Origin of the sequence: Flavobacterium sp. ov086, assembly GCF_900187965.1 — a bacterium.
Lineage (GTDB): Bacteria > Bacteroidota > Bacteroidia > Flavobacteriales > Flavobacteriaceae > Flavobacterium.
On record NZ_FZNL01000010.1, the window covers coordinates 1 to 183,469 of the forward strand.

A 183,469-nucleotide genomic window follows, 5' to 3' on the forward strand; every position below is an offset into this window, starting at 1 on the left:
ATACCAGATAATACAAATTTAATACTTCATTCAGACCAAGGCTGGCAATACCAAATGAATCATTACCAACTTTTATTAAAACAAAAAGGAATCAAACAAAGCATGTCAAGAAAAGGAAACTGCCTAGATAATGCAATTATTGAAAACTTCTTTGGAATATTAAAATCTGAAATGTTTTATACCCAAAAATTTAAATCAATAGAACAATTAAAAAAAGAAATTAATAAGTATATAATATATTACAATAACGAAAGAATTAAATCAAATTTAAACAAAATGAGCCCGATAAAATATCGAGCTCATTATTATCAAACTTAATTATAAATTTGTCTAAACTTTTGGGTGCAGTCTAGAACACGGAGTGGCTTTTTTTTTAAATTTAACAACTCAAATACAGTATGTTAAAACTATATTTGCTTATCATTTTTCCTACGAAATCAGAAGACTTCACAGAGCGAGATTACAAATCCAAACTATCTGTCTCTAACAAAGCTTTGCGTTTTGCTTCTTTTCTATCCTGCTTTCTTTTCTTGTTTTCTCGAGTTATAATTAATGCATGCTGCCTGTTTATATTTAAAGCCCATAATAAAGAAATAAACCAACCAATGCCAGTCCAACCGATAAACAAATTACAAATCAACAAAAATTTGCTGTTTTTTTTATTCCACGAAATTATACTTGGAATAAAATAAACAAATAACAACACTATTCCTGCCATTATTTTTTCAATAGTAACTTCATTGTTCTCGAAAGGAAGACTGCTTAATATCATAATTATTCTTTGAAATTTAAAAAACTTTGTAGAATTACTTACGAGAATTTCTCCTCCGTCGAAATTGACAATAAAATGAAAGCAAACTAAAAGAAAAACTTTGAGTTTTTGCGACTTTGTGAGCTAAAAACCTCAGAATCTTAGAACCTCAAAAAAACCTACCTCAACAAATATCCCAATCGAATCGATCCGAAAAAATAACCTGTGCTTGTATTTGTAATTTCATTAGGTTCTACTTCTCTACCTCGGTAAATAAAAGAATAAGATAAGTTCCAATTGTTATGGCGGTATTTTAAACCAAATTCAGCATTAAAGCGCCAATGCGTTATATCGAAAGTCAACGGACTTGTGTTATTGAACATACTTCCCTCGATTGTAGCGTCATAAAACTGGTAATTGACACTTGGGATTGCGTAGAAATAAAACTCTCTAATATTGTATTGCGGCTCTGAACTTATGGAAGCATCGTGCAAATTTGAATCGTAAATTGGCATTAATCTCTTAAAACCAATTCGGGCTAAAAGTCCTGTAGAAACTCCCGTAAAAATAGTTCCCAGATTCCCTTCTGATTGAAAATGTAGATCTACAAAATCATTGTGCTTATTTGGGAATAATTTCTTTGAGTATAAAGCATGCGCCTGAACGCCAAAAGCATTGTGCAATTGATTTTCCCAACCAAATACTTCTTTATAACCTATAAGATGATGGAAACTTTCTTGTGTTTCTCTCCCAAAAGCATTTGGTCCCATAAAACCCAATTGAAAATCAGTCTTTAAAACAGATTCACTTTTGTAAAAAAAACTTCGTCCGGCCTCGGCAAAAAGATAAGCCGTAAAAGGGCGATCATTTTCGCCAACAGCTTCTGCATTGATAAATCTAGGATTGTAAATATATTGTCCTATTCGAAATTCAGTTATTTTTTTGCTGATTTTTTTGTTATTATTCTTCGACAGAAAACGGTAGAAAATTTCTAAACCATTGGTGTAATACATATCATTTTTAGATGAAGTGTACAAATCATTATCTGTAATAAGACCAATTTCTTTGGTCTTGGCTTGTCCAAAAATCAACGTCGATGATAATATCAGGAACGCAAAAAAAACTTTTTTACTTTCCATCATAATTTATTTTTCCAACAGCGCGCATCTCACGAATAATTCTTTCTTTACGTCTGTTAATATAACTTGAAGATCCAGTGGCTTTAAATTTTCTTGGATTTGGTAATATTGCAGCAATTCCAGCGGCTTGCATTGGGGTTAAACTCGAAGCATCACGGCGGTACCAATGCTCGGTCGCAGCATATGCTCCATAAACGCCATCCCCCATTTCGATACTATTGAGATAAACTTCCATGATACGTTCTTTGCCCCAGATAATTTCGATTAAAACGGTAAAATAAGCTTCTAATCCTTTTCGCAAATAACTTTTTCCCTGCCATAAAAAAACGTTTTTGGCGGTTTGCTGCGAGATTGTACTTCCTCCACGAATTCGGCGACCGCGTTCGTTACTTTTATAAGCTTTTTGTAATGCTTTAAAATCGAAACCATTATGCGTCAAGAAAGTTGCGTCTTCACTTCCAATCACTGCTTTTTGTAGATTCATCGAAATCTTCTCTAGTGGCTCCCAGTCGTGATCGAAGTAAACTTCTTTCCCTGCCATTTTATTTTCGATTGCCCGAATAATCATTAAAGGCGTAAACGGTACCGGAACATATTTAAAAAATACCACAGATGCGATCGAAACTCCAAAAAACCACAAACAAGCTTTTATTAAAAACCATTTTACTTTTTCGCCAAAAGAACGATTGGTTTTCTTCGAAGCTGGTTTTGATTTACTTGCGGTTGTAGTTTTCTTTGGTGCCGGTTTTTTGGTTGCTGCCATTATATTAAATCTGCTAATTCTGTTCCTATTAAACTGCCAATTGCTACGCCCATTCCTCCTAAACGTACTCCACAAAACACGCTTTCAGACAATTGTATAACAACAGGACTTTTACTATTTCCAACTCCCATTATTCCACTCCAACGGTGTGCAATCTGGAAATCCTGATTTGGTAAAATTACATTTTTAAGTAAATCCTCCAATTTATTTTGCACAATTTTCGTCTGACCAAATTCGGTTGTGTTTTCGGTTTCAAAATCCAGATTTCGTCCGCCTCCAAGCAAGATTCTATCCCCTATATTTCTGAAATAATAATAACCTCGATCTAAATGAAAAGTACCTTTAATATCTAAATTCGGGATTGGTTCTGTAATTAAAACCTGTGCTCTTGCCGGCTGAACGGCTCCTTTTGTCAAAGTGCTCGCAAAACCATTTGTAGCAAAAAGCATTTTATTCGATTTAAAACTAAAATCATTCAAAACGATTTCGACCTGATTTCCTAAATCAGAATATGCTGTTACCGTTTGTTGATTGAGAATTAAAATATTTTCAGAAACAGCTTGTCGCAATAATTCCTGCATCATATTTCCGGTATCAATCTGCGCTTCAAACGGATTAAAAATTAAATAATCCTGAATATTTCCAAACCCGAATCGGTCAGTTTCTTTGGTAAAAACATCGGATTTGAAAAGTGGCTTTAGAATTTCGTTTATAAAAGGCAATTTCGAAATACATTCTCCAAAACCAAGTTCGTCTTCTCTCAAAAACAATTCATATCCGCCGTGAGGTTTAAAATCAATTGCAGAATCTCCCAATCTTTTTCGAAGTAATTGCAAACCTTTCCAACGTTTCTCAATCAGGCTGACAACATCTTCCTCTGAATGTGTTTTTAGATCGTCCATAATTTCAGAAAGACTTCCAAAACAGGCAAAACCGGCATTTTTGGTACTTGCGCCTTGCGGCAACATTCCTTTTTCTAATACGAGAATTTTTGCAGCCGGAAACCTTTCGCGCAAGCATAATGCAGCGTGCAATCCTACAATTCCACTTCCTACAATCGTATAGTCAACATTTGTAAACCAATTTTTAAGTTCCCAGTAACTCAATTCCATTTGTCAATTTTTTATAAAAATACTGATTTTTTATACCAAAAAATAAATTTCAATTTTAAAATTCCAAATTCCAAAACTTAGTTTTAAACGCATTTTTATTTGCCACGAATTCACGAATTTTCAAGTGAATTCGTGACGGAATTTTATCTCAATGTCACCCTGAGCGAAGTCGAAGGGCTGGTTTCCTAAAAAAGAGCTTTTCTCAAAGCGTAGAGCAATGTCATTAAGTTAAGCTTTTAAAAAATAAAATTATTGCAAATCAAATCCGTTTTTATCCGCGTTTTTACGAAGTAAATCTGTTTTATCCGCGTCAAAATTAGACGCTGATTTTACTGATTCGCTAAAGCGAAAACGCTGATAAAAACGGATTTCTCTAATTACTTTCTTGATTCAACTTAAACTGTTATGTAATTTTACAGATTTCCCTTAACTTAATGACATTGAGCGTCGGGACGCTTCGGGTGACAAAATGTTTTATAAAAGAGGATAACTTTTAACAATAATTGGGATTTGAAATTTAAAGATTGGAATTTAAAAGTTGTATTTTTAGCCCCACGAATATTAGAATTTTATTATGAAAAAAGTATTATTTACAACCTTAATAATGATGAGTTTAAACGCCATTGGACAAAATGTAATGTCGCCAGAATTGTTATGGAAATTAGGAAGAGTGAGCGCACTTGGACTTTCTAAAGATGCAAAAAATGTTGTTTTTAAGGTTTCTACTCCTTCTGTAGAAGAAAACAAATCGCATTCTAAATTTTACACTATACCTGTAAATGGTGGAAATGCAACTGAAATCAAAGACACGAAAGAGATTTTGGCTGACAAAAATGTTTCGCCAGACGGGAAATTTTTAGTGTATAATGATGAAGTAAAAATTGACAAAGTTTTGGGTAAGGATTATTATCCGAAGTTAGACAAATCAGAAGTTCAGATCTATGATGGTTTAGATTACCGCCATTGGGATACTTGGAACGAAGGTAAATTCAACCACGTTTTTTACAAAGAAAACAAAGAAGGTTCAACTGGAATTGACATCTTAAAAGGTGAAAATTTTGATTCTCCTCAAAAGCCTTTTGGTGGCGACGAAGATTATATCTGGTCTCCTGACAGCAAAAGTATCTTGTATGTTTGCAAGAAAAAAGCAGGAACGCAATATGCGATTTCTACAAACACAGATATTTATGAGTACAACTTAGAAACTCAAAAAACTACAAACAGAACCGAAGGTAATTTAGGTTACGATACTGCACCACAATTTTCTCCAACAGGAAACCTGACTTGGCTGCAAATGAAACGTGACGGTTACGAAGCTGATAAAAACGATATTATTGTTGAGTTTAAAGGAATCAAAACGAACTTAACTGCAAACTGGGACGGAACTGTAGATAATTTTATCTGGAGTAAAGATGGCAAAAATGTGTTTTTTGTAGCTCCGGTTGATGGTACAAAACAACTTTTTACGGTAAATTTTCCGGGATTAACGAGAATCGCAATTCAGGTTCGTCAATTGACAAATGGTGATTTTGATGTTAATGATTTAGTAGGTTTTGCTGGTGACGATATTATTGTTACCAGAAATGATATGAATCACGCTGCGGAGATCTTTTCTTTTAATTTGAAGAAAAACACCTGGAAACAAATCTCGAACGTAAACACAGAAACTTACAAAACTCTGGCACTTAGCAAAACTGAAAAACGTTATGTTACGACTACTGACGGCAAAAAAATGTTGGTTTGGGTAATTTTACCTCCAAACTTTGATGCTTCTAAAAAATACCCAACTTTATTATTCTGTCAAGGAGGACCACAATCTGCGCTGACGCAATCGTATTCTTTCCGTTGGAATTTTTCATTAATGGCCGCTAAAGGCTATGTTGTTGTTGCACCAAACCGTCGTGGAATGCCAGGACATGGTGTTGAATGGAACGAGCAAATCAGTAAAGATTGGGGCGGACAGGTTATGGACGATTACTTATCTGCAATTGACGATGTGTCTAAAGAAAGCTATGTTGACAAATCTCGTTTAGGTTGCGTTGGTGCAAGCTACGGAGGATATTCAGTATTTTATTTAGCCGGAATTCATAAAAACCGTTTCAAAACTTTTATCGCTCACGATGGTGTTTTCAACACGGTAAGTATGTTGGGAACTACTGAAGAGGTTTTCTTTAACAACTGGGATTTTGGTGGCGCTTACTGGGAAAAAGATAATGCTGTTGCTCAAAAAGCATACACAACTTTTAATCCGGCAACTTTGGTTCAAAACTGGAATAAACCAATTTTAATTGTTCAGGGTGGGAAAGATTTCCGTGTGCCAATTGGACAAGGACAAGAAGCTTTTCAGGCAGCACAATTAAGAGGAATCAAGAGCCGCTTGGTTTATTTCCCTGACGAAAATCACTGGGTTTTAAAACCGCAAAATGCTCAGGTTTGGCAAGGTGAATTTTTTAAATGGTTAGAAGAAACACTTTAATCCAATAAACTAAGATAAAAATAGCCGTAGATTTTATATAATCTACGGCTATTTTGCTTTTTAGACCTTTGAATTATATAACAGATTAGTGTTCATTTATCTTTTTAAAACAGTTTTTTTTGAATAAATTGCAGTGAATTCCCTTAATACAAAAACTTCCAAATTCTACGATCACATTCTATGGAGAGCAAAAAAAGTTACACAGCGTTAAAAGTCCTCTTCAGTTATGTTGCATTGCTGGCTTTGGTTGTTACTGTGGGATGGTTTTTATATTCTGAAAATGTAGTTTATAATAAATTAGAAGATAAAATTGCATTCGAAAAAACCAAAATTTTAAGAGTCAGTAAATTATTCTCTAATGTTTACAAAACAGAGAGTCTGGCACGAAAAACAATTCAGACAAACTCAGAAAGCGACTTTAAAAGTTATCTTACCGAAACAGATTCCTTAAAATCCAGAATCGATACTTTAAAGCAAATTGTTACTACCCAATATCAAAAAACATTATTAGATAGTGTTACGTATTATTTGTCTGAAAAAACCAAAAATATTCAGCAATTAAAAACTATAAAAAACAAAGCCGACGACGAAGTTTCTGTAAACACGGCGATTGATGAAATTACTAAAATGGAGTTTAAACTCCGAAAGTTAGAACTTCAGGATTTCACTAAAAACCCAAACCAATTAGGTAGTTATCAAAAAAATGTCCTTCAGAAATATGTTGATTATCTCAATCAGAATATTCCGGATGACAGCACCAATACATTAAGCAAACAAGCTTCTGATTCTATTTTGGCAAATTCGAAAAAACTTTTGAGCTCCGTAAAAATGCGTGCTGAAAAGAAAAAAGAATCCTTGAATTTTCAGGAAAACAAATTATTAAAGAATGAAATTGCAATCTCTGAACAGCTTCGAAAAGTGCTTCGAATTATTGAACGAGAAATTATCATTAATTCGATAAAAAACAATTCCTTAAAAGAAAAATCCCTTAAAAAAGTCAACGAAATTGTAACGGCCTCGGCTATTATTGGTTTGGTGCTGACTTTATTTTTCTCTATTTTGATTGTAAGTGATTATTCGAAATCCCAATTATATAAAAAACAGCTTGAAATCGCGAATTTCAAAACTAAGAACCTGCTTAAAAGTAGGGAACAATTGATCTCGACAGTAAGTCATGATTTAAAAACACCGTTGAGTACTATTGTTGGTTATTCAGAACTTTTAGGCAATTCTGATGTGAATACAAAACAATCGTATTTTATTAAAAACATCAAAAATTCCTCCGAATATATTACGCAATTGGTTCAGGATTTACTGGACTTCTCTAAAATTGAAGCGGGAAAAATTTCTATTGAAAAAGTTCCGTTTTTATTACCCGAAATTATTGAAGAAGCCGCAAAAAGTATTCAAACGGTTTACAAACAAAAGAACATTGACCTTATTATCAATGTCGATGAAAAACTGAATTCCAGAATTGTTGGCGATCCTTTTAGATTGAAACAAATTCTAAGCAATATAACTGGTAATGCTTATAAATTTACTGAAGACGGCTACATAAGAATTAGTGCTTATATTAGTGATAACGACCAGTTTTTTACAATTACAGTTGAAGACACTGGAATTGGAATCGAAAAAGACAATCAAAAATTAGTCTTTGAAGAGTTTGCGCAAGCGAATGAAAACATCGAAAAAAAATACGGAGGAACTGGTTTAGGCTTATCAATCTGTCAGAAGATAATTTCTATTCTAGGTGGAAATTTACAACTTGAAAGTACTTTTGGAAAAGGAAGCACTTTTAAAATCCAACTTCCTTTATTATTTGATACAAGTCAAAATTTAATTCCTGAAGTCAAAAAACCGATTTCGCGAAATACCAAAAACCAAACTTTTATTGTTCTTGACGACGATATTAATCTTTTGAATTTAACAAGCGGCGTTTTAAAACAAGAAGGACATCATGTAGTATCATTCAATAGTGCAATTAAAGCTTTAGAAGCTATTAAAACTACTTCTTTTGACTTCGTGATTACTGATATTCAGATGCCGGAAATGGATGGTTTTGCTTTTCTTGAAAAACTAAAAAATTCTGAAAATAGAATTTATAAAAATCAGCCTGTAATTGCATTAACCGGAAGGACAGATTTAGATTTTTCGGTTTATTCTAAAGCCGGTTTTACAACGGTAATCAAAAAACCGTATTCTCCAAAAGTATTACTGGAAACAATTGGACATATTCTTGAAAATGATGAATTGCCAAATACCGAAATTATAGAAAATGACGAAAATGCGTCGCAGGAATTGTATTCTTTAAAAACTCTAAATGAATTTTTAGGCAACGATAATACAGCTTTAAAAGAAGTTTTAAAATCGTTTATTGAAAGTAGTACTGAAAATTTAACTTTTCTAAAAACTGCCATTAAAGAAAAAAACAAGGACGAAATTAAATCGATCGCTCATAGAATTGCTCCTATGTTTAAACAAATTGAGGCAAGAGAAATTGGTGATATTCTAAAAAAACTGGAGAAAAATGATTTCGAAATTCCTGAAATGAAAAGCATTTTTAAAGATTTAAAAATAAAAACTGATCTACTTTTCGAAGCCTTAAAACAAGAAATAGCTTAATCGATATTATATTGCTTTAGCTTATTATAAAGTGTCTTTCTGGTAATTCTCAACAATTTTGCAGCTTCGGATTTATTGTTTTTTGCTTTTGACAAAGCATGAATAATAGCTTCTTTTTCGTTTTCTGATAAAGAAAAATTACCGTTGCTATTTTGTTGCTTTTGAATCTGAAAAAACTCTGCCGGCAAAACATCGCTTTCGATATAATCCCCTTGAGTTAAAAGCGTAGAACGTTTAATGCAATTTTGCAATTCACGCAGATTTCCTGGCCAATTGTAATTTTGGAAAATTGTAACAACTTCCGGAGAGAATCCGATAATATCTTTATTTAATTGCTGATTGGCTTTTTCCAAAAAATAATCGGCAAAAACCATTAAATCTTCGTCGCGATCTTTTAGCGATGGAGACAAAATAGAAAATTCATTAATTCTATGGTATAAATCCTCTCTAAAATCGCCGTTTTTTACTGCTTCACGTAAATCTTCGTTTGTTGCGGTAATGATCCTTATATCGACGTTAATCTCTTTATTACTTCCAACGGGTTTTATTTTTCGCTCCTGAAGCGCTCTCAACAATTGGATTTGATTTTCGTATGAAAGGTTTCCTATTTCATCCAGAAAAATAGTTCCGCCATTTGCCGCTTCAAAATACCCCATCTTATCACTTATCGCACCTGTAAAAGATCCTTTTAAATGTCCGAAGAATTCACTTGCCGCTAATTCTTTCGGAATCGCTCCGCAATCTACCGCAATAAAATTATTGTTTTTTCTGGTGCTTTGCTGATGAATACTTTTGGCAATAATTTCTTTTCCGGTTCCACTTTCTCCAATAATCAAAACCGACATATCTGTTGGACTTACCAAATGAATGTGATCTAATAATTTCTTTGAAGCAACAGAAATTCCTTTTACAAATTCGTTTTCGGTTACAACTTGTTTTTTATTTGATTTCTTTTCTTTTACCGGAATCTCTTCTTCTGCTTCTGAATTTTTCAAAGCATTGGTAATTACCAATAGAACCTCATCTGGATTGAAGGGTTTCGAAATATAATCAGCAGCGCCATTCTTGATTGCTTTTACTGCTGTATTAACATCTGAATAACCTGTCATCAGGATAACAGGAATATGAGGGTGAGAAATTTTAAATTCTGACATAAGTCCAATACCATCAGAATCAGGCAAACGAAGATCTGTCAAAATCAAATCAAACGATTCGTTCTTGATTGCTATTTTTGCTTCTGCAGCAGAGAAAGCAATTGCTACTTCGTATTCTTTTTTTATTAGAAATTTCTCTAATAATTTACAGAACGAAATATCATCTTCTATCAGTAATATCTTTGGCATTTGTTTTTAGGGACTTTTTTGCTAAAATAAGACTAATAAAATTGTCTTTTCATAAAATTATGCAAAAAAAAAGAGATTGCTATAAGCAATCTCTTTTTTACCAAAAACATAAATCTAATTTCACCTAATTATATCTTCAACCAGTTGCCATTGACATCTGAGTACACAGTAGCCTTCTGGTCACCAACCGATATTTCTAATTTGTATTCTTTTTTTTCGTTAACAAACGCTTTGTCCAGTTTTGCACCGGGATAGGCAGTTTGTAATGCGGTTTTTACAGCAGCGGGTACAGCATCTGCACTAACTTCAGTATATTCGGCTTGAATAGAAACAGTCATTTTTGCTTGCTCAGGAGCTGTCGTCGTACTTGCGTAACCTGACAAACTTCCCAGAACGATCGCTGCTGATAAGATTAACTTTTTCATAGTGCTCTTTTTAAATTATTTTTTAATGATGTTTCCCGAAGCATCTGTAAATACAGTATACTTTTTGTCACCGCTTGAAATTTCAAGTTTATACTGATTCTTTTCGTTTTTATACGCTTTTTCAAGTTTAGTATTCGGAAAAGATTTTTCGATAGTCGATTTTACTGCCGCCGGAACAGCATCTGCAGTAATTTCAGTGTATTCGTCCTGAATATTAACAGATTTTACCATTGTAGTTTTTACCGCAGGCGTGGTTGCCTGAACTGATAATCCTCCAAGGATGATTGCAGCAGATAAGATTAGTTTTTTCATAATAAATAGTTTTTATAGTTAGTTTAAATTATTTCTTAAGAATATTACCTGAAGCGTCTGTATAAACAGTAGATTTTTCGCCTCGAACAATGATTTCAATTTTATACTCTTTCTTTTCGTTTACATATGCTTTTTCAAGTTTTACACCTGGATAAGCATTGTCAAGAGCTGTTTTGATTGCTGCCGGAACAGCGTCTACTTCTTTATATTCGTCCTGAACATTTACTGATTGCAACACTGTATTGGCTACGACAGTATTCCCTGCCTGCATTGACAAACTACCTAAAACGATAGCTGCCGATAAGATTAACTTTTTCATAATAATATTTTTTAAGGGCAAGCCCTGATTATTTTTTAATCCAAGATCCATCTGCGTTAGCATAAAGAGAACCAACTTTGTCTCCTACGGTAACCTCTAATTTGTATTCTGACTTAGCATTTTTGTATGCTTTAGTAAGAACTGCATCCGGATATGCTTTTTTAAGCGCGTCTGTTACTGCAGCTGGAACTTCTTCTAATTTAATTTCAGTGTACTCTTCTTGTACTGTAATTGTTTTTACGATTGTATTTGAAATTGGAGAAGTCGATGCAAATGATGTTAAACCTCCCAAAACGATTGCGGCTGATAAAAATAAATTTTTCATGATAGTTGTATTTTAGTATTGTTAATTTAAGTCTGATATTGCTAATTTGAATCTTCACGAGAATCTGTTTAGATTAATTAATTGATTATTTTTTAATCCAAGATCCATCTGCGTTAGCAAAAAGATTTCCTACTTTGTCACCAACTGTAACATCTAATTTATATTCTGATTTTTCGTTTTTATATGCTTTTGTAATAACTGCAGTTGGATATGCTTTTTTCAAAGCTTCAGCAATTGGAGCTGGTAATTCTTCCAATTTAATTTCTGTGTATTCGTCTGATACTACAATAGTTTTTACAATAGTGTTTGTTATTGGAGCTGTTGAAGCAAATGAAGTTAAACCTCCTAAAACAATTGCGGCTGATAAAAATAGATTTTTCATAATAGTATATTTTAATTATTTAATAGTTTGTTTACGCTTTAGGTAATGAAATTATTATGCCGTTACTTAAATATGATGCCCTAAACCTATTAAACCCTTATTATTAAAGGCTTTAATTAAAAATGCTATAATCTGAAATTTCAAAAAAGTGTGTAATACTCTGGAAAAGTGTATAAAAAGTATACACTAAAAGTGTTTACCGGAAAGAAAAGTGTAAACTTGTGGAATTAAAATATGGCGTAAAATAAAAAAGGCTGTCAAAAAATTGACAGCCTTTTTATAATTATTCTATTGGATTCATTTTAAAAGTATCCATAAACGCAGTTGTATAATCTCCTGCAATATATCTTGGATCATCCATTAATTGTCTATGGAAAGGGATTGTAGTTTTCACACCTTCGATTACGAATTCATCCAAAGCTCTTCGCATTTTGCTGATAGCTTCTTCACGAGATTGTGCTGTTGTAATTAACTTAGCAATCATTGAATCGTAATTTGGCGGAATACTATATCCTGAATATACGTGAGTATCTAAACGAACTCCGTGTCCACCTGGCATATGAAGCGTAGTAATTTTTCCCGGTGAAGGGCGAAAATCATTATAAGGATCTTCGGCATTAATACGACATTCGATTGCGTGTAATTGTGGCAAATAGTTTTTTCCTGAAATTGGAATTCCGGCTGCAACCATAATTTGCTCACGAATCAAATCATAATCAATAACTTGTTCTGTGATTGGGTGCTCTACCTGAATACGTGTATTCATTTCCATGAAATAGAAGTTTCTGTGTTTATCCACAAGAAATTCTACTGTTCCAGCTCCTTCGTATTTAATGAATTCAGCAGCTTTTACAGCAGCTTCTCCCATTGCAGCACGCAATTCGTCAGTCATGAAAGGTGAAGGTGTTTCTTCGGTTAATTTTTGGTGACGACGTTGTACGGAGCAATCTCTTTCAGAAAGGTGACATGCTTTTCCGTATGAATCTCCAACAACCTGAATTTCGATATGACGTGGTTCTTCAATAAGTTTCTCCATGTACATTCCGTCATTTCCAAATGCAGCAGCAGCTTCCTGACGTGCACTTTCCCATGCTTTCAATAATTCATCTTCTTTCCACACAGCACGCATTCCTTTTCCACCACCACCAGCGGTAGCTTTAAGCATAACCGGGTAACCAAATTCTTTAGCTAATTTTTGTGTTTGTTCGAAAGATTCTAATAATCCGTCAGAACCTGGTACACATGGAACTCCTGCAGCTTTCATTGTAGCTTTTGCAGAAGCTTTATCTCCCATTTTATCAATCATTTCAGGAGCGGCACCAATAAATTTGATTCCGTGCTCTTGACAAATTTTAGAGAATTTAGCATTCTCAGAAAGAAATCCGTATCCTGGATGTATTGCGTCTGCATTTGTAATTTCTGCAGCAGCAATAATATTTGACATTTTCAAATACGATAAGTTACTTGGAGGGGGACCAATACAAACCGCTTCATCAGCAAACTTAACATGTAGACTTTCTGCATCGGCTGTAGAGTAAACTGCTACAGTCTTAATTCCCATCTCTTTACATGTACGAATCACACGAAGTGCAATTTCTCCTCTATTCGCAATTAATATTTTTTTAAACATCTTATTTTAATTAGATAATTAGACAATTTGATAATTAGATAATTTTAGATGATTAACAAAATTTCTATTGTGAATCCTTCTAAAAACTAAAATCTAAAATCTAAATTTATTTATGATGGATCAACTAAGAATAAAGGTTGGTCAAATTCTACAGGAGACATATCGTCTACAAGAATTTTCACAATTTTACCTGACACTTCTGATTCGATTTCGTTGAATAATTTCATTGCTTCAATTACACAAAGAACATCACCTTTTGCAATAGTACTTCCTACTTCAGTAAAAACTGGCTTGTCTGGAGATGGTTTTCTATAAAAAGTTCCGATAATTGGAGATTTTATAATAATAAATTTAGAATCTTCAGCTGGAGCCGCCGCTTCACTATTTACATTTACAACAACCGGAGCAGTTTGTTGTGGAGCAACTGCTTGTGGCAACGCAGCCTGAGCTGGTAATTGTTGTACATAAGTAGTTTCAGTTACATTTCCTTCTAAAGTTGTTCTGATCGTGATTTTCACATCATCCATTTCCAACTTTACTTCTGCAACTCCCGAATTTGCTACAAATTTGATTAGGTTTTGAATTTCTTTTAAATCCATAATGATTTGTTTTTAGTTTTAATTTATTTCTTATCGTAAGCCCATTTTAAGTAAATAGATCCCCAAGTGAATCCACCACCAAAAGCAGCAAAAATAATATTATCTCCCTTTTTTAATAAGTGTTCAAAGTCATTTAACACTAAAGGCAAAGTTGCTGAAGTAGTATTACCATATCTTTCAATATTCATCAATACTTTTGACTCTTCAAGCTCCATTCTACCTGCAGTAGCATCTATAATACGTTTGTTAGCCTGATGTGGCACTAACCAGTTAACATCATCTTTAGTCAAATTGTTTCTTTTCAAAATCAATTCGCTTGCATCTGCCATATTAGTTACAGCATATTTAAAAACGGTTTTTCCGTCTTGTATGATATTATGTTGTTTGTTTTTTACGGTCTCTTCAGTAGTTGGTAATAGAGAACCTCCGGCAGAAATTTTAAGAAAATCGCGTCCTACACCATCGCTTCGTAAGTATTCATCTTGTAAGCCTAAGCCATCATAATTTGGTTCAAATAAAACAGCTCCTGCTCCATCACCAAAAATAATACAAGTTGCTCTGTCTGTATAATCTACAATTGATGACATTTTATCGGCACCAATTAATAATACTTTTTTGTATCGCCCTGACTGCACATAAGCTGCAGCAGTTGACATTCCGTATAAGAAACTTGAGCATGCCGCTTGTAAATCATATGCAAATGCATTAGTGGCTCCAATTTCTGTTGCAACATAAACTCCTGTAGAGGCTACCGGCATATCTGCAGTAGCTGTTGCCATTATTACCATATCAATCTCTAACGGATCAATATTGGCTTTTGCTATTAAATCCTGCGCTGCTTTTATCGCCAGAAACGATGTTCCTTTGTCAGCATCTTTAAGAATTCTTCTTTCTTTAATTCCGGTACGAGTAGTAATCCATTCGTCATTGGTATCGACCATTGTTTCTAAAACTTTGTTCGAAAGTACAAAGTCAGGAACATAAGCTCCAACAGCGGTAATTGCGGCTGTGATTGTATTCATTATATTCTATTATTTCGTTTCAAATATCACTATTTGAAAAATTTTTAAAAGACTTGAAAATTACAAAAAAAAACGAAATGAATTTGTATGCATTTTCTTAAAAAAAGAAAATAATAACCAACAAAAAAAACTCTCACTATGTGAGAGTTCTAGTATCATTTACAAAAACGTATTAAGCAACCGCTACAGATTTATCGATAACAACTTGCCCTCTGTAATACATTTTACCTTCATGCCAGTAAGCTCTGTGGTATAAATGTGCTTCTCCAGTAATAGGACATGTAGCGATTTGAGCTACAGTAGCTTTATAATGTGTTCTTCTCTTATCTCTTCTTGTTTTCGAGATTTTTCTCTTAGGATGTGCCATTTTACTATATTATTTATCCGTTAATAGTTTCTTTAATTTGTCCCAACGCGGGTCAATATCTTCTTCTTGTTTACTCTCTTCTTTTTCTTCTTTGACTTTTAATTCATTCAGTTTTGTTAAAGCTTCACTTTGTAAAGTACCATCTTTCACTCCTGGATGAACTCGTTTTAGCGGTACCGAAAGTGCAATCATTTCATAAATGTATTGTTCTACATCTATTTCATGCTCTCCATGTGGTAAGATCAACAACTCTTCGTTATCATTATTGAATTCATCTCCAAAGCGAACAATTAATTTCATTTTCCCTTTTATAGGAAGATCAAAATCTTCGCCTGTCAGATCACAAGGTACATTTACGGTCCCTTTGTGTTTGAATTCCAACTCTAACATGTTGCTTTTCTTATCTAGAACTAAACTCACTTTGATATCCGAACTTTGAAATTCGTCGTAATCAAAGTTCTCAAAGAACGTGTTACTTATTTGATACTCAAAATGGTGTTTTCCTAGTTTTAATCCGATGAAAGGAATTAAAAATTCTTTTGTTTTGCTCATTTCAACATCAATTTGACCAATTCATATCTAAAACTCAGATACCTGAATTGGGGTGCAAAGATATAAAATTATTATAAAACTAATAATCTTATTCACCTTTTTTTGTTTATAACTGTTTTTCTTTTATTTTAAGAGGTTTTTGACTAATCTCCTCATACTGATTACGCGAGTTAAAAATATCAATCGCAAGATAAATCGCTTCTTTAAATGAATTAAAATCTGCCATGTCTTTTCCAGCAATATCGTATGCTGTACCATGATCCGGCGAAGTTCTAATCTTATTTAAACCTGCTGTATAATTAACTCCTTTTCCAAAAGACAATGTTTTAAAAGGAATTAATCCCTGATCGTGGTATGTTGCTACAATAGCGTCATATTTCTCATATTGACTGCTTCCAAAAAAGCCATCGGCAGGAAAAGGTCCAAAAACCATAGTTCCGGCATCAAATATTTTCTTTAAAGTTGGCTTCAAGATCAAATCATCTTCTTTTCCTATTACACCACCATCACCTGCATGTGGATTTAATCCTAAAACAGCAATTTTGGGTTTTACAATACTAAAATCCTGAATTAATGATTTTCTAACCGTTTCAATTTTTCTCGTAATTAATTCTTCTGTCAAATGTGAAGAAACTTCACTTAAAGGAACATGATCTGTCAACAAACCAACTCTTAAATTATCCTGAACCATCATCATTAAGGCATTACCTTCTAATTCCTGATCTAAATAATCTGTGTGCCCCGGAAATTTAAATCCTTCTGACTGAATATTGTATTTATTGATTGGAGCTGTAACTAAAACATCAATTGCCCCATCTTTTAAAGCTTTGGTCGCTGCCACGAAAGATTTTACAGCATATTCTCCAATCTTCTCATCGTTTTTACCTAAATTAATATCAACACCTTCTTTCCAAAGATTGAAGACATTTAATTTTCCCGGCAAAACCTGATCTAATTTATCAACTCCATGAAATTGAACTGTCGAAGTAAAACTCTTTTTAACGAAAGAAAGTATTTTGGCATTTGCAAAAATAACTGGTGTACACATTTCCAACATGCGTGAATCCTCGAATGTTTTCAATATAACCTCGCTTCCAATACCGTTTAAATCTCCAATTGAAATTCCAACAATTATATTTTCTGCTTTTTTATTCATGAGCTCAGCTTATTTATTACTAATTTTGATGTGCAAATTTAGTAAAATAAAACAACAATGTTTACAGGAATTATAGAAACCCTCGGAAGGATTCACGAAATACAAAAAGATCAAAGCAATCTTCATATAACTGTTGATTCTTCTATCACTAATGAATTAAAAATTGACCAAAGCGTTTCGCACAACGGAATATGCCTGACTGTCGTAGCCATAAAAGATTCATTTTATACCGTAACTGCTATCGACGAAACCATTTTGAAAACAAATATTGGAGACTGGAAAACCGGTGACGTCGTAAATCTCGAAAGAGGAATGAAACTGGGAGATCGCCTTGACGGCCATATTGTTCAAGGCCATGTGGACCAAACCGGAACCTGTATTAAGATCGAAGAAGCAAACGGAAGCTGGAATTACACTTTTGAATACGACAAAAACCTCAGCAATATTACTATCGAAAAAGGCTCTATAACCGTTAACGGAGTAAGTCTTACAGTTGTAAATTCTAAAACAAATGAATTTAGCGTTTCAATTATTCCTTATACACATGAACATACCAATTTTAAGGATTTCAAAATTGGTACTAAAATAAACTTAGAATTTGATGTAGTAGGAAAATATATATCAAGACTTTATTCTATAAATAAATAAATCTCTAAAACAATTTAAATAAAAAGGCTCCAGTTTTACACTGAAGCCTTTTTTATTTTATTTCTATATATAAATACAGTACCTAACGCTAATCCCGCTATCATCAAAAAAAACAGATCCTGATCAATTGGAGAAGGTGTAGGCGTGGGAGTTCCATCATCATCTACTCCAGCAGTCGACGCACCTTTTGCCGTTGGATGTGGCATATCACTTGGTCCGGCGTAACTAAAATCAACCAATAGCAAAACAGTAGCTAAAAAAATAGTTCTTATTATTTTCATAATTATAACATGCTATAAAACAAGCATAAAGTATTAAGTTAGACTTGGGGTCTTTTGTTGAAATTTCGCACAAAACCATGATTCACAGCGACATTCCTTGACAAATGTATAAGTTTTTTATACAAATGCAATGTTTTAAACAAAAAAAAAGCCTCATAAATTTATGAGGCTTTTTGTGGTCCCACCTGGGCTCGAACCAGGGACCACCTGATTATGAGTCAGGTGCTCTAACCAGCTGAGCTATAGGACCGGTTTGAGGATGCAATATTACTACTATTTTTAATTCACTCCAAATATTTTGAGACATCATTTTTATTTAATTTCAAATAACAACAGCTGTTATTAAGAACTTAATTGATTTTCAACGTCTTATTTAAAATAAAAAAAAGCATATTTCCTTACTGAATTTCCTGACAAAGCTCAACTAAGACGCCATTTGTGTTTTTTGGATGCAAAAAAACAACCAATTTATTATCTGCTCCTTTTTTTGGCACTTCATTAATCAATACAAAACCCTCGTTTTTTAATCTTTCAATTTCAGCATATATATCTTCCACATCAAAAGCGATGTGATGAATTCCTTCTCCTTTTTTCTCTAAAAATTTAGCAATTGGACTTTCCTGATTGGTTGCCATCAAAAGTTCAATTTTATTTGTACCTGTTTGAAAAAAAGAAGTCAAAACACCTTCACTTTCTACTCGCTCTTCTTTATAAGAAGGAACTCCCAGAAGTTTTTCGAACAATACATTCGCATCATCCATATTCTTTACTGCAATTCCTATGTGTTCAATTTTATTTACCATCTCATTAATTATATTAAGACAAAAATACTATTACTAATTATTGATTGATATAAGTATTAAAATAACCACACTCTGCAATTACATCCTGATAATACTTTGTATCTGAATATTCTTTTTTCAACGCTTTGAAACCATTCCATGCCGTGAAATTGATTTTATCATCTTCAACACTCCACCAATTGGTTACGTTGTTATATTTGTTGTTATAAAATTCGTTTCGTTCACATTTTGACAATAAGTAAACACATTTTGCTTTTTGCTCCTTTGTTGTTGCCGCTTCAAATGCTTTTTGATAATACATTTTAGGAAGATCACAATTGGTAATCATTTTCTTCATAGAATCTCTAAACGAATATGGACTGGAACCGTAACCCACAATACTGATTTCGTAAAAAGTTCTGCCGTTTCCAAAATGAGAAATATTATAGAAAGCATTTCCTAATAACAAGCTATTTGTATAAACATCTTCTTTTTGAGCCAATTTATCCTGCATCGTTTTTATTGTATTTAAAAACTCAAGCTGAGAATATTTCTTTTTCTGATAAGCCGCATGTTCGCAATCATGACAATCTTTAATATTTCCGTTAAACGGATTTCCTAAAAACTGATAATCCTGAACAGAATCTGTTTGTTGAATAAAAGCAATTGCTTCAGGAATCTTGTTTTTGAAAGTTGCCTGAACTGCTTGGAAATTATTAATATCTTTCAATTTCAAACTGTAAATTCCGAAAGCGATTTTCTCTATTTCGGTTTTATTTGGCTTAGCCAAAAAAGTTTTCATATCCAGTAAATCCTTTTCATTGTCATAAAACGAATTTCCTCCACTCCAATAATATGGATTTGAATGCGAATCTCCGCCAAACAATTCCACCATAACTGGATTTCCTTTTGCTTTATAGAGCGCTGCCAAATAATTCTTGCTCCACGAAACCGCATTTTGATAACGAAACTCCTGGTCTTTATATGTTTTTGGAAGTTCGTAATACAGCCAATTTAAATCTGCAAGAATTGTTTTCTCGTTTTTATCTGTCAGTTTATCAATTTTGCTCATATTATTTACAAAACGAAGCAATCTTAACTGATATCCTGCCAATTCTGTTTTAGGCAAAGTTTTCTCGGCTTTATTCAAATTAATATCTGCGTTAGCGAAATCTCCTTTTAAAGTTTGAAGATATCCTAATGAAATATCCCATAAATATGGCTTTTCTGTATTTCCGGCAGCAGCAATTTTCGAAACTAAATCAAATGCTTTTTTATCAAATTTAGCTTGATTTTCAGCTTTGTTCTCAGCAACTGTTTGTGCTACCGAAGGCGCGCTGTAATCATCCGGTTTTGTTTTCACCGCAAATGAATTATTTATATTTTGCTCTTGTTTATTTATCAGCCTTGTCAGCAAATAATTCAAATGTTCGCTTTTTGGATCTAATTCGTAGATTTTTTCAATCGCTTGTCTTTCGTCTTTATAATATCCGTGAACAGCCCAAAGTGCCGCTTTTTCTTTATTATTTTTTGCCATTGCTAAAGACTTAGTCCAATCGGCTTCGTTTTTTGGATGAAAACTATATGCTGTGACAATTCTCATTTCCGGACATTTGTCAAAAACCTGCGCATACAAATAATTAGACGTTGCATACTTTTTTTGCTGATAATTAATTCCTGCTACATACGCCAATGCACGATAATATAAGGTGTTTTTAGGAACCGAATTTTCAGTTTTATTAAAAAATAAAATCGCTTTTGGTTTGTTACTACTATAAAAATAAGCTTTCATCGTTAGAAACCAATATCTGTTTTTCAAGAATGAATCTGAGGTTGTATTGTAAACATTTTCAATAGACTGAATAATTTTTAAATCTTTGAAAGTTTTTGCCACAACAGGATCATAACTCCAATACTCATCACCTATTGAAACCGTCTCGATCTTTTGAGCCAAATACAAAAACTCTATAAAACTTTTTACTTTGGCATCTTTCAAACTTATTTTCTTTCCCCATTTTAGAGAAGTCTGATTTTCTTTTTTGTTTTTATAATAAACATGTAGCTGTGTTATTTCGGTTTTGTTTGCCGAAACTTTATCTTTTTCAGCATAAGGATTTGCTGTTTCGTCTCCAATCAAAAAATGACTTACTGTTGCCGCATCAACTTTACCTTTCAGGTAATTCTCCCAATCTGATTTTATATCTTCATTAAATCTGGAATTATGCTCTCTGTCAAAACCAATTCCGTAAAAAATAGCGCCTGACAAAAAAAGAGGCGAATACGATTTATCAGCAAATGTTTCCGGTGTAAAATTCGAATTATACCCAAAATAATCCCAATCATCACCATCGGCGCAAGCATAGATTATTCCGTAAATAGAAAGTAACGTAAAGCTAGAAACAAGAAATAACTTGCTTAAAAATATTCTTTTCATAGTTGTTTAAATTGAATTCGTCTAAATCGTAAAATATAATTTCTTTAGGTTTTTGAGCTAAATTTTCGTCTAAATTGTCTGCCATTTCCACCAAATCTTCGGGTGAAATTGCTTCTAATTTCAGTAAATCATTCTCTTCATAAAAAACACCGTTTTTATAATTAGATTGTTTCACTTTAAAAAAAACAGCGCTTATCTGCTCAAAATTTTGATCTTTTTTTAGTTCACTCAAACTTATTTTAGAGCGTAAACCAATTACTTTTTGATTCCTAATATGAACTGCCCAGGAATATATTGGTAATGCCAAATCAAGATGCAATGGATATTTCTTTAAGCTTTTGAGATAACGTTCTGCAATTTTATGGTCGTAAATAGAATTTAAAGAATCCGCAGCAATTGTTCCCATATTGTAATACATCAAAACTCCGGAATCGACATTTGGGATTTTCGTTTTCTTGAAATACTTTACCTGATGCAATCGAATTGTCGCCGAAAGTTTCTTTTGCGAAAGCTTCTTAAATCGTTCAATAAATTTAAGATAATTGTCTTTGCTTTTTAAAGTCCAGTCACAATCAATTTGAATTTCATTGCATTGAATTTTATTCTTAGCATTTATCTCTTCAATAAAAGAAAATGTCTTTTGAGCCAGATCATCAATATCCAAATCAGGCAACAACATGACTTTATTTTGTATAAAAACAACCGGAACAATCGTAAAATTATTCACGCTTTGCTGAAAACGTATCGGACTTATAGGAATAGGCTGCTGATTCTCGGGATGTAAACCAATGTCAAAATAGCGAACATAAAGTTTCCTGACATCATTATCCTTTAAAACTTCTGTTTCTTTTTGAGATAATTTAAAGATGGTTTTCCAATAATAAAAGGCAATTATTGGTTTTTCACTTTTACCGCAACTTATCAGTAAAAAAACTAATAAAGACCACAAAAACCTTTTTATCAAAACTAAGAGAAATTAAATTTAAGCTCAAAAGTAAGAAATTATATCATCCTGACGATTTCAAATTCAAAAAAACAGTTAAACTCAACAGCTAAATATCCTAATAAATGGATAAAAAGTTTCAATTAAAGCAAATATAATCGTTATTTTGTGCAATCAAATTCAAAACAATTATGTTGAAAAACAACTTTAAATATATCCCATTTTTATTGCTATTTTTAATGATAAGCTGCGCCAAAAGAGGCAGTATCACTGGTGGATTAAAAGATACTTTACCACCTGTTCTAAGAGCCAGCATGCCTAAAAACTATACCACGGACTTTAAAGGCGACCAATTTGTTTTGACATTTGATGAATTTGTAAAACTTAAAAACGTAAACAAACAGCTTATCATTTCACCTCCAATGAAAAATGAGCCGCTGATTTCGCCAACCTCAGTAAGCAAGATCATAACGGTAAAAATCAGGGATACCTTGCAGCCAAATACTACTTACAGTTTTAATTTTGGTCAAAGTATTGCAGACAATAATGAAGGAAATGCGTTAAATCAATTTAAATATATTTTCTCAACAGGTTCTTATATTGATTCTCTTTCGCTTAGCGGAAAAATCAAAGATGCTTACACTAAAGATGTAGACAATTTTGTATCAGTAATGCTTTATGAAGCAAATGATAAATACAAGGATTCTGTAGTATACAAGGAACTTCCAAGATACATTACGAACACTTTGGATAGTACGCGCCTTTTTAAATTAGAAAATTTAAAGGCCGGAAAATATCTATTGGTTGCTATGAAAGATAAAGGCGGTAACAATAAATTTAATCCTAAAGATGACAAAATAGGTTTTATTAAACATTTTATTACAGTACCAAATGATACCGTTTTTGAATTAGAATTATTCAAGGAAACACTTCCGTTAAAAACACTTAAGCCAATACAGGCTTCAGGAAACAGACTTTATCTTCCGTATGAAGGAAAACAAAATTTCAAATTAATAAAACCTAAGATTGTTTTAAGAAACAATACCGAAGTTTTGGAAACTATTGTAACCCAATTTCCTAAAAAAGACTCTTTGCAGGTTTGGTTTAAACCTATAAAAGTTGACTCGCTAAATCTGGAAGTGACTGCGCCAAAATATGATAAAAAGTTTTCTTTTAAAATTAAGGATCAGAAAAAAGATACTTTAAATATTACGGCAGTACAAAACGGAACCATAAATTTTAGAGACCGATTTACATTAGAAACCGCTACTCCATTAGTGAAGTTTGATAAGTCAAAAATCAAACTGATTAATAAGGATTCTGTGGCTGTAGATTTTACTACAGAATATGATGAATTTGATCAAAAACTATATGTAGATTTCAAAAAAGAACCGCTTCAAAAATATCATTTCCAGTTTTTACCAGGTGCTTTAACAGATTTCTACGACAAGACAAATGATACTTTATCGTACAAATTAACAACTAAAGAACTTGAAGATTACGGAAATATCATTTTGAATTTGAAAAACGTAAAACGCTTTCCTATACTTGTTGAGTTGACAAACAAAAAAGGGGATGTAGTTCTTGCCAGTCAATATTCTGAAGGCGAAACCAGACTTGTATTTGATCTTGTTGAACCTAACTCTTTTACAATTCGGGTTGTTTACGACGATAATAAAAACAAAGTATATGATGCCGGAAACTTTTTAAAGAAAGAGTATGCTGAAGAAGTATTCTATTACCAGCAGGAATTTGATGTCCGAGCTAATTGGGATGTTGATCAACCTGTTGATTTAAGTCTTCAATACAATCCTGAAGTCGAGAAAAAACAGGATGCCAAAAAGAAAAAAGAGGAAGAGAAAAAACGAAAAGCTTTTTAAATCTTAATATTGCTTAATAAATAAATATGGAAAATAGTCTGATTGAAAAAGAAAACTGGCTGACAAGAAACTGGAAATGGTTTTTACCTTCAACTCTGTTTTCCATACTTCTAATTGTACTTTTATTTACCTCAACTTCTAAAGAAAATATAATCGATATTACTCAGGCTTACGCTGATAACTTACTTTTTGAAGAAGCAATTAAAAAAGCGAATGAAGATTCGAAAACTATAGAAAACATTGGAAAAATTGAGCCAATCGATAAATTAGCAATTCTGGAAGGAAACATTGTTTACTCAAACAATCATAATACTGTTAACGCATCAGTAAGAATCAACGGAACAAAAAACAATGGTAAACTAGATATTTTCGCCATAAAAAAAGGAGCTGAATGGGAATACCAGAAAATTTCCATTCGCACTAAAAACCCCAATAACGAAATTGTGATCTCAGAAAAACTTTAAAAAATCTATCAAATCGTTATTAAAAGTCAATTCTAAACAAATCTCTATCACTCAGGAAATCGAGTTTTTTTCGAGTTTCCAACATTACATTTTTATCTAATTCAACCACAAAAACATTTTCGGTTTCTTGTGGCTCAAGAATGTAATTTCCTGTAAAATCAACTACTTGCGAATGTCCAATATGTTCATAATTGTTAGCGTCCAAACCTACTCTATTTACTCCAACTACATAACTTAAGTTTTCGATTGCACGGGCTTTTAACAAAGAATCCCAGGCATTTGTTCGCACTTTTGGCCAATTGGCAACATATAAAAGCAGATCGTAATTTTCGACATTTCTCGCAAAAACCGGAAATCTTAAATCGTAACAAATCTGTAGGCAAATCTTCCAGCCCAGATAATCAACAATTACTTTTTGAGTTCCGCCTGTATAAAATTTATCTTCACCCGCGAGTGAAAACAAATGACGCTTGTCATACGGCTGCATTTCCCCTGACGGAAAAACAAATAACATTCGGTTATAATAATTTCCATTTTCTGTAATTATCAAACTTCCTGTTACAGCACAGTTTTTCTGTTTTGCCATAGCTTGCATCCATAGAACCGTTTCTCCTTGCATAGTTTCTGCAACTTCTGAAGCATTCATGGTAAATCCTGTCGAAAACATTTCAGGAAGAACAATCAAGTTTATACCTAAATCGATTTCATTTATGATCGATTCAAAGCTTTTTCTGTTTTTGGAAGCGTCTTCCCAATAAAGATCTGATTGAATAAGTGCGATTTTCATCTTTCAAAAATACGAATTTTCAGCCAAATTTTATTTTACAATTAAAAAGCACATTCTGCAAAAAATTCTCAAAACACCCTTAGAAATGGCATCTATTTTAGATTATAAAAATACTTCAGGAAAAAATATTGCAAAAAATATGCATTTCATGCAAAAAAAATGCATACGTTTAAAATAAATATATATATTTGATCGCCAATAAAAACCAAAAAAAACATGAAAACCAAAGTATTATGAAAACAAAGCTTATTTCATTAGTGTTCATTGGGGGAATGATTTTCTCAGCAAACGCAAAAGAGGCTGCTTTTAAAAAGCATCTTTTTGAACAAAAAAGCAGTCAGATTGAAGTTACTGGCCAGATTATAGGTCAGGACGACGGAATGCCAATTGCCGGAGCAACTATTTATGCAGAAAGCAATAATAAAATAGTAACAATATCAGATGAAAACGGAAGATTTAAAATAAACGTTCCAGAAAATGAAGCTCATGTTATAGTTTCCTACATGGGTTACGAAACCTTATCATTTGCTTTAATTAATACTTCAAATTTAACCATTAGATTAAAACCTGCAGAAAATGCTCTGGAACAAGTTGTAGTTACGGCACTTGGGGTTAAAAAAAGCACTAAATCTATTGCATATGCTGTAACAGAACTTAAAGGAACTGAATTTACAAAGGCGAAAGAAACCAATATCGCCAATGCATTAGTTGGAAAAATTGCGGGTGTAAACGTGAGCAGCACCGCAACAGGCCCAAACGGCTCTACCAGAGTTGTAATTCGTGGTAATGGTTCCTTAAACGGAAATAACCAACCCATGTATGTTGTAAATGATTTACCAATTGACAATACTCAGCTTAACCTACCGGGTATTGGCAATGGCCCGGGATCTACAAGAATCAACGTTGACCGTGGTGACGGAACATCAGTTATAAATCCTGATGATATTAAAACGATTACGGTTTTGAAAGGTGGAACTGCAGCTGCGCTTTATGGTGCAAATGCTGCAAACGGTGTAATCTTGATTCAGACTAAAAGAGGTGCGGCTCAAAAAGGAATTGGAGTTGAATACAATACTTCATTTACTTTTGAAACGCCATCGATCATACCAGATTGGCAGTATGAATATGGTTCCGGAGCAAACGGAAAAAAACCAACTACACAAGCAGAAGCTGTTGCCGCAGGACGCTGGTCTTGGGGAGCAAAAATGGACGGAACAAATGTGATCCAGTTTGACGGAGTTGCAAGACCTTATGTGGGACAAAAAGATAATATCAAGAATTTCTACGAAACAGGAACAACTTTTATAAACTCTATCGCTTTGTCTGGAGGAACTGAAAAAGCTACAGGACGTCTTTCTTTTTCAAATACAGACAATCAAGGTGTTGTACCAAATAATGATTTTAATCGTAAAAGTGTAAACATTGCCAGTAATGTAAACCTAACAGATTGGTTGAAATTTGATGTGGTTGCACAATACAATATAGAAAAATCGAACAATAGAGTTACGGTTTCAGATGCTGAGGCAAACCCAAACTGGGGAACTTACATGATTGCCAATACTGTTGATATTAGAAATCTTGCCCCAGGTTATGATGCAAACGGAATTGAGGAAGCCTGGAACCCAGTTGCGGTGGCTACAAACCCATATTTTGTAGTAAATAAAATTAAAAACAGCGATACTAAAAACCGTTTTATCGGAATGTTGAACGTAAAATTAAACTTTACTCCTAATTTATTCCTTCAAGGTAGAATTGGACAAGATTTTACAGATTATGATTTCTTTGGATACATCCCAAAAACAACTTTAAACAACCCGATTGGGTATGCGCAAGGTTCAAGAGTTAAATTATCTAACCTGAACTCTGAGGCAATTCTTAATTATACTAAGAAAAATATCTACGGAGATTTCTCTTTAAACGCTTTACTTGGTGTAAACTCTCGTACTACTTTAAGAGATGAAACAAGAGTAGAAGGTTCAGGTTTTGTATTGGATGATTTTTATGCTTTGAGCAATTTATCTACGCTAACTTATAGCTATCCTTACGGAAAAACAAAAACAAACTCTGTTTATGGAGCAGTAGATTTAGATTATAAAAATGTTGTGTTCTTGAATTTTACCGGACGTCAGGATTGGTTTTCTACACTTTCAAAAGATAACAATACGGTATTTTATCCATCTGTTGGAACAAGTATAATAGTTTCGGATATTATAAAAATGCCGGAATTCGTTTCCTTTGCTAAACTTAGATCTTCTTGGGCACAGGTTGGTGGTGCAACGCCAGACCCTTATGCATTAAACCAATCTTATTCAATGGTTCAGGGCGGACATAATGGTCAACAATTACAAACTCCAACCGGTACAAGAGTTCCTAACTCAACTTTAAGCCCGTTAACTTCTACAACTTTTGAAGTTGGAACTGATTTAGGATTTTTCAACAACCGTTTAAATCTTGATTTTGCATACTACAACCGTGCAACTACAAATGATATTGTCGAAACTACAATTTCTAATGCTTCCGGAGCTAGTACAGCTTTATTGAATCTTGGTAAGATGAGAAATGAAGGTGTCGAAGTTTTATTAAGTGGAAAAATCATTAATTCAGAAAATTTCTCTTGGGATGCAAGTTTCAACGGATCTTACAACAAAAACACCGTTGAAGCACTTACAGATCAGTTAAACTCAATCACGATGGCAACTTCTGTAAACGGATATGTTACAATTACAAGTGATGTTGGTCGCCCTTACAGTATCATAAAAGGATACAAACCTCGTGTTGATGCTAAAGGAAATACAGTTTACAATGTAAGCGGCGGTTCTGCAACAATTGCGCAAGGTCCACTTGAAGAATTAGGTCAGGGAGTTCATCCTTGGGCAGCGGGAATTAGCAATGAATTCAAATACAAAAATATCTCATTCAGCTTTTTGATTGACGGTAAATTTGGCGGAAGCTTATATTCTGGTACTGATTTGTACGGAACTCGTATGGGGTTAACAAAATTAACTCTTGAAGGTCGTGAATCTGGTTTACCGATTAAAGGTGTTGATACAAACGGAAATCCGGTTGATATGGTTATTGCACCGGAAAACCTTAGAACTTATTATGACGGTTTAAGAAACATTTCATCAACATTTGTTTACGATGCAAGTTTTATAAAATTAAGACAAGTAATTCTTGGATATCAATTACCGCTTGAAAAATTAAGAGGATTATCAAAACTTCAGGGAGCTTCGATTTCATTTGTGGCAAGAAACTTATTCATTCTTTATAAGAAAACGCCAAACGTAGATCCGGAATCTGTATTTAGTGCCGGAAATGCACAAGGTGTAGAACAATTTGGAGTGCCAAAAACCAGAAGTTTCGGTTTAAGTTTAAATGTCAAATTTTAAACTCACTTAAATAATTTTTAAATTAAAAGACATGAAAAAGATAACCATATTATATATCACAGGAATACTTTTAGGAAGTATGACCGCCTGTACAAAAGATTTCGAAGAAATCAATACGAACCCAAATGTTGTTGAAAAACCAAATCCGAATTTTCTTTTCAGCAGAGCACAATTGGATGGTTTAAATAATAACTACTTTTTTACCAATATTTTGGAATGCGGAGGAATGCTGCAACATTATGCCACATACAAAGAAGCTTCGGGCGTGGGGGATAAATATTTGAGTAATGAAGTTTATTATTCTGCATATTTCAACCAGATTTATCCAACGGCGCTTAATGAAACTCAAATCGTAATTGATGCCGTAAAAGACAATGCAAACGACAGTAATAAACTGAATATTGCCAGAATCTGGAAAGCATATTTATACCATAGAATTACAGATTTGTACGGAGATATTCCGTATTCTGAAGCTGCAAAAGCAACTAGCTCACAGATATTTCTTCCAAAATATGATTCTCAGGAATTCATATACAAAGATTTACTGAAAGAATTGGACGAAGCTGCAACGGCATTAGATGCTGCGAAACCAAGTTTTGGCAAAGCCGATTTTATCTACGATGGTGATGTCGCAAAATGGAAAAAATTCTCTTATTCTTTAATGCTTCGTTTGGGATTAAGATTAAGTAAAGTTGATCCTGCTTTATCAAAAACATGGGTAACCAAAGCTATTGCAGGCGGAGTTATCCTTAACGGAATTGATAATGCAATCATGAAATATACGGATGGACCAAATGATTTCAACAGAAACCCGGTTGGTTTTGATGCCAGAAGACAAGATTTTACAGCAGGTTCTTACGGTCAGAAAAATGTTGAAGGCGGAAAACTAGCCAAAACATTCATCGATTTATTACAATCTACAGCCGATCCCAGAATTAGTGTTTATGCTGGAGTTTGGCAAGGAACAACCCAGAACACAAGTGCAGTAGTTCAAAAAGGTTTTCCTAACGGAATTAAAAACGCTCCAACACCAGTTGAACAGGCAACTTATTCAGAACCTAACCAAAGCACTATTTTTAAATTCGATGCGCCGCTTGTGCTTTTAAGCAATGCCGAAACTAATTTATATCTAGCCGAAGCTGCCGTAAGAGGATGGTACACGGGCGAAACTGATAAAGATTTATATGAAAAAGGAGTTAAAGCATCTTTCCTAAACATGGGGATTTACGGTGCAGGTTATACAATTGCAGACGCAACACCATATTTAACACTAAATCCATACAATGCAGCAGGATCAACAGAAGCTAAAATGAACCAAATCCATACTCAGGTTTATGTTGCTTTGTTTGTAGACGAACAAGAAATTTATGCCAACTGGAGAAGAACAGGATATCCTGTTTTAGTACCTGTAAATTTCCCTGGAAACGTTACAAACGGCACAATTCCAAGACGTTTGAAATACTCAACCAGCGAATATTCAGTGAATTCAACTAACTTAGCTGAAGCGATTAAACGTCAGGGCGAAGATACTTTCACAACAAAAATCTGGTGGGATAAATAATAATTAAGAGTTAAAATGTGCCTTTAGGCACAAACTAAAAACCATTAATCATTAATTGGGATAAATAAAATACAAAAGATAAATGAGCATTTTAATTCTTACGGCATGCATTGCGTTTTTAATCCTACAGATAGCCTGGTTTAAAATCAATCCGTTTTTAGCCTTTATCATAACAGCTTTATTAGCAGGTCTATTTTTAGGCCTGCCAATAGACACTTTGTCACAAACTGTTCAAAAAGGTTTGGGCGAAATGTTAGGATCTATCACTTTGATTATTGTTTTCGGAACCTGTATTGGTAAACTTACCGTTTCATCAGGCGCCGCCAATGTCATTGCCAAAACAGTTATGGGATGGACGGGCAAAAAATACGTTCGACTTGGCTTAATGATTACCGGATTTATTGTTGGGATACCACTATTTTATAGCGTAGGATTTGTTTTGTTAGTTCCATTAATCTTTTCAGTAGCCCATCAATTTAAGCTTTCAAAAGTATATCTCGGTATTCCAATGCTGGCATCGCTTTCAGTAGCACACGGTTTTTTGCCTCCACATCCGTCTCCAATGGCTTTAAGCAGTATTTTAAAGGCAGATATTGGACTCGTTTTAGTGTATGGAATTATAATCGCTATTCCAACTATTTTTATTGCAGGATTATTGTTTTCGAATTTATTAAAAAACATCAAAACCGAATCAGATCATGAAATTCTAAATGTCGAAGAAGTTATAAACGAAGGAAAACAACCCAGTTTTGCACTGAGTTTATTCTCTGCCTTATTTCCGGTTTTCGGATTAACGCTGACTTCGACATTACCAATGATTTCTAAGAACGAAACTTTAATAAGCATTTGCAAAACCGTCGGAGAACCAAGTATGATTATGTTGATTTCTCTACTGATTTGCACCTACACTTTAGGAATCAGAATGAACAGAAGCATCACATCCGTAATGGACGATTATGCCACTGCAATAAAAGATGTTGCACTTATTGTTCTCATTGTTGGTGGAGCCGGAGGTTTAAAAGAAGTAATGATCGTAAGCGACGTAAACGAAACTATCGTAGCAACTTTAACACAAATAAACATTCATCCGTATTTATTGGCCTGGATGATGGCGGCAATCATACGCGTTTGTGTGGGTTCTGCTACAGCAGCCGGATTAATGACTGCCAGCGTTTTATTACCTTTACTACAAACCACCGGACTCGACCCTAACTTATTGGTGTTATCCGTAGGAGCCGGAAGCTTAATGTGCTCCCACGTCAACGATCCAAGCTTTTGGATGTTCAAAGAATATTTTAATATCAGCCTAAAAGACACGTTCAAATCATGGACCGTCATGGAATCTCTAGTATCTGTTTTAGGAATCATTTTCGTTTTTATTTTAAACTCTATAATACATTAATATCATGAATTTATTACCACAAGAAAAATTTGAAACTCTTGGTTTGTCTCTTCCGCCGGCGCCTCAGCCGCTTGGTATTTACAAACCCTATTTAGTTGATGGTAAATATTTATACCTTTCAGGTCACGGGCCTGTTAATGACGACAAATCCCTGATCATTGGCCGAATTGGCGATGACATGGATATCGAAGAAGGAAAATTAGCAGCAAGACAAGTCGGCTTAACAATGCTTTCTACAATTGTAACCAATTTTGGAAGCCTGAACAAAGTAAAACGTGTTATAAAAGTTCTTGGAATGGTCAATTGTAACGGCGATTTCCTTAAACATCCTTACGTAATCAACGGTTGTAGTGAATTATTCGCCGAAGTTTGGGGACAAGAAAACGGAATTGGCGTAAGAAGCGCCGTTGGAATGGGATCTTTACCAGACAATATTCCTGTTGAAGTTGAAGCTGTTTTCGAATTATATTAAAGAAAAGTTATGCCACAGATTAAATGATTAACATTGATTTTTTTTTAATTGAACCATTAAGACATTAAGTTTATTAAGAAACTAAACTTAATTTTTCTTATCCTTTAAGTTTCATTAAGTCAAGCTTAATTTTCTTAATATCTTAATGGTAAAATAATTTAATCTGTGGCAAAAAACAAAAAATATGAATACAACACCACAAACAAGAATTGCAACTTTCGGAGAATTATTACTTCGGATGAATGTTGCCGATGGAAACCGATTTACGCAAGCCAATGAAATAAAAATTCATGTTGGCGGCGCCGAAGCAAATGTTTGTGTTTTACTTTCTCAACTCGGCATTCAAACCGATTATATTACAAGATTACCCAAAAATGATTTGGCGCAATTGGCTCTAAACGAACTTCAGAAATACAAAGTCAATACTTCAAAATGTGTTTATGGTGGAGAACGGTTGGGATTGTATTTTGTCGAAGCTGGAAATCAAATCAGACAATCACAAGTTATTTATGATCGAAGCAATTCGTCTTTTGCAACTATCAAAAAAGATCAGATAAATTGGGATTTGGCTTTCGCCGATGTTACCCATTTTCATTGGTCAGGAATAAGCCCGGGAGTTTCTGAAGAAGCAGGTTTGGCTTGCAAAGAGGCAATTCTGACTGCACACCAAAAAGGTTTACCGATTTCTTCTGATTTTAACTTTCGATCAAAATTATGGCAATACGGAAAACATCCTTCTGAAATTATGCCCGATTTGCTTCAATATAGTACAATTACAGTTGCTGATCTTGATGCGATTGAAATTTATTTCGGAATAAAAACTGATAATACAGAATCAGATGAAAATCGCTTTCAGAAAACATTCGAATTATTAAAAGTAAAAATGCCTTTTCTAAAAACATTAGCGATGAGTTTTAGAAAATCAGATGGACCGGCACATTTATATAAAGGATTACTAATTCATAAAGGTAATTTTTATCAAACACAGGAACACAAAATACATGTTGTAACGGATCAAATTGGTTCTGGAGATGCCTTCAACGCAGGATTATTATACGGATTATCCAATAAATTATCCGGACAGGAATGTATCGAATGGGCAACTGCTTGTGGCGTAATCAAACAAAGTATACACGGAGATTTTGCGATAAGCAGTCTCGACGAAATAAGTCATTTTATTAAAAACGGCTCAAGTAATAGAATTAATAGATAAAATAAGAAAATGTACAGCATATTAAAAACGCAAGGTGTACTTCCGTTAGTAACACAAATCAACATTGAAACAGCCCAAATAGTCTTGCAATCAGCGGCTGATGCTGGCATAAAAATTATCGAGTTTGCTGCTCGTGCAGATGATGCTAAAGAAGTTTTTAGTCAAATGATTGCTTTTAAAAAAGCGAATAATCTAAATGTAAAAATAGCCGTTGGATCAATTTTAAGCGTAGATGATGCAGAAACGTTTCATCTTTTGGGTGCAGATTGTATTGTTTGTCCTCACACCGATTTGGAAATTGGAAATTACTGTTTTAAAAACAACATTTACTGGATTCCCGGAGCCGCAACTTTGAACGAAATACTTCAAGCCAATAAATTAGGTGCCGAAATTGTAAAGCTTTTCCCAGCCGATAAAATTGGTGGTCCCGGATATGTAAAAGCAATTAGAGCTCCGTTTCCAAATTTGAAAATTATGCCAACCGGAGGCGTGACTTTAGAAGAAAGCAACTTGAAATCCTGGTTTAAATCGGGAGTGGTTTGCGTGGGAATTGGTTCTAATTTATTTTCGAAAGAAATGCTTTTGAATTTAAGTTATGAAGAATCCCTGCAAGCTTTTCAAAATTTAATTGAAGTGGTAGAAAAAATAAGAAAGTAAGTTATGCAAAACAATTGGTGGAAAATTAATTCCGAAATCCGCATTGATACGCCTTTTTTAGCCGTTTACGAAGATCGTATTCAGGCAAATATCGAGCGTTTGATTGAATCAGTAAATGGTAATACTCAAAAATTGAGACCACACATCAAGACGCATAAAATTGGTGAGATTCTCGATTTATTTAAAACCTACAACATCAATAAGGTAAAATGTGCTACGATTGCCGAAGCTGAATTGGCTGCCATACACGAAATTTCAGATGTACTTCTCGCCTATCAACCTGTTGGAATTAAAAAAGAAAGATGGATTTCATTGATTCAAAAATATCCGAATGTTGCTTTTTCGACAATTGTTGATGATCTTGATTCGGCGAAAGCCTTAGATGAATGTGCGGGAAAAAATAATTTGAAACTTACGGTTTATCTGGATTTGAATACGGGAATGAACAGAACCGGAATTTCGATTCACAAAAATTGGATTGCTTTAATTGATGAAATTGTCAAACTAAAAAACCTTCATTTTGCGGGTATTCATATTTACGACGGCCATTTAAAAGGCGATGTCGAACACAGAACTGCCATCGCTTCGAATTTGTTTTTTAGCATAAATGAAGAAATTGGAAACATTCAGAAAAAACTGGGTTACGATCTAAAAATTGTTGCCGGAGGATCGAATACCTTTCCGTTTTATGCGTCTCAAAAAAATGTAGAATGCAGCCCGGGAACTTTTGTTTTCTGGGATTCTAATTACCAAATTCATTTACCGGAACAAAATTTCGAACCGGCATTGGTTATTGTTGGAACCATTATTTCAAAACCAACTTCTTCTACTTTTTGTATTGACATAGGATACAAAGCCGTAGCTTCTGAAAACCCAATCGATAAAAGATTGGTGATCTTAAATGACGAAAATCTAATTCCGATCGCACATTCAGAAGAACATTTAATTATAGAAAACCAAGGAAAAAACGAGTATGCTATTGGCGACACGATTTATGCCCAACCTTATCACGTTTGTCCAACTTGCGCACTTTACGATTCGGTTCAGGTTGTAAATAATGAACATCAAATTTGCGATCAATGGCAAGTTGTTGCCCGCAGCAGAAAAATTAATATCTAGCAGCAGAAAAAGTAGAATAAAGAAAAAAGAATAGAAAATAGAGCGAAGAAGAAAGAGAATAGACCTCATAATAACACTTGTCTAGAAAACCTCTGAGCCTTTGGACCTTTGTGCCTTAAAAAAAATACTATGTTTATAATAGACGCCCATTTAGACCTGAGCATGAATGCGATGGAATGGAACAGAGATTTAAGAAATGATGTACCCACTTTGCGCCATCTTGAAAAAGGAATGACTGATAAACCGGATCGCGAACGTGCAACGGTATCTTTTCCTGATTTGCGACGCGGCAATATCGGAATTGTTGTTGCCACTCAAATTGCAAGATTTGTAAAACCGGACAGTATTATTCCGGGTTGGAATTCTCCTGAACAAGCCTGGGCGCAAACTCAGGGACAATTGGCGTGGTACAAAGCGATGGAAGAAGCGGGCGAAATAACTTCAATTACGGATAAAAAATCGCTCCAGAAACAAATTGATTTATGGAATGACGGAACACCAAACGACAAAAAACCTATTGGATATATTTTAAGTTTAGAAGGTGCTGATTCTATTATTGATGTTTCGTATTTAGAAAAAGCATACAATTACGGATTACGCGCGATTGGTCCTGCACATTACGGTCCGGGACGTTACGCAAACGGAACAGATGCAACAGGAAAAATGAACCAAAATGGGCTGGATTTATTGAAAGAAATGGAGCGTTTGAATATTATTCTGGACGCAACCCATTTGTGCGATGATGCTTTCTGGCAAGCTTTAGATCATTATCACGGACCAGTTTGGGCAAGTCATAATAATTGCAGAAGTCTGGTTGATCACAATCGTCAATATAGCGATGAAATGATTCAGGCTTTAATTTCAAGAGGAGCAGTTATTGGCGGTGCTTTAGATGCTTGGATGTTAGTCCCAAATTGGGAAAGAGGAGTTTCGACTCCAAAGGGCACAAGTTGCAATCTTGAAACTGTTTTCAAACACATGGATCACATTTGCCAATTGGCTGGAAATGCCAATCATATTGGTATAGGTTCTGATCTTGACGGCGCTTTTGGTACAGAACAAGGTCCGTATGATTTAGACACCATTGCCGATTTGCAAAAATTGGTTTTGATCTTTAAAAACAACGGTTATTCTGATGAAGATTTAGATAAAATCTTTCACCAAAACTGGATCAATTTCTTAATGAAAAATTGGGATTAATAAATATGAAAGTCAGCAAAGAATACGAACTTGCTTTTTGCCACGAATTTCTCGAATTTACTCAAATTTTTATTTTGAAACTGTTTAAAAACTAGCCGCAAATTGCACCGCCTTTTTTGATCTGTACAATCAAAATAATTCGGGATAATTCGAGAAATTCGTGGCAAACTTTTTAAATAAAAACTAAACTGGGAACTGCCTTTTTATATGATTGTAATTTTTCGTCGTAAGGATCAACTTCCGTGACAACGTAATCAACCTCAGATAAGTTGGCAATTTTCATTTTTAGAACCGTATCCAGTTTTTCAGAAATAGTCAAAATAGCTGTTTTCTCAGAGGCCTGAATCATTGCTTTTTTTACCTGAACGGTTTCCCAATCAGAATCTGAGAATCCGCCTTCGATATCCAAAGCATTGGTTCCTAATATTAATAAATCGACTTTAATATTTGCCAATTGATTGTAGACATCACCGCTCACACACATTTGGCTGTAAGACGAAATGCTTCCGCCAATCATGATAATTTTAACATTGGGTTTATCCAGAAGTTCAACAGCAGATAAAACGGTAACAGTAAAAATGGTCAGATTCAAATCATCAGGAATCAATCGGATAAATTCACGAATTGTAGTTCCGCCGCCAATTAACAAAACCATACCATCCTGAAGTAAACCTAAAGTTTTCTGTGCAATAATTTGTTTAGATTCGCCTGCATAAGTTTGATTATTAGTCGAAGAATGGTGATACGCTTTTGTCATCGCACCGCCTTTTACTTTAATCAATAAAGATTCAGATTCAAGTTCATTAATATCACGTCTCACTGTATCTTCTGAAACAAATAATTTAGCCGAAAGCGTTTCAAAACTCACACGAGTATGTAAGTTAATCTCTTTTAAAATAAGATTTTTACGTTCTTCCTTGGTGTAATTAACCACTTCATTATCATTATTCATGCAAATTCATTTTTAGTAAGACAAATGTAAACAATAAATGCAATATTATTGCGAAACAAATTATAACACAATGTAATTTAATAGTTAACCCGGCTATTTTAAAGACTTTTATATCAAAATAAGTTTTGCAAAAAAAATGCAAACTCAATTACAAAACCTAAATTTGTTTAACGAACCAAGAAAGCAACCATGCAAAAAAGTATAATCCTCCTTTTGATCTTCTGTTATTCTTTTGGAAATGCTCAAACTTCCATCACTAATAATTCGATTATTCCACAACCTAATTCATACAAAGCAACCGGAGACAGCATTCGTTTAGACGGACAAATAAAAGTTGTTTTCGAAAAGAATAAATTCAGCGCCAAAGAACAAAAAACAGCCAACATTTTTGAGTCAGCTATAAACTCGAATACAGCAAATAAAAAAAGCAATATTGAAGTTTTATTTATTACTAAAAATCCATCAACTTCATTAAAAAAAGAAGCCTATAAAATAAATATTACGTCAAAAAAGATAACCGTTACCGGAAGTGAAGAAGGATTATTTTATGGAGTTCAGAGTTTAATACAACTTTTGCCGAACAAATTTAAAAATCAGGAAATAAAATTGCCTTGTGTTACTATCGAAGATGAGCCGAGATACAGCTATCGCGGGCTTCACCTCGATGTTTGCCGTCATTTTTTCTCTGTCGATGTTATAAAAGATTTTATCGCACAAATGTCCAGCTATAAGCTAAATAACTTTCATTGGCACTTAACAGACGATCAGGGATGGAGAATTGAGATAAAAAAATACCCAAAACTAACAGAAGTCGGTTCAAAAAGAGCACAGACTTTAGTGGGGAATAAATTCGAAAGATTCCCTTATTTTTTTGACGGAAATCCATACGGCGGATTTTATACTCAGGAAGAAATCAAAGACATCGTAAAATTTGCCGAAGAACATTATGTAAATATTATTCCGGAAATCGAAATGCCGGGTCATGCAACTGCGGCTGTTACAGCTTATCCTAATTTATCCTGTTTTCCGGATCGTCCTTATAAAGTGGTAGAATATTGGGGTGTTTTTGATGATATTTTCTGCGCCGGAAAAGAAGAAACCTATACTTTTCTTGAAGATGTTTTGACAGAAGTTATGGCTTTATTTCCAAGCAAATATATTCATATTGGCGGAGATGAATGTCCAAAAACAAGATGGAAAGAATGTCCGAATTGCCAGAAAAAAATCAAAGAATTAGGCCTGAAAAACGAACATGAATTACAAAGTTATCTGACAACAAAAATTGAGAAATTCCTAAATGCAAACGGAAGACAAATTCTTGGTTGGGACGAAATGCTCGAAGGTGGATTAGCTCCAAACGCAGCGGTAATGTCATGGCGAGGAGAATCCGGTGGAATTGCCGCTACAAAACAGAAACATTTTGTAATCATGAATCCAGAGCAAGTTTTGTATTTAGATTACAATCAGGGATATTCGCCAAATGAACCTTTAACGGTTGGGCGATTAATTACGGTTGACAAAATCTATAATTACAATCCAACCCCGGTTGATAGTTTAACGGTTGAGGAACAGAAATACATTATGGGCGTTCAATCTAATCTTTGGTCAGAATATTTGACAAGTCCAGCGAAATTAAATTATCAGCTTTATCCTAGAATGTTTGCTTTAGCAGAAATTGCCTGGACAGAACCTCAAAATAAAAACTACAATAATTTTGTTTTGAATAGAATGCCACATCATTTAGAAAAACTGGAAGCGCAAAAAAGATTATATAAAGTTCCAACGCCTTTTGGTGCAAACGAAACCGCATTAATTGCATCAAAATATGTTTTAGATTTAAAACCAACCATCAAAAATGGACAGATTTTTTATACAATCGACGGCTATAATCCAGACGAAACAGCAGAACTTTATAAAAGACCTGTAACTATAAATATTCCAAAAGGAGAATTCAGAACGATCAAAACAGTTCAAATAAGTCCAAGTGGAAGAAAAAGTTCAATTAATAAAATAATAGCTCGAAATCCGGTGTTAAAATCGGCTCTAGCCATAAAACCAACCAAGAAAGGTTTAAAATTCGAATATTATACTGGAACATTATTTCAGCAAACACAAGATTTAGAATTAGCAAAACCTGTTAATTCAGGCATTTTTGAAGGCGCCATAACCAGCGAAAAATGGAAAACGAAAACAGAGCGTTATATCGGCTTAAAATTCGACGGATACATCTATATTCCAGAAACGGCAAATTATACAATTTCGACGCTTTCAGACGACGGATCGAAGCTTTTTATTGACAATGAATTAGTAGTTAATAATGACGGTATTCATTGGCTAAACGAAGCGTACGGAGTTACAAAACTTGAAAAAGGTTTTCACAAAATCAACATCAGTTATTTTGACCAAATTGGAGGAACTACTTTAACGTGTTTTATTCAGCAGGAAGGAAAAGAAAAACAAGAAATAAGTGCTTCACAATTGTATTACGAATAAGAGCATAAAAAAAGCATCAGCCGCGGCTGATGCTTTTTTCTATTTTAAACTAAAAGTGTTTTTTATATTATCCTTTCAAACTTGCAGATAAATACTCACGGTTCATACGTGCGATATTTTCAAGTGAAATTCCTTTTGGACATTCAATTTCACAAGCTCCTGTATTTGTACAGTTACCAAAACCTTCTAAATCCATTTGGTGTACCATGTTTAAAACACGATCAACTGCTTCAACTTTACCCTGAGGTAATAATGCATATTGAGATACTTTTGCTCCAACGAACAACATTGCTGATCCGTTTTTACAAGTTGCAACACAAGCTCCACAACCAATACAAGCTGCAGCATCGAATGATTTATCTGCATCATGTTTGTTAATCGGAATTGTATTTGCATCAATTGTATTTCCTGAAGTATTTACCGAGATAAATCCTCCTGCATGTTGAATTCTGTCAAAAGAACTTCTGTCAACAACTAAATCTTTAATTACAGGGAAAGCTTTTGCTCTAAATGGCTCGATAAAAATCGTATCACCATCTTTAAACATACGCATATGCAACTGACAAGTAGTTACTCCTCTGTCTGGTCCGTGTGCTTCTCCGTTGATGAATAATGAACACATTCCGCAGATTCCTTCACGACAATCGTGATCAAATGCTACTGGCTCTTCTCCTTTGTTGATTAATTGTTCGTTAAGAACATCAAGCATTTCAAGGAAAGACATATCTGGTTCGATTCCGTCGATTGGGTAATCAACAATTCCCCCTTTATCTTGGGCGTTTTTCTGACGCCATATTTTTAATGTAAGTTTCATACTGTTTTAGTTTGAAGGTCATAAAGTCGAAAGTCGAAAGCCATTAGACTTTAAGACTTTAGTCTTTTGACTAATTGCTATTTGTAGCTTCTTTGTACTAATTTAATGTTTTCGTAAACCAGAGGTTCTTTGTGTAATACGGCATCACTTGGTTTTCCTTTGTATTCCCAAGCTGCAACATATGCAAAGTTTTCGTCATCACGAAGTGCTTCTCCTTCTTCTGTTTGGTATTCTTCACGGAAGTGACCTCCACAAGACTCATTACGGTGTAATGCATCTTTCGCGAACAATTCTCCTAACTCTAAGAAATCGGCAACACGTGTCGCTTTCTCTAATTCCTGATTAAATTCGTTTGCGCTTCCAGGAACTTTTACATCTTTATAAAACTCTTCACGTAAAGCAGCAATTTCTACGATAGCTTCAGACAAACCTTTAGCATTACGAGCCATACCTACTTTATCCCACATAATTTTTCCTAATTTCTTGTGGAAATAATCTACAGAATGAGTTCCTTTATTATTGATAAATCTATCGATTTGATCTTTTACATCTTTTTCTGCTGCTACGAATTCTGGCAAATCTGTAGAAATTTCTCCCATTTTAATATCCGGAGCTAAATAATCTCCAATAGTATAAGGTAATACGAAATATCCATCAGCTAAACCTTGCATCAAAGCAGAAGCTCCAAGTCTGTTTGCTCCGTGATCAGAGAAGTTAGATTCTCCAATTGAGAAACATCCAGGAATTGTAGTCATTAAGTTATAATCAACCCAGGTTCCACCCATTGTGTAGTGAACCGCAGGGTAAATCATCATTGGTGTTGTATAAGGATCTTCGTCAACGATTTTGTAATACATCTGGAATAAGTTTCCGTATTTACTTTTCACGATTTCAGCTCCTAATTTAGTTACCAAAGCCGCATCGTTAGCATCTAAACCTTTTACGAAAGCTTCTTCAGTTCCGTAACGTTTGATCGCTGCTGCGAAATCCAAGTAAACAGCTTCTCCGGTTTTGTTAACACCAAAACCAGCATCACATCTTTCTTTTGCAGCACGAGACGCAACGTCACGAGGTACTAAGTTACCAAAAGCAGGATATCTTCTTTCTAAGAAATAATCTCTCTCAGCTTCAGATAAATCAGTTGCTTTTTTCTTTCCTTCACGAATTGCTTTTGCATCTTCTTGTTTTGCAGGAACCCAAATACGACCATCATTACGCAAAGATTCAGACATCAAAGTCAATTTTGACTGGTGATCTCCTGAAACCGGAATACATGTTGGGTGAATTTGTGTGTAACAAGGATTTGCGAAAAATGCTCCTTTTTTATGAATTTTCCAAGCTGCTGTTGCGTTACTTCCCATAGCGTTTGTTGACAAGAAAAATACGTTTCCGTATCCTCCAGAACCAACTACTACTGCGTGAGCAGAATGTCTTTCTATTTCTCCGGTAATTAAGTTACGAGCGATAATACCTCTCGCTTTTCCGTTCACGATAACAATGTCAAGCATTTCGTGACGGTTGTACATTTTTATTTTTCCACGACCAATCTGACGGTTCATTGCAGAATATGCTCCTAACAATAATTGTTGTCCAGTTTGTCCTTGTGCGTAAAATGTACGAGAAACCAAAGTTCCTCCAAAAGAACGGTTATCTAATAATCCACCATATTCACGAGCCAATGGCACTCCTTGAGCCACACACTGGTCAATAATATTAGCAGAAACTTCAGCCAATCGGTGAACGTTTGCCTCACGTGCACGGTAGTCACCCCCTTTTACAGTATCATAGAATAATCTGTAAACGGAGTCACCGTCACCTTTATAATTTTTTGCAGCATTGATACCTCCTTGTGCAGCAATAGAGTGCGCACGACGAGGTGAATCCTGAAAACAAAATGCTTTTACGTTATATCCCTGCTCAGCCAAAGTAGCCGCAGCTGAACCTCCAGCCAAACCTGTACCAACAATGATAATATCTAAATTACGTTTGTTTGCAGGGTTTACTAAATTAATATGATCTTTATAATCTGTCCATTTGTCCGATATTGGGCCGTGTGGAATTTTTGAATCTAATGCCATTATAATTTATATTAATTATTGAAATGATGAAATAATGCGATTATGATGAAAAGTGCAGGTACAAGAACCGCAAAACCATAACCGATTTTATTTAAAAATCGAGAATATTTATTGTTCATCCCTACTGATTGAAGAGAAGAACCGAATCCGTGCCAAAGGTGAAATCCTAATAACACAAAAGCCACACAATATAATCCTGTACGAATTGGATCGTGAAACTTATGAACTAACTCTCCATAATACCTTGTAGCATCTGGTGCAGTACCTGCAATATATTTATAGGTAACTTCAGGAAACCAAAAATCATAGAAATGCAATCCTAAGAAAGCCAAAATAACCAATCCAGAAATAATCATATTTCTAGAACTCCATGAAGCATTTGCGGCTCCATTGTATTTTGCATACGCAATTGGTCTTGCAGCAGTATTTTGAGCCGTTAATACGAATCCCATAACGAAATGGAAGATTACTCCGATTGCCAAAACTGGTTGCATTACATATTGAATCAGCGGATTGTATCCCATAAAGTGAGAAGCTTCGTTAAAAACATCTTCACTAATAATAGAAATGAAATTTAAGGAAACATGCAGCGCTAAAAACGTGATTAAGAATATTCCCGAAAGAGCCATAGCCACTTTCTTTAAGATGGAAGCATTCAATAGTGCAGATTGTGCCATAAGTGTTTAAGTAGTTTGTTTTAAAAAATTAGACAAAAATAAAGCAATTAGACATGAACTACAACCATTTCGTTGTTATTTATAATGATTTTAAAGAGCTTTCATCAATTTTATTGCAAATTATTTAAAAACAATAAAATAGAAATTATTCGCGAGCCATTTTAACTAAATCTTGTTTTTTATATAATTACCAAATTGCTACTTTTCTCCCCGTTTTGACTTCTTTTTCTCAAAAATAAAGTCATCATGAATTTTATTGAGCGAAAACAAGTGAATTTTAATAGCATAATTTTACCTTTATCGGCTTCAAAAAAAATCAGAATGAAAACAGGAATCGACGCTATTTCTTTTGACGTAGCCAACATACATTTACCCATAAAAACTTTGGCAATTGCCAGAAATATTGAACCCGAAAAATTAGAGAAAGGTCTTGGATTAATTAAAATGACTTTACCAGACGTTCATCAGGATGCTGTGGTTTTTGGAGCCAATGCTTTAACCAAACTTATTCTTGAAAATGAAATAAACTTAAGTGAAATTAGCCGGATTTATGTTGGAACCGAAAGTGCAATCGACAGCTCGAAACCAATAAGTTCTTTTTTAATTAGTTTAATGGAACAAAAATTCGGAGAAGATTCTTTAGCCGAATGTGATGTAGTCGATTTTACATTTGCTTGTATTGGCGGAGTTGATGCTTTGCAAAACTGTATTGATTTTGTAAAACTAAATCCAACCAAAAAAGCAATTGTTGTTACTACCGATTTTGCTAAATATGATTTAAATTCTACCGGAGAATATACACAAGGCGCCGGAGCACTTGCAATGCTAGTGACTTCGAACCCAAAAATTATTGCTTTTGATGAAAATTGGGCAACAAGTACAAAAGGTGTTTTTGATTTTTTCAAACCTTACAGAACTATCTCAAAAGAGGCGATTACCCAAAACGAAAGTAACGATCCGTGGTTTGATAATTTAGAAGCTGAAATCGAAGTTCACAAAGACCAACCAGTTTTTGACGGACAATATTCGAATCAATGTTACATGGATCGTACGAGAAATGCTTACTTCTCATTCAAGAAACTAAAAAACACGACTGAAACTTTATACAATTCCTGGAACAGTATTATCATGCACCTTCCCTATTCTTTTCAAGGCAGAAGAATGCTATCTGAAATTTATGCTTTAGATAGTGCCGATAAAATCATTTCAGAAAATATTGAACCTGCAGACTATCAGAATAAAATTAAGGAAATTGGAAAATCTGAAGAATACAGAAAGTTTGTAACCGACAAATTGCAACCTGCAGAATTGGCTTCTTCTTTAATTGGAAACCTTTATACAGGATCTATTTTCATGGGATTATTATCGACTTTGGCGCATTATTACGACACAAAGCATGAAGTTGCCGGAACTAAATTTGGTTTCCTGGCCTACGGAAGCGGATCAAAATCGAAAGTTTTTGAAGGAACGATTCAACCGGAATGGCAATCGGCTTTAGCCAAAACCAAACTTTTTGAAAACTTAGAAGAAAGTGTAGAAATTGGTTTTGAAGCTTATGAAAGTCTTCACAAAAAAGAACAAAAACAAAGCATTAGAACTCCTAAAAACGAATGGGTTTTGGATCGAATTGAGAAAGAAATTCCAAATTTAATTGGGGCGAGATATTATAAATGGATTGGATAATTAAATTCCAAATTCCAATAAATAAAAAACCGAAGCTTAACGTTTCGGTTTTTTTTATGCCTTACTTTTAATTTAACCGCAAAGCGCGCAAAGATTTACGCAAGGTTCGCCAAATTTTACACTGCTAATACACATAAAGCTTTGCGAACTCTGCGTTTTTTTTTAGACATTACACAGATAAAATGCTTTGCGTTCTTTGCGGTTAAATAGAAAAATCAATCCTTCTTATGTTGTTCTGTGTAATTCTGGTTTTCTTTAAGAGCTTGATCCTGTACATTCATTCCGTTTGACATTCCGAGCATAAAAGCGGTTATTATTAAAATTAATTTTCTTTTTATCCAATACAGAAGTGGTCGCTTAGATTGCTCTAAGCGTTTTTTATTTTTGTGTTTATACATTTTGAAAATGATAAATGATTAGACATTATTTTATCATTGTATGCGTTGAAGCGCATAAAAGCTTAGAAAAAACTAAACGCTGTACAAACCTTTATAATAATTATTTGAAGTGATTATTTCGTTTACAAAAACAGATTGTCTCATAAATGAATTTATTTTTTGATGAAGAAGTATTCGTGTTTTTAGAAAAACCAGAATTTGAAGACTAAAAACCGTTGCAAATTGAAGAAATTTTAAAGGAACTAAAAATGAGATCTTAATTGCAGAAACAAAACGCTTGAAGGCATATAAACGAGCCTTTTTAAAATCTAATTCTGTCTTTAGAATTACATAAGAAGATTGATAATAATCGGCAGATTTTGATTGAGAATCTAAAGTAGCATCACTCGCAATCACGACAAAAGCGAGAAAGAGCGAGATTAGATATTTTAGGTATTTATTCAATTTTCTTATTGGATTTTTTGAGTATTTCTTCAAACGAAAATACAAATTAAAGCAACAACTTCATTTTTCTGAAAACTTATTTTGAAATTAATACATTTTCTTCTTTTTTAAAAAGCAACAATCCCAATCCCAAAGTAAAAACCACACAACTCAGCAACATATAAACTCCGTCTTTTAATACAAAAAAGGAAAAACCAATTGCAAACGAAGCAATAATAACCATAGAAGCACTTACTGTTTTTGTTTTTATAAAATTTAAAGCGTGCAACGAAAGTCCAATAAAAAGCAATGACGGACCAACAATTACAAAAGGATACAAAATCGCTGGCGTATTAGTAATTTGAAGACTTAATTCTGCTCTGGCAAGATCATCATTGCCAAAACTAGACATAATAAAATCAATCGTACAAAGACCAATATGAGCAATAATCCCTAAAGTTGTAACAACAGAAGCAAGAGAATTTAATTTGTTTTTAGGAAAAACATAATTAAAAGAAAATAGTAAACAAGCTCCAATTAAATTAAACCAATGCGCAAAATCGATTGGTTTTTGAAAGTTGGGCAGAACTTTAGAAAAAAGTAAATAACTGATCAGAAAAAATAATAATCCAAGAAGGCAAAGTTGTTTTGTTGTCATAATTAATGTTTTAAATTGATGAAACAAAACTAATAAGAGAATCTCTCGTAAACTCCAATTTTACAGGCTTTGGTACAAAACCTATTGTTTTAGGTACGAAATTATAATGCTAATAAAGTTTCTTTATAATTCTTAGAAACCGGAAGTTCTATTTGAGTCAGAATAATGGTATTTTGATTTCTCCAGGACTTAAAATGTGCTGAATTTATCAAATGCGATCTATGAATTTGAACTAAAAAAGAAAAATCTTCCTGAACTTTTTTGAGTGAAGACCGAATTATTTTGGAATGAAGTTTTGCGTTTTCAAGATAAAAAATCTCGACATAATTTTGAGCATTAGAAACACAAACCAAATCGGCTTTTTTGATTTTTAGAACATCTAATTTATTCTCTCCTTTAATAATTATAAAATCTTCTTTTTGCGGAATCAGCTTAATTAAATATCTCCTTGCCAAAATAATGACCGGAGTTAAAATCAAAGCAACTTTGATAAAAATCGTATAGAAAAATTCAGAAAGACTATAACCGCCATTTAAAATCGGACTTTTATAATAGGCATAAATTCCAATTAAATAGATAATATAGAAGACGATGAGAAATCCTGTTTCTAAACCGAGATTCCATTTTGATGTTTTTTCGAAAACCTTTTTTTGAAGAATAGCAAGAATACCATAACACAAAAATGCCATTATACTAAAACCAAAACTTATTAAAAACCAGGCTCTAAAATTTATAGTACCATCATCAAAAGGTTTTATGATGAAAGCAAAAACAAACAACCAGACACCAATTAGCAAACCAACTATTAAATGATGTTTTATTTTCGGATTCAATTCTTTCATCTTTTCTTGAAGCAATTAATTAGTATACAATATTAGACTTTAATTCAACTTGCTTCAAGTAAAACTCAGCTGTTTTTTTCACTTATTTTTAAAATCAACAATTACATTAAAATCACAAAAAAGAAAGAAATTACTGTAAACTTATATTAAAAAAAGAAAAAGATTGAAGATTATTAAAAAATTAATTAGAATCGAAAGGTTTCTTTTTTGTAAGTATTTATTTAAAAAAGTAATTTGTATTTTTATCAAAGTCGTATCCGAAAAACTTATAGAGTAGGAAAATCCAAAAAAACTTATTTATGAAAAACTTACAAAAATTGTCAACACAAAAACTATCAAAAGAAGAATTGAAATCAATTAACGCTGGTGGTAATGGTGCACCCTGCTATCCATGGCCACTATGTAACGGTCAAGAAGTCACTTTTTATACACAATCATGTGATTGGTATTTATACAAAACATCAACAGGTAGTATCTGTATGGAATATGGAGCGGTATAACAACAAATCGTCCATTTTTATCAAAATAATATCTGAAAAACTTATAGAATAGAAAAATCAAAAAAACCTTATTTATGAAAAATTTACAAAAATTATCAGCACAAAAATTATCAAAAGAAGAATTGAAATCAATTAATGCCGGAGCTGTAAACTGTGTACCATATCCAATATGTGCCGGTGACGAAGTTTCTTATTACGGAAGAAACATATGCGGTTGGTATTTATTCCGAACAGCAACAAATAGTATCTGTATGGAATACGCACTATAATAACCAACATAATTATCAATTAAAACTGCTATTAACAAAATAGCAGTTTTTTTATGTTCTATCTTTCATGGCTGGAAAGCTCACTTATAAATCGTAAACTTATTATGCGATAATTTAAAACCGAGATTTTCATAAATCAATACATTCTCAACTCTTCGGCGATTTGTCGTGACTTCGATACTTTTCAGGTTATTTTGATCTGCATATTGCATAATCTCATTTATCAATTGTCGTCCAATTCCTTTTCCGCGGTGATTTTGATGAATAAAAAATTCCTGAATTTCGCCAACTAATCCGCAATGATGAAGGAGATTTTGTGTGTGAAAACTAATAAATCCTAAACCTTCATTTTCATTTTCTGCCAACAAGTAAAGATTATTTTTATTCGAAATATTTTCATGGAATATTGTAGCAAATACTTCAAAATCTAATTCTTCATTTTCAAGTTCGCAAATTGCTTTGTACACAAAATCCAGGTCTCGATTTTCGACTTTTCTTATTTCAATTTTTGATTCCATAAACTTTTATTCTTTTTGAAAATACTCTTCTAAACCTAGACGCTCAAATTTAACCTTATATACTTTAACGTAATTATTCCATTCTTGTTTATACTTTTCATTATTATAAACAGAAGAGGCATAATCAACAATTTCTTTACTAAAATGATTTCCAAAAACAGCATCTAAATTGGCTATTCCAGCGTCAACAATTCGTTTTAAAATTGTTAATTTATCTTTTTCATTTTCTTTACAGACTTTATCAAGCCATAATCCTTTGCCAATTTTTACATATTCTTCGAGCAAACGATCTGTTATAAATTCAGAAGGAACATCAGTAATATTCGGTTCATGTTTACCGTTTTTAAAAGTAGTCAAAATCAATTCTTCCGAATAAAATTCATGTGGAATAAGCGAAATCAATGTTCCGCTTTGAGCCGCTTTCAAACAAAGTTCTTTAGTGATAAACTGACTTGGAATTTTTTGAATCGCAAAACCATCTTTCTCAACTAATTTTTCGCAGAGTACGGGCGTAATAAATTCCGGATTGACAAATGGCAGCGCATGAAATGTAATATTTAATACCAACTCACATAATTCTTTGGTTTTATGTTGAAGCGGAACCAATTTTAAATCTCGATAATTTGACTTTACTCTATTTTGCCAATATTGATATGTTTTGGTCGGCGGATTATTTTGTTTTAAAACTAATTCGCCGTTTTCTAATTCACGTTTTAATTCCTCAAAAGTTCCGATTAACGAATTCTCGAGATGTTTCCGTAATTCATTTGAGATAATTTCTTCTTCGCTTTCATCATCATATTCGCAACTATTTTTAGCGTCAAAATCATCCGCTCGATCATTATAATAGAATAAAGCATTTTTTCGCTCTGCAAAAGTCGTGTAATGATCTTCGACTATAAAAACCGGAGCTTCAATAGTACCCGAACATTTAAAATTACCATGATTATAAGATGTCATCACAACTTCCTGAGCTTTGACATTTCCGTTTATTTCAACATATGAACCTCCTAATAGCATACTTTGACAAGTAACATTCCCGTTTATAAAAATATACGGACCATAATCTCCTTCGGCATTTATGATGGTTCCGTTTGCGGAGAGATTTCCATTTATTAAAACACCTTCAATTCGTATTTTTTCGATTTCATTTAATGGAAGACTTAAAAGATTCGAAAGCCATTTTTTCTCTTTATCTTCATAAAGATCCAAATAAAAGTCACCTTCAAAATATACATCTTCAGTTGAAATCAAGAAGAAATCCTGATCTTCCCATTCTTCAAAATAATCAAATCCTTCATGATCCAAAAGAAATGGATATTGCAATTTGACATCTTTGATCGTAATTAATTTAAAACTTGAATTCTGCATTTTATTTTTTTTTATTCTTCTATTATTTCTTTTGACTCTCTCTGCAAAGTATTGCAATTGCGATAAAAACAAAACTTAGATAAATCGCAATTGGAAACCCGAGACCTAAATCATGCTTGGCAATATCATCATAAAAAGGCAAGACTTCCAATGTTATTACTGTCAGAATTGGCAATAAAAATAACACCCAAAATGCAACAAAATTATCCGGAAAAGAAAACAATCGTCTAAGAATAAAAAACAACAAAAACCCGGTTGTCGTTAACGGAACTACAAACCATGCCCAACCCGATTTGATAACTGCCATAATAAGGAGTCCAATTGCCATCGTTATAATAAAACTTAGCAAACTCCCAAAACAGAGATAAAAGAATGTTGCCAAATATTCTCCTGATTTAACTTTTGCAAAGAATTGTACCAGTATAAAAGTCAAAATTACTACGGTACCAAAACTAGTCATCAATCCGCGATCGTTTCCTGTGTCGATTATAGATGTAATAAACATCCAAACCCAAATAAGAGATAGTGAAACCAGCAAAAAAATGGCACTTTGTTTATGGGTTAAATATTTAACTTCTGTATTTAATTTCATCTTTAATGAATATATAATTTACTCTAAAACTATCGGTTTTATGCTTTTTCTATTAATAACTCCATTATTGGCAAATATCGATCTTTGATAGAGGTTTCTATTTGACCCACTTTTACAAATCCGAATTTTGAATAAAAATTCTCAGCGTTTGGTTCAGAATTGAGAACTACTTTCTCAGCTTGAATATCTTGTAAACGAATTAGAAAATCATTCATTAATACTTTGCCGAATCCTTTGCCAATAAAATCAGGCAAGACAAACAAATTATCCAGTTTAATAGTATTTTCACTTTCGTGGAAGAAGGAATAATATCCAATAATCTGATGGTCAACAATTAAATTGTAGACCGAATTAGTTTCGATATATTCTTTTGAAACGGTTAAGAATTGTGACCAATTTTCGATTTGCTCGTTTGAATATCCCCAATATGCTTTTGACTTTTTGGTTATTTCGGTTAAGATTTCGTGATCGCTTGGGCTTGCTTTTAGTATGGTCATTTTAGAAACAATTATTTATCAGAATAAATAAATTTTAGCGAGCCAATCTTCATTTCTTTATTTATTTTTTGTCCTACACGATATTTATTCGTAGGAACGTTTAATTCAATTGTATCATTTTCAACATCTCTTTTAATGTAGATACTATACTTATTCCCTATCTTTTTATTTTCCGGATAATTGAGTTTAATTATTTCACCAGATAAGTTATACTTATGTTGCGTTCCAAATTCTTTATTTACAATCATCGAAAGTCCTTGAAGAGCAACAAAAGTTACCATTCCAATGCTCATTGCAAGAATAATAAAAACTAATATATTTTTCCAAAGTGCAGCTTTTTTGTCAGAGCGAAAAGTTCCACAATAAGCGTAAAATAAAGAAAACAGAAATAACGGAATTAGAAGATATTTCTTTACAAATTCGAAAGTTAGATTCACGGAAATATAATCAACACTATACATCCCGTATAATCCAATAACTAAAAGAACTAAAAATGGAATAATAATTTTTAAATCTCTATTTTCTATAATCATTTTTTAAGTGGCAATTAATATATAGTATTAGCTTTTTTATTTTTTCACTTCTTACTTAATTATTTCTACGATTATTGATTCCATTAAAACAAAGTAAGAAAAATCATATTTTTACAATATCGGAAACAATTTACAAAATGTATCTTACAAACCGAGACTTGTTTTCTACTAAAACCAAAAATGTAAAAGAATTTTAAATATCTTTGAATTATGAGCACAGCACCAAAACCTAGACACATCGGGAGAAACATAAGCCGAATCAGAGAGCTTAGAGATATGAAACAAGAAGCGCTTGCCCAAGCAATTGGCGTAAGTCAGCAAACTATTTCTACCATTGAAGGAAGCGAAAGCATTGACGACGAAAAACTTAAATCAATTGCCGAAGCTTTGGGCGTTACGCCTGAAGTAATAAAAAACTTTTCTGAAGACGCTGTTTTTAATATTATTGGAAATACATATAACGACAATGCTTCCTCTGCAATTAATTTAGGTTGTACTTTCAATCCGTTTGACAAACTTCTTGAAGCTTTTGAAGAGAATAAAAAACTTCATGAAAGATTGGTTGAAGCTGAAAAAGAGAAAGTTGCTTTTTTAGAGAAACTGTTGAGCGAGAAAAAATAATTTCTACGAAAGATATATTTATAAAAAAACCGAAGTTTTATGGCTTCGGTTTTTTTTTATCACTACTTAATTTATTATTCTTTTCCTTCTATTTCCATGTTAAAGTGCCATGGATGTTCGTACCAAACACTTAAATCTTCGAGAGTGGTTTTATTTCTAACTTTAGAATATCCTGAATATCCTGTTTGGAAACAGAATCCAGAACCGTTACTTGTATCTCCAGAACTACCTGCCGTAATTCCTAAAGATTCACCATCTACCAAATACCAATAAAAAACATATTTTTTTCCGGCTTCTAATAAAAGATGCTGGTTTTGCAAATCAAAAGAAATAAAACCACCACTAAAGTTTGCCGAAACACTAGTTTCTGTAGACGCAATAGTTTTTTTATTTTCATCTCTAATAATTAATTTTATTTTCACCTCTCCCCAATACGGAGTGTGCGTCTCATCGTAATGAAAACCTTCTTGAAGATGAATACCAAAACGTGATGGAACTAAATCCTTACTTAGCAACACGGTTTGTCCTGTCCCAATATTTCTGTCAAATGGCAGAATATCTGGGGCATCGGTTCTATTATCTCCTCCAAACCATTTGTGAGCATTAGAATCAGTGCATGATTCATACTTATTTACATCCATATGTTCTAACTTAACCTGATACGTTTTTTCTAATCCAGATTCAGATTTAACTATGAAAGTTACGGGAGAAGAATAATCCTTAATATTTTTTGGATCTGGCGTAATTGAAGCAGATTCTGAAATTTTTAAATCAACATTTAAATTTTTAAAATCAATAAATTCAGGTAATCGTTTGGTGATAATTCCTGTTTGCTCATCAATTTTGACATTTGTTATCAAATATTGATCATTGATTTTAAACTCTAAAACAGTATTTTCTGTACTCAAAATTTCTTCTGAAACACATGAGATCATTAAAAAAGTAACAAATAAGAAAGTTGTAAAGCGAAGTAATTTTGTTTTCATTATTTTAAGCAATATTGTTTTTGGTTTATTTTTATATAAAACTGTTACTCTTGATTTCAAACAAATGATCTAACATCTGTAAATTAAACACAATTTTCAAGATTAAATGCAAATGTTGTTATTTATGAATTAACTTCTTTACGGAAAACCACATCTTGCAAAAAAAATATTTCTTATAAAACCAAGTTTGCGTGAGGGATTGAGGCGGTATCTCCCGATTTAGAAAAACAAGACTTTTTAGCCGTAGTTTTTGTTAATCGGGAATTAGCCGATCCCGAAGCTTCGGGACGACCCAGAGGGACACGCCATTATTAAGATTCTAAGGTTCTGAGTCACAAAGATTTTGTGCCTTAGCGTCTTCGTGGCAAAACCAAAACAAATAAGAAAACTTTAATAATCCTATTTTGTTCTACTTCTTCAAAAATCACTAATTTTGAAATTCGAAGTTCAAAACTCACATTATTATGAAATATCATCAAATAAACAGCGCTCTTTTTGTAAAAAATCGCAGAAAATTCACGGCAGAAATGAAACCTAACAGTGTTGCCGTTTTTAACTCAAATGACATTTATCCAATTAGTGCTGACAGTACTTTGCCGTTTGAACAACACCGAGATATTTTTTATCTAAGCGGAGTTGATCAGGAAGAAAGTATCTTGCTTTTGTTTCCGGATGCGCCTTATGAAAGCCAAAAAGAAATTCTTTTCCTGAAAGAAACCAGCGAACACATCGCAATTTGGGAAGGTGAGAAACTGACTAAAGAACGTGCTTTTCAGGTTTCAGGAATTAGAACTGTTTATTGGCTCCAGGATTTTCATAAAGTCTTGAACGAAATGATGACCTATGCAGACACAATGTACATTAACACTAATGAACATTACCGCGCAGTTGTTGAAACTGAAACTCGTGAAGCTCGTTTTGTAAAATGGTGGAAAGAAAATTATCCTGCACATAATGTCGCAAAAAGCAACCCAATTTTGCAACGCATTCGTTCTATAAAAGAAAGCGAAGAAATCGATTTGCTTCAACACGCTTGTGATATTACAGAAAAAGGTTTCCGTAGATTATTGCCGTTTGTAAAACCAAATGTTACGGAATATGAAATCGAAGCCGAATTGATTCACGAATTTATCCGTAACCGTTCTAAAGGTTTTGCTTACACGCCAATTATTGCTTCGGGAAACAATGCAAATGTTTTGCATTATATCGAAAACAATCAACAATGTAAAGCCGGAGATTTGATTTTATTGGATGTTGCGGCAGAATATGCAAATTATTCGAGCGATATGACGAGAACAATTCCGGTTTCGGGAAAATTCTCTGAAAGACAAAAAGCAGTTTACAATGCAGTTTTGAAAGTGAAAAATGAAGCTACAAAAATGTTGACTCCAGGAACGCTTTGGAAACAATATCATATTGAAGTTGGTAAAGTTATGACTTCGGAATTGCTTGGTTTAGGTTTAATTGACAAAGCCGATGTTCAGAACGAAAATCCGGAATGGCCAGCGTATAAAAAATATTTCATGCACGGAACTTCTCACCATTTGGGATTAAATACGCACGATTACGGATTGCTTCACGAACCTATGAAAGCGAATATGGTTTTTACGGTTGAACCTGGAATTTATATTCCGGCTGAAGGTTTTGGAATTCGTCTCGAAGATAATGTTGTGGTTCAGGAAAAAGGAGAACCTTTTAACCTAATGCGTAATATTCCGATTGAAGTGGACGAAATCGAAAGTTTAATGAACTCATAATTTCAGCATGAAAAAGATTTTTCTATTTGCTTTTCTGATGGTTTTAGGAAACACTTTTGCTCAAACAGAAGGTTTTTCGACCAACAATGATTCGAGTAAAACTTATTATAAAACATTCGGAAAAGGCGAACCGCTTTTGATTATTAACGGCGGTCCGGGAATGAATAGTAATGGTTTTGAAAGTATGGCTAAAACATTGGCCGAAACTCAGGAAACTATTATTTATGATCAACGCGGAACCGGAAAATCGGAATTGAAAGAGTTGAATTCAGAAACCATTTCGATGAAAATAATGGCTGATGATATTGAATCTTTAAGAAAGCACCTGAATATTAAAAAATGGAATATTCTGGGTCATTCTTTTGGAGGAATGCTGGCTTCGTATTATGCCACAATTTATCCAAATAGTATCAATAAGTTAGTTCTTTCATCGTCCGGCGGAATCGATTTGACTTTGCTGAAAACTGAAAATCTTATTGAAAGAAACCTGACTAAAGTCGAGAAAGATTCCATGAATTACTGGAATGATAAAATCGAAAAAGGCGACACTTCTCACGCAGCACGTTTGGCACGCGGAAGAGCAATGGCGCCGGCATATGTTTACGATAAAAAATATGTTCCAATTATTGCAGAAAGACTTACGCAGGGAAATTCTAAAATAAACGGATTACTTTGGGATGATATGCAGAAAATCAATTTTGACTGCAAAGAAAAGCTAAAAACCTTTAAAAATCCTGTTCTGATTATTCAGGGAAAACAAGATGTTATTAGCAATCAAATTGGAGAATTGGCAAATAAAACTTTTCCAAATTCAAAGCTAATTTTGCTCGAAAATTGCAGGCATTATGGATGGCTTGATGCCAAAGACAAGTATTTTGCAGATGTAAATTCCTTTTTAAAATCATAAACCAAACGGCTTTCAGAAATGAGAGCCGTTTTTTTTAGCAACTTAATTTAATTGGTAAAAGACAGAAAAAAAGTTCGTCACGACCCGAGCAATAGCGAACAGGCGTAGCAATTTCACAAATTTTCACGAATTAATACGCTTGTAATTATTCTAATCTACTTTTTAAAGTAAAATTCGTGCAATTGGATTTTTAAAGTTAAGTTGATTCGTGTAAATTTGTGAAATTCGTGGCAAAAAAACTTCGTTGCCACTACAAACTTTTACAATAAAATATCATTTTGAAAACACTTCTATATAAAAACACAAAAATCTCTTATACTGATTCAGGCACAGGAACTGCAATTGTGCTGCTACATGGCTTTCTGGAAAACAAAAAAATGTGGCAGGAATATGTTAAGTTGTTTTCAGAAAAACATCGTGTAATTACCATTGATTTATTAGGTCACGGTGAATCTGATTGTTTGGGATATGTTCATTCAATGGAAGATAATGCAAATGCTGTTCACGAAGTTCTGGAACATCTAAAAATTGAAAAAGCAACTATTCTTGGGCATTCTATGGGCGGATATGTTGGTTTGGCTTTCGCCGAATTATTTCCAAACAACATCCAGAAATTAGTTTTGCTGAACTCGACTTCTAAAGAAGACAGCGCCGAAAAGAAATTAAACCGAACTCGCGCCATTAAAGCCGTTAAACAAAACTATGTGAATTTTGTAAGCTTAGCAATTGGCAATTTGTTCAGCGAAAACAACAGAACCCGACTGGCAAATGAAATCGAAAAAGCAAAAGTTCAGGCTCTAAAAACTCCTCTGCAAGGAATTGTAGCTTCGCTTGAAGGAATGAAAATCAGGAAAGACAGAGAAGCGCTTTTACACAAAAATCTCTTTCCTGTTTTATTAATCTTAGGAAAAAAAGATCCTGTTTTAAACTATGAAGAAAGTCTTTCACAAATAGAAGATACCACTGCCGAACTTGTTTCTTTTGAAGATGGACACATGAGTCATATTGAAAACAAAGAGGAATTGAAAATTATTCTATTAGAGTTTTTTCAATAAATTTAGAAAAATACTAAAATCAAAAAAGGCCATTTCAAAATAATTTTGAAACAGCCTTTTTCTCATTTGTGGGGGCAAAATTAAAGTTTAAAATAATGTCTTTACTTTGGCTAAACAAGATTCGCTTTTGTTGAACTTATAATCAAACAAGCAAAATCTTTACCATCTTCAGACCTATTTATAATTTGTATTTGATTTCTTTATATAATTAAAATATTGTTGCTTATGATTTTTAAGGAACGGCAAAGATATTTTTAAATATCATAATAGCCCAATTTAAAAAGCTAAATATAACTACTTGAATCACTTTTATTTACACCTTAACATTTCTTTCCTATTAAAGAAAATAACACAACAAATCTTAATGAAAAAGAAGGTATATCTAAAAAAAATAACAATCTAATTCGGATAATTAAATTATTTTCTTCGCATTTTATAAAAAAACTGAGTTTATAAGACAGCCTTCAGTTATAAAATCGGTTTTTCTCCTTCTAAAAAAGAATCAGTTAATCTATTTTTTCTTCAAATGGAGTATTTACATCAAAGATTTCCTTTAACAATAATGCAATTTCTTCCAGATAATTATCTAAAATTTCTTTCCCAACTATCATGTTCAATTCTTTTTCTTCTTTAAATCCAAAAGGTAAAAAACCAGATTTTAGATTCTTAAACGAAATAATCCCGACTTCAACAGGAATATCTCGCGCTTCTTTTTCAAACATAAAAGCATACGCCAAAACCTGAATTATTTTATCATTTTTAAGCTCTTGAGTTAATCCGATCCATGATTTCAAGATAACGTTTGTCTTTTCGACTTTTCCGGTCTTATAATCAATAATTCTTATTTTTCCGTTGCGCAACTCAATTCTATCAACATTTCCTTTTATAAGAACCGGAAATGGCAAACTTGGGTGACTTAATTCTCTTTCAAAAGTTTTTTCTAAAGCTATAATTTGAATTGCAGCTCCATTCTTTATTTCTTCCAATTCCATTTTTAAGAAATTGGAAATGTTTCGTTTTGCAACTTCAAATGCCAGAAGATTACGCCCTTTCTTAATTTCTCCTTCTTTGTAAACTAATTTAAACTGTTTCAAAACCTCATCTTCCAATAATTTAAAACAATTTGAAATATCAGTTTCTGAAATAAATTTACCAACAAAAGGATCATATAAAGCTTTTAAAGTCTCGTGAATTATAGTTCCTAAAGTGTTTAAAGCGATGTTTTCTTCAACCTCTTCAACCTCACGAATTCGAAGTATCTTTTGAAAATAAAAATCAATCGGATTTCTAATATAACTGGTTAATGCAGAAGGTGAAAAACCGGCAACAGCAATTTCTTTCAACCGTTCCATCACCGCCTCTGATTTCGGAATTACCATAGGCTGGTATGCCATTGTTGGCAAAACCGGATTGTAAATATCAAAAGTAAGGTTATGCTTTTTTTGCTTTTCAACTTCAAGCTGCGTTATAAAACGACTTCGTTCACCAGCATCCAATCCATCATTTTCAGTATTATAAATCAAATAAATGTTCTTAGCTCTTTGCAATAAATGATAAAAGTGATAGGTATAAATAGCATCTTTTTCTTTGAAAGTTGGCAGATCTAATTCACGTTTCACATCATAAGGAATAAATGAATTTTGAGATTTTCCTGCTGGAAATTTCCCTTCATTCATTGAAGTAACAATAACGGTATCAAAATCGAGGACACGACTCTCCAAAACTCCCATAATCTGCAATCCATGCAAAGGCTCTCCTTCAAACGAAACTTCGGCCACATCAATAATCTGTTTGTAAATCGCATGCAGTGTATCAATGTTATCAATATAATGATGCTGAGAATAATAATTAATTAGCTTATTGATAACTTTGAAAACTGAAAAAACAAAAGCTTTGGCAATTTTCTCTTCTTCATTATCATTGCTGAAATTTTCCTTTATCAAAAGTAAAAGAGTCGAAATATTTTCTAAAACTGCCATCGATCCATTCTCCCACTTTAGGAATAATAAACCAAACAAAGTCGAAGGACTTGAATTGAGTTCAAGAATTCGATTATGTGTAATAAATGTGTAGTTATTCTCTTTGATGATCTTTACCAAATTACTTGCATTTGCATAAGGCTCTATCAAAGGATGTGTCAAAATATCCAAAACATCTTTATAATAAAAAACATAGCTATCGCCTTTACGAGAAAGCGCATTAGTATGCATCTTAAATAATTTTGCAATCAATATTTGCGATGGATTATTTTTTCCTGAATATCCCATTGTTATATTCAACGCTCCAACCGAAGCCGGTAATGAATATAAAATTGGCATCAATAAATTTTCCTCTCCAAGAACAATTGCAACTTTATCTAAAGATGTTGATGGATCATTATTAATTATATTTTCAATAATACTTCCCGCCAGTTTTGCCTGACCAATGGTTTTTGGCGTTCCTATAACCTGAATATTCTTAGATTGCGAAAAATCATCTACAATCCACTCAAACGGATTTGACTTATAGTGCTTCCAGCTTTCTTTAAAACCACGAACAAAAAGCCCCGCATCATGATAAGGATCATTTAGAAAAGTTTGATCTACATCCCAATAAATCTTTGCCAGGTCCAAAGCCAACAAATGCTGCACAATTCTTTCTTCAGCCGCATTTAAAGCATTAAATCCAGCAAAAATAAAAGTCCTGTTTGAAACAGTATTCGAAAAATGATTCAAGTTATTTACAGCTTCTCTATAAATTAAACCTTGATACCCAATTGCTTTATTCAGCAAATGATTATACAGTGAATCATAATACAAAGGCAAAAGTTTCCAGAAGTCTATGTAATTTTCCAAAAGCTTGGTTTTATCTTCGACTTCAATACCCCACTTTTTAATATCTTCTATATCTTTCAAATAAGACAAAACATGTGAAGGCTCTAAAAGATAACGATCAATCTCATTAAAATCCTGCAAAAGAGTTTTGGCCCAATTTGCAAACAATTCAAATGACTGTTGATGCTGTTTTTCTGTAACGGATAAATAAACTTCATAGAACTCAAACAGAAGTTCAATCGAATCTACGGATCTAATTGATGCTACATCCTGCACAAAATCTTCAATGCTGACAATTTCAGGTGCCAGAATTGTTTTTTTAGTTTCATTTTTCAATGCTTCTATCAAAAAAACTTTAGCTCTTTTATTTGGTAAAATAATCGTTGTATCAGCAAGTTTAGCCGAATAATCCTGGATTACGACAGCAGCAATTTTTTCGAGAAAAGTAATATTTATCATTTGATAAAAATAAAAAAAGCCATTCAATTAAGAATGGCTTTTAGTATTTATTTAGAAAGTAAATTAGATTTTACCTTGGTATTTAGAACCAATGTGTCTAATTTCTGTTCTTCTGTTTTGTGCTTTACCAGCAGCAGTTTTGTTGCTTCCAATTGGTTGAGAAGAACCAAATCCTTTAGAAACTAAGTTCTCTGGATTAACTCCTCTTTCAATTAATGCATTCATTACAGCAGCAGCTCTGTCTTCAGAAAGTTTTTGATTCAATTTAGCAGAACCTGTACTATCAGTGTGTCCTTCAATAGAGAATTTCGCGTTTGGATAGTTTTTAAGGATTTCTTTAATTGCATCTAATCTAGCTGGAGTTTCTTTGTCTCCTGTTTTGAAAGTAGCTTTACCTGAATTAAAGTAAACTGCTCTTGCTTGAACTTTAAGATCTTCTAAAGCTTCAGTAGTTACTTCAGGACAACCTCTGTTAGAAGCAGGACCGTAAACTGTAGGACAATCATCATCTTTATCAGCAACACCATCTTTGTCAGCGTCTAAGAAAGGACAACCACCATTTTCTTTAGGACCAGCAACTGTAGGACATTTGTCATCTTTGTCAGCGATACCATCACCGTCAGTATCAGGACAACCTTTTAAAGCAGCTAAACCAGCAACATCTGGACAAGCATCATCTTTATCAGCAATTCCGTCTCCGTCAGTATCAGGACATCCGTTTAATGCAGCTAAACCAAATACATCTGGACAAGCATCACTAGCGTCAACGATTCCGTCTCCGTCAGTATCAGGACATCCGTTGAATTGTTTTAAACCAGCAACATCTGGACAAGCATCATCTTTATCGTAGATTCCGTCTCCGTCAGTATCTTTACCTCCGAATTTGAAAACTAAACCTGCAGTGTGTTGAAAAACAGATCTGTCAAGCGGTTTATCTTCATTAGCAGCTACAGCCCATTTGTATTTTGTTGCAAGTTCAAGACCAATAGCGTCTGTAAACCAGAAAGTAATACCAGCACCTGGGTTAACAGTTCCAAAACTGTTATCTCCAAAGAAAGTATAACCTCCACCAACAGATAACGAAGGATCAATTACTTTAGATTTGATTAATTCCTGGAAGCTATACTTTACAGTAGCATCAATACCATAATACATCAAATCTCCTGGATTAGATACAACATTACCTCTGTTGTCATGCCCTGGAGCAGTTGGAGAAAAAGTAACCAATTTATCAATTTTGTTTACAGATCCTTGTAAACCAACAGAAAAACCATGTCCAACATATCTATTTACACCAATGTAAGATAGAGAAGGTAAGATATTCCAGTTGTCTTTTACAGCGAATGGCTGAGAAAAGTGTTGATCAAAGAAACCGTGTCCTGCACCAGAACTGGTTCTTGTATCAACTGCATTAACTCCAAATGAGATAGCCCATGGATTGTTACTGTCTTGTGCGTGAGAACTTAAACCCATCACCATCATCACAGCAACTAAAAGTTTGTTAAGATGTTTCATACTTAATTTTTTTAATTACAATTTAGTTAATTACAAGCAAAAGTAACACCAAATTTTTTAAATACAAAATGAAATGTTAAAAAAAACCTACAAAAATTCCACCAAAGTGGGAATTATATAACTTTTAACATTTGTCCCACTGATACAAAGGCGTTTATAGCCTTGTCTAAATGTTCTTTTGTATGCGCTGCAGACAACTGAACTCTGATTCTTGCCTTTTCTTTTGGAACAACCGGAAAAAAGAAACCAATAACATAAATTCCTTGTTTCAAAAGTTCGTTCGCCATCGTTTGTGACAATTTTGCATCATATAACATAACCGGAACAATTGCCGAGTCACCATCAATAATATCAAATCCGGCTTTTTTCATCCCTTCCTTAAAGTAGTTGGTATTCCACTCTAATCTATCTCTTAATGTAGTATCTTTTTCTAAAAGTTCAAATACCTTAATAGAAGCTCCAACAATTGCCGGCGCCAATGAATTCGAAAACAAATACGGCCTTGAGCGTTGGCGTAACAATTCGATAATTTCTTTTTTTGCAGTTGTATAACCTCCCATTGCACCGCCCAAAGCCTTACCAAGAGTTCCTGTTATAATATCAACTCTTCCCATGACACCTTTTGCTTCAAGCGTACCTTTACCGGTAGCACCTATAAATCCAGCAGCGTGACATTCGTCAACCATAACCATTGCATCATATTTATCTGCCAAATCACAAATTTTATCTAAAGGCGCCACAAGACCATCCATAGAGAAAACTCCATCTGTAACAATTAATTTAAAACGCACTCCGGCTTCATTAGCTTTAATCAGCTGTTGTTCCAGGTCTTCCATGTTGCTGTTTTCATAACGGTAACGAGCCGCTTTACACAAGCGAACACCATCTATAATAGATGCATGATTTAAACTGTCTGAAATAATAGCATCGTTCTCTCCTAATAAAGGTTCAAAAACCCCACCATTTGCATCAAAAGCCGCTGCATAAAGAATAGTATCTTCTGTACCATAAAAATTGGAAATCTTTTTCTCCAGAGTTTTATGAATATCCTGCGTCCCACAAATAAAACGAACTGATGACATTCCGAAACCATGTGTATCCATAGCATCTTTAGCTGCCTGAATCACTTCCGGATGAGAAGAAAGCCCTAAATAATTATTAGCACAAAAGTTCAAAACCTTTTCTCCTGTAGAAATCGTAATTTCAGCATCTTGTGCAGATGTTATAATACGTTCTTTTTTAAAAATTCCATTTTCTTCAATAGTTTGCAACTCACTTTGCAAATACTCTTTAATTTTACCGTACATTTTTACATATTTAAAACGTTAAAAATTAACTACTTAGCAAAACTTAAGCTACGTTAATCCTTTAACATCTGATTAATTTTTTCACAAATTTACTACATCGATTTCTGTTCCTATATACACTAAAGCCTTTTTTAACACTTTGTAACCCAAATCTTCAATTGCGTCCTGATATTCCTGAAGCTGCTGTGTATATTTCGAATTAGCCGCTCCGGTTTTATAATCTAAAAGATAAGCCTCATTATCCTTTGTTAAAACAATTCGGTCCGGTTTTAAAATCTTGCCTTCCTTTTGAACTATTGTCTGCTCATTTAAAATGGAATAACTCCCATCAAAACAAAGACTCAATTCAGCATGATTTACAATTTCTTTCAACGTTTGTAAAACCTGATCAACCTGATCAACTTTAACCAAACCATTCTCAAGTGCTTTTGTAACCGCCAAATCAACATCTGATTTATCTTTGACAAAAGCCAATATTTCATGCACAACATTTCCATAAGATATCGCTTCCTGCTGATGTGTTCCCCACATTAAAGCCTCTCTCTGGGCAATTTTTATGTTCTTTGGATTCAAAACATCCGAAACAACAGGAATCGGTTTTACTAAATCTACAGTTTTACCCCGCATTGAAAGCCTGGTTTTATTTCCAAAATCATATTCCAATCTTTCAGAATCATAAACTCCCTCACTCATTAAATATTTAATAAAGAAGGAAGCCATATTATTAGGAAACTCTCCATCCTTTCTTTCTTTTAAGGATTGAGAAATCACATACAACTGTTCTTCAGCACGAGTTAACGCAACATACAAAACATTAATATTATCCAATAACTCTTCTTGCTTTTTCAAATTAAAAACTACCGAAGCGCTTTCTCCAAAACCTTCAACGGCACTACTATTATCAATTAAAGCCTTTGGAATATCTAAATTAGCATCTTCAGTATCAAGCCATAATTTATCTTTTGGTTTTCTATTATAATCTTCTTCTGCAAAAGGCATAATAACCACAGGAAACTCCAAACCTTTCGATTTATGAATTGTCATAATTCGAACAGCATTGTTTCCTTCGGGTGACGGAATACTAAATCGCTCACCGTTTTTATCCCAAAAATATAAAAAATCAGCTATTCCTGCCTGATTCCTAATATCTCTTTCTAAAACAATATCCAGAAAAAATTGAATATATGCATTACCTTCTGCCGGAAGCACGAACTTCGAAATGATAATTTCAACCGCTTCGTAGAGTGATTTTTTACGAACATTTTCAAAAGAAAGTGAAACATCAAATGTCAAAAGCCATTTTTCAAAATCAGCTTCAAACCTTTTTGACATTCCCATTGCAATAAAGTCATGGATTGGCATATTTGTTTCTTTGTGAGTTGCCAGAAAATGCAAAAAATTAGCTTTCGATTCTAAATCGGCACTATTATTTAGATACTTCAATAAATAAACAATTAACCGAACTTCTGTCGCATTTTGAATCATCAGGGTTTCCGAAGACAAAAGCGGAATATTCTGCTCTGTCAAATAATTAGCTATCGCAATTCCCTGATCTCTTTTTCGAGTCAAAATCACGATATCTTTATACTCAAAACCTTCACGAACTACTTTTTGAATTGTATTTAAAGTTGCCAGAACATACAAATCTGACTTCTCTATAACTTCTTCTTCATCGACATCACTTTTTTCAATTATTGGAAGAAAAGAAATATTGACATAACCGCCTTTTTTTGAATTTGAATTCTGGAAACTATGATTTTCATATAAATCTTTATAATCTTCATTTGAAAATTCTGCTGAGATCAATTTAAAGAAAGCATTATTAAAATCAATAACCTCACTATAACTTCGATAATTTGTATCTAAATGTCTAACTATTTTTTCATGATTAAAAAAAGAAGATTCCTCCTTTCCTAATTCGATAAACTGCTCAGCCTTACCTCCTCTCCAGCGATAAATAGATTGCTTAGGATCTCCAACTATCATCAAAGTCCCTTTGTTCCCAAAATCATCTTCCCCAGAAAGAGAATTATGTATCAAAGGAATCAGGTTTTGCCATTGCATTTCTGAGGTATCCTGAAACTCATCGATAAAAAAATGACGATATTTTTCACCTAGTCGTTCATAGATAAAAGGTGCCGGCTGATTCTGAATTTCACGATGAATGATCGCATTAAATTCAGATATGGATAAAACATTTTGTTCTGATTGAATTTTAGCCAACTCATTACTCACTGTATTAAGGAGTGAAAGCGGCGTTATATTTTTCAGAAAGGCTTTATAAAAATCTCTTTTTTCAAAATTTTTATAGATTACCTCCAGATTTTGAAGCAATTCCGGAATTATGTTTTCGATTAAAGCCTTGTCTTTTGCCGTTTTATTAATCGCAATATCATCAAATTCATGAAAGGTTTTATTTCGAGGATTAAATTTCCCATCACGAATACTTTCTAAGTGATTTGGAAAAGTTCCCCTGGAGAAAGATTTTAAGTCGATACCATTTTTATCAATTAAAGAAAGTGCTTCTATTGCAAAATTTTCATTTTCAGATTCCAAATCTTTACACAGAATCAGCATTTTCTTTTTTATCTCAACAAACTCTTCAATCGATTTGTCTTGAAAATGCAAAATCTCATTTCGATTATTTTCATTCAAAACCAATCTCCCTGTTTCCAGAATCTCACGCGAAACATCCCAACTTTTATCATCGTCAGTTTTCTCCATTGTGAAATCGATCAGCAATTTTGTCAAAGTTTCATCTTGTCCCGCCTGAGCAATAATTGCATCAACGGCTTCTATCAATAAATTTTCTGTATCCAATGTAACTTCAAAAGTCATTGGCAAATTTAGATCGTGAGCAAAAGCACGAATTACTTTGTGTGTAAATTTATCGATTGTAGAAATATCAAAAGCAGCATAATTATGAATAAGATGCTTGATGATACTTTGAGATTTTGTTTTGATCTTAATTACAGAAAGTCCTGTATCATGAGACAAATCCTCCATTAAATCGACCGCTTTTGCAGAAGATTCTTCTTTTGCAAATTCAGACAGACTCCCAACAATACGGCTTTTCATTTCATGAACCGCTTTATTAGTGAAGGTTATTGCCAGAATATTTCGATACGCATCGTTTCTTGGAGAAGAAAGAATAATTTTTAGATATTCTTTAACCAAAGTATAGGTTTTTCCTGAGCCTGCCGATGCATCATATATAGAGAAAGACGGACTTTGCATAAGTTTGGTTTTTCGTACGGTAAAAATAACACAATAAATATTAAATCCCAATTATGTAAAATTCCAAATCCGAGTATCTGCGTGCAGTAAATGGTAAATCCCAATAATAAAACTCCAAATTCCAATTTCTATGTGCGGTAAATGCTAAATTCTAATATCTGCGTGCAGTAAATGCAAATCCTAAATAATATAAAATTCCAAATTCCAATATTTGAAGCGTTCATTGCTACAGATATTGGAATTTGGAATTTATTTTTTGGAGTTTTTTAATTTATGCTGTTTTTGGGAATGCTCTTTTATTGAACACTAATAAGATTCCAACTCCTGTTGAAATCGCCATATCAGCAACATTAAAAATAGCATTAAAGAATGCAAAATGTTTACCTCCAAAAACTGGCAACCATGTTGGCAGGTTCCCTTCCCAAATAGGAAAATAAAACATATCTACTACTAAACCATGAAACCATGATCCGTATGGAGTTGGCGAAAAAAGTGTCGCCAGGTTATGTGTGCTGTCATCGAAAATTACTCCGTAAAATACTGAATCTATAATATTTCCTGCCGCGCCTGCAAAGATTAATGCAATCGCAACTATTAAATAAGTAGAATGACGCTTTTTTATAGTATCAGATAACCAATATCCAATTCCAAAAACAGCAAAGATTCTAAAAACGGTCAAAATCAATTTTCCATACTCTCCGGGAATCTTTGTTCCCCAAGCCATTCCTTCATTTTCAATAAAATGAATTCTAAACCAGTCAGCAATAACAACTTCTTCACCTAAAACAAAGTTTGTTTTTACATAGATTTTCGAAAGTTGATCAACAATTAAAACTAAGAATATCAGGAAATACGCGTTTCGTAATGTCATTTTATAATTTTTTTTGATGCGGCAAAAGTAACAATTTAATCAAAAAAAACGCTCCCTAAGGAGCGTTAAATATTTTGTAACAATAATATATTATCGTTGCAAGTTTTTAGCTTCGATACTCATTGTAGCATGAGGAACAATTTTAAGCCTTTCTTTGCCAATTAATTTACCTGTTACTTTGCAAATACCATACGTTTTGTTTTCAACACGGAATAGAGCATTTTTCAAATCGCGTATAAACTTCTCTTGTCTGATTGCCAACTGTGAGTTAGCTTCTTTAGACATTGTTTCGCTTCCTTCTTCAAATGCTTTAAAAGTTGGAGAAGTATCATCTGTTCCGTTATTCAAATCGTTCATGTAAGCACTTTTTATTAAATCCAGATCGGCTTGTGCTTTTTGTATTTTAACTTGAATTATTTCTTTGAACTCTGCTAAGTCAGCATCAGAGTATCTTGTAATTTCATCTATCATGGTATATATTTTATTTTGAAATTAATATCATTGTTTTAATATCATCAAATTCAATTTCTGTGCCGTTTTCTAATGCGTCAACAAAAATTAAATCTTCTGTTAATGTCTCAGACTTAATATAGTCTTCATTTTTGAGAATCGCTTCTTCTAAGATACCGCTTCGTTTTATTTGAACTTTAATTTTATCAGTAACTTCAAATCCAGAATCTTTACGGATATTTTGAATTCTGTTTACTAATTCTCTTGCGATACCTTCGTTTTTCAATTCTTCAGAGATTGTAATATCAAGCGCAACTGTAATTCCGTTTGAATTTGCAACCAACCAACCTTCAATATCCTGCGATGTTATTTCGACATCTTCTAATGATAAAGTTACATTATTTCCAGCAATAACAATATCTAACGTCCCTTGCTTGTCTAACTGGTTGATCTGATCTGCAGAAAAAGATTGTATTTCTTTGGAAATCAAGCCCATATCTTTTCCGAAACGCGGTCCTAATGCTTTAAAATTAGGCTTAATTTGTTTCACCAAGATACCAGAATCGTCGTCTAGAAGTATGATTTCTTTAACGTTTACTTCTGCTTTTACAAGCTCAGAAATAGCTTCAATTTCAGCTCTCTGATTTTCGTCAAGTACCGGAATCATTACCTTTTGCAATGGCTGACGCACTTTAATCATTTCCTTTTTACGAAGCGATAAAACCAAAGATGAGATGGTTTGCGCTTTCTGCATTTTGCTTTCTAACGTTTTATTAACAAAGTTTTCGACAAATTTTGGAAACTCAGCCAAGTGAACACTGCTATATTGCTCGGTTTGTGTCGAAATCGTTAAATCGCGATACAATTTATCCATGAAAAAAGGAGCGATCGGAGCGCTTAATTTACTTATTGTCAATAAACAAGTATAAAGCGTTTGATAAGCTGCAATTTTATCATGTGCGTATTCTCCTTTCCAGAAGCGACGACGACATAAACGAACGTACCAGTTACTCAAATTCTCCTGAACAAAGTCAGAAATAGCCCTTGCTGCTTTCGTAGGCTCATAATCCTGATAACATTCATCAACAAATTTTATTAACGTATGTAATTCAGACATGATCCATTGATCAATCTCTGGTCTTTCGTTTAACGGAATTTCCGCTTCAGCGTATTTAAAACCATCAATATTGGCATATAACGAGAAGAATGAATAAGTATTATAAAGCGTTCCGAAGAATTTACGACGAACCTCAGCTATTCCTTCAATATCAAACTTCAAGTTATCCCAAGGATTTGCGTTTGAAATCATGTACCAACGTGTGGCATCAGGACCGTATTCTTTTATTGTTTCAAAAGGATCTGTTGCATTACCTAAACGTTTCGACATTTTTTGTCCGTTTTTATCCAGAACCAAACCATTCGAAACTACATTTTTGTACGCTACTTTATCAAAAACCAAAGTTCCGATTGCGTGCAACGTATAAAACCATCCACGAGTCTGATCGACACCCTCTGCAATGAAATTTGCAGGAAAATCTTTATTCTCGTCGATTTTATCTTTATTCTCAAAAGGATAATGCCATTGGGCGTAAGGCATTGCTCCTGAATCAAACCAAACATCAATTAAATCACTTTCGCGTTTCATTGGTTGGCCTGAAGCCGAAACTAAAGTTATTTGATCGACTACATTTTTATGTAAATCAATTAAATCATAATTAGATTCAGACATATTTCCGATTTCAAATCCTTTAAACGGATTTTCTTTTTGAAAACCTGCTTCGATAGATTTTTCGATCGCATTGTACAATTCTTCAACAGAACCAATAAGAACTTCTTCTTTTTTATCTTCTGTTCTCCAAATTGGCAACGGAATACCCCAATATCTAGAACGAGATAAGTTCCAGTCGTTGGCATTTTTCAACCAATTTCCAAAACGTCCTTCACCAGTAGACTTAGGCTTCCAATTGATAGTTTCGTTCAGATCGAACATTCTATCTTTTACATCGGTTACTTTAATAAACCAAGAGTCTAGGGGATAATATAATAACGGTTCATCAGTTCTCCAGCTATGTGGATAACTATGTACATATTTTTCAACCTTAAAGGCTTTATTTTCTTCTTTTAATCGAATAGCAATTTCAACATCTACAGAACGCTCTGGCGCCTGACCTGCATCATAATACTCATTTTTCACATATTTACCGGCAAGATCTCCTAAATGTGAAGTGAATTTTCCTTGTAAATCTACTAAAGGAACTGCTGTTCCGTTTTCGTCCAGAACCAACATTGGCGGTACTTCCGGCTTAGCTTCTTTTGCAACTTTAGCATCATCAGCACCAAAAGTCGGAGCAGTGTGCACAACTCCGGTTCCATCTTCGGTAGTAACAAAATCTCCGGCAATTACTCTAAATGCATTTTCAGCATTTTGATAAGGCAATACGTACGGTAATAATTGCTCGTAACGAATTTCTACTAAATCAGCACCTTTTGCTTCTGCTAAAATTTTATACGGAAGTTGTTTGTCGCCATTTTTTACTTTGTTAAAATCAGCATCATCTTCGCTTGCGAAAAATCCTTTCCCGAATTGTTTTCCAACTAAATTTTTAGCCAAAACAACATTTATTGGCTCAAAAGTATACTGATTGAAAGTTTTTACTAAAACGTAATCGATTTTAGGTCCAACTGTCAAAGCAGTATTTGATGGCAATGTCCAAGGAGTTGTCGTCCAGGCAAGAATGTGAATATCTCCAAAACCTTGTAAAAAGCTTGGCAATGTTTCCGGCAAAGTTTTGAATTGTGCTACAATCGTAGTATCTGTAACATCACGATATGCTCCAGGCTGATTTACTTCGTGAGAAGACAATCCTGTTCCTGCTTTTGGAGAATATGGCTGAATCGTATATCCTTTGTACAACAAACCTTTATCATAGATTTGTTTCAAAAGCCACCAAACAGACTCCATATATTTTGGCTTATAAGTAACGTATGGATCTTCCATATCTACCCAATATCCCATTTTTTCGGTCAAATCATTCCATACGTCCGTATAACGCATTACGGTTTTTTTACACGCTTCGTTATATTCTTCAATAGAAATTGTTTTACCAATATCTTCTTTTGTAATTCCAAGTTCTTTCTCAGTTCCTAATTCCACAGGTAAACCGTGAGTATCCCAACCAGCTTTTCTTTTTACCTGAAAACCTTTTTGAGTTTTGTAACGACAAAAAATATCTTTAATCGCACGTGCCATCACGTGGTGAATTCCCGGTAATCCGTTTGCTGAAGGCGGACCTTCAAAAAATACGAAAGGCTCTGCACCTTCGCGAGTAGTTACACTCTTTTCAAATATATTTTCTTTCTTCCAAAAATCAAGTACTTCTGACGCTACTGTTGGCAAGTCAAGTCCTTTGTATTCAGTAAATTTTGTGCTCATTTTATCCTTTTCTTAAACGAGGTGCGAAAGTAAGGAATTTTGAGGAAAATAGATAAAAGATGACGTAAAAAAGAGCGATGTCACGAAATTTCAAGTATATTCCGCAAAAAAATAGTGCTCTTTTTTAAAATCTAAGAGAAAACCTCCTTTAAAACCTCTAAAGATTTAGGTTTTTTGAATCCATCTAAATGAAAACTGTAGTAATCAATCAGTATTTTTAACAGAATTTGCCTTTCTATGACATTAAAAACTTTTTGATCGTTCTCGAACTTCAAATCAATTAGCTTTTTAAACAAATTTGTCTCATGTTCTGTAAGCGCACTTAAACCATGAAAAGGCACAAAAATACCTTCGATCATCTCAAAATAAGGCAAATCGGCTTCTGAAATATCGGGATAAAAACCCAAATACTTAGTGGCTTCTAAAAGCAGAATTAAATGAAAATTAGAAATCTCATTATGATGGTCAAGCCAAGTTAAAGCGGTTTCTAAAAAAACAAAAAGTGATTCGTTCTTTTCTTCTTCCTGAATAGAATAATGCAACATCTCAGAAAGAAACATTACCATCGTACTTTTTACCAAATCAGTATGAATACTCTGAAAAGGAACTGCGGTTTTAATTTCCTTGAAGTTTTCTAATGTCCCTTTGTTTTTATGCACTGCCTCTATTTCAAGAATAGACAGCGGCTGAAAATAAGCAATTTTCTGACTTGCTTTTCGGCTCGAAAAAGCGTCACGCACAAAATAGGACTTCAAGCCATTTGAAAGTGTGAAACACTTAACGATCAAACTTTTCTCCTGAAATTTTAATGCCGAAATTACTATTGCTTTGGTTTTGACAAGCACTATTAGATTATTAGATTGTTAGACTTCTTAGATTATTAGACTTTTGATTGTAAACTTTTGACCATATAAATTCATTAGATTATTCACATCAAACAATTATCTAATTACAGTAACTAGATTATCTAATTATCATTACTTTTTTGACTTTGGTTTCACTTCCATCCTGCGCCGAAATAAAAACCATATAAACTCCCGAAGCTACTTTATATCTTCCAAAAGCAGTTGTATCCCATTCTATCGTTCCACCGGTTGAAGTGGTTTCATAAACCAAATTACCTTCAATATCTGTGATTTTAACATTGGCTTTATCAATTAATCCGGCTACTTTCACAGTTCCTGAATAAGTTGGACGAACAGGATTTGGATAAATATATACATTGTTCAAATCTTCATTTGCCTGTGTTGCTATTCCTTTAAAAGCAATCATTCCTTTGTCTGTTGCAATAAAAACTTCACCACTCACACTATTAATTTTAATATCATTTATAGAATTACTCGGTAAAGGAGAATTATTTATAGTAAAATGATATTTTGTCTCCTGTCCATTTGGCGACACCATAAAAACCCCTGAATCAGCTGTACCAATCCATTTATTATTAGATCCATCTACCACAATCGATGTAATAAACTGCTCGTAAAGTAATTCCTGAGGCAGATTGTCTTCCATTATAATAATTGGATTTGCTTTTAACTGACCTTCAGTTTGAAAACTACCAACATTAGACAAAACTCTCAACCCTTTTATAGTCCCTATCCAAAGCTGATTTTTAGTATCAACCGCCACAGATCTAACATCTGTTGTTGGCAAATTTCCTGAATCTGCACCTAAAGTTATTTTTTTGAACGTATTTGTACTTTCGTTAAAAGCAATCACGCCATCTCTATTAGTAGAAATCCATTTTGTATTATTCTTATCAATAGCGATGTTTGAATAACTAACATCTTCTGCTTTCGCTAAAACTGCACTTGTAGCATAACTTTGCCACTGTCCATTGGTTTTTAAGACCTTTAAACCGTTGTTAACCCTACTATTGGTTATCCAAAGATTTCCGGATTTATCAAAAGCATTTCCATTAATCCTGACATCTATATAATCCGGTCCGGCATAAGTAATACTTTCCAGACCACTGTTTTTTTCATTATACAAAAAATTAGGCACATCATCTTCTATCTTTACTAAACCTGAAAAAAAAGAACTTGCATAAACCTGGTTTTCATTTTTAGGATTGATAAGAATCCGTGTTATCGATTTTGCATCATAAACTTCTGAATAAGGAATATTCAACCAACCCGAAGAAGTATTGTATCTGCTAACACCATAAGTATCCAATGGATATGGATCATAAGAAGTATTATAATCACCATAAACCGTCCACAATACATTTGGAGAAACATCTAACGAAAAAATATTATTTCGAATTGGTCCCGTTGGTGTATTTTCTGTAAAGGTCGAAATCCCTGCAAGTGTTGAGGAAAACAACCCTTTTTCTTTTGTTCCGATATAAATTAAATCGCCAACAGCTGTTGCGCAACTAAAATTTAAATTATTGCTTAGAACCTGAGTATTTGTAATTTGACGACTCAAAATCATTTGATTATTATAAACGTAAACCGAATTTGGTATCGTAATAAACAAGTTATGATTCCTGGCTCTCATATCTGTAGAAGGTTGTGGAAGCTGTAAAAAACCAATAAATATATTAGAGTTAAACCGATGAATATATCCCGCTGAATTTATAGCAATTAGTTCTGTATCTAAAGCTTCGACACTTGACCAATCTCCAGAATTCACAAGAAGCCATTGTTGGTAATCAACCAAATTCGGATTTGTACTATCTGCTTTTCTAATTCCACTTGAAGTAGCTGCGTAGATGAATCCATTAAAAAAGGTAGTTTGTTTTACGCTAATTTCTGCGCCATTATCTCCAATAAAATAAGTATCTCCAAATTGCGAAGTCGTTAAATTGAATTGTACTATTCCAAAATCGCACGAAACATAAAGCAAACCATTATGTTCCATAAAATGATTAATTTTTTTAATGCTAGGCGATAATTGTTTATTAATTATATCGACTACTTTCAACATGCTTCCGTCGGTTTCATTGATTACAATCATCAAACCATTTTCATAACCAACAATAGTTTTTTTGAATGTTTCACTATAATAAACCGCCGAAATAGTCTGACCGGAAAGTCCATCAACTGTCGTAGTTGTTTTGAGGAGATTTGTTGCTGAATTTTTAGAGAACAAAGCATTCTCTGACGCAGCAAAAACTGTTGTCGCAGATTCTGAGATATCTTTTATTTCGTTAAACGAAAAATAACCTTGCCAGGACAATTTACTTTGAGCGAAATTAAACTGAAACAGCAATAGAAATAAAATATACAGAAAGCTTCTCTTCATCATTTAATGTATTCGGATAGACAAATATACTACAAACGAAAGTATTTGATTTTTGTTCTTCTTTAAAATAAAAATCATTTTCTTTCCATATAGATTCGCCACGAATTCACGAATTATTCTTTTCTTAAAGAGGAACAAAAATATTCGTGAATTCGTGGCGGAAAACAAAAAAAGCCTTCATCTTTCGTTTCCGATAGATGAAGGCTTCTTAAAATTTGATTTATTATTACACTACACCTTGTGCAAGCATAGCATCGGCAACTTTAACAAATCCGGCAATGTTCGCTCCTTTTACGTAGTTTACATAACCATCTTCACCAGCACCATATTTTTTACATTGATTGTGAATTCCAACCATGATATCTTTTAATCTTAAATCAACTTCTTCACTTGTCCAGTTTAGACGAATTGAGTTTTGCGTCATTTCTAATCCGGATGCAGCAACTCCACCAGCGTTCGCCGCTTTTCCAGGAGCAAATAATACTTTATTATCTAAGAATAATTTAATTGCATCAAGAGTAGATGGCATATTTGCGGCTTCAGTTACACACAAAACACCATTATCTATAAGTTTTTTGGCATCATCACCGTTTAACTCATTTTGAGTTGCACATGGAATCGCAATATCAACTTTTACTTCCCATGGACTTTTTCCTTTATGGAAAACAGCGTTTGGATATTTATGAGTATAAACTTCAGCTCTGTTATCACCAGTTGCTCTCATTTCTACCATATGTTCAATTTTCTCACCAGAGATACCTTCTTCATCATAAATATAACCATCAGGTCCTGAAATAGTAACTAATTTCCCTCCTAGTTCATTTATTTTTAAAGCAACACCCCAAGCAACATTTCCAAATCCTGAAATTGCTACTCTTTTTCCTTTTATTTCATGTCCAATAGTACGTAACATTTGGTCCGTAAAATAAACAACTCCATATCCTGTAGCCTCAGGACGTATTAATGAACCTCCGTACGCAAGTCCTTTACCGGTTAAAACACCAGTAAATTCATTTCTGATTCTTTTATATTGACCAAATAAATATCCAATCTCTCTTGCACCAACACCAATATCTCCTGCAGGAACATCCAAGTCTGGACCAATATGACGGCATAACTCAGTCATAAATGATTGACAAAAACGCATTATTTCTCCATCAGATTTCCCTTCCGGATCAAAATCAGATCCTCCTTTTCCACCACCCATCGGAAGTGTTGTAAGACTATTCTTAAAAACCTGCTCGAAAGCTAAAAATTTTAAAACTGATAAATTTACAGAATGATGAAATCTGATTCCGCCTTTGTACGGTCCAATTGCAGAATTCATCTGAATTCTAAAACCTCTGTTTACAATTATCTCTCCTTTATCGTCCACCCACGGAACTCTAAATATTATAGAACGTTCTGGTTCAGCAATTCTTAGAAGTAAATTTTTACCATCGTATTTTTTTCTTTCTGCAATAAATGGAATTACCGTTTCTGCAAACTCTCTAACGGCTTGAAGAAACTCAGGCTCGTTTGGATTCTTTGACTCTACAAGAGCCATAAACTCATTTATTTTTTGTTCCATTTTGAAATAAATTATTTTATTTTTTTGCTCAATTATGTATTCCGAAAATTTTTAGAGAAAACGTTTTCGTAATAACACACAAAGATACAGTAAATTGTTATTTTTTTACATCTGGACTGTCGATTTGTTTATTTTTCAAACAATAATTAAAATAACATTTACCCTTTTAAGTTTACATCAATTTAACATAGTTAAAGTTAGTAAATTAAGTATTTCATTACTTATTTTCTAATAGCCTAATTTAATATTTTGAATCGACCATGTTTTTTATATATTTGCCTTGATTAGAAAGCCCAAAACTATGCTCAAACCAGTAATTATCACATTATTTGCCATCTTTGGCATACCTACTATTGCATTTGCCCAGTCCGATTTAGCACAAGAAGTAGGAATAGTATTCGGACCTGTAGTTTTTCAGTCTGACTACGGTCAAAGAAATAACTTTGACACAAACATCGGAAATACTGGCTTTGGAATCGGACTTGTCCATTTTTTAAATTTCTCAGCCAATAACAATAGAGAAAGTTTTTTTACAGAACACTTTAAAGTTAGATCCGAATTATCTTTTAACAAAACCAACTTAGAACATTTTGGTTATTGGGTAGAAAGAGAAAAATTCAAAAACCTTGTACAACACCTTAGAGCAATGCACGGCAGCTCAACCGTAGTAAACCTTGGAGCTCAATTGGAGTATTCACCGTTTATGAAAATTCATGATTTCGAAAATACAATAGGTGGCGTTAGCCCATATGTAAGTGTAGGATGTCAGGTGAGTTATTATTCGGCCAAAGTCGATTCCAGATTAGGTACTTTAGGACTTCCTGAAAATACTTTTCCAAAATATTTAACTCCTTCTGATGGCCGTCCATATGGTTTTTCTAGCGAAAGCGGTGTCGTAGCGTCGATAACAGCAGGTGTCGGAATTCACTACAAATTAACAAAAATGAACGATCTGATGTTCGAAGCCCGTTATCAGGGATTCAGTTCTGATTGGATAGATGGTTTAAATCCTAACAAAGATCTTTATAAAGAAAACAAATCAAACGATTCTCAAGTTTGGTTTAATGTAGGGTACATTATGTACTTAGAATATTAAAGAAATTCCAAAATAAAAAAAATCCCAAATTCCAAAATCATTAAGATTGGAGTTTGGGATTTTTTATTTAGTGATTATTTTTTAAGCTAAAGCTTGCTCTAAATCTGCAATTAAATCTTCGGCATCTTCAATACCAACGCTCAATCGAACTAAATCATCGGTAATACCAACTTCTGCTCTTTTATCTGCCGGAATAGAAGCGTGTGTCATCAATGCTGGATGATTTGCCAATGATTCAACTCCGCCAAGCGATTCTGCCAAAGTAAAAACTTTTAATTTCTCTAAAAATGCAATAGAATCTTCTTTCTTCCCAGATTTAAAAGTAAATGAAACCATCCCGCCAAAAGCTTTCATTTGCTTTTTAGCAATTTCATGAAACGGATGATTTTTTAAACCCGGATAATAAACTGTATTTATTTTTGGGTGATTACTCAAGAATTCAACCACTTTTTCTCCGTTTTCACAATGTCTTTGTACTCTTAACGAAAGTGTTTTGATTCCTCTTAAAACCAAGAAACTATCCATTGGTCCAAGAGTTGCTCCCGTTGCAAATTGCTGAAAATGCAATTGATCTCCTAGAGCCTCATCTTTAACAATTAAAGCTCCCGCAATAACATCAGAATGCCCACCAAGATATTTTGTAGCAGAGTGCATTACGATATCCGCTCCAAGATCAAGAGGTTTTTGCAAATATGGCGTTGCAAAAGTATTATCTACAGCAAACAAAATATTATTGGCTTTAGTAATTTTTGCTACTTCTGCAATATCTGCCAACTTCATCAACGGGTTTGTTGGTGTTTCTACCCAAACCAATTTTGTGTTTTCGTTGATTAATGATTTCAATTTTGCGATATCAGTCATATCAACAAAATGAAATTTAATTCCTGAATCTTTATAAATTCTGGAGAACATTCTATAAGTTCCTCCGTATAAATCATCCATTGCAATGATTTCATCTCCAGCCTTAAACGATCTTAAAACACAATCTGTTGCTGCCAAGCCTGATGAAAAAGCCAATCCGCGAGTACCATTTTCAATACTTGCCAAAGCATTTTCTAAAGCTGTACGAGTTGGATTCGACGCTCTGCTATATTCATAATCCGCCAAAGGTTTCCCCGGACTCGTTTGAATAAATGTTGAAGTTTGATACACCGGAGGCATAACCGCCCCTGTACTTGGGTCATGATGTTGACCACCATGTATTACTTTTGTATTGAATTTCATATAGTTATAAATTTTTAATACTTAATTGTGGTACAAATTTACCGTTTAATTTATTTTAATCCTGACACAACTTCTTACCTTTGTATATAATTAACACTTTTTGATATGAAACACTTAACTATTCTAGTCTTTTTGTTTTTAATCTTGACAAGTTGCAACAAAGGGCTTTCATTTGAAAATGAAACATTTGAAAAAGAATCTGCTATCCCTTGCAAAAGCGATTGTCCAAAAATCACCATCGATGTTCCCATCGCAAAAAATACACCGATAGTAAAAGACAGCATCAATAAAAAAGTTTTTGCAGTAATAAAAGAAATTGTCTATTTTGGAGAAGACCCGTCAAAAGCAAATGATTATAAAACATTGGCAGAATCTTTTATTACTTCATATGAAGAAATGCATAAAAAATTTCCAAGTGAAACTTTTGGCTGGGAAGGAAAAATAAAAGGCGATGTCGTATTTAATTCCGATCAGATTCTAAATATAAAAATTGATCATTATACCTTTACCGGTGGCGCTCATGGTTATCAGGGTTTCCGATCTTTACTATTCAATCCTAAAACAGGAAAAACCATTTTTAGCGATCAATTGTTTAAAAATGAAAAAGAATTTAAGGCTTTCGCCGAAAAAGAATTCAGAACAAAATACAATATCCCCACAAAAGCTAACATTAATGCAACAGGTTTAATGTTCGAAAACGACAAATTTCAATTGCCACAGAATATTTTTTATACCGATGAAGGTTTGCTTTTATATTACAACTCTTATGAAGCAGCTTCGTATGCCGATGGCCCAAAAGAACTTTTATTTCCTTATGATAAAGTCAATAAATTTTTGAAATATCAATAACTTTAATCTTAATGTGAAGTTATAATTCGGCTAAAGCCAAAAAACAAAAAAATCATCGAATTAGATGCACAGCTGTGCATCTCCACAGAAAACCTTTGTCTCTTTGTTCCTATGAACCTTTGTACCTTATTTAGCCCCTTCCTGAAAATCATACTTCATCTTTCTTAAAATCCTTAACGCTTCTTTAAACGACAAATAAATATTTCCAAATGGTTTCAGAAGTAATTTTGCATCAATCAGTTTTTGTTTTGCATCGTCAAAACCATTCAGATAACAAATCATAAAAGTTGAGGGAAGATTTTCCAAATCTTTTAATTCACGTTCTGATAAAGGAATTCCTTTTTGTAGTTTTTGCAATAATGCCATATTAGAATTATAAATATGATAGAGCATTTTCCGATTGAATTCCGGAGGTTGAAAAAGCATTTCACGGTCAATTTTATAATATCCGTTGTCGAAAAAATGAATCGTTTGTTTCTCTAAAGGATAATAACTCGTTTTATCATTTAGCCCCAACGGAACATATTCGGTTATTGTAAAACTATCATCATCAAAAACTATCGTAACAACATCTTGGGCCGAATAAAAAAGTTTAATTTGTTCGTTGATTAACTCAATGTCAACACGAGATAAAAAGGTTACATCTCGGGATTTTTTAGGAACTCCCGCCCAGCAAATCACAAACAATTCTTTAAAAACATAATATTTAGGCGACATATCTTTGTGCCTGAAATTCATAAAATCGATAACGCCGTCCAATGTATATTGAATGCTGTTTCTGGAACTATTTTCGATGCCGATTACAGTTTCTGTATTCTGATAGTTTTTTTCGATTTCACCTTCTTCTACAGGAATCGAATTACTGCCACGTCGTACAAAAACACTATTAGCGATTATAGTATGAATTCCTTTTTTGAAATAGGAAATTTTACTTTTGGGTTTAATCGTTACCAATCCAATTACTTTATCTTTTGGAAGATTTGGAAACGGCACATTTTCATATTGAATCTTAGGCGGATTTTCCAGAAAAGCATTGACCAGATTTTGGATTCTACTATCGTCAAAAAAGTCATCACCAACAATTTCGTTATCCTGATCTTCTACCCCAACCACTATATAAGAATTATTGGTTGGGTTTGAATTGGATAATGCGCAAATGTGTTTCAGAAATTTCCCTTTTCCTTCACGCGAATGTAAATTCAACTGCCTTTTTTTGTCATAAAAACTGCTCTCATCATTATGAGCCAGGAGATTTTTTATTAAAAGGCGCTTGTTGATCATCTTTTTAGACTTCTTAGATTTTTAGACTTCTTAGATTGTTGGACTATTTGATTTTCAGATTCTAAATTTAATCTAAAGATCTAACTTTCTAAGAAGTCTAACAATCTAATTTTAGATATTCTTTTTAACAATCGTCGACGACGCTTGCGCTGTACTCATCACAACCAAATCGGCAATATTTACGTGATATGGTCTTGAAATCACAAAATGAATAATATCCGCAATATCTTCTGCCTGTAGCGGATCAAAACCTTTGTACACATTTGAAGCTCTTTCGACATCACCTTTAAAACGTACTTCGCTAAATTCAGTGGCAACCATTCCCGGATGAATCCCTCCAACACGAATTCCAAACGGATTCAAATCAATTCGCATTCCTTGTGTGATTGCATCAACTGCATGTTTTGAACCACAATATACATTTCCGTTTGGATAAACTTCTTTTGCAGCCGTTGATCCAATATTAATAATATGTCCTGATTTTCTTTCGGTCATTTGCGGAATTATAGCTTTAGAAACATATAACAATCCTTTTACATTAATATCAATCATCGCATCCCAGTCATCTAAATTCCCCGTTTGAATTGGATCTAAACCGTGGGCATTTCCGGCGTTATTGATCAAAACATCAATTGTCGAAAACTCTTCGGGCAAATTATTAATACTATCAAAAGCCGCGTTTTTATCACGAACATCAAAAGAGAGAGAATGCACTTCTGTAAAAGCCGAAAGTTCTTTTTCTAATTCAGTTAAACGATCAATACGTCTTCCGCAAAGGACAACTTTATAATTATTTTTAGCCAGTATTTGTGCGGTTGCTTTTCCAATTCCGCTTGTGGCTCCAGTTATTAAGACTGTTTTTTTCATTCTTATTTATTTTTCAAGTTTTTGCCACAGATTAATTAATCTTTCAACTTCTGAAATCTATTAATCTGTGGCAAATAATTTTATTTTTAATTTTTCCACTCTTCTAAATTCAACACCATATTCAAAGCAGTCCAGGTTTCTCCATCAACTTCTCTTATCAGTTTTTTATCCGGATTAATTGTGAAGCCCACTTTCTCATAACATTTTATAGCGCCAATATTAAAATCGAAAACATTCAATTCAACATTTCGTTCTTTTCTGTTTTTAAGAATATATTCAAGTAATAGAATCACCATTTGTTCACCGATTCCTTTTCCTCTTTGATTTTTATCCATAATCAGAATGCGCCCAAGTTTTGCAGAATCATCTTTAAAATAAATTTCGCAGTGACCCAAAGTACTTTCCCCAGAAACATTAACAAGTCTAAAAGCAATTCTATTTTCATCAGAAAGTGTTTTGTCAATTTGTTCTTCGGTTAGCGGAAAAACAAATTCTGGTCCAGCAAATTGCATTAAATCTTTTGCATTTTTGATGGAATCTATCAATTCCGAATAATATTGTTTTTCGAATTTTTCTAAGTGTATCATTTTTCAGAATACATCATTTATGGCACATCGTCTCCCATACTTTCTGTCCAGACCGCAAACCAGTCTTCCTTGTCCATTTCAAGTTCTACAGCTTTCATCAACGATTGAATTCTGGCAACATTTACAGTTCCTGCAATTGGAATTACTCCTGCCGGATGTTTTAAAATCCATGCTAATAAAAGAGTATCAGACCCAAAACCATATTTTTGAACCAATTCAGCAAATAGTTTTTTCAAACGACGTGTTTTCTTGGTGTCTTCTCTAAAAACTGTCCCAAGCGGATTCCAGGACAACGGGCGAATTCCGTGCGTTTGCATATAATCTAAACTTCCATCTGTCATCGCTTCAAAATGAGTAGCTGAAAATTGCACCTGATTATAACTAACTTCCGTTTTCTGACGAATCAATTCGGTTTGCGAACTCGTGAAATTTGAAAGTCCAAAGTCAATGATTTTCCCTTCTGATTTTAATTTTTCAACCGCTTCAGCAATTTCATCCGCTTGCATTAATGGACTTGGTCTGTGCAATAAAAAAACATCAACATAATCTGTTTTCAACTTTTTTAGTGATTCTTCAACAGACCAAATAATATATTCTTTAGAATAATCGTAGTGTTTGATTTTGTTTTCCGGGCGTTTTTCAGCAATCATCTGAATTCCGCATTTGGTAATTAATTGTAATTTTTCGCGCGCAATTTTGCTGGCATGAAATGCTTTTCCAAAATCAGCTTCGGTGGTATAAGCTCCGTAAATGTCGGCGTGATCAAAAGTTGTAATTTTGTTTTCGATACTAATTTGTATCATGTTTTCCATTTCCTTAAGTGTAAGGTTTTTATCCCAAACACCCCAATTCATAGTGCCCGAAATTATAGGCGATAATGCTGTTTTACTCATGGTTTTATTGCGTTATTTTTGGTAATAAATATACTTTTCTAAAGCATAATCATCAAAGTTCTTAAAAATATAAAAATAGATTCCCAATTCGTCCTTAAAATTAGGTCTTTGGTCGAAGTTTTAACCATTCTTTAACATCTTACTTCTCAAAAAATATTCAATTTGCACTCTCAAAAGTAAGGCATAAAAATCAACGTTTTAAAAAGGTTTTAAAAATATTTATATGGAAGAAAATACAACGACTTTAGACATTAGAGCGATAAATGAGAAAATTGAAAGAGAAAGTGCTTTTATAGACCTTCTTACAATGGAGATGAACAAAGTTATTGTGGGCCAGAAACATATGGTCGAACGTTTACTAATTGGACTTTTAGGACAAGGGCATATTTTGCTTGAAGGTGTTCCTGGATTGGCAAAAACTTTAGCAATAAATACTTTGTCACAAGCGGTTCAGGGTTCGTTCAGTCGTATTCAGTTTACTCCTGACTTATTACCTGCCGATGTTGTTGGAACCATGATTTATAACATCAAAGCAAACGAGTTCTCAATTAAAAAAGGACCAATCTTCGCTAATTTCGTCCTTGCCGATGAGATTAACCGTGCTCCGGCAAAGGTTCAGTCAGCACTTTTAGAGGCAATGCAGGAAAAACAAGTAACTATTGGCGACACGACTTTCAAACTTGATCGTCCGTTTCTAGTACTTGCAACTCAGAACCCTGTTGAGCAAGAAGGAACTTACCAACTTCCGGAAGCGCAAGTTGACCGTTTTATGCTTAAAACCGTCATTGATTACCCAAAAATGGATGAAGAACGCTTAGTAATTCGCCAAAACTTAAAAGGATCTTACGAAAAAGTAAACCCTGTAGTTTCTGTAGAACAAATTTTACGCGCACAAGAAGCTGTTCGTGAAGTTTACATGGACGAAAAAATCGAAAAATATATTCTAGATATTGTATTTGCTACTCGTTATCCTGAGAAATACAAACTTGCAGACTTAAAACCTCTTATTAGTTTTGGAGCATCACCACGTGGAAGTATTAATTTAGCTAATGCAGCAAAATGTTACGCTTTCATTAAACGTCGCGGATATGTAATTCCAGAAGATGTTCGTGCAGTTGTACATGATGTTTTACGTCACAGAGTTGGTATTACTTATGAGGCTGAAGCCGAAAACATTACTTCTGTAGACATTATCAACAAAATCGTAAACGAGATTGAAGTACCTTAAAAATTTGTTTAATGTTTCAAGTTTCACGTTGCTGTAAAGCCAACTTGAAACTTGAAACTTTTAAACTTTAAACAAATAAAATGGATACAAAAGAGCTTTTAAAAAAAGTACGGAAAATAGAAATCAAAACGAAAAGATTGAGTAATCATATCTTTTCGGGAGAATACCACTCTTCATTTAAAGGGCGCGGGATGACTTTTAGTGAAGTACGTCAATACCAATATGGCGACGACATTCGTAACATCGATTGGAATGTAACTGCACGCTACAATGAAGCCCACGTAAAAGTTTTTGAAGAAGAAAGAGAGTTGACCATGGTTTTAATGGTTGACATTTCGGGTTCTGAAGGTTTTGGTTCAAAAAGCCAATTTAAAAAAGACATCGTCACCGAAATTGCGGCAACGATGGCTTTTTCGGCTACACAAAATAATGACAAAATTGGTTTAATATTATTCTCTGATAATGTAGAGTTGTATATTCCGCCAAAAAAAGGTCGTTCACACGTTTTGCGTATCATTCGTGAATTAATCGAATTCGAACCAAAAAGCCATAAAACAGATGTTGGAGCTGCCTTAAAATTTTTATCAGGAACTCAGAAAAAGAAAGCAATCGTTTTTGTGATTTCCGATTTTATGTCTGAAAATTACGAGCAGACTTTAAAAATCGCTTCTAAAAAACACGATATTACGGGTGTTCGAGTGTATGATATTCGTGAAGAAAAAATTCCGAATTTAGGAATGGTATCTATGCTTGATGCCGAAACCGGAAAAATTCAGCTGGTTGATACTGGTTCGAAAACAGTACGAATGAATTATGAAAAACATTATCATGAAAGAGTAAATTATTTCAAAGATATTTTCAGCAAATCGGGTGCAGGTGTTGTAAACACAAGAGTTGACGAAAATTACGTAACCAAATTGCTTGGCTATTTCAAATCGAGGTAAATATAATTTTAGAGTGCAGATTTTAGATTTTAGATTAAAAAAAAGATCTATAAATTAATTTCTGCTGAAGAATTACAAATAAAAAATCCGCTTAAATCCGCGTCATCCGCGTGCCATATTAAGCATTCGTTTTAGACTAAAATCTGAAAACAAAATCAAATGAAATTAAAGTTTTACATATTTTTATTTTTACTCTCCTCTTCTATTTTTGCACAGCAAAAACAAGTTGAGACCAGTATTGATACTACAAAAAATAAAATTGGAGCCGAATTTAAGTTAACGCTTAAAACGGTTGTCAGTTCAAAGTCGAAAGTTGTTTTTCCTAAACTAAAAACTATCGGACAACTTGAAGTAATTCAGTCGTATCCAATTGATACAGTGAAGAAAAACGACACTTATGAATTGATCAAAAAATATGGTTTAACGCAATTTGATTCTGGAAAATACACTATTCCTAGCATTAAGATTTTAATTGACAAACAGCCTTATTTATCAGATTCTATTCGTGTTGAAGTTGCCAATGTAAAAGTCGATACTTTACAACAAAAGATGTACGATATCAAAGACATTACTGCTGCTGACAGCGGAATAGGAAACTGGTGGATTTATCTTTTGATTTTTATTGTTATTCTTGCCATTGGAGCTTTTGTATATTGGTTTGTTAAAAAACGCCAATTGAAAAAAATCGAAGAAGAAGTTTATAAAACTCCTATCGAAAAAGCGACAAGTTTGCTAAACAATCTGGAGCAAAAAGAACTGGTTCAAAAAGGCGAAATCAAAGAATACTATAGTGAATTAACAGATATTGCGCGTAACTATATCGAAGAAGCAATTCATATTCCAGCAATGGAAAGCACAACATCTGAATTGATTCAGGCGATCAGAACCGCTTCTACCAAAAAGAAAATGACGCTTACTCCTGAAACTGTTGAGAATCTGGAACGCGTTTTACGTCAGGCGGATTTAGTAAAATTTGCTAAATCTAAACCTCTCGAATTTGAAATTACCGAAGACCGAAATAAAATTCAAAGAGTAATTCTGACACTTGATAATGCGATTCCAACTGAAGTTCCGGCTGAAGAAGAAGACCAATTATTAAACGAAGCTCAGAAACAAAAACAAATTAAGCAACAACTACTTAAAAAACGTAATAAACGTATTGCAATTGCTGTAGGAACTGTAGTTTTCTTAGTATTTGCTACAACGACATTCTTTATTGTTACCAAAGGTTTCAATTACGTAAAAGACAACCTTATTGGTCATCCGTCTAAAGAATTATTAGAAGGAGAATGGGTTAAAAGTGCTTACGGAAATCCTGCCATTCTTATTGAAACTCCAAAAGTTTTAAAACGAATGGATACTCAAAAATTCTTACCAAAAGAAACAATGGCGCTAATCAAAGAGATGCAGCTTTTTGTTTATGGAAGTATGATTGACAATTTTTATGTGGCAGTTTCAACCAGTAAATTCAAAAATCCTGTAGAGCTTGATTTGGCAAAAGCCTTAGAAGGATCTCTAAAAGTAATCGAAGCTCAGGGCGGACAAAATATTATTGTAAAACAAGAAGATTTCCAAACCAATCAAGGTATTCAGGGATTAAAAGGATACGGAACAATGACAGTCTTAAATCCGGTTGACAAAACAAGTTCAAAAGCATATTATGAAATTTTGCTTTTCAAACAAGATCAGGGATTGCAACAAATCGTGATTTTACATCAGGAAGGTGATACTTATGCAAATGATATTACAGAGCGCATTTTAAATTCTGTTGAACTTCAAAAAGCGAGCAACTAATGAATAAGATAACTTTTTTAAACCCGGAATTTTTTTGGTTGTTCCTATTAATTCCTATTGCGATCGCTTGGTTCTTTTGGAAACGAAATCAGCAATCACCTACTTTAAAGATGAGTTCGACGCAAGGTTTCAAAAATAGTGAATCGCTATTGACGAAATTAAAACCTTGTTTATACGTTTTTAGAATTATTGCCTTATGTTCTTTAATTATTGCTTTAGCAAGACCTAGAACAGTTGATATTAGCAGTCAGACTAAAACCACAAAAGGAATCGATATTGTTCTTGCAATTGACGTTTCGGGAAGTATGTTGGCAAAAGATTTAAAGCCAAACCGTATGGAAGCTTTAAAAAGAGTAGCCGCGGATTTTGTTGGAGAAAGACCTAATGACAGAGTTGGATTGGTTTTATATGCCTCAGAAGCTTATACAAAAACTCCGGTTACAAGTGACAAAGCTATTATCTTAGAAGCGATAAAAGGAATTAAATATGATACGGTTTTACAAGACGGAACCGGAATTGGAATGGGATTGGCAACTGCTGTAAACCGTCTTAAAGACAGTAAAGCAAAAAGCCGAGTAGTAATTTTAATGACGGATGGTGTTAATAATGCCGGTTTTATTGAGCCGGAAACTGCATCAGACATTGCGAAACAATACGGAATAAAAGTTTATACCATAGGAATTGGTACTAACGGAATGGCAGAATCTCCATATGCTTATGCTCCAAATGGAGGATTCTTATATAAAATGCAAAAAGTTGAAATCGACGAACAATTAATGAAAAGCATTGCTCGTAAAACCGATGGAACTTATTTTAGAGCAACAAGCAACGACAGATTAGCCGAAATATACAATGCGATTAATAAATTAGAAACTACTGAAATTCAGGAATTGAAGTTCTATGATTACGACGAAAAATACAGGGTTTTTGTTTTATTAGCAGCCTTTTTATTATTGTTGGAAGTAGGTTTAAGAAATACGGTTTACAGAAGCTTTATTTAAAATATATTAGTCGCAGTCACAGTTTTACAGTTTACAGCTGAAAACCGAGACTAAAAACTGCGACTGAGAACTAGAATCAAAAAATGGAATTAGACGAAAAAAAATATTTATATCTTTTGTTATTACTCCCAATTGTGGTGTGTGTTTTCCTTTTCAATATGTATTGGAAAAGAAAAAAACAACGCGAATTTGGTGATCTCGAAATGGTAAAAAGACTGAGCCCTGAGCGTTCTGTTTTTAAACCTGTATTAAAATTATCGGTTGTACTTTTGGCACTTGCCTGTTTAATTATCGGATTGGTAAATCCGAAGATTGGGACAAAAATGGAAACGGTAAAACGCGAAGGAATAGACATTGTTTTTGCGGTTGACGTTTCTAAAAGTATGCTTGCCGAAGATGTTGCACCAAGCCGTTTGGAAAAAAGCAAACAACTGGTTTCACAAATCATCAATAACTTAGGAAGTGACCGAATTGGAATTGTAGCATATGCAGGAAGTGCTTTTCCGGTTTTGCCAATTACATCTGATTATAGTGTTGCCAAAATGTTCCTGCAAAGTATGACTCCGGATATGGTTTCGTCACAAGGAACTTCACTTGATGAAGCAATCAGATTGTCCTCTACTTATTTTGACGAAAAAAGCAAAACAAGTAAACTTTTGATTCTGATTTCTGATGGAGAAGATCATTCTGAAGGTGCTTCGGCTGCGGCAGAAGAAGCCAATAAAATGGGAATGAAAATCATTACGATTGGTGTTGGAACAGAAAAAGGAGGCACAATTCCGTTAAAAGAAAATGGTGTAGTAAAAAGCTATCAGCAAGATCAAAACGGACAAACTGTTATTACAAAACTAAATCAGGAAGCTTTAAAAGCCATTTCAAAATCTACAAAAGGTTATGTGTATGGCGGAAATACGAAGGAAGTTTTAGAATATGTCAAAAATGCCTTAAACAACATTCAGAAAACTGAATTTGAAGCCACTCAAATGGCCGATTTCCAATCGCAATTTCAATGGTTCATTGGCTTTGCTTTCTTGTTATTGTTTGTTGATATTTTCCTTTTAGAAAGAAAAACAAATTGGATAAAAGAGTTGAATTTATTTAACGAAAAGAAATAATAAAGTTCGCCACAAATTACACGAATTTACACGAAAGAAAAAATGTCTTTGTGAAATTCAAAAATAAAAAAACAATCTAATTAGTGATAATTAGTGCCATTCGTGGCAAAACATAAAAACATAAAAAATTAGAATGAAAAATTTACTTCTTTATATTTTACTAACGTTTTCTTTGGCGGTTTCGGCTCAGGAAAAAGATAAAACATTGCCTGATGCCAATGATGAATATAAGCAGAATAAATTTGTTGATGCAGAAGCTAATTATAGAATTTCAGAATCAAAATTTCCAAAACGTGCGGCTGCTCCTTATAATTTAGGAAACACTATCTATAAACAAAATCAGGTTTCAGAAGCTAAGTTTGCTTACGCTAAAGCAATAAAAAATGCCAAAACAAGACCTGAGAAACATAAAGCATTCCACAATTTAGGAAATGTTTTTATGAAAGAGAAAGATTATACGCAGGCAGTTGAAGCTTATAAAGAAGCATTACGAAATGATCCAACAGATGACGAAACACGTTACAACTATGCTTTAGCGAAACAAAAATTAAAAGAAAATCCTCCGAAAAACGATAAGAATAAAGATAAAAACAAGGACAAGGATAAGGATAAAAACAAAGATAAGGACAAGGACAAAGACAAGAATAAAGATAAAGACAAGGATAAGGACAAAAAAGACGACAAGGGCGACAAAGACAAGGATAAAAAAGATGGTAAAAACGATCCGAAGAAAGATGATAAATCAGACAATAACGGGGAGCCAAAACCACAGCCTGGCGGGATCTCTAAAGAACGAGTTCAGAATTTATTAGATGCCGTAAACAACGAAGAAAAGAAAGTTCAGGATAAAGTAAACGCTCAAAAAGTAAAAGGATCTCCTAAAAAAACTGAAAAAGACTGGTAAATAACGTTGAATTGCTTAATCGTTAATTTGTTGATTTAAATCACTTCAAAACCGATTAAACAATATTTCACCGATTAAACGGTTAAACTAAAAAACAATTAAACAGTTAAACAAAAACTGAAAACAATTTAATGAAAAGATATTTAATTCTATTACTATTCACTTTTCAAGGGCTTTTGGCTCAAGTTCAATTTGAGGCAAGAGTAAGCAAAAACACGCTTGGACTGAACGAAAGATTACGCGTTGACTTTATGATGAATGTTGATGGAGACAACTTTGATCAGCCTTCATTTGAAGGTTTTAGAATCGTAGGTGGTCCAAGTCAGCAAATAAGTCAATCCTGGGTAAACGGAAGAAGTTCTTTTCAGAAAATATATTCCTATATTTTACAACCTAACCAAAAAGGAACGGTTTATATCAAGCAAGCCGCTATTGAATACAACGGTCAGATTTACAAAACATCGCCTATAAAAATCGTTGTTACAAATGCCGTTGCACAAGAAAGAGATCCTAACGATCCTAGGTCTCAAGGATCTTCTAACGGAGATGAAATGCTGAATCTTGTAGCCGAAATTTCAAAAACAAGTCCATATGTAAATGAACCTATAACAGTAGTTTACAAACTGTATTTCAACAATATCAATGTTAATGGCTTTAAAGAATTGGCTAAGCCAAAATATAACGACTTCTGGAATCAGAATATCGATATCAAACAATTGACCCTTGAGCAAGGAACTTATCAAGGAGAAAAATGTTATTATGTAATCCTGAAAAAGACCATTCTTTATCCTCAAAAATCAGGCAGGCTTACTATTGAACCACTTTCGTTGGAAATTGGCGTACAAATGCCAACAAATCGCCGCGATATGTTTGGTCAAATGATTTTAACTGATGGAAGCAAGGTTGTTTCTGCGGGTGCAAAAACCATCAATGTAAGACCTCTTCCTGAAGCTACTAAACCGGAAGGTTTTACCGGAGCGGTTGGTAAATTTGATTTTACGGTGACACCTTCTAAAACTACCTTAAAAAGCGGAGAAAGTATTGATTTAATTGTTAGTGCCTCAGGAAATGGAAACATGAAATTGTTTACTTTGCCAAAACCTGTTGTACCTAATGCACTTGAAATGTACGATCCGGTTCATGACGAAAAAGTGACAACTTCACTCTCTGGAATGTCAGGAAAAATCACGGATAAATACACAATTGTTCCACAATACAAAGGGAAGTACGCTATAAAACCTATGGTATTCTCTTATTTTGATTTGAATACAGGAACTTATAAAACCATAACTTCAAAAGAAATTATGGTCGATGTTCTTGACGGACCAATTCAGGCAGAAACAAATGCAACGGCCGCTAAAAACGTGATTTCGAAAACAGAACAATTCAAATACATCAAATCAAAAACAACATTAACAGCAATTGCTAAAAATGATTTTTATGGTTCTAATTTGTATTATGCCTTGTTATTTTTACCGTTTGTAATTTTACCAATTATTATTTTGGCTAAGAAGCGAAAAGAAGCAATTGATGGCGACGTTACCGGAAACCGTATTAGAATGAACAACAAACTGGCGAAGAAATATTTATCTGAAGCCAAGAAACAAATCAAGAACAAAGAGCCATTTTATATCGCTTTGGAAAAAGCAATGCACAATTTCTTAAAAGCAAAATTGCATCTTGAAACTTCAGAAATGAGCAAAGACAATATTCGCAAGTTGTTATTATCAAGAAATTCAAATCCTGAAACAGTTCAAAATTTCATTAATTTGACTGAAAACTGCGAGTTTGCACGCTATGCTCCGGCATCAAGCGCTTCGATTCAGCAGGACTATGATAAAGCTATTTTGATAATTTCTGAACTGGAAAAACAAATAGTTTAAATTTTAACCGCAATTTATTTTACCGCAAAGTGCGCTAAGAAAAGTAATTTAGATTGTGTAGATTTTAAGTTCACAAAGTTTAAAAAATCAAACCCGACAGGTTTTATCCCGAGGCTTCGGGACTGTAGGTTTAAAGAAAATAAAATGAAACATATAGTATATCTTTTTTTATTAATCACACAGGTTTTCTTTGCTCAAAGCAGCTTTGAAAAAGGAAATGCATTGTACCAAAAAGGGCAATATCAGCAAGCTGTAGATGTTTATGAAAGTATTATTAAAGATGACAAACAACAATCTGCTGAGTTGTATTTTAACCTGGCAAATAGTTATTACAAATTAAATAAAGTAGCGCCTTCGATCTATAATTACGAGAAAGCTTTAGTTTTAAAACCTCATGATGCGGAGACTTTGAACAATTTAAAATTTGCCAAAAAACTAACAATCGACGAGATTAAAGAAGTTCCGAAAGTAGGTTTTGCAAAACTGATTCAGAACTTTACCGGTATTTTTAATTATAATACGTGGGCAAAAATCTCTATTGGAATCGCCTTTGTATTTCTATTGACTTTTATTGGGTATTATTTTTCACAGCTTTCGCTTACCAAAAGAATCTATTTCATTGGAATGTTTGTGCTTTTGGTTGCTTTATTGTTAAGTGTTTTTGCCGGAATGTCTGAGAAAAGCCATTTTGATAACGATCGTCCTGCAATTGTATTTTCAGAGTTAAGTGAAGTTCGCAGTGAACCTCAAAAAGCTGGTGCAGCAATTTTCTTATTGCATGAAGGCGCAAAAGTTTACGTTATGGAAACTCTTGGAAGATGGACAAAAATCGAACTAACTGACGGAACTGAAGGTTGGATCGACGGTACAACAATCAAAGAAGTAAAATAGAAATCTTTAAATTTCAGAACATAAAAAATCCCAAATCCCAGTATTAAATTGGAATTTGGGATTTTCTTTTTAGCTTTTGTTCTAATTTACAGCATCCACCAATCTAATAAACTCAGCTTTGTAACCATCTTCGTCGTTTGATAAACCAGATTTTGCTAATTTCTTTATATCAGAACTGGAACTGTTTGCTATAAATTTTGAATCTCTTAATTTTAATCCAAACCAGGCAACAGCGGTTGTAAATTTAAAGTCAGAAGAACTCTGATCTAACGTAACTTTTTTATTGTCGATTGTACTCACCATTTCAATACTTTTATCTCCGTCAGGTTTTTTATATCGAAATTTAATCGTCGCCAATTCATCACTATTTTCAGAATCATTCTTATTTACTTTTGTGTATTTTAAATCTGAAGCCACATAATCACTTTCAACACCAGTTGGAATAATTTCATACAAGGCCGTAACTGTGTGACCGCTTCCTAATTCGCCTGCATCAATTTTATCATTTTTAAAATCCTCAGCATTTAATTTTCTGTTTTCATAACCAATTAATCGGTAAGCCTGAACGTGCTTTGGATTAAACTCGATTTGTATCTTTACATCTTTCGCTATGGCAAACATCGAACCTTTAAATTCCTTTCCTAAAAAACGATTGGCTTCCTGAATATTATCGATATAAGCATAATTTCCATTTCCTTTATCGGCCAGGATTTCCATTTTACTATCCTTGAAATTCCCCATTCCGTATCCTAAAACCGTTAAGAAGACACCTGATTTTCTTTTCTCTTCAATCAGTTTCTCCATATCATCATCAGATGAAGCACCTACATTAAAATCACCATCAGTTGCAATTATAACCCTATTATTTCCTTCTTTTATGAAGTTTTGCTCAGCAAGTTTGTAAGCTAATTCAATTCCTTCTCCTCCAGCTGTACTTCCACCCGCACTTAAATCATCAAAAGCATCCATAATTGTTTCTTTTTCATCTCCCGAAGTTGGCTCTAAAACAACGCCGGCTGAACCCGCATAAACCACAATTGAAACTTTATCCTGTGGACGAAGCTCTTTTACCAAAATTTTCATCGATTCCTTTAATAACGGAAGTTTATTAGCTTCATCCATTGAACCAGAAACATCAATTAAAAAAACAAGATTTGAAGCTGGTAAATTAGTCATTGGAACATTTTTTCCCTGTAAACCAATTTTCAATAATTGACAGTTTTTATTCCACGGAGAATCACTTAATTCTGTATTAATCGAAAACGGATGCTGTCCTTCTGGCTGTGGGTAATTGTATTTAAAGAAATTCATCATTTCTTCGACACGAACAGCGTCTTTAGGAACTTTTTGTCCTTCATTAATAAAACGTCTGATATTGGTATAAGATGCATTATCAACATCAATAGAAAAAGTAGAAAGAGGTGATTTTTGTGGAGACTCGAAAGGATTTTCTTCAAGTCCGGCATAACTTTCAGTGTTAGGATCCGAAATATTTTCTTCTGGAAGTTCATCGGTAGAAACAACCGTCATATCCATTGCTTCAGCAGCAGAATCTGCATCTCCTTTTTTACAGCTGGACAAAACAAGAACAAGGAATGCGATCAAATAAAAAGCTTTATTTTTCATTTAAAATAAGTTTTAGAAATTAGTGAATGATTTACTCTCAAATAACGACCAGCATTCCGGATGTACTAGTGAAGATTATCTGTGATTTTCGGCAATCCAAATTTGATGCCAGAAATTTTGATAAATATTCTATTACTAAAATAATATTTTAACTGTGGGCTATTTTATCCTATAAGTGATATAAGAAAATTTAAGCTATACACCTATTTAAACTAAAATGAACTTATATCACCTATAGGCTTTAAAACTAAAAAGTGTAGATTTTTAAAGGTGTTACGCAATAATCCAATTTTATATCAGATTCAAAGACATCTTCAATTTGATTTTCGGCTTCAAAGAAAGAAAGACCAATTTTGATGGTTTCGGGTTTACATTCTGCTAAGAATTTATCATAAAAACCTTTTCCGTAGCCAACTCTATTCCCAAAAACATCAAAAGCCAGAAGCGGTACAAAAACCACATCGATAGTTTCTGATGGAACAGGTAAACCATTTACAGGTTCTGGAATATTATATTCGTTCTTTTTGATTTTGGTATTATCGGTCAATAAAAAGTGAGACATTCCGCGAGTGTCAAAATCACTTTTCGAAACCACAATTTCTTTATCTTTTCCTGAAAGTAAGTGTAGAATATATTCGGTATTTACTTCTTTTTGTTCTTCGATAGGCAGAAAAACATGATAATAAGTTTTATCCCAAATTGGCAAACTGATTAAATTATTGGCTACAGCCAAACTCTGTTCTTCGATATCATCTTCAGTAAATTCTTTTCGAAGGCTTTTATAGTGTAATCGTAATTCTTTTTTATTCGTCGGCATTATCAGGGCTATTTTTAGACATGTGGTAAATTGCGTCGCCTTCGTACACAATTGGCGAATGATTAGCATTGATCACAAAACCATCATGAGGTGCTTTTACTTTTTGTTCAAATTTACCAAAAGGATCTGTTATAATTGCCAGAATAGTTCCTTTGGTCACAAAACGTCCAATTCTATTATAATCATGTAATAATCCTGAACATTTAGCGCGCAGCCAAACCGAGTTTTTAATATAGATCGAAGGATCTTCGGCTTCTTCAACAATATGTTTTGGGTCAAGCATTTTTAGATAATCCAGTAAACGCTTCACTCCCATTACACCTTCATTCGCAATCGAATCATTAATATCTAATGATTTTCCGCCTTCAAAAAGAAGCATTTTTACATTTGCTTTCTCACAGGTATTTCTAAAAGAACCATTAATATTTTTAGAATAAAGTGTAAACGGCGCATTAAAAACATCCGCCAGAAGCTTCAATTCCGGATTATTTTCTGTCACCCTTATTTGCGGAGCATTAAAACGGCTTGCGCCTCCGGCATGAAAGTCGACAGCATAATCAATAATCGGCAAAACTTGTGCTACGATATGATAAGCAAATCTACTTGCCAAAGAGCCTTTTTTGCTTCCGGGGAAAACACGATTTAAATCTCTCCCGTCAGGAAACTCACGAGATTTATTGACAAAACCATACATATTGATAATCGGAATACAAATAATAGTTCCTCTCGCGGGGCGATTAATTTTTTTGCTGATGATCTGCCTAACGATTTCGACACCGTTAATTTCATCACCATGAATTCCTGCGGAGAATAAAACTACCGGACCTTCAATCTTAGAACGGCGTACAATAACCGGAATATTAAGTTTTGTAGTGGTATGCAAACGAGCAATTTCGACGTTTATCGTTTTGCTTTCTCCAGGCAAAACCGCTTCATCAAAAATAACCAGGGGCGTATTATTTTTCATATAGAATTATAAAATCTAAATATAGAAATTATTCTTTTGATTTCGTAAATTTGAAACTAAATCAATGTTAAGCTTTTTTATAGAAATCGGAATGGTTTTTGAAAAAGCATATCAGTTATCTTCAGAAACAAAACAGAATGCAAAAACCGTCCTTAGATCTCCAAATCCAAACCTTGCCGGACAATCCTGGCGTGTATCAATATTATGATAAAGACGGAAAGATTCTATATGTTGGGAAAGCTAAAAATCTTAAAAAAAGAGTTTCCTCCTATTTCAATAAAATTCACGATACTGCCAAAACGAATGTCTTGGTCAAAAAAATTGTAACTATAAAACACATCGTGGTTCCTACAGAAACCGATGCACTTTTATTAGAAAACAATTTAATCAAAACCCTGCAGCCACGTTATAATGTATTGTTGCGTGACGACAAAAGTTATCCTTGGCTTTGTATTAAAAAAGAGCCATTTTCGAGAATATTTTCGACAAGACGAATGGTCAAAGACGGGTCGGAATATTTTGGGCCTTATACAAGTTTCAAAACTGTACATACCATTCTGGATCTAATCAAAGAATTGTATCCGTTGCGAACCTGTAATTTTGATCTCAGCAAATCAAATATAGAGTCTGGAAAATTTAAAGTTTGTCTGGAATATCATATTGGCAATTGCAAAGGTCCGTGCGAAGGCTTGGAATCTCTCGAAGATTATCAAAGACAAGTTGATGCGATCCGCGAAATTCTGAAAGGAAATTTCAAAGAAAGCATGAAAGATTTTAAACGTTTGATGACGCAATATGCACAGGATTTGCGTTTTGAAGAAGCACAAAAAATAAAAGAAAAAATCGAAGTTCTTGAAAATTATCAATCGCGATCTACAATCATAAATCCGAAGATCACCAATATCGACGTTTTCTCGATTGTATCTGATGAAAGTGCGGCTTATGTCAACTTTTTGCAAATATCACACGGCTCAATTATTCGTTCTCATACTTTAGAAATAAAGAAAAAGCTGGACGAAACAGACGAAGAATTATTAGAATTGGCGATTATCGAACTTCGCGAACGCTTTCAGTTATTATCCAAAGAAATCATTGTTCCGTTTGAAATTGATTTGGGCGAAAACATCAAAACAACCGTTCCGCAGCTTGGCGACAAAAAACAAATACTAGATTTATCGATTCGAAATGCAAAGTTTTACCGAATCGAACAATTGAAACAATTGCAAATTGTAGACCCTGACCGACACACCAATCGTATCATGGCACAAATGCAAAAAGATTTACGTTTGCCTGTTGAACCCCGACATATCGAATGTTTTGATAACTCGAACATTCAGGGAACAAATCCGGTTGCCGCCTGCGTAGTTTTTAAAGACGGAAAAGCGAGTAAAAAAGATTACCGCCATTTTAATGTAAAAACCGTTGAAGGTCCTGACGATTTTGCTTCGATGACCGAGATTGTCTATCGCCGTTACAAAAGATTATTAGACGAAAAAGAACCTTTACCACAACTGATTATTATTGACGGTGGAAAAGGACAGTTATCTGCTGCCTTAAAAAGTATCGATGAACTGGGTTTAAGAGGAAAAATTGCAATTATCGGGATTGCGAAGCGACTCGAAGAACTTTTTTATCCCGGAGATTCAATTCCGCTATATCTCGATAAAAAATCAGAAACTTTAAAAGTCATTCAGCAATTGCGAAATGAAGCGCACCGTTTTGGAATCACGTTTCATCGTGACAAACGAAGCAAAGCGGCCTTGAACTCATCTGTCGAAAGTATTCCGGGTATTGGCGAAAAAACCATGCTAACGTTAATACAACATTTCAAAAGTGTTAAAAGATTGAAACTAGCATCAGAAAAAGAAATTTCGGATGTGATTGGAGTATCAAAAGCCAAAAAAATTGTCGACTTTTACAAAACCAACTAGCCATTAATATGCGCCTAATCCAGCTGTCCATTTCAAACACTCAGTCAAAACAATTTTTTTCTACTTCAAAAAAAGGAGCTTCTAAAGTCGCTCTTTTTTTGCAGGAAAAAATATCGTTTTGTCACTCGCAGTTTTCCATTTCCATCTGGGGCGTGACAGCCGTTTTTTTGACACTTTTAGTATTCAGTTCACAAAAAACATTTTCACAAGATAAAAAGCAAGACAGCATCAAACGCCCAAAAATTGGTTTGGTTTTAAGTGGCGGTGGTGCCAAAGGATTTGCTCATATTGGTGTTCTAAAAGTTCTCGAAGAAGCCGGAATCAAAATCGATTATATTGGAGGAACCAGTATGGGATCTGTAATTGGAGGACTTTATGCTTCTGGCTATAACGCCACGCAAATTGATTCTATTTTCAAAAAAACCAATTTCGACGACTTAATAAACGACTATATTCCGCGTTCGTCTAAAAACTTTTATGGTAAAAAAAATGACGAATTATATGCCATAGTTTTACCGTTTAGCAATTTCAGAGTCGGAATTCCGGAAGCACTTTCTAAAGGAATGTACAATTATAATTTACTGAGCAGCTTAACTCGAAATGTACGTCACGTTCGTGATTTCAATAAACTCCCAACGCCATTTTTATGTATTGGTACGAACATCGAAACTGGTGAAGAGGTCTTGTTAAACAAAGGAAATCTGGTTCAGGCAATGATGGCAAGTGCTGCGTTTCCTTCGTTATTTACTCCAGTAGAAATTGACGGAAATTTATTAGTAGACGGAGGCGTTGTCAACAATTATCCTATAAAAGAAGTGCGTAATCTTGGAGCCGACATTATTATTGGTGTTGATGTTCAGGACGATTTAATGAATCGTAAAAATCTAAAAAACGCTACTAGAATATTGGTTCAGATTACCAATCTACAATCGATTGATAAAATGAAAAACAAAATAAAAGACACTGATATCTATATCAAACCAGATATTAGAGATTATGGCGTAATTTCATTTGACAAAGGCGAAGAAATAATTAGAAAAGGTGAAGAAGCCGCTTTTGCTGTTTATGAAAAAATAAAATCACTGTCCAGTGAAGAAACCTTTTATAAAAAACCAAAGCTAAAAGTCAGTTCAGATACACTAGAAATCAAGAAAATAAACAGTGAAAAACTAGACAATTATACTAAAGAATACATCAATGGTAAATTGCGTTTCAAACCCGAAAGTACTATAACTTATGACGATTTAAAAACCGGAATCAATAATATAAATGCAACTCAAAACTTTAGTACAATTTCTTATTGTCTTCAGCCCGACGGAAATGCAGACGATCTTGATCTTGTACTGAAAGAAAACCCAACACAGACTTTTTTGAAACTTGGATTGCATTATGATGGACTTTATAAAAGTGGAATTTTACTGAATCTGACCCATAAAAAAACATTCCTTAAAAATGACGTTACTTCACTTGATATAATTCTGGGTGATAATTTCAGATACGATTTAAATTATTATGTCGAAAACGGCTTTAATATTAGCTTTGGATTCCGATCCAGATTAAATCAATTTAACAGAAACGTTACGACAAGTATAAGTAACTTAACTGGTGCAAACCCAAACGTAAATCTAATAAATGTTGATTTTCTTGATTTGACCAATCAGGCCTATTTTCAAACCATATTTGTACAGAAATTTTTGATGGGTGGTGGTGCCGAATATAAGTATTTAAAAATAAACTCACCTACTCTTTCTAACACAGAGAACATTATTGACAAAAGTAGTTATCTAAGTTTCTTCGGATATTTAAAATATGATTCTTTTGACAACAAAAACTACCCACATTCAGGATTGTATTTCTCTACAGATTTACAAACTTATCTCGCATCATCAGATTATACGAAGAAGTTCAAACCTTTCTCTATCGCAAAAGCCGAAATTGCTTTTGCCAAAACAGTATTTAGAAAAGCCACCATTAAAATTGGTGCCGATGCAGGTTTTAATATCGGCAGCGATAGTGTACCATTTTTCGATTTTATACTAGGCGGTTATGGCTACAACAAAATCAATAATTTCAATTATTTTTACGGATATGATTTCTTAAGTATTGCCGGAAATAGTTTTATAAAAACGGACATTACTTTAGACTATGAGATTTTCAAAAAAAACCATGTCAATTTTTCAGCCAATTTTGCCAACTTAGGCGATGATATTTTTACCACTGTAGATTGGGTTTCAATGCCTAAATATTCTGGTTATGCTGTAGGTTACGGATTAGAAACCATTATTGGTCCAATTGAAGTGAAGCAATCATGGTCTCCGGAACTTTCAAAAAGCTTTACTTGGTTTAGTATCGGATTCTCTTTTTAATGCCTGCGAAAATTGTTGTCACGAATTTCGCTAATTTACGCGAATAAAATTGGTGAAATTCGTGGCAAAAAAAACGCGTACAACATTAATCATTTTAATCCCTGCAATTTATGGTACATTTTTCAACACATAGCGCTCTATTAACTAATAATGCAATAAAAACTCCCTATTTTTATACTCTATAAAATTTATATCAAAAAAAATTGAAATATTTTAGGTTTATAAATGATATAATTTATAATTTTACTCGATAAAAATTACGACATTTGTTATAATGAAAACAAAATGGACAGGTTTATTAGAGTATCTTCAATTCCTTATCAAGAGAAATCCTGAATAAAACTACCGAATTGAGATAATTAGTCAATAACACAATATTGAGCTAATTATCTGTTCACACAATTCAAATTTTTCGAATTATCTAATTTACAAATTATCTAATAGAAAAGCCATGCCATTATATCATAAACTTGGAGATTTCCCTCAAAAAAGACACACCCAATTCGAAAAACCAAACGGAGGTTTCTACTACGAACAATTGTTTGGAACCGAAGGTTTTCACGGACATTCGTCATTGTCCTATCATGTTCACAGACCAACTCAGGTCAAAGAAATACTAAACTCTTATTCAGTTGAGCCAAAAATTGCAATCGGAAAAAACATAAAATCATTACTTTTTAAAGGTTTTGAATTAAAACCTGAAAATGATTTCCTCGACAGCCGTAAACCAATGTTAGTTAATAAAGACTGCATCATTGGATTGGCAGCGCCAAAAGAATCACTTAGAAATTATTTCTACAAAAATGCCGATGCAGATGAAATGCTTTTCATCCATAAAGGAAAAGGAAAATTAAGAACCATGCTTGGGAATATTCCTTTTGAATATGGCGATTACTTAATTATTCCAAGAGGCATTATTTATCAAATAGAATTTGAGACTGAAGAGAACAGACTATTTTATGTAGAATCTTATTCTCCTTTTTATACTCCTAAACGTTATAAAAACCAATCAGGACAACATTTAGAACATTCGCCATTTTGCGAACGCGATTTTATTTTGCCAAATGAATTGGAAACACACGACGAAAAAGGTGATTTTTTGATTAAAATCAAAAAAGAAGGAATGATTCACGAGGTAGTTTACGCCACACATCCTTTTGACGTTGTGGGTTGGGATGGTTACAATTTCCCATACGGATTCTCGATTCATAATTTCGAACCAATAACGGGACGTGTTCACCAACCGCCTCCGGTACATCAAACTTTCGAAACGGCAACTTTTGTCGTTTGTTCATTCTGCCCTAGACTTTACGATTATCACCCCAAAGCAATTCCGGCACCATACAACCACAGCAATATAGATTCTGACGAAGTACTATATTATGTAGATGGTGATTTTATGAGCCGTAATAATATAGAGCAAGGTCATATCACTTTACACCCAAAAGGAATTCCGCATGGTCCCGCACCAGGCGCAATGGAACGCAGCATTGGTCATAAAGAAACCCAGGAATTAGCCGTAATGGTTGATACTTTCAGACCGCTTATGGTAACTGAAGAAGCTATGGGACTTGATGACGGTCAGTACTATAAGTCTTGGACGGAGTAAGAATTAGATAATGATCTAACCGCAAAGTTCACAAAGACTTTACGCAAAGATCGCCATGATTACTTTGCGAACTTTGCGATTTTTACTTAGCGAACTTAGCGGTTAAAAAACAAAACCTAAAAAACAACACTTCGGTTTTTCCAAATAAACGATTAGCCGATTAAACAAATAAACATCATGTCAAAAGAAGTAAAATCAGTAGAATACGGATTAGAGAAAATATTTGAAGGAGCACAAGATTTCCTTCCTTTATTAGGAACAGATTATGTAGAATTCTACGTAGGAAATGCAAAACAATCGGCGCATTATTACAAAACAGCTTTTGGATATCAGTCATTAGCTTACGCAGGATTAGAAACTGGAGTTAGAGATAAAGCATCTTATGTTTTAAAACAAGACAAAATCAGAATTGTTTTGACAACTCCTTTAACGCAGGATTCTCCAATTCATGCACATCTTCAAAAACATGGCGACGGTGTAAAAGTTGCCGCACTTTGGGTTGAAGATGCAAGAAGTGCTTATGAAGAAACTATGAAACGTGGTGCACGTTCGTTTATGGAACCAACTGTAGAATCAGATGAATTTGGAGAAGTTATTCGCTCCGGAATCTATACTTACGGAGAAACTGTTCATATTTTTGTAGAAAGAAAAAACTATAACGGTGTTTTCTTACCAGGTTACAAAGAATGGAAATCAGACTATAATCCAGAACCAACCGGATTAAAATATATTGACCACATGGTTGGAAATGTAGGCTGGAATGAAATGAATACTTGGGTAAAATTCTACGAAGACGTTATGGGATTTGTAAATTTCCTATCCTTCGACGACAAACAAATCAACACTGAATATTCGGCATTGATGAGTAAAGTAATGTCTAACGGTAACGGAAGAATTAAATTCCCAATCAACGAACCAGCCGAAGGAAAGAAAAAATCACAAATCGAAGAGTATTTAGATTTCTATGGCGGACCTGGAATTCAGCATATTGCCATCGCAACAGATGATATTATTAAAACGGTTTCTGATTTAAAATCAAGAGGTGTAGAATTTTTATCAGCTCCACCTCACACTTATTACCAAGCGATCCCAGAAAGATTAGGTGTTCACATGGACATGATGAAGGAAGATTTAAACGAAATTGAAAAACTTGCCATCATGGTCGATGCTGATGAAGATGGATATTTATTACAGATATTTACGAAACCTGTTCAGGACAGACCAACGCTTTTTTTCGAAATTATTCAACGAATGGGAGCAAAAGGATTCGGTGCAGGGAACTTTAAAGCCCTTTTTGAGTCAATTGAAAGGGAACAAGAATTGAGAGGAACATTGTAAAATCGTAAAATTTTTACATTATACAGAAGAATTCTCTGTAAAATGATGATTTTTATGCAAATGTTATGTTAAACTTGCCTTTTGCTATTTCTTTTTTGAACTTTCTATCTATCTTTGCACTCGCAAATCAAGAAGGGGTGGTTTCCTTCTGAATTGATATAAATTTCATAATTTATAGTTTTTTGGTTAGTTAATAGCATAAAAACTCAGTCATTCCTTGACTGAGTTTTTTTGTTTTGGTACATTTGGAATAGAATTTGCATTTATTTATCTTTATAATGAAATGTAAAAATTGTACTATGAAAAAACTAGTTCTACTTATATTAGTTCTCACGACACTTGCTTTTGACACTCAAAAAGAAGATGCTTTTGGCACTGGAGAATACTTCAAGTTTAGAATTCATTACGGAATTATAAATGCAGGATATGCCACACTCGAAATTAAAGATGCAACTATAAACAATAAAAAAGTGCATCATGCAATAGGAAAAGGTTACACAACCGGAATGTCAAAATTCTTTTTTAAGGTCGAAGATCTGTACGAGAGTTATTTTGACAAAGAAACCGGAACCCCTTATCGATACATTCGAAAAATTGACGAAGGCGGTTATACAAAAAACCAAGAAGGTATTTTTGACCCATCAGAAAATAGGGTTTTAGTAAAAGATTACAAACGTAAGACTGAAAAAACAATTATAACTACAAATAATGTACAAGATATTGTTTCGTCATTTTACTTTTTACGAAATCATCCAAGCATTGACAAACTCAAACCCGGAGAAGCCATCACAATTGACATGTTCTTTGATGACGAAATCACAAAATTTAAGTTAAAATATGTAGGCCGTCAAGATATTACGACTAAATTTGGCACCGTTTCTACGATGGTCTTTAAACCACTTGTGCAAACAGGAAGAGTCTTTAAAGAAAAAGAAAGTTTAACACTCTGGATCACAGACGACGACAACAAAGTCCCAATTAGAATCAAAGCAGATCTTGCCGTAGGATCCCTTAAAGCAGATCTCGACGAATATAAAGGATTAAAAAATCCATTTAAAGCAAAAAAATAATGAATCTTACTGATAATTCAGAATCAATTTTAAAAGAAATTGACCTTAAATTCCAAGCTATAAATCAAAAAACTGATGTTCAATTAGAGGGATTACTTTGGTCAAAACCAATCACCTACTGGGATTACATTCAAACTGATGCACTTTTAAATCTACAGATACAGCGTACTACTCTTCCTGACGAAATGGTTTTTATTATGTATCATCAGGTTAACGAATTGATTTTTAAAATGATTTTGTGGGAAATTGATCAAATTGCCGACACGCAAAATATTCAGGTTGATTTTTTCAGCGAAAGATTATCAAGAATTACTCGCTATTTTGACATGCTTACCAATTCTTTCAGTATTATGGAAAACGGAATGGAAGTAGATCAATATATGAAGTTTAGAAATACTTTGACTCCGGCAAGCGGTTTTCAGAGTGCACAATATAGATTGATAGAATTTGCTTCGACAGATGTTATCAATTTAACAGATCGCAGATATAAAGCAAACTTTGACGAAAATACAGATCTGGAAACCACATTTGAACATTTGTATTGGCAAGCTGCCGGTAAAGATTATCACACAGGAGAAAAATCATACTTACTTCAGGAATTCGAAAACAAATACAAGCAGCAATTTTTGAGACAAATATCTACTTTTAAAAGTAAAAATATCTGGCAAAAATTTACGCAATTACCACAAGAAGATCAAAAAAATGCTTCACTAATTGAAGCAATGCGTCATTATGACAAAACTGTAAACATTACTTGGGTAATGCAACACCTTAATACTGCAAGAAAATACATCTTAGAAAGCGGAAAAGGCAACGGAGAAGCTACCGGTGGCAGCGATTGGCAAAAATATATGCATCCAAAATACCAAAGACGCATCTTTTTTCCTAAATTGTGGACCGAAGAAGAATTGTCCAATTGGGGAAATGAAACAACCACTTAATTTCCTGAAAAAATTTAAAAGTTTGAAAAAAGCATTCGTACTTATAATACTATTATTCTCTGTTATTTCATGTAATAAAACAGAGGAAAAAGTAGAAACTAAGATTAGTAAACCAAAGACTAAAAAAGTAGAATTTGGATTTAATTACGCTGACTTTAATATTGTAAATGACACTATAAAAAAAGGAGATTCTTTTGGTTCTATTATTCAAAGCCAAAATATTGGAGACAAAAAAGTCTTTGATATTGTTGAACAGGTAAAAGATTCTTTTGATGTTAGAACTATACGTTACAACAAACCTTACACAATTCTTCGTTCAAAAAATAAAACAAACAAATTACAGGTTTTTATCTATCAACCTGATGCTTTAACTTATTATGTAATCGATTTAAGAGATAGCATTGCTAAAGCTTACAAAAAAATAAAACCTGTTACATTAAAACGTAAAATTATTGGCGGCGTTTTAAAAAGCTCTTTGTCTGAAACTCTAGGAAATGAAAGTGTAGAAACAGCTCTTGCCAACCGAATCACCAAAGTGTTTTCATGGTCAATTGACTTCTTTAAACTTAAAAAAGGAGATCGTTACGGATTAATTTTTACTGAACGTTTTATCAACGGAAAAACTTATGATGGCGTTGAAGATCTTGAAGCTGCATTTTTTGAATATAAAGGGAAAATCGTTTATGCTTTTCCGTTTGAGAAAGATACTACTTCAGGAAAAATAGAATACTATGACGATGAAGGAAAAACGTTGAAAAACTTTTTCTTAAAAACACCTATTAAGTTCAGCCGAATCACGTCGCGATTTACAGCAAACAGATTTCATCCTGTACAACATACCTGGAAAGCGCATAAAGGAACTGACTATGCCGCTCCAACCGGAACTCCAATTTCAACAACTGCTTCAGGAATTGTAGAAGCAACCGGATATACGGCAGGAAACGGAAACTTTGTAAAAGTAAAACACAACGGAACCTACTCTACTCAATATTTACACATGTCCAGAATTTTGGTTCGCCGCGGACAACGTGTAACCCAAGGACAAACTATTGGATTAGTGGGCAGCACCGGACTTGCAACCGGACCTCATGTTTGTTACCGTTTCTGGAAAAATGGTATTCAGGTTGATGCGCTTCGACTTAACTTACCAACTGGAGAATCTTTGACCGGATCTGACAGAACCCGTTTCTTAAAACAAATGGAACCTTTGAAAAGAGAATTAGACAGTATTGGGAATCTGTAACATCCAAATACCAACAAAATGAGACTAGAAGTTGATAATGATTTTACAAATAAAAGTATTCAAAAATGCTACATGTGTGAGAATATCGCTACCTCACAAGAGCACGTTCCTCCAAAATGTCTATTTCCGGAACAAAAGGATACAAGAGGAATAGATTTTAGAAAAAATCTTATCAAAATACCTTCATGTGACATTCATAATATGTCCAAATCAGATGATGACGAATTCCTAATGTTATCTCTTTCTGGAATAATTACAAATAACATAATTGGTCAATTTCACTTTCTAACTAAATCTAATAGAGCAATTCAAAGAAAAAGCAAAGATTTTATTAGCAAACAAATTTTAAAAAATCTCAAAGTTGTTGATCTTAAAATATCAGAAAAGCAATTTAAACCTGCTGCTATTGGCCACCCAAATATAGAAAGACTTAACAGCTGCTTTGAACATATAGCTTACGGTCTTTATTATCACGAGTATAATACTAGATTTGAAGGTGAGATTAAGATTTTTTATGGATTTTTAGAATACACTGATCAATATTTTCAAACTTTAAAAAAATTCATAAAAAAGAGATTTGATATAGATGATGAATTAAAACTCCCAAAAAAAGGTGATAATAATCTAGTATTTAATTATGAATTTCAAAAACCTGATAATTTTGGATTATTTTCAGTTAAATTAGTTTTTTATGGAACAACCGAAATCTTTATCTCGTTCAAACCCGAAAACGTAAAAGAACCAGTTGATTTAGCAATGATGCTAATGAAGAATGGCATAAAAACAATAATCAATTTAGATAATGAAAGATTTGAATTTAATTAATTTATTAAAATCTCCATTTTAAAAATAGCAGAATATGAAAAACACGCGCATTAAAGATATTCTTGATGAAACTTTTTCAGAGTTAAAACTATTTTACAGAGATACTAATCTTCCGGAAGACTTAATTACACATTACAAAATTGGGCAAATAATTAAAGAAAGAGGCTTTACTGATATGAGTTATATCGGCGGGGGACTTTCTGGAAATTTGAGATATTTAATTGCAAGTTCTGAAGCTCGGGATTTATCTAAATTCAATCCTGATTCAGTCAAAAACGGACATTCGCTTTTGGATGACAATTCCTTTTTCAAAGTATTGGACATTCAGAAAGTTAAAAACAAAACGCAAATTTTTCTTCTAAACATACCCGGAAATTCTCTTCCACTTTTCAAAAACTCTACTTCAAATCTTGAAGAAGAAATCACAGAAAAAGCCAGACGAAAATTTATTGATAAAGTCGATTCGGCTTTAATACCGGAATTACAAACAGAGAACTGGAAAGATAGAACTAAACTTCCACTTGGAATGGACGAAAATGGTCAATTATTTTTTGATGATTCAACTATAAAAATTGAAGAACCAAAAAGAATCGAAATCAATAAAGCCGAGAAAAAAATCGAGATTAACAAAAAGCCGTGGTGGAAAATTTGGTAATTACTAAAACAACATCACTTAGAATATTGCTTTCTAAATTCTGATGGATTGATTCCTTTATGTTTTCTAAAAACTTTATTCAAATGGCTTTCATCTGAAAAATGCAATTCATCTGCAATTTCATTGATACGCATATCACTGTTTAAAAGTCTGGCTTCGATCAATCTTAATTTGTAATTTGAAATATACTCCTGAAGCGTTTCGCCAGTTTGTTTCTTAAAATACTTTCCTAAATAATGAAGTGAAATATTAAAATGTTCACTTATTATATTTGCTTTCAACTGCTTTGGATCATAAATATTTTCCTGAATATAATGCAATATTTCAAGAACCATCTCTCCGGTTGTTTCTTTAATATTCTTCGGAAGTTTTAAAGCAATGTTTCTTGCAACAACAGTAATAATTGCATTAACGATTTGCTCCGTAATTTTTTGGTGGTAAATCTGCTGATTACTTTGTTCGTTAATAATACTCTCAACAAGTGACCCAATTAAAGGTTTGTCAATTTTATTTTTGAGAATACATCCCGGACGATGACTTGCATTTTGAAGAATATATTCCATTCGCAACACCGTTTCACTTTGTCCGTTTTGAGAATTTGTTTTAATATAATATTCATTAAACCGCAGAAAAAAGAATTTCGTCAGTGTTGAAATTTCAAATGAGTGAACATCTTGCGGTGTTACCAGAAACAGATTCCCTTTTCGATACTGAAATTTATTATTGTTTATAATCTGAGTTCCGGTTCCGTCGACAATATAAATCAATTCAAAGAAATTGTTTCTCCGAATTGTTTTCGGAAACTGTTCCAATTCCTTAAAATCAACTTCAAAAGGATGATATAAATTATTATTTGTCATACTGCTAAAATACAATTTTAGTACCAATTAGTACAATTTTAAGCGAAAGCTAATCTCCTAATTTTGTTTCAGATAACAACTAAAAATTATAAAATGAAAATACTCTTAATTGGTGCAAACGGAACAATTGGTAAAATACTCGAACCAGATTTGGCAAAGAATCATGAAATTATTTCGGCCGGAAGAAACAGTGGAGATTTTAGAATCGATTTATCGGATTCAAATTCGATAGAAAAATTATTCAAAGAAATTAAAAACATTGACGCTTGTATCTGTGTTGCCGGAGATTGCTACACGGGAGATTTACTTTCGCTTGACGAAGAAAAAATAAACATTGGCATTAAAAATAAATTGCTTGGACAAATAAATCTGGTTCTAATTGGGCAAAAATACTTAAACGACAACGGATCATTTACACTTACTTCTGGTAAAATGGGAGATAAACCTGTAACGAATAATACAGCAAAAGCAATTGTAAATGGCGGAATTAACAGTTTTGTGCTTTCGGCTTCTCTTGAATTAGAAAGAGGAATTAGAATAAATGCAATTAGTCCCGGAAAAGTTTCAGACATTCCTTTTGACGTTTTAATTAACGCTTATTCAAAAAGTATCAATGAACCAATAAATGGAGAAATTATTAAAGTAAACTATTAAAATTTAAAAAAATGAAAAATTCAATTGCTATTCTATTCTTGCTTCTAGTTGTAAATTCAGCTATTGCTCAAAAGCCAAAACAGTCAATGAAAACAGAATTTTTAGGTTCCTGGGCTCTGGTTTCTGTTGAAAATACAGATTCAAATGGAACTAAAACATTTCCATACGGAACAAATCCAAGAGGCACTTTATTTTTTGACGAAAAGGGCAATTATGCCGTTCAGATTTATAAGAATGAAAGAGCCAAAATAGTTTCGGGAGATAAAAACAAATGTACTCCTGAAGAAAATGCAGCGATTGTGCAGGGAAGTAATTCGCATTTTGGCAAATATGAAATTAATGATATTGACAAAACTATTATTTTCAAAATAGAAACGGCATCATTCCCAAATTGGGAACAGACAGAACAAAAACGCTCCTATACGTACATCAATAATCTATTAGAATATGTTGTTGTGAATACCACACAAGGCGGAAAATCTGTTACGGCAAAAGTTGTCTGGAAAAAACTATAATCACAAAACCAGTTGAAAAACTGGTTTTTGTACTTTTTGAAGGAAAATTTGGCGACATTTAAAACAACATCACTTTGCAACATTAGATTCTCCCCACGAATCCATCAAAAATAAAATTTCTTTAAGAGAACGACCAAGGTCTGTTAACTCGTATTCAACTTTTGGAGGAACCTGATGATGTACAATCCGATTTACCAAATTATCTTTTTCTAATTCCTTCAGTTTTGCAATAAGCATTCGTTCAGAAATGCCAACGAGTCTGTTTTTCAACTCACTATATCTAAGCTTCTCTTCGTTTAAAAGAAACGTTAGAATATTAATTTTCCATCTTCCGCCAATCATTGCCAGAGTAAATGCAATCCCACAGTTTTCTTTCCAATAAATCTCATTTAGACTATTTGTCGAATTTTCCTTTCTAACATCCATACTTACTATTTTGTTTGTACCATACAATTATGTATGTATCTATATTATTGCAAGTTAACAAATATCTTTGTTATAATAAAAATTAGAAAAATGGAAACAATTAAAACAGCAATTCACTGGTTAAGTTATGCATATTACTTATACATATTCGGATATGCTTCACTCTTCAAAGTCTTTCAAAAAAAATCTATGATGCAAAGCATGCTTTCTTTAGGATTTAATAAAATGTGGACAATTGCGATTGGCGCCTTAGAATTATTTGGCGTTATACTAATCGTAATTGGACTCTTTCAGCCATACTATAAAAATGCCGGTATCTTATTCTTATTACCATTTGCAATTGGAGCATTCACTACACACATGGCGCATCAGGAATACAATCATTATTATAACTCTTTAATTGTATGCATTTTAACAGTCGTTATATTAGCAACAGATAAATCTTTTAGAATAATACTATAAAAATTCAGTTTCAATTTGTTTATCAAAATGAAAAAGTCAAATCATCAAAATCTATATAATTGTTAATGAAAATATTCAGTTCTAAATCACAAAAAACGTTTTCGTAACTAATTGTTATATAATTGTGAAGCTTAAAGCTATTAAAAGTTATTTCAGTATTTTTGTGTTTTTATAACCAAATTTTCAATTAAACTAAAAAATGGCTTTAAACACAACAAACCCAACCGGGACTGAAGCGTGGAAAAATCTGCAAAACCACTATAACGCAATTCACGAAACTACGATACAAGAATTGTTTCAACAAGATAATGCTCGTGTTGAAAAATTCAATTTACAATGGAATGACTTTTTAGTAGACTATTCTAAAAACAATGTTAGCCAGGAAACCATCTCTCTTTTATTAGAATTAGCCAATTCAATTGGATTAAAAGATGCGATAGCGCAATATTTTGGTGGAGAAATCATCAACCAAACAGAAAACAGAGCTGTTTTACACACGGCTTTGCGTGCACCGGAATCAGCAGTTATAAAAGTTGATGGTGAAAATGTAATTCCAGAAGTTTACGAAGTAAAAAACAAAATCAAAAAATTCAGCAGTGAAGTTATTTCCGGAGAAAGAAAAGGTTTCACCGGAAAAGCTTTTACTGATGTTGTAAATATAGGAATTGGCGGTTCAGATCTTGGACCAGTTATGGCTGTTGAAGCTTTACAATTCTACAAAAATCAATTAAACTTACATTTTGTTTCTAATGTTGATGGTGATCACGTTAACGAAGTAATCAAAAAATTGAATCCTGAAACGACTCTTTTTCTGATTGTTTCTAAAACTTTTACAACTCAGGAAACTTTATCAAATTCTGAAACTATAAAAGAATGGTTCTTGAAATCAGCTTCTCAAGAAGATATCGCTAAACATTTTGTGGCGGTTTCAACAAATATCCAGAAAGTAACAGAATTCGGAATTAATCCGGACAATGTTTTCCCAATGTGGGACTGGGTTGGAGGAAGATTCTCTTTGTGGAGCGCCGTTGGATTAAGCATTAGTTTAGCAATTGGTTTTGATAATTATAACGAATTATTGAAAGGCGCTAATGAAATGGACGAACATTTCAAATCAGCTGAATTTGACGAAAACATTCCGGTAATCCTGGCCTTATTAAGCGTTTGGTACAACAATTTCTTTGGTGCCGAAAGTGAAGCTTTTATCCCTTACACACAATATCTACAAAAACTAGCTCCGTATTTGCAACAAGCAACTATGGAAAGCAATGGAAAAAGCGTTGGTCGTGACGGAAAACCAGTAAACTACCAAACTGGAACTATTATCTGGGGAGAACCGGGAACAAATTCACAACACGCCTTTTTCCAGTTGATTCACCAAGGAACAAAATTAATCCCAACTGATTTTATTGGATTCGTAAAACCTTTATACGGAAACGAAGATCACCATGATAAATTGATGTCTAACTTTTTTGCTCAAACCGAAGCTTTAATGAATGGAAAAACTGCAGCACAAGTTCAGACAGAATTTGACAAACAAGGCCTTTCTGCAGAAAAAGCATCTTATTTATTGCCGTTTAAAGTTTTTACAGGAAACAAACCAACAAACACTATTTTGATTCAAAAACTGACTCCAAAAAGTTTAGGTTCACTAATCGCTTTATACGAACACAAGATTTTTGTTCAGGGTGTTATTTGGAATATTTTTAGTTTTGATCAATGGGGAGTTGAACTAGGAAAGCAATTAGCCAACTCTATTTTGGACGAAATAAATACAAAAACTGTTAAGAATCACGACAGTTCGACTTCATTTTTACTAAATCACTTTTTAAAACACAAATAAAAACTTTCGCAAGAAAGTTTTCTTAACAAACTGAAACGCCTTAATTCAACGCAAATTAAGGCGTTTTTTTCGTATAAATATACCATTTCAATTATCTAAAACACCTATAATTGCCAGTTTAGACCTACAACACAGGTAGTATTATTACGATTTTAACAAAAAACACATCTTAAAATTCAAAAAAAGATTATTTTTTTTACTTAAAACAGAAGAAACCATTTTAATACGCAACACAATAGACAAAATTAGTTTTTCTTAACATTTTGATAACATTATCTGATTTTAATGTTATAATTTTGCCAAAAACAATAAACTAAATAACAAATGAAGACAATGAAAAATTGGTTACTTACTGGACTGTTGTTCATGATAGTTTCGACCGCATTTTCTCAAGGAAAAATTTCCGGTACTATTACCGACGGTGTGGCTTCACTACCGGGAGCAAACGTTGCGATCAAAGGATCCTCGGCTGCTACTTCTACAGATTTTGATGGTAAATTTACTATCGATGCTACAACTAGCACAGGAGAAATCGTTATTTCTTACTTAGGTTACGAAAATCAAACTATCAAATTTGCTGTATCAAATGGTGCAACTACAAATTTAGGAAAGATAGTTTTAGTATCTAATTCTAACGAATTAAGTGAAATTGTGGTTAAAAGCAGTGTAATAGATATTGCAAAGGACAGAAAAACTCCTGTTGCAGTTTCTACAATTAAAGCTGCTGAAATTCAAGAAAAATTAGGTTCTCAGGAGTTTCCAGAGATCTTAAAAAGTACACCTTCTGTGTATGCTTCAAAAGCAGGTGGTGGATACGGAGATTCAAGAATTGCTATTCGTGGATTTGACCAAAAAAATATTGCTGTTATGGTTAACGGTGTGCCTATTAACGACATGGAAAACAGTGCTGTATTCTGGAGTAACTGGGCTGGTATCTCTGATGTAACTTCTGCAATGCAAGTACAAAGAGGTTTAGGAGCTTCAAAATTGGCTATTTCTTCTGTTGGAGGAACTATCAACATTGTTACAAAATCTTCTGATGTAAAAGAAGGTGGATCAATTTCTTCTAGTTTTGGTAATAACAACTACTTAAAAGCGCAAGCTTCTTACAGTACTGGATTAATGAAAAACGGACTTTCTGCTTCTGTTTTATTCAGTAGAACTGCTGGAGACGGATATGTTGACGGAACTAAATTTGAAGGATACAACTATTTCATGGCTTTTGGATACAAAATCAATGATAAACATAGTTTAGAATTTACATTTACAGGAGCGCCTCAATGGCACGATCAAAGAACTACTTCTCCACTTTTAAGTGATTTCTTAAAATACGGAAGTGACGGTAAAACACCAAATGTCAAATACAACTCTGATTGGGGAATGAGAAATGGTGAGGAATATAATTTAAGAACAAATTATTACCATAAACCTGTAATGTCTCTTAACTGGGATTATAACATCAACGAGACTACGAAATTATCTACAGTAGTTTACGCTTCATGGGGACGTGGAGGAGGAACTTCATCAAATGGTGGTATTAGAGGTGACAATCCATACTCAACTAACAACAAGTTAAGAACAGCTGATGGTCTTGTTAATTTTGATTTAATTCAAAATTGGAACACAGGTCAGGCAACAACTTTAGGAACAAGAGTTCCTGTAAACGGTCAATACGAAAATAGTGCTGATTCAGGACGCAGCAGCGCTGGAGTTATCAATAACACAGCAGGTGTTTCACAAATTGCTTCTGTAAACTCTCACAACTGGTACGGAACTGTTATCAACTTAGATAAAAAACTTACTGATAACTTAACTTTAGATTTTGGAGTTGAAGGAAGAATGTACCAAGGTATTCACTTTCAAAACTTAATTGATTTATTTGGAGCTGATGTTTACAAAAACACTGCTAACAAAAACAATAACCCTGAATATTTCAGCACAACTTATGCTGCAAGACCAAGTGGAAACCCATTTATCAGCACAGATTACCAAGACAGAATTAACTACTGGAATGACAGTAAAGTAAACTACTACGGAGCTTTTACTCAATTAGAGTACTCTATTGGTAACTTAACTGCTTTCCTTCAAGGAGCTGTATCTCAACAACAATACAAAAGAATTGACCACATGAAGTATCTTGCTTCAGATCCTCTTTCTGATACTGCCTTTGAAAACATTACAGGTGGAGACGTTAAAGCTGGAGCAAACTACAACATTAATGACCACCATAATGTATTTGCAAACGCTGGTTATTACTCAAAACAACCGTTTTTCAATGCAGTATACCCAAACAATGCTTCAATAGTAAACCCGAATCTTACAAACGAAAAAATAAAAGCAATCGAACTTGGTTATGGTTTCCGTTCAGGAATCTTCAATGCTAACTTAAATGCTTATTATACTACTTGGGATGACAGATTTACAACTGCACTTGATCAAGCATCAACTAATCCTAGCGGATATTACACTTTCCAAGGTGTTAATGAAATACATAAAGGTATCGAACTAGATGTTACAGCCAGACCAATTGACAAGTTAAAATTAAACGGAATGATCTCTGTTGGTGACTGGACATATAAAGGTACTGCTACAAGTAGTCGTTTTGATGTTAGTAATAATCCAATTAGTGGAGATCAACCTTTATACCTTGATGGTGTAAAAGTTGGAAACAATGCTCAAACTACAATGGCGGTTGGAGCAGCTTACGAAATCTTAGACGGTCTTAATGTTGATGCTAACCTAAACTACTCAGAAAAGTTATACGGAAATATCGATGTATCTAAATTTGCTGCTGCAAACAACAAAGGTGCTATGGAATTACCAGGTTTTGCAACTACAGATGCTGGTGTATCTTACAAATGGAATATTGCTCCAAAATTAGGTGCTTTAAACTTCAGATTAAACGTGAACAACGTTTTTGATAAAATCTTCATCAACGAATCATTCACAAATATTTTTGCAGATGATAATCTTCCTGTTGCAACTGGACAACCAGCTGGCTCAAAAGGAACTTATGCTTCTAATGGACAACTTTACAACGGAGTTGCTACTGCAAACAAAGTTTACTTCGGTTACGGAAGAACTTGGAACTTTAGCTTACGTTACGATTTCTAAGAATTTAGAATCTTAATAAATAATAAAAACGGCATTGACTTTTAGTTTAATGCCGTTTTTTTATACCCTTTTTTGCTATATTTGTTTTAACAAAAAATCTAGTTTATGTACCATTTTCTACAAAAATTCCATTCGGGTTGGGCTTACTTAGCTTTATTACTTTTATTAATTGCAGTCGTAAATGCTATTATCGGATTAACTTCAAAGAAAGAGTTTACAGCCAAAGATCGTAAAATTGCTCTATTTGCTTTAATAGGCACACACACTCAATTATTGATAGGTTTAATACTCTATTTTGTCTCTCCTTTAGGAAAAGCAGCTTTTGGACAAATGTCTAATGCAGAACTTAGACTTACATCATTAGAACACCCTCTTATTAATATTATCGCTATCATTTTGATAACCATCGGATGGTCAAAACATAAAAAATTAATCAATAGCGAAGCTAAATTTAAAACTTTTGCTATTTTTTACGGATTAGGATTATTGCTTATATTAAGTAGAATCCCGTGGAACCTATGGTTCTAAAAAACCAATTAAAGCCCTAAAATTCTAGGGCTTTTTTTATCTCGGCATATTATTTGTACAAACTCCCCAAGTCTGAAAAAAAATAAAAAATGAGAAATAAAAAACATATTTTACTCACAACACTTACTATAACCTTTTTAAGTTGTTTTACTTATGTCATAAGTCAGACAAAACCAGTAATCGAATCTAAACCACCTCAGGATACGGTAAAAACAATAAGACCCAATTTAATTGCAATACCAACTGATTCTGTTTTTACGGATAAAGGTTTAAAATTAAAACCATACAAGAAAAACGCTCATGCCTCCTACTATGCTGATCGTTTTAATGGTAAAAAAACCGCAAACGGAAGTAGATTCAGTAACAGTGCTTATACTGCTGCACATAAAAAACTTCCATTTGGAACAAGAATAAAAGTAACAAATGAAGCTAACGGAAAATTTGTAATCGTAAAAGTTACCGATCGTGGACCGTTTGTTAAAACAAGAGAACTTGACTTATCGAAAAGAGCCTTTATGGAAATCACCAAAAGCAAAGGAAGTGGTGCCATGAAAGTGACAATTGAAACAATAGTAGAATAAAAAAATCCCGTCTTGAAATTTCAGGACGGGATTTTTCTTTTAAACAAACTTTCTAATACTCATTATAATTCCAGTATGGATTCCTTCATGGTAATTGTTAAAGCTCAAAGCTCCCTCAATGTCTTTTAATAAAAAACCCATACTTGTTAGATATTCCGTATAAGTAACGAAGATGTTATTCGCATAATCTCTTTGAACCTGATCTAAAGTCGAAGAAAGTAACGCTCTTATTTCGTCAACTTCGGCTTGTGATACATCGCCTTCCGGTTTGGTTCCTTTTCTATACTTGGCAATAAACTCTTCGGAAACCATCGTTGGTAAACCTGACAATTTGTAGATTAAAACCTGTTGCGAAGAGACACAATGCGCGATATTCCAAATTAAATTATTAGTAAATCCCTCTGGGATCTTGTTCAATTGTTCTAATGAATGATTGTCTAAAACCTTCAAAAGAATTTCTCTAATGGTTTTTTGTACTTCAAAAACTGAATTCATAATTTTATTTTTTTTCTAAAATTAGGCATTTTTAACTTTTAAATGAATTTTCTTTGTAGTCTCTTAAATTAAAAATTATGAACAAAATATATTACTTAGCTTCTTGCGATACTTGTCGAAAAATCATCAAAAGTCTGCCAAAAGATAACAATCTGGTTTTTCACGATATTAAACAAAATCCGATTACGGAAGCGGAACTTGAAGAAATGTATCAACTTGCAGGCAGTTACGAAGCATTATTCAGCAAAAAAGCGCAATTGTACAAATCGATGGATTTAAAAAACAAGTCTTTGACGGAAGATGATTATAAGAAATATATTTTAGAACATTATACTTTTATAAGTCGTCCGGTTTTTATTATTGATGAGAAAATTTACATTGGTAATACGCAACCTGTAACCTTACAGGTTCAGAAAGCTTTAGAAAAATAAAAAGTTAGCCACAAATTTCACGAATTTTCACGAATTATTTGTTGAGCTTAAAAGTTGCCACAGATTAAAAAGATTCTCACAGATTGGTAAAATCTATAAAGGCATTTAATCTGTGGCAAAAGAGAAACAATGAATTCGCACTAGTTAAATTTGTGTAAATTCGTGAAATTCGTGGCAAAAACCTTTAAAACCGTTTGCTCTGAACAGATTAGACATTTTACATCTAAACACAGCAAACTTTTATTTATCTTTGCGCCTTTATACTCAATTATATGATACAATCTATGACAGGGTTTGGCAAAGCTTCTTTGCAATTGCCTACAAAAAAAATTACCGTTGAAGTAAAATCCTTAAATAGTAAAGGTTTGGATTTAAACGTGAGAATGCCGTCGCTTTATCGCGAAATGGAATTAGGTTTAAGGACTCAGATCTCTACGAAACTTGAAAGAGGAAAAATTGATTTTGGGATTTACATTGAAAGTACTTCTGAACAAACTTCGACTAAAGTAAATGTACCTGTTGTAAAAAACTATATCGCTCAGCTTAAAGAAGTTTATCCTGATGCCGATGAAACTGAATTAATGAAAATGGCCGTTCGTATGCCTGATACGTTAAAAACGGAACGCGAGGAAATCGATGAAAACGATTGGGAACAAATTCAGGTTATCATTGAAGAAGCGCTTCAAAATATCTTAACTTTTAGAAAAGACGAAGGTGAATCTCTTGAAAAAGAATTCAACTTAAGAATTGGAAATATTCGTCAGTACATGAATGATGCTTTGGCTCTTGATCCGGAACGCGTTCAGGCGATAAAAGACCGTTTGCAAACTGCAATTTCGGAATTACAGGTTAATGTTGATGAAAATCGTTTTGAACAAGAATTGATTTATTATCTAGAAAAACTGGATATTACCGAAGAAAAAGTTCGTTTGACAAATCACTTAGACTATTTTTTAGAAACCATAAAAGGTACTGAAGCTAATGGTCGTAAATTAGGTTTTATTACTCAGGAAATGGGTCGCGAGATCAATACAATGGGTTCTAAATCAAATCACGCTCAAATGCAGAAATTGGTTGTGATGATGAAAGATGAATTAGAAAAAATTAAGGAACAAGTTTTGAACGTTTTGTAAAAAGCGATGAAAACATTTCTTTTTTCAGTTCTTCTTTTAATAAGTTGGAATATCAAAGCTCAAAATATATCTGAAATAAATAACGTTTTAGAAATACCAGATACATTAGCATTTGAAAAAGAAATTCGCATTTATAAAGATTATTCCACAACAAATGGAATGAAAATTTTAAGAATGTATGATGAAGGAAAAAATAATTGGATTGTTATTATATATTCATATTCTTTAAATCAAGTAACTAAAATTAATGAAATACATTTTCCAAAAAAAAACATTGGAAAATTAAAACCAAAAAACGCATATTTGATTTGGCTCAATTTGCTGATAACGAATATTGAATTTCTTCCAAATATGGAAAGCATTAGATACAAATTTGGCAAATCGTATATAGATGCAGATCGAGGGGAATATGGCATTGCAAAAGAGGTAAAACATGTTTTGGATGGACAAGGTTATCAGGTTTTTATTAAAAACGGGGAAAATAAAAACTATTTTTCCTTTAATAATCCAGAAACGTATCTAAAATATTATCCTTCTGTTGATGAACTAATCGCTTATAATAAAATATTATCAATCTTAGAAAAAGAGTTTAGTTTTTAGAATGATTGATCACATATAAATACATAATGAACAAAGGAAAATTAATTGTCTTTTCGGCACCTTCGGGATCGGGAAAAACAACTATAGTAAGACATTTACTTGGGAAAGAAGATTTAAATTTAGAATTTTCGATCTCAGCGGCTTCACGCGACCCACGCGGAGAAGAAGAACACGGAAAAGATTATTATTTTATTTCGTTAGAACAATTCAAAAAACACATTAAAGCCGAAGAATTCCTGGAATGGGAAGAAGTTTACCGCGATAATTTTTACGGTACTTTAAAATCAGAAATCGAAAGAATCTGGGCTTTAGGAAAAAACGTGATTTTTGACATTGATGTTGCAGGCGGATTGCGTATTAAACACAAATTTCCAGAACAAACTTTAGCCGTTTTTGTAAAACCTCCAAGTGTTGACGAGCTAAAACGCAGACTAAAACAACGTTCTACTGAAACTGACGACAAAATAAACATGCGTATTGCAAAAGCTTCTGTTGAACTGGCAACTGCTCCACAATTTGACACTATCATAAAAAATTATGATTTAGATACTGCTAAAGAAGAAGCCTACCAATTGGTAAAAGATTTCGTAAATAAAGACTAGAAACTTCGTAAATCAATACTTTTTTAGATAATCAGCCGTTAGCTTTGATGTAACCCATATTAATATTTGCATTATGATTAATTTATTTGAAATAAAAAGGAACGAGAACTACATGAGTATTGTTATTCTTGTAATTAGAATATCTATTGCGTCATTAATGATTTCTCATGGATTATCTAAGTTAAACATGCTTTTAGCAGGAGGTGAAATCCAGTTTCCTGACCCGCTTGGAGTAGGAAAAACAGCTTCGTTAACCCTTGCTGTTTTTGCAGAAGTAATTTGCTCCTTCTTTATTTTTATTGGCTTAGCCACAAGATTGGCTACTTTGCCATTAATAATTACAATGCTGGTAGCTGTGTTTGTTATTCATGGTGCTGACCCAATAGATGTAAAAGAGATGGGAATTCTATATTTGCTGTTTTATGTGCTTCTTTTGGTTACCGGAAGTGGTAAGTTCTCTATTGATTACTTGATTTCAAAAAAGAATCGCTACTAAAGTATTTTAATCCTACATCATAATTTGAATATAATAATTGCAATTTAAATTATGAAAAAAGCTCTTTTATGAAGATAGGTCTTTATTTCGGAACATATAATCCAATTCATGTTGGCCATTTAATTATTGCCAATCATATGGCAGAGTTTGCCGATTTAGATCAGATCTGGATGGTCGTTACACCACATAATCCGCTTAAAAAGAAAGCTACTTTATTAGACGATCACCAACGTTTAGAAATGGTTTTTCTGGCAACCGAAGATTATCCAAAAATTAAACCTTCGGATATTGAGTTTAAATTACCTCAGCCTAATTATACGGTAAATACTTTAGTTCATTTGCACGAAAAGTATCCAACTCATGACTTTTCATTAATTATGGGCGAAGACAATCTTAAAACACTTCATAAATGGAAAAACTACGAGGTGATTTTAGATCATTATGATATTTATGTTTATCCGAGAATTTCAGAGGAAGAAGAAAATATCGAATTAAAATCACATCCTAAAGTTCATGTAATTGACGCACCAATTGTTGAAATTTCATCTACTTTTATCCGAAACAGCATAAAAGAGGGCAAAAATATTCAACCGCTTTTACCACCGAAAGTTTGGGAATATATTGATCACAATAATTTTTATAAGAAATAAAAATCATTCCGTAGGAATGTCTGCTGGGTAGAACTAAATTTAAATTATGATTATACGTTCCGTAGGAACGTTTGATTAACGGTACGGATATCCTGTATCAATAAAATCAGGTGTCCTTACAGGACACAGCGCAAAACGACATTACTTTTTTACCGATGAGATATTCCTCCGGAATATAAAATATTGGTGTTCATGAAAATTCCTTTTTCCTCGAAATGAAAAATAGTGCAAAAAAAGCCTGAATTAAAAATTCAGGCTTTTTTTGTTTTTACGCTTCAATGTTTATCTCGTTTTTAACTCTCGCTCTAATATCACTCAAAGATTGATCTACTAAAAGTTTTCCGTCTCTGAAAACTTCTTTCAATTCCCCTTGTTTTTCTTCTTCCCAAGAAACATTATCGCTTAAATAATATACACCATCAACTAAATCAATTTTCATTAATCCTTTAGCCGATTTTTTAGTTCCGTCATCTGTAATCGGATCCTTAAAAATTGCTCTTCCTTCACCGTCAACTTCTCCATATGTTGCTTTCATGGCAAAACCAAAAGTATCTCTGGTATTGTATTGGTATGTAAAAGAACCAATTCCTAAAACAACGTTTGTAGAAGCAAAACCTTTTTCTTTTAATCTTTCTGCAATTTGAATTGCTCTTGCTACCGTGATACTATCACCGTAAATAGCTCCAATTTGAGGAACAAGCTCTTTATATCCTTTTGCATTAACTTCGCCTCCAAAAACATCCCAAAGAAGCTCAATTACACCTTTCTTTTCTTGTTCTGTTTTTCCGTTTGGATTTCCGCAGATAATATCAACCGGATCACCACTATCAGGACGAATTACTACTTTACCTTCTCTTGCAACAATATCTTCTTTTAAGCGAGGTAAATAATCTGTCAAAACCTTCCATAAATCCCAGGTATCAGAAACGATAGAAACAATTCCTTTTGGATACACTTCAGTAATTAATCTTTTGAAAGTTTCACATTCACCTTCTGTAGTTCCCATACACATTACAGAATGCTCTGTTGCAGCAACTGAACCTGCGATTAATTCCATATCTGAATTGGCATTATAATATTCTTCGAAGAAATCAATTGCGGGAATCGTATCTGAACCTGTAAAACTCAATAAATGCCCGGCTGCAGAAGTTATCGCTGCTTCGATTCCACCCATTCCTCTCATTGAGAAATCATGTCCCTGCCAGTTTACAAAATCAGGAACAGAAGAAGTTTCCTCAGCATATTTATCTAATACTTTTCTATATTCTTTTGCTACTGTAGCCGAGTTACAAGGAAGCCAAATAACTGCAGAAAGTAATGTTTCGAAATAATTCGTCAGCCAGAAAAATTCCGGAAGTGTATTATACATTGTAAACATTGGAACTCTCAAAGGCACACTTGCTCCTTCCGGCAAGGCTTTAAAAACCATCGGAATATATCCTAAATCATGTAAATCTTCGATATGTTTTGTCCCAACCTGGTTTTCACCCAAATAATTATTGATTCTTCGTGAGTATTTTTTAACTACTTCTTCTTTTGGCTGTTTGAAAAAATCAGCATCAAAATCGTGAATAATATATTTTTTAATAAAATATTGCAATCCAAAAAACACCACCTCATCAAGACCTTCAATTCTTGATTTTCTTGGTGTCCAGTTAGAATATACTAATGTTGTTTTGTCCGGATATTGTCTTCTGTGGTCAACTTTGTAACCGTCTGTTAATAATAGTGGGTTCATATCTTTTAATTATTTAAATTCTCGTAAATTTTGGGTTTCACAGAGATCCACAAAGTTTATCACAGAGATTCGCCAAGTTTTAATTTTCTTTGTGCTGTTTTGTGTTTTTCTTCGTGTGTCTTTGTGTAATTATTTAAGCTTTCATCAACTGATAAACTTTTTCATAAATCGAATCAAATTCAGCTGCCAGTATTAAATATTGCTCACTCCATCCATTCTGTATCGAAATCTCCTGAAGAGTTCCTGTAGGCAAAAACAATAGTTGAAAAAATTCTAATCCTGCTTTATTGTTTTCTTCAAGCAATATAGAATTTAAATTTATTTCGGCAATTAAATCTTCTGATGAATTATAGTGTGTCCACATTAAATCTGTATCAATTATAATTTTCGATTTTATAATTTCAATGATCCTTTTTACCTCAAGCAAATTTGACATCTTATTTATTTCTTCCTTTTTCATTGGGATAAAATGTCTGTACAGCATCGCTTTGCCAAAATACTTTAGTTGCAACATCAATACAACTTAATTTTCCGTAAAAACCCGCTCCGGTATCAATATTCCAAACATTACAACCTTGCATTGGAATTTCAATATTATAATGAAGCGTTGGTGTATGACCAATGTAAATTTCATTAAAAAGCAATAATCTTTTGGGATAGGAAAGTGAATCTTTTTGGATTCTTTTATCCATTGTTAAAGCCATTTCCCAAAGTGTTCTGTCCCAGGAAAAATTGCTTGCATAATGTTCTTTTTCGGGGCCATGCATAGATGAAAAACCAGCGTGAATAAACAAATTATTATCTTCATCTACAAAGTAATCCTGCATGTTTTCAAAAAACTGAAGATGTTTTTCTTTTTCGAAAGAATCGATATCATTATAACTTTCTATCGTTGATTTTCCTCCGTGCAGAAACCAAATATCATTTATGTCATCATTCTCCAGCCATTCCTGACACCAAACATCATGATTTCCTCTGATAAAAATGCAATCTTGTCTTTGAGATAAACCGATTAAAAAATCAACAACTTGCGCTGATTCGCTCCAACCATCGACATAATCGCCAAGAAAAATAAGTTTGTCAGTTTCTGTTATCTCAACTCTCTCCAACAATTGAAATAAAGCTTGCAAACCTCCGTGAATATCTCCAATAACTAATGTTCTCATTATATTTATTTACAAATGAAGTAGTGTTTTTGTTATTTAATAATCCCAGATTAGTCCTTTTTCGTTTAGTCTATATTGGTACTTTTGGGTATCGCCGAAAGTTTTATATTTTTTATAATTTCTATTTATAATTTCATCATAAGCCAAAAACATTTGATTAGAAGCAATATGAAAAGGCATTCTTCCGCATCCCGTACATAAACCCGGAATTGTGACTGTTTCTATTTTAGGATTATTTATACAAGCTATCAAAATTGCTTTCATAGCTAAAAAGGCATTTACTGAAGTTGCAATATTAAAGCTCATCGGAACTCGCATAGTTGGAGCTGATATTAAAAACGGAACTTCACTATCTCCTGTTTCTAATGTGATTGATCTTCCAATTAACAGTTCTCTTTCATCAAGTTGAGCAATTTTCACTTGTAGTTCATCCTGCAAATGCCATCCAAATCTTTCTGACAAATGCCAATCTAATCCGCCGTCCATGAATCCAAATGAATTTGCTGGACTTACAACTGCGTCAGATTTTATTTTTGTAATATCCCCTTTTATTATACTGAGATTCTCACATTCTGAAAAATCATTTCTCCATGAATTGCCAAGTTCATCCTCTAAGTAAACTAATTTTATATGCAGCATATTTTTTGAATTAAAATTGAATGTATTTTTCGATCAATTCCTCAACTCTCTCCAACAATTGAACTAAAGCTTGCAAACCTCTGTGAATATCTCCAATAACTAAAGTTCGTTTCATGATAAAAATATCTTTTTGCAGTAAGTTCTACAACTAAAAAGGAATTCCTTAATTGTTATTTAAATTTAGCGTCGAGTTTCAGATCCAGATTAATTAAAAAATCTTTCCCGAATTTATCGTTTTCTAACTCTTCATACAAAAACAAAGGCAAAACTTTATCACAACTTTGCTTGTGACTTAAAATCGCCATGCACAAAGCGGCAACAGTATCTGTATCTCCTCCATAATCAATGCTTGTTTTCAAACAATCTTTCATTGACGTTGCTTCTGATACAATTTTTATAACGGCTTGTGTCGTTGGATAACCGTGCATGTCAATTGGAGAAGTAATTCTATAATTCTCATTTTCCTTCAGCGTTTCATTTAAAAACGGAATCAAAGTTGATCCATCACCCAAATTATATTTAAAATAATGAACTGCCAAAGCGATACGTTTCGCACAACTAATTCCTTCAATGGTAAGATGAGAAGTCTTTGCCTGGATTTCGCAAAACTCCATCAATTGGTCTATATTTTTTAAGTAACCAATAGAATACGCTCGCATTGCAGAACCGTTTCCGTTACTGCCATTGTCGATTATTTTGATAAAATCAGCTCCATTTTTACTGGCGTCTAAAGCATTATAAACTCTATCTGAATATCCTCGTCTTTTATCTCTGTGAAAAACTTCAACAAACTTATCGGCAACTTTAACTTCATTCCAATTTTCATCTTCTAATAACAATTCCGAAATTGCAATTGCCATTTGAGTGTCGTCTGTATATCTTTTGTAAATCTCCGTATAAAGTCCGTGTTTATGATATTGAGTCAAGTCGTTGTTTTGAGAAATAAAATCTAAATCTCGAAATTCAAAACCTGCTCCGTATGCGTCGCCTATTGCTGCTTCTAGTATCATAAGTATTATTTTTGGTTGTTAATTTGGGAATTCTGTTTATGATTTAAACTCTATGTATTTTGCCGGAACATTATCTGTCAGCCAAACATTATTTTCGGACAAATAAAATTTAAATCCGTCTCGATGCATTGCACCGCTTCTCACGGTCAAAATTTGAGCAACTCCCCTTCTACTGCCTACTTTTATTGCCGTTTCAAGATCTTTGGAAAGATGCACATGCTGACGGCTCATTTTTTGTAAACCTTCTTTTTTAATACTATCCAAAAACTTTCCAACGGTTCCGTGATATAAAAACTCCGAAGGTTCTGCTTCGCCAAGATTTAATTCAACCGAAATCGAATGTCCCTGACTTGCTCTTATTTTCGTTTTATCATTGTTAAAAGCAAAACGTTTTTTATCATTATTTTCTACAACGTAATCCAGAAGTTCCACTGTCATTTGATTTTGACTTCCTTTTTTATTGCATTTTTCAATTAATTCATCAACATCTGCCCAACCGTTTTCGTCTAATTTTAATCCGATGGTTTCCGGCGAATGTCTAAGTACCAAACTCAGAAACTTGCTTACGCTTTTTGCTATTTTTTCATTCATGATTTCCTGATATTTTAAGTTTCTTATTCAGTTCTTCATCCTTAAAAAGGAAAGGTTTTTCAGCAGGAATCATCAGCTTTTCTAATTGTTTATTCTGAACAAATTCATATTGTTCTTTTACAAATTCTGAAATATCTTCGATGAGTACTATGTCTTCTTTTGCGAAAGACTTTATAAAATCATCTCTTAAACCAATCTGAATAGCTCTTCGTTCTAATTTATTCCCATACGGATCATGATCTGGATCCCATTGTAATCTTACTGAGGATGTTTTAACTTGTGTTTGCCATTCTTCGTGGCTCATTTCGAGCGAAGAACTATAAGAGGAATAAACCGCATTTTGTAAATATTTATTGAATGCCGAAATTTTAAGGTGAATTGCCAGTACAGTTTCCTGTCCTTCTTTTGTTCCCCATCCGTTTCTGTACATCATCCACAGAAAATTTGGTTTGATCCACGTCATTCTGTCCAGGCTAAATGCTCCGCCAAAATATTGATTTTTTGCAGCAAATTCGCCTATTTCTTTTCGGTAGGATTGATACACTATTATTTCTTCCTCGTCATATTGAGCCATAATGTGATAGCCAGATTTTGGCCATTCTACAATTTGCTCATCGTATTTTTTAAATTCTATTTTCATTTTGTATTGTACACAATATCTTCATTGTGTTATTTTTAATTTTAAACAGTTGATTTATCTAAAAATCATAAACTGTTACTTCTATATTATTTTCAGAAAGTGTTTTGAGAATAACAGGTTCTATCATCTCCCACTTTCCGCCAGCTAAACCACAGCCAATTCTTGGCATATGAACGCTGGCATTATTTTCTTTTGCGAACGAAGCTACTTCTTTCAAGCCATCTTCAATGGCATCATATCGTATTGGAGCATTTCCGTTTTCATCTTTATTGATTTTATGTTGACCAATTAAATTTACTACCCAAAGATCTTCTTCTACCTGAACAAACTGAACTTTACCCAATTCAAAACCATCCTTTGATTTAAACCATTCTCTATATTGATTTTCCGGTTTTTTCCATCTTTTTGAAATCGCCATAACAAATCCTTTTCCCCAACCTCCAATATCATTACAGATATGCACAATTACTTTATTATCTTCTGATCGAGGAGATGTTGCATCTCCTTTTGTATATTGAATATCTTTCATGTGTTTCATTTATTTTAATCAAACGTTCCTACGGAACGTAAATACAACACGACAATTATTTTTCTACCGATGAGATGTCCCTATGGAACAGCAAAAACTCGTGTTTACACTTTCTTATTTCCGATCTATTCTTTCTAAAAATTATAAACTGTCTATTTCATTTTTTTTAATTTTAAAGACAGTCTTTCGCACAAATCATCAATATCATTTTTTCTTGCTAAAGCATTAATCCACTTTTGCGGAATATTGTCAATTCCGTAATACATTCCTGCCAAGCCTCCAGTAATTGCTGCAGTTGTATCAGTATCTCCTCCTAAATTCACTGCTTTTAAAACAGTTGCTTCATAAGTATTCCAATTCAAAAAACACCATAAACTGGCTTCTAAACTATGAAGAACATAGCCGGATGAGTGAATTTCATTTTCAGGATATTCAGCTATATTGTTTTTCAGGATTCTATCAAACAATTGGATTTCAGCAGCATTAAATTCCTTATCACTTAAAAAATCAGAAACTATCTTTTGCATATTCTTATATGCCTCAATTTTATCAATGTTATTTAAAATTTCTAAGCAATAAACAACATAAATAAAACAAGCAAATACTGATCTAAAATGTGCGTGAGTAATAGAGGACACTTCTTTTACTTTCTTATAAATAACTTCGATATCCTTTTCTTCTTGCAGATAAAAAACTAAAGGCAGAATTCTCATCAAAGAACCATTTCCGTTGTCTTCTTCATAAAAACCACCACATAAATGAGGCTCATATCCTTTTGCTATATTTTGAATTGCATGTCTCGTCGCTATTCCAATATCAAAAACTTGTCCATGTGGCGTCCATAATTCTGTGCTATACCATTTTACAAAATTCCTCGCTATATCCTTTAAATCATAACCATTACTCAAACTTTCTGCTAAACAAAAAGCAAGCGAACTATCATCGCTCCATGTTCCCGCTGGCTGATGATGTGTTCCAAAGCCAATCATTTCACAAACAGGATTTTTCTTGAGATAAGATCTTGACTCAAACTCTACAGGAACACCTAATGCATCTCCAACCGCCAAACCAAATAATCCTGATTTAACTTTATACTCAAAAATGCTTTCTATTATATCATTATAAATCTTGAAATTTTCATCATCATAACAAACAAAAATGACTTTTTCTAATTCCTCTTTATCTTCAAAAATAAAGATTGCATTCAATGCAATTTCTGCTGCTAATTCTTTAGGAAATTTATAGATACCTGTACTTATATTAGGAAAAGCAATTGTTTTAATATCATTTTCTACCGCCAATTCCAGAACTCTTAAATAACAACTTAACAGCAATTCCTCTTCGAGACCTTTACCTCCATTCCAAACCGGACCAACGGTATGAATTACATATTTTGAAGGCAAATTACCAGCTATTGTAATGACAGCTTCTCCAACTTTGCATCCACCTTGTTTGTTTCGAATCTGGATGCATTCGTCTAAAATTGCTTTTCCTCCTTTTCTGTGAATAGCGCCATCAACTCCGCCTCCGCCAAGTAAAGAAGTATTGGCTGCATTTACAATTGCATCGACCTGGATTTCTGTTATATCGGCTTTGAGAATTTCTATTTTCATAACCTATTACTTCAATTCATCCCTAACTTCCATCAAAGCAAAACCCAAAAGATTTAAACCTTTCCACTTCACAGGATTCATAACATCTTTATGATCACCAGCCATTCCTATTCCCCAAATTGCATCTACAGGACTTGCTTCTACTATAACTCTATCATTTGTATTTAGCAAAAAGGTTTTTAACTCCGGATTCTGACTGAATTTATGATAATTCCCTTCTTTTACAATGTCAAATCTGGCGGCTAACCAAAGTGTTTCATTATAATGCTTTACTTCTCTTCCTAACTTTTTGGCTTCGGCGGGAGAATTGGCTTTGAGGATTTTTGCTAAAACAACATCATCTTTAAATAATTCGGCTTTCTTAGCCATCATCCAATGTTCAGCAGTTTTGTAAACTACATTATCAACTTCAAAAGAGCTTAGCCACCATTGACTGAAACAAGTTTTAGAGATGCTACCGTCTTTATTGGGCTGGTGTCCCCAGAAAAACAAAAACTTACTTTCTGAGGCTATATTTTGTATCGTATATTTCATTTTTTCTATTTATTGAAACAAAGAAGTTATCTGTTTAAAATCTTTTGAATCGGGTGAAAATGATCCGTAGACTTCTCTGAATTCTGTTGTTAAATGTTCAAATTCATACTCTTTTTCGATCTGATCCATGCAGGTTATAACCAAATTTCTTTTTGCATTCAAACTATAAGCTACATCCAATGTTAAACTATAATTTAAAAGATCATAATCTAAATCGCCGGTTCGTAACTCTTTCTGAAAATCGTTGAAAACGCAGGTTTCTTCTTCGTTATTTATTAATTTTAATTCTCTTTCATTACTCATCCATCCACTTCCATGTCGGGTTGAATAACTTCTGGTAACGTAATAGACTTCGATAGCTGTAATTTTTAATTTCTGGCATATTTCAGATGCATTTTTTGATGTTGTATTCGCATAGGTTACATTTGGGAAAACACCATGATCCATGTCGAGTAAAATTCCCTGGCTTCCTTCAAAAATCAGGTGCTCATACTTTTCTAAAAAACTGTAATCGCTGATATTCCATTTTATTTGATCAATTATTTCCAGATAATGCTCTACTTCTGCATCAATTTCACTTTCATTTAAAAAACCGTAGTAATAGGCGATTTTTTCCAGTTTTGCCAAAAGCATTTGCCTTGGCGCAATCAGATCTATGGCGTAAAGTTTGTATTGACCTTCGTTGCGTTTCATTGTCGCTCCAACACCTTTTCCGCAAGTTCCGTGATCCAGGTTTCTAACATTATTTCTGTTTTGCCAAACATCAAACGGAGTTGTTATTTTGGCTAACGGATGAATATGAAGTTCAACATTTCCGCCTTTTGCTTCCAGTTCTTCTCTTTCATTGAATAAAAAAACGGGATGAATCGTGCAATGTTCGCTATAATAAGAAGGCAAACCGCGAAGTGCTCCGCTGGCAAAACTCGAATGAACGTGTTTTTTGCCATCAATCATTACGGTATGTGCCGCTTGCTGTCCTCCTGAAAACCGAATAACTATAGACTCAGGATTTTGCTTCGCCAGAAAATCTGTTGTAATTCCTTTTCCTTCATCACCAAATCCTAAACCTATAACTATTTGAGCTGTTTTCATTTTGTAAAATATTTTTTAAGTTCTTTCAACTTAAACTTTAGAAAAAAACTTTGCGACTTCGCGACTTTGCGAGCAAATTTCACGCTAGTATTAAAAAAACTTAAAAATAATAATCTCGCAAAGTCGCAGAGGCGCAAAGTTTTTAAAGCATTTCAATATTATCTAATCCGTCAAGCGGAATTGTTCCTAAACCTGACCCTGAACTTTTATGTGTATCGCAAATGATTTTCTTGATTACATTCGGGATTTCTTTGTGATCTTCGATAGACAAACAATTTTGTCCCAGTAATTCTTTCCACGCTACATTTGCTCTTATCGCCTGATCAGAATGTAATACGCTGATATGATACACTTCGTAACGTTTTTGAGCTTCTTTTAATAATTCAAGGGACGTATACGTTTGCTGTCCTGAACCCATAATTTCTTTTATGGCAGATGCCGGAAGCGTTGGCAAATTTGGTTCGTCACCAACGGTAAACAACAACCCCTTTTGACCTCTTTTTTCGAAAGCATCTGTTTTGGTATGAAAAGCGGCAAAATACCACGCCAAAAGATAACTTTCTCCAGCGTTTCCTCCGCCTCCGCCTTCAATATAAGTTCTGGTCAGCCACATATCCAGTTCTTCATCTCCAGATTCAAATTGTCCAACCTGAAGTGGAAATCTGTCGCATTCGTGATCTCCAATTCCTAAAAATAAAAGTGCCGGATCGGGAACACCGCCCTGAATAATTCCGCCCATTAATTTCGGAAGTCCTTCTTTGATCAATTCATGCGGAATATGTCCCATACTTCCTGTAACATCCAATCCTAAAATAATGGGAACTGTATTTGGGTGAACTTCAGAATCTCTGGCTTCACGAAATGTAATGCCGTTTGGATTCATGGATTCATGTGCCATTCCTAATTGATTTTGAACAAAAATCTCACTTGCAGATTTAAATCCGTAACCTGCTTCTTTTGCTCTGCTCAAACGAGCGCCTAAGTCATATCTTGTACCTCCCATAACTAAAATGTTTTACCAAATAAATATTCGAATCTCTTTTTTGTCACTTCAAACTGAATATTTAAATTTCTGATTGTTAATGATAATTCCATATCTTTTTGTACAAATGCTTCCGGTTGAAAGTCAGCAAAAGTCAAACTATTTTTGTCAAGCGGGCTAATATCGATAAGGCCTTCCTGCTCTCTGTCGAGTCTTTTTATTTTTAATTCGATATCTTCAACTCGGCGTCTGTAAATTAATTCAGAATCTTCACCAATAGTTTTGGCTCTGTCTTCTCTAATCTGATCATTGTTTCTTTTTAAAGATTCAATAAATCTTGGTTTTAAATCATCACTCATGGTTTTTGTGGTTTTGTTTCAGGTTTTCTTTGTTTCATGTTCCAAGTTGCGTATTGAACTTAAAATTTCGAAACTTAAACTTGAAACGGTTAATAGCTTTTGGTTTTTGTTTCAGGTTTTCTTTGTTTCAGGTTTCACGTTCTCTGTAGCAACGTGAAACCTGAAACTTTAAACTAATTTATCTAAGCTGATTACTTGAACGCTTTCGCCTTCGAAATCTTTTACTGAATTGGTTGTAAATATTTTGTCGAAACAATCTAAAACTTCAAAACCTTTATTAAAGATTCCGTGGCTCACGGCTAAGTATAATTTTCCAGCATTTTTCTTTTTTAATTCTTCGGCTAGACCGACAAAAGTTCCGCCACCGTCGCAAATGTCATCTACAATTAAACAATCAATTCCGTTTAGATCGTCTTCATAGACTTTAAAACCAGATAATCTTCCTGTTTTTACATCTCGGCTTTTGCTGCATTCTACCACTTCAACGCCACCTAAAAACTCAGAAACTTTGTAGATTTTTTTAAGAGCACCGCCATCAGGAGAAATTAATTTTACGTTCTCGCCAATTACTTTTAAAACTTCCTGAATAAAAGTATGATTCGGAATCACTTCGCAGTTGTTTACCAATGCCGGAGTTACCTCAGAATGTGCATCAAAAACAAAAACTTTACTTAATTGAAGTCCGTTGATGATATCTGCATATACTTTTACAGAAAGAGATTCCCCTTTTATCATCACACGATCTTGTCTTGCTGCCGGGAAATACGGAATAAAAAGATCGATTATTTTAACATCCATTCTGCGCAAAGCATCTACCGTGATACACAATAAACCCAAATCATTGAATGAATTTAAACGGTGTGTGATCGTTACTTTTTGAGAAATATCAAAGTTTGGATCGATTTTAATGTGTGGTTCTCCGCCAGAGAAAGTAAAACTTTGAAAATTGATTTGTTCCTGATTTTGAAAAGGAGCGAATTTTGGGTCTAGGTTAAGTATCATAGTTTTATAGTTTGCGTTAATTATACGCAAATGTAGAATTAAATTTTAAATAAACAATTTATTTTGTGTAAAAATTACGCAAACTTTATTTCGAAGTGAAAGCCTTTATCTGTTAACTCATTGTATTTCAATTTATTAAATCGAAATAATTTAGCTGGACGTCCACTTTTTATAGGTGAAAATTTTTCTGTTTCTTCTAAAAATCCATAACTAAGGATTTTTTTTCTAAAATTTCGTCTGTCGATTTCTTTTTCTAAAATCGTACAATAAAGGTTTTCAAGATCCGAAAACAAGAATTCTTCCGGAAGCAAATCGAATCCGATAGGTTCATAGGTAAGTTTTGCTTTTAATCTTGAAATTGCTTTTTCGAGGATTATATTATGGTCGAATGCCAAAGAAGGAATTGCATCAATTTTACACCATTGTACTCTTTCGGCATCAGTATCAGCTTTTATCTCCAAGTTTGAAGCATCGACTAAAGCATAATACGCAACAGAAATTACACGGTTCCTGGAATCCCTGTAAATATCATCACCAAAAGTATAAAGCTGCTCCATAAAGGTCAATTGCACATTGGTTTCTTCATGCAACTCTCTTATGACAGCATCGCTCAAGGATTCGTCGTGCTTTACTAAACCACCCGGTAAAGCCCAATATTTATCGGCAGAGCCAAATTGCTGCTCTATTAAAAGCACGTATAAACTATTATTTTTATAACCAAAAACAATAGCATCAACAGCAATTCTTATATTTTGAAAATTTTCCATAATTTTAAGAGAAAAAGTTTGCCACGAATTTCACGAATTAACGCGAATTTTTTTTGCTTAGCGAAAACTATAATATTAATTCGTGAAAATTTGTGGAATTCGTGGCGAAAAAAAATTCGCGACAAAAAACTACATTCGATTTCCCAAAAACAACTTCAGTTCTTTAGAAATACTATCGAAAAAAGAACTTTGATTGTTGTTTTTAGCCGTTAATAAATATACAAATTCCTCTGGTACATGGAAACTGTTCCATAATAACTGTAATTTATTCTCTTTAATATATTTTCTCGCATTACAATTCCAGGTTATAGCAACTCCAGAATTCTTAGACAGTAACTCCAACATTTCAGACTCTGATGGAATAATATAATTAGGAACCATCGATGGCCGTTTTTTATTGAAGGCATGCAGCCAAAATATTTTTATATGAGAAATTCTCGCATCATGGCAATACCATTTCTGTTCATTGAGCCACTGTTCTATTTCTGTAAATTTATCTGCTTTTAGTTTCTGACGGAATTCTGTTGCCTCCAAATTCATCGGGGCAACCATTATCAGTTTAATTTTTCCGACGATTTCATAAATGGTATCAAACGTATCAAATCTTTTTGTCGTGATTGCAAAGTCGAGTTTTTTTGAATCTACAAGTTCAAAAAGTGCATCGTTTTCGGCAAAGGTAAAATCGATGAAATCAAACTTGGAAATTAAAACACTTCCGCAACTATTGAATAAATCTTTTGAGATTCCAACGGATATTAATCGAACAGAATCCTGAGCTTTTGCCCTAAAACTGTTTTCGACATTCTCCAGACGATCCAGTGCATCAATAATTAAATTATTGAGTAACTTAGCATATTCGGTTGGTTCTACGCCTTTTGATTTTCGATTAAATAATTTATTCCCAACATGAGCCTCCAACATCGATATCTGCTGACTTACAGCAGGTTGACTCATAAATAATTCCTTCGCAGCAACAGAAAAATTTCCGTTTTTATAAACCGCTTTAAATGTTCTGTACCATTCGAGATTTACCATGACATAAATATATTTATAACAAACATAGTTTATTTTATTTTTACTGATATCACTTTAGGCGTAAATTTGATGAAAATTTAAACTTATGAAAAAAATAGCATTACTTACGATTATAGCATTCTCAGCTTTTAGCACATCAGCTATAGCTCAAAAATCAACAAAAAAAGGTATGAAAAAAGTATTATTTGTTGTAACCAGTAACGATAAGCTGGGCAATACAGGAGAGAAAACAGGATTTTGGTCAGAAGAATTTGCTGCACCTTATTATGAACTATTAGATCAGGGAATCGAAATTACAATTGCATCGCCACTTGGAGGCCAACCGCCAATAGATCCAAAAAGTAATGATCCGGCATCAGCAACCGAAGACACAAAACGTTTTGACGCTGATAAAACATTACAGGAAAAATTAAAAAACACACATAAACTTTCGACTATTAATCAAAAAGATTATGATGCCGTTTTCTATCCAGGAGGTCACGGTCCGCTTTGGGATTTAGTAGAAGATAAAAGTTCAATTGCCTTAATTGAATCTTTCTATACACATAAAAAACCAGTAGCTTTTGTTTGTCATGCTCCGGCAGTTTTGAAAAACGTAAAAATTAATGGTGAGTTCTTAGTAAAAGATAAAAAAGTAACCGGATTTACAAACGAAGAGGAAGAAGCAGTAGGTTTAACTAAAGTTGTTCCGTTTTTACTGGAAGATGCTTTAATTCAAAATGGCGCAAAATTCTCAAAAGGTCCAAATTGGGCACCATACGCTGTTGAAGACGGACTTTTAATTACAGGACAAAATCCAGCTTCATCTAAATTAGTAGCAGGTAAATTATTGCAAAAATTGAATTAAAGATACTAAGGTTCTAAGTTGCTAAGGTTAACGCCTTTTTAAAAAAACTTAGACCCTTAGTCCCTTAGCGCCTCAGAACCTTAAAAAAAATTAATAAAAAAGATATCGAGTTGCCAGGATTAAAAAACTTAGAACCTTAGCAACTTAGTATCTCAGAAACTTTAAAAAAAATGCTAAACTTTGAATTATACAATCCGACGAATTTAATCTTCGGAAAAGGACAGATTGAAAAACTTTCGACTTTAGTACCAAAAGATGCTAAAATTCTATTGGCTTACGGTGGTGGAAGTATTTTTAAAAACGGAGTTCACGAACAAGTAATCAACAATTTAAAAGGTTTTGATATTGTTGAATTTGGCGGAATTGAACCAAATCCTCATTTTGAAACTTTAATGAAAGCTGTTGAAGTTATTAAGGCCGAAAAAATTGATTTTATTCTGGCTGTTGGCGGCGGATCTGTTATTGATGGTGTGAAATTTATTTCGGCAGCTGTTAATTTTAACGGAAATCCGATTGAGATTTTGCAAAAGCGAATCTTGATTAAAGAAAATGCATTGCCTTTTGGAACTGTTTTGACTTTGCCTGCAACGGGAAGTGAAATGAATTCTGGTTCTGTGGTTACTATTGCGGCAACTCAGGAAAAACTGGCTTTTGGCGGAAGCGCATTATTTCCAAAATTCTCTATTTGTGATCCTACAGTTATTCAATCATTGCCAAAAAGACAAATTCAAAATGGTGTTGTAGATGCCTACACACACGTAATGGAGCAATATTTAACGTATCCGCATGAAGGTTATTTACAAGACCGAATTGCCGAAGGAATTTTACAAACCTTAATTGAAGTTGGTCCTAAAGTAGTAGAAGACCCAACGGATTATGCTTTGGCTTCAAATTTTATGTGGAGTTGTACTATGGCTTTAAACGGATTGATTCAAAAAGGTGTTCCATCTGATTGGGCAACACACATGATTGGTCACGAATTAACAGCGCTATACGGAATCGACCATGCACGCACTTTAGCGATAATAGGCCCAAGTTTATACAATGTGATGTTTGAAACTAAAAAAGGAAAACTGGCACAATACGGAAGAAGAATTTTTGACTTAAAAGGTTCTGATGACGAAGTTGCTAAAGAAGCAATCAACAAAACGGTCGAATTTTTCCATACTATGGGAATGGATACTAAACTTTCGCAATACACGGATGATTACAGCAAAACTGCTGATTTTATCGTGAATCGTTTTGACAAAAGGGGCTGGAAAGGTTTAGGTGAAAACCAATTGGTAACTTTAGATAAAGTAAAATCGATTGTCGAATTAAGCTACTAATAAATAAAATTCCAATTTTTTAAATTCCAAATTCCAATGCTCTTAACTGTGTTATTGGAATTTGGAATTTCTTTTGATTATTTAAATCAAAAAAGGCGTTCTTAAGTTATTTAGGAACGCCTTTTTAAAATACTAAAACAAAACTAACTAACTCAATTTTCATTAAACTCATTTAAAATTCTAATTTATAATCAGTTACAACGTAATAACGCAATCGTTATTGTGTAAATAGTAAAATATTTTTTTATTATTTTAAAACCCCTTGAAAACCATTGTGATTAAAGGTCTTTTATAAATTTCTTAAATGAGATTTTGTATTATTACTACATTATTAAGTACTTTTGTTTTAAATTATTAAAATAATGAGTGAAAATTTAAAATTTGCAGTAATTGGAGGAGGAAGCTGGGCGACGGCAATTGCAAAGATGTTATGCGTAAATCTATCCGAGATTGCGTGGTATATGCGTAACGACGCTGCAATCGAGCACATTCAGAAATACAAACACAATCCAAACTATTTAAGTTCAGTCGAATTCGACACTAAAAAACTTAAATTAACCAATAATATAAACGAAGCGATTGAATATGCCGATTATGTGATTTTTGCTATTCCATCAGCTTTTCTTGATGCCGAATTGAAAAACATGACGGTTTCATTGGCAGATAAAATCATTTTCTCGGCCATTAAAGGTATTGTTCCGGAAACTAGTTTAATTGTTGGAGAACATTTTCACATTCAATACGATATTCCATATTATAATATTGGCGTTATCACAGGTCCATGTCACGCAGAAGAAGTGGCATTAGAAAGACTTTCTTACTTGACAATTGCGTGTGGTGATCCTGACAAAGCCCGTATTGTTGCTAAATCTCTTTCCGGAAATTATATCAAGGCCAAAATCTCAGACGACATTATTGGTACTGAATACGCTGCAATGCTTAAAAATATTTACGCAATTGCTGCCGGAATTGCTCACGGTTTGGGTTATGGAGATAACTTTCAATCGGTTATGATGAGTAACGGTATTCGTGAGATGAAAAAATTCATTAGAAAGGTTCACAAAATGAAACGTAACATCAATGATTCGGCTTATTTAGGCGATTTATTAGTTACAGGATATTCCGTGTTCTCCAGAAACAGAATGTTCGGAAATATGATTGGAAAAGGCTACACGGTAAAAAGTGCGATGATGGAGATGAGTATGGTTGCCGAAGGTTATTATGCTACCAAAAGTGCTTATAAACTAAATCAGGGTTATGGCGCAAAAACTCCAATTATTGATGCTGTTTACGCTATTCTATACGAAGGAAAAGACGCTAAATCTGTGTTTAAGAAACTTACTGAGTCTTTGGATTAAGAGAAAAGATTATAGAATATAGAGAATAGAAAATAGAAGAAGGAATATAGACTTTTGTTTATGAGATAAAAAAGAGCCAAGATCTAATAATTTAGTCTTGGCTCTTTTCTTTTAGATTCCACTAGAAAGTCTATTCTATTTATTCTATATTCTATTCTCTATATTCTTTTCTCTATATTCTTTTATTTTACCATTACGCCTTCAACAAAAAGAATCGGCACCTCTTCAGTATCGTTCTCGTTGATTAGGTTTGATTTGAAAATGAATTTCTTGTCGTAAAGTTTATTATCGATGAAGAATGTCACCATAAATTCATTATTTAAAACCAAAAGGCTTTTTTCTATCATTTCGATTTTTACTACTGAAACTGCCGGAACTTCAACAAAGGCATGACGTAAAACAGATGTTTTTTTCATTTCGCCATCAATAGTTCCAAATGCTTTTGAAACTACCATAACGCTGTCTAAATTAAAGTCGCTGTCATTTACCAGATAAGCGTACCACACTTTTTCCATAAAATCGTCGCTCCATTCCTGAACTGCGGCTAGAAATACGTTTTCTACTTCTGGGATTGTTATATCTTTTTTCATATGAGTCAAAAGTTTAAAAGTCAAAAGTCGAAAGTCCCAAACTTTGAGACTTTCGACTTTTGACATTCGACTTAAATTATATATTTGCTTTGAATTGCTCTAAGAAACGAACGTCATTTTCGTAGAACATACGAATATCACCAATTTGATACAATAACATCGCGATACGCTCTACTCCCATTCCGAAAGCAAAACCGTTGTATTCGTCCGGATTGATATCGCAATTTTTAAGAACGTTAGGATCTACCATTCCACAACCTCCAATTTCTAACCAACCAGTTCCTTTTGTGATACGGTAATCGGTTTCGGTTTTTAAACCCCAATAAATATCAATTTCGGCGCTTGGTTCTGTAAACGGAAAGTATGACGGACGTAAACGAATCTTCGATTTTCCGAACATTTCTTTAGTGAAATAAAGTAAGGTTTGTTTCAAATCAGCAAACGAAACGTCTTTGTCAATGTACAATCCTTCCACCTGATGGAAAATACAGTGCGAACGTGACGAAATAGCTTCGTTACGAAATACACGTCCCGGAGAAATAGTACGAATTGGCGGTTTGTGATTTTCCATATAACGCACCTGAACTGATGATGTATGCGTACGCAACAACACATCAGGATTGGTCTGAATGAAAAATGTATCCTGCATATCACGCGCCGGATGGTATTCCGGTAAGTTCAATGCAGTAAAATTATGCCAGTCGTCTTCGATTTCCGGACCTTCGGAAACGTTGAAACCAATATTAGCAAAAATATCTATAATTTGATTTTTAACAATCGAAATCGGATGACGAGAACCTATAATAACCGGTTCTGCCGCACGAGTTAAATCACCAAAAACTCCTTTTATTTCTTCTTTACTTTCCAGCTCTTCCTGAATAACTCTTACTTTTTCTTCAGCAACAGCTTTTAAAGTATTTATGACTTGTCCGAAATCTTTTTTCTGATCGTTTGGAATATTTTTGAACTCGGTAAAAAGTTCTTTTAACAACCCTTTACTACCTAAATATTTAATACGGAATTGCTCTAAGGATTCTTTATTTTTATCATTAAAGGCTTTAGCTTCCTCTATATGCTGTTTTATCTTGTCTATCATTTTCCTTCAATAATTGAGAATACAAATTTACATAATTTGTTTCAAGTTTAAAGTCTAAAATTTAAAGTTTCCTTTGCAAGCTGTGATATTCCTTCACAACTATTTTATCAGACTTATTTTGCTTTCTATTTCTTGTACTTTTTTGAGCCAAAAATCTATTCCATCCTGATTCTTAACGATCTCTTTTTTAAAGTTTGCCGAAATAGCATTTAATTTCCCCCAGTTTCTCTGATTGTCTTTGTCATGTTCTACTTTGGTAGTGGGTTCTATTCTGGTTCTCCAAAAATCAATATTATTGAGATAGTTTGTTTTTAAATCCTCAAAATATTCAATTAGTTTTTCTTTGGAATTAGGAATGTATCCCGGACCGCTGCAACCGCAGGAATGAAAAGTAATTCCAACGGAATATAAACTTTTCAAATGTTCCCATTTTTTCAAATCATCCTTTTTTGGTGATTCAAAATCAAGTCCCATATTCGCCATCAATTCGCTACATTCAGGGCATTTTACTTCCTGAACCGATTGGCTTCCTCTTTTTATATCATTTATAAGCCTTCTTTTAAATGTTTTGCGACAATTAAAACAAGCATAATGAGGTTTATAAACGACCATTGCATATCTACACATTTCTTTCCTGTTTTATTTTTTTCGAAATCTAAAACATTTATTCAATAAGTTCTCTTTCTAAAAAATAATTTACAATGGCTTCTTTCATCAAAACCGATTGTTCTCCTGCTTTTAATGCTGGTAATTCTTCTTTTACTTTGTAGTGTGGCCATCCTTCGGCATCAAAAAAATCAAATTCATAAAACCCGTAAGGTTCTAATAATCGGCAAATGGCGATGTGCATCAGGTTTAATTTTTCGTCTTTCTTGAATTCTCGGTGTACTTTTCCGAGTTCCTGAACTCCAATTAGGTAAATTATGGCATCTAAATCTAAGTCTTCTCCTTGCGAAAATTGATTAGATAGTATATCGACGAGCTTTTCCCATCGCTCTTTTAGTTGTGTATCTCTGGACATTTTTATAATTGTGAATTATGAGTTATGAATTATAAGTTCAAAAAACATAAAATTTAGTTTGCAAAGATACGGACTTCAAATCCAAAGACCTAAAATTAAAGATTTGCCTTGTTGTATTGAAGAAATTGCCCACAGATAAAGCGGATTTAACGGATTGAACCTGGTTATTTTTTCTTTATGTGTTCGTTCTGAGCAATAATAAACATCTGAAATTAAAACCTTAGAACCTTTGCAACTCTGAACCTTTGAACCTAAAAAAAGATATATATTTGCGCCTCAATAAAATCAAGGAAAATATGAGTTTTTTAGACATGCTTTTTGGAGCACTTTTGGCTTACAGTTTATATAAGGGAATTAAAAATGGCCTTTTTGTAGAAGTGGCTTCTTTTATTTCTTTATTGTTGGGAATTTATATTGCCATTAAATTTTCGTCTTTCATGAAAGAAATCATCATGAAACATGTTTCCTGGAATCCAAACACGATTCAGGTTACGGCTTTTATTCTGACTTTTATTTTAGTGGTTATTGGTGTTTATTTCTTAGCCAAAATCCTTACCGGAATTGCCGATTTTGCTTTCCTTGGATGGGCGAATAAACTTGGCGGAGGTTTTTTCAGAATCTTAAAAACAATCCTGATCCTAAGTATTTTTATTGCCCTTTTTGAAAAAATAAACTTCAATGAAACTTTTGCCAAAAAAGAAACTTTAGACAAATCTATTTTCTATAATCCGGTCAAAAAAGTGGCCGCTTTTATTTATCCTTCAATCGAAAAATGGTACGAGGAATTTAAAGAAAGCCAAGCAGATAAACCTAAAGAGGAAACTAAAAAGGAAGAAACTACAGAAAGTGAATAATTAAGTCCCAGCGGGCAATGTCAATAAGTTAAGAGGAAATCTATAAAATTACTTAACAGTTTAATCAAGAAAGTAATTAGAAAAATCCGTTTTTATCAGCGTTTTCGCTTTAGCGAATCCGTGAAATCAGCGTCTAATTTTGACGCGGATAAAACAGATTTACTTCGTAAAAACGCGGATAAAAGCGGATTTGATTTGTCATCCTGAGCGATTCCAAAGCTTCGGGATCGCTCAGGATGACATTAGTTTTCAAAAGAATTACCAGTTTATTTCTAAACTTTCGCCTTTTTTCAACGTAATGTTTTGCTTTTTATCTCCGTTAATCAACGTTGTTTTTCCGCCAAGTTTAGAGAAAACAACAACTTTCTTTAAGGTTTTATTCTCCCAATTCATCTCAATTTCGAATCCGCCACGAGCGCAGATTCCTTTTACAGTTCCGGTTTCCCAAGCATCTGGCAAAGCAGGTAATAATCTGATTTCATTTTCGTCAGATTGAACCAACATTTCGGCAACAGCTGCGGCTCCACCAAAATTTCCATCGATTTGAAATGGCGGATGTGCGTCGAATAAATTCGGATATGTTCCTCCGCCTCTTCTTGGTTTCTCTGTTTTTTTTCCGTCCGGATCAACATATCTTAATAATTCTCTGAACATTTTGTAGGCACGATTTCCGTCCCAAAGTCTTGCCCAAAGATTAATTCTCCAGCCTTTTGACCATCCGGTTGTTTCATCCCCTTTTATTTCGAGTGTTTTCTTAGCAGCTTCGGCTAAATCCGGCGTTTTTAATGGTGTAATATGATCGCCCGGAAAAAGTCCGAATAAATGCGATTGATGACGGTGTTGTGGTTCTTCGTCATTCCAATCGAAATACCATTCTTGCAGATTTCCTTTTTTACCAATTTGGTACGGATGAAATTTCGAAAGTGCCACTTGAAGTTTTGCTCTGAAATCGGCATCGATATTTAGAACTTCTGAGGCTTTGATTGTCTTCTCAAAACATTCTCTAATCATTGCCAAATCTGCGGTTCCGCCATACATTGTTGCTCCAATAAAACCGTCTGGCGCGATAAATTTGTTCTCCGGCGAAGTAGATGGCGATGTAATTAGGTTTCCATTTTTATCTAAAATCATCCATCCTAAAAAGAATTGTGAAGCTCCTTTCATGATTGGATATCCTTCATTTTTTAGGTAATTTTTGTCTTGGGTAAAAACATAATGTTCCCATACATGTGTGCTCAGCCAAGCGCCGGATAGTGGCCAACAAGCCCAACTTGGATCTTCTTTTCCAAATTGTCCAACGGGATTGGTCATTGCCCAAATATCAGAATTGTGTGCCGATGCCCAACCTTCATTGACTCCGTAAAAAGTCTTTGCCGTAACTTTTCCGGTTACCGAAAGATTTTTAATAAAAGATAAAAGCGGCAAATGCATTTCTGAAAGATTAGTGTTTTCTGCCAGCCAATAATTTTCTTCAAGATTGATATTCATCGTGTAATTACTGCTCCATGGCGGATTTAGATATGGATTCCAAATTCCTTGTAAATTTGCCGGAACGCCCATTGTTCGGGAACTGCTTATCAGCAAATAACGTCCGAAATTGAAATATAGAATTTCAAGATTTTTATCTTCTTTACCATCAGCGTAGCGTAATAAACGTTCATCTGTTGGTAAATCCGGTGCGGTTGTTTTTCCTAAATCTAAAGTAACACGGTTGTAGAATTTTTGATAATCGGCAATATGAGATTCTTTTAATTGATCGAATGGTTTTGCAAATGACTTGTTCAGGTTTTGCAATGCAATTGCTACGTCGTCTAAGCCTTCTGTTGCTGGATTTTTGTCAAAACCATTAAAGCTTGTTGCAACAGAAACATAAATAATAGCTTCTGTCGCATCTTTTAAAGTTAATGTTTGTCCGAAACTTGTAATTTTTCCGTCCGTTTTTTTAATTTGGACTAAAGTGGTAAATCTTGTTCCTCTTTCTTTTATGTCAAGATATTTTGGTAAAACAGTATATCCCGGATTTTCATGAATTGGCGCAGAACCAGTCATTCCCAAAATATTATTTCTTACTTCAACATTTGATTTTAGTAAGCTCTTTAAATTAATATCAAAATTTAAAGCTCCTTTATGATCGCTTGTCAATTTGATGACCATAATTTGATCCGGAGCCGAAACAAAATATTCACGGGTATATTTTATGCCGGCCATTTCGTAACTTACTTTTGATATTGCATTCGAAATATCCAGTTCGCGATGGTAATTTACAGCTTTTCCTTTTTCGGAATTATTAATTTCTAACGTTCCTAAAGGCGCAAATGATTCGGAGTTTTTACCCTGAATTTTTTTATTGAGTTCCTCTGCCAGTTTATAGTTTTCGTTTTTGAGTGCTTCACGAATTGCTGGAATATTTTTGTAAGCTTCGGGATTCATTTTTGCATTTACAGGTTCTCCTGACCAAAGTGTGGCATCGTTCAAATAAATTTTATCTGAATTTGCACCGCCAAAAACGGTCGCTCCCATTTTTCCGTTTCCTAGAACTAAACTTTCTTCAAAATATTCAGCAGGCTGATTGTACCACAAAACATGATTGGATTGTGCCGTAATGTTTGTACAGAAAGATGTGATTAGTAAAATGAAAAATGTTCTTGTGAGGTTTTGATTCATTTTTTGATGCGTTTTAATGTTAACGTTCAGATGTTCCTATGGAACATTATTACGGGTGTTATTTCTTGTCAACGGATTTCATCCGTTGTTACCAACCAATTGTTCCTAGCGGAACATTTTTTAGTGCAATCCGAAGAACTTTCACAATTTACCTTTTACTTTTTACAAATTAAAATTATTTACTAACCTTATATGTTTCGTTTGCCGTAATCATTTCCCAATTGTCAGTTCTGAAAGGTGATGCCGGGAATTTTTCTTTGTTGAAAAGATTAATTTCTGTATCATCATCTGCCCAACCGTAATGAACGGCAACGGGATTTTTTACTTCGTCGCTGGAAACGATTATTTTGTTGTCTTTTATTATCGCTTTCGCGGAATGAAAAACTTTGTCAGCACCAGCGATTTCAAATCCTTTTATGTTTAGTGAATTGTCCGAAGTTGATAATCCGGAACCGATATTATTGAACGTAAGAATGATTTGATTTCCTTTTATTTCCTGAGATTTATAAGTTGGTCCGCTGTAAACTTGCTTTTTATTATAAACATTATTCAATGCAATTGCCGCCAAACGCAATCCAACGTCTTGTTTGTTTGTTGGATGAATGTCTTTTGCATTACCAATATCCGTGGTTACAGCCATTCCGGTGTTTGGTAGTTTTAAAGTTTCGGTTTGTGCTTCACGTAATTCTGCCCAACGGCTTCCCACTTTACTGTTGCCATTGAATTCATTGAAAGTTGATAATTGTACGAAGTAAAAAGGAAAATTGCCTTGTTTCCATTTTGTTCGCCAATCTGTGATCATTAACGGAAATGCTTTTTTGTATTGTTTTGCGCGCCAAACATTGGCTTCGCCCTGATACCATAAAACACCTTCGATCGCATAAGGAACCAATGGATTTACCATTGCATTATATAATAACGATGGATAACTGTTTGGTGAAACTGCAATTTTTACTTGCACTACATTAAATTTCCAAAGTCCTTCAAGAGGAATATTGTTGTCTTTAAACTGAATTTTCAGATCGGCTGGATCGCCATAAATTCCGCCGCCGCCCGAGTAATCTGCAATTCGAACTGAGATTACATTTTTTCCTTCTTTTAATGTTCCTGCGGGAATTTTATAAACTCTTAAGGCTTCCCAACTTTTATTGGTTCCAACCTCAACTCCATTTACGTATGTAATATCTTCGTCGTCAACTTTTGCAAGATGCAAAACGGCTTCGCTTTTTGCTTGTTCAGCAGTTAAAGTAATTGTTTTTCGCATCCAGACCACACCATCAATATTGCCTATTTGTTGGTTTTCCCATAATGATGGTACTTTTATTTCCGGCCAATTTTTATCATTAAAACTGAATGCTGCAAATTGGTTTTCGTTTTCCATAGTAACATCAAAACCCTGAACTTTCTTTATATTATCTAAAACTGATTTTTTATAGACTTCAAAAACCGCATCTATATTAACTTGAGGAACATCGGCAATCATGGCTTTAAAGTCATTGCTTTTTTCGAATGCTTCGCGACTTGTCCAGGTTTCTACATTTGTTCCACCCCAGGATGTGTTGATGATTCCAATTGGGATTTTTAATTCGGCATATAATTTCTTGGCAAAATAATAGCCCACAGCGGTAAAATTTCCAACATTTTCTTTGTTAGAAACTTGCCATTTTCCTGCTTTTAAATCTTCTTTTGGCAATCCGCTTAAATCTTGTGCGACTCCAAAATGACGAATCATTGGGTAATTAGAATCGGCTATTTCTTTTTCGGAATTCTTAGTTTTAAAAACCTGAAATTCCATATTTGATTGTCCGCTGCAAATCCAAACTTCTCCAACCAAAACATCTTTTATGATGATTTTATTTTTTCCTGTAATAATTAATTCAAATGGTCCACCCGCTTTTTCAGCAGACAGTTTTATCATCCATTTTCCGTTTTTATCGGCTTGAATAGTTTTGATTTGTTTGTTAAAATGAACCTCAACTTTTTCATTGGCATCTGCAAAACCCCAAACCGGAATTTCTTTGTTGCGCTGCAATACCATTCCGTCAGAAAACAACAAAGGCATTCGCACATTTGCACTTGCCATTATACTGAATATCAGAAAAATAAATATTATATATTTTTTCATTTTGCCTGTTTTAAATTGTTTTAAACCACATAAGTGATATAAGTAAACATAATATCTATTAAGCTAAAAACTTAAATTTACTTATATCACTTACATGGTGAATTTAAGTTTTTTATTGTAATCCTTCTTTCAAAGCGGTTAATGCCTGAGTATCAAAAACAGTATTATTGCTTCTGTCAAAGATTCCGAAACCTTTGTCACCAAGACTTCCTTCATCCCAATAAAAAGGCAATAAACCATTTGCTTTGGCTTTTTGTACCACCGTTTTTAAATAGTATGCTCTTGAAGCTAAATGCAAAGTTAAGGCATCGCCAGTTAAAGTTGTACGACGAATGGCGCCAAATTCTCCTAACAAAACCGGAATTCCTTTGTCGACAAATTGAGTTTTCATTAGTTTGAAGTTTTTCTCCAAATCTGTTTCTTCTCCCCAATTTGCATTTCGTTCTGTATCTGTTGTTGAGTGATAATTTGCTCCCCAATAATAGAACATTTTTCCCCAGGTTTCGTCCTTGGTTAAACCGGCAAAATTCCAAGGAGAATAATAATGTACTTCAACCATCATTCGGCTTGTTGCTGAATCTGTCGGTAAAGTCAACATTAGTTTATTTGTTTTCTCAATGTCTGTCGATGGCCCCTGAACTACTAAAGTACGATAAGCGTTTTTTCCTCCGGTAGAACGAACTGCATTTATAAAGGTTTGATGATAAGAAGTTAAAACTGCCATTTGTGTAGCATCTTCAACCGCTGGTTCATTTGCACTTGCAAAAAGTAAATGTTCATCAAAACCGCGTAATTGTGTTGCAATTTGTTCCCAAAAAGCTTTTTGTTTGGCATTGTTTTCAACTTTTTTGGCTTCGGTAATGTTGTTTTCCAACCAACCGCCGTCCCAGTGAATATTTACCAGAACATACATATCGTTATCTACACAATATTGCACCACTTCTTTGACTCTGTTTAACCAATCGGCTTTGATTTTGGCTGTAGCCGAATTTTCTAAATATTGGTTCCATGAACACGGAATTCTAATCGCATTAAATCCGTTTGCTTTTACTGCGTCGATTAGTGCTTTTGTAACTTTTGGATTTCCCCAGGCAGTTTCCCCTCCTGTTGCTTCCATTGTGTTTCCAATATTCCAACCTAGTTTTATTTTTGCGCCTAGTTGTGCCGCAGTGCTGCTCATTCCTGAATTATCTGCGGCAATTGGATTTGTATTATAACTTGGATATAAACCAACAACAGCTGCTCCTACTTGTGAAACTGAAATCTGAACCGAAGGAGCTTCACTTGAATTTAACGTTAAAACAGCCGTTCTTACTTCGGCAGTTGTATTCTCAGAAGCGATTACTTTAACCATAACTGATCCTGTACCTCCTGTCGACTGACTTAATTGTAGCCAGTTTGTGTTAGAACTCGTAATGGTCCATGTTTTGACATTTGCAGTTACCTTTATTACAGCTTCGTTGCCTTTACTAACAAAATCAATTTTATTAGTATCTACAGTCAACGTTTTTTGGGCCGTTTTTGCATCTGCCGCATCTTTGTCTGAACTGCAAGCCCAAATACTAAAAAAAGGCAAACATAAAAGAGCACTATACAGGTAACATTTTACAATAATTTTCATTTTATTTGATTGTTACCGAGATTTCTTTTTTGATATCTCTTGAAGAGTTTCCTAACTTCAAAGTGTATTTACCTGGTTCAACAGTCCATTTTTTAGCCGCTACATCATAATATGCTAATTCTTTTACCGGAATCTTGATCGTTACTGTATTTGAACTTCCTGCTTTTACCAGTATTTTTTGGAATCCTTTTAGTTCTTGTGCAGCACGGGTAATTTTTGAATCTGATTTTGAAGTGTACAATTGAACTACTTCTTTACCATCGACTTTTCCTGTGTTTTTTACATCTACAGAAACTGAAATTGTTTCGTTTTGAGCATACGAAGCTTTGTCTGATTTTGCATTATCAAAAGCAAAAGTGGTGTATGATAATCCGTATCCAAAAGGATATAACGGTGCAATATTTTTAGTATCGAACCAACGGTATCCTATTAAAATTCCCTCTGCATAGTTTACTGTTTTTCCACCTGGGAAACTATTTGTTGCATGCGCAGGTGAATCCATAATATTTTTAGGCATTGTCCACGGTAATTTTCCTGATGGATTTACTTTTCCTAAAATTACATCTGCAAGAGCGTTTCCTCCTTCAGATCCATTAAACCAACTCCATACTAATGCCGAAGTTTTTTTACTGACTGCATCAATATCAAAAGGTGCTCCGGCAATCATAACAACAATAGTCTTTGGATTAACTGCCAATACTTTCTGAATCAATTCTTCTTGTCCAAATGGTAATTTTAAGTTTCTACGATCTGAAGCTTCTGTTTCATAATCACGATTTGAACCTGCAAAAATAATTGCAACATCAGATTTTTTAGCAGCTTCTACGGCTTCTAATACTTTTGCCGGATCTAATTGATCGATTGTTACGGGACCATTTAGGGTAATATCTCCTAATTTCCCTTTGTTCTTAACATCATAACGCTCTAAATATCCTTCGGCATAATTAATTTTTATGGATGATGGCAATCTGTTTTTTAAACCTTCAAGTGGTGTAATTTCTCTCTTTGTTTTTACACCTGCGCCAAATCCGCCAAGGGCATTTTTCTTCGTTGCATTGTTTCCAATTACGGCGATAGATTTTACTCCGTCCAGTTTTAATGGCAATGCATTATTTTCGTTTTTCAATAAAACGATGTCTTCTGTTGCAATTTTGTAAGCATCCTGATAATGTGCTTCTGTCGAAATACTTCCTTTTACACGGTCTTTACTTTGGCTTCCCATCGCTTTTACCTGAAATAAAGTGCGTAAAATTCTTTTTACGTGTTTATCCAATTCTGCTTCTGAGATTTCTTTGTTTTTAGCAGCTGCGATTAGTTTATCGGCAAGAAAAAATTCGTTGAATGGTTTTGGAGTTCCCATTTCAATATCCAAACCACTTTCTAAAGATTTTACTGTAGAATGTACCGCTGCCCAATCTGAAACTACAACGCCTTTGAATCCCCATTCGTCACGTAATATTTTGTTTAACATATAATCATTTTCACATAAATATTCGCCTCTGAATTTGTTGTAAGCGCCCATTATGGCATAAGCGTGAGCTTCTTTTATTGATGCTTCAAAAGCTGGAAGATAAATTTCACGAAGTGTACGTTCATCAATTTGTACATCAACAAAATCACGATTTGTTTCCTGATTGTTTGCTGCAAAGTGTTTTACGCAAGCCATAACATCGTTGTCTTGTAAACCAACAATTAATGGCACTGCAATTTTTTTGTTCAAAAACGGATCTTCAGACATATATTCATACGTTCTTCCGCCAAGTGGTGTTCTCACCATATTGATTGCCGGCGAAAGCAGCATATCTTTATCACGAGCACGCAATTCCTGTCCTACACTATTTCCAAAAGTATATGCCATGTCAGCATTCCAGGTTGCAGCCAAACCGCCGCCTGCAGGATAATAGGTTGCAAAATCATTTGTTAATCCTGCCGGAGCCCAATTGTCACGAGAAATTTCTTCACGAACTCCTAACGGTCCATCGGCCATTTTTAGTTCCGGAATTCCCAAACGTTTTACACCGCCAGATGTGAACATGCTGTTTCCGTGTAACATTCCGATTTTTTCTTCAAGTGTCATTTGAGAAACCAGTTTGTCGATTTCGGCATCAAATTCTGATCCTATTTCTTTGCCTTTGTATTCTTTCTGAACGGAATCAGAAGTATCAGAATCTGAACTTTGTGCATCTTTTTTACATGAAGTAAAAGCTGCAAAAGCTATCGCTAGTGAGAGGTATATGATTTTGTTTTTCATGCTTAATAAATTTATTTTTAGTTTTTAGATCGTTATTTTTAGGATTTAAAGTTTACAAAATTCAATAAGAAAACATCATTCTCATTGATTTTAAAATCTTTACTAAATCTCCCTTTTGTATTAATTGTATTTTTTTTAGTTGCAATCAAATTGCATTATCTCACATTTATTTTCTTGTTCAGAAGAATATTATCCGAAGCATCTCCGATTTGAATTTCAATACTATTATTTTCTAACTCAAATTGTTGTTTTGCGGTGTTCCAATATTCCAGATCTTTAGCTTTTAAAATTAGGGAAACATTCTTGGTTTCTCCGGCTTTAAAGAAAACTCTCTGAAATGCTTTCAATTCTTTTTCAGGTCGTTCTACTTTTGACTGCAATTGTTTTACATAAAGCTGAATCACTTCGTCTCCGTCTTTATTTCCCGTATTTGTAACTGAAACCGTGACTTTTAGTTCTCCATTTTTAGTGATTGTTTCTGAACTGGTTTCGATTGAATTGTATTTGAAAGTCGTATAACTTAAACCGTGACCAAAAGCATATAATGGTTTTCCTTTGAAATACATATAGGTTCTGCCATTTCGAATATTATAGTCTAATAACTCCGGCAAATCAGTAATATCCTTAACCCAGGTTTGCGTTAATCGTCCGGCGGGATTGTAATCTCCAAATAAAACATTGGCCAAAGCTGTTCCTGTTTCCTGACTATTTTGCGTCATATGTACAATTGCCGGAACGTGTTCTTGTGTCCAATTTATGGCATACGGAAAGCTGCTAATCAAGGCAACAACAGTTTTAGGATTTGCCTGATAAACTATTTTAATCAAATCTTCCTGCTCTAATGTCAACGATTGGCGATCTACAGCTTCTTTTCCTTCACTAGGAACGGGACAATTTGCCCAACCTGCATTACAAACCGGATGATTTCCGACAATCACAATTACAGCATCGGCTTTTTTAGCGATTTCTGCTGCTTTGCCGTCAATGTTGTTTTTAGCGTAAAGAATTTCAATATTGTTCCCCAATTTATTTTTAATTCCCTGTAAAGGAGAAATAATATAAGGTGGCGTTCCGCTGTACCAATCCAGAAGCACTTCATCAGCGTGAAGTCCGATTACGGCAATTGTTTTTAATTTGTCTTTTTGCAAAGGCAAAAATTGAGCATCATTTTTAAGTAAAACGATTGATTTCTGAGTTGCTTCTAAAGCAATTTTTTTATGTGCTTCGGTTTTCCAGGGATCGATGGTATCTTTTTCTGTTCCAATTTTCGAATATGGATTTTCTGTTGAAGTATCCAGCATTCCCAGTTGAATCATTACTCTGTAATCGCCACGAATAACAGCATCAATATCTTTTTCTTTTAAATATCCATGCGAAAGTGCACCATAAATTGCTTCTGTATATTCATCTAAAAACTGATTGATTCCCGCTTTAATTGCGGCAGCTGCTCCAAGATATTTGTCTGCATAATATTTATGATCTGAAAGTAATAATTTGAATGCGCCTCCATCTGTGCAGATAATTCCGTTTTGCCCCCATTCTTTTTGGGTAATATTTTTCAGCATCGGATGTACCATTGCCGGAATTCCGTTTACTTTATTGTATGCTGCCATATAAGCTCGGGAACCACCTTCGACAACGCCTTTTTGAAAAGGTAAAGCATAATATTCCCGCCAAAGCCTTTCGTCGAAATCAGATGATGTATAAGTTCTGCCATCTTCATTGCTATTCGCTAGAAAATGTTTCATTAACGAAGCCGTTTGCCAATATTTAGGATTGTTTCCTTGTAGTCCTTTTACAAAAGCAACAGTCATTGTTCCGTTAAAAAAAGCATCTTCGCCATAACTTTCTTCGGTACGACCCCAACGCGGATCTCTTGCAAGATCAGCATTTGGAGCACGAACGACTAATCCGCCACGATGGTATTTCTGAAATGCATAACGTGTTTCATAACCTTCAACCTGTGCTACTTTTTGAAGCAGATCAACATCCCAGGTTTCTCCCAAACCATAAGCCTGAGGAAAAGTGGTTGTTGTAACGGGTTGTTTATTTTTTCCGCCCCATTCTCCCGGTCCGCCAAGCGCCAAACCGTGCAATCCTTCTACATGTCCCGTTCCTAAAACTCCCAATCTTGGTATTGACGGATTGGTGCTTAAAGCCTGAATTTTTTCATCGAGCGTCATCAAAGACAACAAATTATCAATACGCTTTTCAGTATCTAATTTAGGATTCTGAAAAGGATATTGCTTTTGCTGTGCCAATATTAAATTGATCGACAAAAGAAAAACGATATGCAGAATGAGATTTTTCATTTAAAAAAATTGTGGTTATTTAAACCTGACAGGTTTAGAATTTTTATAAATTATATTTTTGAAATCTAATCGTTGTTTTAATAAATACCTAACAGGTTTTGAAAACCTGTTAGGATATCTATAAATTATAGTTTCTTGAATCTAATTGCTGTTCCTCCAGCGCCGCCTAAATGTAATTTTAGTGAATCTGAAGCTTTAACGGTTTTCTTCGAAATTGCTATTTCAGCCGGATTATGTGTTTCATCTGTTCCTACAGCTTCAGCATAAATTTGCGCTTCGTAAGTTGCATTTGGATCTAAAAATGATAAAGCAACATTTACGTCTCTCGCTTTTTCGTTTGTAATTGTTCCTAAATACCAATCGGCACTTTTTCTGTCTTTACGAACTGTGGTAATGTACTCACCAATTTTTCCTTCTAATACTTTTGTGTCTTCCCAATCTGTTGGAACATCTTTTAAGAATTGCAAAGCTGGTTTTCCTTCGTAGTTTTCAGGAAGATCTGCCATCATTTGGATTGGGGCATAAATCGTAACATACAATGCCAATTGTTGTGCTGCAGTTCCGTGAACTCTTTTTCCAGGATAACCTTGTTTTACCTCAACATCAAAAATTCCCGGTGTAAAATCCATTGGTCCTGAAAGCAATCTGGTGAAAGGAATAATCGTCAAATGATTTGGCGGATTTCCTTCACTCCAAGCGTTGTATTCTTGTCCGCGCGCTGCTTCTCTCGAAACCATGTTCGGGAAAGTTCTGCGTTCTCCCGTATCTTTTATCGATTCATGATATAAAACTGCTAAATCATATTGCGCTGCTTTTTCTAAAATGTATCTGAAATAATTCACTCCAAATTGTCCGAAGTGCATTTCTTTCATGTTTAGTTTTGAACCTACGTGACCAATTTTAACCGAATGGATTCCTAGTTTTTTGTATAAAGCAAAACCTTCGTCAACTTCTTTTAAATAATTAATTAAATTTGAACCTGTTTCATGGTAACCAATCAATTCTACGTCTTTTTTCTTTCCGTATTCAACCACTTTTTCAAGGTCGAAATTATCCGCGCTTTTTGTAAAACTAAACATATGCATATGGTTTTCATACCATTGTGGTGTCCAGCCTTTGTTCCAGCCTTCGATCAATAAATGATGGAATCCTTCTTTTGCAGTAAAATCAATATATTCTTCGGCGTGTTTGGTTGTTGCGCCTTGTTTGTCGCTTTCCCAAAAAGTGTATTTTCCAATGTGCATTCCCCACCAAATTCCGAAGTACTTGTATGGTTTGAAATAACTTGCCGTATTTTTTAATTTGTTTGGATCGTTTAGATTTAAAATCAAATAAGATGTGATTAAATCTCCCGGAGTTTCACCAATCTGAAGCGTTCTCCAAGAAGAAGTAAACGTATCTTTTACACGAACTTTTACACCATCAGACCACGGCACTAAATCAGATTTAAGTTGTGTTCCGGTTGTATTTACCAAAGTCATACTGGCAAAATCTACCAAATTTGCTTCGTGAAAACTCAAGGCTAATCCGCTTTTGCTTTCTATTGTAAGTGGCGTTAAAACAGTATCAAGTGTACTTACGGGAGCATCTTTAAAAAGATATTCGTCACGGTTTTCTCTGTTTGCCGGAATCCACCATGCTTTTCCATCTTCTTTTAAGTTAAAAGTCGTTTTTTCATCCATAATGAAAATACTGTCTTTTACACTTTGTTTTGGATATACATATCTAAAAGCAATTCCGTCATCAAAAGCTCTAAACTGAATTTCTAGCTTGCGTTTGTTTCCGCTTTTTTGCTGTAATTGAACAGAAAGCTGATTGTAGTGATTTCTGATATTTTTCTTTTCTCCCCAAACTTGTTCCCAGGTTTCATCAAAAGTTGATTTTTTGACACTTTTGATATCAAAATCAGAACTTAAATTTTCATTTCCTTTTAATAAAAAACCCATATCTGATGGTGTAATCACTTCGGTTTTTCCGTGTGAAACAGCATATTTTGGAGCGTTTTTTACTAACTCAAATTTGATTTTATTTTGCCCGTTTGGTGAAGCCAACTCGTAAGCATTTTTATTTTTCTGACTGTATCCAATCGAAACTGAAAGGATTAAAGCGGGAAGAATGAGGTAATTTTTCATGATATTTTTCTTAATTCATTTTTAATAAATCGGGTGTTGCTTATGATGCTTTCACCCGATTTAGAAACTCAACAAAAACTTATTTTTATCCCTTGTTGGGATTGTTTTTTTGCCACGAATTACACAAATTTTCTCGAATTTAATATGTGTAGTTTGTGTCTGTTTTTTTTGCCACAGATTAAAAATGATTCCTTTATTTTCTGTGTCTGTTCTTTTTTGCCACGAATTGCACGAATTATCTCGAATTTAATTTGTGACTTATTTTTTCTCGCAGATTTTGCAGATTCAGCTGATTTTTTGTAATCTTTTTAATCCTTTAATCTGTGGGTATTTTTTTGCCACGAATTGCACAAATTATCACGAATTTTAATTAGTGGAAATTAATGCAATTCGCGGCAACCTTTTTTATTTTATCCACTCTGTTTTTAGAGTCGTTTTTCCTTGAAATGGGTTTGAAGTTACGTCAAAATTGTTTCCGTTTTTGGTCACTTTTATTTCTTGCACTGCATCTCCATCAGGTAAAAATACTTTGGCTGTCGCCGAAGTTGTTTTATCACTTGCGTACACTTTTAAAGTCAATTTACTCCAATCCATGTCTTTTGTAGATTGTGCCAAAGCGATGTGAGGCAATGCAGTTCCGTCTTTTACTAAAACTACGATTGGTACTTCACCTGCTTTGATTTTATGCCATCCAGATTGGTATACTTTTTTAGTTTGGTAATCAATCCAAGTTCCTTCCGGAAGATAAACATCTCTTTCTGTAACTTCCTCAAAAAGTGGTGCAACTAGCATGCTTGAACCAAATAAATATTCATTGTCTACCAACCAAGCCCCCGGATCATTTGGATATTCTACAAATAAAGCACGCATCATTGGCAATCCTTTTTGAGAACTTTCTTTTGCCTGAGCGTAGATATATGGCATTAATTCGTAACGCATATTATCTGCTTTTCTAAATCCTTCAAGGAAATCTTTACTGTATAACCAAGGCTCGCGTGGAGGTTCACCGTGGCTTCTTACGTGTGATGTAAACATTCCGAAAGGTGCCCATCTTCTGTATAAATTCTCTGGAGATTTTGTTGCAAATCCTCCTACGTCATGACTCCAGAAACTGAATCCACTTAGTCCTAATGAAAGTCCGCCACGTAATTCTGCCGACATTGCTCCGTTTGAAGTTTCGGCATCTCCACCCCAATGTAACGGGTAACGCTGAGATCCTGCCCATGTACTTCTTGCCCAGATTAAAGTATATCCTTTTTCTTTCTGAGTAATTTCGGCTACAGCCTTATTGTATCTTAATGGGTATAAATTGTGTTCGTAGAAACCTGTTCTTCCTGAATGGTAAATTCCGTCCGGCGGAGCTGCTTCTCCAAAATCTACTTTGAAAACTGAAACTCCCTGATCAAACAAATGTTTCAATTTTGCCTGATACCAAGTTACAGTTTCAGGATTTGAGAAATCCAAAACAGCATCTTCGTACGGAAGATTTCCTTTGCGGTCTCTTACGGCTAAGTTTTTGTCCATGATTTCATTAAACAAGGTATTCTTTGGTGAGAAATAAGGCAATTGCCATAAACACACATGAAAACCATCGTCTTTAAGATCGGACATCATTTTTTGTGCATCCGGAAAACGGTCTTTCGAAAACTCATAATTATTTCTCCAATCTACATCAAACCAACCGGTATCAAAGTGAATTACATCTGTTGGGATTTTATATTTACGTAGATCTTTTGCTACTTGTCTTCCTTCTTTTTCAGAGAAATAAGTGATTCGGCTCATCCAGAATCCAAATGACCAAAGTGGCGGCATTGCTGCTTTTCCAGTTAAATCTGTGTATTGATCCAAAACATCTTTTGGTTCTCCGATGAAGAAAAACAAATCTGCTTCGTCATCTCCAATATACATTTCATTGGCACTTGAAAAGTATCTTCCAAAGTCAACTGTAATTGGTGTTGAATGGTGTATGAAAACTCCGTAACCACGACTGCTCATATAAAACGGAACTGGTTTGTACATCGTTTCGTTTTGGATTCCGTTTGCATCATCTGCCCATAAAACTACTTTTTGTCCGCGTTTGTTGAATTGTGTGAATGATTCTCCACAACCAAATATTTTTTCGTCCGGTTCTAGGCTAAAAGCTGCTCCCATACTTCTGGAATAATCGCTGTTTCTGCGCACATACGAGAACGGAAGTGTTGGTGTATACGTGTTTTTAAAATCAGAATCATGAAGTGTACTTGTCAATAATTTTCCTTTTTCATCGTAAATTTTTACGTGCCAAGGTTTTGTCAAAATTTCTACAACTCCATGTTTGCTGGTGTATTTATAACCGCCTTCGATTTTAGTATATTTCCATAATTCAGGATGATTTGGCGCAACGCCATTTACCAACATTAGGGATTCTTTTTCAGGATGAAATTGTGGTCCTGAAGTAGTTTTAATTCTGATTGTTCTGTCTGAAACAAACTGAATCTGGAACGGTAATTCGGGAGAAGCCTGATATTCTGTTGTTGGAAATTCGTTTGCTGCAACACTATCGGGTTTCATCATCATGTTGTTGAAAGCCTGACGCGTTTTATAATTGTATCTCAAATATTTTATCGTTCCTTTTCCTGTTGCTGGATCAAAACTTTTTAGTTCATCGGCAAAATAAAAAGTGTTCAGATAATTCTGAAAATCTTTGCTAATGTCTATCGGAGCATTAAGTACATCTGCGTTCTGAATTTGTGCGGACGCTTTTGGCGAAAGCAATAATCCAAACATACAGATTGAAAACAATGTGGTTAGTTGTGAGTTTTTCATTTGTTAATTTTATTATTTCCTTTCCTGCAAGGTTTTCAAAACCTTGTAGGTATTGTGTTGGTCTATTCGATGTGTTAATTATACCTACAAGGTTTTGAAAACCTTGCAGGAATAGCGACGACTTATTACTCTGCTGTAATTACGATTGTTGCTGGTTTTAATCCATTCGCTTTAGCGGTTAATTCTAATCTTCCTGTTTTATTATCGGATTGAACAACTACCAAACATTTTCCGTTAAGAGCCGTATGTTTTGAACCTTTGTATGATTCGTGACTTACGGGATCTCCGCTGCAAACTCCAACAATTTTTCCGTTTCCTTTTAAGGAGAAATTGATTTCGTTATTGGCATTTGGAGCCAAAGTTCCTATCGCATCCTGAATATCTACGGTTACAAATGAAAGATCATTTCCACCTGCTTTGATGTTACTTCTGTCTGCTGTAAGTTTTAATTGCGATGGATTTCCGGCTGTTTTAATTTCGGTTTCCAGAACTGTTTTTCCGTTTTTACGAGAAATCGCTTTTAGTGTTCCCGGTTGGTAAGGAATTCTCCACATTACGTGTAAATCATCTCCTTTTTTACTTCTAATTCCAACTGATTTTCCATTAAGGAAAAGTTCAACCTCATCCGCTTTATTATAATACGCCCAAACATCTACTGTTTGACCTGCTTTCCAGTTCCAATGCGGGAAAATGTGCAGAACGGTTTTGTCTGTCCATTCGCTTTGGTACATATAATAAACGTCTTTTGGGAAACCGGCTAAATCGACAATTCCGAAATACGAACTTATTGATGGCCATTCATACGGAGTTGGTTCTCCGATGTAATCGAAACCTGTCCAGATGTACATTCCGGAAAGGAAATCGTATTTTTTAATTACTTTCCAAGTTGCTTCGTGTGTAGAACCCCAAGGTGCCTGAACCTGATCGTAAGCTGAAACGGTATTGCCCGCATTTCCACCAGTAAATTTGAGATCCCATCTTACCGGCCATTTTTTAATAGTATCTGAAACGGCATCATAATAACCGCGAGTTTGTAATCCCGAAGTAGTTTCTGTTGCGATGAAAGGAATTCCAGGGAAATTTTCTTTATGATGTGCATAAGTTTGGTGTGCATAATTGTATCCTATAAGATCTAAAACTCCGGATTTTGCAAGGGGATTAAACTGCACATTCTTTTTTTCGAATTGTAACGTTACGTCATCAATATTCATATTTACCGGAGGATTCATTGCTGCGGTAAGTGGACGAGTTTTATCATTAAGACGTACTATAGCTGCTAATTCTTTGGCAATTGTAACTCCTGTTTCATTCCATTGTTCGGGAATTTCATTTCCAATACTCCATATAAAAATACTTGGATGATTACGGTCACGAAGCAATTGATCTGTTAAATCTTTTTTGTGCCACTTATCCCAGTCGTTTGCATAATCGTATTTGGTTTTGTTTTGTTTCCACATATCAAATGCTTCATCCATGACAATGAAACCCATTTTATCACAAAGATCTAAAAGTTCCGGAGCGGGCGGATTATGAGAAGTTCTGATTCCGTTTACGCCCATTTCTTTCAGAATTTCCAACTGACGTTCGATCGCACGTGTATTGATTGCAGAACCTAGCGGTCCTAAATCGTGATGCATACAAACTCCTTTTATTTTTACTTGTTTTCCGTTTAAAATAAAACCTTTATTGACATCAAACTTAAAATCTCTTATCCCAAAATTGGTTTTGTATTGATCTACAATTTTATCATCTACCGAAATTTCTGTAACTGCTGTGTACAATTCAGGTTTTTCTACAGACCATAAAACTGGTGTTTCAATTTCTGCTTCTACATTTAATAATGTGCCACTTTTTGGAGTAAGCGTTATATATTGAGTGGCTGATGTTACCTTTGTATCTTCTTTATAAATAGTAGTTACTAGTGTTAATTTTTTTGATTCTGAATGGTCATTCTGAATTCGGGTTTCAATATTCACCGAAGCTTTTTCGGCAGTAACTTTTGGTGTTGTCACATAAGTTCCCCATTGTGCAACATGTAATTTATCTGTGGTTTCGATCCAGACATTTCTAAAAATTCCTGATCCTGAATACCAACGTGAATTGGGTTGTTTTGAATTGTCAACCTTTACAATAATTTCATTGTTTTTTTCTCCATAATTTAAGTAAGGCGACATGTCATATTGAAAGCTAATATATCCGTTTGGACGTTTTCCTAAATAATGCCCGTTTACCCAAACTTCACTGTTTTTATAAACTCCATCAAAGACAATTGATATAATTTTATCTTTATCAGAATCACTTATTTTGAAAGTTTTCTTATACCATCCTAAGCCTCCATTAAGTGCTCCGCCTCCATATCCGGCAGGGCTTTTTTCATCAAACTGTCCTTCGATACTCCAATCATGCGGAATATTTAAGGTTCTCCATTTGGTTGAAGTTCCAATGGTATCTTTATCTATTATACTATCATTAAGATGAAAACTCCAATCTGAATTAAAAGCGATTTTTCTCGAAGAAAAAGCTTCTGTATTTTCTTTATTGCAACCAAAAATTGCAAAAAAAACCAAAACAGTCAGTGTTTTTAAAAAATTCAAATGTTTCATTTTTTCTTTTTTGATGTGATCAATTATAAATTTGCCAATTACTGTTTCAAAAAAATCATAACGTCATATTATTATCTTTCATCATTTTTTTGTTTTTACTTTTAAATTCATAAAAACATATTTTGGCAATACCAAAAACTTTTAATTAAAGTCATCTCTAGAAACTGTCTTTTAAAATTTAATGTATTTATGAGGCAGTATTTCTAGAGATGACTTTTAGTTATTTTCAAAAAGCCCTTTTTGTTTATACATCTTTAAATTCATAGAGTCTTTAAAAAATGTAAAACCGAGTACTTTTTGTTCCAGCTAAATCAATATCCCGGTTGGAATATAATTAATCTTTTGGGACCCAATTATCGCTATATTCTTTTGATATAAAATTAAAAATTATAAACTCTGCTTTACTTTTATTAAAAGCAGCAATTTGCATAGTATCTTCTGTCAAACTGATAATTTTATAATTAGACCAATCAGAAACATCAGCAGCAGCACTGGCGCTCTGTAAAATTGCAGCATTTGTCAAGGTTAACTCATGTTTTGTTGCATCAAGAAAATAGGTACCATGTTCAATACCTCTTGTAGTGGTTAATGCATGATTTACTGTTACAAACGGTCCTCCGTCTAAGCTAAATGTCATTGAGCCATAATCTCCGGCAGGTGTTATCCATTGATTCCCTTTCCAATCCGGTTCCCATATCCAACACAAACCAGCATCACCTGTACATTCTTTTTGCCATCCAAGTTTGTTTCCAGAAAATGCTACTGGTCCCACAAAAAACTTTGAAACTCCGTCTGCATTTAAATCTAAATACCATGTTTTTGATTTTCCTACTCCTACTCCTCCAGATAAAGCAGTCCAAAGCGGATCATTTACATAATTTAAGTTATTATCTGAAACTGTAATAGTTACTGGATCTAACTCAACAATACCTCCGCCGGTAACTGCAGAAACTTTTATCGTATAGTCACCTTTAAATGCATATTTTACTATTTGTGTGCCTTTGTTCGATTTTCCCGTAACATAATCCCAAGTAAGTATCACTCCAGGAGTTGTGTTTTTCAGTATTACCGTATTTCCACCTGGATCAGCTACTAAGTCCTGAGTAATTTCAAAATGTATATCCGATTTATTAGTCGGTGCGTCTAAAGCATAAGTTTCAGGCGAACAAGAAGATACTAACATTGCTATTGATAACATCAAAAATGATGTAACTAATAATTTAATATTTTTCATTTTTTTCATTTTTTAGTTAAAATTACCAACCTGCATTTTGTTTTAAAACTCCTCCAGACAATGTAATCTGAGTATTAGGAATCTGCTGCAATCCTTTTGTTTCCATTATTTTTGCTGCTAAAATTGTTTTTGTTACAGGAACCCCACCACTTAACAAAGTTGTAGTTTCGGCAATGCTTGAAGAAGCTTTACCAATTCCCTGACGCAATAAATCCCAATATCTTACTCCTTCAAGAGAAAACTCTAAATATCTTTCTTTCAAAATATTATCCTGATTTACTGCCAGAGGTGTAAAATTTGTTTTATAAGCTCTTCTTCTAACATCATCAAAATAAACCTGAGCATTTCCGCTTCCTAATTCGGCTGCCATTAACAAAACATCTGCATATCTTAAAACGACATAATCCTGAAATTGACTGATATCCCAAAAGGCACTTCCCATTGCAATAGGTAAATCTACTCCGTCTTTATTCACCATTGGTGCATATTTCTTGTTGTAGTAACCCGTATATTCTCTTTGGCTATTTAGTTTATTAAATTGGATACCTTCTTCTGCAATTCCAATCATACTTGCTGTACGTCTTGTATCTGTAGCACTATAAGAGTTCCATAATTTCGAGTTTACTGTTACTCCCCAACCACGTCCGTATGGATAAGAGGAGAATTCTCTCATCCCAAACATTACCAGCCATTGGTTACCATCACTGTTTCCGTTATAATCACTAGTATAAGTATATTTTATAGAGAATACGGTTTCTTTATTACTCTCTCCTGCATATTTATCAACCGAAGCTGCTGGCCAAAGCGTTGAAAAATCGTCTACTAAACCATGACCACTAGAGGCAATAACATCTTCTAAATGTCCTAGAGCCTGTGTTTTAGTTACCACACCTGCTAAATCTGTTTTCCCATAATATCCTGTATAATATAAGTAAACACGCCCTAGTAAAGATTTAGCAGCCCATTTTGTAATACGTCCGCTTGTTGTAGCGCTATATGCCGTTGCCGGTAAATTGTTTGAAGCAAATACTAAATCTTCTGCAATAACTTTATATACATCGTCCGGATTGGCTTGCGGTATATTTTCAGAAGAAGCAACTGTTAACAATGGCACATTACCCCACAAACGTACCATTTCAAAATAAAGATAAGCTCTGATAAATCTAGTTTCAGATGTATAGGTATTTTTTAAAGCTGTATCTCCTCCCCATTCAATTTGGTCCATTTTAGACAAGAAAATATTACAGCGATAAATTGCCTTATAATAAGCAACCCAGTTAGAATTAAAGAAATCTACATCTGAGGGAGAGCGGCTGGTATCAAATTCATCAATGGCAGCATAACCGTAACCATCTGAATTACCTGTTCCTCCAAAACAATCATCAGAAAGTACTTCACTTATCACCGGGATACCCATTCCTGAAGCACCTGTTGCAACTTGCAAACCATCATAACATCCGACTAATGCAGTAAAAGCATCTTCTTTTGTTTTGTAAAAACTTGTATCTGTTAAATTTGTGATTGGTTCTGTATCTAAACTACAAGATCCCAGTGACAATAAACTAAAACAGAAAATATATAAATAGCTATTTTTCATTTTTTTAATTATTAAAGTTTAACATTTAATCCCATCATGAATGTTCTTGGTCTTGGGTAGTATCCTACGTCAACTCCAGACGAAAACTTTTGATCATCATTTGAGGAACCAAATCCTATTTCAGGATCCATACCATTGTATTTAGTGAAAGTATAAAGATTTAATACAGAGAAATAAATTCTGAATTGACTCGCAAAAAATGTTTTAGGTTGTTTCACTTTAGCTAAATCAAATCCTAAGGTAACAGTGTTAATTCTCAAGAAATCACCATCCTGAATATACAAATCTGAAAATTGTGTGAAGTTTCTGTTATCCTCAGTTACTCTTGGAATTGTGTTCGATGAACCTTCACCGTGCCAACGATTTAATATTGCTGATGTATAATTTCCGTAAGCACCTGATTGGTCTCTATACGATTGTACAATTTGATTTCCTGCAACACCATTAGCATTAAGAGAGAAATCAAAAGCTTTATAACTGGCAGACAAAGCAAAACCATATGTAAAATCAGGATTAGGGTTCCCAATACGGGTTTTATCAGTAGAATCTATTTTGTCATCTCCGTTTACGTTTTGGTAAATCAAATCTCCCGGAACTGCAGTAGGCTGTAATACAACACCGTTTGCCGATTTGTAGTTATCAATTTGTGCTTGATTTTGAAAAACACCTCCTGTTTTATATCCCCAAAAATAACCTAACGGTTGTCCATTTTCTGCTCTGTAAAATTCACCAGAATTAGCATAAAGTTCATTGCTTAATCCGTGAATCATACCATCTGCAGTAGGAATTTGACCAACTTCATTTTTATTATAAGCACCGTTTGCACTAATGTTATAATTAAAATCTCCAATTTTATTTTGGTAATTCAAGCTCAACTCTACTCCTTTATTTACTACATTTCCTCCGTTAATATATGGTGCATCTGCACCTGCAGTAGCTAATACTGGTGCTAAAATTAACCAGTCTTTATTCGTTTTTTTGTAAACATCAAAAGTTACATTTAATGCATTATTTAAAAATCTGGCATCAAAACCAAGGTCAACTTGTTCTGAAGTTTCCCATTTCAAATTCAGATTTGATAATCTGTCAGGATATGCACCTGGTGTAAGAACACCTTCTTTATCTCCAAAAATATAATTTGTGGTATTTGATTTTATAGTCGATAAATATTGAAAAGCTCTTGCGTTCTGGTTTCCTACTTGTCCCCAGCTTCCTCTTAATTTAAAAAAGTTTATTACTCTTGAATCTTTCAAAAACTCTTCATTTGACACAATCCAACCAGCAGAAACTGATGGGAAGTACCCCCATTGATTTTCCGGAGAAAAAACAGAAGATCCATCCATTCTAAAGGTTGCATTTAATAAATACGTTTCTTTATAGTTATAGTTTAATCTTCCAAAGTAAGACATCCTTTTAGTTACTTGTTTACTTCCTCTCATTGACATTTTTGCACCATCTTTGTTAGTCGTATTGTCAATCCATGCATGTTCTAAATCTTTAAAAATCACATCAGAATTTGTTGCACTAACTGATGTTCCATCATAATTGATAAAAGATGTACCTAACATCGTTTCAAAATGATGATTATCAAAAGCGCTAAATTTATATGTCAATAAATTATCCCAAGTAATGGTTTTACCTTTATTCATGTCTTGAGAAACTTTATCAACCTTATTATAGGCATAAGTTGACAATTGGTATATTGGAGAATAAGAGTGTCCTTCTCCTGCATAATAGTCAAGCCCCAAAGTAGTTTTAAATGTTAAATTTTTTATAGGCTCAATCTGCAGGTAAACATTCCCTAATAGTTTTTGATTGTTACTTTCTTTTTGATTATTATAGACCATAGAAGCATAAGGATTAGCCACGCCACCTAACCAAGGTTCTTTACTATTTGAAGTATCAAAATAATTACCATTAGCATCATACATTGGCAGTAAAGGTGTTACCTGAAAAGCACTTCTTAGAGAGTTGTTATACTGATTACCAACACCAATTCCGTTTTTATTGATGTAAGCAAAGCTCAGATTCTCACCAAATGTAACTACGTCTTTGTATAATTTATGCTCTGAGTTGAATCTAAAATTATAACGTTCATAGTTTGAAAGGTCCGGACCTCCTACAACTCCTTCCTGTCCCAGGTAAGATAACGATGTAGAATAAACCGAAGTATCTGAACCGCCTGAGGCACCGAATGAGAAGTTTTTAGTCGCGGCATTATCAGTCAGTACTTTATCCATCCAGTTGGTTCCAGAACCCATAGCAGCAATTTGAGCATTTGTAAAATATGGAGTATTACCAGAGTTTACTCTCGCTTCATTTAGCATAGTAGCGTATTCAGTTGCATTTAATAAATCAACTTTTCTAGCCACTGATTGTACACCGTAATATTGGTCAAAAGTAATTTTCCCGGCAGCTCCTCTTTTCCCTTTTTTTGTTGTTACTAAAACAACTCCATTTGAAGCCTGTGAACCATAAATTGCCGCCGAAGCGGCATCTTTTAAAACTGAAATAGACTCAATGTCTGAATTGTTTAAATAAGAAATATCTCCTGTCAGGATTCCGTCAACAACATAAAGCGGGCTGGTTCCTGCAATAGATCCTACTCCTCTAATTACAACATTCAAACCTTCTCCCGGCTGACCTGAAGTAGAGGTAATTTGAATTCCGGCTGCCTGCCCTTGAAGGGCTTGCAATGCATTTGTAGTATTGGTTTTAGCAAGATTCTCTCCACTAACCTGTGTAACAGCGTTCGTTACAAGGGTTTTCTTCTGTGAACCATAACCAATAACGACAACCTCTTTTAGGTCAGCTGCTTCTGTTTGTAACGTAACATTAATCGTTTTTTGAGTTCCAACAGTTACACGTTGCGTTTTAAATCCCATAAAACTGATAACAATGACGTTGCCTGTTTTTGCTTCCAATTTAAAATTTCCATCGAAATCTGTTGATGTTCCAATCTTGGTACCTTCAATTAGCACTGTAGCACCCGGAATTCCCATAGCATCTTCTGCTGATTTTACATTTCCGCTTACAATCTGGGATTGCTCCTGTGCAAAACCGGACTGCATCGTAAATAAGCTAAGCAACAGCACCATGCAAAACTGGAGCATTGTTGGTTTAATACAATAATTGCTTTTCATAATAGTTAAGAATTGGTTTAAATTATAGTTAGTTATTTTTTGCTTAATATGCATTCGAAATAATCTGTTCGAATAATTCTTGTCTTCCACTAAGTGGTTGAGGTTCTCCACTTGCACGGGCAATTTTGCTAAGATCTTCGAGAGATAATTCTCCGTTTTCGAACTTTGCTCCGTTTCCTCCGTCAAATGAACTGTAACGCTGTGTGCGTAATTTTCTATAGTCTGTATTTTGTAGTATCTGATCTGCACAGATTAATCCTCTTGCAAAAACATCCATTCCGGCAATATGTGCAATGAATTTATCTTCTAAATCGATTGAATTTCTTCTCACTTTTGCATCAAAGTTTACACCTCCGCCTTGAATTCCTCCACCTTCAAGGATAACCAACATTGCTTGGGTAACTTCCTGAAGATTTATTGGAAACTGATCTGTATCCCAACCGTTTTGGTAATCTCCTCTGTTTGCGTCGATGCTTCCTAACATTCCTGCATCAACGGCAACTTGCAATTCGTGCTCAAAAGAATGTCCGGCAAGTGTTGCGTGGTTTACTTCAAGGTTTAATTTGAAATCATTTTGAAGTCCGTATTTATTAATGAATCCTAATGAAGTTGCTGCATCATAATCGTATTGGTGTTTTGTAGGTTCCATTGGTTTAGGTTCGATCAGAAAGTTCCCTTTAAAACCTTCTTTACGAGCATAATCTTTACAAGTATTTAAGAATCTTCCTAAATGGTCCAATTCTCTTTTCATGTCTGTGTTTAACAAACTCATGTATCCTTCACGACCTCCCCAAAAAACATAATTTTCTCCGCCAAGTGCAATCGTTGCATCAATAGCAATTTTTGCCTGAGCTCCGGCATAAGCCACAACATCAAAGTTTGGGTTTGTTGCAGCACCGTTCATATATCGAGGATTGCTGAATAAGTTTGAAGTTCCCCACAACAATTTAATTCCTGACTCTTGTTGTTTTTGTTTCGCATATTCAACCATAGTCTGAATACGAGTTTCAAATTCTGCCAATGTTGGTGCATCATCTACCACATCAACATCATGAAAACAATAATAAGGCAAACCAAGCTTTGTCATAAATTCAAAAGCGGCGTCCATTTTGTCTTTCGCTCTTAAAATGACATTCTCATTTTTATCCCAGGAAAATGTTTCAGTCGAAGCTCCAAACGGATCTCCTCCTGTGTTACATAACGTATGCCAGTACGCCATTGAAAAGCGCAAATGCTCTTTTAATGTTTTTCCCGCAACGATACGATTTTCATCATACCATTTAAAAGCTAGTGGGTTATCACTTTCTCTTCCCTCGAATTTTATTGTATCGATGTTTTTAAAATAAGATTGTTTAGTTGTGCTCATTATTATTGTTCTATTTTAATTTGACTTTTCCATTGTTGATATAAATCCTGATATTGACTTGTCAGGATTTTATTAGGTTCTATTCGGTCTAAACATTGCAATCCAGCGAAAGCTTCCTCCAGCGAATTGTAATATCCAAACCCAAAAGCAGCGCCTCTTGCAGCACCTTCTGCTCCTGAAGTATTGTATAATTCTAAAGTTGTTTGTGTAGTATTGGTGAAGATTTCTCTAAAAACCGGACTTAAAAACAGATTTGAATTTCCTGCTCTCACCACCGTTCCTGAAACGCCAACTTCTTTCATCACATCAAAACCATAATTCATGGCAAACACAATTCCTTCACAAGCTGCGCGCACCAAATGTGACGGTTGATGAATATTGAAGTTTAAATTCTGGATTCCCGATGTCGCATTTTTGTTATTGAAAATACGTTCAACACCATTCCCGAAAGGGTAAAAACGAAGTCCGTTACTTCCTGCTTCTACTTTTGCAGCTTCGGCATTTAGTCTTTCGTAGGCAATTAAATCAGTTCTGTCAACTGACATGATTTTGCGTAGCCATTGGTATAAAATCCCAGAACCGTTAATGCACAACATTACTCCGTTGCGTTTCTCGATTTCAGTATTATTGACGTGTAAAAAAGTATTGATTCTGTTTTGTTTGTCGTAAGCATCCTGATCGCTTACGGCATAAACTACTGCCGAAGTTCCGGCTGTTGTTGCAATTTCTCCAGGTTTCAAAACATTCAATGACAATGCATTGTTGGGTTGATCTCCTGCTCTGTACGTTATTTTTACATCAGGATTTAATCCTAATTCTTGTGCAATTTCTAAGTGAATTGTTGCTTGAATTCCAAAATTTGAGACAATTTCCGGAACGATATCAGATGATAATCCCATTTGAGAAAGAATTTCAGTTGCCAATTTTCCTTCTGAAAAGTTCCAAAGTGCGGCTTCTGATAAACCTGAAGTACTAATTTGAGCTACTTTTGATAATTTCGCAGCAATAAAATCACCAGGAAGCATCATGTATTTTGCTTTTGCGAAAACTTCGGGCTGATTGTCTTTTACCCATTTTAGTTTTGAAGCTGTGAAGTTTCCAGGACTTCCTAAAATTTGCTGCTGACAATTTTCAGCACCCATTTTAGTATAAATTTCATCTCCAATAATTGCGGCGCGGCTGTCGCACCAAATAATTGAAGAACGAACGGAATTTAAATTTTCATCCGTCAAAACCAAACCATGCATTTGATATGCGATTCCTATTCCAACAACTTTCTTTAGATCAATATTAGATTTTGAACCTAATTGTTTGATTCCGTCTTTAACAAATTGCCACCAGGATTCCGGATCTTGTTCTGCCCAGCCAAATTTTGGAGCAACAATTGGCATTTCAAAATCAGGAACACTAATTGCTCCAATAGTTGTCCCTTTCTCCGCATCAAATACAGATAATTTTATTGAAGAGCTTCCTAAATCAATTCCTAAAAAAAACATTTGGTGGTATTTTAAGTTAGTCATAGATTTGTCCTTTTTTAACTTATAGTCAAACTGAACTTATCTTATGGTTATTTTGACTACAAGTGTAAAACATTTTTTCTATATTAACAAAATATTAGGTTTATTTTTTTTCAATTCTAATTATTCAATCTCGATTTTTATGAATACATCAAAAAAACCCGTAAAATGTTATAAAAAAATATTGAAAAAATAACGTTTTAGCGATTTGACAATCAGTCATTTAAGGATAATTATTTAAAAATCTTATTTTTAAGGATATCACAACCATCTGATTGTCAGAAAATTATTTCGTTAATAAAAATATAAATCTTGTAACAAGACAACTATTCATTTTATTTATTTAATTTGTCAAAATTTAAATAACATATGGTTAAAAATGTAGCCGACGATTCTGCTTTAAAAAGCGAGCAAACCGCAATGAATGCGATCACAATTGACTGTGTGATATTTGGATTTGATAAAGGAAGCCTCGAAGTGCTTCTGGTACAACACGGAGAAGGAATTAGTAAAGGAAAATGGGGTCTTCCGGGAGGATGGATCTACAAAAAAGAAAGTACTGATAATGCCGCACATCGTTTATTGAACGAACTTACAGGTCTTGATAATATTTACTTAGAACAATTGAAAGCGTTTGGAGATCCGGATCGTTTCCCGCTTCGACGCGTTATTACGATTGGTTATTATGCCTTGGTAAAACGTGAAGACTACAATGTTAAAGCTGGTTTTACGGCATCAGACGCAAAATGGTATAAGATCAATAGTATTCCGGATTTGATTTATGATCATAATGAAATTTTGGCTTATAGTTTAAAACATCTTCGTAACAGGGTTCGTCAAGCGCCGCTTGGTTTTAATCTTTTGCCTGAAAAATTTACTTTATTGCAATTAATGCATTTGTATGAAGAGATTTTAGGAATCGAAATGGACAAATCTAATTTCAGACGAAAAATTCTGCACATGAAACTATTAGTTGCATTGGATGAAAAACAACAAGACGTTTCGCATAGAGCTGCCAAATTGTATAAATTTGATCCGGCAATTTATAAGAAATTGACCGAGAAAGGATTTAATTTTGAATTTTAATGACATTTTTACCTCCTAAAAATACTTCTGAAGCTTCTGCCAATATCACTTCAAACACAAAATCAGTTATAGAAGGCATTTCGATCGACTGCGTTATTTTTTCTTTTGATAAAAAAAATCTTGAGGTTCTTTTAGTACATCATGCTATAGGAGAAAGCGCTGGAAAATGGGGAGTTCTTGGTGGAAATCCGGAACTGGAAGAAGGTATTGATCATGCTGCACTGCGAATATTATATGAACTCACTAGTCTTGACAACATCTATCTGGAGCAATTAAAAGCTTTTACAGATCCTGATCGTGTAAGGAGCGAGAGAGTTATAACTATTGGATATTACACCTTAGTAAACCGTGAAGATTATAATATTAAGGCCAGCGTTTCAGTATTTGAAGCTAAATGGTTTAAAATTAATGAGGTTCCTAAATTAATTTTTGACCATAACGAAATTCTCGAATTTAGTTTGATGCAATTGCGCAATCGGGTTCGTCAGGCTCCTATTGGTTTTAACCTTTTACCTGAAAAATTCACCTTGCTGCAATTAATGCATTTATATGAAGAAATATTAGGAATCGAGTTGGATAAATCAAATTTTCGCAGAAAAATTCTCCACATGAAATTATTAGTAGAACTCGATGAGAAACAACAGGATGTTTCGCATAGGGCTGCCAAATTATACAAATTTGATGAGGCGATTTACAAAAAATTGACTGAAAAAGGATTTAATTTTGAATTTTAGATAAAAAAATGCCCAAAGAGTTTCTTCGGGCATTTGTCTGTTTATTTTTAAGGAATACATACGATTATTACATTACAATAACCTCCTACAATTCCTGGAAACTTAGACGGATCTTCGGTTCCGGAATTCGCTGCAATTCCATTTCCGCTAGGGCAAATAGAAGTTGGTACGCCATTTCTGGGACCACAAACTGTTCCTAATGTTCCGCCTTTAATTCTTTTTAATTCTTCTTTTGAAAGTCTACCAAATTTTTCTGTCAGCCTTAGGGTTAATTTTTCCATAATTTATTGGGTTTAATTGTTAGTAAAAAAACAGATATTATCTTTTCTCACTTGTAAATCCTGCGCACAGATTTTAATGAGAAATGATACTACAAAAGCTTTAAATCACAAGTTAATCATGCTTATGGTTTAAATGACTACAAGTATAACTATATTTACTTAAACCGACAATTATTCTCACAAAAAATACAGATATTTCAAACAAAACCAAGTTAAGATCTTTTTTTAATAAACAACGAATCAAACCCTCTCCATAATAAAAACATTCACTAAGTTTTTGATCTTAAACTTGTAATTCATTATGAACAATTTACCCTCATTTTAGAACTTTAAAAACAACTTTCTGTCTGCAAAATTCAAAATCGGGCAACTACATTCCAGAATCCAAAACTTTGCGCTATCTTTGCGCCTTAATAACATGCTCTAAGGCAATTGCTCTAGCGCAAATTTATACCCTGAAATTACTTAAAACTCGTTTAGAGAATTGACATATTAAAATGAAGAAGATACGTAACTTTTGCATTATTGCACACATTGACCACGGTAAAAGTACACTGGCAGACCGATTATTGGGCGCTACACAAACCGTTACAGCTCGTGAAGAAAAAGCACAATTGCTTGACAACATGGATCTGGAGCGTGAGCGTGGAATCACCATTAAGAGTCACGCCATTCAAATGGAATATACTTATAAAGGAGAGGAATATATCTTAAACTTGATTGACACTCCCGGTCACGTTGACTTTTCATATGAAGTTTCTCGATCTATTGCTGCCTGCGAAGGTGCGCTTTTGATTGTTGATGCTGCACAAAGTATTCAGGCACAAACGATTTCTAACTTATATTTGGCTTTAGAGAATGACTTGGAAATCATTCCGGTCTTGAATAAAGTCGATTTACCAAGTGCTAATCCTGAAGAAGTTAGTGATGATATCATTGATTTATTAGGGTGTAAATTGGAAGATATTATTCATGCTTCAGGGAAAACTGGTTTTGGTGTTGAAAATATTTTAGCTGCCATTATCGAAAAAATCCCACCTCCATCAGGAAATGTTGATGAGCCGTTACAAGCTTTGATTTTCGATTCACATTATAATCCATTCCGTGGAATTGAAGTTATTTTCCGTGTGAAAAACGGAGAGATTAAAAAAGGGCAAAAAATTAAATTCATGGCCACAGGAAATGAATATTTTGCCGATGAAATTGGAACTTTAAAATTAAATCAGGTTCCTAAAAATGTTATATCTGCTGGTGATGTTGGTTATTTGATTTCTGGAATTAAAGAAGCCAAAGATGTAAAAGTTGGAGATACTCTAACGGATGCTAAAACGCCAACTACTAATATGATTACAGGTTTTGAGGATGTAAAACCAATGGTATTTGCCGGAATTTATCCTGTTGATACCGAAGATTATGAAGATTTGCGTTCTTCTATGGAGAAATTGCAATTGAATGATGCTTCGTTAGTTTTTACTCCTGAAAGTTCTGCGGCTTTAGGTTTTGGTTTCCGTTGCGGATTCTTAGGAATGCTTCACATGGAAATTATCCAGGAACGTTTAGAGCGTGAGTTTGATATGACTGTAATTACTACGGTTCCTAACGTTTCGTATTTGGCTTATACCAAAAAAGATCCTGAAACTCCATTTGTTGTAAACAATCCTTCTGACTTACCTGAACCTTCTCGTTTAGACAGAGTTGAAGAACCATATATTAAAGCTACAATCATTACAAAAGCTGATTTCGTAGGAAACGTAATGAGTCTTTGTATCGAAAAACGTGGTGTAATTACCAATCAAACGTATTTAACGACTGAAAGAGTTGAATTGAATTTTGATATGCCATTGGCAGAGATTGTATTCGATTTCTACGATCGTCTTAAAACGGTTTCTAAAGGTTATGCTTCTTTTGACTACTCTCCTATTGGAATGCGTACTTCGAAATTGGTAAAACTGGATGTTCTTTTGAATGCTCAAACGGTTGATGCACTTTCGGCTTTGATTCACGAGGACAACGCTTATAACATCGGTAAAAAAATGACCGAGAAATTACGCGAGTTAATCCCGAGACAACAATTTGATATTCCGATTCAAGCTGCAATTGGAGCTAAAATTATTGCTCGTGAAACGATTAAAGCACTTCGTAAAGACGTTACCGCAAAATGTTATGGTGGAGATATTTCGCGTAAGCGTAAACTTCTTGAAAAACAGAAAAAAGGTAAAAAACGTATGAGACAAGTTGGTAACGTTGAAATTCCGCAAGAAGCATTTATGGCTGTTTTGAAATTGAACGATTAGATTTGTTTTAGAGGAAAGAATAAAGAGTAAAGAATATAGATTTAAACCCGATGACGAAAGTTGTTGGGTTTTTTGTTTAGATTTGATAAAAATATTTTATGGAAGTAATTAGTGGAAAGGAGTTTCAAACAATAATTTACTCAGATAATGCAGAAACAATTTCTGATTTTATTGTGGAAATCAACACCTCTTTAAATATTGATTTAGAAAAAGTCAAACTGTCAATTACTTTTTCAAACTTAAAGTTCCAAGGAAAGCAAATACGATTCTATAAAATAAAAAAAGAGTGCTTGCATCGTTTTCGATTTGATAAATGCACATTTGAATCCAATACTTTTATCGAAAGTGATTTTGAGGACATAACATTTATATCCAATACTTTTAATTGTGATAAATTTCATATATACAAATCAACTATCGGAGTTTTAGAGTTTTTCGATGATGACTCTAATTCAGAAAACATTAAGAACAATATTTTCTCAAAAGGAAATTTCAAAATAGATGAGTGTGAGTTCAATTCTGTCTTTTGGTTGAAAAATATTAAATTTAGTGAAAAAACCAACATTGATTTTAGCACTGTCAAATTTCATAATGGATGTTTCTTTGACTCGATTTCTTTAAATAAAATAATGTTTTATAATTGTGATTTTTTAAAAGAATTCAGATATGATATTTTTTATAATAGCTCAACCTTCAGAGAATGCTCTTTTTTAGGATTAACAACATTCTCTGGATTACCATCTGTAAATTCTTCATTTCTATGGTTTGAAAATTGTCACTTTTTTAAATTAGCAAATTTCAACAATTATTGGTTACATAAATTAAGAATTGAAGAAACTACTTTTTCTGATAATGTTTCCTTCCAACAGACATATTTTGACATAGTAAGTTTTATAAGGATTATTTTCGAGAAAAAGGTGTGGTTTGACGATATTCGGATTAAGAAAATAGACGAATGTGATAGAATAACTATTAGAACAATCAAACAAGAACTCCAAAAAGCTGAAAATCGAATCGATTTCAATAAATTTAGAAACTATGAATTAGCTGCTCATTATAAAGAATTAAACTTTAAAATAGATTTCAAAGACAAAACAATTTTATGGGCAACAAAATGGTCTTCCAATTTTGGAAGCTGGACTTGGGCTTTTTGGTTTACTATAATTATTGGACTGATATTTTTTACTCCCTTTTATATATTTGAAAACTTTAACAAAACTATTAATTTACAAAACTGGCAAGATTTCATTTATGGATATTTTAGATTTTTCTTAATTACCGATTTTAAAAATGAATATTATCAAGCAGGAGAAAGTGTTCTAAAATTCAACTGTTTTTTAAGTTTACTTCCCTTCTTATTTGGTAAGATAGCTGTTGCCTTTGGTATTTATGAAATGATTCAATCTTTCAGAAAATTTAAAGCTTAAATTTTAATCAAACAAAAAAACCGATAACTTTCGTTATCGGTTTTTTTGTTTTTTATGCTGAAGGCTGCGTAAAAGACCAGCCTGCCACAATTAAGTCGCGAACTACTTCGTTTCTTTCTGCTCCATCTTCCAGCGTATAAATGTCATGTTTTACAACAAAAGATTCGGTCATTTTCTTTGATCCATAAATTCCGCCAAAAATCATGGCAAAAATTCCGCCTACTACAACAAATGCGTTAAGCAGCATGAAATTATAAACCAAAAGAGAAATTACCACTACAACAGCAATTCCCGTTATTAATTGTGATCTCGAAGTTGATTTTTCATGAATTGTTTTACAAGAAGAGCATCTTGGAATTCCGATTAAAATTTTAGAAAATTTAACCGATCGGTACACGACGATATTAGTTCTGTCAGCTTCAACAAAAAGCGGTACAAAATAACAGTCGTTCATGCTTTTCATATGATCTTGTTCGCAGTACGTGCATTTGGTTTCGTGCGGTTCAAATCTTTTGTAATGTTCACTAAAAGAGTAATTCTGAATCATAAATTGAGTTTTTAAGTTAGTCTGAAGGTAAAATTTGGGATAAAATATATTTAATCAATAAACCCGGGCCGAAAGAAAACAATAACGGAATAAGAAGTTCTAAATTCAAAATAGTACTTCTTCCTTTAAAATAAAAACCACAGGCAAAAGGCATAATCGCTGCGGCTATACCATAACCAACCATTCCCGGAATTGGATTTTCCTGGTTTCCATAATATCCACAAAAACAAGCCACCACGATAGATATTAAAATCATCAAACCATTATTTCCGCCAAACATTCCTAAGAAAGCTGTAATCATAATCACGGCTCCAAAAGCAATATTGCTTCTTTCTTCAGATGCCTTTGCTTCTTTGGCTTCTTCATAAAGATCATCTTTATGGCTTTTGACTACTTTTGTTAAGAGTTCTTTTGCTGTAACAGGATCATAACCTAACCGAATTAAATCAATCAATTCTTGATTAGCATCAAAGGTGCCGGCACGAAGCTTTTTTTTAATTTCTTCCTGCTTCGCATACGAAAATTCAGTTTGCATTTGGTTTGTTTTTAGTTGCGTTAAAAATACATTTTTTTTTAAATCAGCTGCTAAACGGAATAAAAATAATTAACAAGATAGTTCCTGATATTTCAAAACTGTCTCAATTTGGGACAGCTTTTTTATTTCTTTAAACTCTGAACCTTTGTATCTTTGAATCTCTGCACCTATAAAAGAAAAAAATGGACGAAACCCCAAAACGATTTGACCGTATTGTCGCAATTCTGATTCAATTACAATCTAAAAAAATTGTAAAAGCACAAGAATTGGCTGATCGTTTTGACTGTAGTTTGAGAACGATTTATCGCGATATCCGAACCTTGGAAGCATCGGGAGTACCTATTTATAGTGAAGCCGGAGTTGGTTATGCATTAATGGATGGTTATCGATTGCCGCCTGTAATGTTTACGCGCGAAGAGGTAAGCAGTTTTATTGCGGCCGAAAAACTAATGCAAAAATTCACAGATCCTTCTCTTGGGGCGCATTATGCATCGGCGATGTATAAATTGAAATCGGTTTTGAGAGGTACGGATAAAGATTGGCTTTCGAATATTGAATCTAAGATTTTAATGCAGTCTCAGGAACCTTTATTTCACGATAATTCGCCAAATACATTGGCAGTTTTATTTGAAAGTATTGCAGAGAAAAAACAGATTCTTCTATCGTACAAAACCATCGAAGCGCAAGAAGCTAGCAAAAGAAACATTGAACCTGTTGGTGTTTTTCACGATCACAATAACTGGTATTTTCTGGGTTATTGCCATTTGCGAAAAGATTACAGACAATTTAGAACAGACAGGATTCAGGGAATTCAGAAAACAGACTTAGAGTTTACTATTGAACATGATTCTCTAGAAACCTATTTGGTCAAGTCAGAAACTATTCCAACAACTAAGGTTAGGATTCTGGTTTCTAAAAAAATTCTTAATCACCTTCGATACGAACAGAAATATCATGGCTACGTTTCCGAAAAAGAAGTTGGCAACGAAATCGAAATGACTTTTATGTCACGCAATGTTGAAGATGGTTTCTCACGTTGGCTTTTGATGTTTGGTGATTATGCTACAATTCTGGAACCCGAAAGTCTTAAAACCAGAGTCTTGGAACTAATTGAAACGTACAAAAAAAGATTAATATGAAAAAACCCCAAGGATGAAAGTAAGTTCATCTTTGGGATTTTTTCGATTTATTATTGTGCTTTTACTACATTATAAAAATTATAATCTGTATTTGAAGCATCTGTAATACCGTTATTTCTTCCAATGGTTACAATTTGTCCTCTGTGATAAGTGCCATGATTTACTACTTGTAATAAGTAATCAGAAACCGGCAACTCACATTGAAACCAGGGATTTTCGATTTTAATGGCTTTATATAATTGTTCGTCTGATAATGATGATATAAACTCGGATAATTTAGCCGATGTATTTAATAAACCCTCAAATATTTCATTCTTATCTAAATCAATACTTTCTTTCCTTTCAGGCAAAGCAGTTTCGGATATTATTGATAACCAATATTGCTCTGTTTCCCAAATATGATTAAGTGTTTTAATAATGCTCGAATAACTCGACGCAACTTCTTTATGCAACAACTCGTCAGATTTTGGTGTTAGCCAATTCACAAATTGTTGATTTACCCATAAATTGTAGGCAGCATAATTTGCCATTATTTTTTTTAAACTCATACTATTTGATTTAAATTATACTTGAATGAATTAATTTGATTCATTAAAAAACATCTTGATTATTATTCTATCTCTCCCAGAAAAAAGGAGGCTCAATTCCTAAAGCTCTTAAATAAACATATCCTTGTCCGCGGTGATGAACCTCATTATCAACAAAATACAAAATATTCTGGATTACCGGAAATTCATATTGACCAAAAAGATTAAAGGTTTCATTAAAATCTTCAATAGACAATTTCTCCCAATATTTATTAATTTCTGCTGTTGCCTGATCCCATTTTTCAAGATATTGTGCTTTGAAAATTAATTTTTCAGTTCCTTCTGTAAATGGTGCAGTTTCTTTAGTTACAATTCCTTTAAGTCCAGGAACTGCAATAGCCAAAAGTTCATCTACCAATTTAGAGAAAGGTCTCATTCCTCCTATCGAAAATTCAAAGAAATCTTTTTCAGGAAACAATTCAATTACACGACGTGTTAGGGCACGGTGACCTTGCCAGTGTATCAACAAATCTTCAGGAGTAATTACTTGTGCTGCTAATGTTTTCATAGTTTTAAAGTTTTATATTTTTTAATACTTCAAAATTATTAAGGGTCGGTGACAACAGTTTGTCAGTAGGAAATAAAAAAATAAAATATTTTTATATTTCCTACTGTAGAGGTCCACAGCAGTGCGTCTCACGCTACGTAACCCCATTTAATTCAAGTGCGCTAAACCCGACAGTCCCGAAGTTTCGGGATAAAAACATATCAGGTTTGATCTGAAACGAAATCCTATATTTTCAATTCTTCAAAACAAACGATTCGTATCTCCAAATTTAAACAATTGTGTTCACTTTATTGTTAACATACAAATACCCATTTAAACACACAAAATATTATGTCTAATAATTGTGGTTACTGGACGTGAGATGCACAGCAGTGCATCTCTACATCGTATCTCTATGAACATAGGTATCAATAAAATTACGAAATTAAAATTTGTACCTTTGCAGCTTAAAAACATTGGAACTTAGAAAAAATGATCGAAGATAAAAATCCGCAACGTACCAGTATAGCGCAATTAGGTGAGTTTGGCCTAATTGAACATTTAACCAAAAATTTTGATGTTACTCAGGAATCTACTTTAAAAAGCATCGGCGATGACGCTGCTGTTCTTGATTTTAAGGATAAGAAAGTAGTTGTTTCTACTGATTTATTAATCGAAGGTGTGCATTTTGATTTGGCTTATATGCCTTTAAAACATTTAGGATATAAATCTGTCGTTGTAAACCTTTCTGATATTTGCGCTATGAATGCCAAACCAACGCAAATAACGGTTTCTGTAGCCGTTTCTAATCGTTTCCCACTAGAAGCATTAGAAGAATTATTTGAAGGGATTACACACGCTGCAAAAGAATATAAGGTTGATGTAATTGGTGGTGATACTACCTCATCTCAAAAAGGACTAATTATTAGTATTACTGCTATTGGTGAAGCTAATGAAGAAGAGATTGTTTATCGAAACGGTGCAAAACAAACCGATTTGCTTGTTGTTACAGGTGATATTGGTGCTGCCTATATGGGCTTACAGGTTTTAGAGCGCGAAAAACAGGTTTTTCAAGTGAATCCAAACAGTCAGCCAGATTTAGATATGTACAGCTATTTAATCGAACGTCAGCTAAAACCTGAGGCTAGAAAAGATGTGCGTACTTTATTGCATGCTCTTGAAATCAAACCAACTTCTATGATCGATATTTCGGATGGGTTATCATCTGAAATTATTCATTTATGCAAACAATCAAAAGTGGGTTGTAATTTATATGAAGATAAACTTCCGTTAGATCCTCAATTTATTTCGACTTGCGAAGAATTTAATATAGACAGTACCACTGTCGCCATTAATGGCGGTGAGGATTATGAATTACTTTTCACTATTGACATTAATGATTTTGATAAAATAAAAGGAAATCCAAACTTCTCTATTATTGGTCATATGGCAGACGAAAGTGAAGGAATAAATCTGGTTACTCGTGCAAATACCCAAATTCCGTTGAAAGCTCGCGGTTGGGATGCTTTGTCTGAATAACCTTTTGTACAAATTCCAAAATAAAAAAATTCCAAATTCCAATGGCATGACTAGCACAATTGGAATTTGGAATTTTTTATTTGATTTTTTCTCTAGAAGAGCCCTTTACTTTTAGCTTCTTTTACCAATTCATCATCAGAACCGGTTTTAATTTTCAGCAATTCTTTGAGATTTATTTTACGTTTTTCAATTGCATTTAAAGAAATCGGAATATACTGCGGCATTGCATGATGCTCTGTTCCTTTGGACAAATGAAACAAAATTTGCTTGTCAAACTGATCAATTTCTATTGAATTATGAGGAGATTGATTGACCATTTTTACTACTGATTGGCTGTAGTATTTGTCATTCTTCATTACTTTATCAAACGCAAAAAGCAACTCATCAAACGTAAGATCATTTTTTATAATCAAACCATTTGGGCTTATGGTTCGTATAATTGTTTTAATTTTTAGCAATTCAGTATACATTGTCAGTAGAATGATCTTGCAATTGGGCATTTTTTTCAAGATCAGTTTTGCCAGATCTTCACCTGAGAAAATATCTTTTTCTTCATACGACGGCATACTTATATCCAGAAAAGCGACATCGAAATTTGGGGTTTCAGGCTCTTCCAATAAATCATAAGCTGATTTACAATCGTATGCCTGCGAGATAAGAAATTCATATTCTTTAGGGTTATATCGCGTAATAGCATTTTTATATCCCTCAATAATAAAAGGATGATCGTCAACTATTAAAATATTTCGTTTGGCAACTTGCGAAACTGGGGCTGTTAGGTCAACTGTCATTTTTTTGTAGGTTTATTTTTTGATCAATTGGGACTTTAATTATGAGAATTGTTCCTTCTCCTTTGGCAGATTTTATCGTAACTGTACCCTTACATTCTGCTGCTCTGTATTGAATATTGTGTAATCCTATTCCGTTCTTCGTTCTTTTGGTATTAAAACCAACTCCATCATCTGAAATCGAAAGAATCAAATGATTTATCTCGCTCTTAAATTCCACCTCAATTGTACTTGCTTTTGCATATTTATTACAATTTTGCAGCGCTTCCTGAATAATTCGGTACAAATTGATTTTGACCATGTTCTCGACCAATTCCCATTTAATATGAGAATCAAATGAAGTAATCAGTTTTGAATTGTATGTATTTTGTTGATTTTCAAACAATTTGTTTAAAATCGCAACAAAATTATTAATTAATTCTGATTTCTCCCGATTTAAATCATGCGAAATTTCACGTATATCTTCCTCAATATGTTTAAGTTCTGCTAAATACTTCTTTCTTTTGGGCGCCGCGTGGGCTTCATCCAATTTATCTAAGCTATCCAAACTAATTCTGACTCCAAACATTCTGCCTAAAACACCATCATGCAATTCCTGAGCAACTTTCTTCTTTTCTTTGATACGAGTCATCTCGATATCATTTTGCTGCGAAATCATCAAATTATAAATATCCTCGTTTGCAATTTGTTGTTGTTGCTTAAAAAGTAATTCTCTATTTTTAGCTTGTTGTGTTTTGTAAACATAGAAAAATAAACCTATTAAAGTACAAATACTAAAAACATAAACTAAAGTTTTATTCTTCTCTTGGAGGTTTGAGTTTTCATCCTTTATTTCATTGGTTTCATATTCAATACGAGAGAATTTCTCTCCCATTTTGCGCTCTTCTTTCAGCAATTTCTCATTATATTCGATATAATCTTTGGAATAACCCGAAGCATTCTTATGATCAACAATAGCAATTTGCTTAAGTGATTCTAATATATTTCTTATCGTATTTGATTTTTTGGATAAAACTAGTGCTTGCTTCGAATATTGAATTGCCCTAAAGGTATCTTTCTTAAAGGCATAATACTCAGACAAATGAATTTTATTTAATATAATTCCAGGCTCAATTTTCAGACTGTCCCTAATTTTCAATGCTCTATAAAATTGCGATGGTAAATCTGTAAAATCTTCCGATTTAAATTTAGAATAGGCTAAATTATCTAAAAGTATTGCATAAAGAGCTGTATTACCATTAAACAAATCTTTTTGCTCCAAACCTTTCTTAAAATAATTTTTTGCCTGATTAAAATTATGCATGTTTAAATAAACATACCCAATATTATTTAATGAAATTGCTTTTAGTTGAAACTCTAATGAAATTGATTTATCATTAAGCATAGACAATGCCTTATTGTGATACTCCAATGCTTTGTCATATTCTTCACGCTCATTATAAATGATTCCCAGTAAATTGTAACTTTCATAAAGCTCTTTACTTACGTTTTTCTTCGTTTTTAAAATCTTAAGCGCTTTAAAAACAGTGATCTCACTTTCAAAAAAATCTCCTTCATGCAGCTGCAAATCTGCTTTAGCAATAAAAGTTTTGACAAGATTAATATCATCATTAATTCCCAAATATATTTTTTCTGCTCTAAAATAATTCAAAAAGGCACTATCAGAAACCATTTCTGATTGATAATAGTCGCCCAAATAAGTATAAGCTTTAGCAATATTGGATGAATCTTTACTACTAATTGATCTTTCTAAAATCAGTTTAGATATTTTTTTATAAGATTTCCAGTCACTCATATTATAATAGCGATTAGCAATTTTAAATAAATTGGCTCTATTAAGAGAATCATTTTGCTGATCTATAATTATATCAAATGCTTTCTGATTATATTTTTGTTTATAATGAAAGGGTAAATTAATATCATTTGCCAATGATAAATAGATAGAGAGACTATCTTTTGAAGGATTTACATTTTTCTCTTTCTTAGGTTTATTGGTACAACCAAACAGGACAAAAACTAAAAACAATAATATCTGAGAATATTTTTTCAAGGTATGTCTTTGATTTTTCTCAAAAATACTAAATCTATAGACACAAAAAAAGGTTGCCAAAAACTGACAACCTTTTATTTATATTTTTTGTCTCGTCCTGAAATAGCGATACACAAAAAGCCATCGTTATGGAAGATCAAATAAATTATGTAAAGCGTAGTCAACGAGATTACAGTATGTCACTAAAACTTCAAATTGTTAGTGAGATTGAAAAAGGAAATATTTCTATTACTCAAACAAGAAAACAATATGGTATTCAGAGTCATGGAACAGTTTTAAATTGGTTAAGAAAATTTGGTAACTTTGATTGGGAGAACCAAACCCCAACCCAAATGGCAAAAACACCTGAACAGAAGATAATGGAACTCGAAGCCCAAGTGAAATTATTGGAAAAGCAAAAAGCATTATTGGAAAGACAGGCTTT

General features: G+C 33.7%; 160 protein-coding genes and 1 tRNA gene. 65 read left to right on the plus strand and 96 right to left on the minus strand.

Annotation, left to right across the window (positions count from 1 at the left end; all coding sequences use genetic code 11):
* The coding region (locus CHB81_RS12195) for an IS3 family transposase (protein WP_176427487.1) at positions 1–318 on the plus strand (318 nt) is incomplete at its 5' end.
* Between the two features lie 142 nt (positions 319–460).
* On the opposite strand, the gene CHB81_RS12200 is transcribed toward CHB81_RS12195, so the two are convergent.
* From CHB81_RS12200 to CHB81_RS12215, 4 genes are all read right to left on the minus strand, one after another.
* On the minus strand, positions 461–772 hold the full coding sequence (locus tag CHB81_RS12200; RefSeq protein ID WP_089352145.1) for a superinfection immunity protein: 312 nt from the start codon (positions 770–772) through the stop codon (positions 461–463).
* Between the two features lie 158 nt (positions 773–930).
* Entirely contained in the window at positions 931–1,890 is a 960-nt protein-coding gene (locus tag CHB81_RS12205) for a lipid A deacylase LpxR family protein (RefSeq protein ID WP_089352146.1), read from the minus strand.
* Positions 1,880–2,653, minus strand: coding sequence for a monofunctional biosynthetic peptidoglycan transglycosylase (gene mtgA, locus CHB81_RS12210; RefSeq protein WP_089352147.1), 774 nt, complete (start codon positions 2,651–2,653; stop codon positions 1,880–1,882). Before mtgA ends, CHB81_RS12205 begins: the two co-directional genes overlap by 11 nt.
* Positions 2,653–3,765 carry an FAD-binding oxidoreductase gene (locus CHB81_RS12215; RefSeq protein ID WP_089352148.1) on the minus strand — a complete coding sequence of 371 codons (1,113 nt, stop codon included), beginning with the start codon at positions 3,763–3,765 and terminating at the stop codon, positions 2,653–2,655. The genes mtgA and CHB81_RS12215 overlap by 1 nt, the downstream gene beginning before the upstream one ends.
* A gap of 574 nt (positions 3,766–4,339) precedes the next feature.
* Here CHB81_RS12215 and CHB81_RS12220 point away from each other — a divergent pair.
* Together CHB81_RS12220 and CHB81_RS12225 are read left to right on the plus strand one after the other, a co-directional pair.
* On the plus strand, positions 4,340–6,241 hold the full coding sequence (locus tag CHB81_RS12220) for a S9 family peptidase (RefSeq protein ID WP_089352149.1): 1,902 nt from the start codon (positions 4,340–4,342) through the stop codon (positions 6,239–6,241).
* A gap of 180 nt (positions 6,242–6,421) precedes the next feature.
* On the plus strand, positions 6,422–8,863 hold the full coding sequence (locus CHB81_RS12225; RefSeq protein ID WP_089352150.1) for a sensor histidine kinase: 2,442 nt from the start codon (positions 6,422–6,424) through the stop codon (positions 8,861–8,863).
* Here the strand turns inward: CHB81_RS12225 and CHB81_RS12230 are convergent.
* The 12 genes from CHB81_RS12230 to pdxA all read right to left on the minus strand — a co-directional run bounded on the left by CHB81_RS12230 (position 8,860) and on the right by pdxA (position 17,295).
* A complete protein-coding gene (locus CHB81_RS12230) occupies positions 8,860–10,206 on the minus strand; it encodes a sigma-54 dependent transcriptional regulator (RefSeq protein WP_089352151.1) in 1,347 nt (448 codons plus the stop codon). The two genes, CHB81_RS12225 and CHB81_RS12230, sit on opposite strands and share 4 nt — an antisense overlap.
* Before the next feature lie 128 nt (positions 10,207–10,334).
* Entirely contained in the window at positions 10,335–10,631 is a 297-nt protein-coding gene (locus CHB81_RS12235) for a hypothetical protein (protein WP_089352152.1), read from the minus strand.
* A gap of 15 nt (positions 10,632–10,646) precedes the next feature.
* Entirely contained in the window at positions 10,647–10,943 is a 297-nt protein-coding gene (locus CHB81_RS12240) for a PepSY-like domain-containing protein (RefSeq protein ID WP_089352153.1), read from the minus strand.
* A gap of 28 nt (positions 10,944–10,971) precedes the next feature.
* Positions 10,972–11,262 (minus strand): hypothetical protein, encoded by a 291-nt coding sequence (locus tag CHB81_RS12245; RefSeq protein WP_089352287.1) that lies wholly within the window; start codon positions 11,260–11,262, stop codon positions 10,972–10,974.
* A 28-nt stretch (positions 11,263–11,290) separates the two neighbouring features.
* Complete coding sequence (locus CHB81_RS12250) at positions 11,291–11,587, minus strand: hypothetical protein (protein WP_089352154.1); 297 nt, start codon at positions 11,585–11,587, stop codon at positions 11,291–11,293.
* An 85-nt stretch (positions 11,588–11,672) separates the two neighbouring features.
* On the minus strand, positions 11,673–11,969 hold the full coding sequence (locus CHB81_RS12255; protein ID WP_089352155.1) for a hypothetical protein: 297 nt from the start codon (positions 11,967–11,969) through the stop codon (positions 11,673–11,675).
* A 283-nt stretch (positions 11,970–12,252) separates the two neighbouring features.
* On the minus strand, positions 12,253–13,599 hold the full coding sequence (accC, locus tag CHB81_RS12260; protein WP_026983588.1) for an acetyl-CoA carboxylase biotin carboxylase subunit: 1,347 nt from the start codon (positions 13,597–13,599) through the stop codon (positions 12,253–12,255).
* Positions 13,600–13,709: 110 nt separating this feature from the next.
* Positions 13,710–14,198 carry an acetyl-CoA carboxylase biotin carboxyl carrier protein gene (accB, locus tag CHB81_RS12265; protein ID WP_089352156.1) on the minus strand — a complete coding sequence of 163 codons (489 nt, stop codon included), beginning with the start codon at positions 14,196–14,198 and terminating at the stop codon, positions 13,710–13,712.
* Positions 14,199–14,221: 23 nt separating this feature from the next.
* The gene (locus CHB81_RS12270) at positions 14,222–15,220 is read right to left on the minus strand and encodes a beta-ketoacyl-ACP synthase III (protein WP_089352157.1); all 999 of its coding nucleotides are present in this window, start codon (positions 15,218–15,220) and stop codon (positions 14,222–14,224) included.
* 172 nt (positions 15,221–15,392) lie between these two features.
* Entirely contained in the window at positions 15,393–15,587 is a 195-nt protein-coding gene (gene rpmF, locus CHB81_RS12275; protein WP_007137315.1) for a 50S ribosomal protein L32, read from the minus strand.
* Between the two features lie 9 nt (positions 15,588–15,596).
* Positions 15,597–16,139 (minus strand): DUF177 domain-containing protein, encoded by a 543-nt coding sequence (locus CHB81_RS12280; protein WP_089352158.1) that lies wholly within the window; start codon positions 16,137–16,139, stop codon positions 15,597–15,599.
* 106 nt (positions 16,140–16,245) lie between these two features.
* Positions 16,246–17,295, minus strand: a complete 1,050-nt coding sequence (gene pdxA, locus CHB81_RS12285) for a 4-hydroxythreonine-4-phosphate dehydrogenase PdxA (RefSeq protein ID WP_089352159.1) — start codon at positions 17,293–17,295, stop codon at positions 16,246–16,248.
* Between the two features lie 57 nt (positions 17,296–17,352).
* On the opposite strand from pdxA, the gene CHB81_RS12290 reads away from it, so the two are divergent.
* A complete protein-coding gene (locus CHB81_RS12290) occupies positions 17,353–17,943 on the plus strand; it encodes a riboflavin synthase (RefSeq protein WP_089352160.1) in 591 nt (196 codons plus the stop codon).
* 35 nt (positions 17,944–17,978) lie between these two features.
* On the opposite strand, the gene CHB81_RS12295 is transcribed toward CHB81_RS12290, so the two are convergent.
* From CHB81_RS12295 to CHB81_RS12315, 5 genes are all read right to left on the minus strand, one after another.
* The gene (locus CHB81_RS12295) at positions 17,979–18,224 is read right to left on the minus strand and encodes a hypothetical protein (protein ID WP_089352161.1); all 246 of its coding nucleotides are present in this window, start codon (positions 18,222–18,224) and stop codon (positions 17,979–17,981) included.
* A 176-nt stretch (positions 18,225–18,400) separates the two neighbouring features.
* Positions 18,401–18,474, minus strand: a tRNA-Ile gene (locus tag CHB81_RS12300).
* Positions 18,475–18,622: 148 nt separating this feature from the next.
* Positions 18,623–19,027, minus strand: a complete 405-nt coding sequence (gene mce, locus CHB81_RS12305) for a methylmalonyl-CoA epimerase (protein WP_089352162.1) — start codon at positions 19,025–19,027, stop codon at positions 18,623–18,625.
* 37 nt (positions 19,028–19,064) lie between these two features.
* Positions 19,065–21,440 carry a hypothetical protein gene (locus CHB81_RS12310; RefSeq protein WP_089352163.1) on the minus strand — a complete coding sequence of 792 codons (2,376 nt, stop codon included), beginning with the start codon at positions 21,438–21,440 and terminating at the stop codon, positions 19,065–19,067.
* Positions 21,400–22,389 carry a hypothetical protein gene (locus CHB81_RS12315; protein WP_254921078.1) on the minus strand — a complete coding sequence of 330 codons (990 nt, stop codon included), beginning with the start codon at positions 22,387–22,389 and terminating at the stop codon, positions 21,400–21,402. Before CHB81_RS12315 ends, CHB81_RS12310 begins: the two co-directional genes overlap by 41 nt.
* A 185-nt stretch (positions 22,390–22,574) precedes the next feature.
* On the opposite strand from CHB81_RS12315, the gene CHB81_RS12320 reads away from it, so the two are divergent.
* Both CHB81_RS12320 and CHB81_RS12325 read left to right on the plus strand, forming a co-directional pair.
* A complete protein-coding gene (locus CHB81_RS12320) occupies positions 22,575–24,263 on the plus strand; it encodes an Ig-like domain-containing protein (protein WP_089352165.1) in 1,689 nt (562 codons plus the stop codon).
* Between the two features lie 26 nt (positions 24,264–24,289).
* A complete protein-coding gene (locus CHB81_RS12325; protein ID WP_089352166.1) occupies positions 24,290–24,727 on the plus strand; it encodes a cytochrome c oxidase assembly factor Coa1 family protein in 438 nt (145 codons plus the stop codon).
* Between the two features lie 19 nt (positions 24,728–24,746).
* Here CHB81_RS12325 and CHB81_RS12330 read toward each other — a convergent pair whose 3' ends face one another.
* On the minus strand, positions 24,747–25,514 hold the full coding sequence (locus CHB81_RS12330) for an amidohydrolase (protein WP_089352167.1): 768 nt from the start codon (positions 25,512–25,514) through the stop codon (positions 24,747–24,749).
* Positions 25,515–25,747: 233 nt separating this feature from the next.
* Here CHB81_RS12330 and CHB81_RS12335 point away from each other — a divergent pair, with 233 nt between their 5' ends.
* The 8 genes from CHB81_RS12335 to CHB81_RS12370 all read left to right on the plus strand — a co-directional run bounded on the left by CHB81_RS12335 (position 25,748) and on the right by CHB81_RS12370 (position 36,527).
* The gene (locus CHB81_RS12335; RefSeq protein WP_089352288.1) at positions 25,748–28,903 is read left to right on the plus strand and encodes a SusC/RagA family TonB-linked outer membrane protein; all 3,156 of its coding nucleotides are present in this window, start codon (positions 25,748–25,750) and stop codon (positions 28,901–28,903) included.
* 31 nt (positions 28,904–28,934) lie between these two features.
* Positions 28,935–30,464, plus strand: coding sequence for a SusD/RagB family nutrient-binding outer membrane lipoprotein (locus CHB81_RS12340; RefSeq protein ID WP_089352168.1), 1,530 nt, complete (start codon positions 28,935–28,937; stop codon positions 30,462–30,464).
* An 82-nt stretch (positions 30,465–30,546) separates the two neighbouring features.
* Complete coding sequence (locus tag CHB81_RS12345; protein WP_089352169.1) at positions 30,547–31,866, plus strand: GntP family permease; 1,320 nt, start codon at positions 30,547–30,549, stop codon at positions 31,864–31,866.
* A 4-nt stretch (positions 31,867–31,870) separates the two neighbouring features.
* Positions 31,871–32,338: a RidA family protein gene (locus tag CHB81_RS12350; protein ID WP_089352170.1), complete on the plus strand. Its 468-nt coding sequence runs from the start codon at positions 31,871–31,873 to the stop codon at positions 32,336–32,338.
* Positions 32,339–32,522: 184 nt separating this feature from the next.
* Entirely contained in the window at positions 32,523–33,551 is a 1,029-nt protein-coding gene (locus tag CHB81_RS12355) for a sugar kinase (protein ID WP_089352171.1), read from the plus strand.
* Between the two features lie 9 nt (positions 33,552–33,560).
* Positions 33,561–34,208 (plus strand): bifunctional 4-hydroxy-2-oxoglutarate aldolase/2-dehydro-3-deoxy-phosphogluconate aldolase, encoded by a 648-nt coding sequence (locus CHB81_RS12360; RefSeq protein WP_089352172.1) that lies wholly within the window; start codon positions 33,561–33,563, stop codon positions 34,206–34,208.
* A 3-nt stretch (positions 34,209–34,211) separates the two neighbouring features.
* Positions 34,212–35,327, plus strand: coding sequence for a D-TA family PLP-dependent enzyme (locus CHB81_RS12365; RefSeq protein WP_089352173.1), 1,116 nt, complete (start codon positions 34,212–34,214; stop codon positions 35,325–35,327).
* A 129-nt stretch (positions 35,328–35,456) separates the two neighbouring features.
* Positions 35,457–36,527 (plus strand): dipeptidase, encoded by a 1,071-nt coding sequence (locus CHB81_RS12370; RefSeq protein ID WP_089352174.1) that lies wholly within the window; start codon positions 35,457–35,459, stop codon positions 36,525–36,527.
* 172 nt (positions 36,528–36,699) lie between these two features.
* Here the strand turns inward: CHB81_RS12370 and CHB81_RS12375 are convergent, their stop codons facing one another.
* Positions 36,700–37,479 carry a DeoR/GlpR family DNA-binding transcription regulator gene (locus CHB81_RS12375; protein ID WP_089352175.1) on the minus strand — a complete coding sequence of 260 codons (780 nt, stop codon included), beginning with the start codon at positions 37,477–37,479 and terminating at the stop codon, positions 36,700–36,702.
* Between the two features lie 189 nt (positions 37,480–37,668).
* Here CHB81_RS12375 and CHB81_RS12380 point away from each other — a divergent pair, with 189 nt between their 5' ends.
* Complete coding sequence (locus tag CHB81_RS12380; protein ID WP_089352176.1) at positions 37,669–39,972, plus strand: family 20 glycosylhydrolase; 2,304 nt, start codon at positions 37,669–37,671, stop codon at positions 39,970–39,972.
* A 67-nt stretch (positions 39,973–40,039) separates the two neighbouring features.
* Here CHB81_RS12380 and CHB81_RS12385 read toward each other — a convergent pair whose 3' ends face one another.
* From CHB81_RS12385 to CHB81_RS12395, 3 genes are all read right to left on the minus strand, one after another.
* Complete coding sequence (locus tag CHB81_RS12385) at positions 40,040–40,786, minus strand: succinate dehydrogenase/fumarate reductase iron-sulfur subunit (RefSeq protein WP_083692564.1); 747 nt, start codon at positions 40,784–40,786, stop codon at positions 40,040–40,042.
* A 77-nt stretch (positions 40,787–40,863) separates the two neighbouring features.
* Positions 40,864–42,864: a fumarate reductase/succinate dehydrogenase flavoprotein subunit gene (locus CHB81_RS12390; RefSeq protein WP_089352177.1), complete on the minus strand. Its 2,001-nt coding sequence runs from the start codon at positions 42,862–42,864 to the stop codon at positions 40,864–40,866.
* Positions 42,865–42,875: 11 nt separating this feature from the next.
* Positions 42,876–43,541: a succinate dehydrogenase cytochrome b subunit gene (locus tag CHB81_RS12395; protein WP_089352178.1), complete on the minus strand. Its 666-nt coding sequence runs from the start codon at positions 43,539–43,541 to the stop codon at positions 42,876–42,878.
* Between the two features lie 321 nt (positions 43,542–43,862).
* On the opposite strand from CHB81_RS12395, the gene CHB81_RS12400 reads away from it, so the two are divergent.
* A complete protein-coding gene (locus CHB81_RS12400) occupies positions 43,863–45,224 on the plus strand; it encodes a hydroxymethylglutaryl-CoA synthase family protein (RefSeq protein ID WP_089352289.1) in 1,362 nt (453 codons plus the stop codon).
* Positions 45,225–45,694: 470 nt separating this feature from the next.
* Here CHB81_RS12400 and CHB81_RS12410 read toward each other — a convergent pair whose 3' ends face one another.
* The 3 genes from CHB81_RS12410 to CHB81_RS12420 all read right to left on the minus strand — a co-directional run bounded on the left by CHB81_RS12410 (position 45,695) and on the right by CHB81_RS12420 (position 47,545).
* Positions 45,695–46,066, minus strand: coding sequence for a hypothetical protein (locus CHB81_RS12410; protein WP_141130393.1), 372 nt, complete (start codon positions 46,064–46,066; stop codon positions 45,695–45,697).
* Between the two features lie 76 nt (positions 46,067–46,142).
* Positions 46,143–46,703 (minus strand): hypothetical protein, encoded by a 561-nt coding sequence (locus CHB81_RS12415; RefSeq protein ID WP_089352181.1) that lies wholly within the window; start codon positions 46,701–46,703, stop codon positions 46,143–46,145.
* Positions 46,704–46,804: 101 nt separating this feature from the next.
* Positions 46,805–47,545, minus strand: a complete 741-nt coding sequence (locus CHB81_RS12420) for a LytTR family DNA-binding domain-containing protein (RefSeq protein WP_089352182.1) — start codon at positions 47,543–47,545, stop codon at positions 46,805–46,807.
* 299 nt (positions 47,546–47,844) lie between these two features.
* Between CHB81_RS12420 and CHB81_RS12425 the strand changes: the two genes are divergently transcribed.
* Together CHB81_RS12425 and CHB81_RS12430 are read left to right on the plus strand one after the other, a co-directional pair.
* Complete coding sequence (locus tag CHB81_RS12425) at positions 47,845–48,045, plus strand: hypothetical protein (protein ID WP_089352183.1); 201 nt, start codon at positions 47,845–47,847, stop codon at positions 48,043–48,045.
* Positions 48,046–48,119: 74 nt separating this feature from the next.
* Positions 48,120–48,314: a hypothetical protein gene (locus CHB81_RS12430; protein ID WP_089352184.1), complete on the plus strand. Its 195-nt coding sequence runs from the start codon at positions 48,120–48,122 to the stop codon at positions 48,312–48,314.
* An 80-nt stretch (positions 48,315–48,394) separates the two neighbouring features.
* On the opposite strand, the gene CHB81_RS12435 is transcribed toward CHB81_RS12430, so the two are convergent.
* Genes CHB81_RS12435 through CHB81_RS12455 form a run of 5 tightly spaced genes read right to left on the minus strand, consistent with a single transcriptional unit; the run spans position 48,395 to position 51,825 of the window.
* Positions 48,395–48,832 (minus strand): GNAT family N-acetyltransferase, encoded by a 438-nt coding sequence (locus tag CHB81_RS12435; RefSeq protein WP_089352185.1) that lies wholly within the window; start codon positions 48,830–48,832, stop codon positions 48,395–48,397.
* A gap of 6 nt (positions 48,833–48,838) precedes the next feature.
* On the minus strand, positions 48,839–50,203 hold the full coding sequence (locus CHB81_RS12440) for a polymer-forming cytoskeletal protein (protein WP_089352290.1): 1,365 nt from the start codon (positions 50,201–50,203) through the stop codon (positions 48,839–48,841).
* A gap of 22 nt (positions 50,204–50,225) precedes the next feature.
* Complete coding sequence (locus CHB81_RS12445; RefSeq protein ID WP_089352186.1) at positions 50,226–50,795, minus strand: hypothetical protein; 570 nt, start codon at positions 50,793–50,795, stop codon at positions 50,226–50,228.
* A 38-nt stretch (positions 50,796–50,833) separates the two neighbouring features.
* Positions 50,834–51,292 carry a GNAT family N-acetyltransferase gene (locus tag CHB81_RS12450; protein WP_089352187.1) on the minus strand — a complete coding sequence of 153 codons (459 nt, stop codon included), beginning with the start codon at positions 51,290–51,292 and terminating at the stop codon, positions 50,834–50,836.
* Positions 51,293–51,303: 11 nt separating this feature from the next.
* Positions 51,304–51,825, minus strand: a complete 522-nt coding sequence (locus tag CHB81_RS12455; protein ID WP_089352188.1) for a hypothetical protein — start codon at positions 51,823–51,825, stop codon at positions 51,304–51,306.
* 210 nt (positions 51,826–52,035) lie between these two features.
* Between CHB81_RS12455 and CHB81_RS12460 the strand changes: the two genes are divergently transcribed.
* Positions 52,036–52,446, plus strand: coding sequence for a helix-turn-helix domain-containing protein (locus CHB81_RS12460; RefSeq protein WP_089352189.1), 411 nt, complete (start codon positions 52,036–52,038; stop codon positions 52,444–52,446).
* A gap of 74 nt (positions 52,447–52,520) precedes the next feature.
* Here the strand turns inward: CHB81_RS12460 and CHB81_RS12465 are convergent, their stop codons facing one another.
* On the minus strand, positions 52,521–53,432 hold the full coding sequence (locus tag CHB81_RS12465; RefSeq protein WP_132022525.1) for a hypothetical protein: 912 nt from the start codon (positions 53,430–53,432) through the stop codon (positions 52,521–52,523).
* Positions 53,433–53,896: 464 nt separating this feature from the next.
* Between CHB81_RS12465 and CHB81_RS12470 the strand changes: the two genes are divergently transcribed.
* The 3 genes from CHB81_RS12470 (at position 53,897) to CHB81_RS12480 (ending at position 57,151) form a co-directional block, all read left to right on the plus strand.
* Positions 53,897–55,189 (plus strand): aminopeptidase P family protein, encoded by a 1,293-nt coding sequence (locus tag CHB81_RS12470; RefSeq protein WP_089352191.1) that lies wholly within the window; start codon positions 53,897–53,899, stop codon positions 55,187–55,189.
* Between the two features lie 7 nt (positions 55,190–55,196).
* Positions 55,197–56,096, plus strand: coding sequence for an alpha/beta fold hydrolase (locus CHB81_RS12475; protein ID WP_089352192.1), 900 nt, complete (start codon positions 55,197–55,199; stop codon positions 56,094–56,096).
* 278 nt (positions 56,097–56,374) lie between these two features.
* A complete protein-coding gene (locus CHB81_RS12480; protein ID WP_089352193.1) occupies positions 56,375–57,151 on the plus strand; it encodes an alpha/beta fold hydrolase in 777 nt (258 codons plus the stop codon).
* A 506-nt stretch (positions 57,152–57,657) separates the two neighbouring features.
* Here CHB81_RS12480 and CHB81_RS12485 read toward each other — a convergent pair.
* The 10 genes from CHB81_RS12485 to gdhA form a co-directional block, all read right to left on the minus strand.
* Positions 57,658–60,423: a PD-(D/E)XK nuclease family protein gene (locus tag CHB81_RS12485; RefSeq protein ID WP_089352194.1), complete on the minus strand. Its 2,766-nt coding sequence runs from the start codon at positions 60,421–60,423 to the stop codon at positions 57,658–57,660.
* 63 nt (positions 60,424–60,486) lie between these two features.
* Positions 60,487–61,938, minus strand: coding sequence for an OmpA family protein (locus CHB81_RS12490; RefSeq protein WP_089352195.1), 1,452 nt, complete (start codon positions 61,936–61,938; stop codon positions 60,487–60,489).
* 113 nt (positions 61,939–62,051) lie between these two features.
* Positions 62,052–63,245, minus strand: a complete 1,194-nt coding sequence (kbl, locus tag CHB81_RS12495) for a glycine C-acetyltransferase (protein ID WP_089352196.1) — start codon at positions 63,243–63,245, stop codon at positions 62,052–62,054.
* Between the two features lie 81 nt (positions 63,246–63,326).
* A complete protein-coding gene (locus CHB81_RS12500; protein WP_089352197.1) occupies positions 63,327–66,482 on the minus strand; it encodes an exodeoxyribonuclease V subunit beta in 3,156 nt (1,051 codons plus the stop codon).
* 271 nt (positions 66,483–66,753) lie between these two features.
* Positions 66,754–67,353 (minus strand): lipoprotein signal peptidase, encoded by a 600-nt coding sequence (locus CHB81_RS12505; protein ID WP_089352198.1) that lies wholly within the window; start codon positions 67,351–67,353, stop codon positions 66,754–66,756.
* A 90-nt stretch (positions 67,354–67,443) separates the two neighbouring features.
* Positions 67,444–67,824: a TraR/DksA C4-type zinc finger protein gene (locus CHB81_RS12510; RefSeq protein WP_089352199.1), complete on the minus strand. Its 381-nt coding sequence runs from the start codon at positions 67,822–67,824 to the stop codon at positions 67,444–67,446.
* 10 nt (positions 67,825–67,834) lie between these two features.
* On the minus strand, positions 67,835–71,236 hold the full coding sequence (ileS, locus tag CHB81_RS12515; protein ID WP_089352200.1) for an isoleucine--tRNA ligase: 3,402 nt from the start codon (positions 71,234–71,236) through the stop codon (positions 67,835–67,837).
* Between the two features lie 131 nt (positions 71,237–71,367).
* Positions 71,368–72,081 (minus strand): DNA repair protein RecO, encoded by a 714-nt coding sequence (gene recO, locus CHB81_RS12520; protein WP_089352201.1) that lies wholly within the window; start codon positions 72,079–72,081, stop codon positions 71,368–71,370.
* A 118-nt stretch (positions 72,082–72,199) separates the two neighbouring features.
* On the minus strand, positions 72,200–74,485 hold the full coding sequence (locus tag CHB81_RS12525; RefSeq protein WP_089352202.1) for a T9SS type A sorting domain-containing protein: 2,286 nt from the start codon (positions 74,483–74,485) through the stop codon (positions 72,200–72,202).
* A gap of 226 nt (positions 74,486–74,711) precedes the next feature.
* Entirely contained in the window at positions 74,712–76,055 is a 1,344-nt protein-coding gene (gene gdhA, locus CHB81_RS12530; RefSeq protein WP_089352203.1) for an NADP-specific glutamate dehydrogenase, read from the minus strand.
* 301 nt (positions 76,056–76,356) lie between these two features.
* Here gdhA and CHB81_RS12535 point away from each other — a divergent pair, with 301 nt between their 5' ends.
* Positions 76,357–77,151, plus strand: a complete 795-nt coding sequence (locus CHB81_RS12535; protein WP_089352204.1) for a glutamate dehydrogenase — start codon at positions 76,357–76,359, stop codon at positions 77,149–77,151.
* An 81-nt stretch (positions 77,152–77,232) separates the two neighbouring features.
* On the opposite strand, the gene CHB81_RS12540 is transcribed toward CHB81_RS12535, so the two are convergent.
* Entirely contained in the window at positions 77,233–78,375 is a 1,143-nt protein-coding gene (locus tag CHB81_RS12540; RefSeq protein ID WP_089352205.1) for a cystathionine gamma-synthase, read from the minus strand.
* Between the two features lie 105 nt (positions 78,376–78,480).
* Here CHB81_RS12540 and CHB81_RS12545 point away from each other — a divergent pair, with 105 nt between their 5' ends.
* Positions 78,481–79,224 (plus strand): DUF3298 and DUF4163 domain-containing protein, encoded by a 744-nt coding sequence (locus CHB81_RS12545; protein WP_089352206.1) that lies wholly within the window; start codon positions 78,481–78,483, stop codon positions 79,222–79,224.
* 126 nt (positions 79,225–79,350) lie between these two features.
* Here CHB81_RS12545 and CHB81_RS12550 read toward each other — a convergent pair whose 3' ends face one another.
* From CHB81_RS12550 to CHB81_RS12565, 4 genes are all read right to left on the minus strand, one after another.
* Positions 79,351–80,505 (minus strand): ATP-binding protein, encoded by a 1,155-nt coding sequence (locus CHB81_RS12550; protein ID WP_089352207.1) that lies wholly within the window; start codon positions 80,503–80,505, stop codon positions 79,351–79,353.
* A gap of 111 nt (positions 80,506–80,616) precedes the next feature.
* The gene (locus tag CHB81_RS12555; RefSeq protein WP_089352208.1) at positions 80,617–81,372 is read right to left on the minus strand and encodes an SDR family NAD(P)-dependent oxidoreductase; all 756 of its coding nucleotides are present in this window, start codon (positions 81,370–81,372) and stop codon (positions 80,617–80,619) included.
* 86 nt (positions 81,373–81,458) lie between these two features.
* Entirely contained in the window at positions 81,459–81,959 is a 501-nt protein-coding gene (locus tag CHB81_RS12560) for a GNAT family N-acetyltransferase (RefSeq protein WP_089352209.1), read from the minus strand.
* A gap of 17 nt (positions 81,960–81,976) precedes the next feature.
* Positions 81,977–82,852, minus strand: coding sequence for an aldo/keto reductase family oxidoreductase (locus CHB81_RS12565; protein ID WP_089352210.1), 876 nt, complete (start codon positions 82,850–82,852; stop codon positions 81,977–81,979).
* Between the two features lie 223 nt (positions 82,853–83,075).
* Between CHB81_RS12565 and CHB81_RS12570 the strand changes: the two genes are divergently transcribed.
* The 8 genes from CHB81_RS12570 (at position 83,076) to CHB81_RS12605 (ending at position 92,612) form a co-directional block, all read left to right on the plus strand.
* Positions 83,076–84,080 (plus strand): MoxR family ATPase, encoded by a 1,005-nt coding sequence (locus CHB81_RS12570; protein ID WP_039113153.1) that lies wholly within the window; start codon positions 83,076–83,078, stop codon positions 84,078–84,080.
* A gap of 80 nt (positions 84,081–84,160) precedes the next feature.
* Entirely contained in the window at positions 84,161–85,024 is an 864-nt protein-coding gene (locus CHB81_RS12575) for a DUF58 domain-containing protein (protein ID WP_089352211.1), read from the plus strand.
* Between the two features lie 159 nt (positions 85,025–85,183).
* Positions 85,184–86,818, plus strand: coding sequence for a hypothetical protein (locus tag CHB81_RS12580; protein ID WP_089352212.1), 1,635 nt, complete (start codon positions 85,184–85,186; stop codon positions 86,816–86,818).
* Positions 86,818–87,819 (plus strand): VWA domain-containing protein, encoded by a 1,002-nt coding sequence (locus CHB81_RS12585; RefSeq protein WP_089352213.1) that lies wholly within the window; start codon positions 86,818–86,820, stop codon positions 87,817–87,819. The genes CHB81_RS12580 and CHB81_RS12585 overlap by 1 nt, the downstream gene beginning before the upstream one ends.
* Before the next feature lie 83 nt (positions 87,820–87,902).
* Positions 87,903–88,934, plus strand: a complete 1,032-nt coding sequence (locus CHB81_RS12590; RefSeq protein ID WP_089352214.1) for a VWA domain-containing protein — start codon at positions 87,903–87,905, stop codon at positions 88,932–88,934.
* 133 nt (positions 88,935–89,067) lie between these two features.
* Positions 89,068–89,838 (plus strand): tetratricopeptide repeat protein, encoded by a 771-nt coding sequence (locus tag CHB81_RS12595; RefSeq protein ID WP_089352215.1) that lies wholly within the window; start codon positions 89,068–89,070, stop codon positions 89,836–89,838.
* Positions 89,839–89,969: 131 nt separating this feature from the next.
* Positions 89,970–91,721, plus strand: coding sequence for a BatD family protein (locus tag CHB81_RS12600; protein ID WP_089352216.1), 1,752 nt, complete (start codon positions 89,970–89,972; stop codon positions 91,719–91,721).
* 144 nt (positions 91,722–91,865) lie between these two features.
* Positions 91,866–92,612 carry a tetratricopeptide repeat protein gene (locus tag CHB81_RS12605; protein WP_089352217.1) on the plus strand — a complete coding sequence of 249 codons (747 nt, stop codon included), beginning with the start codon at positions 91,866–91,868 and terminating at the stop codon, positions 92,610–92,612.
* 81 nt (positions 92,613–92,693) lie between these two features.
* Here CHB81_RS12605 and CHB81_RS12610 read toward each other — a convergent pair whose 3' ends face one another.
* From CHB81_RS12610 to CHB81_RS12620, 3 genes are all read right to left on the minus strand, one after another.
* Positions 92,694–94,238: a VWA domain-containing protein gene (locus CHB81_RS12610; RefSeq protein ID WP_089352218.1), complete on the minus strand. Its 1,545-nt coding sequence runs from the start codon at positions 94,236–94,238 to the stop codon at positions 92,694–92,696.
* A 247-nt stretch (positions 94,239–94,485) separates the two neighbouring features.
* Complete coding sequence (locus CHB81_RS12615; RefSeq protein WP_089352219.1) at positions 94,486–95,055, minus strand: 5-formyltetrahydrofolate cyclo-ligase; 570 nt, start codon at positions 95,053–95,055, stop codon at positions 94,486–94,488.
* Positions 95,042–96,022, minus strand: coding sequence for a succinylglutamate desuccinylase/aspartoacylase family protein (locus CHB81_RS12620; protein WP_089352220.1), 981 nt, complete (start codon positions 96,020–96,022; stop codon positions 95,042–95,044). Before CHB81_RS12620 ends, CHB81_RS12615 begins: the two co-directional genes overlap by 14 nt.
* A 137-nt stretch (positions 96,023–96,159) precedes the next feature.
* Here CHB81_RS12620 and uvrC point away from each other — a divergent pair, with 137 nt between their 5' ends.
* The 9 genes from uvrC (at position 96,160) to CHB81_RS12665 (ending at position 108,000) form a co-directional block, all read left to right on the plus strand.
* Positions 96,160–97,953 (plus strand): excinuclease ABC subunit UvrC, encoded by a 1,794-nt coding sequence (gene uvrC, locus CHB81_RS12625; protein ID WP_089352221.1) that lies wholly within the window; start codon positions 96,160–96,162, stop codon positions 97,951–97,953.
* Between the two features lie 8 nt (positions 97,954–97,961).
* The gene (locus CHB81_RS12630; protein ID WP_141130394.1) at positions 97,962–100,319 is read left to right on the plus strand and encodes a patatin-like phospholipase family protein; all 2,358 of its coding nucleotides are present in this window, start codon (positions 97,962–97,964) and stop codon (positions 100,317–100,319) included.
* Positions 100,320–100,770: 451 nt separating this feature from the next.
* The gene (locus CHB81_RS12635) at positions 100,771–101,928 is read left to right on the plus strand and encodes a homogentisate 1,2-dioxygenase (protein ID WP_089352222.1); all 1,158 of its coding nucleotides are present in this window, start codon (positions 100,771–100,773) and stop codon (positions 101,926–101,928) included.
* Between the two features lie 177 nt (positions 101,929–102,105).
* Positions 102,106–103,266, plus strand: a complete 1,161-nt coding sequence (gene hppD, locus CHB81_RS12640; RefSeq protein WP_089352223.1) for a 4-hydroxyphenylpyruvate dioxygenase — start codon at positions 102,106–102,108, stop codon at positions 103,264–103,266.
* A 299-nt stretch (positions 103,267–103,565) separates the two neighbouring features.
* A complete protein-coding gene (locus CHB81_RS12645) occupies positions 103,566–104,336 on the plus strand; it encodes a DUF3108 domain-containing protein (protein WP_089352292.1) in 771 nt (256 codons plus the stop codon).
* Positions 104,336–105,277 carry a tryptophan 2,3-dioxygenase family protein gene (locus CHB81_RS12650; RefSeq protein WP_089352224.1) on the plus strand — a complete coding sequence of 314 codons (942 nt, stop codon included), beginning with the start codon at positions 104,336–104,338 and terminating at the stop codon, positions 105,275–105,277. Before CHB81_RS12645 ends, CHB81_RS12650 begins: the two co-directional genes overlap by 1 nt.
* A gap of 22 nt (positions 105,278–105,299) precedes the next feature.
* Positions 105,300–106,520: a peptidoglycan DD-metalloendopeptidase family protein gene (locus CHB81_RS12655; protein WP_089352293.1), complete on the plus strand. Its 1,221-nt coding sequence runs from the start codon at positions 105,300–105,302 to the stop codon at positions 106,518–106,520.
* Between the two features lie 18 nt (positions 106,521–106,538).
* Positions 106,539–107,345, plus strand: coding sequence for a hypothetical protein (locus tag CHB81_RS12660; protein WP_089352225.1), 807 nt, complete (start codon positions 106,539–106,541; stop codon positions 107,343–107,345).
* A gap of 34 nt (positions 107,346–107,379) precedes the next feature.
* A complete protein-coding gene (locus CHB81_RS12665; RefSeq protein WP_089352226.1) occupies positions 107,380–108,000 on the plus strand; it encodes a hypothetical protein in 621 nt (206 codons plus the stop codon).
* Positions 108,001–108,014: 14 nt separating this feature from the next.
* Here the strand turns inward: CHB81_RS12665 and CHB81_RS12670 are convergent, their stop codons facing one another.
* Complete coding sequence (locus CHB81_RS12670; protein WP_089352227.1) at positions 108,015–108,860, minus strand: AraC family transcriptional regulator; 846 nt, start codon at positions 108,858–108,860, stop codon at positions 108,015–108,017.
* Between the two features lie 93 nt (positions 108,861–108,953).
* On the opposite strand from CHB81_RS12670, the gene CHB81_RS12675 reads away from it, so the two are divergent.
* Positions 108,954–109,514, plus strand: coding sequence for a short chain dehydrogenase (locus CHB81_RS12675; protein ID WP_089352228.1), 561 nt, complete (start codon positions 108,954–108,956; stop codon positions 109,512–109,514).
* A gap of 11 nt (positions 109,515–109,525) precedes the next feature.
* Positions 109,526–110,029 (plus strand): lipocalin-like domain-containing protein, encoded by a 504-nt coding sequence (locus CHB81_RS12680; protein ID WP_089352229.1) that lies wholly within the window; start codon positions 109,526–109,528, stop codon positions 110,027–110,029.
* Between the two features lie 69 nt (positions 110,030–110,098).
* Here the strand turns inward: CHB81_RS12680 and CHB81_RS12685 are convergent, their stop codons facing one another.
* On the minus strand, positions 110,099–110,455 hold the full coding sequence (locus CHB81_RS12685; RefSeq protein WP_089352230.1) for a helix-turn-helix domain-containing protein: 357 nt from the start codon (positions 110,453–110,455) through the stop codon (positions 110,099–110,101).
* A 90-nt stretch (positions 110,456–110,545) separates the two neighbouring features.
* Here CHB81_RS12685 and CHB81_RS12690 point away from each other — a divergent pair, with 90 nt between their 5' ends.
* From CHB81_RS12690 to CHB81_RS12710, 5 genes are all read left to right on the plus strand, one after another.
* Positions 110,546–110,917, plus strand: coding sequence for a DoxX family protein (locus CHB81_RS12690; RefSeq protein ID WP_176427524.1), 372 nt, complete (start codon positions 110,546–110,548; stop codon positions 110,915–110,917).
* A gap of 199 nt (positions 110,918–111,116) precedes the next feature.
* Complete coding sequence (gene pgi, locus CHB81_RS12695) at positions 111,117–112,760, plus strand: glucose-6-phosphate isomerase (RefSeq protein ID WP_089352232.1); 1,644 nt, start codon at positions 111,117–111,119, stop codon at positions 112,758–112,760.
* A gap of 333 nt (positions 112,761–113,093) precedes the next feature.
* Positions 113,094–115,874: a TonB-dependent receptor gene (locus CHB81_RS12700; RefSeq protein ID WP_369597377.1), complete on the plus strand. Its 2,781-nt coding sequence runs from the start codon at positions 113,094–113,096 to the stop codon at positions 115,872–115,874.
* A 105-nt stretch (positions 115,875–115,979) separates the two neighbouring features.
* Entirely contained in the window at positions 115,980–116,402 is a 423-nt protein-coding gene (locus CHB81_RS12705) for a hypothetical protein (protein ID WP_089352234.1), read from the plus strand.
* A gap of 89 nt (positions 116,403–116,491) precedes the next feature.
* Positions 116,492–116,983: a septal ring lytic transglycosylase RlpA family protein gene (locus CHB81_RS12710; RefSeq protein ID WP_089352235.1), complete on the plus strand. Its 492-nt coding sequence runs from the start codon at positions 116,492–116,494 to the stop codon at positions 116,981–116,983.
* 39 nt (positions 116,984–117,022) lie between these two features.
* Here the strand turns inward: CHB81_RS12710 and CHB81_RS12715 are convergent, their stop codons facing one another.
* A complete protein-coding gene (locus CHB81_RS12715; protein ID WP_089352236.1) occupies positions 117,023–117,478 on the minus strand; it encodes a DinB family protein in 456 nt (151 codons plus the stop codon).
* A gap of 77 nt (positions 117,479–117,555) precedes the next feature.
* Here CHB81_RS12715 and CHB81_RS12720 point away from each other — a divergent pair, with 77 nt between their 5' ends.
* The 6 genes from CHB81_RS12720 (at position 117,556) to nadD (ending at position 121,390) form a co-directional block, all read left to right on the plus strand.
* Positions 117,556–117,909 (plus strand): arsenate reductase family protein, encoded by a 354-nt coding sequence (locus tag CHB81_RS12720; protein ID WP_089352237.1) that lies wholly within the window; start codon positions 117,556–117,558, stop codon positions 117,907–117,909.
* A gap of 272 nt (positions 117,910–118,181) precedes the next feature.
* The gene (locus CHB81_RS12725) at positions 118,182–119,042 is read left to right on the plus strand and encodes a YicC/YloC family endoribonuclease (protein ID WP_089352238.1); all 861 of its coding nucleotides are present in this window, start codon (positions 118,182–118,184) and stop codon (positions 119,040–119,042) included.
* Between the two features lie 6 nt (positions 119,043–119,048).
* Complete coding sequence (locus tag CHB81_RS12730) at positions 119,049–119,642, plus strand: hypothetical protein (RefSeq protein ID WP_089352239.1); 594 nt, start codon at positions 119,049–119,051, stop codon at positions 119,640–119,642.
* A 26-nt stretch (positions 119,643–119,668) separates the two neighbouring features.
* Positions 119,669–120,244, plus strand: coding sequence for a guanylate kinase (gene gmk / locus CHB81_RS12735; protein ID WP_089352240.1), 576 nt, complete (start codon positions 119,669–119,671; stop codon positions 120,242–120,244).
* Between the two features lie 73 nt (positions 120,245–120,317).
* Entirely contained in the window at positions 120,318–120,740 is a 423-nt protein-coding gene (locus CHB81_RS12740) for a DoxX family protein (RefSeq protein WP_089352241.1), read from the plus strand.
* 68 nt (positions 120,741–120,808) lie between these two features.
* Positions 120,809–121,390: a nicotinate (nicotinamide) nucleotide adenylyltransferase gene (gene nadD / locus CHB81_RS12745; RefSeq protein WP_089352242.1), complete on the plus strand. Its 582-nt coding sequence runs from the start codon at positions 120,809–120,811 to the stop codon at positions 121,388–121,390.
* 268 nt (positions 121,391–121,658) lie between these two features.
* Here nadD and CHB81_RS12750 read toward each other — a convergent pair whose 3' ends face one another.
* The 16 genes from CHB81_RS12750 to CHB81_RS12825 all read right to left on the minus strand — a co-directional run bounded on the left by CHB81_RS12750 (position 121,659) and on the right by CHB81_RS12825 (position 135,087).
* Positions 121,659–123,128, minus strand: coding sequence for a nicotinate phosphoribosyltransferase (locus tag CHB81_RS12750; RefSeq protein ID WP_089352243.1), 1,470 nt, complete (start codon positions 123,126–123,128; stop codon positions 121,659–121,661).
* Positions 123,129–123,261: 133 nt separating this feature from the next.
* Complete coding sequence (locus tag CHB81_RS12755; RefSeq protein ID WP_089352244.1) at positions 123,262–123,588, minus strand: hypothetical protein; 327 nt, start codon at positions 123,586–123,588, stop codon at positions 123,262–123,264.
* Positions 123,566–124,297: a metallophosphoesterase family protein gene (locus tag CHB81_RS12760; RefSeq protein ID WP_089352245.1), complete on the minus strand. Its 732-nt coding sequence runs from the start codon at positions 124,295–124,297 to the stop codon at positions 123,566–123,568. Before CHB81_RS12760 ends, CHB81_RS12755 begins: the two co-directional genes overlap by 23 nt.
* A gap of 33 nt (positions 124,298–124,330) precedes the next feature.
* Complete coding sequence (locus CHB81_RS12765) at positions 124,331–124,933, minus strand: macro domain-containing protein (RefSeq protein WP_089352246.1); 603 nt, start codon at positions 124,931–124,933, stop codon at positions 124,331–124,333.
* Between the two features lie 170 nt (positions 124,934–125,103).
* Entirely contained in the window at positions 125,104–125,943 is an 840-nt protein-coding gene (locus CHB81_RS12770; protein ID WP_089352247.1) for an ADP-ribosylglycohydrolase family protein, read from the minus strand.
* A 36-nt stretch (positions 125,944–125,979) separates the two neighbouring features.
* On the minus strand, positions 125,980–126,534 hold the full coding sequence (locus CHB81_RS12775; protein ID WP_089352248.1) for an RNA 2'-phosphotransferase: 555 nt from the start codon (positions 126,532–126,534) through the stop codon (positions 125,980–125,982).
* The gene (locus CHB81_RS12780; protein WP_089352249.1) at positions 126,527–127,174 is read right to left on the minus strand and encodes a DUF4291 domain-containing protein; all 648 of its coding nucleotides are present in this window, start codon (positions 127,172–127,174) and stop codon (positions 126,527–126,529) included. Before CHB81_RS12780 ends, CHB81_RS12775 begins: the two co-directional genes overlap by 8 nt.
* Before the next feature lie 58 nt (positions 127,175–127,232).
* Entirely contained in the window at positions 127,233–127,703 is a 471-nt protein-coding gene (locus CHB81_RS12785; protein WP_089352250.1) for a macro domain-containing protein, read from the minus strand.
* A 152-nt stretch (positions 127,704–127,855) separates the two neighbouring features.
* On the minus strand, positions 127,856–129,316 hold the full coding sequence (locus CHB81_RS12790) for an O-acetyl-ADP-ribose deacetylase (RefSeq protein ID WP_089352251.1): 1,461 nt from the start codon (positions 129,314–129,316) through the stop codon (positions 127,856–127,858).
* A gap of 6 nt (positions 129,317–129,322) precedes the next feature.
* Positions 129,323–129,850, minus strand: coding sequence for an NADAR family protein (locus CHB81_RS12795; RefSeq protein WP_089352252.1), 528 nt, complete (start codon positions 129,848–129,850; stop codon positions 129,323–129,325).
* A gap of 9 nt (positions 129,851–129,859) precedes the next feature.
* Positions 129,860–130,942 (minus strand): adenylosuccinate synthetase, encoded by a 1,083-nt coding sequence (locus CHB81_RS12800; protein WP_089352253.1) that lies wholly within the window; start codon positions 130,940–130,942, stop codon positions 129,860–129,862.
* Between the two features lie 142 nt (positions 130,943–131,084).
* Positions 131,085–131,945, minus strand: coding sequence for a hypothetical protein (locus CHB81_RS12805; protein WP_089352254.1), 861 nt, complete (start codon positions 131,943–131,945; stop codon positions 131,085–131,087).
* Between the two features lie 2 nt (positions 131,946–131,947).
* On the minus strand, positions 131,948–132,283 hold the full coding sequence (locus CHB81_RS12810) for a hypothetical protein (RefSeq protein ID WP_089352255.1): 336 nt from the start codon (positions 132,281–132,283) through the stop codon (positions 131,948–131,950).
* Between the two features lie 168 nt (positions 132,284–132,451).
* Entirely contained in the window at positions 132,452–133,285 is an 834-nt protein-coding gene (gene prs / locus CHB81_RS12815; RefSeq protein WP_089352256.1) for a ribose-phosphate diphosphokinase, read from the minus strand.
* Positions 133,286–133,359: 74 nt separating this feature from the next.
* Entirely contained in the window at positions 133,360–134,052 is a 693-nt protein-coding gene (locus tag CHB81_RS12820) for an NUDIX domain-containing protein (RefSeq protein WP_089352257.1), read from the minus strand.
* 129 nt (positions 134,053–134,181) lie between these two features.
* On the minus strand, positions 134,182–135,087 hold the full coding sequence (locus CHB81_RS12825; protein WP_089352258.1) for a LysR family transcriptional regulator: 906 nt from the start codon (positions 135,085–135,087) through the stop codon (positions 134,182–134,184).
* An 85-nt stretch (positions 135,088–135,172) separates the two neighbouring features.
* Here CHB81_RS12825 and CHB81_RS12830 point away from each other — a divergent pair, with 85 nt between their 5' ends.
* The 3 genes from CHB81_RS12830 (at position 135,173) to CHB81_RS12840 (ending at position 138,620) form a co-directional block, all read left to right on the plus strand.
* A complete protein-coding gene (locus tag CHB81_RS12830) occupies positions 135,173–135,934 on the plus strand; it encodes a type 1 glutamine amidotransferase domain-containing protein (RefSeq protein WP_176427525.1) in 762 nt (253 codons plus the stop codon).
* Between the two features lie 170 nt (positions 135,935–136,104).
* Positions 136,105–137,262 carry an iron-containing alcohol dehydrogenase gene (locus tag CHB81_RS12835; RefSeq protein WP_089352259.1) on the plus strand — a complete coding sequence of 386 codons (1,158 nt, stop codon included), beginning with the start codon at positions 136,105–136,107 and terminating at the stop codon, positions 137,260–137,262.
* 362 nt (positions 137,263–137,624) lie between these two features.
* A complete protein-coding gene (locus CHB81_RS12840; RefSeq protein WP_089352260.1) occupies positions 137,625–138,620 on the plus strand; it encodes an NAD(P)H-dependent glycerol-3-phosphate dehydrogenase in 996 nt (331 codons plus the stop codon).
* Positions 138,621–138,802: 182 nt separating this feature from the next.
* On the opposite strand, the gene CHB81_RS12845 is transcribed toward CHB81_RS12840, so the two are convergent.
* The 4 genes from CHB81_RS12845 to CHB81_RS12860 form a co-directional block, all read right to left on the minus strand.
* On the minus strand, positions 138,803–139,210 hold the full coding sequence (locus CHB81_RS12845) for a hypothetical protein (RefSeq protein ID WP_089352261.1): 408 nt from the start codon (positions 139,208–139,210) through the stop codon (positions 138,803–138,805).
* 76 nt (positions 139,211–139,286) lie between these two features.
* Positions 139,287–140,306, minus strand: coding sequence for a phenylalanine--tRNA ligase subunit alpha (locus CHB81_RS12850; protein ID WP_089352262.1), 1,020 nt, complete (start codon positions 140,304–140,306; stop codon positions 139,287–139,289).
* 99 nt (positions 140,307–140,405) lie between these two features.
* Positions 140,406–140,933, minus strand: coding sequence for a hypothetical protein (locus CHB81_RS12855; protein ID WP_089352263.1), 528 nt, complete (start codon positions 140,931–140,933; stop codon positions 140,406–140,408).
* A gap of 37 nt (positions 140,934–140,970) precedes the next feature.
* Positions 140,971–141,327, minus strand: a complete 357-nt coding sequence (locus CHB81_RS12860; protein ID WP_078006785.1) for a hypothetical protein — start codon at positions 141,325–141,327, stop codon at positions 140,971–140,973.
* 296 nt (positions 141,328–141,623) lie between these two features.
* On the opposite strand from CHB81_RS12860, the gene CHB81_RS12865 reads away from it, so the two are divergent.
* Positions 141,624–142,181, plus strand: coding sequence for a CvpA family protein (locus tag CHB81_RS12865; protein ID WP_089352264.1), 558 nt, complete (start codon positions 141,624–141,626; stop codon positions 142,179–142,181).
* A gap of 258 nt (positions 142,182–142,439) precedes the next feature.
* Here CHB81_RS12865 and CHB81_RS12870 read toward each other — a convergent pair whose 3' ends face one another.
* The 13 genes from CHB81_RS12870 to CHB81_RS12930 all read right to left on the minus strand — a co-directional run bounded on the left by CHB81_RS12870 (position 142,440) and on the right by CHB81_RS12930 (position 169,554).
* A complete protein-coding gene (locus CHB81_RS12870) occupies positions 142,440–144,845 on the minus strand; it encodes a glycoside hydrolase N-terminal domain-containing protein (protein ID WP_089352265.1) in 2,406 nt (801 codons plus the stop codon).
* Positions 144,846–145,020: 175 nt separating this feature from the next.
* Positions 145,021–146,970: a sialate O-acetylesterase gene (locus tag CHB81_RS12875; protein WP_089352266.1), complete on the minus strand. Its 1,950-nt coding sequence runs from the start codon at positions 146,968–146,970 to the stop codon at positions 145,021–145,023.
* Positions 146,971–147,082: 112 nt separating this feature from the next.
* On the minus strand, positions 147,083–148,591 hold the full coding sequence (locus CHB81_RS12880) for a cellulase family glycosylhydrolase (protein ID WP_217899728.1): 1,509 nt from the start codon (positions 148,589–148,591) through the stop codon (positions 147,083–147,085).
* A gap of 1 nt (position 148,592) precedes the next feature.
* Positions 148,593–150,842, minus strand: a complete 2,250-nt coding sequence (locus CHB81_RS12885; RefSeq protein WP_089352267.1) for a glycoside hydrolase family 3 C-terminal domain-containing protein — start codon at positions 150,840–150,842, stop codon at positions 148,593–148,595.
* A gap of 155 nt (positions 150,843–150,997) precedes the next feature.
* Positions 150,998–153,154: a glycoside hydrolase family 3 C-terminal domain-containing protein gene (locus CHB81_RS12890; RefSeq protein WP_089352268.1), complete on the minus strand. Its 2,157-nt coding sequence runs from the start codon at positions 153,152–153,154 to the stop codon at positions 150,998–151,000.
* Positions 153,155–153,279: 125 nt separating this feature from the next.
* Entirely contained in the window at positions 153,280–155,286 is a 2,007-nt protein-coding gene (locus CHB81_RS12895; RefSeq protein ID WP_089352269.1) for a glycoside hydrolase family 97 protein, read from the minus strand.
* Between the two features lie 405 nt (positions 155,287–155,691).
* Complete coding sequence (locus CHB81_RS12900) at positions 155,692–158,091, minus strand: alpha-xylosidase (protein ID WP_089352270.1); 2,400 nt, start codon at positions 158,089–158,091, stop codon at positions 155,692–155,694.
* Between the two features lie 125 nt (positions 158,092–158,216).
* On the minus strand, positions 158,217–160,694 hold the full coding sequence (locus tag CHB81_RS12905; RefSeq protein WP_089352271.1) for a glycoside hydrolase family 2 TIM barrel-domain containing protein: 2,478 nt from the start codon (positions 160,692–160,694) through the stop codon (positions 158,217–158,219).
* A 334-nt stretch (positions 160,695–161,028) separates the two neighbouring features.
* Positions 161,029–161,928: a hypothetical protein gene (locus CHB81_RS12910; RefSeq protein WP_141130395.1), complete on the minus strand. Its 900-nt coding sequence runs from the start codon at positions 161,926–161,928 to the stop codon at positions 161,029–161,031.
* A gap of 22 nt (positions 161,929–161,950) precedes the next feature.
* Positions 161,951–163,525, minus strand: a complete 1,575-nt coding sequence (locus CHB81_RS12915) for a RagB/SusD family nutrient uptake outer membrane protein (RefSeq protein WP_089352273.1) — start codon at positions 163,523–163,525, stop codon at positions 161,951–161,953.
* 11 nt (positions 163,526–163,536) lie between these two features.
* Positions 163,537–166,668, minus strand: coding sequence for a TonB-dependent receptor (locus tag CHB81_RS12920; RefSeq protein ID WP_089352296.1), 3,132 nt, complete (start codon positions 166,666–166,668; stop codon positions 163,537–163,539).
* Positions 166,669–166,711: 43 nt separating this feature from the next.
* Complete coding sequence (gene xylA, locus CHB81_RS12925; RefSeq protein WP_089352274.1) at positions 166,712–168,034, minus strand: xylose isomerase; 1,323 nt, start codon at positions 168,032–168,034, stop codon at positions 166,712–166,714.
* Positions 168,035–168,036: 2 nt separating this feature from the next.
* On the minus strand, positions 168,037–169,554 hold the full coding sequence (locus CHB81_RS12930) for a xylulokinase (protein ID WP_369597378.1): 1,518 nt from the start codon (positions 169,552–169,554) through the stop codon (positions 168,037–168,039).
* Between the two features lie 366 nt (positions 169,555–169,920).
* Between CHB81_RS12930 and CHB81_RS12935 the strand changes: the two genes are divergently transcribed.
* Both CHB81_RS12935 and CHB81_RS12940 read left to right on the plus strand, forming a co-directional pair.
* Positions 169,921–170,637: an NUDIX domain-containing protein gene (locus tag CHB81_RS12935; RefSeq protein WP_089352275.1), complete on the plus strand. Its 717-nt coding sequence runs from the start codon at positions 169,921–169,923 to the stop codon at positions 170,635–170,637.
* Complete coding sequence (locus CHB81_RS12940) at positions 170,637–171,371, plus strand: NUDIX domain-containing protein (protein ID WP_089352276.1); 735 nt, start codon at positions 170,637–170,639, stop codon at positions 171,369–171,371. Before CHB81_RS12935 ends, CHB81_RS12940 begins: the two co-directional genes overlap by 1 nt.
* Before the next feature lie 47 nt (positions 171,372–171,418).
* On the opposite strand, the gene CHB81_RS12945 is transcribed toward CHB81_RS12940, so the two are convergent.
* On the minus strand, positions 171,419–171,652 hold the full coding sequence (locus CHB81_RS12945) for a hypothetical protein (RefSeq protein ID WP_089352277.1): 234 nt from the start codon (positions 171,650–171,652) through the stop codon (positions 171,419–171,421).
* A 497-nt stretch (positions 171,653–172,149) separates the two neighbouring features.
* On the opposite strand from CHB81_RS12945, the gene lepA reads away from it, so the two are divergent.
* Positions 172,150–173,946, plus strand: a complete 1,797-nt coding sequence (gene lepA / locus CHB81_RS12950; RefSeq protein WP_072957000.1) for a translation elongation factor 4 — start codon at positions 172,150–172,152, stop codon at positions 173,944–173,946.
* A gap of 98 nt (positions 173,947–174,044) precedes the next feature.
* Positions 174,045–175,373 (plus strand): hypothetical protein, encoded by a 1,329-nt coding sequence (locus tag CHB81_RS12955; protein ID WP_089352278.1) that lies wholly within the window; start codon positions 174,045–174,047, stop codon positions 175,371–175,373.
* A 52-nt stretch (positions 175,374–175,425) separates the two neighbouring features.
* Here the strand turns inward: CHB81_RS12955 and CHB81_RS12960 are convergent, their stop codons facing one another.
* Entirely contained in the window at positions 175,426–175,920 is a 495-nt protein-coding gene (locus CHB81_RS12960; RefSeq protein ID WP_089352279.1) for a hypothetical protein, read from the minus strand.
* Between the two features lie 16 nt (positions 175,921–175,936).
* A complete protein-coding gene (locus CHB81_RS12965; protein WP_089352280.1) occupies positions 175,937–176,455 on the minus strand; it encodes a hypothetical protein in 519 nt (172 codons plus the stop codon).
* A gap of 182 nt (positions 176,456–176,637) precedes the next feature.
* Between CHB81_RS12965 and CHB81_RS12970 the strand changes: the two genes are divergently transcribed.
* Positions 176,638–177,594: a YafY family protein gene (locus tag CHB81_RS12970; RefSeq protein ID WP_089352281.1), complete on the plus strand. Its 957-nt coding sequence runs from the start codon at positions 176,638–176,640 to the stop codon at positions 177,592–177,594.
* A 50-nt stretch (positions 177,595–177,644) separates the two neighbouring features.
* Here the strand turns inward: CHB81_RS12970 and CHB81_RS12975 are convergent, their stop codons facing one another.
* Complete coding sequence (locus CHB81_RS12975; protein ID WP_089352282.1) at positions 177,645–178,142, minus strand: DinB family protein; 498 nt, start codon at positions 178,140–178,142, stop codon at positions 177,645–177,647.
* Positions 178,143–178,209: 67 nt separating this feature from the next.
* Positions 178,210–178,689, minus strand: coding sequence for a DinB family protein (locus CHB81_RS12980; protein WP_089352283.1), 480 nt, complete (start codon positions 178,687–178,689; stop codon positions 178,210–178,212).
* Between the two features lie 471 nt (positions 178,690–179,160).
* Between CHB81_RS12980 and thiL the strand changes: the two genes are divergently transcribed.
* A complete protein-coding gene (gene thiL, locus CHB81_RS12985) occupies positions 179,161–180,207 on the plus strand; it encodes a thiamine-phosphate kinase (RefSeq protein ID WP_089352284.1) in 1,047 nt (348 codons plus the stop codon).
* Positions 180,208–180,299: 92 nt separating this feature from the next.
* On the opposite strand, the gene CHB81_RS12990 is transcribed toward thiL, so the two are convergent.
* Positions 180,300–180,998 carry a response regulator transcription factor gene (locus CHB81_RS12990; RefSeq protein ID WP_089352285.1) on the minus strand — a complete coding sequence of 233 codons (699 nt, stop codon included), beginning with the start codon at positions 180,996–180,998 and terminating at the stop codon, positions 180,300–180,302.
* The gene (locus CHB81_RS12995; RefSeq protein ID WP_089352286.1) at positions 180,988–183,045 is read right to left on the minus strand and encodes an ATP-binding protein; all 2,058 of its coding nucleotides are present in this window, start codon (positions 183,043–183,045) and stop codon (positions 180,988–180,990) included. Before CHB81_RS12995 ends, CHB81_RS12990 begins: the two co-directional genes overlap by 11 nt.
* A 128-nt stretch (positions 183,046–183,173) precedes the next feature.
* Between CHB81_RS12995 and CHB81_RS13000 the strand changes: the two genes are divergently transcribed.
* On the plus strand, positions 183,174–183,469 hold a 296-nt coding region (locus tag CHB81_RS13000; RefSeq protein WP_141130396.1), incomplete at its 3' end, for a transposase.

What these genes read in the sequence shown, in the direction of transcription:
- CHB81_RS12770 (WP_089352247.1), bottom strand. Translation starts at nt 125,943, where the DNA reads ATGATACTAGAAGCAGCAATAGGCGACGCATACGGAGCAGGTTTTGAA.
- CHB81_RS12490 (WP_089352195.1), bottom strand. Translation starts at nt 61,938, where the DNA reads ATGAAACATCTTAACAAACTTTTAGTTGCTGTGATGATGGTGATGGGT.
- CHB81_RS12930 (WP_369597378.1), bottom strand. Translation starts at nt 169,554, where the DNA reads ATGACTAACTTAAAATACCACCAAATGTTTTTTTTAGGAATTGATTTA.
- CHB81_RS12595 (WP_089352215.1), top strand. Translation starts at nt 89,068, where the DNA reads ATGAAAAATTTACTTCTTTATATTTTACTAACGTTTTCTTTGGCGGTT.
- CHB81_RS12525 (WP_089352202.1), bottom strand. Translation starts at nt 74,485, where the DNA reads ATGAAGAGAAGCTTTCTGTATATTTTATTTCTATTGCTGTTTCAGTTT.
- CHB81_RS12455 (WP_089352188.1), bottom strand. Translation starts at nt 51,825, where the DNA reads ATGATTATAGAAAATAGAGATTTAAAAATTATTATTCCATTTTTAGTT.
- CHB81_RS12725 (WP_089352238.1), top strand. Translation starts at nt 118,182, where the DNA reads ATGATACAATCTATGACAGGGTTTGGCAAAGCTTCTTTGCAATTGCCT.
- CHB81_RS12885 (WP_089352267.1), bottom strand. Translation starts at nt 150,842, where the DNA reads ATGAAAAACAAAATCATATACCTCTCACTAGCGATAGCTTTTGCAGCT.
- CHB81_RS12920 (WP_089352296.1), bottom strand. Translation starts at nt 166,668, where the DNA reads ATGAAAAGCAATTATTGTATTAAACCAACAATGCTCCAGTTTTGCATG.
- CHB81_RS12355 (WP_089352171.1), top strand. Translation starts at nt 32,523, where the DNA reads ATGAATACAACACCACAAACAAGAATTGCAACTTTCGGAGAATTATTA.
- CHB81_RS12780 (WP_089352249.1), bottom strand. Translation starts at nt 127,174, where the DNA reads ATGAAAATAGAATTTAAAAAATACGATGAGCAAATTGTAGAATGGCCA.
- CHB81_RS12660 (WP_089352225.1), top strand. Translation starts at nt 106,539, where the DNA reads ATGAGACTAGAAGTTGATAATGATTTTACAAATAAAAGTATTCAAAAA.
- CHB81_RS12500 (WP_089352197.1), bottom strand. Translation starts at nt 66,482, where the DNA reads ATGCAAAGTCCGTCTTTCTCTATATATGATGCATCGGCAGGCTCAGGA.
- CHB81_RS12900 (WP_089352270.1), bottom strand. Translation starts at nt 158,091, where the DNA reads ATGAAAAACTCACAACTAACCACATTGTTTTCAATCTGTATGTTTGGA.
- CHB81_RS12955 (WP_089352278.1), top strand. Translation starts at nt 174,045, where the DNA reads ATGGAAGTAATTAGTGGAAAGGAGTTTCAAACAATAATTTACTCAGAT.
- CHB81_RS12700 (WP_369597377.1), top strand. Translation starts at nt 113,094, where the DNA reads ATGAAAAATTGGTTACTTACTGGACTGTTGTTCATGATAGTTTCGACC.
- CHB81_RS12960 (WP_089352279.1), bottom strand. Translation starts at nt 175,920, where the DNA reads ATGATTCAGAATTACTCTTTTAGTGAACATTACAAAAGATTTGAACCG.
- CHB81_RS12805 (WP_089352254.1), bottom strand. Translation starts at nt 131,945, where the DNA reads ATGGGAGGTACAAGATATGACTTAGGCGCTCGTTTGAGCAGAGCAAAA.
- CHB81_RS12430 (WP_089352184.1), top strand. Translation starts at nt 48,120, where the DNA reads ATGAAAAATTTACAAAAATTATCAGCACAAAAATTATCAAAAGAAGAA.
- CHB81_RS12535 (WP_089352204.1), top strand. Translation starts at nt 76,357, where the DNA reads ATGCTCAAACCAGTAATTATCACATTATTTGCCATCTTTGGCATACCT.
- accB (WP_089352156.1), bottom strand. Translation starts at nt 14,198, where the DNA reads ATGGATTTAAAAGAAATTCAAAACCTAATCAAATTTGTAGCAAATTCG.
- CHB81_RS12200 (WP_089352145.1), bottom strand. Translation starts at nt 772, where the DNA reads ATGATATTAAGCAGTCTTCCTTTCGAGAACAATGAAGTTACTATTGAA.
- CHB81_RS12835 (WP_089352259.1), top strand. Translation starts at nt 136,105, where the DNA reads ATGCTAAACTTTGAATTATACAATCCGACGAATTTAATCTTCGGAAAA.
- CHB81_RS12975 (WP_089352282.1), bottom strand. Translation starts at nt 178,142, where the DNA reads ATGAGTTTAAAAAAAATAATGGCAAATTATGCTGCCTACAATTTATGG.
- CHB81_RS12910 (WP_141130395.1), bottom strand. Translation starts at nt 161,928, where the DNA reads ATGAAAAATATTAAATTATTAGTTACATCATTTTTGATGTTATCAATA.
- CHB81_RS12855 (WP_089352263.1), bottom strand. Translation starts at nt 140,933, where the DNA reads ATGTGTAGATATGCAATGGTCGTTTATAAACCTCATTATGCTTGTTTT.
- CHB81_RS12710 (WP_089352235.1), top strand. Translation starts at nt 116,492, where the DNA reads ATGAGAAATAAAAAACATATTTTACTCACAACACTTACTATAACCTTT.
- CHB81_RS12390 (WP_089352177.1), bottom strand. Translation starts at nt 42,864, where the DNA reads ATGGCATTAGATTCAAAAATTCCACACGGCCCAATATCGGACAAATGG.
- CHB81_RS12440 (WP_089352290.1), bottom strand. Translation starts at nt 50,203, where the DNA reads ATGCAGAATTCAAGTTTTAAATTAATTACGATCAAAGATGTCAAATTG.
- CHB81_RS12675 (WP_089352228.1), top strand. Translation starts at nt 108,954, where the DNA reads ATGAAAATACTCTTAATTGGTGCAAACGGAACAATTGGTAAAATACTC.
- CHB81_RS12540 (WP_089352205.1), bottom strand. Translation starts at nt 78,375, where the DNA reads ATGAAATTCAATACAAAAGTAATACATGGTGGTCAACATCATGACCCA.
- CHB81_RS12600 (WP_089352216.1), top strand. Translation starts at nt 89,970, where the DNA reads ATGAAAAGATATTTAATTCTATTACTATTCACTTTTCAAGGGCTTTTG.
- CHB81_RS12475 (WP_089352192.1), top strand. Translation starts at nt 55,197, where the DNA reads ATGAAAAAGATTTTTCTATTTGCTTTTCTGATGGTTTTAGGAAACACT.
- uvrC (WP_089352221.1), top strand. Translation starts at nt 96,160, where the DNA reads ATGCAAAAACCGTCCTTAGATCTCCAAATCCAAACCTTGCCGGACAAT.
- xylA (WP_089352274.1), bottom strand. Translation starts at nt 168,034, where the DNA reads ATGAGCACAACTAAACAATCTTATTTTAAAAACATCGATACAATAAAA.
- CHB81_RS12795 (WP_089352252.1), bottom strand. Translation starts at nt 129,850, where the DNA reads ATGAAATATACGATACAAAATATAGCCTCAGAAAGTAAGTTTTTGTTT.
- CHB81_RS12295 (WP_089352161.1), bottom strand. Translation starts at nt 18,224, where the DNA reads ATGAAAATAATAAGAACTATTTTTTTAGCTACTGTTTTGCTATTGGTT.
- kbl (WP_089352196.1), bottom strand. Translation starts at nt 63,245, where the DNA reads ATGTACGGTAAAATTAAAGAGTATTTGCAAAGTGAGTTGCAAACTATT.
- CHB81_RS12940 (WP_089352276.1), top strand. Translation starts at nt 170,637, where the DNA reads ATGACATTTTTACCTCCTAAAAATACTTCTGAAGCTTCTGCCAATATC.
- CHB81_RS12505 (WP_089352198.1), bottom strand. Translation starts at nt 67,353, where the DNA reads ATGACATTACGAAACGCGTATTTCCTGATATTCTTAGTTTTAATTGTT.
- CHB81_RS12890 (WP_089352268.1), bottom strand. Translation starts at nt 153,154, where the DNA reads ATGAAAAATCTCATTCTGCATATCGTTTTTCTTTTGTCGATCAATTTA.
- CHB81_RS12375 (WP_089352175.1), bottom strand. Translation starts at nt 37,479, where the DNA reads ATGAATAATGATAATGAAGTGGTTAATTACACCAAGGAAGAACGTAAA.
- CHB81_RS12775 (WP_089352248.1), bottom strand. Translation starts at nt 126,534, where the DNA reads ATGAATGAAAAAATAGCAAAAAGCGTAAGCAAGTTTCTGAGTTTGGTA.
- CHB81_RS12715 (WP_089352236.1), bottom strand. Translation starts at nt 117,478, where the DNA reads ATGAATTCAGTTTTTGAAGTACAAAAAACCATTAGAGAAATTCTTTTG.
- nadD (WP_089352242.1), top strand. Translation starts at nt 120,809, where the DNA reads ATGAAGATAGGTCTTTATTTCGGAACATATAATCCAATTCATGTTGGC.
- CHB81_RS12365 (WP_089352173.1), top strand. Translation starts at nt 34,212, where the DNA reads ATGCAAAACAATTGGTGGAAAATTAATTCCGAAATCCGCATTGATACG.
- CHB81_RS12270 (WP_089352157.1), bottom strand. Translation starts at nt 15,220, where the DNA reads ATGAATACAATCACAGCCGCAATTACCGCTGTTGGAGCTTATGTTCCT.
- CHB81_RS12755 (WP_089352244.1), bottom strand. Translation starts at nt 123,588, where the DNA reads ATGAAAAAGGAAGAAATAAATAAGATGTCAAATTTGCTTGAGGTAAAA.
- CHB81_RS12585 (WP_089352213.1), top strand. Translation starts at nt 86,818, where the DNA reads ATGAATAAGATAACTTTTTTAAACCCGGAATTTTTTTGGTTGTTCCTA.
- CHB81_RS12765 (WP_089352246.1), bottom strand. Translation starts at nt 124,933, where the DNA reads ATGCTGCATATAAAATTAGTTTACTTAGAGGATGAACTTGGCAATTCA.
- gdhA (WP_089352203.1), bottom strand. Translation starts at nt 76,055, where the DNA reads ATGGAACAAAAAATAAATGAGTTTATGGCTCTTGTAGAGTCAAAGAAT.
- CHB81_RS12235 (WP_089352152.1), bottom strand. Translation starts at nt 10,631, where the DNA reads ATGAAAAAGTTAATCTTATCAGCAGCGATCGTTCTGGGAAGTTTGTCA.
- CHB81_RS12400 (WP_089352289.1), top strand. Translation starts at nt 43,863, where the DNA reads ATGAAAACAGGAATCGACGCTATTTCTTTTGACGTAGCCAACATACAT.
- CHB81_RS12610 (WP_089352218.1), bottom strand. Translation starts at nt 94,238, where the DNA reads ATGAAAAATAAAGCTTTTTATTTGATCGCATTCCTTGTTCTTGTTTTG.
- mtgA (WP_089352147.1), bottom strand. Translation starts at nt 2,653, where the DNA reads ATGGCAGCAACCAAAAAACCGGCACCAAAGAAAACTACAACCGCAAGT.
- CHB81_RS12310 (WP_089352163.1), bottom strand. Translation starts at nt 21,440, where the DNA reads ATGAAAAGAATATTTTTAAGCAAGTTATTTCTTGTTTCTAGCTTTACG.
- CHB81_RS12385 (WP_083692564.1), bottom strand. Translation starts at nt 40,786, where the DNA reads ATGAAACTTACATTAAAAATATGGCGTCAGAAAAACGCCCAAGATAAA.
- CHB81_RS12670 (WP_089352227.1), bottom strand. Translation starts at nt 108,860, where the DNA reads ATGACAAATAATAATTTATATCATCCTTTTGAAGTTGATTTTAAGGAA.
- thiL (WP_089352284.1), top strand. Translation starts at nt 179,161, where the DNA reads ATGATCGAAGATAAAAATCCGCAACGTACCAGTATAGCGCAATTAGGT.
- CHB81_RS12510 (WP_089352199.1), bottom strand. Translation starts at nt 67,824, where the DNA reads ATGATAGATGAAATTACAAGATACTCTGATGCTGACTTAGCAGAGTTC.
- CHB81_RS12205 (WP_089352146.1), bottom strand. Translation starts at nt 1,890, where the DNA reads ATGGAAAGTAAAAAAGTTTTTTTTGCGTTCCTGATATTATCATCGACG.
- CHB81_RS12290 (WP_089352160.1), top strand. Translation starts at nt 17,353, where the DNA reads ATGTTTACAGGAATTATAGAAACCCTCGGAAGGATTCACGAAATACAA.
- CHB81_RS12435 (WP_089352185.1), bottom strand. Translation starts at nt 48,832, where the DNA reads ATGGAATCAAAAATTGAAATAAGAAAAGTCGAAAATCGAGACCTGGAT.
- CHB81_RS12690 (WP_176427524.1), top strand. Translation starts at nt 110,546, where the DNA reads ATGGAAACAATTAAAACAGCAATTCACTGGTTAAGTTATGCATATTAC.
- CHB81_RS12330 (WP_089352167.1), bottom strand. Translation starts at nt 25,514, where the DNA reads ATGAAAATCGCACTTATTCAATCAGATCTTTATTGGGAAGACGCTTCC.
- CHB81_RS12320 (WP_089352165.1), top strand. Translation starts at nt 22,575, where the DNA reads ATGTTGAAAAACAACTTTAAATATATCCCATTTTTATTGCTATTTTTA.
- CHB81_RS12325 (WP_089352166.1), top strand. Translation starts at nt 24,290, where the DNA reads ATGGAAAATAGTCTGATTGAAAAAGAAAACTGGCTGACAAGAAACTGG.
- CHB81_RS12250 (WP_089352154.1), bottom strand. Translation starts at nt 11,587, where the DNA reads ATGAAAAATTTATTTTTATCAGCCGCAATCGTTTTGGGAGGTTTAACA.
- CHB81_RS12680 (WP_089352229.1), top strand. Translation starts at nt 109,526, where the DNA reads ATGAAAAATTCAATTGCTATTCTATTCTTGCTTCTAGTTGTAAATTCA.
- CHB81_RS12345 (WP_089352169.1), top strand. Translation starts at nt 30,547, where the DNA reads ATGAGCATTTTAATTCTTACGGCATGCATTGCGTTTTTAATCCTACAG.
- CHB81_RS12425 (WP_089352183.1), top strand. Translation starts at nt 47,845, where the DNA reads ATGAAAAACTTACAAAAATTGTCAACACAAAAACTATCAAAAGAAGAA.
- CHB81_RS12620 (WP_089352220.1), bottom strand. Translation starts at nt 96,022, where the DNA reads ATGAAAAATAATACGCCCCTGGTTATTTTTGATGAAGCGGTTTTGCCT.
- CHB81_RS12980 (WP_089352283.1), bottom strand. Translation starts at nt 178,689, where the DNA reads ATGAAAACATTAGCAGCACAAGTAATTACTCCTGAAGATTTGTTGATA.
- CHB81_RS12635 (WP_089352222.1), top strand. Translation starts at nt 100,771, where the DNA reads ATGCCATTATATCATAAACTTGGAGATTTCCCTCAAAAAAGACACACC.
- CHB81_RS12335 (WP_089352288.1), top strand. Translation starts at nt 25,748, where the DNA reads ATGAAAACAAAGCTTATTTCATTAGTGTTCATTGGGGGAATGATTTTC.
- CHB81_RS12570 (WP_039113153.1), top strand. Translation starts at nt 83,076, where the DNA reads ATGGAAGAAAATACAACGACTTTAGACATTAGAGCGATAAATGAGAAA.
- CHB81_RS12575 (WP_089352211.1), top strand. Translation starts at nt 84,161, where the DNA reads ATGGATACAAAAGAGCTTTTAAAAAAAGTACGGAAAATAGAAATCAAA.
- CHB81_RS12970 (WP_089352281.1), top strand. Translation starts at nt 176,638, where the DNA reads ATGGACGAAACCCCAAAACGATTTGACCGTATTGTCGCAATTCTGATT.
- CHB81_RS12645 (WP_089352292.1), top strand. Translation starts at nt 103,566, where the DNA reads ATGAAAAAACTAGTTCTACTTATATTAGTTCTCACGACACTTGCTTTT.
- CHB81_RS12895 (WP_089352269.1), bottom strand. Translation starts at nt 155,286, where the DNA reads ATGAAAAATTACCTCATTCTTCCCGCTTTAATCCTTTCAGTTTCGATT.
- CHB81_RS12280 (WP_089352158.1), bottom strand. Translation starts at nt 16,139, where the DNA reads ATGAGCAAAACAAAAGAATTTTTAATTCCTTTCATCGGATTAAAACTA.
- CHB81_RS12705 (WP_089352234.1), top strand. Translation starts at nt 115,980, where the DNA reads ATGTACCATTTTCTACAAAAATTCCATTCGGGTTGGGCTTACTTAGCT.
- CHB81_RS12565 (WP_089352210.1), bottom strand. Translation starts at nt 82,852, where the DNA reads ATGAGTAAAACAGCATTATCGCCTATAATTTCGGGCACTATGAATTGG.
- CHB81_RS12590 (WP_089352214.1), top strand. Translation starts at nt 87,903, where the DNA reads ATGGAATTAGACGAAAAAAAATATTTATATCTTTTGTTATTACTCCCA.
- CHB81_RS12605 (WP_089352217.1), top strand. Translation starts at nt 91,866, where the DNA reads ATGAAACATATAGTATATCTTTTTTTATTAATCACACAGGTTTTCTTT.
- CHB81_RS12470 (WP_089352191.1), top strand. Translation starts at nt 53,897, where the DNA reads ATGAAATATCATCAAATAAACAGCGCTCTTTTTGTAAAAAATCGCAGA.
- CHB81_RS12935 (WP_089352275.1), top strand. Translation starts at nt 169,921, where the DNA reads ATGGTTAAAAATGTAGCCGACGATTCTGCTTTAAAAAGCGAGCAAACC.
- CHB81_RS12220 (WP_089352149.1), top strand. Translation starts at nt 4,340, where the DNA reads ATGAAAAAAGTATTATTTACAACCTTAATAATGATGAGTTTAAACGCC.
- CHB81_RS12965 (WP_089352280.1), bottom strand. Translation starts at nt 176,455, where the DNA reads ATGCAAACTGAATTTTCGTATGCGAAGCAGGAAGAAATTAAAAAAAAG.
- CHB81_RS12420 (WP_089352182.1), bottom strand. Translation starts at nt 47,545, where the DNA reads ATGAAAGAATTGAATCCGAAAATAAAACATCATTTAATAGTTGGTTTG.
- pdxA (WP_089352159.1), bottom strand. Translation starts at nt 17,295, where the DNA reads ATGAATAAAAAAGCAGAAAATATAATTGTTGGAATTTCAATTGGAGAT.
- CHB81_RS12840 (WP_089352260.1), top strand. Translation starts at nt 137,625, where the DNA reads ATGAGTGAAAATTTAAAATTTGCAGTAATTGGAGGAGGAAGCTGGGCG.
- CHB81_RS12465 (WP_132022525.1), bottom strand. Translation starts at nt 53,432, where the DNA reads ATGAAAACAAAATTACTTCGCTTTACAACTTTCTTATTTGTTACTTTT.
- hppD (WP_089352223.1), top strand. Translation starts at nt 102,106, where the DNA reads ATGTCAAAAGAAGTAAAATCAGTAGAATACGGATTAGAGAAAATATTT.
- CHB81_RS12460 (WP_089352189.1), top strand. Translation starts at nt 52,036, where the DNA reads ATGAGCACAGCACCAAAACCTAGACACATCGGGAGAAACATAAGCCGA.
- mce (WP_089352162.1), bottom strand. Translation starts at nt 19,027, where the DNA reads ATGGTAAATAAAATTGAACACATAGGAATTGCAGTAAAGAATATGGAT.
- CHB81_RS12450 (WP_089352187.1), bottom strand. Translation starts at nt 51,292, where the DNA reads ATGACCATACTAAAAGCAAGCCCAAGCGATCACGAAATCTTAACCGAA.
- CHB81_RS12880 (WP_217899728.1), bottom strand. Translation starts at nt 148,591, where the DNA reads ATGAAAATTATTGTAAAATGTTACCTGTATAGTGCTCTTTTATGTTTG.
- CHB81_RS12550 (WP_089352207.1), bottom strand. Translation starts at nt 80,505, where the DNA reads ATGATCAACAAGCGCCTTTTAATAAAAAATCTCCTGGCTCATAATGAT.
- CHB81_RS12380 (WP_089352176.1), top strand. Translation starts at nt 37,669, where the DNA reads ATGCAAAAAAGTATAATCCTCCTTTTGATCTTCTGTTATTCTTTTGGA.
- CHB81_RS12810 (WP_089352255.1), bottom strand. Translation starts at nt 132,283, where the DNA reads ATGAGTGATGATTTAAAACCAAGATTTATTGAATCTTTAAAAAGAAAC.
- CHB81_RS12720 (WP_089352237.1), top strand. Translation starts at nt 117,556, where the DNA reads ATGAACAAAATATATTACTTAGCTTCTTGCGATACTTGTCGAAAAATC.
- CHB81_RS12485 (WP_089352194.1), bottom strand. Translation starts at nt 60,423, where the DNA reads ATGATAAATATTACTTTTCTCGAAAAAATTGCTGCTGTCGTAATCCAG.
- CHB81_RS12580 (WP_089352212.1), top strand. Translation starts at nt 85,184, where the DNA reads ATGAAATTAAAGTTTTACATATTTTTATTTTTACTCTCCTCTTCTATT.
- CHB81_RS12865 (WP_089352264.1), top strand. Translation starts at nt 141,624, where the DNA reads ATGAGTTTTTTAGACATGCTTTTTGGAGCACTTTTGGCTTACAGTTTA.
- prs (WP_089352256.1), bottom strand. Translation starts at nt 133,285, where the DNA reads ATGATACTTAACCTAGACCCAAAATTCGCTCCTTTTCAAAATCAGGAA.
- CHB81_RS12870 (WP_089352265.1), bottom strand. Translation starts at nt 144,845, where the DNA reads ATGAATCAAAACCTCACAAGAACATTTTTCATTTTACTAATCACATCT.
- CHB81_RS12650 (WP_089352224.1), top strand. Translation starts at nt 104,336, where the DNA reads ATGAATCTTACTGATAATTCAGAATCAATTTTAAAAGAAATTGACCTT.
- CHB81_RS12685 (WP_089352230.1), bottom strand. Translation starts at nt 110,455, where the DNA reads ATGGATGTTAGAAAGGAAAATTCGACAAATAGTCTAAATGAGATTTAT.
- CHB81_RS12415 (WP_089352181.1), bottom strand. Translation starts at nt 46,703, where the DNA reads ATGACAACAAAACAACTTTGCCTTCTTGGATTATTATTTTTTCTGATC.
- CHB81_RS12630 (WP_141130394.1), top strand. Translation starts at nt 97,962, where the DNA reads ATGCGCCTAATCCAGCTGTCCATTTCAAACACTCAGTCAAAACAATTT.
- CHB81_RS12560 (WP_089352209.1), bottom strand. Translation starts at nt 81,959, where the DNA reads ATGATACACTTAGAAAAATTCGAAAAACAATATTATTCGGAATTGATA.
- CHB81_RS12800 (WP_089352253.1), bottom strand. Translation starts at nt 130,942, where the DNA reads ATGAAAACAGCTCAAATAGTTATAGGTTTAGGATTTGGTGATGAAGGA.
- CHB81_RS12750 (WP_089352243.1), bottom strand. Translation starts at nt 123,128, where the DNA reads ATGAACCCACTATTATTAACAGACGGTTACAAAGTTGACCACAGAAGA.
- CHB81_RS12875 (WP_089352266.1), bottom strand. Translation starts at nt 146,970, where the DNA reads ATGAAAAAATATATAATATTTATTTTTCTGATATTCAGTATAATGGCA.
- CHB81_RS12350 (WP_089352170.1), top strand. Translation starts at nt 31,871, where the DNA reads ATGAATTTATTACCACAAGAAAAATTTGAAACTCTTGGTTTGTCTCTT.
- CHB81_RS12445 (WP_089352186.1), bottom strand. Translation starts at nt 50,795, where the DNA reads ATGAAATTAAATACAGAAGTTAAATATTTAACCCATAAACAAAGTGCC.
- CHB81_RS12240 (WP_089352153.1), bottom strand. Translation starts at nt 10,943, where the DNA reads ATGAAAAAACTAATCTTATCTGCTGCAATCATCCTTGGAGGATTATCA.
- CHB81_RS12730 (WP_089352239.1), top strand. Translation starts at nt 119,049, where the DNA reads ATGAAAACATTTCTTTTTTCAGTTCTTCTTTTAATAAGTTGGAATATC.
- CHB81_RS12905 (WP_089352271.1), bottom strand. Translation starts at nt 160,694, where the DNA reads ATGAAACATTTGAATTTTTTAAAAACACTGACTGTTTTGGTTTTTTTT.
- CHB81_RS12740 (WP_089352241.1), top strand. Translation starts at nt 120,318, where the DNA reads ATGATTAATTTATTTGAAATAAAAAGGAACGAGAACTACATGAGTATT.
- CHB81_RS12230 (WP_089352151.1), bottom strand. Translation starts at nt 10,206, where the DNA reads ATGCCAAAGATATTACTGATAGAAGATGATATTTCGTTCTGTAAATTA.
- accC (WP_026983588.1), bottom strand. Translation starts at nt 13,599, where the DNA reads ATGTTTAAAAAAATATTAATTGCGAATAGAGGAGAAATTGCACTTCGT.
- rpmF (WP_007137315.1), bottom strand. Translation starts at nt 15,587, where the DNA reads ATGGCACATCCTAAGAGAAAAATCTCGAAAACAAGAAGAGATAAGAGA.
- lepA (WP_072957000.1), top strand. Translation starts at nt 172,150, where the DNA reads ATGAAGAAGATACGTAACTTTTGCATTATTGCACACATTGACCACGGT.
- CHB81_RS12370 (WP_089352174.1), top strand. Translation starts at nt 35,457, where the DNA reads ATGTTTATAATAGACGCCCATTTAGACCTGAGCATGAATGCGATGGAA.
- CHB81_RS12555 (WP_089352208.1), bottom strand. Translation starts at nt 81,372, where the DNA reads ATGAAAAAAACAGTCTTAATAACTGGAGCCACAAGCGGAATTGGAAAA.
- CHB81_RS12990 (WP_089352285.1), bottom strand. Translation starts at nt 180,998, where the DNA reads ATGACAGTTGACCTAACAGCCCCAGTTTCGCAAGTTGCCAAACGAAAT.
- CHB81_RS12915 (WP_089352273.1), bottom strand. Translation starts at nt 163,525, where the DNA reads ATGAAAAATAGCTATTTATATATTTTCTGTTTTAGTTTATTGTCACTG.
- pgi (WP_089352232.1), top strand. Translation starts at nt 111,117, where the DNA reads ATGGCTTTAAACACAACAAACCCAACCGGGACTGAAGCGTGGAAAAAT.
- CHB81_RS12245 (WP_089352287.1), bottom strand. Translation starts at nt 11,262, where the DNA reads ATGAAAAAGTTAATCTTATCGGCAGCTATCGTTTTAGGTAGTTTGTCA.
- CHB81_RS12850 (WP_089352262.1), bottom strand. Translation starts at nt 140,306, where the DNA reads ATGATAGACAAGATAAAACAGCATATAGAGGAAGCTAAAGCCTTTAAT.
- CHB81_RS12395 (WP_089352178.1), bottom strand. Translation starts at nt 43,541, where the DNA reads ATGGCACAATCTGCACTATTGAATGCTTCCATCTTAAAGAAAGTGGCT.
- CHB81_RS12845 (WP_089352261.1), bottom strand. Translation starts at nt 139,210, where the DNA reads ATGAAAAAAGATATAACAATCCCAGAAGTAGAAAACGTATTTCTAGCC.
- CHB81_RS12785 (WP_089352250.1), bottom strand. Translation starts at nt 127,703, where the DNA reads ATGAAAGATATTCAATATACAAAAGGAGATGCAACATCTCCTCGATCA.
- CHB81_RS12340 (WP_089352168.1), top strand. Translation starts at nt 28,935, where the DNA reads ATGAAAAAGATAACCATATTATATATCACAGGAATACTTTTAGGAAGT.
- CHB81_RS12665 (WP_089352226.1), top strand. Translation starts at nt 107,380, where the DNA reads ATGAAAAACACGCGCATTAAAGATATTCTTGATGAAACTTTTTCAGAG.
- CHB81_RS12225 (WP_089352150.1), top strand. Translation starts at nt 6,422, where the DNA reads ATGGAGAGCAAAAAAAGTTACACAGCGTTAAAAGTCCTCTTCAGTTAT.
- gmk (WP_089352240.1), top strand. Translation starts at nt 119,669, where the DNA reads ATGAACAAAGGAAAATTAATTGTCTTTTCGGCACCTTCGGGATCGGGA.
- ileS (WP_089352200.1), bottom strand. Translation starts at nt 71,236, where the DNA reads ATGAGCACAAAATTTACTGAATACAAAGGACTTGACTTGCCAACAGTA.
- CHB81_RS12945 (WP_089352277.1), bottom strand. Translation starts at nt 171,652, where the DNA reads ATGGAAAAATTAACCCTAAGGCTGACAGAAAAATTTGGTAGACTTTCA.
- CHB81_RS12790 (WP_089352251.1), bottom strand. Translation starts at nt 129,316, where the DNA reads ATGAAAATAGAAATTCTCAAAGCCGATATAACAGAAATCCAGGTCGAT.
- CHB81_RS12820 (WP_089352257.1), bottom strand. Translation starts at nt 134,052, where the DNA reads ATGGAAAATTTTCAAAATATAAGAATTGCTGTTGATGCTATTGTTTTT.
- CHB81_RS12860 (WP_078006785.1), bottom strand. Translation starts at nt 141,327, where the DNA reads ATGTCCAGAGATACACAACTAAAAGAGCGATGGGAAAAGCTCGTCGAT.
- CHB81_RS12825 (WP_089352258.1), bottom strand. Translation starts at nt 135,087, where the DNA reads ATGGTAAATCTCGAATGGTACAGAACATTTAAAGCGGTTTATAAAAAC.
- CHB81_RS12830 (WP_176427525.1), top strand. Translation starts at nt 135,173, where the DNA reads ATGAAAAAAATAGCATTACTTACGATTATAGCATTCTCAGCTTTTAGC.
- CHB81_RS12255 (WP_089352155.1), bottom strand. Translation starts at nt 11,969, where the DNA reads ATGAAAAATCTATTTTTATCAGCCGCAATTGTTTTAGGAGGTTTAACT.
- CHB81_RS12545 (WP_089352206.1), top strand. Translation starts at nt 78,481, where the DNA reads ATGAAACACTTAACTATTCTAGTCTTTTTGTTTTTAATCTTGACAAGT.
- CHB81_RS12360 (WP_089352172.1), top strand. Translation starts at nt 33,561, where the DNA reads ATGTACAGCATATTAAAAACGCAAGGTGTACTTCCGTTAGTAACACAA.
- CHB81_RS12615 (WP_089352219.1), bottom strand. Translation starts at nt 95,055, where the DNA reads ATGCCGACGAATAAAAAAGAATTACGATTACACTATAAAAGCCTTCGA.
- CHB81_RS12215 (WP_089352148.1), bottom strand. Translation starts at nt 3,765, where the DNA reads ATGGAATTGAGTTACTGGGAACTTAAAAATTGGTTTACAAATGTTGAC.